Below are 227241 nucleotides of genomic sequence, written 5' to 3'. Positions count from 1 at the left end.
GACCGCGCTCGGGTTCGCAGGGTTCGCACTGTCGCTGCTCGGCCTGGGGCTGATGGCAAAGGACAACCGGGCGGCCGCGGTGATCACCCCGCCGCTGTTCGGCTTTTCCATCCTGCTGGTCGTCCAGCACCTCGTGTGGGAACGCTGGGCCCTTCCGGTCTTCGTCCTGTCGGCGCTGCTGGCGGGGGCAGGGGCGCAGCGGCTGATCAGTTCTGTTGCCGGACAGCACAACAGGCGAAGCGCGGCCATCGCGCTGGTCGTCGGCGCGCTACTGATCCAGCCGGCCTGGCAGACCGCGCTGCAGAACCGTGCGCGCAACAACGACACGCGGCAGCAGGCTTCAGCCTGGGCGCGCGCGCATTTCCAGCCCGGATCGCGCGTATTGGTCGAGCATTTCGCTTTCGAGGTGCTGCACGAGCCGTGGACCTTCTTCTTTCCGCTCGGACACGTCGGCTGCGTCAACGCCAACGACTGGATGCGGGGCAAGGTCCGCTATGACCAGGTCGAGGCCGGGCGCGGCAATCGCGCCAACGTCGATTACGGAACGCTCGATCCGGCGCGGACGAACACCTGCCAAGTCGACTACGCGATCCTCACGCAATACGACCGCTACCTGGCCGAGCGCAGCGACTATCCGCAGGAGGTCGCCAACTACGAAGGGCTTATCGCGCGTGGCCGGATCGTGGCGACGTTCCGACCCGAACCCGGGGTCAGTTCCGGGCCGATCGTGCGGATCGTCGCCATCCCGGTCAGTTGATCTGCCGTTCGCGCCCTTCCCAGTAGGGCTCGCGCAGGCTGCGGCGCAGGATCTTGCCGCTGGGGTTGCGGGGCAAGGCGTCGATCACGTCGACGCTCTTGGGCACCTTGAACCCCGCCAGCCGCTCACGCGCCCAGCCGATCACCGAATCCGGATCGATCGAGGCGCCGGGCTTGGGCACGCAGATCGCCTTCACCGCCTCACCCCATTTCTGATCGGGCACGCCGATCACGGCGACTTCCAGCACATCGGGATGGCCATAGATGCCGCTCTCGACCTCAGCCGGATAGACGTTCTCGCCACCGGTGATGATCATGTCCTTGGCGCGGTCGTACATGTAGACGTAGCCATCGGCGTCCTTGTAGCCGACGTCGCCCGTCGCCACCCAACCGTCGGCGTCCATTGTGCTCGCCGTCGCCTCGGGCAGTTTCCAGTAACCCAGCATGTTCGATGACGACCGGGTGACGATCTCGCCGATCTCGCCGGTGGGCACTTCCTTGCCATCGGCGCCGCGAATGATCAGCTCGACGCCCGGAAGCGGCTTGCCGGCCGAACGCATGCGCGGATTGCCCTCCACGGTGTGGTCTTCGGGCGGGAGGACGCAGATCGTGCCGGTAGTTTCGGTCATGCCATAGTTCTGGACGAACTCTGCCCCGAACATCGCTATGCACTGGCGCAGCAGCTCGAGCGGGATCGGGCTGGCACCGTACATGATGTACTTGATCCGGCTGAAATCGGTCTTCGCGCAGTCGGGGTGGTTGAGCAGCATCTGCAGCGCCGCCGGTACGATGAAGAAGCGCGTCACGCCCCGGTTCTCGACCGCATCGAACACGCGGGTCGGCTCGAACTCGGTCAGCACGATTCCGGGCAGGCCCGCCGCCAAGGCGACGATGCCCAGCCCCGTGCCGCCGATATGTGCGCAGGGCATCGCAACCAGCACGGCCTCGTCCTCGTCCCACAGCGAATGCGGCGGCGGGTTGTCGAGGCCGGCCTTGCGCAGGCCGAACAGGTTGCGGTTGGACAGCACGGCGCCCTTCGGATTGCCGGTGGTGCCCGAGGTGTAGAGCTGCAGGATCGCCTCGTCTGGTCCCGAAGGATCAAACGCGCCGCGCTCGCCCTTCATGATGATTGCGCGGGTTTCCTCGGCGGTCAGGCAATGATCGAGGCCAGGGCGTGTGCCCAGCGTCCCGGCGCAGGCTTCGAACCCGTCCCCCAGGAACAGGGCCTTGGCCTCGGCGTTGTCGATGATGAAGGCTGCTTCCGGCTCGGCCAGGCGCCAGCCGATCGGGACCATCACGATCCCGGCGCGCGCCGCGCCGTAGAACAGGGTGAAATAGGTCGCGCTGTTCTTGCCGAACCAGCAGATGCGATCGCCTTTCTTGAGGCCCATGCCTTGCAGCGCGTGGATCACGCGGGCGGTCGCCTCTTCCATTTCGGCATAGGTCAGGGTGAAGTCATCGCCCTCGAGCGCTACACGATCGGGTCGGTCCTTGGCCCAGAACGTCAGAAAATCGTCGAACGTGTGAAGGTCTTTGGTCAGCTGTGCCTTTGCCAGCAGACGCGCGTAGGTTGCCTGATCCATGCCACTCTCCTTGGCGGCCATGTTAACCGCGCGATTAAAGAGTGCAAGGGCCTCTGCGCTCAGTTGCCGCCGCCGGCCATCAGGCTGGCGTTCCCGCCCGCTGCGGTCGTGTCGATGCAGACAACCCGCTCGGTCGCGAACCGCGCAACGTAATGCGGGCCACCGGCTTTGGGCCCGGTACCCGAAAGGCCCTCGCCGCCAAAAGGCTGGCTCCCGACCACGGCGCCAATCTGGTTGCGGTTGACGTAGAAGTTGCCCACCCGCGCGCGTTCCTGGACGCGGCGGCGGGTGGCGTCGATCCGGCTGTGCAGGCCCAGCGTCAGCCCAAACCCGGTGGCGTTGATGGCATCGATCACCGCGTCGAGCTCGCCCGCGCCGAACCGGACCACGTGCAGCACAGGACCGAAGTTCTCGCGCGAAAGGTCGGCGATCGAATCGATCTCGACGATGGTCGGAACAACGAAGGTGCCGGCCGCGCAAATCTCTGGTAGCTCGCGTTGCCACACCGTGCGTCCGGCCGCCTTCATGGCCGCGATGTGGCCGTCGAGCGCGGCTTTGGCCTCGGCATCGATCACCGGGCCGACATCGGTCGAAAGGTCGGCCGGATCGCCGATTACCAACGCGTCGAACGCGCCGCGGATCATCGCGAGCATGCCATCGGCTATGTCGTCCTGCAGATAGAGGACGCGCAGCGCCGAGCAGCGCTGGCCCGCGCTCTGGAAGGCGCTTGCGACGACGTCTCGGGTGACCTGTTCGGGCAGGGCCGAGCTGTCGACGATCATCGCGTTCTGACCGCCGGTTTCGGCGACCAGGATGGCCAGCGGGCCGTCGCGCTCGGCCAGGGTGCGGTTGATTGCGCGGGCGGTCTCGGTCGATCCGGTGAAGGCAACGCCGGCAATTCGCGGGTCGCTGGTCAGCCTGGCGCCGACGGCCCCGTCGCCGGGCAGCAGTTGCACCACCTGCGTGGGTACGCCGGCCTGGTGGAACAAGTCGATGGCATAGCCGGCGATCAGCGGCGTTTGCTCGGCCGGCTTGGCCAGCACCGTGTTGCCCGCGGCGAGCGGACCGGCGACGAGTCCGGTGAAAATCGCCAGCGGGAAGTTCCACGGGCTGATCGCGACGAAGACGCCGCGGCCGTGCAGAGTCAGGCGGTTGCTCTCGCCCGTTGGTCCGGGCAGTTCCTCGCCCTCAGGCGTGAACAGGCGGCGTGCCTCGGCCGCGTAATAGCGCAGGAAGTCGACCGCCTCGCGCAGTTCGAGCACGGCATCGGTCAGGGTCTTGCCGGCCTCGCGCTGGCATACCGAGAGGAACAGGTCGCGGTTTTCCTCGTAAAGGTCGGCTACCTTGTCGAGCAGATCGGCGCGCGCGGTGCCGCCCAGGGCGTCCCACTTCGGTTGCGCGGCAAGAGCAGCTTCGATGGCTGCATCGGCCTCGCCGGGAGACGCATCGCGGCAGGTGCCGACGAGAACGTCGGTCGCCGGAGAGCGGATCTCGCGAAGCTCGCCTTTGCTTGAGGTCTGCGAAATGGCAGTCGGTTCGGCGATCCAGGTATCGACCTTGGCCAGTTCACCCAGCACGGTTTCAAGGGGCCCGCGCACCAATGGATCGGCCAGGTCCACACCGGCGCTGTTGGTCCGTCCGGGGAACAGTTCGCCGGGAAGGGGGATCGCCGGATTGCGCCGCGGCGACAGCGCGGCAAGGTCCTTTGCAGGATCGCCGACCAGCTCGGCTACCGGCACCTCGGCATCGGCCATGCGGTTTACGAAGCTGCTGTTGGCGCCGTTCTCGAGCAGTCGGCGGACGAGGTAGGCGAGCAGTTCCTTGTGCCCGCCGACCGGCGCATAGATGCGCACCGGGGTGCGCGGCTTGCCATGGTCGGCTTCGTAGCGGGCCAGTTCTGCATAGACGTCCTCGCCCATCCCGTGGAGGCGCTGGAACTCGAACTGCGCCGTGCCGGCAAGCGCCTTGATAGCCCCGATAGTATAGGCGTTGTGGGTGGCGAAGGCCGGGTAGATCGCATCGCTGGCGGCCAGCATCCGGGCGGCGCAGGCCAGATAGGACACATCGGTCGAGACCTTGCGGGTGAACACCGGATAGTCGGCATGCCCGCCGACCTGGCTGAGCTTGATCTCGCTGTCCCAATAGGCGCCCTTGACCAGGCGGACCATGATGCGCCGGCCATGACGGCGGGCGAGTGCTGCGACCCAGTCGACCAGCGGCACGGCACGCTTCGAATAGGCTTGCAGGGCGAGGCCGAAGCCCTGCCAGCCACCGGCGAACAGGTCGTCATCGGCGACCAGCGCCTCGATGATGTCCATGGATAGCTCAAGCCGCTCGGCCTCTTCGGCGTCGATGGTGAAGTGGATGTCGGCGTTGCGCGCCTTGAGCGCCAGATCCTTGAGCATCGGCACGAGGGCATCCGTGGCAGCCCCGGCGTGGAAGAAATCGTAGCGCGGGTGAAGCGCTGACAGCTTGACCGAAATGCCGGGCGAGCCGACGACGCCGTCGCCGGCCTCGCGCGCGATCCGGTCGAGCGCCGCAGCATAGGATTGGCGGTAACGCTCGGCATCGGCGAAGGTCATTGCCGCTTCACCCAGCATGTCGAAGCTGTGGGTCAGCCCCTGCTTGCGTTCGGGTGCGGCACGGTCGAGAGCCTCCACGATGGTGCGGCCAAAGACAAACTGACCGCCGAGGATCTTCATTGCCTGCAGGGTCGCCTGCCGGATCACGGGTTCGCCAAGACGCCCTACCGCGCGCTTGAGCGAGGCACTGAGACCGCCGGCTGTTTCGCGCCGCTGGTCGAGCACCTGGCCGGTCAGCATCAGCGAGAAGGTGGCGGCGTTGACGAAGGTCGAGCCGCTCGCCCCGAGGTGATCGCCCCAGTCGATGTGGGCCAGCTTGTCGTGGATCAGAGCGTCGGCCGTCGCCGCATCGGGGACCCGCAGCAGCGCTTCGGCGAGGCACATCAGGGCGATGCCTTCGTCGGTCCCGAGGCCGTAGGTCTGGAGGAAAGCGTCGAGCCCGCTGGCCTTGCGCGACCGGGCTCCCTCGACCAGCCTTGCCGCGATCGCACTGGCGCCTTCATGCACCGCGCTGGCCGGCGCGGCCTGACGCAGGCGTTCCGCCAGGCAGGCCTCTTCGTCCATGCGATAGGCAAGGCGCAGAGCTGTACGATCGAGCGGGGCGGGCATTGCGGACTCCGTCAGGGGGGACGGCGCTGCCCTAGCACCGGTTTCAATGGAAACCAATGCGGAGCGATCCACCGAGCCGAGCCTCCGGGCGCGATGGCCCCATTGATGCCAGCCAAGGTCGTCAGTGCCAGACGGGCAAGGTGCCGCAGGCGCGCGATCAGGTCAGATCGGCAGTTGCATCGCGTAGGTGATCAGGGTGCCCACACCCAACGGGATGCCGAACGGCAGCTGTGCCGATTTGCCTTCGCGCAGGGTGAAGGTCGGCTTGCCCTGCAACTTGCGCACGGTGAACCAGACGAAGACCAGGGCGAGGGCGGCCAGTGCGATCCAGAATCCGAGCAGGAATCCCTTCTGCAGGGGAAACCAGGCGGCGCAGGCGGCATAGAACTTGCCGTCGCCACCGCCGAACCAGCGGATCGCGAAGAGCGTCATGCCGATGAGCAGCGCGACGCCGGCGTGCGCGGCGTGCCAGCCAAGCCCGGCAAGGCCTTCCTGCCAGAATCCGTAGGCCAGCCCGACCAGCAGCAGCAGCCCGCACAGCAGGTTCGGGATCATGCGCCTGCGCGCATCGGACACCATGGCCAGGACACAACCCAATGCCAGAGTGCCGCCGAAAAGCATTTCGACGGCACTCATGGCAAAGGCGTCCCGAGGGTCTGCCCTCTGTGACCTCGCATCAACGCTTCGCGGCCGCGGCCGGCTTGAACAGGACCGTGCGCGACTTCGGCTGGTCTTCGGCCGGCGCAGCCGCCGCCTCGCCCTTGCCGATCGCGGAATCGAACTTCGCTTCGACCGACGCGGTATCTGCCAGCCTGGGCTTGGTCCGGGCGACGACCATCGCGGTGCGGACCGGGCCCGCCGATGCGGCCAGCGGTGCGGTGCGGATCATGAACTGGTTGGCGCCAATGCGCTGCAATTGTCCTGGCGCAGCGGCCTGGCGGCTACGCTCTTCGACAGAGCGCGCCTGCTCGGCCCGGGCCAGCATCGCATTGGCCTCGTCGGCCTGGTGACGCTTGGCGTAGAGCGGAGAGCGCAGCAGCCGGGCAAGGTTCGTCTGGTAACGGGTATCGGCCGGATCGACCTGCGCAGCGCGTTCGAAATAGCGTTGCGCAAGATCCACTCGTCCGATCCGCGCATAGGCCACGCCCAAACCGTTGAAGGCGGGTGCGGGTGCCTCTCCGCTGGTCACCGCGCGCGTAAAAGCTTCGATCGCGAGCCCCGCACTGCCCTCATTCAGCGCCCGGCGGCCAGCGTCGGTAAAGGCGGCCGGCCGCGCAGCCAGCGCCTTGGCCGAGACCTGCATTTGTTGCTCGCTGCCGGTGCGATCAGCCATCCTCGGGCCGCCGAACAGGCTGCAGCCGGGCAGAGCAAAGCTGACAAGCGCCAGCGTTAGGACGGACTTCAGTTGGATAGTCATGTTACCCTCCGTTCAAGGCAGGAAGCAGTTGACGAACGACGCGGATTGCTGCCGGCAGCATCAGGGTGCCGATCATCACCGGCAGCATGAAGACTACGAGCGGAATGGAGATCAGGACGGGCAGGCGATGGGCCTTTTCCTCGGCCCGCATGCGGCGACGCTCGCGCATTTCGGCAGCGTAGACGCGCAAGGTGGTGGCGATCGACGTTCCGAGCTTGTCCGACTGGATCAGCAGGGTCGAGAACGAGCGAATCTCGTCGACCCCGGCCTCGTCGGCGAGGCGGCGGAGCGCTTCCTCGCGGCTGGCACCGGCGCGCAGGCGCAGCGTTGCCGTGGCCAGCATGCCCGAAACCAACGGGTGGCTGGTGATCATCTCCTTGGCCACGCGGTCGAGCGCGGCCTCGAGCCCGAGACCCGCTTCGACGCAGACCAGCATCAGATCGAGGCAGTCCGGAAAGCCGTTGATGATCTCCTCGCGCCGGCGATCGGCCTTGGCCCGCACGAACAGGGCCGGCACGAAAAGCCCCATGGCGGCGAAAATCGATCCGTAGATGTAGAGCTTGAGATATGAGAGCTCCTGGCCGCTTGCGAGCGAAAAGACCACCAGCAGCGTCGGCAGCGCGATCACCAGCGCCAGGCGAATGAGTGTGTACAGCCGGGGTGCCGCTGGCGATGTGTAGCCCGCTGCGCGGAGCCGCTCGACCAAGGCGTCGCTCTTTGTGTCCGACAGGTCGAGACCGGCCTTCTCGATCTGGTCGACCAGGCGGATCCAGGCCGAATCGTTTCGCGCGGTCAGCGATTCGGTGGACTCAATGTGGGCAGGTCCGCCACTGATCTCGCGCAATTCGCTGCGAACGGTCATGCGCCGCGTGGCCAGATTGGCCAAGGACCAGATGCCGAAGGCGACGAGCGCGAACAAGCCTATAAGGACAGAAAAGCGGATGGCCGGGGTTGAGGCGATCAAGTCTAGCATGGCATCACACCTTGAGGTCGATCAGGCGGCGGATCATGTAGACCCCGATGAAATACATCAGTAGCAGGATGCCGAAGCCCCAAATGAAAATCGGGTCGGTCGCCACCTCGAAATAGAACTGCGGGCTGACAAGGAACATCGATACGAAAGTCAGCACTGGCAGCACCGTCAGCATCCATCCACTCATTCGGCCTTCCGAACTGAGCGCGCGGACTTTCATGTACATGCTGGCCCGATCACGGATGACGCTGGCCAGGTTGCCCAGGATCTCGGCAAGATTGCCGCCGGTTTCGCTTTGCAGGGAAAGCGAAACAACGAACATGCGAATGTCGTCCAGGTCCCAGCGATCAGCCAATGCCGAAAGGGCATCGGTCAGGTTCGCGCCATAGGACACCTCATCCGCGACGAGACCCATCTCGCTGCCGAGGGGATCCTCCATCTCGTTGGTCAGAAGGTCGATGGCTGAAGCAACCGGGTGCCCCGCCCGCAAGGCGCGCACGAAGATGTCCAGAGCGACGGGAAACTGCTCCTGCATTCTCTTACGGCGCTTTTCCGCCATGCGACTGATCACCATGAGCGGGATGCCGATGGCGATCGCTGCCGAAATCGTGATGACAAACTGAATGACGCCAATTTTGATTTGCAGACCGCTGGACCAGGCCAGAAACAGCAACAGCGCGCCCAGCCCGACGAACGCGAGGATGCAGATGGCGAGGACGTTGCGCGGTTCGGCCTTGAGTGCCGCCATCCTGACGAGCCGCTGGAACCGGTAGTACAATCGTTCCACCGGACCTGCATCGTCTCCCGGCCGCTCGATCAGGTCGTTGCGCAGGATGGTCGAGACCTCTTCGGTGCTCATCCCCGAGCGCAGCAGCTGCAGGCGCCGGTTGATCGCGCGCGTCTCGGCGCGGCGGCCGAGGACGAAGGTCAGCACGAACTGCGAGATTAGGAAGATCGACGCGAAGACCGCGACGAGTACGAACAGGCGGAGCAGCAGGCCGGTCATGCGCCGAGCTTCGCGCCGGGCCGGAACAGCGCGGGATCGAGATTGATGCCATGCGCTTCCAGGTGGGCCATGAACTTGGGCCGGATGCCGGTCGCCTCATGATGACCCAGCACGTTTCCTTCGGCGTCGCGGCCGGTCATCTTGAAGCGCCAGATTTCCTGCATGGTGATGGTCTCGCCTTCCATGCCGGTCAGTTCCGACAGGCTCAGCATCTTGCGCTTGCCGTCGCTGAGGCGGCCGATCTGGATCACCACGTTGATCGCCGAGGCGATCTGCGCGCGGGCCGAGCGAGGCGACACGTCAATCCCCGACATGCCGATCATCTGCTCGACGCGGCTCATCGCGTCGCGCGGCGTGTTGGCGTGGATGGTGGTCATCGAACCGTCGTGGCCGGTGTTCATCGCCTGGAGCATGTCAAAGGCCTCGCCGCCACGGCATTCGCCGAGGATGATGCGGTCCGGGCGCATGCGCAGCGCGTTCTTGACGAGGTCGCGCTGGTTCACCTCACCACGGCCTTCGATGTTGGCCGGACGCGTTTCGAGCCGGGCGACATGCTCCTGCTGCAGCTGGAGTTCGGCCGAATCCTCGATGGTGACGATGCGTTCGCGTTCGTCGATGTAGCTCGACAGCGCGTTGAGCAGGGTGGTCTTGCCCGAACCGGTTCCGCCCGAGATGATCACGTTCAGCCGAGATTTGACGATCGCCTGCAGGATCGGCGCGACTTGCGCGGGCATCGAGCCGAACTCGATCATCTTGTCCATCGAGATCGGCTTCTTGGAAAACTTGCGGATCGACAGCAGCGATCCGTCGATCGCCAAGGGAGCGACGATGGCGTTGACACGGCTGCCGTCGGCCAGGCGCGCGTCGACAAAGGGCGAGCTTTCATCGACCCGCCGGCCAACCGCGCTGACGATCTTCTGGATGATGCGCAGCAGGTGCTTTTCGTCCTGGAACCGCGTTGCCACGCGCTCAAGCACGCCGAAGCGCTCGACGAACACGGTGTCGTGGCCGTTGACCAGGATGTCGTTGATCGTTTCGTCCTGAAGCAGCGGCTCGAGCGGCCCCAGGCCAAGCAGCTCGTCAAGGACGTTTTCGACCAGGCGCGAACGCTCGGCCTTGTTCAACGCTTCGCCATCGGCGTCGAGCAGGTCGGCGACGATCTGGCCGATCTCGCTCTCGATCCGGTCGCGCGGCATCTTGTCGAGCGCGGACAGGTTGATCTTTTCGAGCAATTGCCGGTGGACCCGCACCTTGAGGTCGAGCAGGCGCGGTTCCTCACCGATCCGCCGAGGGGACGTGACCTCGGGGAGCGTCTGCGCCGTGACGGCTTCGGCGGCGACGGTCGGTTCGATCTCGGCCTCCTTGGTGGGGCTGCGCTTGATTTGCCAGACGCTCATGCGGTTTCTCCCGCGGCAAACCGGTCCGCCAGCGTTTCGGCGAGTACCCGGATGTCATGCTGAAAGCGCGACTTGCGATTGATGTGGTGCACCATCAGGCCCTGGTCCTGCGCCGTGTGGACCAGCGGATCCTCGAGGCTGACGCTGCCCAGCACCGGACGGCCCAGCGTTGCGGTCGCATCGCCGATATCGATGGTCTTGAACAAACGGCGTTCGGTCCGGTTGACGACAAGCTGAACCTGATCGCCCTCGATCCCGACGGACGAGAACAGATCTAGCCGGCGGCGGGCCTGCCGCAGACTGGAGACCGACAGTTCGACGACCATCAGCACCGAACTCGCCGCAGTCAGCGCGGACAGCGACCAGTTTGTCCAGGCTCCGGGCAGTTCGAGCACCACGTAGCTGTATTCGCGCCGGATGCTGTCGATCAGCCGCAGCATCCGGTCCGTGTCGACCGATTCCAGCGGCATGATTGCGTCAGGCGCGGCAAAGACGTGGACGTTGTCGACGCTCGACCGGGCGACCGAGCGAACGAGGTCGCCATCCAGCCGCTCGTCCGCATTGAGCAGGTCCGCAACGGAGCCGCGGCCCTGTGCAGCCATGTAGTCCGCCACTGCGCCGAATTGGAGATCGAGATCGATGATCGCCACGCCCCGTCCGCTGGTGTCGCGTTCGCCCAGCGCGGCTGCAAGATGGGTCGCGATCGAGGTTGCGCCGCAGCCACCGATCGAACGGACCACCGCGAACAGGGGCGCAAGGCGCTGGTCGCCCTGGCGGCGGTGTTTGTGTTGGGCGAGAACATCTGCCGCGGTTTCGAGCAGTTCCTCGAACTTGAACGGGAGCGAGACGACATCGTCGACGCCTTCGCGTACGAGCATGCGGACCAGGGCAACAGAGGCATCGGGAAGGGCGGCAACGACAGGCAGATCGGGCAGGCGGCGCTTGAGGTCACCCAGCCGCTCCATCGACTTGCGGTTGTGCGGATCGATTTCGAGCACGATCAGGGAGGCCGCGCGGGCCGCGTCGACGGGCACCGCTTCGGTGTTCTCGCAAGGGTGCACGACCAGCCCCGGCAGGGCATCGCCGCCTTCGCTCCAGTCGATCGCATCCGCGTGCGCAGGCGATGCCACGATCAGCACGTTAGCGCAGATCAAAACGCCTGATTCCTTTCGACTGAACTGCATATAATCCTGGGTGCCCATGACTGATCCTAATTGGAAACCGACCCGCTGCCGTCCTCCATCGGCAGCGAATAGGAAAATGACGGAAGAGGAACTGCGGCCTTGATTAAATACAGGGTAAATGGCGCGTATGTGCGGCCGGTGAGGCGGACCGTCACCAGTGGCGCGATTTCCATCCCGGATGGGTCACCGGCGTATCCGAGCCCCGCCGACCGGTACAGGATCTCGACGTTTGCAGCGACGATGCCCGGATCGAATGCCTGCATCCTGGTCACGATGCTGGTGAAGTTCGCGTTGTTTTTCGAAATCGACATCCCGGTCGGACATCCGGTGCAGGTACACGAAGCGCTCGTGCAGGTAATGACCATGCTGTCGGCCGGAATGACGTCGCCCTGGGTCAGGGTGACGCCGCCGATGGTCTTGCCGACGTAGCTGTAGCTCGCGAGCCCCGTGGCCGCCGGATCGGTGACCACGGCCATGCGGGTGCCCATCTGCGTAGCCTTTTCGGCCTTGTTGATGGCCCAGGCGTATCCGCCGACATCGATGATGCCAAAAAGGAAGATCAACAGCAGCGGAAGCACAAGCGAGAATTCCGCGGCGGAACCGGCAGTCCGGTCTGTGCGAAAATCGTCGAGAAGTGCGGCGATCCCCATCACACACCCATCACCGCTGCCTGATCCTGGGCAGCGACCTTGACGTTGACGTTCATGCCCGTCAGCGCCCCGAACAGCGACGGGTAGGGTACGACGGCTTTGACGGTAATTCGCGGAGCATTGCTGAGTGTCGAGTAGATCCCTGTCGTAACTGCGGTCGCCGGGCACGACGGAGTTACCGTGATCTCGTTGTTGGTCCAGCCACTGACGCGCGACGTCCCGCCGCTGATGGTGCCAGTGCGCGTCACTTCCTTGATCAGCGTTTCGGTCGTCGCATCGACGGTCGAACAGGTGAAGGAGGCAAAGGACTTGCGAGCTCCGAAGCGAGCCCCGTCGCGCACGCCTTTGACGATCTGGTGTTCGACGTAGAGATAGTGCGCGCCCTCGAGCGTGGTGAAGGTCAGCGCCAGCAGCAACGGAATGACCATGGCCATTTCCGCCGCCGCCGATCCGCGGCTGTCACGCAGGAAAGAGGCGAGCCGCCGCACCCTAGTTCACCAGATACGGCTTGTCGCGGCGAACGACCTGCGGGGCGGTGCCGCCCACGCCCTGGTTCGCCTGACGGATGACTTCGACGTAGATATCGCCCTTGCGGGTGTACCAGGTGTTGGAACCGACCTTGCGATCGATCGAGGGTTCGACGAGGAACACTTCGACCCAGTCGATCGGCTGCACCGTTGCAGCGCCGTTGAGACCGGTGCAGTTCACCACCGCGACTGGCAGGACCCGGCGATCGACCAGCGATGACGACGGGGCGGTGCCGGCGCGGCAGCGCGGTGCGCGCCAGTTCGTGAAATTGACGGTCTTGTCGGCGCTGCCCTGCTTGTAGGTCTGGTCGAGGGTCGTGCTGGCGGGCGCGTTCGTGCGCTCCCATTCATAGACCTCGTAACGGGTTGGCGCGGCCTTGCCGTTGACCTGGGAGGCGTAGGCGGCGCCATAGTTCGCGTGCCAATAGGCATTGATGTCCCAGGTGCCCGAGCCGAAGCGGCCGCCAGCACAATTTCCGGTCTCGCTGAACGCGTGGCAGATATCGCGCGGATAGCCCATCACGTCGGGATAGCCCGTCTTCAGGCCTGCGGTGATGAGATCGTCATAGGTGCGCGCGTCATTGGGGCGGTACGGATTGGCCGAAAGGCTCCAGCTATCCTTGCTGAGGTCGTCGACGAACCCGCAGTCCTTGAGCGCCGTTCCGGCCGCGGTTGGCCGGATGATGTCCTTGCGGCTGTTGTCCGACGGCGGGCACAGCCCGTTGGCGTAGCAGTTGATGTTGTCACCGCTTTCGTAGATATCGAACCGCGTGTTGTAATCGTTGATGACCGACGCGATCGAGCCGGGCTGCGTCGTCGGGTTTTCAACTGCGACGCAGTCGCCCGGAGGCGAACCGTAGGCCAGCAGCTTGCCGAGGTCGTTGGCGCCGGCACCGACGTCGAGGAAGCCGAAATTGCCAGCCGCCCAGGCATCGCCCGTCTTGAGCAGCAGGCCCTTGCCGACATAGTCGTCGACGTCGAATTCGGCAGGATTGACGTTCGGATTGCAGAACATCACCGGCGGCACCTTGCACATCGACGATCCGAGGCCGGCGGTTGCGGCCGCGACGATGTTGCCTGAATTGAACGCCCGGACGACCGGCGTCATGGCGTAGAAGACCTTGCGCGCAACCATGTCGACGCGGACGAACCGCGCGGACGAGGCACGAGCGGTGTCGGCCACGGTGAAGCTGTCGGTATCGGCCTCGGCGTCTGCCTTGCTGTCATAGAACCTGACCGTGTTGACCAGCACCGGGCGGCCAAGGGTATCGTTCGCCTGCAAGGTCTCGTTGCTGACCAGGTTGCTGGCCTGGGCAACGGCCCGGGTCATCGAATCCGACGCGCCGTTGAGCTGCGTTGCCGCGGCGAGGGCCGCCTGGTCGGCTGCGCTCTGCAACTCGCTGTCCATCGTGGCCAGGCGGGCATAGTCGAAACCGACCCCCGCCGCCCCGACCAGACCGACCAGCGCCAGGGCGTAGGTAGCGGCCACCGCGGCGCTGCTGTCGCTGGCAAATCTGCTGATCGTTCGCTTGGCCATGATACCGGCTCCGCTCCGTCCCCTTAGTTCCCGCCGCCGCCGCTGCCGCCGCCGCCGCTCATGCTCGACGTGCGGATCTTTTCGGGCACCTTGACCGTGCCCTTGTTGTAGCGGTCGATCGCCTTGGCGGCGTGATCGCCGCTGGTGACGGGGTTGATGGTATCATACTGCGGGTCGGGGTCGATGACCTGCGCGGCAAAGGTCTGGCGGTTTGCTTCGCCCCAGTTGTCGGCGCTTGCGCTGTTGACGCCGTCCTGGGTGCAGGCAGCCAGGATGAGCCCGGCGCCGACCACGATGAAGCCGGTCTTAATACGCATAGTCGCTCTCCTTGCCGGATTGGCTGGCCGCAACCGGCGGCAGTTCGGCGGCCTTGGCCGCGGGCGCCGCAGGCGCGGTCCCGGCGCCGCCACCAGCGTCGAGATTGCTGGGACCGGCCGGCTGCAGCGGCTGCGGCCGATAGGATTCGCCCAGCAGGAACGTGTCGAGGTCGCTCGGATCCTTGACCCGGTCGGTCGGCAGGCGGACCTGGTCGGGCCGGATCGGCGCAACCAGGCGCGGGGTGACGACGATCAGCAGTTCGGTTTCGCCCTTCTTGAAATTGGTCGAACGGAACAGCGCCCCAAGGATCGGGATCGAGCCAAGCAGCGGGACCTGGCTGACCGTGGTCTGGAAATCCTTGGAAATGAGGCCGGCGATGGCAAAGCTTTCGCCATCGCGCAGTTCCAGCGTGGTGCTGGCGCGGCGGGTGCGCAGGCCGGGGATCGTGATGTTGCCGATGGTGTAGGAGGCCGCCGGATCGATCGCGCTGACCTCGGGCTCGACCACCAGGTTGATGGTCTTGTCACCCAGCACGGTCGGCGTGAAGCCCAGGCTGACGCCGAACTGCTTGAATTCGACGGTGATCGCCTGGCCGGAGCCGACACCGGCACCGCCGCTTTGCGCAACGGGAATGGGAAACTCGCCGCCCGCCAGGAACGATGCTTTTTCCCCCGACAGGGCGAGCAGAGTGGGCTGCGCCAGAGTCTTGGCGTATCCCTTGCTTTCCATCGCGTTCAGCACGGCTTCGATGTTGAGCCCGCCGATCTTGAAGATGTTGCGCAGGATGCCGAACTGGTTCGTGATGGCCGTGCGGCTGATCACCCCTGCGCCATTTTCGCCCGGCAGGATCTGCGATCCTGCGCCAACCGCGCCATCGAACTTGCCGACGCTGTCCGCCATGAAGGCGCCCAGGCCGATTTCCTTGCCGTTGGTTCGGTTCACCTCGGCGAACTTGACCTCGAGCATGACCTGCTGGCTCGACCCCAGCGAGATGAGGTTGATCACCTTGTCGCCGGCATAGCTCTTGGCCAGCTGCACCGCCTTGTCGATCGCGCCGGGGTTGTTGACCATGCCGGTCAGGACGACGGATTCGTTGGAGATCTTGGCTTCGATCCGTTCGCCGGGAACGAGATCGCCGATCTGCTTGGTCAGCGATTCGACGTCGGGCCCGACCGCGACGTCCATCACCGAGATGACCCGGCCGGCACCGTCGTAGAGCGTCAGGCTGGTCGTTCCCATGGCCTTGCCCAGGACGTAGATCGACCGGTCCGAGATCGGCAGGATATCGGCGATCTTGTCGTTGCCGATCATCGCCTTGGCGATCGGCCGGTCGGCATTGAGGACCTGGCTCTTGTTGAGCGGCACTTCGAGCGTGCCGGCGTGGATCGATGGCCGGGTCTGGGCCGCGGCGGGCGAGGCGGTCACGCCCGCAAGGGCGGTGGCCGAAAGGAGGGCGGCCGCGGAAAGGGCCGCGCGCCACATGATGCGATCAGTAGCCACGGACGAATTCCTCTTCGCTGGCGCGGGTGCCGCGCACGATTGTCATTGTCGGACCCGACATCCTCGGCATGGCGGAAACCACTCCGGCCGGAGCGCTGGGCAGCGCCGTGCGGCGGGCGGCGCCGCCAATCGCGCGGGGCACGGCGGCGGCATAGGACGGAGCGCGGGATCCGCCGCGGGCGGGCAAGAAGTAACGTCCGCCAAGGTCGGCGCGGGTTACCGTCTTGCGCGCGCCGGTCACCTGGTCGGCGACGTTGCGCAGCGCCAGGCTGAGCGTGCCAGATTGCAGGGCCAGGGCCAGCTTCTGCGCGCCATAGGTGTCGACCTGCAGGGTTGCGGTCTTGCCGACGGCGGGCTGGGTGTTCTTTTCGTCGGCGACCTGGTCGATGCCCAGGACCGGAACGGCTTCCAGCAGGATGTCGGTCATCTTGTCGTTGCCGGTATTGCCTTCGCCGGGGATCTGGCGGGTCAGGATCACGTCGACCACGTCACCGGGGCGGACGAAACCGCCGACGCCGGCCACGTCGTTGACGGGGATCGCATAGGCGAGCTGGCCGAGCGGGAGATTGGCCGACAGCGTCGCGCGGCCGTCCGTGCCCGAAACCTTCGATGCCAGGATCGGTTCGCCCGGCACGATCGGGCGCAGCGCCACGCGGTTGCGGGTTACTTCCTCGATCGAGGTGAAGGCGCCGACCGGAACCGAAGTGGCCGGCCAGTTGGCCAGGCGCACGTTCTGCGCGGTCAAAGGCGCGCCGAACGCCAGGTCCTGGCTCGACACGACGATGCGCGCCATCCGGTTTTCCTCGGCGACGCGCTCCTGCTGCGATTCTCGCGCGGAGAAATAGACGTTCGCTGCATAGACGGCGATCAGGCCAAGGAAGATGGCGATGCCGATGGCGATAAGATTTCGCTGCCCCATAAATCCCCCGAGTTCAAGAAATTGGCCGTGGCGGAGTCTTTCTCCGCCACGGCATCATTCGGGATCAGCAGAGAGTCGCGCCGCTGGTGCTGGGAACTTCGCACACCTTGCTGCCAGCGCCGGTCATGGCCTTGCTGACCTGGCCGCCCAGGAAGAAGGCAGCGGTGGCGATGCCAGCGCCGACGATGGCGAGGATCAGCGCGTATTCGGCAGCCGCGGCGCCGGTTTCATCACGAACGAAATCACGAACGAACTTGGTCATGGTATCACCCCTTCATATGCTCCCGCGTCCTTGGTGGAGGCGGTAAGCGATAGATCGCCTGACCTGGGGCCCATGGGCCGAAGGCCAATCGCCCGTGGGGGGGGCTTGATCGGAACCGGCGCGACCCTGTTTTCATTTTTGAACCAGTACTTTCGCACCGGTCCTTTTCGCGCTTGGTTCCCCACGGGGACATCCGAACCCTCCGCTGTATGACCCTTGCGGTCAACGAAACGAAGGTAGTAATTTTTTAACTTGTTACCTCAACGACTTACTTCATCAAAGCGTAAACCGCCTTGGTTAAGATGGCAGAGGTCAGCGACACCCCGCTTGGTCCGCCTGGTCGAATCATAATGCGCCTGCGCCTTTCCTTCGGCAACAGTTTATTAGACGGGCCAGTGGTTTGCGGGTCATGCTTGTGGCCGCAGGGCCACAGGCGGGGCCGCGCGTCCCGGCCCCGATCGTCTGCGTCGGCCGGCCGGCTTCGCCGGGCTGCGACGGGACGGGAATCGAAAACGCGCGGCCGACCAGGTCGACCGCGCGTCTTCGATCAGTAGATCGTCGCTCTTACGGGCAGAGCGAGGTGCCGCTGGTCGGCGCGGCGCACACGCGGCTTCCGGCACCCGTCATGGCCTTGCTGACCTGGCCGCCGAGGAAGAAGGCAGCGGTGGCGATGCCAGCGCCGACGATGGCGAGGATCAGAGCGTATTCGGCAGCCGCGGCGCCGGTTTCATCACGAACGAAATCACGAACGAACTTGGTCATGGTATTCACCCCTTGGTTTTAACCCTTCCGGTTTGGGAAGTGGCCTTCATCAATCGAAAGACTTCCGCTGGAGGGCTGGAAGCGTTCAGTCCGTGAGGGGCTTGATCGGAACCGGCGCGACCCTGTTTTTCATTTTGAACCAGTACTTTCGCACCGGCCCTTTCGCGCTTGGTTCCCCACGGGACGATTGAAAAATGGAAGCATGGGGGCCTGCCGTCAATCGACGCGGATTCAGAAATTATTAACTTATGGATTCAGCCACATAGGCAGCGTCCGCGTAAACACTTTTAGTTAACTCCTGCACGTTTCCGCCTTGTCCGGCGGTGCGAAGAACCGAATCGAGCGCCGCAATCGCGCCTTCAATCCGCCCACGCCGCGCCGTCGCATTCGCCGAGCAGGGGCGGCGGGGCGGTGTCCGGCAAGGGGGCGGCGCCGAAGCGGACGGGCGGGGCCATGTCGATCCAGGTGCCTTCGCTGGGATGGTCGCGGCGGCGGAAGAAGCCGGTCGCGGCAAGGTGCGGATCGTCGATCATGGCGCCGATATCGCGCACCGGCTGGGCCGGGATCTGCGCGGCGGCGCAGCGGCGCAGCAGCTCGTCGGTGGTGAAGCGAACCGTCTGGCGCGCCAGTTCCTGGTAGAGCAGGGCCGAATGGGCCCAGCGGTCCCTGGCCGTGGCAAAGCGCGGATCGTCCATGAAGGCCGGGGTCTCGACCAGGGCGAAGATCGTGTCCCAGGCCTCTGACGTATAGGCGACGATGCTGATGTGCCCGTCGCTGGTGGGAAAGGGCTGGCGATCGGGATCGAGCTGGCGGGCATAGCCGGCCGGTCCCATCGGCGGATCGAAGCTTTGCCCGGCCAGGTGTTCGGCGAGCATGAAATGGGAGAAGGCCTCGAACATCGGCACTTCGACCCGCTGGCCCGCGCCGGTGCGCTCGCGCTGGTAGAGCGCGGCCATGGCGGCATAAGCGGCGTGGAGCCCCGCCACCTTGTCGGCGATCAGCGAGGGCAAATAGCGCGGGCGAGCGTCGCCGTCGACGCGCGGCAGCAGCGTGGCCGTGCCCGTCGCGGCCTGGATCACGTCGTCATAGGCCTGAAGGTCGGCATAGGGGCCGTCCTGCCCGAAACCGACGCAATGGACATAGACGATGCCGGGATTGATCGCGCGCACCGCTTCGTAATCGAGGCCGAGCCGCTCGAGCGCCTTGCCGCGCACGTTGACCACGAACAGGTCCGCCTTGGCGACCAGCGCGCGCATCCGGGCGTTGTCCTCCGGCGCCTTGAGGTCGAGCGCGAGCGAGCGCTTGCCCCGGTTGAAGGCCATGAATCCGGGGCTCATCCCCGGGGTCTTCGCCGGCACGCCGGACCAGCGGAAGGCATCGCCGCTGTCGGGGCTCTCCACCTTGATCACGTCGGCGCCGAGGTCGGCCAAGGTCTGGGTGCAATAGGGGCCGAAGACCACGGTCGTGAGGTCGAGCACCCTGATCCCGTCAAGCGGCGGCTTGCCAGGTTGCGTCATGTCATTCGTCCCTTCCCGTGGCGATTTGCGTCACCTTTGCACGCCGCGCGGCCCTGGCATAGCCGGACACTGCGTCTTTGCGGTCACAGTTCCTAACTCTTTTGCGAAAGCCCGGAACCATTTGCGACTGTGCAGTTTTGGGCATTCGTGTCGAGTGTGCCCGCAATCCTTGTCGTCGACGACGAAGTGCTGATCGCCTGGAACCTCGCGATGGACCTGGAAAGCATGGGGGCCGAGGTCATCGGTCCGTTCCATTCGCTTGACGATGCCCTCGCGGGTGTTGCGGACGTCACCCCGACCTTGGCGGTACTCGACATCAACCTGCACGACCGCAAGGTCTGGCCGCTGGCCGAGGTGCTCAGCGAACGCGGCGTGCCGATGCTGTTCGTCAGCGCCGATATCGATCATGGTCATATCGCCGCGCGCTTTCCGTCCGCGCGCAAGGTGCAGAAGCCGATCTCCGCAGCCGAGCTTAAGCGGCACGTGAGCGAGATGACGGCGTCCACCCTGGGTTAGGCTGCCGATACGACCCAGGTCGTTTCCGATCCCCGCGCCGGCTAGGATGTTAGAGAGCGATTGACGAAGTGAACGTTATCATGTAGGTGAACGTTCACAAACGAACACCAGGCCTGAAACTGGCCGGTTTACGGGGAGGACAATTCCGATGATCGATTCGCGCACGCTCCGTTTCGGGCGCCTGGCCTGTGGGGCTTCGTTGCTGGCGCTGGGCCTGTCTGCCCAGCCGGTCCTTGCCCAGGATGCCGGAACGGTCGATGCGGCAGACGACAGCGAGATCATCGTCACCGGCATCCGCGCCAGCCTTGAATCGGCGCTGCGCATCAAGCGCGACGCGCAAGGCGTGGTCGATGCCATTTCGGCCGAGGACATCGGCAAGTTTCCCGACACCAATTTGGCGGAATCGCTGCAGCGCATAACCGGCGTGTCGATCGACCGGTCGAGCGGCGAAGGCTCGACCGTGACGGTGCGCGGCTTCGGGCCGGAGTTCAACCTGGTCGTCGTCAACGGACGGCAGATGCCGACCTCGTCGCTGGGCGACGGCGGTTCGCCGCCGTCGACCCGCAGCTTCGATTTCGCCAACCTGGCGTCCGAAGGCGTGGCCGGGGTCGATGTCTACAAGTCGGGCCGTGCGTCGCTGCCGACCGGCGGCATCGGCTCGGTCATCAACATCAAGCTGCCGCGCCCGCTCGATCGTCCCGGCTTCAAGGGCAGCATCGGCGTCAAGGGGGTCTACGACACCTCGCAGCTTTACGGCACAGACATCACGCCCGAGGTCTCGGGCATCGTCAGCCAGACCTTTGCCGACGACAGCCTGGGCATCCTCCTTGCGGGATCCTACCAGAAGCGCAACGGCGGCCAGGCGCAGTTCACCGTCGGCAACTGGCGTCCGGGATACAGCGGCGCGGAAAACAACTGGGGCACGCTCGCCCAGCAGGGCGACCCGCGCTACGCCAATATCGAGAACCGGCCCGGGCCGACCGAGGTTTACCAGGTCCCCCAGAACGCGGCCTACGATTTCTACGACTTCAAGCGCGAACGCATCAACGGCCAGGCCGTCCTGCAGTTCAGGCCGGCCGATACGCTGGAGATGACGGTCGACTACATCTTCTCGCAGAACACCTTCGACAGCCGCCAGAACAGCATCGGCGTGTGGTTCAATCACAACGACACGCAGAGCAGCTGGACCGATGGTCCCGCCGCCGGCGCGAATTTCTACTCCGAGCGGTTCGGCGCAAATGAAGGCAAGGACCTCGCCATTACCGGCGCGGTTGCCAAGAACCGCAACGTCAACCATTCGATCGGCGGCAATCTCAAGTGGGATGGGCCGTGGGGCCTGCGGCTCGAACTCGACGGTCACCATTCGACCGCCGAATCCAAGCCGGCCTCGCCCTATGGCAGCAGCATCGCCGTCGGCACCGCGATCTTCGGCGTGCAGTCGCAAAGGCTGGACAACACCACCGACATGCCGGCCATTTCGGTGGCGATGTATCCGGGGGCCGAAATCAGGGCGTCCAACATCCGTCCGTCGGGCAACGCATTCCGCAACGCCTATATGAAGGACACCATCGACGAGGTCACCCTGCGCGGCGGATTCGATTTCGACGCCGACTTCATCAAGAGCCTCGACTTCGGGGTGACCTACTCCGAGAACAAGGTTCGCACCGCCTTCGGCGTCATCCAGAACGACAGCTGGGGCGGCACGCTGAGCGCGGCGGACACGCCCGACAGCCTGTTCTCCGAACGCAATCTACCCGATGATCTGGCCGGCATGGACTTCGGCGGTTCGACTTCGATCATCCCGGTCTACTACCAGATCGACACTGCAGAGCTGGTCACGCTGCTCGACAGCCGGCTGAACATCTGCTCGGCCGCGCCGGGCGACACCTGCCTTGCCCCGTACACCACTGACCGCCGTGTCCGCGAAGAGACCGTGGCGCCCTACATCCAGTCGTTCCATTCGTTCGATCTGGGGGCCATGAAGACCAACCTGCGGCTGGGTCTGCGCTACGAAGAGACTCGGATCGATTCCAGCGCGCTCGCTTCTGTGCCGACCGGCACCGTCTGGGCGGCCCAGAACGAGATCAGCCTGCTCCAGACCCCGGGGCAGTTCACCTCGCTGACCGGGCGCTACGAAAACTGGCTGCCGGCGATCGATTTCGACATCGCGCCGATGAACGACGTCAAGGTGCGCGCGTCCTACAGCCACACCATCACGCGGCCCAACTATGCCGTGATGCAGGGCGGGATTACGCTTGCGACGCCGCTGCGCGTCGGTGCGGGCGGCAGCCAGGCCAGCGCGGGCAACCCGAACCTGCTGCCGTTCCTGTCCAAGAACATCGACCTCTCGGCCGAGTGGTACTACGATCGCAGCAGCTACATTTCGGTCGGGTTCTTCGACAAGAAGGTCAAGAACTTCATCGGCAGCGGCACCACCCAGACCACGCTGTTCGACCTGCCCGACCCGTCGCAGGGCGCGGCGGCCAACGCGGCGCGCACGGCGCTCGGTTCCGGCGCGACCTTCGACCAGATCATCGCCTGGGTGCGGACCAACCGTCCGGCTGACTATGTCGCGGGCGTCGGCACCAGCGGCGGCATTGCCGGGCGCAGCGCCGACCCCAAGGTCGTGTTCACCTTCAGCCAGCCGTTCAACAGCGACCAGAAGGCGCATCTGTGGGGCTGGGAATTCGCCGTGCAGCACAGCTTCTGGGAGACCGGCTTCGGCGCGATCGCAAACTACACGGTTGTCCAGAGCGATACCAAGTTCGACAACACGCTGCCCTGGACGGTGACCCAGTTCGCGGTGCCGGGGGCCAGCAACAGCGCGAACGCGGTGCTGTACTATGACAAGAACGGCCTGCAGGCCCGCGTGGCCTACAACTGGCGCGAAGGCTTCCTCGCCGGATACGACCAGGATCCCTACTACGTGCAATCCTATGGCCAGTTCGACGTCAGCGCGAGCTACGAGTTCATGCCCGGGATGACCGCCTTCGTCGAAGGGATCAACATCACCAACGCCGACCGCAAGGGCGTGCGGCGCAACGACAAGGCGGTGTTCTTCGCAGCGCCGGGCTATGCCCGCTACGCGGCCGGCCTTCGCTATACCTTCTGAAGGCGGGGGCGGCGCGGCCGCACCGGCCAGGGTTCGTGCCGCGCTCCCTTTCCCGGGGGCGCGGCACGAACCGCTCTTGCCAGGCGTGAAACTGGGCTAAGGATGGTTGGGTGAGCAAGGGATCGATCCAGCGCGTGGTGATCGTCGGCGGCGGGACCGCCGGCTGGCTCTCGGCCTCCTACCTCGCGGCGCGGCGCCCCGATCTTGCCATCACCCTCATCGAGGCGCCCAACATCCCGACCATCGGCGTGGGCGAGGGCACATGGCCGACCATGCGCGAAACGCTGGCGACCATCGGCATCTCCGAGGCGGAGTTCCTCGTGACCTGCGATGCCTCGTTCAAGCAGGGGTCGCGCTTCGACGGTTGGGTTACCGGTGATCCGGGGGACAGCTACCTCCACCCGTTCACCCTGCCGGCGGGCGGCGACATGGCCGATCTGCTGCGCGCCTGGCAGGCTGGGCCATCGGGCGGCAGCTTTGCTGCAGCAGTGACGCCTCAGGCGGCGGTCTGCGCCGCCGATCTTGCCCCGCGGCAGCGGGCGATGCCGGACTATGCCGGGACGATGAACTACGCCTACCATCTCGACGCGGGCCGGTTCGCCGCACTACTCGCCCGGCACGCCGTCCAGCGCCTCGGCGTGCGGCACATCCGCGCCGAGGTCATGGGAACGGAACCGGCGCCGAATGGCGATATCGCCGCGCTGCGCCTCGCCGACGGGGATAGCATCGCCGCAGATTTGTTTATCGATTGCAGCGGGCAGGCCGCGCGGTTGATCGAAGGGCATTTCGCTTCCGCCTGGGTCGATCGTTCCGACGTCTCGTTCAACGATCGTGCGCTTGCGGTCCAGGTCCCGGTCGCACCGGACAGTCCGATCGCCTCGGTCACCGTGGGAACCGCGCACCAGGCCGGCTGGCTGTGGGATATCGGTCTGCCGACCCGACGCGGCATCGGCTGCGTCTATGCTTCGCGTTTCATGGCCGATGACGAGGCCGATGCGGTGCTCCGCGGCTATGTCGCCGCGCAATTGCCGGGTGCCGACCTCGACGCCCTCAATCCGCGCCGGCTGTCCTTCCGGACCGGACATCGTCAACGGTTCTGGCAGGGCAACTGCGTGGCGATCGGGCTTTCGGCCGGATTCATCGAGCCGCTCGAAGCTTCGGCGATCGTGCTGATCGAACTGTCGCTGCGCGCGCTGGCCGACGATTTTCCCGCCAGCCGCAGCGTCATGGACATCCAGGCCCGCCGCTTCGATGCCCTGTTTCGCGAGCGGTGGGAGCGCATCGTCGAATTCCTCAAACTGCATTACCTGCTCAGCCACAGGACCGAGCCCTACTGGCTGGCGCACCGCGATGCGGCGACTGTTCCGGCGCGCCTTGCGGAAAACCTCGCGCTGTGGCGCAACCGCCCGCCATCGTGGCGCGATTTCTCACAGGCCGAGGAGATCTTTCCCGCTGCCAGCCAGCAATACGTGCTCTACGGCATGCGCTTTGCCTTGCCGGACAGCTCCGGCCTCATGCCAAGCGCCGCGGTGCAGGCCCGGCTTGCCGAGGTGCGCGAGCGGGCCCGGTCGCTTGCCGCGGCACTGCCGTCCAACCGAACGTATTTCACGGCTGCTGCGGCGGCCTCCACCGCACCGGCAGCACGAACGGCTTGATCCCCTTATGACCCAGCACCAGATCCTCAACCCCGCCGACCATCGCGACCTGCGCATCCGCACCGAAGCTGGGGCGGAGCTTGGCGACGGGGAAATGGCCGCCCTCGCGGTGCCGGCCGAATTCCGCCGCCTCGCCTGCGAGTACCCCATCCTGTTCCGCCACGATGCTCAGGCCGGAACTTTCTCGGCGCTGGCCCTGCTCGGGTTCGAACCGGGCGAGAACCTCTACCTCGATGGCGGAAAGTGGGACGCCGCGCACCGTCCCTTGGCAATGGCGATCCGGCCCTTCCTGGTCGGCCGCCCCCATGAAGCGGCCGGAGCCTCGCAGGTACACATCGACATGGGCCACGCGCGCATCGCCCGCGACGGCGAGGGCGTCCGCGTGTTCGACAATAACGGCGCGCCCACCCCCTACCTCGACGACATCATTGGCCAGCTTGGCGCGCTCGACGAAGGGTTTCGCGCCAGCGGAGCGTTCTTCGCCGCGCTCGACCGCTATGACCTGCTCGAACCGTTCTCGATGGACGTGACGCTCGACAACGGCGCCGAACATCGCTTGGTCGGCTATCACCTGATCAACGAAGAGCGGCTTGCCGCGCTCGAACCGGCGCTATTGGCCGAACTGCGCGACGCGGGCTTCCTCGAGGCGATCTACATGGCGATCGCCTCGCTCGGCAACCTGGGCAAGCTGGTGCGGCGCAAGAACCGGCGGATCAATGGCTGAGGCGGCCTTCGCGCCGGCCGACTTGCCCGCCGTCGGCGAAGAGGCGCTTGCGCCGGGCGCGCTCGATGCACGGCTGCGCGCGGCCGACAGGCCGTTCATCGTGCGCGGGCTGGCGGCGGACTGGCCGCTGGTCCAGGCGGCGAGGGCGGGCGCCGACGCGGCCTGTGCCTACCTGGTCGAGCGGGCGCGGGATCGGGCCTTTCCCGTGACCATCGGAACGCCGGGCGGCGGCGACCGGCTGTTCTACGATGACCTGGTCACGGGTATGAACTTCCGCAGCGCGCAGGGACCGCTGGCCGGGATCCTGGACGGGATCCTGGCCAATGCCGACAAGCCCGATGCGCCGGCGATCTATCTCTCCTCGATCGATACCGAAGCGTACTTCCAGGGACTGCGCCAGGACAACGCCCTGCCGCTGGGCGACCGCACGCCGATCGAGTCCATCTGGATCGGCAACCGCACCCGCATCGCGGCGCACAACGACGTGCCCGACAACCTGGCGGTCTGCGCCGCCGGCCGACGCCGCTTCACGCTGTTTCCGCCCGAGCAGCTTGGCAATCTCTACATCGGCCCGCTGGAGAACACGCCGGCGGGCCGCGCGATCAGCATGGTCGATCTGCGCGATCCCGATTTCGCCAAGTTCCCGCGCTTCCGAGCGGCGCTGGACTGCGCGATGGTCGCCGATCTCGAGCCGGGCGATGCCCTGTTCGTGCCGTCGCTGTGGTGGCATCATGTCGAGGCCTTCGCCCCGTTCAACGTGCTCGTGAACTACTGGTGGCGCGATGCGCCCGCCTTCCTCGGCAAGCCCGAGGATGCCCTGCTGCACGCCATCCTTGCCGTCCGCGACCTGCCGGCGGCCGATCGCGAGCGCTGGCGCGCCCTGTTCGATCATTACGTCTTTGACAATGGAGCTGACGTGACCCGACATCTGCCCGACCATGCGCGCGGCATCCTTGCGCCGCTTACCCCGGATAGCGCAGGCCAGATCCGCGCCCGCCTGCTGCGGAGCCTGTCGCGATGACCGCCGCTAGCACGCGCCGGATCGTCATCGCCGGGGGCGGAACCGCGGGCTGGATGGCCGCTGCCGCGCTGGCCAACGCGCTGGGCGATGCGATCGACCTGACCCTGGTCGAATCCGATGCCATCGGCACCATCGGCGTCGGGGAAAGCACGATCCCGCCAATCGCCCTGTTCAACCGGCTGCTCGGCATCAACGAGGCCGAGTTCATGCGCGCGACCCAGGCGACCTTCAAGCTGGGGATCAAGTTCGACAACTGGAAGGAGGTGGGCTCAACCTATTTCCACTCCTTCGGGGCGACCGGGAAGGATCACTGGACCGCCGGGTTCCAGCATTTCTGGCTGCACGGGCTGACCCAGGGGCACAAGCACAGCTACGACGACTACTGCCTGGAACTGAAGGCGGCGCTCGACGGCAAGTTCGCGCACCTGCCGAACGACCGGATGAACTATGCCTACCAGCTCGACAGCGCACTTTACGCTGCCTTCCTGCGCCGCCGCGCCGAGGGCGAGGGGACCAAGCGCGTCGAAGGCCGGATCGTCTCGGTCGAACTGGACGGCGAGAGCGGCAACATTGCCGCGCTCGTGCTCGACCGGGATCGCCGGATCGAAGGCGATCTGTTCATCGACTGCACCGGCTTTCGCGCGCTCCTGATCGAAGGCGCTCTCCACGCCGGGTTCGATGACTGGACTCATTGGCTGCCCTGCGATTCCGCCATTGCGCTGCAGACGGCCAGCGTGCGCCCGCCGGTCCCCTACACCCGGGCTATCGCGCACGATTCCGGGTGGCAGTGGCGCATTCCGCTGCAGCACCGCCAGGGCAACGGCATCGTCTATTGCAGCCGTTACCTGACCGAGGACGCCGCGCTGGAGCGCCTGCTCGGCTCGGTCGAGGGCGAGGTGCTGACCCCGCCCAACCGCATCCGCTACACCACCGGCGTGCGGCGCCGGCAATGGCATCGGAACTGCGTGGCGGTCGGCCTGTCGGGCGGGTTCATGGAACCGCTTGAATCGACTTCGATCCACCTGATCCAGCGGGCCGTGCTGCGCCTTATCCGCATGTTGCCCGGCGGTTCGATCAGCCCGCGCGACGTGGCCGAATTCAACGAGCAGCAGTTTACCGACATGGAGCAGATCCGCGATTTTCTGATCCTCCACTATACGGTGACCGAGCGGCGCGATTCGCCCTTCTGGCGCCACTGCGCCGCCTTGCCGCGACCCGACACCCTCGACCAGAAGATCGAGCTGTTCCGCGAAACGGGCCGGGTCTTCCGCAAGAACGAGGAACTGTTTGCGGAGAACAGCTGGGTTCAGGTGATGATGGGACAGGGCATCGTCCCCCAAACCTACCACCCGATCGCAACCAAACTGCGTGCCGAGGAACTCGACGGACTGCTGACTATGCTGCGCGACGGCGTGGCCAAGACCGTGGCGGGACTGCCCGGCCACCAGGACTATATCGCACGCTATTGCGGCACGGCGCAGGAGGCGGCAGCTTGAGCCTGGCGGCGCTGGCCCTTCTCGCGGCGTCTCCGCCCGCTTCGCCCTGGACACTGGTCTTTGCCGACGAGTTTACGGGCCCGCGCATCGACAGGACGGTCTGGACGCTGGCCGACGATTGCTGGGGCGGCGGCAACGACGAGCGCCAGTGTTATTCCCCCAGCAAGCGCAACGCCGCGATCGTCGACGGCAAGCTTGTCATCACCGCGCAGCGCGGGCATTTCGAAGGCCCGGCGTTGCCGCTGGCGATGCGCGACGTCGCGTCCGACCCGCACCGCACCGTCACGCGCGCATTCTCCTCGGCCAGGCTCAGCACGCGCGGCAAGGCCGCGTGGCGCTATGGCAAGATCGAGGTTCGCGCCCGCTTGCCGCAGGGACAAGGAACGTGGCCGGCGATCTGGATGCTGCCCGAAAGCGACACCTACGGGCCGTGGGCGGCATCGGGCGAGATCGACATTCTCGAGGCGGTGAACCTGGGGGTGCCCTGCGCGTCCTGTCCGGGCGGCCGCGAAAGCACGATCCTGGGCACCTTGCACTTCGGCGGCAAATGGCCCGCCAACACCCACAAGGGCGAAGAGGTGCCTTATCCGCCGGTACTTGATGGCGGATTTCACACCTATTCGATCGAATGGGACGCCGATGCGATCGTCTGGCGCGTCGATGGCCGGCGCTTTGCGACCCGTCTGGCCAGCGAATGGTCGACTGCGGGCTCGCCGCGAAAGGGCGCCCCCTTCGACCGGCCCTTCCACCTCATCCTCAACCTCGCCATCGGCGGCCGGCTTGCCGAACAGCGCGGGCTGCGCGGGATCAGCACCGACGGCTTTCCCAAGCGGATGGAGGTCGACTGGGTTCGGGTCTGGCAATGCGCGGCCGATCGGGATACGGGACGCGCCTGTACATCGGCGGGCAAGGGGACCGACTGAACCATGGCACGACGCCGCCAGGCAGTGACGATCAAGCACGTGGCCCAGGACGCCGGGGTATCGCTGCAGACCGTCAGCCGCGTGATCAACAACGAACCCAATGTGCGCCCGGCCATGAAGGAGCGGATCCAGGCCTCGATCGACAAGCTGGGCTACGTCCCCTCGATCGCCGCGCAGCGGATGAGCGGATCGCGCTCCTACCTGATCCTGGCGATCAACGACCGCGAGCGCACGATTGCCGACTGGCGCGCACGCCAGGGTAGCGACTGGATCGACCAGATGCTGCTCGGCGGCATGCTCAAGTGCGCCGAACACGGATATCGGATGATTTTCGAGCTGGTCGATACCCACAACGACCACGTCGAACGCGAACTCGGTGCGACTATCGCCGCGCTACAGCCCGACGGCGTCATCCTGACCCCGCCGCACTCCGACAACCCGCTGATTGCAGGCCTGCTCGCAAAGCACGGCATTCCCTTCGCGCGGATCGGATCGCGCGGGACCGGTGCAGGATTTGCCCTGACCATGGGGGACGAAACGTCGGCTTACGAGGCGACCCGCCATCTCATCGACCTGGGGCACAGCCGTATCGGCTTCATCACCGGTTCTGACGAATACAGCCTCTCGGAATGGCGGCACCAGGGTTACGTCCGCGCGATGACCGAAGCCGGGCTCGATCCGCAGACCTGGTGCGCCGAAGGCGACTTCAGCTACGCCAGCGGGGCGGCTGCGGCCCGGCGGCTGCTGGCGATGGCTGACCGGCCCACCGCAATCATCGCCAGCAACGACCAGATGACGCTTGCGGCGCTCGATACGGCGACGCAAGCGGGGCTGGCAGTGCCGGCTGATCTGTCGCTGGTCTGTTTCGACAACACGCCGGTCACGCGGTTCACCAATCCGCAGTTGACCGCGGTCGATCAGCCGATTGCCGCCACCTTCTCGCGCGCGGTCGAACTGCTGCTCGACCGCGACGCCGCCGCGCCGAAAGCCCCGGTCGACGTACCCGGCGAACTGATCGTCAGGGGCAGCACGGCGCCTCCCGCGGCCAGGCCCAGTGGCTGACCAGCCGGGCGAGGCGCGCCAGACGGCGCGGTTCCTCTACCTTTACGCGCTGGCGGCCTGCGGCGGGGCGATCGCCTATGTGCCGTTCCTGACCATCCTGCTGCCGCTGCGCGTCACCGCGCTGGGGTCGGCGCAGTCGCTCGATATCGTGGCCGCGATCGCCTTTTGCGGGGCGGTGGCGGCAAGCCTGGGCAATATCGCTTTCGGCTGGTTGAGCGACCGGACCGGGAGCCGGCGCGCATGGATTGCGGCGGGCCTTGTGCTGTCGAGCGCGCTGCTTGTCGCGATGCCAATGGCCCGCGATGCGGTAACGCTGATCGCCCTGATCGTGGTCTGGCAACTGGCGCTCAACATGATGCTCGGCCCGCTGTCGGCCTGGGCCGGCGACCTTGTCCCGGATGCGCAGAAGGGCCTTCTCGGCGGGCTGCTGGCCTTTGCGCCGGCCATTGGCGCGCTGTCGGGATCGGTGGTGACGATCGAGGGCTTGTCCGGTCCCGATGGACGGCTGGTCATCGTTGCCGCGGCGGTCATCGCCTGCGTGTTGCCGGTCCTGCTGCTGGGTCAGCCGAGGCCGATGCCGCAGCTGATGGCGCCGCGATCGTCCGATACGCCGCGCGCCGCGAAGGTGGTGCGCGGAATGTGGTTGGCGCGGTTGCTGGTCCAGGTGTCCGAAGCCTCGCTGTTCGCCTTTCTGCTGCTCTGGCTGCGCAGCATCGATCCGGCCCTTCACGAGAACCGCGCTGCCGGGATCTTTACCGCAGTGCTGTCGGCGGCGGTCCTGGTCGCGCTGCTGGTCGGGCGCTGGTCGGACCGCCACGACCGCCCGATCGAGCCGCTGGCTGCCGCAGCCGCCGTTTCGGCGCTGGGTCTTGCTATCATGGCCCTGGCCCCGAGCATGGCCCTGGCGCTTGTCGGCTATGCCGTGTTCGGCCTGGCCAGCAGCGTGTTCCTCGCGCTGCACAGCGGGCAGACCCTGCGCGTCCTGCCGCAGCCACAGCACCGCGGCCGCGACATGGGGCTGTTCAACCTGACCAACACCACGCCGTCGCTGATCATGCCTTGGCTGACCCTGGCGCTGGTCCCGCGTTACGGGTTCGACGCGCTGTTCGTGGTGCTGACGGTGCTGGCCGCGAGCGCCGCGCTGATCCTTGCCGCGATGGCCCGCCGTTGAACGTCAGCGCGCGGGCGGGCAGGCGCCGCCCGTTCCGTCGATCACCGTGACCGAGCGCAGGGTGGCCACGAAGCCGGCCGGCGCTTCCAGCCTGAACGGCGCGCCGACCGAGTCCAGTTTGGCGCCCGCCGCGGCAAAGCAGCGCAGCGGTATGCGCGTGGTTACTGCCCGACCTTGCGGCGCAGCGGCGATCAGCGCGGACAGATCGATCCTGCCGCCGCCCAGGGTTAGCGCAACCGGCCCGGCCGCACGATCGATCCGCCAGTCGAGCAAAAGGTCGCGGTTCGATGCCAGAGCCGGTGCCAGGCTTGTTGGCGCACCTTCGATTCCCAGCACCGACGCACCGGTCCATGAAAACTGGCGGGCATCCTCTTGCGCGCCGAGATCGACCGGGCGGGCAGTGATCGCGCCGTCCATCGCAAAGTGCCACGGAGCAGGAGCCTTGCCCCGCAGCAGGAAGGTCGATGCCGCGCTGTCCGGCTGCAACGCCATCCGCGGATCGGCATTGACCGCACCGAGTTCCGCCGCCTTGGCATAGGTCAGGCCGTAACCCGCCTGGAACAGCGGGGCTGCGACCGGCGATCGTGCATCGTCGGGCCAGGCAAAAGGCAGGCGTCCGGTGAAGTCGCGGGCAGCGCGACCGTCCTTCCGCGCGACGAGCACGTCTGCAAGGCCATTGCCCTGGGTGCCCGGAAGCCAGGCGGCCACGAAGGCGTCGGCCTGGTTCATCAGCGCGCCGGTGAAGCGCGGCCGGCCCGAGAGGAAGACGACGACGACCTTGGTCCCCTGCGACTTCAGCTGCGCGATCCGCGACGCCGTTTCCGAATCGGCGGTAAAGGCGAGGTTGGGAAGATCGCCCTCGAACTCGGCATAGGGCGCTTCGCCGAGCACGACTACGGCGACGTCCGGCTTGTCCGCTCCCGTCCCTTGCGGGGCGAGCGTGGCCTGGCCGCCGCCGGCGCGAACCGCATCGGCCAGCGCGCGGCCGATCGTCTGGCCATTGGGAAAGTCCGCGGCGGTGGTGTCGGTGCCCTGCCAGGTCACGGTCCAGCCACCGGCCTGCATGGCCATGCTGTCGGCCCCGGGACCGGTGATCAGCACTTTGACGCCGGGCTTCAGCGGCAGCACACCGCCGTTGTTCTTGAGCAGGACCAGCGACTTGGCCACCGCCTCGCGCGCCAGGGCGAGGTGGGCCGGGGCGCCGACCTGCGCCAGGTCGCCACGCCTGACCGGTGCCGGTCCCATCAGGCCCAGCTTGGCCTTGACCCGCAGGATCCGCCGGACCGCATCGTCCAGCCGTGCAGCGGTGATGCGGCCGTCCTTTGCCGCCTTCAGCGTGCTGTCGTAAAGGCCCTTCCAGCTATCCGGTGCCATCAGCAGGTCGACCCCGGCGTTGATCGAGGCCGGGCAATCGGTGGCGCTGCAGCCCGGGACCTGACCGTGGCCGTTCCAGTCGCCGACGACCAGCCCTTCGAAGCCCATCCGCTGCTTGAGCACGCCGGTCAGCAGCGAGGCGTTGCCGTGATGCTTGACCCCGTTCCAGCTCGAGAAGCTGGCCATGACGGTCAGCGCGCCGGCATCAATCGAAGTGACATAGCCCGGCGCGTGGCGGGCAATCAGTTCGGCCTCGGCGATCCGCGCGTCGCCCTGGTCGCGTCCGTCCTGGGTGCCGCCATCGGCAAGAAAATGCTTCGCCGTCGCCGCGACCTTGTCGGCGGCGAGCGGCTGGCCGCTGCGCAGGGGACCCTGGAGGCCCAAGGTCATCGCCCGGCCATAGGCGGCGATCTGTACCGGATCGGCGGAAAACCCCTCGTAGGTGCGGCCCCAGCGCACGTCCTGCGGCGCGGCAAGTGTCGGCGCAAAGGTCCACTCGATGCCGCTGCCGGCGATCTCGGCGGCCGCCGCCGCGCCGATCCGCTCGATCAGGGCAACGTCGTTGGCTGCGCCAAGGCCGACGTTGTGGGGAAAGATCGTCGCGCCCGGCAGGTTCGAATGGCCGTGAACCGCATCGACCCCGAACAGGATCGGGATGCCGCTACCGCTTTTGCGCGATGCTTCACGGAATTCGCCCACCAGCCTGGCCCAGCTGGCCGCGTCGGCACGCTCGTTGCCATAGGGCCCCGAATTCCCCCCGGCGAGGATCGATCCGAGCGGATAGGCCGCGAGGTCAGCCGGGGTGATCGAGCCGATGTCGGCCTGGATCAGCTGGCCGACCTTCTGTTCCACCGGCATCCGCGCGATCAAAGTATCGATCATCCGTTCGGTGGCGGGATCGGTGATGGCGGCCGGGCTGCGCGCGGCGGGCCACAGCGCCGGGTTGGCCTGGCCCGCAGTCGGCGGGGCGGTCGACACAGGGGCCGCCGTCGTCGCCGCGCAGGCTGCCAGCGCCGAAGCCAAGATCAGCGCCAAGGATGCGCGGGCCATTCCTGATTTCACCACCAACTCTCCCCCGTCGGCAGCGGTTGTCGCTTGCCCGGCCATAACTGTGAACGTTCTCATAATGACAAAGCAACGGGGACAAAGCAAGCGCTTTGCGAACCTTACGGAACCTTGGTCTTGATCGGACGGGTGCGGCGCGGCAAGCACCGCGCCATGCGGATTGCCCTGTTCGAGCCCGAGATCGCCCAGAACGTGGGCGCTGTGCTGCGCCTGGGCGCCTGCATGGGCGCCGCCGTCGACCTGATCGAGCCGCTGGGCTTTGCCTGGGACGATCGCCGCGTTCGTCGCACCGCGATGGATTACATCGATCACGTCGCGATCGTGCGGCACCCCGATTTCGCGGCCTTTCGCGCCACGCTGGGCGGAAACCGTTTGCTCCTCTTCACCACGAAGGGCGGCCGTTCGCTCTACGACTTCGCCTTCCGCGAGAACGACGTGCTGCTGTTCGGCAAGGAAAGCGCAGGCGTGCCGCCCGCCGTGGCCGGAGCCTGCGACGAGCGCCTGCGCATCCCGATGCGGCCGCAGGTCCGCTCGATGAACCTGGCCTCGTCGGCAGCGGTCGCGCTTGGCGAAGCGCTGCGGCAGACCGGAGCGCTGCCGCCGCTGGCCTAGGCGCGGCTGTCCGCGATCAGCACCGGCACGACCTCCGGATTGGCTAGGGTGGAGAAATCGCCGAGGTTGTCGGTGTCGCGTTCGGCGATCTTGCGCAGGATCCGCCGCATGATCTTGCCCGATCGGGTCTTGGGCAGGCCCGGCACGAACTGGATCGCGTCGGGGCTGGCGATCGGGCCGATTTCGCTGCGCACCCAGTTGCGCAGGTCGCGGCTCAGCGCGTCGGACGCTGGCACGTCGGCGTTGAGCAGGACATAGGCATAGATCCCCTGGCCCTTGATTTCGTGGGGCATGCCGACAACCGCCGCCTCCGCCACCTGAGCATGCGCGACCAGCGCGCTTTCGACCTCGGCCGTGCCCATGCGGTGACCCGAGACGTTGATCACGTCGTCGACACGGCCGGTGATCCAGTAATAGCCGTCCTCGTCGCGGCGGCAGCCGTCACCGGTGAAATACTTGCCCGGATAGGTGGTGAAATAGGTCTGGAAGAAGCGCTCGTGATCGCCCCAGACGGTGCGCATCTGCCCGGGCCAGCTTTGCGCCAGGCACAGGTTGCCCTCGGTCGCGCCGTCCAGCAGCGCGCCATCGGCATCGACCAGTTCGGGAAAGACGCCAGGCAGGGGCAGGGTGGCGCTGCCCGGCTTGGTCGCAGTCGCCTCCGGCACCGGAGCGATCAGCGCACCGCCGGTTTCGGTCTGCCACCACGTGTCGACGATCGGACAGCGGCCTTGGCCGACCACGCGGTCGTACCAGTTCCACGCCTCGGGATTGATCGGTTCGCCTACCGTGCCGAGAAGTCGCAGGCGCGACAGGTCGTGCGCCTCGACCCACTGGTCGCCCTCGCGCATCAGCGCGCGCAGCGCGGTGGGCGCGGTGTAGAAGATCGTCACCCCCAGCCGCGCGCAGGTTTCCCAGAAACGGCCGAAATCGGGATAGTTGGGCACCCCGTCGAACATCACGGTGGCGGCGCCGTTGGCCAGCGGACCATAGACGACATAGCTGTGCCCCGTGACCCAGCCGACATCGGCGGTGCACCAGAACAGATCGTCGTCGCCCGCGCCGAACAGCAGGTCGAAAGTCTTGGCCACCCACAGCAGATAGCCGCCGGTGGTGTGGAGGACACCCTTGGGCTTGCCGGTCGAACCCGAGGTGTAGAGAATGAACAGCGGGTCTTCGGCATTCATCGGTTCGGGATCGCAGGTGTCGCGGACCAGTTCGCGCGCCTCGTGCCACCACAGGTCGCGGCCGGTCTGCATCGGCACCGGCGTGCCGGTGCGGCGAACGACCAGCACCTGCTCGATTGTCGGGCAGGCGGCCAGGGCCTGATCGGCGTTGGCCTTCAGCGGAACCCGCTTGCCGCCGCGCAGCCCCTCGTCGGCGGTGATCAGCAGCCGCGAGCCGCAGTCCTCGATCCGCCCGGCGAGGCTGTCGGGCGAGAAGCCGCCGAAGACGACCGAGTGGATCGCGCCGATCCGCGCGCAGGCGAGCATGGCGACCGCCGCTTCGGGGATCATCGGCAGGTAAAGCGTCACCCGGTCGCCCTTGCCGATGCCCAGGCCCCTGATCACGTTGGCCATGCGGCACACTTCGCCGTGGAGGTCCCGGTAGGTAAGGATCCGGCTTTCGCCGGGTTCGTCCCCCTCGAAGACGATGGCCGGGCTGTCGCCGCGGTCGGCCAGGTGCCGGTCGAGGCAGTTGAAAGAGACGTTCAGTTCTCCGTCGACGAACCAGCGGATGCCGAAATCGCCCTGCGCGAACGAGCTTTCGTCGGCCCGGGTGGGAAAGCGCGACCAGTCCAGCCGGCGCGCCTCGTCGAGCCAGTAGGCGGCGGGATCGGCAGCCAGCCGGGCGTGGCGATCGGCCAGGCGCTCGGCGGGTGTCCGGGCAGGCGGGCGGTCGTGTGTCGTGCTGGCCATCGTGTCCTCTCCCCAAGGGTACTTGCCAGCCCTTTACCGCGCACGAAGCCATGGCCCCATTGCACTTTGTGGCAGCACCGCCCTGGCGCCGCGTCGGTCCAAAGTGCAATGGGCCGGGTCGGGACGCGGTGCGATAGGTGCGCGCAAAGCAAACAACCTAGAGGATGTCCGATGCGCATTTTGCCGATCGCCGCCGCCATGCTGGCCCTTTCCGCCTGTTCGGACGAGCCTGGCGCGACCGAAGCGCCCGCCAGCACGGCCCCGGCCAATGCCATGGCCAGCGAGGCTGCGGCGAGTGCAAGCGAATCTCCCGAGGCGAACGTCGTGCCGTCCGCTTCGCCCAGCGCATCACCTGCACCCACGCCTGCGCCAAGCGCTTCGGCCACGCCCGCGGCCAAGGCGACGCCGGCGGCGGCCCCGACAGCGCCTTCCAGCGCGGCGGCGATGGTTGCCGCGGCGGCTGCTCCGCCGGCCAGCTTCGGCCGCTGCGTGGCCTGCCACGACGCCAGCAAGGGCGGCGCGGATAAGCTCGGACCCAATCTCTACAAGGTCTACGGGGGCAAGGCCGGGGTGGGCAGCTATGCCTTCTCCGATGCGCTCAAGGCGTCGGGTCTGACCTGGACCGACGCCACGCTCGACAAGTGGCTGGAAAATCCGCGCGCGCTTGTGCCCGGCACCACGATGAGCTTCCCGGGCCTCAAGGACCCGGCGAAGCGCGCGGAAATCATTGTATTCCTGAAGTCCGCGCGCTGACTGGACCGGATCAGTCCCCGGCGCGGTAGAGCGCCGGGGTGATATCGGTGAACTTGGCGACATCGCCCATCACTTCGGCGGTTTCGGGGCTGGCCATGGCCGCATCGACCGCTGCCTGGTCGCGGAAGCGAAGCAGCACCATGGCGGCATCGGGCTGGTCGCCATGCGGGAACAGGACTTCGGCGCCGGTCAGCCCATGCGGTCCCCAGGCTTTTTCGACCAGCGGCACGTGGGTACTCGCGTAATAGTCGGCGTCGAAGCTGGCGCCGTCGTGGCGCGGGTAACGAACCAGAATTGTAGCCATGTCACTCTCCTTTTGGTGTTGATCTGTAAGGGGCAGGTTCGGGCCGCGCATCGACCAGCGTTCCGCCCTTGGCGTGCCAGTCTTCGATGCCGTCGGCGTACCAGCGCACGCGGGTCATGCCGCTGCGGGCCAGCCGCCGCGCCGCGTTCCAGCTCATCCAGCAGTCGGCGCGGCAGAACACCACGATTGCCGCACTGGGCCGCTTTCGCCGTTCGTCCGCGACGCGCGCGGCAAATGCCCGCCACAGTGCAGGTTCGGGGTTTGACCGGCCGACCTCGGGAAACCACAGCGCCCGCGGGATGGTCTGGTGGACCTGCGCCAGGTGCCAGCGCCCTTGCGCGTCGCGGTAGGCCCCTTCGGCCGGCAGCACGTCGATCCAGATTGCGATGCCCGCGCGGAAGAGAGCCTGCGCTTCGCCCGTGGTGATCGGCTGGGCAGGTGCCGGATCGCGATCCACCGGCGCGCGGTAGCGTTCGCTGCGATAGCCTTCGGTGTCGAATGGCTCTGCATCAGGAGCGCACGAACCGGTCAGAATCAGGGCTGCAGCAAGGGCCAGCATGGCATCGTTCTCGTCCCAAAGTGCAATCGTAGCCGATCCCAGACTGGTGCCATATGGGCCCTTGGTAGCATGCGGTTAGTCGATCTCCTTCTGGCCTGCGCGGCTCTGGTCGGCCCGGCGGCAACTGCCGCGGCCGCGCCGCCGCGCGATCCCCTGGGCTCCCCGATGTGGGACTTCCACGCCCGCCGCCTGTTCGGCAGCGACCCAGTGGTGTTCGACGAAGCCGTCGCAGTGACCATTCCCCCGATCGCCGAAAACCAGCGCGTCTTTCCTGTCACGGTCGATGCGCGCAAGCTCGCCGGGGTCAAGCGGATCGTTCTGTTCGGCGATCTCAATCCAATCCCCGTCGCGGTCGATTTCCGCCCGACCGGGGCGGCACCCTTCATCGCCACGCGGATCAAGCTCGATCAGCGCACACCGGTGCGGGCCGCCGTTCAGACGCTGGACGGCACCTGGCACGTGGCCGGATCGTGGATCGACGCGGCCGGCGGCGGCTGTTCGGCCCCGCCAGTCAGCCGGGTCAAGGGCGATTGGGCCGACCACCTCGGCGAAGTGCGCGGCGGCGCCTGGCGCGACGGCATCGACACGCGCCTGCGCGTCACGATCCGCCATCCGATGGACACCGGGCTCGTGGAAAACATCGCCGCCTACAACGTCGATCGCCTGACGGTGAGCGACGAGGCGGGACAACGCCTGGCCGAAATGACCGTCTACGGTTCGGTGGCGGAGGATCCCGCCTTTACCTTCATCGTGCCTGGCACGGGCAGCGGCGCTTTCGCCATCGCGGCGCACGACAGCAACGGCCTTGCCTTCTCCGGCACGGCGCGCAGCGCACCGGGGCCCGCGCCGGCCCTGCGCAAGTGAAGGTCACGCGCCGCGGTTTCATCGCCGCTGCCTTGGCCGCTTCGACGCCGCTTGGCGCCGAAACCTTTGCCGGCAGCTATGCGCCTGACGCCGAGCCGATCGGGCAGGGAATCTGGCTGGTGCGCGGCGCCGATGAGGCAATCGGCTTTGCCAATGGCGGCGCGATCGCGAACTCGGTCATCCTGGCGACCGACGCTGGTCCGCTGATCGTCGATCCCGGTCCCTCGCGCCGCTACGGCGAGGCGCTGTCGGCGCTGGCGGCACGGCTGACCGGCAAGCCGCCCGCCCGCGTCTTCGTAACGCACCTGCATCCCGATCACAGCTTCGGCGCCGGGGCCTTCGATCCACGCATCGTCGCCGCGCTGGCCGGAACGAGGGTCGAGCTCGACCGCGACGGGGCCGGCTTTTCCGACGCCATGTACCGGTTGCTGGTCGACTGGATGCGCGGAACAGAAGTGCCGCGCCCGGGCTTGGCGCTGACCCCCGGTCCCCTTGCCATCGGTGGGCGCATCGTGCGGGTCATGGCGCTGGCCGGCCACAGCGCTGCCGATCTGGCGCTGCTGGACGAAAGCACCGGCACCCTGATCGCCGGAGACCTGGTATTCCACGACCGCGCCCCGGCAACGCCGCACGCGGATCTTGCCCTTTGGAGGCACTCGCTCGCTGCGCTGGCCTCCACGCCGCACCGGCAGCTCGTGCCGGGCCACGGCCCGCTCGACCCGACTGCTGCCGCCATCGCCCAGACGCGGGATTGGCTCGACTGGCTGGAACAGGCGCTGCGCGATGCGGTGGCCTCGGGCCTCGACATGACCGAGGCGGGCAGCCTGCCCATCCCTAGCCGCTTCGCCGCGGTCAAGGCGGCGCGCTACGAGTTGCAGCGCAGCGTCGCGCACCTCTATCCGCGTTTCGAAGCCGAGCTTCTGCCCCGTATCGACAGTTAGGCGGTCAGAACCGCGCCTGTAGCGAAACCGTGACCCGGCGCGGCGCGGCGGGCGCGTAGGCGCGCGGATCGCTAGCTCCAGGCGCTTCGGCCAGCACGATCGTGTCGGTTTCGCTGAAGGTGGCAAAGGTCGCATAGCGCCGGTCGAACAGGTTGCGCGCCTCGATCCCAAGGACGACGTGGCGGCCCAGTTCGCGTCGCAGGGCGAGGTCGACCACGGCAAAGCCGGGCAGGGGCGCGTTGCCGTTGCCTTCGTCGCCGATAAGGAACTGGCCCGACTGCGCGCGCAGCGCGGCGTCGATGGTCCAGCCGTGCTGCTCCCAGCCAAGCGCCAGGTTGCCGCTGTGGCGCGGCGTGCCTGGCAAGACATCGCCCACCTCGACCATCACGGTGCCGTCGTCGTCGGCTTCGGGGTTGTTGGGGCTGAGCGCGGTGAAACCTTCGCGCACCCTCGCGTCGGTCAGCGCATAGCCGGCGGCAAGGCGCCAAGGTCCCTGGCGCCATTCGAAACCGGCCTCCATGCCCTGGCGGCGGATCGGGCCGCCGTTGGCGAAATAGGCGCGGCCGCGCACGCCGGCCGCGACCTGGCGGATCGCGTTGTCGGAATCGCTGCGCCACAGTTCGGCGTGCCAGCGCAGGGACTCGCCGCCGCTCGCGCCGACCGACCAGCGCCGCGCCACGACCTGGTCGAGCGGCGGATCGGCGATGAAGAACGCGCCCAGCGCGCAAGGCCGATCAGGGTCGGCGCAGGACAGTTCGGCCGGGGTCGGCGCTCGGCTGGTTTCGGCATAGCCGGCGTGAAGCGACCAGTCCGCGCCCGCCGGCCGCCAGTCGAGCTCGATCGAGGGGTTTAGCCGGTCGAACCGGTGCTTGCCGTTGAGCGCCGTGCCGATCCGGTCGCGCAGTTCGACGCTGTTGCGGCTCCACCGCAGGCTTGCCTCGACCGTGAAGCCGCCGGGCAACGGCACTTCGGCGCTGGCGTAAAGCGCAAGATCGGACAGTTGGGTCGACAGGTCGACCGGGGTTATCGCCTCACCGCTGCTCGAAAGGACCACGCCTTCGCTGCTGACCGATCGGTCGACTTCCAGTTCGCCGAGCTCGGTCGCGCCGCGAAAGCGGGTGGTGGCGCGTTCGTAGGCGAAGCCCACGGCAAGGCGGCGCTCGCCGCGTTCGGTGCGCCGTTCATCCAGGAACTGCAGGCCAATGCCGCCGCTGGTCGTGCGCTCCTCGCCGCGGTTGACCACCGCCCAGGTTTGGGTGTCGGGATCGGCAGGCAGAGTGCCGCCATCGGGCCCGAACAGGACTTCGGCCTCTTCCTCGCCGTCGACACCCTCGCTCTCGACGCAGAGGATGCCGGGTGCATCGTCGCATGCCTCGATATCGGCCAGGTCGCCGCTTGCCGTCCTGCGGGTCAGCCAGTTGCCGTGGAGTGTCGCCTCGATCCGGCTGGTATCGCCGAGTGTCAACCAGGGCAGGACGGCAAGCCGGGCGCCACTCGTCCGGCTAGTGTCGGGATGGGTGAAGATCGCGCGGTAATCGGCATCGAGCAGTTCGACCGGGGCGACCGCATTGCCAGTCAGCCGCGTGGTCGCGCCGCTGGCGCGCAGGCCGATGCCCCAGTCGCCGCCGGTGTGGTCGAAGGCCGCGGCACCGCGCGCCAGCCGCGAGGGGCTGAATCGTCGCCAGCCTGGATCGTTGATGCCTTCGACCGAAACGAGCAGCGCGTCGCGCTCTCCGGCAAGGCCGAGGCTGGCCGAGGTGCCGGCCCCGCCGATGCTGTCGACCCAGCCGCGCGCGTTGACGCCCGGCCGGTCGCGGCCCGTGGCGCTGCGCAGCAGGAGCACGCCGCCAAGGGCGTTGCGGCCGTAGACCGGGCTTGAATCGCGCAGTTCGGCCGATGCCAGCGCATCTTCGGGCACCAGGTCGAGCAGCAAGGTATCGCCGAACGGCTGGTTGAAGCGCACCCCGTCGAGGTAGACCGCCAGGCCCTGTTCGGTGCCCTGCAGCGACGACAGCGAATAGCCGCGCCAGGTCAGCCCGGCCGACCACGCATTGCCCTGCGGATCTGCCAGCGTGACGCCGGGAAGGGCGCGCTGGAGCGCGGCCAGCAGGTCGGCCCGGGTCGCGCCGTGGAGCGCCTCGGCGGGAACGGCCAGCGTCTCGTCGCTGTCGATGGCGCCGCCGGGCGCACTGACGACGATCTCCACCGGATCGCTCTCGGCCTGCGCGGCGCCAGCCCAGAGCGTCGCCAGGATCGTGCCAAGGTAAAGCGCGGCGCGCATCGTCAGGCCATGCGGCGCAGCAACTGGTCGCGCACGACGATGTGGTGATAGAGCGCGGCCGCGACGTGGACCACGATCAGCGCGGCAAAGGCGAAGCCGAGCACCTCGTGCGCCTCGCGCCCGACGGCATAGATAGCGCTGTCCTTGGTGACGGCGAACTTGGACCAGGCGAACAGCCCGAACCAGGCCAGCGGAAACTTCGAGGCAGACGACATGATCCAGCCGGTCAGCGGCAGGACGATGATCAGCGCGTAGAAGCTGGCGTGGACCGCACCGGCCAGCTTGCGCTGCCAGGCGGGCGTGCCTGCGGGCAGGGGCGGGGCGGGGTGGCCGAGCCGCCAGGCCAGTCGCGCCGTGCCCAGCACCAGGACGGTCAGGCCGATCGACTTGTGCAGCGGCACCACGTTCCAGATGCCGTCGAGCGCATCCTTCGCAAAGCCGCTCGCCAGATTGGCCATGATCAGCACTGCCGCCATCCAGTGGAGCGCGCGCGCCACGCGGTCGTAGCGCTGCTCTTGCGGCGCGCTCATCGCAGCGACACCCTTACCCCGGCCCAGACTGTGCGGGGGACGCCCAGGTCGACCGAGGTGCCCTGCTTGCGGGTCAGGACCTGTTCTCCGGTCAGGTTTTCGCCGCGCAGGACCAGGCTGAGTCCTTGGCGCAGCGGGATCTCGGCAAAGGCGCCCAGTATAGTCGCGGCCGGAAGCGAGTCTGTCTCGAGGTCGTCCTCGAACTGCTGGCCGACGTGGCGCAGGGTCAGCGCGAGCGTCCAGTCTTCGGCCGGTTTCCACGACAGCGTACCGCTTGCCGCGACGCGCGGGGTCTGGGCCGGGCGCTTGCCGTCGAGTCCGATGGCCGTGCCGCTCGCCTCGACCTCGGCATCGGTAAGCGCCAGCGATCCGTCGAACCGCACCTGGCCGGCCGCCGCCTGAAAGCCCAGCTCGAGCCCGCGCGAATGGACCGCATCGACATTGCGGCGCTGGCGCGCGTTGACCCCGGTTGTGACGTTGGAGATGGCGCGGCGGACCTTGTCGTCGAAGGCGGTGAACGACAGGGTGACCGCCTCGACCGGAGTCCAGTCCAAGCCGGCGGACACGCCGCGCAGGCGTTCGTTTTCCAGGTCCGCGTTGGCACTGGTGGTCACCGGGAAGACCGCGAAGGGACGGTACAGCTCGTTGAGCGTGGGCAGGCGGAAGCCGGTATAGCCCGCTGCGCGGAGCTTTACCCCAGCGCCCAGATCGGCCAGCGCGCCGCCGCGGAACGTGGTTTCCCAGCCCGAACGGTCGGCAAAGGCGCTGGACAGGGTGACGGCTCCGGCGGCGGTGCGGCTGATGAAGTGGCCATCGGAAATCGCCCAGCGATCGGCGCGTGCGCCGGCGGTCAGGACCACCGGGCCAAGGGTCCAGTCGTCCTCGAGATAGAAGCCGAACAGGCTGTTGCGCCCGCCGGCAATGCGCCGCGCGGTCACGGCGCCGGTGCTCGCGTTGTAGGCGACTTCCTTGGCTTCGCCACTTGCAATGCGCCAGTCGCCGCCAAGACGCAGCACGTGATCGCCGCCCAGCGGCGGGCGCAGCTCGAGCTTGCCGCCGGTGCCGGTGGTCGGGGTCGCATACTGGTCGAGCGAGGTGCGGAACGTGGTCGAGCTGATCACCACGTTGGTGAAGTTTCCGGCCTGGACATAGGCGAGCGCATCGAAGCCCCAATCGCCCTTGCCGACCAGCCGCAGGCTGGCGGTCTGACCGCTGGAGCTGGTGTCGGCCCCGGCAAAGCGCAGTGTGCGCTCGTCGTTGAAGGCGGCCACGCGGGCCTGCAGTTCGGTATCGCTGCCAAGCGGCGCAACGGCCCGTGCAGAGGCGGACCAGCTGTCGAACCGGGCCCGGACGCTGGCCGGAACGCGCTGCGCCTCCGGCGTGGTCCAGAAGCCGTGGCCACGGTCCCAGCGGCCCGCCAGTTCGGCAAATCCGCCACCCAGTTGCGGGGCCAGGCTGGCCGACAGTTCGGTTTCGCCGCGATCGTTGACGAGAGCGCTGCCATCGAACAGGCCGAGCTGCGGCGGCGCGGCGCTGGTCAGTTCGATCGTGCCGGCAACCGCGCCGGCACCGAAGGCGCCCGACCCGCCGCCGCGGGTGATCCGGGCCATGGCCAGCCGTTCCGGCGCAACCGAGGCGAACGGGATATAACCGAAGAACGGATCGGCCAAGGGCACCGCGTCGAGCAGGATCAGGGTGCGGCTGGTCGCGTTGCCGCCCAGCGCGCGCAAGGTCGCGCCCTGCGCCGAGGGATTCGACGACCGGCTGTCCGAACGGCGGAACTGCTGGAACCCGGCGACCGCGCCCAGTGCGTCCTCCAGCCGGCCCGAGGCGCTGGCGGCAAGCTGGTCCGCGCCGAGCGTGACGACATCGTAGGCAGGCGTTGCCGGGCTGTCGGGCAGGCCTTGCCCCGTTACCACGATGGCCGGCTGCTCGGCGTCGGTCGCGGCACGGGCAAGGCCGGGCAGGGCCATGGCAAGTGCGACAGTCAGGGCAAGGCGGGAGGAAGTCATGGCGTCGATCTTCAGGTTCTCGAAAACGGATGTAGCCGGCAAACCGCAATGCGGTAGGCCGGCCACACCCCTATGCGCTGGATGGGCCGGCGTCAGCCCCCTGTTCAGAAGAACAGGATGCCGCCAAGCGCAATGGCGTCGCTTTCCGCCTCGTTGCCGTTGTGGGCCTTGGCCTTGCTGTGCACGTATTCGCCCAGCAGCGTCACCCAGCTGGTCAGTCCATAACGGAGCTGGCCGACCCAGCTCGAATTGACGTGGACCAGCGTCGAATTGGCCAGGCGGTCGGCGGCGTTGGCGTGGCGCAAGCGGCTTTCGCCGTAGCTGCCGCCGATCGAAAGCTTGCCGAACGAAGCGAGGCCCTGGGCGTAGAAGCCGTTGCTGCTGCGCGGATTGCCCAGCGCGTCGGTGTCGAACAGGCCGAGCACCGTGGTGCCAAGTCCCTTGGCGCCGTAGTAGTAGCCGGTCAGCGTGATCGGGCCGACGGTAACCTTGGCCCCGGTGTCGAAGCCCTGGCCGGTGTAGTCGATGTTGCCGGCCAGCACGCTGTCGTGGCGCTGGTTCACGCCCGACAGCCACAGCCGCGCAGACGCGCCGCCCAGCTTGGCATCGTAGGTCAGCTTGGCCTGGAAGCCGGGGGCGCTGTTGGTCTGGTCAGGCGCGGTCAGCGACTTCAGCGGCTGGAACACTCCGACCGCCAGCTGCGCCCCGCCGAGGCTGGGCGTGGTGTAGGTGATCTGCGGCTGGAAGTCGGTGTAGATGTAGCCCGCGCCGATGCGGCCCAGCGTCGTGTTGCCCGGCGCCACGTTGCCGCCCGGTGTGCCCGAGGACAGCAGCGTGATGTCGTTGAGGATCCCTTCGGAGCCGAACAGGCCGATGTCGCGGCCTATCTTGAGCTCGCCAAGGCCGGCCTTGCCGATTGTCAGATAGGTCTGGCGGAAGTCGATTCCCGCGGTTGCCAGGGCGGTCGGCTGGCCGCCGTTGTTGGCGCCCAGCGCCCCCCAGGCGGTGCTGTTGATGCCGGGATACATGCCGAAGTGCGCCCCGATATCGAGACCGGCCTGCTGGGTGGTCACGTCGATCTTGAAGAAGCCCGGCAGCAGTCCGTTGCGCACCGCGCTGCTGTTCGCCGTGCCGACGCTGGCGATGCCACCGACCACGCTGGTCGTGGCGCTGGGCGTGTCGGGGTTGTCGTGGACGTAGAACCCGTTGACCGAGCCCGAGAACTTGATCGTGGCATCGCCAACGACGAGGCCGATGCCGCTGTCGGTGCGCTTCACATTGAGCCCGTCATCCGCGGCGGAGGAAGTCGCCGCAGTGGCGGGCGCCTGGCTTGCCTTGGCAGCTTCGGCCTGTTCCTGGGCCAGCAGCACGCGGTATTCCTCGTCGGTCAGGATGCCTTTTTCGTGCAGCCGCTTGAGCAGTTCGGCCGACGAGCCGGCGAAGGCCGGAGCGGCCGTGGCGGTGAACAGGACAGCGGCGGCAGCGCCGCCCAACAACGTGCGTTTCAACATCGCATCCCCCATCTGTTTTCGCCGGGTTGGCGGTCGGGAAAGGATGGGAGCGCCGCGGTTTTGCGGAAATTGGACTTTGGTTCTCCTACCTTTGGCCAAGCAGGCCGGGCAGGACCGGTCGGGTGGTCAGGGTCGCAGCACGACGCCCCAGGCGCCGGCGCCCGCCGGTATCGTTCTGGTCACCTGCATCGCGGCGATATCGACCAGGCTGACCGTATCGGACAGGCCGTTGGCGACGACCGCCGTCTTGCCGTCGCCGGTCAGCGCCAGGTGCCATGGTCGGTCGCCGACCTTGGCGTATCCGCGCACGGTGCGGCTGGCGACATCGACGAATGCAATCTGGTTGGCCCGGCCGAGCGCGATCACCGCGGTCCTGCCATCGGGGGTAAAGCGGATGCCGCAGGGCAGCACCTTGTAATCGGGAACGCCGGGCGGGGCGAAGCGCAGGGTCGATTTGCGCGACCGGTCGGCCGGATCGAACACGTGGACGGTCTGGCCCATTTCGGCCGCGACCCACATCTCCTTGCCGTCGGCGGTAAACTCGATGTGGCGGGGCCGTTCGTCGGTCTCGCTTTCGGCGACGACGGTGTGCGTGGCGACATCGATCCAGGCGATCGTGTTCGATTCCTCGCTGGTCACGACCAGCCACTTGCCGTCGGGGCTTTGCGCAACGCCTTCGGGTTCCTTGCCGACGGCGACCTGCCAGGAGACCTTGCGCGAGCCGAGGTCGACCGCGGTGACCGCGGCATCGTCCTCGTTGGCGACGAACAGGGTGTCCCCGGTGCGCGACAGGAAGAACTGTTCGGGATCGGCGCCGGCGGGCAGCTCGGCAACTAGCGCGCCGGTGGCGGCGTCGCGGATCTCGACCGTGTTGTCGCGGCTCGCGCAGATGTAGAGGTACTTGCCGTCCTTGCTCAGCGTGATCCCGCGCGGCCGGCCGCCGACCGGCCAGGTGGCCTTCACCGCGCCCGAGGCGAGGTCGATCACGGTGACCGAATCGCCCCTCTCGTTCGAGACATAGGCCGTCTCCGCGCGCACTGCGCCAACGTGCGCAGCGAGAGCCAGAGCTGAACCGGCGATTGACCAGAAAATCCGCATCGGCCGAGAATACGCCGCTTCGCCGGTCGCTGCATTGGAAATTAGTACAATTGGGGCCGCGCCGAAGGGCTCATAACATGCCCGGCAACCGATCGTCGGACTGCGCCAAGGCGAATCGACGGCTTTTGAGATGAGGATACCGGCATGGCATTTTCCCATTCCCGCAAGGCGTTGGCGGCTTCGCTCGCGCTTCTGGCCGCGGTCAGCGGCACCCGGCTGATGGCGCACGGCGACGTCACCCCGCAGGCGATCGACACGTCGAAGCTGCCCGAAATCGGGGCCGATTGGCGCAAGCACAATCCCTACCGGGGCAACGCCGACGCGATCAAGATCGGCGAAAGCGGCTATGCGCAGAACTGCGCGCGCTGCCACGGCATCCAGGCCATTTCGGGCGGGATTGCGCCGGACCTGCGCTATCTCGAGCTGGGCGATCCGGGCGACGAATGGTACGTCGAACGCTTCCAGCATGGCTCGAGCCGCGACGGCAAGGTCTACATGCCGCCGTTCGGCGAGGTCCTCGGCCAGAAGGCGGGCTGGGCGATCCGCAGCTACCTTGAAACCGTTCATTCAGACGACTGACGTGCTGACGCGCAGGGGGCTCATCGCAGGACTGGCCGCCGGCGCGGCGCTCCTCCCGGCAACCCGGCTCGGCGCCGCACCGTTGGCCAGGGTTCAGGAACTCGGCGTGCTGCGGATCGGGGTCTACCGCGACAACCGGCCCTGGTCGTGGAGCGAGAACGGCGGCGCTCCCCAGGGGATCGATGTCGATCTGGCCAGGGCGCTGGCCGCCACTCTGGGCGTGCGGGCCGAGGTAGTCGAGTTCCTTGCCGGCGAGGACCTTGGCGACGACCTGCGCAACGTGGTCTGGCGCGGCGGCCTCCTCGGCTTCCAGCCCTGCGACGTGATGATGCACGTGCCGTTCGACCGGCGCCTGCAGATCGACAACGACCAGGTCGTCCTGCTCGCGCCCTATTACCGTGAGAACTTCGCCGCGGTTTGCGGAGCCGAACAGTCCGACTGCGACGTGCCGCCGCCCCAGTTCAAGGGCAAGCGGCTGGCGGCCGAGCTCGATTCCATTCCCGACATGTACCTCCTGGGAGGATTCGGCGGCGTGCTGCGCAGCGATGTGCGCCACTATCCTACCGGCGACGCGGCGGTGCGCGCGGTGCGTTCGGGGGAAGCCGACGTGGCCGTCGCGACCCGCGCGCAGGTCGAGCACGTGACCGCCGAACCCAATTCGCAAGGCCTCAAGCGCCGCCGCGCGCCGCTTCAGGCGATCATGTCGCCGGGCTGGGACATCGGCCTTGCGGTCAAGGAAAACAGCCGCTCGCTGGGCGACGCGCTTGATCGGACGATAGAGGCGATGGCCGCGGACGGGCGCATGACGGCCCTCTTCGCGCGCCACGGCGTCGAATGGAAGCCCGCCGTCGCCGCGCAGCCGGCCGGGGAATGACCCGGCCGTGATTGGCCCAAGGTCCAATTGCTGGACCGCAGCCAGCCGATAGGTTCGAAATTGCACAATGACGCGGGATCCGATGCGGCCAACGCAGCGGATCGCCGGAACAGGAGGGTAGGATGAAAGGCACAATGAAGCGCAGCCTTGTCGGGCTGGCATTGCTCGGAACCGCGATGTCCACGGCGGCCCTGGCCGAAGGGCCGACCAGTGCCGACTTGATGAACGATGCGGAAACCACCGGCGACGTCCTGACCTATGGCCTCGGGCCGCAGGCCCAGCGCTTCAGCCCGCTCGACAAGGTCAACACCGGCAACGTCGCGCGACTGGTTCCGGCTTTTGCCTCCTCGCTTGGCGGGGAAAAGCAGCGCGGCCAGGAATCGCAGCCGATCGTCTATGACGGCACGATCTACGTGACCGGGTCCTATTCGCGGCTTTACGCCTTCGACGCGCGCACCGGCGAAAAGAAGTGGCAGTACGACGCGCGCCTGCCCGATGGCATCATGCCGTGCTGCGACGTGGTCAACCGCGGTGCGGCGATCCACGGCGACAAGATCATCTTCGCGACGCTCGATGCGCACATCGTCGCGCTCAACCGCAACACCGGCAAGGTCATCTGGAACAAGACCATGGCCGATTACCGCGCCGGCTATTCGGCGACGGCGGCGCCGCTGATCGTCAAGAACATGGTGATCACCGGTAACTCGGGCGGTGAATTCGGCGTGGTCGGCGCGGTTACCGCGCGCGACGTCGACACTGGCGAGGTGATCTGGGAGCGCCCGACCGTCGAAGGCCACATGGGCACCCTGCGCGGCAAGCCCAACGGCATCTCTGGCAAGACCAACGCCAGCTGGACCGGCGACCTGTGGAAGACCGGTGGCGCCGCCACCTGGCTTGGCGGGACCTACGATCCGGGCACCAACCTGGTCTACTTCGGCACCGGCAACCCGGCGCCGTGGAACAGCCACCTGCGCCCCGGAGACAACCTCTATTCGAGCTCGACCGTCGCGATCGACGCGGACACCGGCGTGATCAAGTGGTCCTATCAGACCACCCCCCACGACGGCTGGGACTTCGACGGCGTGAACGAGTTCATCCCGTTCGATGCGACAATTGGCGGCAAGCCGATGAAGCTGGGCGCCAAGGCCGACCGCAACGGCTACTTCTTCGTGCTCGACCGGACCAACGGGAAGTTCATCAGCGCCAACCGGTTCGTCGCCGAAACGACCTGGGCCAACGGCTTCAACCCGAAGACCGGCCGCCCCAACTACGTCGCCGACAACCGCCCCGGCGCGCCGAGCGGCACGGAAAAGGGCAAGGTCGTGTTCTCCGCGCCGAGCTTCCTTGGCGGCAAGAACTGGATGCCGATGGCCTATTCGAAGGACACCGGCCTGTTCTACATCCCGTCGAACGACTGGGGCATGGACATCTGGAACGAACCCATCGCCTACAAGAAGGGGGCGGCCTACCTGGGCGCGGGCTTCACCATCAAGCCGACCCACGAGGACCACATCGGCGCGTTGCGCGCGATGGATCCGGCGACCGGCAAGATCGTCTGGGAATACAAGAACAAGGCGCCGCTGTGGGGCGGAGTGCTGACCACGCGCGGCAACCTCGTCTTCACCGGCACGCCCGAAGGCTATCTCAAGGCCTTCGATGCCAAGACCGGGCAGGAGCTGTGGAAGTTCCAGACCGGGTCAGGCGTGGTCGGATCGCCGGTCACCTGGGAACAGGACGGCGAACAGTACGTTGCGGTCATGTCGGGCTGGGGCGGTGCGGTCCCGCTGTGGGGCGGCGAAGTCGCCAAGACCTTCAAGGAAATCAGCCAGGGCGGATCGCTCTGGGTGTTCAAGCTGCCCAAGTAAGATGCTGAGCGGGACACGCCCTTCTCTCTCATGGCGTGTCCCGCCAGCGCTTGCTATGTCCTCCCCAGCCATGACAGCGACCAAACCCATGGGCCCGGCCTTTCCTCCGCCCGAACGCATCCTGGTGATCGACGATCATTCACTTGTGCGCGACGGCCTGCGCAGCGTGCTCGAAGCGTGCTTCCCGGGCTGCACCATCCACGAAGGCGGAACCATCGCGGAAGCGAAGGAGGTTCTAGCGGCGAACTACGACATCGATCTCGTCCTGCTCGACCTCAACCTGCCCGAGGTGACCCGCCTTTCGGGCCTCGTGGAACTGCGCCAGGGCTTTCCCGGCACGCCGATCGTCATGGTTTCGGGCGCGATGGAGCGGGCCACGATCCGCGACGCGCTGGCCGCCGGGGCGGCCGGCTTCATTCCCAAGTCGCTCAAGCGCAACGACATCGTCGCCGCCCTGCAAAGCGTGATGGCGGGTGAACTCTACGTCCCCGAAGTGCTCGACCAGGACGACGATGCCAGCCGCGAGGACGCTGCGATCCGTGAGCGGATCGACACGCTGACTCCGCAGCAGCGCGTCGTGCTCGGCCACCTGGTGGCCGGGCGGCTCAACAAGCAGATCGCCTACGAACTCGACGTGTCGATGACTACCGTCAAGGCGCACGTCTCGGCCATCCTGCAGAAGCTCAACGTGTTCAGCCGCACCCAGGCGGTTATTCTCGCCAACCGGATCGGCTTCAGCGGCTAGACAGGGTCCGGCGTGTCCGCCTCGGGTTGGGCCAGCAGCATCCGCAGCATAGCGCGCAGCTGCGCCGGCTTGATGGGCTTGGTCAGCGCCGGAAGCTTCGCTGCGGCAAGGCGCGCCTTTATCTCGTCGCTGCGGTCGGCGGTGATGACCATGGCCGGCACCTGACGGCCAAGCCGCGCGCGGATCGCCGCGATGGCCTGGTCGCCCAGCTGCCCGTTGTCGAGGTGGAAGTCTGCGATGACCAGGTCGACCCCGCGCTCGATGGCGGGTTCGACGCCCGGATCGGACGGGTCGAGTGCCACATTGATGGCGTAACCCCAGTTCTCGATCAGGACCCTCATGCCTTCCAGAATGGCCGGATCGTTGTCGATGACGAGGATGTGGCCCGATTCCGCGGTCGCCGTTTCAATGCCTGCGCCGCGGCGCAATGCGGTGCGGCTGACCGCAGCGGCTGCGGGCAGGTCTATGGCGAACTCCGATCCTACGCCGGGCACCGAATGCAGCGTGATCGGGTGGTCCAGCATGGCCGAGGCGCGCTGCACGATCGACAGGCCAAGGCCCTTGCCCGCCGTGCGCTGGGTTGCGTCCAGGCGGCGGAATTCCTCGAAGATGGCGGTGCGGTCGCGTTCGGCAATTCCGGGACCGGTGTCGCGGACGGCAATCCGCACCCGCTCGGCCGTGCCGGTCACGCTCAACTCGATCTCGCCGCTGTCGGTATAGCGCACCGCGTTCGACACGAAATTCTGGAGTATGCGCCGCAGCAGGCGGATGTCGCTCGAGACCCACCGCCCGCTGTCGGGGAGATGCAGCGCAAGGCCCTTGGCGCGGGCCAGCGGGGCGAACTCGATCCGCAGCGCGGCAAGGATCCGATCAAGGTCGATCGCGGTGATTTCCGGGTTGATGGCGCCGGCATCGAGCCGCGAGATCTCGAACAACGCCTCGAGCAGGTCCTCGACCGAATCAAGCGCCACGGCGGTCTGGCGCACGAGCGCGCGCGTCGGCAGCGCGAGGCGCCGCTCGGCCAGCGCCGAGACGAACAACCGCGCGGCGTTGAGCGGCTGGAGAAGGTCGTGGCTCGCCGCCGCAAGGAAACTGGTCTTGGACCGGTTCGCCACTTCGGCGGCGGTCTTGGCCGAAAGCAGTTCGGCCTCGACCGCGCGGCGCTCGGCCACTTCGGATTCCAGTTCGACCGTGCGTTCGGCGACCTTGCGTTCGAGCGTTTCGGCCACCTGCAAGCGGTCGGTCACGTCCTCGAAGGTCATCACCATGCCGCCGCCCGGCATCGGCGCGCGGCGCACCTCGACCACACGCCCGCTGGCCTGCCGGCGCAGCGCCACGGTTTCGGGCGCGCCATCAGGCAACCAGTCGAGCGGCCGGCCGTCACCCTGCGGGCCGTTGACCTCCTGGCAAGCGGTCACGAGCCCTTCGTGGGTGGCAAGGCGCGACAGGCCGTCTTCGCCGAGGCCAACGATCGACAGCAGGTGCCCGTTCCAGGCGATCAGCCGGCGCCCGGCGTCGAACACCGCCACCGCGAGGCGGATCGTGTCGAGCGTCGATTGCAGGACCGTGCTTTTTTCGGCGAGTTCGCGGGCGCGCTGGCGGGCGTCCTCGGCCTTGACCTCCGTGATGTCGGTATAGATGCCGACGGTGCCGCCCTCGCTCGTGCGCAGTTCGTTGATCTGCACCCAGCGCCCGTCGCTCAGCGCCTGGACGTGCGCATTGGCGGCGTTGCGGTGCAGGGCAAGACGGTCGGCCAGCCAGCGCTCGGGCGAGATCAGCGATCCGACCGTTTGTCCGCTTTCGGCAATGCGCGTCGCGATTTCGGTGAAGGTTGGCCGCTGGGCACTGCTTTCCGTGTCGAGAACCGGCCAGAACCCGCTGTAGGCGCGGTTGTGCATGATCAGACGGTCGTCCGCGTCGAACAGGGCAAAACCGTCCGAAAGCGATTCGATCGCATCGCGCAGGCGCGCACGGGCGGCATCCGCACCGCTGTGGGCGAGGGCGAGATCGGTGTTGGCCGCCTCCAGCCGGGCTAGCGCCTCTTCCAGTTCGGCAGTGCGTTCGCGCACCAGCGCCTCGAGAGAGATCGCCGTCTCGAACATCGAGAAGGCGCCGCCCTGCATATCGCTGGCGCGTTCTACCCGGTCGATCAGTGCGGCGTTGATCTTTTCCAGCCGGCGGACGCGTTCTTCCAGCTCGGCGATCCGGGCGGTATCCTCGACTGGTGACAGGCGCGCGCTGCTGGCCATCAGCGCCCGATCGCCAGTCCGCTCAGCGTCTGGTTGATGTGTGCGCCGCGGAACTGTTCGCCATAGGTGTTGAAGCCGACCAGCCGCCGCCGCGCATAGAGCGCCGAGACCTCACGCGACAATTGACGGCTTTCCGCGTCGATCCGGTTGAGCACGCAGTCGAAGCCGATGATGTGGTCGATCGCGCCGACCTTGCGCTCGAGGTCGGAGAACAGGGCGTTCATGCCTTCCAGCCGGTCGACCGGTTCGCCGATGGTGAGGACGACGCCAGTGTCGATCGCGCAATAGAACGTCAGGCTTCCGTCGGGATTGGCAGACTGGATCGAGCGCACGTGATAGCCGCCGCCGGCGCGGACCATCGGCGGATGGGCGGCAAAGAAGGCGGCGTCCAGTTCCTCGCCCGGACGTCCGGCCAGCCGGCGGTATTCGTCGGCTGCCGGCATGGCGTTGATCTCGTGAACGATGCGCTCGATCGGATCGGCTGCGGTGATCACCATCTTTTCGGGCCCGGGACGGTAATGGTTGGCGCTGAACACGTGCATCGGCTTGGTGCTCGACAAGATGGCGACCACGGCGGAGTCGCGGCGGAACGCGCCGTCGTGGAACACCCAGGTCTCGCTAAAGGCCATGCCGTCACCCGACGATCCGCCGACCATCAGCGTGTCGCCCAGCGCTTCCTGCACGGTCATGGTGAGCAGTTCCTCACGGTGCGATAGGCCGTCGACCAGGAACAGCGCGACGTGGTTGATAGCCTCGCCCAGGGGACGGGCGGCGGCGCGGGCGTTGGCGGTCAGGGCACGCACCGCGCGGCGACCGTCCTCAACGTCGAAGCAGTCGAGATCGTCGAAGCAGTGCTGCGTCATGCGGAAGGCGTCGTGCGGAAAGCCGATGAAGACGAGGCCATCCGAATCGTAGCCCCGCTCGCTCAGTTCGCCGGCGCTGGTGCAGCCGATCAGGGGCAGGCCAGCGAGGCGATCGGCTATTGCGGCGGCGAGGCCTTCGCGGGCGTAGCGGTGCGAACAGAACAGCAGGCCGCCGGCCAGTGGAAGCGAGCCGATTGCCGCCGCGATTTCGCCAATGGCGGCGACCGGATCGCCGCTGTGCGACGACGCCACGACTAGACTGCTATCGGTCAGCACTTCCGCCACGTTTTCTCCCATGATCCGGCGCTGTCCCGCGCCTTGTCGTCATTCCTTCCCTGTCTAGCGCAGGGGCAGGGCCGCGCCAAGCGTTGCGGCCCTGCTAGCCATCGCCGCGGGGCGGGTCGCCCAGCGCCTCCAGCGCGGCCGCCTCGGCATCGTCGAAAACCCGGCTGCGCACGATGAAGCGCACGCCTTCGGGCGCTTCCAGGCTCATCCCGGCGCCGCGCCCCGGGACCACGTCGATCGTCACCTGGGTGTGGCGCCAGTATTCGAACTGCGCCGCGCCGATCCACACCGGCGTATCGCCCGCGACGTGTCCCAGAAGGACGTCCTGTGCGCCGGTGCGAAACTCGCCCCGGGTGAAGCAAATCGGCGCCGACCCGTCGCAGCAGCCGCCCGACTGGTGGAACATCAGCGGGCCGTGGCGAGCGCTAAGCCGCGCGATCCATTCCTCTGCCGCCGCACTAGCCAGGACGCGGAGCGGAGCCGAAGCGCCGAAAGGCGCGGCCCCTTGGGACCGCGCCTCCGGTGGCGACCCTTCCGCCGACTGGCGGGTGGCATCGGACATCAGAAAAAGCCGAGAGCCTTCGGGCTGTAGCTGACCAGCATGTTCTTGGTTTGCTGATAGTGGTCGAGCATCATCTTGTGGGTTTCGCGGCCGATGCCCGACTGCTTGTACCCGCCGAACGCGGCGTGGGCCGGATAGGCGTGGTAGCAGTTGGTCCAGACGCGGCCCGCCTGGATCGCACGGCCGAAGCGGTAGCAGGTGTTGGCGCTGCGGCTCCACACCCCGGCGCCCAGGCCGTAAAGCGTGTCGTTGGCGATCGACAGCGCGTCGGCATCGTCCTTGAACCTGGTCACCGAAACGACCGGACCGAAGATTTCCTCCTGGAAGATGCGCATCTTGTTGTGCCCTTCGAGCACGGTCGGCTGCACGTAGTAGCCGTCGGCCAGTTCGCCGCCGAGCATGTTGCGCGCACCGCCGGTCAGCACCTTGGCGCCTTCGTTACGGCCGATGTCGATGTAGCTGAGGATCTTTTCCAACTGGTCGTTCGACGCCTGGGCGCCGATCATGGTCGCGGGATCGAGCGGGCTGCCCTGGACGATCCTTTCGACGCGGGCGACAGCCTTTTCCATGAACCGGTCGTAGATCGATTCATGGATCAGCGCGCGGCTCGGGCAGGTGCAGACCTCGCCCTGGTTGAGCGCGAACATGGCAAAACCTTCCAGCGCCTTGTCGAGATAGTCGTCGTCCTCGGCCATCACGTCCGCGAAGAAGATGTTCGGGCTCTTGCCGCCCAGTTCCAGCGTGCAGGGAATCAGGTTCTCGCTCGCGTACTGCATGATCAGGCGGCCGGTGGTCGTCTCGCCGGTGAAGGCGATCTTGCTGATCCGCGGGTTGGTGGCGAGCGGCTTGCCCGCTTCGATGCCGAAACCGTTGACGACGTTGAGCACGCCTTCGGGCAGCAGGTCGCCAATGAGGTCCATCAGCACCATGATCGACATCGGGGTCTGTTCGGCCGGCTTCAGCACCACGCAGTTGCCGGCGGCGAGGGCGGGGGCGAGCTTCCAGGCGGCCATCAGGATCGGGAAGTTCCACGGGATGATCTGGCCGACCACGCCCAGCGGCTCGTGGAAGTGATAGGCGACGGTGTCGTGGTCGATCTCGGCGATCGAGCCTTCCTGCGCCCGCACGCAGGCGCCGAAATAGCGGAAGTGGTCGATCGCGAGCGGAATATCGGCGGCAGTGGTCTCGCGGATTGGCTTGCCGTTGTCGATGGTCTCGGCCATCGCCAGCATGTCGAGGTTGTCCTCCATGCGCTGGGCGATGCGGTTGAGCATGTTGGCCCGGTCGGTGCTCGAAGTGCGGCCCCAGGCGTCCTTGGCCTTGTGCGCCGCGTCGAGCGCCAGTTCGATGTCTTCGGCCGTGCCGCGCGCAACCTTGCACACCGGCTGGCCGGTGACCGGCGAGATGTTGTCGAAGTATTCGCCCCGGACCGGCGCGACCCACTGGCCGCCTATGAAGTTTTCGTACCTGTCCTTGATCAACGCCTTGCCGTTGAACTTGCTCATGGCCTGTTCGAGCATGTGAATGTCTCCTCTCCGGACTCGGGGGTCCCAACGCCGGAGAGAGTGCGACCTCGCGGTGCGCTCGCCAATTGTACCTTCGGCTTATTTGCCGCCCGGGCGTCGTGATCGGCAAAGCATCGGCGATAGATCGGCGCCGCTTCATGGACAGCAGCCGGCCCTCCCAGGATAACCGTTGCGGGCAGCGCCTCTCGACCACGGCAGGAGAGCGTCGATGACAACGAGACTTGAAGCCGCGATGGGCGCTGCGGCGCTTTGCGTCCTGGCAAGCGGCTGCGGCGGCAGCGGGCAAAGCCTGGCCATGTCGCCGCCTGCCCCCGCAACCCCGGTTGCACCGCTACCAGCCAAGGTCAACGACACATCGGTCGAGCTTGTCGCACCGCCGGCAGCGCCCGCCCTTGCCGTGGCGACGCGGGCCGAGCCGATCGCGATCCGCTACGATCAGGGGCGGGCCCTCTACGAGGTCCAGTTCGGCACTTACGGCTGGTCTGCCGTGATCGATCCGCCCGATCCGCACGATCCTGCAATCTACGGCCCCAACAGGTACTTTCAAGTCGCCGGTGTTCCTTCGGCCTGGATCGCACTGGGCGCGCACCACAGGTCATCGAATGCCGAAACCAATTACACCTACTCGAACATCGCCACCTGGAGTGCCGAGGGCATCGGTGGAGGGCCGTGGGGCAACATGGTGGCCTTCGGGGTGCCGACATCGGCAGGCGACGTGCCGATTTCCGGCACGGGTGCCTTCGAGGGACTTGTCAGAGGCATAGCGGACGTCCCCAACGGCGGGTGGGGAGACACCGCGACCACTCCGCTCGACGGTCAAGTCAAACTGGCCTTCGATTTTGGTGCCGGGACCTTGGCCGGAGGAATGCGCCTGGCCAGCGCCTGCGACTGCACGACGAACTTCGACCTTGGAACGATCGCCTTCGCGAGCACTGCCTTCGCGCGCGGGGCAACGACGTTTTCCGGCACATTCGCGACAGGAGCGAGCGGCACCAACGCGTTCGCGGGGCAATTCACGGGGCCGGGCGCCAGGGAGCTGATCGCCAGCTGGGCCTTGCCATTCGTGTTGAATGGTACATCGCATCAAGCGACCGGCGCATGGATCGCCAAGCGGGGCGACTGATCAGTCTTGCCAGGATTGGTGCGGTCGAGAAGACTCGAACTTCCACGGGCTTTCGCCCACAACGACCTCAACGTTGCGCGTCTACCAATTCCGCCACGACCGCTAAATCAACGGGGCGAGCAGGTCGCCCCCGGGGGGTAGGAGCGCGCCCTTAGCAAAGGGTATGCAGGGCTGCAAGCGCGTTAGGCGCGTTTTATTGCCGGCCCCTTGGCGCGGCCGTTCAGGAGCCTGGTTTCCAGCCGAATTCGGCCTTTACCGCGGCCTTGGGCACCTGGACCAGGGCCTCGTTGATCGCGGCGCTCTCGCCCGGTGCAAGGACACGCTTGGGGCTTTGCACCTCGGCGGTATAGACCACGCGGTCACGCGCGTCGCGCAGCACGATCAGGATCGGCGGGACGCTGCGCGATTCCTGCGATGTGTTGGTGACCGCGCCGCTCGCCTGGAAATACCAGGTGCTGTCGGGAAGCTGGTGGCGCTCCTGCTGCTTGGCCGGAAAGTCGAGCTTCAGCCCCGGTTGCGCCTCGGCAAACAGGGGATGGGCGAAAGGCATCCAGTTGGGCAGGCCCCACCAGGCGGTTGCACCGATCAGGGCGAGCGAGATCGAGCCGACGAGGATCGCCACGACCGACCACATCTTGGCCGGATTGTGGCGCGGTCGGAAAGGCGGCTCGTGGGCGAAGCTGGAATGGTCGTCCTCGGCGGTGTCGCCGCTTGTCGGCGCGGCCCAGGCGGGCGGTGGCGCTTCCTCGTCGTAGACGAAGGGCGGCAGCGGCGGATCCTGTTCAGGCCCGGCGACCTCGTCCGCCGGTTGGGGCGTCGGCGGGGCGGGCTCGCCGCCGTGATGTGGCGGTTGCTGCTGGCGGTCGAAGTTGACCGAGACCGCCACGGTCGGAGCGGGCGCTGCGGCGGGTGCCGGTTCGGGTGCGGCGACCTCGGTCGCAGTTGGGGCAGGTGCTTCCACCGGCGGTGGGGGCGGAGGTGGAGGCTGAGGCAGCGGCGCAGCCTCGGCCGCGCGTTCGGGCAGGGCAGGGCCATCCTGGAACCAGCTGTGCCGGCATTTGGCGCAGCGCACCGTGCGCCCGTCGACACCGATCGCGCTGTCCGGCACGGCATACCGCGTGGCGCAGGCAGGGCAGGCAATGATCATGGCCCGTGGTTAAACACGCCGTATCGCCATCCTGCAATGCCCGGCACTGTGAAAGGTCTGCCGCTATGCCCTTTTTTCCACATGGATTGGCGGCTATAGCCCGCCCTTCCCTTCCTCCGCCGGATACCACCCGCCGATCATGAGCACTGCCCCCGACGCGGAAATCGTCCAGTTCGACAACGTGGGGCTGCGCTATGGCAGCGACCGCGAGGTCCTGAGCGATGTCTCGTTCACACTTTTCCCGGGCAGTTTCTATTTCCTCACCGGCGCGAGCGGCGCGGGCAAGACCTCGCTGCTCAAGATGCTCTATCTTGCACAGCGACCCTCGCGCGGCATGATCCGCATGTTCGGCACCGATGCGATCACCCTGCCGCGCGACCGGCTGCCCCATTTCCGCCGCCGCCTGGGCGTGGTCTTCCAGGATTTCAGACTGGTTAAGCACCTGTCGGCCTTCGACAACGTGGCGCTGCCCCTGCGCGTCGCGGGCGTAAGCGAACGCGACCTCGCCAAGCCGGTGGCCGACATGCTCGACTGGGTCGGCCTGTCCGAACGGGTTCATGCCCAGCCGGCCCAGCTTTCGGGCGGGGAGCAGCAACGCGTGGCGATCGCGCGCGCGGTAATCGGCCGGCCCGAACTGCTCGTCGCTGACGAGCCGACCGGCAACGTCGATCCCGAAATGGCGGTGAAGCTGCTCCGCCTGTTCGAGGCGCTCAACCGTCTCGGGACCACCGTGGTGGTCGCGACCCACGACGTTCACCTGCTCAAGAAGGTGCCGGATTCGCTGATCATGCGGCTCGATCGCGGGCGGCTGTCCGATCCCACCGGCGCCTTGCGCTATCCGCCCCGGCCGCAGGCAGCCCCGGCCGGAGCGTACTGATCGTGGCCTTCGCTCTTCCCTCCGCGCTGAGTGGTCGCCTCGCCCGCGGATCGTCGGGCGATGCGCAGCTTATTCGCCAGGCGCGCCTGGCGGGGCCGATGCCCTGGGTCATCGCGATCATGGTTGCCCTGACGGTGATCGCGGCCGCAGCGGGCCTTGCCCTCAGCAACACGGCGCGTTCGGCCTCCGATGCCCTGTCGGGCGGCGTCACGGTCCAGATCGTCGAGGCAAACCCGGCGCTGCGCGACCGGCAGGCCATCGCCGCGGCCGGCCGCCTCCAGGCGACCCCGGGCATCGTCTCGGCGCAGATCGTCTCGCAGGACGAGATCGAGCGGCTGATCGAACCGTGGCTGGGGGGCGGCGTCGGCGATGACGAGGCCATTCCCGTCCCCGCTCTGGTCGATGTGCGGCTGCGCGACCCGGTCGACGCCGAAACGCTGGGTGCACTGCGCCGGTTGGTGCGCGAAGTGGCGCCCGCGGCTCGGATCGACGCGCAGTCGACCTGGCTGAAGCCCGTGTTCGGGGCGATCGATTCGCTGCGCTGGCTGGCCGTCGCGCTGGTCGTGCTGTTGGGTTTCGCGCTGGCGGCGGCGGTTCTCCTGGCGGTGCGCAGCGCGCTTGGCGTCAACCGCGACACGATCGAGATCGTCCACCTGCTGGGCGGCACGGACGCCCAGGTCGCGCGGATCTTCCAGCGCTCGGTCGGGATCGATGCCCTGGGCGGCGGCATCCTCGGCCTCCTGCTAGGCGTTGTGGTGGTCAGCTTCTTCGGGCGGCGCTTCGGCGATCTCGGCGCAGGGCTGGTCGGTGGCGGCGCTCTTGCCTGGCACGACTGGCTGGTGCTGGCGCTGGTGCCGCTGGTCGGAGCCTTGCTTGCCATGATCACCGCGCGGCTGACGGTGATGCGCGCGCTGCGCCGGATGCTCTGATAAGAGCCGAAGCACCATGATTCGCCGCCTCTTTTCCGTTGTCCTGATCGCCTGGGCGCTTGGCTTCGTGCTGTTCGCGGTGACTCTGCCACGGCCGATCGGCAATGCCGGCACCGACGGGGTCGTGGTGCTGACCGGCGGCAAAGGCCGCGTCGATCGCGGGCTCGAGGTGCTGGAAAAGGGCTGGGCCAAGCGCCTGCTGGTTTCGGGCGTGGGGCGCGACGTCAAACCGCGCGAGCTGGCAGCGGAATACGGGATTTCCCGGGCGGTCCTCGCCTGTTGCGTGACGCTCGGCTACAAGGCGATCGACACCCGTTCGAACGGCAGCGAAACCGCTGAATGGGCCCGCGACGAGAAGCTTCAGTCGCTGCGGCTGGTCACCAGCGACTGGCACATGCGCCGGGCCGCGATGGAACTGCGCCGCAACCTGCCCGAAGACATAACCGTGATCGAGGATGCCGTGCCGACCCAGCCGAAACTGTGGGCGCTGTTCCTCGAATACCACAAGTGGCTCGCGCGATTGACCGCGCCGGTGTGGGACAGGGGCTGAACCGTGCGAGTGCTGCGCAGCCTGGCCTTCTATATCGCCTTCTACGGTGCGAGCCTGTTCATCGTGCTGGCCTGCATTGCAACCCTGCTGCTGGCGAGCCGCGCCACGTTCCGCCGCACGGTCCATTCCTGGTCGGCCTGGCAACGGATCTGCTGCCGTCACCTGCTGGGCATCACCATAAGGGTCGACGGCACGCTGCCCGACGGACCGGTTCTGGTCGCGCTTAAGCACGAGAGCTTTTTCGAGGCGATCGACCTTCCGCAATTGCTCGATACGCCAGGAGTCTTCGCCAAGGTCGAGCTGATGCGCATCCCGCTGTGGGGCCTGGCCGGACGACGCTATGGCCTGGTTTCGGTCGAACGCGACCAGGGCGCGCGCGCGCTGCGCCACATGCTCGCCGAGGCGCGGGCGCTGGTCGCCGATGGCCGGCCGCTGGCGATCTTTCCCGAAGGCACGCGCGTTCCCCACGGCACCCGGCCCGAACTCAAATCGGGCTTTGCCGGCCTCTACAAGCTGCTCGGCCTGCCGGTCGTTGCGGTCGCGCTCGATTCAGGGCCGCTCTACCACCGCTGGATCAAGCGACCGGGCGTCATCACCTACAAGCTGGCTGATCCGATCCCGCCCGGCCTGCCGCGCGACGTGGCCGAGGCCCGCGTCCGCGCCGCGATAAACGCGCTTAACGCCTGATGGCATCGACGCCAGAGCCCCGCTCACCGCTCGAGGTGCTCGGGCCAGGGCTTGTGACCGGCGCGGCCGACGATGATCCCAGCGGCATCGGCACCTACAGCCAGGTCGGCGCGCAATTCGGCTATGCCATGGGCTGGACCATGCTGTTCGGGTTCCCGCTGCTCGCTTCGATCCAGGCGATCTGCGCGCGGATCGGCGCGACCACCGGGCGCGGCATCGCCCAGAATCTGCGGCGCCACTATCCGCCCGCGCTGTTGCGCGTGGTCGTGCTGATGCTGCTGGTTGCCAACGTCATCAACCTTGGCGCGGATCTCGGCGCGATGGGCGCGGTGCTGGGCCTGATCGTGCCCGGACCGGTGCTGGGCTTCACCGCGCTGTTCGGCCTTGTCTGCATCCTGGTCGAGGTGTTCGTCAGTTATTCGCGTTTCGCCCGCATCCTGCGCTGGGCGACGCTATCGCTGTTCGCCTACGTCGGCGTGGTCTTTGTCGCGCACGTACCTTGGGAGGAGGCGCTGCGCGCCGTCCTGGTGCCGCGCTTCACGTTCGACCGGGACCACGCCATGGCGCTCGTCGCGATCTTCGGCACGACGATCAGCCCCTATCTGTTCTTTTGGCAGGCCGGGCAGGAGGTGGAAGAACAGCATCGCCGCCACATCAAGCCGCTGCACGTGTCGCCGCGCCGCGTTGCGGGCGCCGAGCTGAAGCGCATCCGCACCGACACGCTGGTCGGCATGGGCTTTTCGCACCTTGTCGCGCTGTTCATCATCATCGCCACCGCCGCTACTCTCCACGCCAACGGCGTGCGCGAGATCGACAGCGCGTCCCAGGCCGCCGAGGCGCTGCGCCCGATCGCAGGCGATTTCGCCTTTGCGCTGTTTGCCACCGGCGTCATCGGGACAGGCCTGCTGGCGGTCCCGGTGCTGGCCGGCAGCGCGGCCTATGCGGTCAGCGAGACCTTCGGCTGGGTCGAAGGCCTGGACCGCAAGCCACGCGAGGCAAAGGCATTCTACGGCGTGATCGCCGCAGCGACGCTGGGCGGGGTGGCGCTCAACCTGATCGGTATCGATCCGATGAAGGCGCTCTACTGGGCGGCCGTGGTCAACGGACTGCTCGCGCCGCCGCTGATGGTCGTCACCATGCTGATCGCGCACAACCGCAAGGTGATGGGCAAGCTGGCGATCGGCCCCGGCCTTGCCTTCGGCGGGTGGCTGTCAACCGCGGTGATGGCGCTTGTCGCGCTGACCTTCCTGTTCAGCTGACCCGCTCGACCGTCACGAACTGCTCGACCAGCGCCGCCTGGCCGAAGCTCGACAGGAATGACGTGTCTGCCGCGTCGCGCCCGACCCCTATCCGCGCAATGTCCGCCGCTCCGGCCATCCCCGTGGCGTCGACCAGGTGCCATGCCCCGTCGAGGAAAACCTCGGCCACGGCGTGGAAATCGGGCGGATCGACGTCGGGCGCATAGACGCTGGCATAGCGCGCCGGGATCGAGGCGGCGCGAACCAGCGCAATCAGCAGGTGGGCATAGTCGCGGCATACGCCCTGCCGTGCAATGAAAGTGTCGGTGGCGCAGGTCCCGGAATGGCTGGCGCCGGGAACATAGGTCATCCGTTCGCTGACCCATTCGGTCAACGCCGCCACACAGGCGCCGCCGCGCAGGCCGCCGAATTCGCCGCTGACGAACTCGAAGAAACGGTCAGACGGGCAGAAGCGCGACGGCATCAGGTAATCGATCACCTCGCCGGGGAGCCAGCGCGGGTCGGTGGCGGGCAGGTAGGCAATGTCGACTGCCGGCCTGTCGACCATGACCTTCGCCCGGTAATCCAGCTCCATGCGACCCTCGACGCGCAGCCAGATCCGTTCGCCCAGCTCGTCGTGGCCGGGTACGCGCACGAAATGGGTGACCGGGGTCAGCCACAACTCCGGCTGGTCGATGGTCTGGTCGGGCAGATGCGCAGCCTCGACCTGGACGAGCACGTCGGTCGCCTGGAAATAGTCATAGACGAGGCGGCTGTGAATCGAGAGGTTCATGTCCGCGTCCAACGCTCGAGCCCTTCCGGGGCTCCCGAAAAATCGCTCACGATCCGTGATCGCTGCGTCCGAAGTCGGGGCGGGCGTCGTCCTGGCCTTCCTCGATGATCGAACGGCGGATCGCGCGGGTGCGGGTGAAGTGATCGAACAGGCGGGCGCCGTCGCCGACCCGGATCGCCCGTTGCAGCGCGGTCAGGTCTTCGGTGAAGCGCTGCAGCATATCGAGCACGGCATCCTTGTTGGACAGGAACACATCGCGCCACATGGTCGGATCGCTGGCGGCGATGCGGGTGAAATCCCGGAAACCACCTGCCGAATACTTGATGACTTCGCTTTGCGTCACGCCTTCGAGGTCGTCGGCGGTTCCGACGATTGTATAGGCGATCAGGTGCGGCAGGTGGCTGGTGACGGCCAGCACCAGGTCGTGGTGCGCCGGGTCCATGATCTCGACCCGCGCGCCCAGCGCTTCCCAGAATGCGGACAGCGCGGTGACCTTGGCCGGATCGGCGCCATCGGGCGGGGTGACAATGCACCAGCGCTGCTGGAACAGCGTGGCAAAGCCAGCATCGGGGCCGGATCGTTCGGTCCCGGCGACCGGGTGGGCCGGGATGACCGCGTTGTTGGGCAGGGCGGCGGCGAGCGCCTTGGCCACTGCCTCCTTGGACGAGCCGACGTCGCTGACCAGCGCCTCGGCGGGGAGGGCGGGGGCGATCTCGGCGGCGGCTTCCGCCATGGCCCCGACCGGTACGCAGAGGATCACGAGTTGCGCTTCGCGCACGGCGTCGGCCGCGCTGTCGCAGACCGTGCCGACCAGTCCTCGTTCGGCGGCGCGGGTACGGGTTGCTGGATCGGCGTCATAGCCGGTGGTCACCGCGCCCGGCAGATGGTCGCGCACGGCAAGGCCGATCGATCCGCCGAGCAGCCCCAGCCCGATGATCGCAATGCGTTCGAATGTCATCACGCCGCCTCCGCCAGCTCGCGCAGGATGGCGGCGATCGCGTCCATGTCGGCGCGGTTGCCGATGGTGATGCGCAGCGCCTGGGCCAGTCCCTGGCTGGGCAGCCAGCGCACGATGTAGCCCCGGTCGGCCAGGCCCTTGTAGGCCGCCTCGCCGCTCAACCGGCCCTCGAACAGGATCAGCACGAAGTTCGCCTCGCTCGGCACGGCGCGCAGGCCGTGGTTGCCGAGCGCCTCGACCTTTGCGGTGAAGCGGGCGCGTTCACCCGCGTTGTGGGTGCGCGAATGCGTGACGAAATCCTGGTCGGCCAGCGCGGCCAGCGCGGTCGCCTGGGCCGAGTTGCCGATGTTGAAGGCACCGCGAATGCGGTTGAGAACGTCGATCAGCGGCGCGGCGCCCGTTCCCCAGCCCACCCGCTCGCCGGCAAGGCCATAGGCCTTGGAGAACGTCCGGGTGGCGAGCACGTTGGGGTGGGTCGCCGCCAGCTCGAGCGAGCCGTCGTCATCGGCAGGATCGACATATTCGGCATAGGCCTGGTCGAGCACCAGCAGCACGTCGGCGGGCAGCCCCGCGTGCAGGCGCGCGATCTCGGCCTTTGGCAGGAAGGTGCCGGTCGGGTTGTTGGGGTTGGCGACGAAGACGACGCGGGTCTGCGGCGTCACCGCGGCAAGCAGCGCGGTGACATCGTTGCCGTAATCCTTCGCCGGCACTTCGACAGGCTCGGCCCCGCAGCGGCGCGCGACGATCTCGTAAAGCGAGAAGGCGTACTGCGAATAAAGCACCTCGTCGCCCGGGCCGGCAAAGGCGCCGGCTGCGGTGTGCAGCAGTTCGCCCGATCCCGTGCCCATGACGATCAGCGCCGGGTCGATCCCGTGGAGCCGCCCGATCGCTTCGCGCAGCGCCGTACTGTCCGCGTCGGGATAGAGCGATGGCGCAACCGCCTTTGCCCGTGCGGCAAGGGCCGCAGGGCTGGTGCCGAGCGGGTTCTCGTTGGCCGAGAGCTTGACCAGCGGACGCCCGTCGTCGCCGGCGCTCTTGCCGGGAACGTAGGCGTGGATCGCCTCGATCCAGGGCTTGGGCCGGGGGGCAGGGCAGGGAGCGTCACTCATCGTGGCGCGCGCATAGCAGGAGTGTCGCCGATTGACAGCCCGCTTGTCGTCGCCCAATCGCCCAAACCATGGCTACCGCCCCGCACAACCCCACCAGTTCCGTGCTGGATCTGACCGCGCCGCTGCCGCTCGATGGCGGTCAGGTGCTGACCGGCGTGCGCGTGGCCTACGAAACCTACGGTGCGCTGAACGCGGACAAGTCGAACGCGCTGATGATCTTCCACGCGCTGACCGGCGATCAGTGCGTTGCCAGCCCGCATCCGGTCACCGGCAAGCCCGGCTGGTGGCTGCGCATGGTGGGGCCGGGCAAGCCGATCGATACCGACCGCTTCTTCGTGATCTGCGCGAACGTGCTCGGCGGCTGCTATGGCACGACCGGGCCGGCCAGCCTGGCCGACGACGGCGAGCCCTATGCGATGCGGTTTCCGGTTATCACCATCCGCGACATGGTCCGCGCCCAGGTGGCGGTGCTCGACGCGCTGGGGATCGAACAGCTTCACGCCGTGGTCGGCGGGTCGATGGGCGGGATGCAGGCGTTGAGCTTTGCCGCCAACTGGCCCCTGCGGACCCGTGCGGCGCTGATCGTTGCGAGCACCGCGCGCCATTCGGCCCAGAACATCGCCTTCCACGAAGTCGGTCGCCAGGCGATCATGGCCGATCCCAAGTGGAAGGGCGGCGACTACTATGGCGCGGGCAAGGGGCCGGACTCGGGCCTGGCCGTCGCGCGCATGGCGGCCCACATCACCTATCTTTCCGAAGAAGGCATGCACGACAAGTTCGGCCGCAAGCTGCAGGATCGCCCCGACGGAACCAAGGGGGCGAAGACCTTCGGCTTCGACGCCGACTTCCAGGTTGAAAGCTACCTGCGCCACCAGGGGTTGAGCTTCACCGACCGGTTCGATGCCAACAGCTATCTCTACATCACGCGGGCGATGGATTATTTCGACCTTGCCGAAGAGCATGGCGGGCGACTGGCCGATGCCTTTGCCCGGACCCAGGCGCGCTTCGCGGTGGTCAGCTTCGATACCGACTGGCTCTACCCTACGGCCGAAAGCCGGACCATCGCCCACGCGCTCAACGCGGCCGGCGCGCCGGTCAGCTTCGTCGAACTGTCCGCCCCCTTCGGGCATGACAGCTTCCTGCTTGACGTGCCCGCGCTCGACCGGGTGATTGCCGGGTTCCTTGGCCAATGACCGCGCTGCGCCCCGATCTTGCGATCATCGCCGCCAACGTCGCGCCAGGCAGCCGCGTGCTCGACATCGGCTGCGGCGACGGCGCGCTGATGGCTGCGCTGCGCGACACGCGCCAGTGCGACGCGCGCGGGATGGAGCTCGATCCGCACAACGTCGCCGAATGCGTTGCGCGGGGGCTGTCAGTGATCCAGGGCGATGCCGACGCCGACCTGCGCGACTATCCCGACGCCTCGTTCGACTACGCGATCCTGTCGCAGACGCTGCAGACCACCAAACGGCCCGACCGCGTGCTCGACGAACTGCTGCGCGTCGGGCGCCGCGGCTTCGTCAGCTTTCCCAACTTCGCGCACTGGAAGGTGCGGGCAAGCTTGCTGTGGAACGGACGGATGCCGGTGACGCGATTGCTGCCAATCGCCTGGTACGAAACGCCCAACATCCACCACGTCACCGTGCGCGACTTCCGCGAACTGGTGGCGGCCAAGGGGCTCAAGGTCGAAGGTGCCTGGTTCCTGTCGGGCGATGCGCGGATCGGTGATGCGGCCGCCACATGGCGCGCCGAACACGCGGTGTTCCTGCTGTCACGCTGACGCGTCGTTGACCAGCAGCACGCTGTCGTCCCGCGCCAGCACCCAGAGCGACAGTCCTGCTGCCTTGGCGCGCTCCACCGCGAGCGAGGTGGGAAGGGACACCGTGACCAGCGTGGTGGCCCCGCCGCGCACGGCCTTTTCGACGATTTCGTAGCTGCATCGCGCGGTCGACAGGACGAACCCCTCCGCCAGCGAACAGTGCGCCCGTGCCGCCGCGCCGACCAGCTTGTCGAGCGCGTTGTGCCGGCCGACATCCTCGCGCACCAGGGCGATCGCCCCGTCGCTGCCGACCGCCGCCGCGGCGTGGGCGGCGCCGGTCCGGCGGCCCAGGTCCTGGTACTCGCCCAGCGCCGACAGGGCGCGGAAGATCGCTTCGCCGGCGACACCGCGATGCCTGGCGACGGGGGGAAGCGCGCGCGCCACCGCTTCGAGGTTTTCGATGCCGCACAGGCCGCAGCTCGATTCGGCTACGCGGGTGCGGACGCGCTCGGTCAGTTGCTCGACGCCGAGCCCGCTCAGCGCGGCGCGCACGATCCAGCCCTGGTCGGTTTCGGCCACGGCCAGATCGGCCAGGTCGGAGGCTGCGGCCGCCAGGCCTTCGCACAGCGCGAAGCCGGTGGCGAAATCGGCAAGATCGGCCGGCGTCGCCATCATCACGGCATAGGCCAGGCCATTGAATTCCAGCGCCACCGGCGCCTCTGGCACCCAGCAGCGCTTGATCGCGCGCCGGGTGCCGTCAGGCCGCAGTTCGGTGGCGGCTGAAGCGCCTACATCCGCTTGAGGGCGCAGAGCTTGTTCCCGTCCGGATCGCGCAGGTAGGCAAGGTAGAGGTCGCCCATCCCGCCCGAGCGCACGCCCGGCGGATCCTCGATCGCGGTGCCGCCATTGGCGACGCCGGCCGCGTGCCAGGCGTCGGCCTGTTCCGGGTTCTCCATCGCGAAGCCGATGGTGCAGCCGTTGCCGGCGGTCGCCGGCTTGCCGTCGATCGGGGGCGTGACCAGGAAGATGCCGCCATTGTGCATGTAGATCAGGCGACCCTTGTCGTCCTTGATCCCCGGGTTGCCGCCCAGCGCGGCAAAAGTGGCGTCATAGAACTTCTTGGACCGGTCGATGTCGTTGCTGCCGACCATGTTGTGACTGTACACGGCGTTCTCCTCTCCTCTGTTCGGTTGCGATTTGCCACGATTGCGCGCGCGAGCAGGCGCGTCAATGGCGCGCGGGGACCGGCTGGCAAAAAGTTGGCTGCGGTTCAGCTTGGCGGCGTTAGGACCAGCGGCTATGCCCCTGTCCTTCCTGATCCCTGTTGCCGCCCTGGCCGCCCAACCGGCGGTTACCGGCCCGCTGCCCGCCCTTACGCTCGAGCAGGAGACGGCGGTGCGCTGCGCCTCGGCCTTCGCCATCGTTGCGGCCGAGCAGGCGAAGGGCGGCCCATCGGTCGCCAACTGGCCCGGCCTTGGCGCGCGGGGCCGCGAATTCTTCGTCCGCACCGGCGCCCGCCTGATGGATGACACCGGCGCGTCCCGCCCGGCCGTCAGCGCTCTCTTCGCACGCTCGGCCGACGATCTGCGCGCCGGCGGCCAGCTTGCTGCGCGGCTCGAAGGTCTGCGTCAGCCCTGCCTCGCCCTGCTCGACCTGACCGTTCCAGCCGGCTGAATCGTTCCTCCGACGGGGCGGCCGCCTGCGACCATTCAGGCAAGGGCAAGCCCTTCGAGCTATCTTCATCGCGCCCGAATCACCGGGCCGATGGAGTGTGCCGACATGCCGCAGCCCCGCGCCACGACGAAGCTGGTATCCCTGTCCGCGTTGGCCGCAGCCCTGCTTGCGCCGCTTCCCGCAGCCGCGCGCGACACGTCCGAGCGCGATCGGGCCATCGGCGACATCCAGGACAAATTGGGCGATCCGCGCACCCAGGAAGCCATCGGCGACGCCATGGCCGGGATGATGGCTGCCATGCTCGACATGAAGGCCGCGCCGTTCCTCAAGGCGATGGACCGGGTCGGCCAGACTACCGGCGAACACCCGCGCCACCGTGACATTCCCGACGATGCGACGCTGGGCGACCTTGCCGGACCCGGCGCGCGCGCCATGCCGGACGAGGTCGCGCGAAAGGCTCCGGCCATGATCGGCGCGGCCGGCGCCATGGTCGGTGCGATGGGCGAAATGCTTCCGCAGCTCGAGGAGGCGGGAAAGCGCATGGGCGACCAGATGCGCGAATCGATCGACAAGGCGGCCCGCACCCGCCGTGCCGACAACGACGACCGTTTGCCTGACCCTCGCGACGGGGATTGAACACGCCCCACTGGTAAGCCGCGTCCGCAACCGCTAGGCCCTGGAGGGTGAGCGACGCACGGCGGCAGGCCATCATAGATATCGGATCCAACACGATCCGCCTGGTCGTCTTCGGCGGTGCCGCGCGCGCGCCTGCCGTGCTGTTCAACGAAAAGCTGATGGCCGGCCTTGGCAGAGGGCTGGTCCCCGGCGCCAACCTCGATCCGGACGCACGCGCAACGGCGCTGAAGGCTCTGGCACGGTTTGCCGCGCTGGTCCGCCTGATGGGCCCCGACACGCTCCGCGTCGTGGCCACCGCCGCCGTGCGCACGGCCGGTGACGGCGATGCATTTCTCGATGACGTGCGCGCGCTGGGTTTGCCGGCGGAACTGCTCAGCGGCGATGACGAGGCGGTTGCCGCCGGCTACGGCGTGGTCTCCGCCGTGCCCGACGCGCGCGGCCTGGTGGCCGACATGGGCGGCGGCAGCCTCGAACTGGTACGCGTCGCCGATGGCCTGGTACACGAACGCCTGTCGCTGCCTTTCGGCGTGATCCCCGTCGGAACGATCCGCGCCGGCGGTACGGGCCTGCTCAAGAAGGAACTGCGCAAGGCGCTCAAGCCGCACCGCTGGCTGGACCAGGTTGCCGGCCAGACGCTTTATGTCGTCGGCGGCGGATGGCGCACCCTGGCGCGCGTGCACATGGATCATACCGGCTGGCCGCTGCCGGTGCTGGGCACCTACCGCTTCCCGGCCGCAGACAGCCGGATGCTCAAGGCCCTGGTGCGCGAGGTCGGCCCGGACAGGCTGGTCGAGGTTCGCGGAGTCAGCGCCGCGCGCGCCGTTCAGCTCGACGATGCCGCCGCGATGCTCGTTGCTCTGGTGCGCGAGGTTCAGCCCGAGGCGATCGAGGTGTCGAGCTTTGGCCTGCGCGAAGGGCTGCTCTACCAGCAGCTCGATCCCGAAACCCGCGCGCAGGACCCCCTGATCGCGGCAGTCCATCACACGGTCGACGGGCAGTTGCCGGTGCCGGGTTACCCGGACGCCTTCCTTGCCTGGAGCGACGGCGCCTTTCCCGACGAGCCGCAGCCGCTGCGCCGCCTGCGCCACGCCGCCAGCCTGATGGCCGGGACCGGCTGGGCCTCGAACCCCGACTTCCGCGTGCTCGCTGGCGAGGAGATGGCCCTCCACGGCAGCTGGGTCGGGGTCGATGCGGCCGAGCGGGCGATGATCGCCATGGCGCTCCACGCCGGGCTTGGCGGCGATCCCGCCGAAGCGCCGCCGATCCTGGCCGCGCTTGCCGATGCCGACGCGCTCGACCGCGCGCTGGCCTGGGGGCTCGCCATGCGGCTGGCGCAGAAGCTGGGCGGCGGCTCGCCCCAGGCCCTGGCCGAAGTGCCGCTTGAGATCTCCGCGGACGGCGACCTGGTCCTGCGTGTGCCGCGCCAGGACGTTGCACTGGTCGACAGCGCCAGCGAGCGCCGGCTGACCCGGCTCGGCCTGGTGCTGAAGCGCCAGACCCGGATCGAGTGCTGAGACGTTTTCCACCTGAAAAGTCCGCCCCCCGACCCCGTAGAGGGTGGACGCCCGAATCGCGCGCAGGCATGACCGCTGGCCATGTGGCAGCTTTACCAATTTCCCCTGTGCCCGTTCAGCCGCAAGGTCCGCCTGCTCCTCAGCGAGAAGGGCGTGGGCTATGAACTGTGGCGCGAGAACCCGTGGGAAGGGCGCGACGATTTCTTCGCACTCAATCCGGCCGGGCGTACCCCGGTGTTGCACGATCCGGCCAAGAACCTGACCCTGATCGATAGCCGTGCGATCTGCGAATACTTCGAGGAAACGGTCGACAAGAACCCGATGATCGTCGGCACCGCCGCTGGCCGCGCCGAAGTACGCCGCCTGGTCGCCCTGTTCGACGAGAACTTCTATGGCGACGTCACGGCGCCGCTGCTGCACGAACGGATGAAGAAGCGGCTGGTGTTCCGCCAGTCACCCGACAGCCGCGTGCTGCGCGAGGCGATGAAGCTGGCTCACGAGCATCTCTATTACATCGATCACCTGGTCGACCACCGCCCGTGGCTGGCCGGCGCAACCATGAGCCTCGCCGATCTGGCAGCTGCCGCGCAGATATCGGTCGCGGATTATCTGGGCGGGCTCGACTGGACCGGGCACGACCAGGCGCGCGACTGGTACGCCGTGTTCAAGAGCCGGCCCAGCTTCCGCCCCCTGCTGGCCGAACGCATGGAAGTGATCCAGCCGCCCAGCCATTACGCCGACGTGAACGCGTAAGGCGCCCTCGTATCAGGCGGTCAGCCGATCGGCAAAGCGGCCGTGCTTGCGGAATCGCACCAGCCAGCGATCGAGGAACAGCTCCAGTGGCCGCGGCGCGATGCCAAGCGCCGCGATGCCGGGCAAAGCACCGGAGGCGACGTTGCCGGCCTTGAGCAGCTTCCACTGCTCGCCGGTGATCGGTGCGCCGGGCAGCCAGCCGGTGGCTGCGGCGATCAGGCCCGACAACGCATCGGGCAGGGCGACGAGCTGCGGCGATCGACCCGCCGCGCGGGCAATGCGCTGGTTGAGCGCGAGCATGGTGACGATTTCCGGCCCGGCCAGTTCGAAGGTCTTGCCGCCATGCGCCATCGGATGGGTCAGTGCGGCGGCGATCGCCAGGGCGCAGTCGTCGACGAACAGCGGTTGGAGCTTGGCCTCGGGAGCGAAGACCGGCAGCACCGGCAGTAGCGAGACCAGCCCGGCAAAGCGGTTGATGAAGCTGTCGTCGGGGCCGAACAGGATCGAGGGGCGCAGCACCGTCGCGGTGGGGAACGCCGCGAGCACCGATGCCTCGCCGGCAGCCTTGGCCCGGGCATAGCCGGTCTCGCCTTCCGCGTCGGCGCCAATCGCCGAAACGTGGACGAAGGCGGCGGCGCCGGCGGCCTTGGCCGCAGCTGCCAGCGCGCCAGCGCCGCGGCCCATCACTGCGTCCGCATCGCTGCCGAACGTGCCCGCCAGGTTCACCACCGCGTCGGCGCCGGCCACGGCACGGGCCAGGCTTTCGGGACGGGTCAGGTCGGCGCGGGCAAACTGCACCTGGCCCAGGTTGCCGAGCGGCTTGATCGCGAAGGCCCGTTCGACATGGCGACTGGCGACCCGAAGCCGCGCCCCGCGGTTCAGCAGTTCCTGCGCCACGTGCCGACCAAGAAAGCCCGTGCCGCCGACCAGCACAACCAGTTTTCCGCCAAGATCCTGCGCCATGATCACCCTGTCCGAAACGCCAAAGAAGGGGCTGCGCCTTGGCACAGATTCCGTCCGCCCCGCAACGGCGATTGTCATTGGAACCCAGCTGCAGATCCCGGCCACAAGCCGGTCGAGAAAAAAGCCGCCCGAAGTACCGGCACCGGTTGACAACCCCCGCCACCCCCCGCTAGTGGCGCGCTCCTACCCGGCAGCAGGCACCTTGGCCCGCTGCTCCCGTGCCCAGATGGCGGAATTGGTAGACGCACCGTCTTCAGGTGGCGGCGCTGGTAACGGCGTGGAGGTTCGAGTCCTCTTCTGGGCACCATTTCGCAAAGATTGCCAGAATTTGGCGCAGCGGTGCTATCCGCATGCGGCATTGAAACCGTCGATGGTGCAGTGCACAAGGGCGGCATGCGGATTGCGATCGTCGATGAAAGCGCCACGCGCGCGGCGGTTATCCGCGAGGGGCTGGCCGCCTTCGAGGATTGCGAGATCTTCGTGCTGACCGAGCGCAAGGGGCTGGTCGCGCGGATCGGCGAGGTGGCTCCCGATATCGTCCTGATCGATCTGGGCAATCCCTCGCGCGACGTGCTCGAGGAATATTTCGCGGTCAGTCGCGTGCTTGATCGGCCGATCGCCATGTTCGTCGACCAGAGCGACGAGGAGGCGATTGCCGCGTCGATCGATGCGGGGGTGTCGTCCTATGTCGTCGACGGGCTTGCACCGCACCGGATCCGCCCGATTCTCGACCTCGCGGTGCGGCGGTTCAACGCCTTTGCCAGGCTCCAGGCCGACCTCAGCGAGGCGAAGGGCAAGCTGGCCGAGCGCGAGACGATCGACAAGGCCAAGCGGATCCTGATGGACAGCCGCCGGTTGAGCGAGCCGCAGGCCTATGCCGAATTGCGCAAGACGGCGATGGACCAGGGACGGCGGATCGCGGAAATTGCCGAGGCGGTGGTCACCGCGCACCGGCTGATGGGAGGGGCATGATGGCCGCACGGTTCACGATCGGCTTTCTGCCCCTGGTCGACGCCTGCCTGCCGATCCTGGCACGCGAACACGGCTTTGCCGAGGCCGAGGGCGTGTCGCTCGATCTGGTCAGGGACGTCAGCTGGGCGACGGTGCTCGACCGCCTGCTTTATGGGCAGACCCACGCCGCGCACATGGTCGCGCCGCTCGCGATCGCGACCGCCCTGGGTCGTGGGCGACCCGCCGTGCCGCTGGCCGTGCCTTTTGTGCTTGGCCTCAACGGCAATGCCGTGACGCTTCGACCCGATCTGGCCGCACTTGTGGCGCCGGAGACGGGCCTTGGCGATCCGCGCAAGGTCGGGACTGCGCTCAGGGCGGTTGCAGCGCAGCGCAAGGCCGAAGGCCGGCCGCTGCGCTTCGGCGTCGTTCACCGTTATTCCAGCCACAGCTATATGTTGCGGTACTGGCTGGCGGAATGCGGCATCCATCCCGACCGCGATGTCGAGGTGGCGACCGTGCCTCCGCCGTTTTGCGCCGACGCCCTGGAAGCGGGCGAGGTCGACGGCATTTGCGTGGGCGAGCCGTGGAACTCGGTCGCGGTCGAGCGCGGCGTGGGGCGCATCGTGCTAGCTACCGCGCAGATTTGGCGGCGGGGGGTCGAAAAGGTCCTCGCCTTCCGCGAACCCTTGATTGAAGAACGCGGCGCGGAGGTGGATGCCTTGCTTCGCGCGCTCGTGGCGGCGGCACGGCATTTCGTCGATCCGGCGAATTGGGCGGCCAACGCGGCCATCCTGGCGCGCACCGAATACCTTGATGGCTCGCCAGCGATCATCCAGCGCGCCATCAGCGACCGCCTGCTCGTCGCAAAGGGAACCGAAACGGTTCATTTCCCAGATTTCATGTTCCAATATAGGGAGGCGGCCAATTTTCCGTGGGTCAGCCAGGCGCTCTGGCTCTACACGCAGATGATTCGATGGGAGGGCAGGGAAATCCACCCGGACGAGGCGGAGCGTGCGGCCCGCGTATTTCGTCCGGACGTCTATCGCCGGGCCCTCAAGGGCCTGGACGAGCCGCTCCCGGGGGCGTCATCGAAGGTCGAAGGCAGTCTGGCCGGACTGACGCCGGTCGGCACGCAGCAGGGTCGCATGGTTCTGGAAAGCAATATGTTTTTCGATGGCCGAGCCTTCGATCCGGCCGATCTTGCGGGCTATTTGGAAGGGCTGCCGCGACCCTAATTCATGCTGCATTGCAAAAACAGCTTTACCGCACGGATCCGAATCGCATAGTCTTCGCGCTGTCGGCATTCCTCGGTCCAAGGCTGGATCGAAGCACGGAATCCGGCAGAAATTGAACATTGCGTGGCAACGGCGCCGCCCGAATCGATCCGACTGGATCTGTTCGAGGCGGCTTTTTTGCGTGCGCGAAGACGGGGTCTTCGAAGCCATGGCGATCGGCCGATCAGTGCAGCAGGAGCGAGGCCAACAGGCCCGCGGCCAGCAGCGCGCTGACGCCTTGCCAGAAGCGCAACGGATCGCGTTCGATCAGCGGCAGTCGCCGCCGCGCACCGGTGTCGAGGGCACCGCCGCCTTCCAAGGCGCGGAGCAGTTCGATTGCATCGCCGAAACGCGCGTCGCGGTCGGGCTGGATGGCCGTGAGGATCGCGTCGTCGAGCCAGCTGGGGATATCTGGCCGATGGCGCGAGGGGGGCACCGGGCGGCCGAACCGCGGGCGCTGGAACGCCTCCTGTTCGCCGAAGGGCCATTTGCCGGTAAGCCAGCGGTAGAGCGTCACGCCCAGCGCGAACTGGTCGGTCAACGCATCGCCCGCGTTCCCCTCGAACTGCTCGGGCGCCATGAAGCCGGGCGTTCCGGGAATCTCGTCGACGCGGAAATCCTCGACCCGCGGCAGACGCGCTACGCCCAGGTCGATGAGCTTGAGCCCGCCCTCGGCGGTCAGGATCACGTTGTCGGGCTTGATGTCGCGATGGACCACGTCGAGCCGGTGCAGCGCCGCAACGCCGCGGGTCAGCTTGATCGCGGCCTCGACCGCGTCCTTCAACGGCGGCAGGCCGCGCGCCAGCCGCGCGTCCATCGTCTGACCCTCGACGAAGGGCTGAACGCCATAGAGCGCCGTCTGTCGGTCGGGCCTTACGGCATGCGCGGCCAGCACGAAGGGGCTGGTCACGCGCTGGGCCAGCAGCATCTCGCGCGCGAAAGCCAAGCGCAGCGCCCGCTCGGACAGGACCTCGCGGCGGGGAAACTTGATCACCACGCGGCTGCCGTCCTCGGTGTCGGTGGCGGTCAGCAGCACGGCGTGGCGCCCCTCGGAAAGCACCGCCTCGGCGCGGAAGCCGTCGATCGATTCGCCCACCTTCGGCGAATCGACGAAGGGCAGGGCGCTGACGCCGGCCAGGATCCCGTCGTGATCGGGCGCGGGCAGGCGCACCACGTCGACGACCACAGCGGTCGCGTTGTCGCTGCCGCCGTTGGCGATGGCTGCTTCGGCAAGCCGCTGGGCCGTCGCCTCGGCGCTGGCGTTTTCGGCGAGGATCGCTGCGATGCGCGCGGCGCCGAGCACGCCGTGAACCCCGTCGCTGGTCAGCAGCAGCCGATCGTGTTCGGCCAGTTCGATGGCGGCGTGGTCGAGCCGCAGTTCGCTTTCGATGCCCAGCGCGCGGATCAGCACATGGCGCAGGTCCGGCTCGGGACGAACGTGATCGGCGGTGAGGCACGACAGGCGCCCGCCGGAGAAACGCCAGGCGCGGCTGTCGCCGACATGGACCAGGTGAGCGCGCCGTCCGCGCAGGGCAAGCGCCGTGAAGGTCGTTGCGCTGCCCAGCATCGCATCGCCTTGGCCCTGAGCGTGGAGCCAGCGATTGTAGGCGACCAGCGGCACCTGCATCGCGCGGGCGGGCCCGATCGTATCGGGCATCGCGTAGAACCCGTCGATCAGCGCCCGCACCGCCAGTTCCGCTGCCGTGCGCCCGGCCTTGCCGCCCGATACCCCGTCGGCCACCGCCGCGAGAATCCCGTGGCGCGCGCGTTCGGACGCGCTGCCAAGGTGCACGCCGCCGAAATCCTGGTTGTCGGTGCGCGGCCCGACAAGGCTGGCAAAGCCTGCTGCGACCACGAGTTCGCCCTGGCTGCGCATTCCGTTTCGCCACCCCCTTCGCGTACAGGCACCACGCCCGCCCGCGTGAGGATCGTTCCCAATCCCTTTCCGTCAAGCCTGAGGAGGGCCTAACAATGGCAACGCTAGCCATGAATATCGACGCATCGAAAATACCCACCGGCAAGCCGTTCTGGCAATCGGGTCACGTTCCGACGCTGATCGCGGCGTTCCTGTATTTCGACATCGCCTTCATGTGCTGGGTGATGCTGGGCCCGCTCGCGCCGATCATTTCCAAGGACCTCGGCCTCGATCCCGCGCAGAAGGGCTTCATGGTCGCCGTGCCGACGCTGGCAGGTGCGGTCATCCGCCTGATCAACGGCCTGATGGTCGACCGGATCGGCCCCAAGCTGACCGGCACGATCAACCAGATCATCGTCATCGCCGGCCTGGCCGTGGCCTGGTGGTTCGGCGTGTCGAGCTATGAAGGCACGCTTGCCGTAGGGGTTATCCTGGGCTTTGCCGGGGCAAGCTTCGCGGTGTCTTTGCCGCTGGCCAGCCGGTGGTACCCGCCCGAGCACCAGGGCAAGGCGATGGGCATTGCCGGTATGGGCAATTCGGGCACGGTTCTCGCCTCGCTGTTTGCGGCTCTGCTCGCCAATGCCTATGGCTGGAACAACGTGTTTGGCCTCGCACTGATCCCGCTTATCGCGGTCTTCGCCTATTACCTGTTCGCCGCCAAGGACAGCCCCGATCAGCCCGCGCCCAAGCCGATGAGCGCCTATGCCTCGGTGCTCAAAGAAGCGGATGCCTGGTGGTTCATGCTGTTCTACTTCGTCACCTTCGGTGGCTTTGTCGGCCTGTCGAGCAGCTTGCCGACCTTCTACACCGACACTTTCCAGGTGACCCCGGTGATTGCCGGCTACTGCACGGCGGCGGCAGTTTTCATGGGATCCCTGCTGCGCCCGGTCGGCGGCGCACTCGCCGATCGCTTCGGCGGGATCAAGACACTCACCGCGGTCTATGTGATTGCGGCGGCCCTGCTGGCAGCGGTCGCCTTGGTCGCGACCTCGGCGATCGGTGTCGCGGTGGCGCTGTTCATCGCCACGCTCGGCACGCTCGGCGTTGGCAACGGCGCGGTGTTCCAGCTCGTCCCGCAGCGCTTCCGCAAGGAGATCGGCGTGATGACCGGCCTCGTCGGTTTCGGCGGCGGGGTCGGAGGGTTCTATCTCGCCTCCTCGCTCGGGGCGATCAAGAAGGCGACGGGAAGCGCGTCGATCGGGTTTCTGATCTTTGCCGTCCTGGCCCTGGTCGCGCTGCTTGGCCTGACCATGGTCAAGGCCCGCTGGCGGACCACCTGGGGCGCTGCCCTGCAAGGTGCCCGCATCTGATACCATGACAACAAGGGCGGAGCCGCGAGGCTTCGCCCGCAATCCCTCAGGGGGGACCTTTCATGAAACTGCACCTTACGACCACGGCCGCGCTCTGCGCGCTGGCCGCCAGCACTCCCGCGTTCGCCGCCCCAGGCGATCCAGTCAAGCTGAGCGATAGCGTTACAATCGATCCGATCGTCGAAGGCCGGCTTCGTTACGAGAATGTCGATACGCCGTCGCTCGACGCCGATGCATTGACCATGCGCCTGCGCGCCGGGTTTGAGCTAAAGCACGCGAGCGGTCTGTCGGTCCTGGCCGAAGCCGAGGGGTCGCTGGCGCTGATCGACGATTACAATGCCTTTCCCTTTACCATCGCCAACAGCCAGCGCCGCCCGGGCTTCGCCGTGGTCGGCGATCCGATGACCGTCGAACTGAACCGCCTGCAACTGCAGTACAAGGGCAAGGCCGGCACTCTCACCGCTGGGCGCCAGCGCATCAACCTCGACGACCAGCGCTGGGTCGGGGCGGTCGGCTGGCGGCAGAACGAACAGACGTTCGACGCCGTGCGCGCCGAGGCGAAGCTCGGCCCGGTCAGCATCGATGCGACCTATGCCAATAGCCAGCGCACGATCTGGGGGATCGAGGCCGGTCCGCGCCGCGCGTTCGACGGGGACTTCGGCTTTCTCGGCGCGGGTGCCAGGGTCGGCCCGGCCCAGGTCAAGGCCTTCGCCTATCTGCTCGACTACGATGCGGCAGAACAGGTGGGCACGCTGGCCGCGCCCAACGCCGATACCCAGACCTACGGCGCGCGGGCAACGGCCGCGTTCAAGCTGTCGAAAACGGCGTCGCTGGCCCTTGCCGCAAGCTATGCCCGCCAGTTCGACTGGCAGGACAATCCGGCCGACTACGGCGCCGACTACGTTGCGGGCGAGGCCGCCCTGGCCGTGGGACCCGTCACGCTTACGGGCGGCTACGAGAAGCTCGGCAGCGACAACGGCCGTGCGGTGCAGAGCCCGATGGCGACGCTGCACAAGTTCAACGGCTGGGCCGACCTGTTCCTGACCACGCCGGCGGCCGGTCTCGAGGACTTCTACGCCGGTGCCGCAATGAAGTTCCCCAAGTTCAAGGCCCTGCCGGGGCTCAATGCCGCAGTGACCTGGCACCGCTTCGAAAGCGACGCGGGTTCGCTGCATTACGGCGAGGAATGGGACGCCAGCCTTGGTTTCAAGCTGGGCCGGGCGAACCTGCTGGCCAAATTCGCCGATTACAATGCCGCGAACCTCGGCGCCGACACCCGCAAGCTCTGGCTACAGGTCGAGTTTGCCTATTGAGAGATCGCTGTCCCGACAATCGATCGATCGGTTCGCGGGGTTCGCAGGTGGTGCATAAGCACCCATATGGTTGCGATTGAGATCACTATTGGATTGCATATCACTTGCCACGACCACGCGTCGGCAGAGTTATCGTTCCCGAAAAAATAGTTCTTCGGTGAAAGTGCAAATAACGACGAAAAAACGATGATCCAGTCAACGTGGTTTTCTGGACCACCCTCTCGGGAGAGGAAAAGTAAGGGTATGAAGAATGGCAATAAATGGTAGTCGTTCAGTGCGGGGGTGGCGATGAAAGTCAAACCTATTGCAATGAACGCCGCATGCGAGCTTGGCATTTTATTCTTGAAGCAGGCGTGCATCGCAAGAATGCCAATCAAGGCTCCAAGCGCAAAGCAGGCGCGTTCGACAAGTGGATTGTAGCCGGAGTGGATCATGAAGACAGATGTAAGCGACGAAACATATCCTAGGTTTATTGGCAACGCGACGTAACGCCGATGATAGTCTGCCAATCCCATCAGCCAGGTTTCGAAGCTGTAATGGGGGAACAGCGCATGTGAAATCGTCATCGACAGGATGAAGAGCAGCAAGCATGTCGCGAAGAAGATGACCAAGTCTCTGATCTTGGTTGGTGAAAGCAGTGTAATCAGAAGGACCGGTATCGATAGAAGATTGGGCCTTATGCAGACAGCAAAGGACAATGCGGCTGCTGCTGGCCAAGTCAGGCGACGCGCGTCGAATAGATGGCGCGCTCCAGCGATCAGCGCGATCGCACAGACCAAGGCTATCAGGTGCCCACGATCGATCGCAAACATCAAGGGGTAGCTGGCAATCGCTCCCAAAAGCCAATACATGCGTTCTTTGTCGTTGGTGACATAACTTTGGAACGTGGCGACGAGCGATAATAAAGCAACTGCGGTGCAGACCGAGAAGACAATAAATGGATCAACAAGACCCATAAGTTTTCGCACAATAATGGCCATTGCGGTTGCAACGGGGAGCATGTGGTCAGGATTGACTATCGTTCCCAAATTATGCTGACTTTTGTGCATGTAAACAGCGAGTTGCTCGGCTTGCTGTCCGGTTACAAACGTAGCGTGTATGTCTGTTGATCCGTAACTGAAGGCAAGCTTGAAGAAATCAGCAAATCTGTCGATGGGATCAAACAGCATGAAGTTGTATGGCCAGCCGTATCCCAGCGCGGCCATAATAGCATTGTAGCAAAGGTTGGCCGCAGTGCTTCCCAGCAGGACAAGCCCGACAAGGCGGGCAAACTTGATCCCAGTGTATTTGCTCTGCGTCATGACAGTGGCGCCAACGTCATCGCCCCGCAATACAGGGCACTTGCCTTCCGGGATTTTTGTAACACGACACACCGCCTGAACAAGCACTTTGCAGTCGTGGCCATGCTGCATTGCAAAATGATCGTTGCGTGGCCCGCGCGAATCGCGTAATTAGCATTCAACGCGGACAGGATGCCGCCCAGGGCCGGGCGACAACGAATACCTTCCGCGCGTCAGTTCTAAACAACGCGTGGCAACGAAGCCGCCCGTGCCGATCCTTTTCCGGGTCGTGCTTGGGCGGCTGTTTCGTTTGCGCGTCGGAGATGGAGTTCCGATGGTGAATGCCCCGGTGAGTTTCAGCGACAAGACCGCCGCCAGCGCCCTGCGCGAACGGCTGGTCGTGATCGGCAACGGCATGGCCGGCTGCCGCGCGGTGGAAGAGGTTCTGCTGCGTGACCCCGCCCGCTACGATGTGACGATCTTCGGTGCCGAGCCGCGGGTCAATTACAACCGCATCATGCTCAGCCCGGTGCTGGCCGGCGAAAAGGCTTTCGACGACATTGTGATCAACGATGCCGCCTGGTACGCGGATAACGGCATCACCCTGATTTCGGGCGATCCGGTCGTGACGATTGATCGCGCAACCCAAACGGTGATCGCCAGGTCGGGCCGCGTCGAACCCTATGACAAGCTGCTGATCGCGACTGGCAGCGACCCCTTCATCATCCCTGTTCCGGGGCACGACCTTGGCGGCGTCGTCACCTTCCGCGACCTCGACGACGTCGACCGGATGCTGGCTGCTGCGGACAAGGGCGGCAGCGCGGTGGTGATCGGCGGCGGCCTGCTTGGCCTCGAAGCGGCGCACGGTCTGTCGCTGCGCGGCATGCAGGTCACGGTCGTCCACCTGATGCCGACGCTGATGGAGCGCCAGCTCGACGAAGCGGCGGGCTATCTGCTCAAGACCGAACTCGAACGGCGCGGCCAGACAATCGTCACCGGCGGCGACACGGCGGAGATCGTCGGCGCCGACGGGCACGTCAGCGCGGTCCGCCTGAAGGACGGGCGCGAGTTCGCCGCCGATATCGTGGTGATGGCCGTGGGTATCCGCCCCGCTACCGGGTTGGCCAAGGCAGCCGGCCTCGATGTCGAACGCGGCATCATGGTCGACGATCACATGGTCACCAGCGATCCCAACGTGCTGGCGGTGGGTGAATGCGTGCAGCATCGCGGCGCCTGCTACGGCTTGGTCGCACCGCTGTGGGACATGTGCCGCGCGTTGGCCGACGCCATAACCTGGGACGGGGCCACCGGCAGCCCTTCGGGTTATGAAGGGTCGGTCACGTCGACCAAGCTCAAGGTTTCGGGCATCGACCTGTTCTCCGCCGGCGATTTCAGCGGCGGCGACGGCGCCGAAGACATCGTGATGCGTGACGCCGCACGCGGAGTCTACAAACGGGTTGTGGTCAAGGAATCCAGGCTCGTCGGCGCCGTGCTCTATGGCGATACGGCCGATGGCAACTGGTATTTCGACCTGCTCAGGAAGGGCGAGGATATCACCGATATCCGCGAAGCCCTGATCTTCGGCCAGGCCTTCGCCCAGGGGGGCGCCTCGCTGGACCCTAACGCTGCCGTTGCCGCCCTCTCGGAGGATGCCGAGATCTGCGGCTGCAACGGCGTTTCCAAGGGCAAGGTCGTGGCCTGCATCGCGGGCGGGGCGAACAGCCTCGACGCGGTGCGATCAGGCTGCAAGGCCTCGGCCAGCTGCGGGTCATGCACCGGCCTCGTCGAAAGCCTGCTGGCGCTGACGCTGGGCGAGGGCGCGGTCGAAAGCGGTCCCAAGACCATGTGCAAGTGCACCAGCTTCACCCATTCCGACGTGCGCCGCGCGATCGTCGACAAGGGGCTGCGCTCGATCCCTCAGGTGATGCAGGAACTGCACTGGACCACCCCCGACGGCTGCGCGAGCTGCCGTCCGGCGCTCAATTACTATCTGCTTTGCGCCTTGCCGGGCGAATACGAAGACGACCAGAAGAGCCGCTTCGTCAACGAGAGGATGCACGCCAACATCCAGAAGGACGGCACCTATTCGGTCGTCCCGCGGATGTGGGGCGGATTGACCAACCCGCGCGAACTGCGCGCGATCGCCGACGTTGTCGAGAAGTACGACGCCCCCATGGTCAAGGTGACCGGCGGGCAGCGGCTCGACATCTTCGGCATCAGGAAGGAGGATCTGCCCGCGGTCTGGGCCGACCTCAACGCCGCCGGGATGGTTTCGGGTCACGCCTATGGCAAGAGCCTGCGAACGGTGAAGACGTGCGTCGGGTCCGAATGGTGCCGCTTCGGCACACAGGATTCGACCGGACTGGGCGTCAAGATCGAGCAGATGACCTGGGGATCGTGGATGCCCCACAAGTTCAAGATCGCGGTCAGCGGTTGCCCGCGCAACTGCGCCGAAGCGACGATCAAGGACTTCGGCGTGGTCTGCGTCGATTCCGGCTACGAGCTGCACGTCGGCGGCAACGGCGGAATCAAGGTCCGCGCGACCGACCTGCTCTGCAAGGTCGAGACCGAGGGCGAGGCGATGGATATCTGCGCCGCCTTCATCCAGTTCTACCGCGAAGACGCCTGGTATCTCGAACGCACCGCGCCATGGATCGAGCGCGTCGGGCTCGACTATGTGAAGGCCGCGCTGTTCGGTGATCCGCAAGCCGTTTCGCGGCTTGCTACCCGCTTCCGCTATTCCCAGCGCTTCATGCAGGACGATCCCTGGGCCCGGCGCGCCGCCGGCGAACATGCCGAGCTGCACCAGCACTTGGCCGAAGTGCGCCCCTTCCAGATGGAGACCGTGTGATGATCGGCGATTGGCTGGATATCGGGTCGGTCACGCAGATCGAGCCGGGCAACGCACGCACCCTTCCCGTGCGCGGCGGCGAGGAGATCGCCGTGTTCCACACCCTCGACAACCAGTTCTACGCGCTGGTCAACAAGTGCCCGCACAAGTCCGGGCCGCTTAGCCAAGGCATCGTCCACGGCAACGTGGTGACCTGCCCGCTGCACAACTGGAACATATCGCTCAAGACTGGCGAGGCGCTGGGTGACGACAAGGGCTGCGTGCCGACCATCCCCCTGCGGGTCGATGCGGGCCGTATCTACCTGCTGCGCGACGCGGTGATCGGAAAGGCCACGGCCTGAGGTGATGCAGCAGGTTCGCACCACCTGCGCCTATTGCGGAGTCGGCTGCGGCGTCGTGGCGACGGCGGGGGCGGGCCGGTCAGTCACCATCGCAGGCGACGGGGACCATCCGGCGAACAGGGGCAGGCTGTGTTCCAAGGGAACGCACCTTGGCGAAACGGTCGGCCTCGAGGGGCGGTTGCTTCACCCCGAAGTGGCCGGCAAGCGCACCACCTGGGACAAGGCGATCCGCCATGTCGCGCGCGGCTTTGCCCGGGCCATCGCCGATCACGGGCCGGACAGCGTAGCCTTCTATGTTTCCGGCCAGTTGCTGACCGAAGACTACTATGTCGCCAACAAGCTGATGAAGGGCTTCATCGGCAGCGCCAACATCGACACCAACAGCCGTCTGTGCATGTCGAGCGCGGTGGCCGCGCACAACCGCGCCTTCGGCGAAGACGTGGTGCCCTGCACCTACGAGGATCTCGACGAGGCCGACCTGATCGTGCTTGTCGGATCGAACACCGCCTGGTGCCATCCGGTGGTCTACCAGCGGATCGTCGCGGCCCGCGCTACGCGCGGCACCAAGGTGGTGGTGATCGACCCGCGCCGCACCGAAACCTGCGCGGATGCCGATCTGCATCTGGCGCTGCGACCCGGAAGCGACGTCGCGCTGATGAACGGCCTCCTCGCCCATTGCCGCAAGGCCGGCCTGGTCGACGAGGTCTGGTGCGATGCACACCTGTCGGTGCCCGGAGATTTCTGGGCAGGGCTCGAGGGGGCGACGCTGCCTGAAACCGCGCGGCAGTGCGATCTGGCCGAAGCGGACCTAGCGCAGTTCTACGCGCTGTTCGCCGCCAGCCCCCGGTCGGTCACGCTGTTCAGTCAGGGGATCAACCAGTCGGTCCGGGGGACCGACCAGGGCAACGCGATCATCAACCTGCACCTGGCGACCGGACGGATCGGCAAGCCGGGCACGGGGCCATTCTCGATCACCGGTCAGCCCAACGCCATGGGCGGGCGCGAGGTCGGCGGCCTGGCCACGACCCTTGCCGCGCACCGCGATTTTGCGGAAGTAAATCGCACCGAAGTGCAGCGTTTCTGGGCATCGCCCCGGATTGCCGGCGGACCGGGCCTCAAGGCGGTCGACCTGTTCCGCCAGATGCGCGAGGGCAGGATCAAGGCGCTGTGGATCATGGCGACCAATCCTGCCGTGTCGATGCCCGATGCTGCCCTGGTACGCGAGGCGCTGGCGCGTTGTCCGCTGGTCGTGGTGTCGGATTGCATCGCCGAAACCGACACCTCGCGCCAAGCCCAGGTCAAGCTCCCGGCGCTGGCCTGGGGGGAAAAGGACGGCACGGTCACCAATTCGGACCGCACGATCAGCCGCCAACGCGGCTTCCTGGCTGCTCCCGGGGAGGCCAGGCCCGACTGGTGGATCGTGGGCGAGGTCGCCAAGGCGATGGGCTGGGCCGAACACTTCACCTATGACAGCGCCGCAGCGATCTTCCGCGAACACGCGCGGTTGTCGACCTATCGCAACGCGGGCAAGCGGCTGTTCGACATCGGCCACCTCGCCGCGATCAGCAATGCCGACTATGATGCGCTGGAGCCGCAGAGGTGGGGTGGACGGCCCTTTGCCGACGGCCGTTTCCCGGCCCCCGATGGCAAGGCCCGGCTGATCCCGGTCGAGCAGCGCGTGCTCGATTACGCCCCGCTCGAGCGCTGGCCGCTCACGCTCAACACCGGGCGCTACCGCGACCAGTGGCACACGATGACCCGCACAGGTCTTTCGCCTCGCCTGTCGCAGCACCGCCGCGAACCGCAGGTCGACATGCACCCCGCCGACGCGGCCGCGCTCGACCTTGCCGATGGCGTGCTGGCCCGCGTTGCCACGCCGCAGGGTGAAAGCGTGTTTCGCGTCGCGCTGAATGACGGGCAGCGCCGCGGCGAGATCTTCACGCCGATCCACTGGACCGACCGCCAGTCGAGCGGGGGGCGAACCGGGCTTCTGCCGTGCGGCATGGTCGATCCCCATTCCGGCCAGCCCGCCTTCAAGCAGACCCCGGCGCGGATCGAGGCGCTGCCGATCGACTGGCATGGCTTTGCCGTGCTGCGCAAGACGCCGGCGCGGATCCCCGCGGGCTATGTCACCCGGGTCCGCGTGGCGGGCGGCTGGTTGATCGAACTGGCGGGAGTTCGCGATCCCGGGCCGCTGGCGGAGACCCTGCTGCCGGCCGGCGACCGGCTGGACAATATCGACGCGGCGCGGGGGGTGCGGCGGCTGGTGCTGGTCGAAGGTGCCGCGCTGGTTGGCGCGGTCTATCTTACCCGCAGCGGGCCGCTTCCCGACCGTGACTGGATCGTATCCCAGCTGCTCGACTGCCAGGCGAGCCCGGTCGAGCTGCTGGCCGGCCGTCCGGCCAAGCCGCTGCCCGATCGCGGCGCGCAGGTCTGCGTCTGCTTCGATGTGGGCGAAAAGCAGATCACGGCGGCGGCCCTCGCCGGGGCTTCGACGCTCGAGGCGGTCGGCGCGGCAACCTGCGCCGGCACCAATTGCGGATCGTGCCGCCCGGCGATCGCCCGATTGCTCGAAGCGGCACTGACCCAGCAAGCGGAGGCAGCGGAATGACGGACTTTCCCGACGGCATGGTCTGGCTGGTGGGCGCAGGGCCGGGCGATCCCGAACTGCTCAGCCGCAAGGCCGAGCGCCTGATCGGCAGCGCGACCGTGGTGTTCTACGATGCCCTGGTCGGCCCCGATATCGTCGCGGCGATCCCGGCAGGCGTACGGCGGGTGCCGGTGGGCAAGCGTTCGGGCCGCCATTCGAAGAGCCAGGAAACGATCGATCGGCTACTCGTTGTTGCAGCCATGGCCGGCGAACGGGTCGTCAGGCTCAAGGGTGGGGACCCGGCCATTTTCGGCCGCGCGACGGAAGAACTGGATGCCTGCCGGGCCGCCGGCGTGCCGGTATCGATCTGCCCGGGCATCACGGCGGCCAGTGCGGCTGCGGCCAGCCTCGGCCGGTCGCTGACGCTGCGCGGGCTGGCGCGCAGGCTGACCTTCGTTACCGCCCACGCCCGCGCGGGCGAGATGCTGGCGCTCGACTGGGCGGCGCTGGCCGATCCGGCGGCGACGCTGGCGATCTACATGGGCAAGGCCGCCGCGGGCGAAATCGCACAGGGCCTCCTCGGAGCAGGGCTGGCGCCCGAAACGTCGGTGGCACTTGTCGAGAACGCCAGCCTGCCGAACGAACGGCGCATCGTCACCCGGCTTGATCTGCTACCCTTGGCGGCCCGGGCGGGGCTGGGTGACGGCCCGGCGCTGTTGCTGATCGGGCAGGCGGTGGATGGCGACGCGGGTGCGCTGCGGACAAGTGCCGCGACCGAAGCCGCGCTCCCTCGACTTTAAGGCGCAAATCGCCGATGCCCTGCACCGCAGCCGGCCCCTGGTACGGGCGCGGCGCGACAAGGCGGAGAGGCAGGCAGCGTGAGCGGCGACCACATTCTGGTTATCGACGAAGGAACCACCTCGACCCGGGCGATGCTGTTCGACGAGGCGGGCGAATGCCTGGGCTCGTGCCAGCGGGCGCTGACCCAGCACTATCCCGAACCGGGGCTGGTCGAACACGACGCGGAAGAGATCTGGAGCCATACGCTGGCTTGCACTCGCGAGATGGTCGCCAAGGCTGGCGGTGCGGAGCGCATCGCCGCAATCGGGATCACCAACCAGCGCGAGACGATCGTGTTCTGGGACAGGCGCACCGGCAAGCCGCTTGCCCCGGCGATCGTCTGGCAGGACCGGCGCACGGCCGCGGTGTGCGAAGCCATGAAGGCCGAGGGCCATGAACCGACCGTCCAAGCCAAGACCGGGCTGCTGCTCGACCCCTACTTCTCGGGCTCGAAGATCGGATGGGCGCTCCGGCATTGGCCGCAACTGGCCGAAGCGGGCGAAAACCTGGCGGTCGGCACGGTCGAGAGCTATCTCGTCTTTCGGCTGACCGGCGGCGCCCATGTCAGCGATGCGACCAACGCCTCACGTACTGCGCTGATGGCGATCGGGTCGAGCGGGTGGGACGACGGCCTGCTCGAGCTGTTCGGAGTGCCACGCAACATCCTGCCCGAGATCGTCGACTGCGCCGGCCCGATCGGCATGACCCGGCCTGACTTGTTCGGCGGGCCGATCCCGATCACCGGCATGGCCGGAGACCAGCAGGCCGCCACCATCGGCCAGGCTTGCCTCGACGAAGGGCAGACCAAGGCGACATTCGGCACCGGGGCCTTCGTCCTGGCCCAGACCGGGCGGCGCCTGCCGCAATCGCGCAACCGCCTTCTGGCGACGGTGTGCTGGCAGGTGGACGGTGAGCGCCATTACGCGCTCGAAGGATCGGTCTTCGTCGCCGGCAGCCTGGTGCAGTGGCTGCGCGACGACCTGGGCCTGATCGGTACCGCAGCCGAAACCGAAGGGCTGGCACGCAGCGTGAGTGATAACGGCGGGGTCTACCTGGTGCCGGCGTTGTCGGGGCTGGGCGCGCCGCACTGGAGGCCTGCCGCGCGGGGGCTGGTTGCCGGGCTCAGCTTTTCATCGACCAAGGCGCACATCGCGCGGGCCGCGCTGGAAGCGATGGCGCACCAGACCCACGATCTCAAGACCGCCTTTGCCGCCGATGGAGCGGACTGGGCCGAACTACGTATCGACGGCGGGATGGTCGCCAACAACTGGATGGCGCAGGACCTGGCCGACATGCTGGGGATCGAGGTCGAACGACCGCACTTCATCGAGACGACGGCAATGGGTGCGGCCATGCTCGCCGGCGTCGGGGCCGGGCTCTATCCGACGTTGCACGCGGCCGCGGCCATGCGCCGCAGTGTCGAGCGGTTCGCGCCCGCGATCGATCCGGCCGCTCGGCAGGTCCGGCTGGATGGCTGGGCCGAAGCCCTGTCGCGCGTCCTGCAATAGGCGGGGCGCTTTTTCGCGCAGAACCGTTGTGTTATTGCGCCGACGCGATGGAGGCAGGGTCGATGACGGGGCAGGCAGGCGGCACGATGCAGGCGGCGATCGCCGATGCCTTCGCCTGCGACCAAGATCTGGTCGGAACCATTTCGGCACTGGCGCGCGAGACATCGCATTCACGCGGAACGGTGCTGTGGCCGCTCGAAGATCGCGACGAGACGACCCTGATCGTTGCCGGCAGCGCGCAGGAAGTCGCCTATGGCCAGGACGGTTCGATGCTGCAGCTGATGGTGCTGGGGAGGGGTGACCTCTACGGTTCCCTGATGGGCGCGGGCGAAAGCGACACGGCCCGGACCGAAGCGGTCAGCGAGGGCCGCGGCGCGCACTTCACCACGGCCTCGCTGGTGCGGCTGATGGACAGTTATGGTGCAGTGGCGCGCGCCATCAACCGCCAGCTTGCCGCGCGTCTCGAGGCGCTGCGCCGCCGCATGGTCGAAGCGACGCTGCTGTCGGTGACGGGTCGGATCAGCGCCGAGCTGCTGCGCCGTTCGGCGCTGGCCGAGGATCGCACGATCCGCCCGGTTCCGGTGATGTCGGAACTGGCGCTCAGCGTCAGGTCCACCCGCGAAACGGTGTCTCGGACCGTGTCGCAGCTGGAAAAGCGCGGGCTGGTGAAACGGGTTGAAGGAGGCTTGCTGGTCGTTGCGCCGCACCGGCTCGAGGAACTGGTTTACTGACCCAGACGCAGCAGGAGGTGGACCGCGCCGTCGCTGTCCTCGTCGCCCTGATGGAACAGTTCGCTCCGCACGCCGGATACGCCCCGCGCGACCATGGTCACGGCAAGGGCATCGCTGATCAGTGTGAGCCCGGCGGGCGCCATCGCTTCCATCCGCTGGGCCATGGCCATGCCCGGGCCATAGGGCACCAGTGTCCCGCTGGCCGGATCGGGGACTAGGCTGGCGATCGCAATATGGGCGCCAATCGAAGGGGTGGCCGTGCCCGCCGCCCGGCAACGCGCCTGGACGTCGACCAGCATCGCCAGCGCTTCGCCAACGTCGGCGAGGGCCAGTTCCCAGCGGCCGGGCGCGGTGCGGATGCGGGCCCGTTCGATCCCGTCGAGGGCCGCCGCAACGGGCGCGGACAGGCGGCTTACCTCCTTGCTGTCGAGCGAACGACCCCGCTCAAGCTCCTCGATGCAAATTGCCGCGTGGAGCACCAGTTCGCGGTGCGGATCGTGCCGCTCTGGCGGAAACAAGGCCTCGATCGTGATGTCGCGGTCGATGGCCTGCAGCCGCTGCAGTCCTGCGCCGCTGGGCCACATGATTGCCTGCCGGGCGGTGTTGATCCCGCCGCCGTGCGCGTCGGTGACGATGATCTGGCACGCCGCGGCATTGAGCGCCTGGGCGTTGAGCAAGGTCGCGCCGATCGCCAGTTCGCCGGCGTGGGCGGTGGCGATGGGATCGTGGACCGCGCCCGGATCGCCCGCCGCGATGCGCAGAGAGGCCGCCCGGTCGATCAGCGCGCGGAACCGCGCCTGCCAGGCTTCACCCGCGGGAGCGACCGACTGGCTTTCGAACAGGTCCACGCCGCAGGGCAACACCAGATGCACCTCGGCGCCGGCTGCCAGCAGCCGCTCGGCAATCACGATATCCGATCCGGCGGCCAGCGCTCCCCAGGCAAAGCCGATCCGCAGGTCCGCGATCTGGGCGTCGACGTCGGCCGCGAGCCGGGCTTCGGCGTGGCCGCCGGAAGCCATCCCCATGTGCCCGGCAAAGTGCAAGCTGGCCGGCGGCGCGAAGGCGTCGAGCCACACGGCGTCCTCGTGCCGGGCCTCGGCAATTTCGCGCAATTGCCCGATCGTTGTCGCCCGGTCGTTCCAGCCATCGGGATTGTGTTCCGCGGCCACCGCCATGGCGGCCTGCGCAGCCTTGCTGTCGCGCAGCAGGAACGCCGCCTCTGCCCGCGTGGCGGCAAGGAAATAGGGCGTGTCGGCGGGTTCGCTGGGTCCATCGAGTACTGCCAGCACGCGGCGCGCCTCGTCCTGTGCCCGCGCCTCGTCGCCTGCCAGAAAGTGGAGCGTCGCGGCGTTGATCGCGAGATAGGGCGCGGGGCCGATCGCATTGGCCGCCGAATAGGCCTCGGCGGCCTGTGCGAACAAGTCGGCGCGCTCGCCTCCCTTGGCCAGTCGGGCCTGGGCCTTCAGTAGCCGTCCTCGCACCGCCAGCGCCGCCGGATCACCGGTTCGGGCGGCGTACCCGTTGCTGACGAACAGGTCCCAGGCCCGTTCGACAGCACCGGCGCGGACCAGGGCCGCGATGGCGGGGAGGGATAGCGCCATCAGTTCGAATTGGGCGGCGGGTTCTGCGTGATCGGATCGAGCCGCACCGGGATCGGTACGCCGCTATCCTGTTCGAACAGGAGGTAGATGTTGAAGAAGTCCTCCGCCCCGTCCTTGGGCGCATCGGGCCGCGCCTTGGCGTCGATCGTCAAGCTGCGGTCGGCGATGTTGCTGACCCGGTAGAGGCGCGGGTTGCCGCGCTTGTAAGTCAAAGGCGCCCCTGCCGGGTTGCCGCGCGGATCGAACGTCCAGCGCCAGTCGGGACTGAGTTCGAGCGTAAACTCGCGGTCGCGGCCCTTTTCGACCACCAGGCAGATGTTGCCGGCCGCATCCTTGCCCACCGCGCTCTTGTCGCTGCCCGGAGGCCATGCGGTCGTGTCGACCAGCACGAAATTCAGCGCGCCGCCGTTGACCACGATGTCGAGCCGGACGCTCACCTTTTCGGGGTCGTCCAGCGCATCGGGCAGCGACGGCACATATTCGGATTCGCATTCGATCCGGTTGTCCTCGTTCATCGGTTCTCTCCTTGTCTCGCAGCGGCGGATGACGTGGCGATCAGCTTCTCGAGCTGCTTGTGCCAGGCCAGCCAATAATTGTTGGTGGGGTCAGTCCTGCGAAGTGCTTGCGAAATCTCCAGGCCCCGGCGGGCGATGGCCACAGCCTGCCGGTGATCGCCTCTTGCCGCAAGGGCCTGGGCCAGTCCGAGCAGCACCTGATGGTGGTACTGCACCGGCCGTACGTCGTCGGGAAAGCGGCTGGCCAGGCGTTCGACCAGCACCTGCTGCTGCCGCCGCAAGTCCACCGCGCGATCGAGGTTGCCCGACTTGCGCTCGACATCGGCCAGCCAGCCCAGATTGTTGAGATGGTCGAGCTGGGTCTGGATCAGCGTGGGCTCGGCCCGGCTCAGCCGTTCCGACACGGCCGATGCCTTGGCGCAGTGCTGCCGTGCCGTGGCCAGATCGGCAGGCTCGAGCTGGGCCAGGGCGCAAAGGTTGGCTTCGGAATAGAAGACCTCGCGCTGCCAGTCCGCCTTGGCCGGTTCGAGCTCGACAAGCTGCAGCGCCAGCCGGTTGTAGGCTTCCCAGTGCGGCCGCGTCGCCGCCCTGTCGGACCGGGCGTAGGGCAGCGAACCCATCCAGTATTCGCTCTGCGCGTGGTGGAAGATGCGTTCGGTTTTGGCCGGATCGCGGGCGAGCAATTCGCCCGTCAGCCGATAGGCGGCGCGAAACTTCGCATCGGCGGCCTTTTCGTGGCCGGCGGCGATGTCGTCCTCGCCCATGGCGGTCAGCAGCCGGGCACGGCGTTGCAGCATGTCGGGCGGCAGGTCCTCGAGGTTGCGATCGCCCTCGTAGTGATCCATCGCCTTCTCGTTGACCGCGTCCATGATTTCCAGGCGCCCTACGCTTCGCAGGCGGTCGCGCAGATCGGTCAGCATGAACTCGACCATCCCTTCGGCTTCTGCGCGCTGGCGCTGGGCTTCGGCACGCTGGCGCAGCGCCACCAGCAGCAAGGAGGCCAGCACTACACTAAGCGCGATGGCCGCCGCCGTGACGGCCATCACGCGGCGCTGGCGCGCCTGCGCGTCGCGCTGCACCAGCCGGTCGAGCGGGAGGGCGGTCAATCCGGCGACGATCTTGAGCAGGGCGAGGCGGCGACCGTCGCCGCTCTTGCGGAAATCCGCCGCAAGCGGTTCGAAATCGCGCCCGCCGTGCTGCAGCAGCGGCGCCGGGAATGCTTCGCCGGGATCGCCGTCGATCAAGGCGGCCAGCACCGGGCGTTCGGGGTGGCGGTCGCGGAACAGGGCGATCTCCTGCGCCACCCAGCGGCTGAGGACCGCCGCCGGACTGCACACCACGATCAGCGCGGCCGATTGCTCCAGCGCGTCCTTGACCTGCGCCGAAAGGTCGGCCCCGGCCGCCAGTTCGGCGCGATCGAGGAACACCGGCGCCAGCCTCTTGGCCGGGACGCTGTCGGCAGCGGGCACGACGAACCGCTCGATCCGCCGGTGCAGCCAGGTGGCGAAGCGGTCGTCGGCATGGCTGTAGCTGATGAAGGCCTGGTATCGCGAACCGGCTGGCGCGATCGCCGCCCCTGTCATGCTGCCCCCCCCCCTTTGCCTGCTCAAAGGGGGTGTGGTGCCGCATCCGGGCCGACTTTTCAATCGTTTCGGAGGGCCCTTTCAGCAAGGGCGCGGTCGTTTCCCGGGCGGCAAACCGTTCGTTCGAACCGATCGGCCAAAGCCGCGCAGTGTGGCGGTTTGGCTACGCCGTGGAGAAGTTCTAAGCGCTCGATTAAAACCTGTTGTCAATCGCCGCAGAGAGTGATCTATTTCATTCCGCAACGGCCCGCAAAAGGGTCGGGCACAAAAGGAGAGAGGGCTGATGAGGGCTAAGTTGACCTTGCTCGCTGGCGTCTGCGCCGGTGCAATCGCATTCCCCGCTTACGCACAGGACGCAGAAGACGCGCAGGATCTTCGCACCAGTGGCAACGAAATTGTCGTTACCGCGCAGCGCACAACGCAGCGGCTGCAGGACGTTCCGGTGGCGGTTTCGGCGTTTTCGACCGACAACCTCGAAAAGCAGCAGATCAGCAACCCGCTGGAATTGCAGCTGGCCCTGCCCAACACCACGCTGACCTATGGCAACTTCTCGGCCACCAACATTACCATCCGCGGTATCGGCTCGCCGGTGGTCGCCGCATCGGGCGATGCGGGCGTGGCGATCCACTTCAACGACATGCCGCTTATCTCAAGCCGTCTGTTCGATTCCGAATTCTACGACCTTGAGCGCATCGAGGTGCTGCGCGGTCCGCAGGGCACCCTGTTCGGCCGCAACGCGACCGCGGGCGTGTTCAACGTCATCACCGCCAAGCCCGACCTCACCGGCTTCAAGGCCGCGGGCGAAGCGTCCTACGGCAATTACAACGCCATCCAGGTCCAGGGCATGGTCAATGTGCCCGTGGCCGAAACGCTTGGCGTGCGCCTGGCCGGCATCTACCTGAAGCGCGACGGCTATACCAAGAACCTCAACACCGGAAACCAGATCGATGGGCGCGACTACTACTCGGTCCGCGGGTCGCTGAAGTTCGAACCGACCGACACCACGCGACTCACCGTCACGGGTCAGTACTTCCAGGAAGACAGCAACCGTTCGCGCGGACAGAAGCAGCTCTGCGCCAAGGACCCGACCGGCATCCTGGGTTGCCGCCCCGACCGCGAAGGCTTTGACGCCATCAATGGCGACGCGACTGCGACGGGCGTTCTGGCCAGCCGCGAGTTCCTGGCCATCGCGTTCGGCGGACTGGGTCTCGGCGGCCTCTCGAAATTTGCGCTGGGCAGCGTCTATGCCGACGATGGCGACAATTACACCGGCGCGATCGTGCCGACCGACGTCCGCACGGTTGCGGTCGATTTCGAACCGCTGTGGAATTCGGACCAGACCACCGTCCAGGCCGAACTGCAGCAGGATATCGGCAACGTCACGCTGACCCTCAACGGCGGCTATTCGCACAGCAAGTACAGCTCGAGCATCGACTACAACCTGACCACGACGCGGAGCATCCTGGATAATCCGGGATTGGTCGCGCTGCGCCAGGCGGCAGCGGGCCAGGGCGTGTTCACGCCGACCGAACGGCTCTTCGCTACGCGCATGCTGGCGTCCAACACGTTCCGTCCCGGCAGCAACCAGATCTGCACCTCGGCCTACGATCCGCTCCATGCCGGCTCGATCGCCGGGCGCGTCCAAGGCTGTACCGATAACTCGAACGAATTCGACTACTCAGCAGGCGAAAGCACACAGTGGTCATTGGAAGGCCGGGTCGCGACCGATTTCGACGGTCCGTTCAACTTCCTGCTCGGGGGTCTCTACCTCCAGAACAAGGGCAAGAACATCACCTATTCCGTGATGGCGTCCGGGTTCGATTACATGTCCGCCTTCCTGGGCATTCTCAATTCGGGCTTCGGCAACAGCACCATGGGCCCGCCGTTCTTCGACAGCGAAACCGCCAAGGCCGAACTGACGACCTACGGCGTATTCGGCGAGGTCTATTTCAACATCGCCGACAACCTTAAGCTGACCGGCGGCCTGCGCTATTCGAACGACAAGAAGTATATTGCCGCCCGCCAGCCGTTCCTCCTGCTTCCCGTCGCCAACGGCACCAGCAACGTCAACGCGCTGATCGACCAACTCGACAACGACAAGTCGAAGCCGGGCCAGCAGACCTATGCGGAGCAAGAGGGCACCTTCGACGCGGTTACCGGCCGCGTGGTCCTCGACTGGAAGCCCGAGGTCAGCTTCACGCAGGATACGCTGGTCTATGCCAGCTATACCCGCGGCAACAAGCCGGGCGGCTTCAACCCGCCTTATGACCCTAACCTGTTCCCGCCTGTCCCGACGACCTTCAAGGGCGAGACCATCGACGCCTTTGAAGTGGGCACCAAGAACACGTTCCTTGGCGGCGAACTGCAGCTCAACCTGACCGGGTTCTATTACAAGTACAAGGACTTCCAGGTCAGCCGCATCATCAACCGCACATCGTTCAACGACAACACCGACGCCAACATCTGGGGTGCCGAACTGGAAGCGATCATCCGTCCGTCGCGCAACTTCACGGTCAACGCCTCGATGTCCTACCTCAACACCAAGATCCTGAATTTCTCGGCGATCGACACCCGCAATCCGTCGAACGGGCGCTCGGACGTCGCGATCATCAAGGACCTGCAGAGCGGCGCCAACTGCGTCGTCGCGCCGACGGTCGCAGGCAGTGTGCCGATTGCTACAACACTTGCTCTCGTCAATGGCTTCAACGCCGCCGCCGGTGGCGGACTGATCCGTCCGGCGGTCCAGGTTCCGGGCACCAATTCCTATGGTGCCTACTCCTTGTGCGGTGCTCTTGGCGATTTCCTGCGGGCCAGCACGCCGGTCGGCACCTACATGTATGACACTGGTGCCGGCGGCGGCCAGTTCCTGCCGGGCGGTGTTGCGCGCGACATCTCGGGCAACGAACTGGCAAACTCGCCCAAGTGGAAGTTCGCGATCGGCGCGCAGTACGATGCCGACATCGGCGGCGACTGGACGTTGACGCCGCGCGTCGACCTCAGCGTGACGGGCACCTCGTGGGGGAGCAACTTCAACACGATCCGCGACAAGCTGGCCGGGTATGAAATCGTCAACGCGCAGCTCATCCTGACCGGGCCGGAAAGCAAGATCAGTGCCCGCGCGTTCATTTCCAACGTGTTCAATTCGCAGGCGATCACCGGCAAGTACATCACCGACCCTTCGTCGGCGCTGTTCACCAACATCTACACACTTGATCCGCGCACCTACGGCGTCGCTGTCGGGTTCAAGTTCTGATCGCCTGAACGCTCATTCCTGGGAGGGAATGCAACAGAGGCCCGGACGCAAGTCCGGGCCTCTACCTATGTGCCGAAGCGGAGCGGGTCAGCGCCGGGCGCTTGACCCGGCGCGGTATCTGGCAGCATTTTAGCTAAATGACAGACGACACCGCCGAATCCGAATCGGCCGCGCTCCGCGCCTGGCGCGATGGGCTGGCCGACATCGCCTTTTCCGGCGCCTTCATGGACGCCGATGGCAGCGCCGAATGCGTGGTCGATCTGGCCCGGCAGATCGCCGACCATCCCCAGCGCCTTCTACCCGAAATGGTGGCGCAGGTCGAAGCGCTGGCTGCGGCCAATGCCCAGGCTTCGGCAGCGCTGGCGCTGGTCGAGCCGCTGGCCAGCTTCATGCTGTCGGGCGCGCCCGGCGGGCGCTACCTGGCGACCGTCGTGCTCCTTGGCCAAGTTGACGAGCACCACGCCGAGGGAGCGAGTGCCGCCCTGGCGCTCTGCGGCGCCCTGGCAACCGCCCTTGCCGGCGGCTCGGAGGACCGCCGCGCCAACGTCGTCAGCGACGACGATCACAATGTCTACCGCTTGAACTGAACTAACGTACGAGGGCCGCCTCGATCGCGATGCGAATAGCTTCGTTGGAGTGCGAGGCGCCAATCTTGTTGAGCATGTTGGCGCGATGGATCTCGACCGTGCGCGGGCTGATCGACAACCGTTCGCCTATCAGCCGGTTGGACAGTCCGGCCGCCACGCCTGCCAGGACCTCGCGCTCGCGCGGGGTAAGGCGCTGGATCCGGCTGCGGGCGGCGGCTTCACGCAGGCGCAGCGACCCCATCGCCTGATGGCTTTCGCGCGCGGCGGCGGCGGCGCGGCGCACTTCCTCGACCGTGAAAGGCCAGGCGAGGTAGTTCGACGCACCGTCCATCACCGCCCGAACGACCTGCGCGGTGCCCGGCTGCTGGGCAAAGGCGACCAGCGGCATCCATTTCATCGATCGCGACATCGCGTCGATCAGGTCGCGCACGATGCCTGTGTCGTCGTGGGCCAGGATCACGCCGTCGCTCGGCCATCGGCTTGCCAGTTCCGAGCTGTCTTCGAACGGCTCGACGTGAAGGTCGCTGCCGGCGAGCAGGTGGGAAACCGCCGCGCGGCGTCGGCTATCGCCATCGATCAGGATCAGGGTTTCGCCCGTTCGCATCGGCAGTGTTCCTTAGTGGTGACTGCCTAGGCGTTAATCCGTCGCACGGCGCGGCGCGCGGCGGGATTGCTGCAAAATGGATCGTTAGCCATTGTTTTTCCATCCTTACGCGCACGGACAGGCTCTGCGCAGGTTCCTCCATTCCGGATTAAGTCAGGAGTGGCAATTCCGCAGATCTACCTAGTCGATGAAACCCAGCCGGCGCGCGCTGGCCAGAAGCGCAGGTTTGCGATCGGGGGCCAGTCGGTCGGCACGCGCCTGATAGGTGGCGACCAATTGGGCTCCCGCCTTGCCGGGCGATCCGCAGTCGAACGGCGGGGCGGGATCGTATTCGAGGGCCAATTGCACCGTGCGGGCGTGATCCTCGCCGGCGATCCGCGCCATCAGTGCCAGAGCGAAGTCGATCCCCGCCGTGACGCCGCCGCCGGTCACCCGGTTGCGATCGAACACGGTGCGCGCGGCGACCGGCTCTGTCCCGAACAGCGCCAGCATGTCGTGCCAGGCCCAGTGCGTAGTCGCGCGATAGCCGCGCAGCAGCCCGGCCGCGCCGAGAATCAGCGCGCCTGTGCACACGCTGGTAATCCATTCGGCGGTGCTGCCGACCTGCCGCACCCAATCGAGCGCGGCATCGTCATCGATGACCTGGGCTATTCCCATGCCGCCGGGAATGCAGAGCAGGTCGGGGCGTGGAATGTCGGCGAAGCTGGCGGTGGGCAGGATCGCGAAACCGGCATCGGTGGGCACCGGCTCGATCCGCTTCCACACCAGGTCGATGCGGGCATCCGGCAGCCGTGACAGGAACTGGGCCGGGCCGGTCAGGTCGAGCTGGGTCAATCCCGGAAACAGAAGGAAGGCGATCTGCATGGACGGGGTTTTGCAGGAGCGTCCGGCACCGTCAACAGGTCGTGCGGGACCCGGAACGGCCCGGCAGCGTCATGCGCGGCCGGGCCTTCCGGGGGGCTTCAGGCAGCGAACAGGAACTGTTGCTGCGCGTAGGCCAGATCGAAGGTGTCGTCATAGACGCCGATCGAGGCCACCGGCACGACTACGCCGAACTCGGCAAGCGGGCCGAGGGTGGTGCTGTCGCTGGCGATCTCGATGTCATAGCCAAGTTCGACCGACAGGATGCTGACGTTCACGCCGACGTTGAAGCCAAGATCGGTGTCGTTGGCCAGCGTGGCATCCGGGGCCAGCGTGAAGGTGAACTCGACCAGTCCGTCGCCGTCGCCGCCGGTGTCGATCAACGATGCGTTGAGCACCTGAATCTCGTCGCCAAAGGTGAAGGCCTGGCTCGATCCGTCCTCGAACAGCAGGAATCCCGAGAGGGTGCCCAGCGCCATGCTGAACTGCTGGATGAAGTTGAGCCCGGCGAAGAGATCGACGTCGAGGATGTCCGGATCGGCATAGAACGGCCCGAATTCGATCCGCGGCGGGTCGAACGGGTTGATGCCGCCGAACAGGAGCTGCGAAACCAGCTGATCGAGGTCGAGGGTGAGCTGGAGAAAGTTGTTGCTCGCGCCGCTGCCCTCGACCGGGTTGGGCGGAAGGTCGCCGCTGGTCGAGATGTGCGGCCAGGCGAAGTCGACCGACAGCGAATCGAGCGGCGGAGGCAGGGTGATCGTGCCGCCGAGTGACGCACTGTCGATGTTGAGCAGGTCGAAACTGCCTGCCCCCGTGTCGAACGAGAAGATGGTCCCACCTTCGTTGATGCTGCCCAGCTCGCCGAAGTCGATGTTAACCCCGGCATAGGCCGACAGCGCCACGTCGTAGAGGAACTGGAGTATATAGGACCCTTCCGGGCCGACGGTGTCGAAGTGCGCGCTGGTGACCAGCGCCGTGGTGCCGATAAGCAGCACGTCGGTGGTCTTGTTGTAGTTGGTTTCGACGGTCAGGTCATAGCCGGCCGTTGCGTCGATCTCGCCGCCGTTGAAGGTCAGGGTTGATTGCAGGCCTAGCTGCACATGGCCCGAGATCCCGGCGTATAGCGTGCTGCCGATCTGCTCGTTGAACTCGCCGGTATCAACCCCGATGAAGCGGTCGTCGACGAAGGTGAAGGCCCCGCCGGACGCCCAGATGTTCTGATCGGTAGCAAGGAAAAGCGCCTGTTCGGTCGTCGCGTTGTATTCGTAGACGATCGGGACGGTAACGGTGGCGATTTCGGTGTCGCCGTTCGATACCTCGCGGCTTTCGGCGGTGAAGGTGAGGTCAAACGCGTTGTCCGTGTCCATCGGCAGGACCAGGAGGAAGTCCTGGCCGACATGATCGGGTTCGCCCACTGTCGCCACCCCGACGGGGCTGATCGTTACGCCCGCCGGCAGGGTGCTGGACAGCAGGCTGGTCAGGTATTCCGAGCTGTCGGCGTCGGCCTGGTCGGCGCTGAGATGCAGCAGGATCTCGTTGACGACGCCGGTCGTTTCCCAGGTTGCGGTGATCACCGGCCGATCGGCGACCGCCGCGATGTTGAGGGTGACCATAGCGTGGTCCTGGCCGCCAGCCCCATCCGAAACGCAGTATTCGAAGAAGACCTGCCCGGCATAGTCGAGTTCGGGCGTGTAGATGATGGATTTGCTATCGGCCGCGATGGCGACCGTGCCATGGGCCGGCTGCTCGTGGATCGACGTAATGGTCAGCGCGTCGCCGTCCCCGTCGGTGTCGTTGGCAAGGACGTTGAGAACGACCGGCGTCGGGGTCTTCGACGGATCGGACAGGCCGCTCGCCCCGTCTTCGAACATGGCGATAACGTCGTCGATGGCGTCGGGTGCCGCAGGCGCGGTCCCGATGAGCTTGGTTGCGCCGCCGTCGCGCGGGCCGGTCCCGCCGCCGACGCCGTCAAGCCGCGCGCCGAAGCGCTGGTGGGCAATATCGTCGAGCGTCAGGTCGCCCGCGGCATTGCTGAGCGTGAAGGTCGTTTCGGCAACAGCCTCGCGTCCGCGGCCGGCGGTGCCGAATTCGATCCCGACGTCGAAGCCGTCGCTGGTCTTGCCGGTCATGTTGGCGCCGTGACCCATGTCGAGCACGCTGTTGGCCGCGACCCGCGACGCGGTGACCGCGCTGTCGCCCGAAATCGTCAGGCCGGCCATCTTGCCTTCGGCGATGTCGAAGAACAGCCCGCGAAGATCGGGGGTGAGATTGGTCGTCCCGTCGGCGACGATCTCGAACACCAGCGCGCCGTCGACTTCGGTCGCGGTCACTGTGACGCCGGGATTTCCGGGAATCTTGAAAGTAATCTGCCGTGGGCAAAAGTCGTCAGACATGGTCATCCTCCTGGGTTGGAGGCCTGGCTTTCGACCAGGCCCCAGTGCGCGCGACCCTAAGAGCGACCCTGTGTTTGAAGAACTCCTCAACAAGCCGAATTTCGACTCGGTCTTGCCGATGAAGGCAATCTATTATCATTTGGATTGTCGATGGGCTACGAATTTCAGTAATCTGGAATTAATATAAAATAGGTTATACTGTAATCTTACTCACTTATTGTTACAGATTGACGGCAGGTCACTGTAATCTCGGCTGGTTTGATTGGCAGGGAGAGTTTCGCGCGAACGATCCTGCCGGCCGGGTTTAGCTTACGCAGGCTTCGCGCCTGGATCAGAGCCGCCTTGACCCGGCTTGTCCGACCCTGTTAATCGCCTGATTAATTCAGCGGGAGAATGGTGCATGGCGAGCAGGCTCGACGGACGGGTGGTGCTGATAACCGGGGCTTCGTCCGGGTTCGGTGCGCATTTCGCGCGGCTTCTTGCCGGCCAAGGGGCAAGGGTGGTGTTCGGCGCTCGCCGCACCGACCGAATCGCCGAACTGGCCCGCGACATCGGTGACCAGGCTCTTGCCGTGCCGCTCGACGTGACCGACGAAGCATCGATCATCGCCGCCTACGATGCCGCCGAAGCGCGGTTCGGAACGGTCGACACAGTGATTGCCAACGCCGGCCTGTCGCGCGACGGGCGTTCGACCGAAGTGACAAGGGCCGATCTCGATACCTTGCTCGACACCAACTTCACCGGGCTCTACCTGACCGCGCGAGAAGGAGCGCGGCGAATGATCGCGGCGGGCTTCCGCGACAGCGAGCGCGGCCGCATCGTCCTGATCGGATCGATTACTGCCGAGATGACCGCCCAGGGCGACGCCGCCTATGCCGCCAGCAAGGCGGCGGTGGCGCATCTTGGCCGGCAGTTTGCGCGCGAATGGATCCGCCAGGGGATCAACGTCAACACCATCCAGCCCGGTTACATCCAGACCGAGGTCGCCGGCGACTGGTTCCAGACCGAGGGCGGCGCACGGCAGATCGCCGCCTTCCACCGCCGCCGGCTGTGCCCGATCGAAGCGCTGGACGAACCGCTGATCCTGCTATGCTCCGACGCTTCCCGGCACATAACCGGGGCGACGATCACGATCGACGATGGACAGGTGCTTTGATGGCGATCAGCAACAACACCCCGGTCATCATCGGCGTCGGCCAGGTGTCCGAACGCGTGGGCGAGGACGGTTATGCCGAATTGAGCCCGATGGACCTGGCCGGCGCGGCGTTGAAGGCAGCGATCGCCGATGCGCGGGCGAGCGGCAATCTTGCCGGTGCGATCGACACGGTTGCGGCGATCCGCCAGTTCGAAATTTCGGCCACGCGTTATTCGGCGCCATTCGGTCACTCGACCAACACCCCGCGTTCGATCGCGCGCCGCGCCGGCGCCGACCCGGAGCGCGCGATCCTAGAGGTCGTCGGCGGCCAGGGTCCGCAGAAGCTGGTCGGCGAATTTGCGGCCGACATCGCCGCGGGCCGCTCGAAAGTTGCGGCCATCGCCGGATCCGAAGCGATCTCGACGATGCGTTCGCTGCTGGCGCGCGGTGAAAAGCGCGACTGGTCGGAAGACCAGCCCGGAACCCTTGAGGACCGCGGCACGGGCTATGACGGCGTGCTCGACAAGACTGCCATGAAGCATGGCGTCGCCGCGCCGATCGCAGCCTATCCGCTGGCCGAGAACGTGCGGCGCGAGCGGCTCGGCCTGTCGCTCGACGACTACCGCCTCGAGATCGGCAGGCTTTTCGCCCCCTTTACCGAAGTGGCGGCGCGCAATCCGCACAGCGCCGCGCCGACGGCTCGCAGCGCCGAGGAGCTGGCGGCGCTGACCGAGCGCAACCGCCTCGTCGCCGAACCTTACGGGCGACTGGTCGTTGCGCGCGACCAGGTCAACCAGGGCGCTGCAATCGTGCTCGCCAGCGTGGCCGAGGCGCGGCGCCTGGGCGTACCCGAGGATCGCTGGGTGTATGTCCACGCGGTCGCCGATTGCGCCGAACCATCGATGCTCAGCCGCGAGAATCTCGAAAAGAGTCCCGCAGCTGTTGCTGCAATCTCGACTGCACTTGAGGTTGCGGGAACGGACTGGAGCAGCCTTGCGCACATCGATTTCTATTCGTGCTTCGCCATCCCCGTTTTCAACCTGCTCGATTCCTTCGGGCTCGATCGTGACGATCCGCGTGGCTGGACGCTCACCGGCGGGCTGCCATTCTTCGGCGGCGCGGGGAACAACTATTCAAGCCACGCCATCGCCGAGGCGGTCGCCCGCTGCCGTGCCGAGCCGGGAAGCCGGGCGCTGGTCGGGGCCAACGGCGGCAACATGAGCAAGTACGCTGCGGCCGTCTATTCGACCGAGCCGGCCGACTGGAGCGAAAGCCGCTGGCGCCACCTCGACAAGATCGCTCCGGCCTATGCCGTTCTCGACAGCCATGACGGCGAAGCCACTGCCGAGACTTTCACCATCCAGCCGGGCAAGGAGGGTGAGGTCGCGACGCTGGTTGCGCGCGTTGATGCATCGCGCGTGCTTGGCGACAGCCGCGATCCCGGCGTGATCGCCGCGCTGCGCAGCGGTCCGGTAGCGGGCCGCGCGGTGCGGATCGAAAGCGACGAGAACGGGGTCAACGCGTTCTGGTTTACCTGACGAGGTCGGCAAGCGTGGCGGGCGTCAGCACCTGCGGCAGCTGCTGTGCTGCACCGCCTTTGGCCGGATACCACATATAGAGCGGAACCCCGGCGGCGCCATGCTCGGTCAGGTAGCGGGTGATCGCCGGGTCGCGCCGCGTCCAGTCGCCGCGCAGCACTACCACGCCGGCCCTGGCAAAGGCGTCGCGCGTGTCCTTGCGCTCGATCGCGGCGCTCTCGTTGACCTTGCAGGTCAGGCACCAGTCGGCGGTGAAATAGGCGAAGACCGGTTTGCCGGCGGACCGTGCCTCGGCGAGCGCGGCTTCGCTGAACGGCTTGCTGGGAAGGACTCCCTGCGCAGCGGCACCCGGCGTCGTCGCCGTGGCCGGCAGCACGAGGAGAGCCATGGCCGCTGCGGCGAGCGTGCCTAACGCCGGTACTGCGCCGCTGCGTCCAACGCGCTGGCCCCGCCCGACGAGGTAGAGGCCCAGCACGACCGCGCCGACGAAAAGCAGCGACAGCACGGCAAACCGCATGCCGGCGACCCGGCTTTCCAGCCACAGCAAGGCCAGCGCCGTCAGCCCCATCGGCACGGCCAGCGCCAGCTTGAAACGGCCCATCCAGGCGCCCGGGCGGGGCAGGCGGCGGCGCATTGCGGGCACGAAGGCGAGGGCGAGGAACGGCAGCGCGAGGCCCAGGCCCAGCGCCGCAAAAAGGGCAAGCGCCGGCATGGCCGGCATGAGCAGCGCGGCGCCCATCGCTGCCGCCATGAACGGACCGGTGCAGGGCGTTGCCACGAAGGCCGCCAGAAGTCCCGTGGCAAAGGCGCCCTGCGGCGATCCTTCGCGGGCAAAGCCGGGAACCGCGAATTCGAACAGGCCAGCCAGATTCGCGGTGATCGCGACGGCCAGCAGCAGCAGGCCCGCGACGACGGCCGGTTCCTGCAACTGAAAGGCCCAGCCGACCTGCGTTCCGGCGGCGCGCAGGGCGAGCAGCAGCACGCCCAGCGCCAGACATGCCAGCACCACGCCGGCGGTATAGGCCAGCCCTTCCGCCCTGGCCTGGACCACGCTTTCGCCAGCGCGGGCGAGGCTCAGCGCCTTGAGGCTGAGGATCGGGAAAACGCAGGGCATGATGTTCAGCAGCAGGCCGCCGAGCAGCGCCGAAAGCAGCAGCCAGCCTAGCCCGGCCTGGGGAGGCGCGGCGGATCGTAACGGCGTTCCGGCGGGCGGCACCGTGCCGGGGGTTGCGGCGATCTCCACCCCGTCGCCCTGCCGGTTGAGCCGCAGCACCGCGTTCAGCGTGCCGGGATCGAGCGGCTCGAACTTGGCGCGCGGCAATTCAACGATCAGCATGTCGCCGCGGCGCGAAAAGTCCTGGTCGGACGCGTAATCGACCGTGCGCTCGCTGGCCACGAACAGGTGCGGATCATCCAGCGCTACGGTTGCCGGAAGCGGCACGGCGATGCGGACCCTGTCGCCGGCGAAGGCATAGGCGACTGCGCTGCCCAGCGGCGCGGGCAGGGCGGCGCGCCACGCGGCAAAGCGCGGGTCGGGGCTGCCGGGCACGCCGACCGCGATCTGGGTCGCGATCACGCCGCTTTCGGGAACGCAGATCTTGTCGGTGCAGGCAAGCCACTGCGCCTTGCCGCGCACCGGCAGGACCGCGCCGGGCCGGGCGTCGGCGGGGACAGCCACGTCCACCAGCAGCGCATATTCGTGCTCGAACACGTGGTTCATCAGCCCAGCGATAAGCAGGGTATCGGGCACCGGATAACGCAGCGGGCCGACCCTGGCTCCTGCCGGCAGGCCCCAGTCGACCGTCATGCCAAGCCCGGCATCCCCTGGGTTGAGCCAATAGCCGTGCCAGCCTGCCTCGGGCCGCATGACGATGGCCAGCGTGACCGTCTTGCCCGGTTGGCCGGCGCTTTCGGCAACCAGCTCGGGCACAATGTGCGTGGTCTGCGCGGCGGCGGGCGTCACACCGGCGTAACATAGCGCGATCACGGCAAGAATCGCGGAAACAAGTGCCGCAAAAGTGCCCCTGCTGCGCTTGCGGCACGGGGCAATGGGAGGCAAGGTATGCGTCATTCTGGCGCCAGCCTATGGCCCACCCTCTGCCCTTGCCGCAAGCGGAAGGGCAGAGTACCGCCGACTAAATTTCGCACTGGAGCCACGATGCGCCGTCTTGCCGTTTCCGCCTTCTGCGCCCTTACCCTGGTCCTGGGGGCCTGTTCGACTGCTCAGCCCGATCGCGTCGCCTCGGCCCAGCCTGTCCCAGCCGGACCGCCCAGGCTGATCCTGGCGCTATCAGTCGACCAGTTCTCGTCCGACCTGTTCGCGCAGTACCGCCCCCGCTTCACTCAAGGGCTGGCCCGGCTGCAGCAAGGCGCGGTGTTCCCCTCAGGATACCAGGCCCACGCCGCGACCGAGACCTGCCCCGGGCACTCCACCTTGCTGACCGGCACGCGCCCGGCGCGCAACGGGATCATCGCCAACAACTGGTTCGATCTTGGCACTGCACGCGCCGAAAAGCGCGTCTACTGCGCCGAGGACGAGCGCGATCCGGCCAGCAGCACCCGCGAACCGGTGGTTTCGGCGGTCCACCTCAAGGTCCCGACCCTCGGCGACCTGATGAAGGGCGCCAATCCCGCCAGCCGCAACGTGGCCGTTTCGGCCAAGGATCGCGCGGTGATGATGATGGGCGGCCACCGCATCGACGCCGCCTGGTGGTACAACAAGGGCCAGTTCGTCACGCTCAGGGGGCGTGAGGCGTCGCCGGCCGTCACGCAGGAGAATGTTTCCCTCGCCGCCCTGATCAAGAAGGGCGCCCCGGCCATGGCCATGCCCGACTGGTGCGGTCCGGCCGACCGTCCCGTCACCGTGGGCAAGGGGACGCTCGGCACCGGCCGCTTTGCCTTGCCGGCCGACAATCCGGACGCCTTCCGTGCCTCGCCGCGGATGGACGCCGCCACGATCGATCTCGCCACCGCGCTGGTCGACGAGATGGACCTTGGCAAGGGCCCGGCCGCCGATGTCCTTTCGGTCAGTCTCTCGGCGACCGACTATGTCGGCCATTCGACCGGCACCGAGGGCGGCGAAATGTGCGTCCAGATGATGGAGCTCGATCGGCAGATCGGCCGCCTGCTGGCCCATCTCGATCGGCGCGGCATCGACTATGCCGTGGTGCTCAGCGCCGACCATGGCGGGCTCGACATGCCCGAGCGCCAGCGCGAACAGGCCCTGCCGCGCGCGATCCGCGCCGACATGAGCCTGTCGCCGCAGGCACTGTCCAAGGCAATCGCCGCACAGACCGGCGTGACGAGTAGCGATCCCCTGATCCAGTCGGACGGCCTGTTCGGCGATTTCTACGTCAGCCGCAGCCTGTCTCCGGCGCAGAAAGCCACGGTCGTCGCCGCTCTGGTCAAGCAGGTCAGGGCCCATCCGCAGGTTGCCGCCGTATTCACCCACGATGAACTGGCCCGCACGCCGCTGCCCGCAGGCAGCCCGCAGGACTGGACTCTCAAGGACCGTGCCCGCGCCTCATTCGAGGCGAGCCGTTCGGGCGATCTGGTTATTCTCCTCGACCGCGCCGTGACGCCGATTCCCGAACCCGTCGGCAGCTACGTTTCGACCCATGGCAGCGCGTGGGACTATGATCGCCGCGTGCCGATGCTGTTCTGGCGCCGGGGGTTGCGCGGGTTCGAACAGCCTGCGCCAGTGGAAACGATCGACATCGCGCCGACGCTTGCCGCGCTGCTCGGCCTGACCGTGCCCGAAGGGACATTCGACGGACGCTGCCTCGACGTCGACGGCGGCACCCGCAACACCTGTGAGGGGCTGAAGTGAACGGGCGGCGTGACCTGGTTATCCTGGGTGGCGGCTTGGTCGGCATGACGCTGGCCCTGGCTGCGGCGCGCCAGGGCATTACCAGCCACGTCATCGACAAGGCGACGCCAGAGCAACTGACCGCCGAAGGCACCGACGGCCGCGCCTCGGCGATTTCCTCGGCCAGCTGGAACCTGTTCCAGAACATCGGCCTCGCCGAGGCGCTTGAGCCGCTTGGCTGTCCGATTGCCGCAATCGCCGTGACCGACGGGATGAAGCCGGGGCGGATCGATTTCGAGCCCAAGGCGGACGAAGGCACGCTGGGGCGGATGTTCGCCAATCGCGACATCCGCCTTGCCCTGTTCGAGGCCGCGAAGGGCGAACCGCGCGTGGCCCTCCACAGCGGTGTCGAGCCCGTGAGGCGCGAGCGCGGCGAGCACGGCGTTGCCGTGACGCTCGATGACGGGCGCGTGCTGGAAGGACGCCTGCTGGTCGGCGCCGAAGGGCGGCAATCGCCAACCCGCGCCGAAGCGGGTCTGATGTCGGCGAAGTGGGACTACAGCCACCGCGCCTTCGTCACAGCGATCACCCATGAAAAGCCGCACGGCGGGGTGGCCTGGGAGGTGTTCTTCCCGGCCGGGCCGCTGGCGCTGCTGCCCTTGAACGACCTGCCCGACGGCCGCCACCGTAGCGCGGTGGTCTGGACGGTCGACGAAAAGGACGCCAAGGGCGTCGCCGCCTTGGCCGATACGGTCTTCGTCGGCGAGATCGCATCGCGCATGGCCGGCATCTTCGGAGACATTGCCCTGGCCGCGCCGCGGATGGGCTATCCGCTCAACTTCCATCACGCCGGACACATCGTCGAGGCGCGGCTGGCGCTTGTCGGCGATGCCGCGCACGGCATGCACCCGATTGCGGGGCAGGGGTTGAACCTGGGGCTGCGCGACGTCGGCGTCCTGGTCGAATGCCTCGCCGAGGGTATGCGGCTCGGGCTCGATCCCGGCGATGCCCAGGTCCTGGCGCGTTACGAACGCTGGCGCAGTCTCGACAGCTTTACCGTGATGGCGACAACCGACGCCATCGTCCGCCTGTTCGGGGTGCCCGGCAAACTGCCCAGCGCGGTGCGGCGGATCGGCATGGCGGCGGTCCAGCGCTCGGGCTGGCTCAAGACTTTCTTCATGAACGAAGCGCGCGGCCTGTCAGGCGACCTGCCGCAGCTTTTGCGCGCCTAGAACGACTGTTCCGACGCGTTCGCCACCGGTCCCGCTGCCGGGCTCGGTCCGGCAGGGCTTGGCTGGCGGACGCTCTGCCCGCTGGCGGTGCGCAGCCTGTCGGGATCGAGCAGGGCGGTCGTCTCGATGAGGTCGAGTGCGCGTTCGGCCTCGGCATAGCGCCGGGCCTGGACGATCCAGTCGCCGGCCGCTGCCGCGCCGGGCAGGCGCGACACGGCATCGATTGCACCATCGACCTGGCCGGTGCGCAACAGCAGGCGCGCAAGGTCGAGCCGGGTCATCGGGTTGGTCGAGGGGGTGTCGTCGTGCCGAACCACAAACAGGCCCGACAATTCGCGGCGCAGCCGTTGCCAGCCGCCTTCGTTGACCGGCGCCTCGGTCAACCGGGCCGCCATGGCGTCGAGCCCGCCGACAAGCTGGTCTAGGGTGACCGGAGTGGCCGCGCTGCGGATGATCGTTTCGACCGCCACTGGCTGGGCTGCGCCAAAGCGCAGTTTCAACTGGTCGGACAGATAGCCGAGCGGCGCCCCGCGTTCGAGCGCACGGCGCGTGGCGAGCGCGACCAGCAGCCCTTCGGCGCGCGCGGCATTGCCTTCGGCCGCGGCCGCCTGGAGATCGAGCCGGGCGAGCCGCTGTTCGAGCGCGGCTACCCGGCTGTCGACACCGCTTGCGGCAACCGCCCCGACCGGAGCGGCGGGCGCACTGGCCACGGCCTGCGGCGAAGGAGCGACGGCCGGCGCAGAGCTGGCTGGTTTGGACGGCGTTTCACCCATCATCGCGGCAAGATCGCGCTCGCTCATCGCGAGACGGCCATCCCAGACAAGGTAGCCGACCAGCGCCGCTCCCCCCAGGAAGGCCAGGGCGGCCGCCATCAAAACGGTGCGCAGCGACAGGCCGCGGCGCGCGGCTGTGCCGTTCGGTGCAGTCGAATAGATATCCTCGCGCATGGGTACTTGCGTCATCCTCAGTCGCGGCCGCGTGGGCCGGGGTCTTGGCACATCTGCAGGGCCAAGGCCAGCAAGGCCTTGTCGTTGGGCATCCTCGCCGTGGCCACTTCGCCCCAGCCGTCGCCCGCCGCGCTGGCGATCCGCGGACTGAGCGCGATCAGCCGGAGCAACGAACGGCGGATCCCGTGGGTGACGCATTGCGCCGCCATGTGCCGCGCCGCCTCGGCGGAATGAAGAGCGATCATTGCCGGTGTGCGCAGCAGGGCGATCATATCGGCCGGCATGGGACGTGGGATGCTGGCATAGACCACGCGTTCCTCCATCGTCGTGCCGCGCGGCAGGGTCAACGGCACGCGCTCGTCGCCGGCCAGGCGCAGCAAGCGCCGGTGGGCGGGATCGACGCTGCCGAGCAGCCCCTGCATGCCGCCGTTGCCGGTCGCCGCGACGACGAACCCAGCCTCGCGCGCGGCGATCGCAGTCGTATCGCCAACCGCATAGACCGGCAGGCGGCGCAGCGCTGCCAGTCCCCTTCCGCCGTGGCGAAAGGCGTTGCCGCTCCCGCCGAGAATCGCCTCGAACTGATCGGCCGACGGTGCTTCCCAGCTGCGTGCGACCACTTCGAAAAGAGGAAAGCCATGCGCCTCGAGCCGTACCGCCCGGGCCGCCGCCAGGCTGGCGCTGCAGCCGGGTTCGGGACGGATCACGACCAATGGCACCATGCGTCAGTCTCCTTGCGGACCTGCGAAATGTTCGGCGATGGCGGGCGCGGCGCGGGCCAGGAGATCGGCGGCCAGCGCCGCCGGACCATCGGCGTCGCGCGCTGGAAAGGTCAGCGAACCATCGACCCGCTGCTGCCCGTCGGGGCTGAACAAGGCGGCGCGCAGGGTGATCGTGTCGCCATGGCGGTCGGACACGGCGGCGACGGGGCTGTGGCAGTTGCCGCCCAGCGCCGCGAGCAGGCGGCGTTCGGCGTGGAGCGCCTCATTGCTGACTGCATCGTCGATGGCGGCAAGTGTCGCCCGGGTGGCTTCGTCGTCGGCGCGGCATTCGATGGCGATGCAGCCTTGGCCCGGCGCGGGGATCCAAGTGCCGGGATCAAGCGGCGTGCCGACTGTGGACTGGCCGGTGCGGTTGAGCCCGGCCAGCGCCAGCAGGGTCGCATCGGCCTCGCCCGCGGCCAGCTTGGCCAGGCGGGTCTGGATGTTGCCACGGAAGGTCACGACTTCGCAATCGGGGCGCTGGTGCAGCGCCAGGGCGGCGCGGCGCGGCGCGCTGGTGCCGATCCGCGCGCCCGGCGGAAGGTCGCTCAGACTGGCCACGCCGACCAGCACGTCGCGCACGTCCTCGCGCGGGAGGACGGCGGCGATGGCGATGCCGTCGGGGCGGATCGTCTCGACGTCCTTGGCAGAATGGACCGCGAAATCGATCGTGCCAGCCAGCAGCCAGGCGTCGAGCTCCTTGGTCCACAAGGCCTTGCCGCCGGCATCGGCCAGCGATCCCGTGACCCTGTCTCCGCTGGCGGTGACGGGGACGATCTCTACCGCCAGCCCCGGATGGGCGGCCAGCAGGCGGTCGCGCGCCTCTTCGGCCTGGGCCATGGCAAGGGGCGACCGGCGGGTGCCGAGTTTCAGGGGACGGTGGGTCATGCGCGGCTTGTGCTAGCCCGCAATGGCACTAAGGGGAAGAACAATGGGGCTGGTTTTGGGCATTGAATCGTCGTGCGACGAAACCGCGGCGGCGCTGGTCGACGAAGGCCGGCGCATCGTCGCGCAGCGCATCGCCTCGCAGGACGACGCACACCGTCCTTATGGCGGCGTGGTCCCCGAAATTGCCGCCCGCGCCCATTCCGAACGGTTGACCCCGCTGATTGCCGCGACGCTGGACGATGCCGGCGTCACGCTCGGAGATGTCGATGCGATCGCGGCAACGGCTGGACCCGGACTGATCGGCGGAGTGATGGTCGGGCTTGTTACGGCCAAGGCGCTGAGCCTTGCCGCCGACAAGCCGCTGATCGCGATCAACCACCTCGAAGGCCATGCCCTGTCGCCGCGGCTGGCCGATCGCACCCTGCAATTTCCCTATCTTCTGCTGCTGGTCTCGGGTGGGCATTGCCAGATCCTGCGGGTCGAGGGCGTCGGACAATACCGCCGCCTGGCGACCACCATCGACGATGCGCTGGGCGAGGCGTTCGACAAGACCGCCAAGATCCTCGGACTCGGCTTCCCCGGCGGTCCGGCGGTCGAGCGGATCGCGCGCGACGGCGATGCCGCGAAGGTTCCCCTGCCGCGGCCGCTGCTGGGCAGCGCCGAGCCGCACTTCTCTTTCGCCGGCCTCAAGAGTGCGGTGTTGCGGGCGCGCGAGGCCCAGACCCACGCCGCCGCTGATATCGCCGCGTCGTTCCAGCAGGCCGCGATCGATTGCGTGATCGACCGCACCCGCCGCGCTCTGGCGGAAAGCGACGCAGTGACCGCGCTGGTCGTCGCCGGCGGGGTTGCCGCGAACAAGGCGGTCCGCGCCGCGCTTGAGGCACTGGCGGGCGAGTTCGGCCTGCCCTTCGTCGCGCCGCCGCTCGCGCTGTGCACCGACAACGCCGCGATGATCGCCTGGGCGGGGCAGGAACGTCTGGCCGCGCCGCATTTCGCGTCCGACCCGCTCGACATCGCCGCCAGGCCACGCTGGCCGCTCGATCCCGAAGCCGCGCCAGTGCGCGGCGCGGGGGTCAAGGCGTGATGCCGGCGGTCGGCGTCATCGGGGCCGGCGCCTGGGGCACCGCCCTTGCGCAGAGCCTCGCCAGCGATGGCAGTCCGGTCCTGCTCTGGGCGCGCGAGGCCGAACTGGTCGAGGAGATCAATGCGGCACGAACCAACAGCCTGTTCCTGCCCTCGGCACGGCTCGCTCCGTCGATCCGTGCGACGGCCGACCTTGCAGACCTGGCGGATTTGCCGGTGCTGCTGGTCGTCACCCCGGCGCAGCATCTGGCCCGCGTGCTGTCCGGCCTGCCCGCGGCGCGGCGCGACCTTGTCCTGTGTTCCAAGGGGATCGAGGCCGGTTCGGGCCGCCTGATGTCCGACGTTGCCGCGCAGGCCGCGCCCGATGCCGCGATTGCGGTCCTGTCCGGCCCGACCTTCGCCCACGAGGTGGCTGCCGGCCTGCCGACGGCAGTCACGCTGGCCTGCGGCGGCGGCGAAGAGCAGTGGTACCGGCTTGCCCCGGTCATTTCGCGTCCGATGCTGCGGCCCTATTATTCCGACGACGTCATTGGCGCGGAAATCGGCGGCGCGGTCAAGAACGTGCTGGCGATCGCCTGCGGCGTGGTCGAAGGGCTGGGTCTCGGCCAGAATGCCCGGGCGGCGCTGATTGCCCGCGGCTATGCCGAAATGGTCCGCTTCGGCCTTGCCCGCGGCGCGCGGGCGGAAACGCTGGCAGGGCTGTGCGGCCTTGGCGACCTGGTCCTGACCTGCTCCTCCATGTCGAGCCGCAACTTTTCGCTCGGCAAGGGGCTGGGCGAGGGGATGAGCGCAGCCGATGCGCTGGCCGGCAAGAACAGCGTGGCCGAAGGCGCGCACACCGCGCCGGTCCTTGCCGACCTGGCGCGGCGCGAAGGCGTTTCGATGCCGATCGTCGCCGCTGTTAATGGCCTGCTCAGCGGCGCGATGCCAGCGCACGGCGTGGTGTCCGATCTTCTGTCCCGTCCGCTGAAAGCCGAAGGCGAGAGCGCGTGAGCGACGATCGCGCTGCCCCCGACCAGCAGCAAAAAGACATCCAGGCGCTGGCCAAGGGCGGGCGCACGAATTTTTTCGGGTTCCTGCTGCGGCTGGCGGCGCGCTTGCCGTTCCTGTTCATCGCCGGCCGCCTTTACGGTGCTGAATCGCTCGGCCGCTTCGCCCTGGCGCTGGTCGTGGTCGAACTGGCAGCGCAGCTTTGCACGTTGGGACAGAAACGCGGGCTCGCCATGCGGCTCAGCCACGATCGCGAGCATCCCGCCAACACCGTGGCAGACGCGATGCTGCTGGGCGGATCGCTGGCGCTGCTGGCCAGCGGGATCATCTATCTTTTGCCCGACATCATGTTCAGCGGCGCCTATACCCAGGCGGAACGGCTGGTCGTGCTGGCGATCCTGCCGCTGACGCTGACCGAGATCGCGCTAGCGGCACAGGCCTATCGCTTCGATATCGCCACCTCGGTGCGCTCGCGCGCATTGGTCGAACCGTGGACCCTGTCGATCCTCTCGGGGATCCTGTTTTTCGTCGACCGCGAGTCGGGGATGCTGATCGCCTACAACCTGTCGGTCATGGCCGCGGCGATCACCGCGCTGTGGCCGATGTTCAAGACCTATGGCCTGCCTCACCAGTGGAAGCCCAAGCCGTTGGAAATCGGTCAACTGGCGCTGGTCAACCTGCCGCTCGCTGCCGCCGACGCGGTCGAATGGGGCACTCGGCGTTTCGACATCTACCTTCTGGGCTTCTTTGCCGGGGACAAGGCAGTCGGGGTCTATTACGTCGCGCAGCAGATTGCCTCGGTTCCGCAGAAGCTGAAGACCAGCTTCGAGCCGATCCTCGGACCGGTTATCACCCGAAACCTCAAGGAAAAGAACTATGAGGCGATTGCCCGGCAGGTCTGCCAGGTGGGCTTCTGGATCACTGCCGCGCAGGCCGGGGTCGCGCTGGCGCTGGGAATGCCGGGCGAAGGCGTGATGGGCCTGGTCGGACCGATGTTCGTCGGCGGCACGGCGGCGCTGTGCTTCCTTCTTGCGGCCGAGGTTTCCGCGGCGACCGCGGTCGTCAGCGAGGCCGTGCTGATCTACGTCAAGCGAATGCAGAACCTGTGGATCAGCCTGGCCACCCTGGTGGTCCAGGCCGGGGCGACGATCAGTCTGATTAAGCTGGTCGAGCAGCTCGGCCTCAACGACAACTACAAGGCGGCGATGGCCGGCGCGGGTCTGATGGTCGCGCTGGGCCTGGCTTCGTGGGTCAAGTCGCGGATGCTGGCGCGGTTCCTGCAGCAGTCGGTCAACAACTGGCGCTGGCCGCTGATCTGGGCGGCGGCGCCGGCCGTTGTGATTGGCTGGGCGGCCACCTCGTTCCTGCCCGAATGGGCGGAACTGTCGCTCGGCATCCCGGCTATCCTCTTGGCCTATGGCTTCGTCATCTGGCACAAGGGCTTCGGTGCGGAGGACCGCGTGCTGTTTCGCCGCAACGTGGGTGCGTGACGATCTGAACGATGGAGCAGGGGATGCTTGAGATTATCGAGGCGAACTGGCTGGTCCTGGCCGTGGTGCTGGTCGCCGCGCTGCTGGTCGCCTGGTGGCTTTTCGGCCGCGCCACCAGCGCGCCGCGCAAGCGCGAGTACCGACCCGACGTGCTTGACGAAGGCGTGGGCCCCGCGCAGCGCAACCAGGCGTTGATCGATGCGCCGCCCGCCGCCCAGATCATCACCCCGCTACCCGGCGCCGGCGTGCTCGGCGGGGTGGCGGAGGCCGTCGCCGTCGGCGCGCAGGACGTGGTGGAGGAAGCCGAGGCGGCAGAGATCGATCGCAGCGACGACTTGTCCCGGATCAAGGGACTGGGTCCGAAGCTGCAGGCGCTGCTGCCCACGCTTGGCATCACCACCTTCGCCCAGATCGCCGCCATGACCGAAGCTGATCTGGTCGAACTCGACAGCAAGCTTGGTGCCTTTGCCGGCCGCCCGGCCAAGGACAATTGGGTCGAACAGGCACGGCTCCTGGCAGACGGGGATGTCGGCGGGTTCGAGAGCAGGTTCGGAAAGGTGTGATCAGGCGATCAGCCAGGCGGCAATCGCGCGCCAAGCCGGACTAGCGCGCCCATTTCCCTTTGCGGGTCTCCCGTCCGAACCGTCCTTTGCGCGTTCCCGGCTTGCCCTCGTTACTGCGTCCGATGATCGGCGCGCGCTTGTCGGGATCGGGGATGCCCAGTTCGTCGGCTTCGAGGCGGCGGATCTCGTCGCGCAGGCGTCCGGCTTCCTCGAATTCGAGGTCGGCGGCAGCATTGCGCATCTTCTTTTCGAGCTCCTCGATATAGGCGCGCAGGTTGTGGCCGACGAGGTTGTTGGCGCCTTCCGCCTCGATCTCGACCAGAACGCCGTCGCGGCTTGCGGTATCGGCGACGATGTCGTGGATGTTGCGCTTGATCGTTTCGGGCGTGATGCCGTGTTCGAGGTTGTACTGGTGCTGCTTTTCGCGTCGGCGATCGGTTTCCGCCATGGCCCGTTCCATCGACCCGGTGATCCGGTCGGCGTAGAGGATCACCCGCCCGTCGACGTTGCGCGCGGCGCGGCCGATGGTCTGGATGAGCGACGTTTCGCTGCGCAGGAAACCTTCCTTGTCGGCATCGAGAATGCAGACCAGGCCGCATTCGGGAATGTCGAGCCCCTCGCGCAGCAGGTTGATTCCGACCAGCACGTCATAGACGCCAAGCCGCAGGTCGCGGATAAGTTCGATACGTTCCAGCGTTTCCACGTCGGAATGCATGTAGCGCACGCGCAGCCCCGCCTCGTGCATGAATTCGGTCAGATCCTCGGCCATCCGCTTGGTCAGCGTCGTGACGAGCGTGCGATAGCCCTTGGCCGCAGTCTGGCGGCATTCCTCGATACAGTCCTGCACCTGGTCCTCGACCGGGCGGATCGTCACCGGCGGGTCGATCAGCCCGGTGGGACGGATGACCTGTTCGGCAAAGACCCCGCCCGACTGTTCCATTTCCCAGCCGCCGGGGGTGGCTGACACCGCGACTGTCTGGGGCCGCATCGCATCCCATTCGTTGAAACGCAGCGGGCGGTTGTCGATGCAGCTGGGCAGGCGGAAGCCGTATTCGGCCAGCGTGATTTTGCGCCGATGGTCGCCTTTGCTCATCGCACCGATCTGCGGCACGGTCTGGTGGCTTTCATCGACGAACAGCAGCGCATTGTCGGGCAGGTACTCGAACAGGGTCGGCGGCGGTTCGCCCGGCAGACGGCCGGTTAGGAAGCGCGAATAGTTCTCGATCCCCGCGCAGCTGCCCGTGGCCGCGATCATCTCAAGGTCGAAATTGGTGCGCTGTTCCAGCCGCTGGTGCTCCAAGAGCTTGCCCTCTGCCTCCAGCTCTTTAAGCCGCTCGGCCAGCTCGAAGCGGATCGCGTCGGCGGCCTGCTTCATCGTCGGTCCCGGTGTGACATAGTGCGAATTGGCATAGACCCGCACCGATTTCAGTGCGTTACCGGCCTTTCCTGTCAGCGGATCGAATTCGACGATACTTTCGATCTCGTCCCCGAAGAACGAGACCCGCCATGCCATGTCTTCGTAGTGCGAAGGAAACAGCTCGAGGTTGTCGCCCCGAACGCGGAAGTTGCCGCGCGCAAAGGCGGCGTCGTTGCGCTTGTACTGCAGGGCGACCAGCTTGCGGATCAGTTCGCGCTGGTCGACCGTTTCGCCAGCCTTGATGTCGAAGACCATGGCCGAATAGGTTTCGACCGAGCCGATGCCGTAAAGGCACGAGACCGAGGCGACGATGATCACGTCGTCGCGCTCGAGCAGCGCGCGGGTGGCCGAATGGCGCATCCGGTCGATCGCCTCGTTCACCGAGCTTTCCTTCTCGATGTAGGTATCCGACCGCGGCACATAGGCCTCGGGCTGGTAGTAGTCGTAGTAGGAAACGAAATATTCGACCGCGTTATTGGGAAAGAAGCTCTTCATTTCGCCATAGAGCTGCGCGGCGAGGATCTTGTTGGGAGCGAGAATCAGCGCCGGACGCTGGGTTGCCTCGATCACCTGAGCCATGGTGAAGGTCTTGCCCGATCCGGTAACGCCCAGCAGCACCTGGGTGCGATCGTCGTTGCCGATGCCGGCGACCAGATCGGCGATCGCGGTCGGCTGATCGCCCGCCGGCTGGTAATCGGACACGATTTCGAAGCGGCGACCGCCATCGCTTTTTTCCGGGCGCGCCGGCTTGTGCGGCACGAAGGCGCCCGAGGTGTCCGGTTCGGCAAGACCCCGGCGAATGATCAGTTCAGCCATAAGCGGGGAATATGGGAGTTTGCGGTTTGTTCCGCAATGGGGCTAAGATGAACGCGACAGGGCCGGCGCTTGATTTGGCGATGACGGCTGCGTAACACGGTCGTTCGCGGAAGGGACCGCGCGCGGGTTGGGCAGTGCAGACCATGGACGATCTCGACGTCATCGAAATCCGGCGGCTCGACCCGCGCGACGTCTGCGGCTGGGTGTCGCTGATGTCGACCGTGGTGAACATCGTCTACAGCGTGTTCAATGCGCTTTACACGATCGATGCGCTGATCTCGATTTCCGTGGTGCTTGGCATCCTCTCGCTGCTCAACCGCAACCGCTTGATCCCCAAGCTTTCGCTGGGACTGCTGGCGCTTCACCTGACGACGGTCTTCGTCCTGCGGATCGTCTGATGGACACTGCCCCGGCGGGCGCGTGCTGGCTTGACCGCGCACCGATCCGGCGGATCGTGCTGGCGCTGGCGCTGGTCACGGGGGGCCTGATCGCGACCCGGCTGCTGCCGATCGCTGACCGCCTGTCGCTCGATCCGAACGAAGGCTGGAACGCATTCCAGGCTGTCGCTGCGATGGGGGCTGGCCCCCTCTACCCGCCACCAGGCGCTCTGGTCTCCAACAACTATCCGCCGCTGTCGTTCTATCTCGTCGGCGCGCTGGGCGAGGGGCTTGGCGACATGATCCTGGCCGGCCGGATCGTCGCGCTGGCCTCGCTGCTGGCTGTGGCGGGTCTGGTCGCCCTGATCGCGCGCCGGCTGACCGGGCATCGTCTTGCGGCTGCAGTCGGCGCGCTGGCCGTGCTGCTGTTCGCAGCCAGCGTCTTTCGCGGCTATCTGGCGATGAACGATCCCCAGTGGCTGAGCCTGGCGCTGTCCATGGCAGGACTGGCGGCGGTCTTGTGGCCGGCCACCGGGCGATTGAGCCTTGGCGCGGCGATCTGCTCGGCTTTGCTCATGGGCGCGGCGCTGCTGGTCAAGCACAACGCGCTGGCGATTCCGGCTGCCGCCGCGCTCTACCTGCTGCTCCACGATCGCCGGAGCTTCGCGGTCTGGGTCGCGCTGGGCTTGGCGGTACTGCCTGCGCTATGGCTGCTCGACCGAATGGTCTTTGAAGGCGCCATGATCGCCGACATTACCGGCGCGCCGCGCAGCTACTCGCTGCACCGCATGGCGCTCCACGCCGTGATCGGCGTCTTGTTCCTGCCGCTGCTGGCCGCGTCCTGGCGTCTTCTGGCCTGGCGCCGGATCGATCGACGCGGCGATGCGATCCTCGCCGGGGTGGCGATCGCCACGGCTCTGGCCGTGGTGCAGGGCAGCGGCGCCGGCGTCGATGTGAATGCCTGGTTCGAGGCCCTGGCCATGGCTGCGTTGGCCCTTGGCGCGGGACTTGACGCGCCGGTGCCGCCCGTGCGGGCCGAACGCTGGGCACCGCTGCTTGTCGGGCTGGTCGCGCTGGTGCTGGTTGCGTTCGGGATCGTCGCCAGCGCGCAGGAACTGGGTTCGCGGTCAGAGCGGCTTGCCGCCAGCGCCGACGCCGTCGCGCGGGTTGCCGCGCTGCCGGGCCCGGTCGCCTGCGAGGTTCAGGCGCTGTGCTATTGGGCGGGCAAAGGGTTTGCGCTCGACTATTTCCTCTACGGCGAACGCATCCGGCAGACCGGTTCCACAGTCGCCCTTGACCGGGCACTCGCCGAACGGCGCATTGCCGCGGCGCTGATCGAGGGGCCGGCCGACCGTGTCCTGCCGCCGGCCCAGGCCCACATCCTGTCGCGCATGCGGGTGGTCCACGTCGCGGCCGAGCGGCGGCTTGCCGTCCTGCCCTGACTTCTTGGCGGGGCTCTTTGGCGAGTCCCACGCCGAGACGAATCCTTTCGCACTTGCGTCATGGGTCTTGCCATCGCCGCAGATCTAAGGGATATTTCCACCATAAGGGCCGCCGAATCTGACGCGTAACGATCGCGTTCTACAAGGATCTGGGTGCAACGGCGGCCAACTGTGGGATCGCTCTCGCGCCCGTTGCGGGGGTATGATGAGCGTTCCGGATATCTTCATTTCCTACAATCGCGAGGATGCGGCCTTCGCGCAGGCCTATGCCGACGCCTTCACCGATGCCGGGTTCGAAGTCTGGTGGGATGCCACCCTGCGCTCGGGCGAGGATTACGACGCTGTCACCGAGGATGCGCTGCGCAAGTCGAAGGCTGTCGTCGTGCTGTGGTCGCCGCGCTCGGTCAATTCACGCTGGGTCCGCGCCGAAGCTACGATCGCCGATCGCGGCCAGCGCCTGATGCCGGTGATGATCGAGGATTGCGAACGTCCGGTGATGTTCGAACTCAAGCAGACAACCGACATGTCCGGATGGTGCGGCGACACCACCGATCCCAAGTGGACTGCCTTTATTGCCGATGTCGCCCGCCGCATCGGCAAGGAAAGCAGCGCTGCTCCGCGGCAGACGCGGCCTGCGGCGACTTCCGCTCCCGTCGCGGCCGCGCCGGGCCCGATAGCCGAACCCGCCGCCCCGGCCGATGATCGTGCCGGCGTTGCCGTGCTGCCGTTCACTTGCCGCGCCGGCGACCCTGAACTGGAAATCGAGGCCGAGGATCTGACCGAGGACCTGACCCGGGAACTGGCTTACAACCGCTTCATCCGGGTGATTGCCGCCGGGACAATGGCGCCTTGGCGCAACAAGTCTGTCGAGCACAAGGCCATCGGCCGCCAGGTCGATGCGCGCTACCTGGTCGAGGGCAAGCTGCAAAGCAGCGGCGCCGGAACGCGGCTTACCGTCCAGCTCGTCGACGGGATCAGCGGCAATGTGCTGTGGTCGGGCCGGATGAACGCCAGCCCGGACGAGGTGGATACCTCGCACGATGCGCTGCCGGTGGCGGTGGCACTGCAATTGGCCGAACAGATCGTCGCGCGCGAGGAATCGCACGCCCTTGCCCGCAAGGCGCCGTACAGCCCTACCGACCGTATCCTGCGCGCTTCGGCACTCGCCCGCCGCGACGACGAAAAGAGCATCCTGGCCGCCATCGACGAGGCGCGCGCCGCGGTCGAGGGTGCGCCCGATAGCGGGCTTGCCCAGGCAATCCTCGCATCGGCCCTAGCGGCCCTGGCGGAAAGCCGGGGAACTACGCCCGATGCCGAGCAGATCCGCGAGATCCAGGCCACCACCCGCCAGGCGATGCGGCTCGACGGCAACAACCCGACCGTACTCATGGCGCTGGCCGGCGCCTATCAGGGCCTCGGCGAATACGAGATCTGCCTGCGCCTCGCGCGCCGGACAGTGGACCTCTGGCCGGTTTCTCCGACCTCGCACCGGATCCTTGGCGACAGCTATCGCATGCTTGGCCGTACTGCGGAGGCGGTCGAGGCCTATCGCCGGCAGGACAGGCTTTCGCCCTATGACAGCAGCCGTTACGTCGCTCTGACCAATCTCGGCCTGTCACTGCTCCTGGAAGGCGAGGGGCAGGAGGCCGAGGCGGCGATCGACCAGGCGCTGATGCTCAACCCCGAATACCCGCTGGCGCTGGAATGGAAGGCGATCGTCGCCGAACACCTCGGCAAGCATGCCGCGGCGCTCGCGGCGGTGCGTCAGCTTCGCGCCGCCGAAGGGTCGGCGCCGCTCAATCGGCACATCTGGCAGCTTGAACGCTACGACGCGCTGCGCGAGAGGACCGCACCCCACGCCGCGACGCTCATGCGCCTGTGGGAGGAAGCGGGCGGAAAGGTTCCGGTCAAGCCGCGAAGCGAAATGCCGCCTGCGTCCGAACCGCTCCGCGCCGCGCCGCCGCCGGTCGAAAAGGTTGCCCCGGCCGTCGCTGCGGCCGCGGCCATCGACGTGATCGACGTGGATACGCCCGAGTTTCCTGTCGAAGACGTCGTTCCGGTCGAGGCTGCCGAAGCCGATGGGCTGATGCTTGCCGCCGAACCGGAAAAGATCGCGCCCGAACCCCTCGTTGCAGCGCGGACCGAGGCGTTCGCCCCCGCGGCCAAGCCGGCGGCCGAAAAGGCGCCAGCCCGGCGGTCGGTCCTGCCGCGCGTCGCCGCGCTGGTCGGCGTTGTCGCGCTGGCCGGTGGCGGCGCCTATGCGATGCTGGGCGGGCAGGGCGGCGCGCCGCTCAAGGACACGCCGGGCTTTGCCGTCGCCAAGGCGCCCGAGGGCAGTCCCGCTGCCGTTGCGGCTGCCGCTGCTGTTCCGGCCGCCACCGTCGCTGGCCAGAGCGTCGACAGCCAGAAGATCGGCCAGGCCCTGACTTCACTGATCGCCGCCTCGCGCAATGCGCGCCGTCCCGCAGGCGAGATCGCCGCGTTGGAAGCGGGTCAGCAATCGCTTGTCCCCTTGCTGACGCAGCTGCAGGCGAACCCGGCCGATGCCGCCGCCGTTACGCAACTTCGCGATCTGGCCGTCGGGCTGGTCAGGCCGCAGGGTGCGGCCCTGACCGCCGACGCCAACCGCTGGATCGCCGACCAGGAACGCACCGCAGCGGCCGCCAACCGGCAATTGTCGGCCGAAGGCGCGGCGAGCGTCGACAGGGCACTCAACCGTGCGCGGGGGCCGCGTGCCGAACTCGCTGCTGCTGTCAACGGCGCGGCGCAGGCACCGGATGCCGCCGCCGCCTTTGCCGCCGGCCAGAAGGCGTTGGGCGCCTATGGCCGGGTTCGCGCAGTTTCGGTCGCTGCGGCGATAGCCGGGGCCAAGACGGCCGTGGCGGCGGCTGCTGCCGATACCGCCAAGGCGCAGAACCGCCTGTCGCTGATGCGCGCGCAGCTAGGCTCGATCCGCAGCGAAGTGGCGCAGATGTCGAGCCAGGCGGTGGGCATGACCCAGGTCGAGAAACCGGGGCTGTTCGCCTCGGGCGCCAAGCGGCAATCGCACAAGCTTCGCAAGGACAACGCCGACCGGGTGCGCGCCTTGCTGACAGAGGCCGACTCGATTCTCACCGCCTCGCACGGCATCACCGACCCCTCGATGCTGACGTCGAGCGTTTCGAGGATGCAGGGACTGCGCAGCCAGGCGGCAGGGCTGATCGCCTCGTCCAGCGCGGCGCTCAAGACCGCTGCGTCGTCGCCGGACGACAAGGCCAGCGCCTCGCCCAAGAAGTAGCGCCGGCACCTCGACAACGGGGCGATCGACCACCACAGTTCCCCCGAACAAGACGGGGAACGATGATGGGACAGGATCTTAGCCGCTCGGTCGAGGGGCTGACCGTGCTGGTGACCGGCGCAGCCAGCGGCATGGGCCGCGCCACGGCAGAGGTCTTTGCCGCGGCGGGTGCCCGGGTCGCCGTTACCGACCTTTCGGTCGACGCGGTCGAGGGCATCGCCGCCTCGTTGCGGGCGAGGGGCCACGACGCGCAGGGGTGGGCGCTCGACGTCAGCGATCCGCAGGCGATCGCATCCTGCGTGGCAGAGGTGGCGGCGCGCTTCGGTGGCATCGACTGCCTGGTCAACAACGCGGGGATCAGCGCCTTCTGTCCGATCGACGATGCGGACAACTACGATGCGGTGTGGGACCGCGCCATCGTCGTGCTACTGACCGCGCACCAGCGGCTTATCCGTGCCGCGCTGCCGCACCTGCGCAAATCGGCCTGTCCGCGAGTGGTCAACATCGCCTCGACCGAAGCGCTGGGCGCGACAAGCTGCGACAGCCCCTACTGTGCCGCCAAGGCGGGCGTCACCGGCCTGACGCGGGCGCTTGCGGTGGAACTGGGCAAGGAAGGGATCACGGTCAACTGCATCTGCCCCGGACCGATCGACACCGGGATGACCGCCAACGTCCCCGAAGCCGACAAGGCGACCTTTGCCCATCGGCGCACGGCGCTGCGCCGCTATGGCCTGCCCGAGGAAGTAGCCCACATGACGCTGAGCCTGTGCCTGCCGGCGGCAAGCTATGTCACCGGTGCGGTCATCCCGGTCGACGGCGGGCTGATGGCCCGCAACGCCTGACGCAGCGCACTTTCGGCCTATTCGGGGTAGATCCCGCCCAGTACGGTGGAAAAATGCTCGGCAATCACCGAGTTGCATGAGCAGGCGGTCGCCCGCAGCGCGTCCTCGTCGGTGATGATCAGTCGCCCGCGCCGGATGTCGATGATGCCGCGCGTCTTGAAGCGTTGCAGGACGCGACTGGCATAGGTCCGCCCGACGCCGAGCAGTTCGCCAAGCTGTTCCTGCGTGATCGCCATGTCGTTGGTGCCGGTGCGCTCGATCGCGGCAGTCAGCCAGCGCGCGACCCGTTGCTCGATCGTGTGGGTGGCGTTGCAGGCGACCGACTGGAACACCTGCGCCACGAAACAGTCGGCATAGCGGTTGAACAACCGGCCCAGCGACGGAAGGTCCTCCTTGAGCTGTTCGAGATCGCGCAAGGGGATCTTCAGGAACGTGCCGCCGTGCAGTACGGTCGACCGGGCGAAGGCCGGCAGGCGGCCGTGGCTGACGATACCGCCCAGTGCCCCCTCGCGCCCCACGGTCGCCGTCTCGACCGCAGCGCCATCGTCCATCACCACGTAATAGGTTGCCATGGCTGCGCCGCACGGGAAGAAGCAATACTCGATCGTATCGCCCGGATCGTAGAGCGTGTCGCCCTTGTTCAGCACCTGCCGGACAACGCGCGTCGATACCCGCACTCGGTGATCCTCGAACAGCGCGCTCAACAGGTCGTTGGTTTCGTCGGTCATGGCGTGCCTGCGTGAATGCATAACTCACGCAGATACGAGCGAGATCGGCGCTTTGTTCCCGCGTTGCGCGCACTAGTGAGCGGACAGATCTGTAGACTAGGCTACAGTTTGAGCGTCCCTTTGCGGAAAGCCCCCCAGATGCACATCGATTCCCACTCATCCGGATTGAGCGCGCTGGTTGTCGATGACAACGGGCTCATCGCGCTCGACACGCGCGAAGTGCTGATTGAACTGGGTTTTCCCGAAGTGCACATCGCGGCTGATGGCGGCGAAGCGCTGGCGCGCTTGGCCCACCGGTCCTATGACTGGGCGCTGGTCGACGGGACGTTGAAGGGCGGCGACCTGGAATGCGTGGTCGGCAGATTGGACGAGAAGGGCATCCCGCTCGTCTTCGTCTGCAGCCAGCCTGACGGATCGGACATCGCAGTCGAGCGGGACGGGCGACTGTTCATCGCCCGGCCCTATGGCAAGAAGAACCTTGCCGCCCTGATCCTGCCATCGGCCTAGGCGGCGAGAGTCAGCGCCTCATACCGGTCGAGGTGGACGTCCGCGCTGCCGAACTGGTTCTCGATCATGGTCGCGCGCTTGAAATAGTGCCCGATCGCCAGCTCCATCGTGATGCCGATGCCGCCGTGGGTCTGGATCGCCGACTGGCCGACGAACTTGATCGAGCGGGCAACCTTGGCCTTGGCGAGGCTGACCGCGGCCTTGCGTTCGACCGCTGGAAGGCCGAGCTTGAGTGTGCCCATCAGCGTCATCGAGGCGATCTGTTCGGCTTCAACGAGCATATCGGCCATGCGGTGCTGGAGCGCCTGGAACTTGCCGATCGGCTGGCCGAACTGCTTGCGCTGCTTGGTGTATTCGACCGTGCCTTCGAGAAGCTTGCGCGCAATGCCGGTGCCTTCGGCGCAGACCGCCATGGCGGCTTCGTCGGCGATCCGTTCGATCAGGTCGATTCCGCCGGGCAGCAGCGCTTCGGCCGGGACGGCAACGTTCTCGAAATAGATCTCGCTCGCGCGGAACCCGTCGACGGTCGGGTAGTCGCGGCGAGTAATGCCGGTTGACCTGGCGTCGACCAGGAACAGGTCGACCCCTGCGCGCTCGCGCTGCGATCCGCCGGTGCGGGCCGTGACGAGCAGGTGCGTGGCCCACGGCGCGGCATAGACCACGGCCTTGTGTCCGCTCAGGACATAGCCTGCCCCGTCTTTCTTCGCCGTGGTCGCGACATTCGCCAGGTCGTAGCGGCCGGTCGGCTCGGCATAGGCCCAGGCGATCACGCAGTCGCCGGCGATGATCCGGGGGATCACTTCGGACGCCACGGCGCCGCCCACGGCCTGCAGCGCGCCGCCGCCGATCACCACGGTCTGCAACCAGGGCTCGATCGCGATGACCTTGCCCAGTTCCTCCATCATGATCAGGTTTTCGAGATGGCCGCCACCCATGCCGCCGTATTCCTCGGCGAACGGAGCGCTGGTCAGGCCCAGCTCGGCAGACAGCGCGCGCCAGATTCCGGGATCGCGCCCCTCGGGGCTGGCGATCATCTTCTTGCGAGTTTCGAAGTCATAAGTGTCGGCCAGGAACCGCGCGAGTGTGTCGCGCAGCATGTCCTGCGTTTCGGTGTAGCTCAGGTCCATTCTAGTATCCTCTCCGGGCCGGCTCAGAGGCCGAGAACCATCTTCGCGATGATGTTGCGCTGGATCTCGTTCGACCCGCCGTAGATCGTGGTCTTGCGCATGTTGTAGTAGCTCGGCGCGGTGCGGTGGGCCCAGTCCGGACCGATCGGGTGTTCGTTGTCGCCCTCGCCGAAGCCGCGGAAGTAGGGCGCGCCGTAGTGGCCCGCCGCCTCGAGCGCCAGTTCGGTCAGGCGCTGCTGGATTTCGCTGCCCTTGATCTTGAGCACCGAGCTTTCGGGGCCGGGGCCCTTGCCGGCCGCTTCACCGGCCAGGGTGCGCAGTTCGGTGAACTCCAGCGCGGTCAGGTCCATTTCCAGTTCGGCCACCTTGCGACGGTAGAACGGATTGGCGAGCAGCGGCTTGTCGCCGTCGATCTCGGTCCGGGCGATGTCCTTGATCTTTTCGATCCCGCGCTTCGATGCTGCCACTCCGGCAATGCCGACGCGCTCGTGGGCGAGCAGGAACTTGGCGCAGGTCCAGCCCTTGTTCTCCTCGAAGACGCGGTTTTCGACCGGCACCTTGACGTTGTCGAGGAACACCTCGTTGACTTCGTGTTCGCCGCCGAGCGTGATGATGGGACGCACTTCGATGCCCGGCGTCTTCATGTCGATCAGAAGGAAGCTGATCCCTTCCTGCATCTTGGCATCGGGGTCGGTGCGCACGAGGAAGAAGCCCCAGTCGGCGTGCTGGGCCATGGTGGTCCAGGTCTTCTGCCCGTTGACCACGTAGTGATCGCCGTCACGCACCGCCTTGGTACGCAGCGATGCAAGGTCGGATCCCGAACCGGGCTCCGAATAGCCCTGGCACCACCAGTCCTCGCCCGACAAGATGCGCGGCAGGAAATGGGCCTTCTGTTCGGGCGTGCCGAAGGTGTAGATCACCGGGCCGACCATGGTCAGGCCGAAGGGCATCAGGCGGATGCAGTCGGCGCGGGCGGTTTCCTCGGAAAAGATGAAGCGCTGCGTCACGGTCCAGCCGGTGCCGCCGTATTCGACCGGCCATGCCGGGGCGACCCAGCCCTTCTTGTGCAGGACACGGTGCCAGGACAGGAAGTCCTCCTTGGTCAGCTCATCGCCTTCGTCCTGCTTGCCGCGCAGTTCCTCGGGATAGTTTTCGGTGATGAAGGTCCGCACCTCGTCGCGGAAGGCGATCTCTTCGGGGCTGAATTCGAGGTCCATGCGCTCTCTCCGGATTATGCTCTCGCGCGCAGATTGGCGCAGCTTTCCGCGCGCCGCAAGGCCCGCGTTGCCTTGGCTGGTGCCTCTTTGGGCAGGCTGCGCCGCAAGTCCTTGCGTGCCGTAACGTCATTGCGCGGGGCGGACTAACCGATCACTTAAACCTAATCGGTCCCGGCCGGTCAGGCGCGGCCGAATCGGCGGGCGGACAGGCGCCGTTCACGCGGCCGGTCGAATGGCATGCGTGACCCGTCGGCAACCGGATGACGGGCTGCGCGTTGCAGGATAGAAGGCTTTCAGGACTACTCACGATGAATCTCTCGCTCAAGGAACCTCTGGCCCGGCGCCTCCGCCTGGCGACCATGCCCGCGCCGCAAGGCGCGCGCGGGCCGTCGCTGCGGCTGTGGCTCGGCGAAGGGCTGCGCATCCTGCCCAAGCGCAAGCCTCCTGAACTTGCCGTGCCCAAGGCGGCGGTACGGCGGCACGTGATGCTGCTGCCCGGCTTTGCCGCGCACCCGCGCGCGATGCGCCATCTCGAAGCAGCTCTGCAGCAGGCCGGACACAAGGTCTACGATTGGGGAGCGGGGCGCAATCTCGGTGCCGATCCGGTGCAGTTCGAGCGGCAGGTCGACAACCTCGAGCGGATCTGCGCCAAGGCCCGCCAGCCTGTCGTGCTGATCGGGTGGAGTCTGGGCGGGATCATGGCGCGCGAACTGGCGCACCGCCGGCCCCAGGCGGTCAGCGGCGTGATAACCATGGGCACGCCGTTTTCCGGCAGTCCCCACGCCAACAACGCCTGGCGGACGTACCATCTGGTTACCGGCCATGCGGTCGATGCCCCGCCGATGGACGTCCACTACGCCGACAAACCGCCGGTGCCGACGGTCGCTCTGTGGAGCCCGCGCGACGGTATCGTCGCGCCGCGCTGCGCGCGCGGGCTCGCCGATCAACGCGATCGCGCGATCGCCCTGCGCTGCACCCATTTTGGTTTTGCCGGCGATCCCGAGGTAGTCACCACGCTGCTCGATCTGCTTGACGGCGGGCAGGATTGGGCCTGATCGGACCGACCGGCTCGCGCGGAGTTTTCGCAGGTGCAGCATGGGGCTTGACTTCGTGCGCACAGGCGTCAGTCATGGCGCTGACGCATGAGCAGCAAACCCGCTTCGTATGATGAGATGTTTTATCCCAACGGCGCGGTCCGACCGGGCTACGCGGGATACTGCCACTGGTACGGCCAGCAGGATCCTTCGGTCCTGCGCCGGAAGAGCCAGGAGGCGGAAAGCTTCTTCCGCACGACCGGGATCACCTTCAACGTCTATGGCGATAACGCAGGTGAAGAACGGCTTATCCCCTTCGACATGGTCCCGCGGATCATCACCGCTGCCGAATGGCGCAAGCTGTCGCGCGGGATCGAGCAGCGGGTCCGCGCGCTCAACGCCTTCCTGCACGATATCTACCATCGCCAGGAGATCATCCGGTCGGGCCGCCTGCCGCAGCGCCTGATCGCCAGCAACGCGGCCTTTCTGGCACAAATGGTCGGGTTGAAGCCGCCAGGCGGGGTCTACACCCACATTGTCGGAATTGACCTGGTTCGTACCGGCCCGGACGAGTTCATGGTGCTGGAAGACAATGCCCGCACGCCCAGCGGCGTCTCCTACATGCTGGAGAACCGCGAAACGATGATGGCGATGTTCCCCGAGCTGTTCAGCCGGGTGCAGGTCTGTCCGGTCCAGGACTATCCGCGTCGTCTGGCCGCCAGCCTGGCCGCCTGTGCGCCGCCCTGCGCGGGCGACCGCCCGGTCGTCGCGGTGCTGACGCCGGGGATCTACAATTCCGCCTATTTCGAGCACGCATTCCTGGCCGACCAGATGGGCGCCGAGCTGGTCGAAGGCAACGACCTGCGCGTCGTGGACGGGCGCGTCGCGATGCGCACGACCCAGGGTTACCAACCGATCGACGTGCTGTACCGCCGCGTCGACGACGAGTTTCTCGATCCGCTGACCTTCAACCCCACTTCCATTCTCGGCGTGCCGGGGATCATGGACATCTACCGCGCCGGCAAGATCACCATCGCCAATGCGCCCGGCACTGGCATCGCCGATGACAAGGCGATCTATTCGTTCATGCCGGAGATCGTCGAATTCTACACCGGCGAAAAACCGCTCTTGCAGAACGTCCCGACCTGGCGCTGCTCGGAAAAGGACAGCCTGGCTTACGTCCTCGACAATCTCGCCGAACTGGTGGTCAAGGAAGTCCACGGTTCGGGCGGCTACGGGATGCTGATCGGCCCGACCAGCTCGAAGAAGGAGATTGCCGCCTTCGCCGCCAAGCTGAAGGCCAAGCCCGACAACTACATCGCCCAGCCCACGCTGGCGCTGTCGACCGTGCCGATCATGACCAAGGCTGGCCTTGCCCCGCGCCACGTCGATCTTCGCCCCTTCGTGCTGGTATCGCCCAAGGGCATCGATATCACGCCGGGCGGGCTCACCCGCGTCGCGCTCAAGCAGGGATCGCTGGTCGTCAACTCGTCGCAGGGCGGGGGCACCAAGGATTCCTGGGTGCTGGAGGACTAGCCGCGATGCTGGGGCGTACAGCCAGGGGCGTATTCTGGATGGCCCGCTATCTCGAGCGGGCCGAAAACACCGCGCGTTTGCTCGATGCGGGCCATCGCATGGCGCTGACCCGCGACGAGGCGATCAGCACGGAAGAATGGCGCTCGGTGGTCGAAACGGTGGGACAGACGCAATCCTATCAGGCGAGCCACGGCACCTATACCGGCATCCAGGTTTGGAATTACCTGCTGCGCGAAAAGAACAACAGCCAGTCGGTGCTGGCGATGGTCGAAAACGCGCGGACCAGCGCACGGTCGGTCCGCACCGCCCTTACGCGCGAGGTCTGGGAAGCGATCAACGAAAGCTGGATGAATCTGCGCGACTTGCTCGGCAAGCCGGTGCGCGAGGCCAACCTTGGCGAGGTGCTCAACGCGATCCGCCGCCAGGCGACGCTGGTGCGCGGCGCGGTCGAAGGCTCGATGCTGCGCAACGAGAACTTCAATTTCTTCCGCATCGGCACTTTCATCGAACGCGCCGACAACACTGCGCGCATTCTCGACGTGAAATACTACGTGCTGCTGCCCTCGCTCGCCTGGGTCGGGTCGAGCCTTGACAACGTGCAGTGGGACAGCGTGCTGCGCTCGGTATCGGGGGAGCGGGCCTATCGCTGGCTCAACGCAGGGGCCATGGACCCGCGCGGCATTGCGCAGTTCATGATTCTGGATCAGCGTTTCCCGCGCAGCCTGTCGTTCAGCCTCGACAAGGTGCGCTCGAACCTTGCCGGGCTGGCGCACCAGTACGGGCAGGAAACCAGCGCCCACGAACAGGTCCGCGGGCTCGGATCGCGGATCCACCATCTCACCATCGATCGCATCTTCGATGATGGCCTGCACGAGTTCCTGACCGATTTCATCGCCACCAACCGCCAGGTCGCGCTCGCCATCGAGCGCGATTACCGGTTCTATGCCTGAAGTGACCGACTGATGCGTCTGCGGATCGAACACGTCACGCGCTACAGCTTTTCGCGGCCTGTGGTTCACGGGCTGCAGCGGTTGCGACTGACGCCGAAGAACACCCAGGGCCAGAAGGTGTCGGACTGGACGATGGATTTCGACGGCGCCCGGGTCGAGGTCGAATACGACGATCACCATCACAACCGCACGACGCTCGTTTCGGTGAATGCCGGCGTCACGAGCGTCGAGGTCCGCTGCTCGGGCCTGGTCGAGACGGCCGACAACCACGGCATCATCGGCCAGATCTCGGGATACATGCCGCTTTGGGCCTTCCTCATCCAGACACCGCTGACCAGACCGGGCCCGCGCGTTCGTACGATCATGGCAGACATCGAAGCGCCGCGCGGGGAAACCTTGCAGACCCTGCACGACTTGTCCGGCCTGGTCCGCCGGCATGTCGTCTACACCGTGGGCGCGACCGGCGTCGACACCGCGGGCGAGGAGGCAGCCGTGCTGGGCAAGGGGGTGTGCCAGGATCACGCGCACATCTTCATCGGCGCGGCCCGCGCGCTTGGCATCCCGGCGCGCTATGTCTCGGGATACCTGATGCTCAACGACCGGGTCGAGCAGGAGGCCAGCCACGCCTGGGTCGAAGCCTATGTCGACCACCTCGGCTGGGTCGGCTTCGACGTGTCGAACGGGATCAGCCCCGACGAACGCTATGTCAGGGTGGCGACCGGCAGCGACTACCGCGAAGCAGCGCCGGTCACCGGCATGTCCTATGGTGCAGGGGAAAGCCTGCTGGAAGTGCAGCTGGCGGTTGAACAACAACACGTCGAACAGTAGGGCTGGGCCAGAATCGGGGGCGCCGTGTGACCTATTGCGTTGGGATGCAGATCGACAAGGGGCTGGTGTTGATGAGCGACACCCGCACCAATTCGGGCGTCGACAACGTCTCCGTGTTCAAGAAGATGCACAGTTGGACCGTGCCGGGCGAACGAATCATCACGGTCCTGACAGCGGGCAACCTGGCCACGACGCAGGCGGTCATCGGCCTGCTCGAGGAACGCAACAAGGCCCCGGGGGAACGGCTGAACACCCTGTTCAAGGCGCCGACCATGTTCGAGGTCGCCACCCAGGTCGGCATGTTGCTGCGTGATACGATCGCCAAGACCAACGCCATCAACCAGACGACCGATGGCCCGACCGCAACAACCAAGTTCACCGCCTCGATCATCGTCGCGGGCCAGATAAAGGGGATGCAGCCGCGGCTGTTCCTGGTCTATCCCGAAGGCAACTTCATCGAGGCGAGCCTCGAGACGCCGTTCTTCCAGATCGGCGAGACCAAGTACGGCCGGCCGATCATCCTGCGCGGCTACGAACGCGACATGAGCTTCGAGGACGCGGTCAAGCTTCTCATGGTCAGCTTCGATTCGACCATTCGGGCCAATCTTTCGGTGGGTCCGCCGCTCGACCTGATGGTGATCGAGAAGGACAATTTCGAAGCTTTGCACAGCCGCCGAATAACGCCGCAGGATCCGTATTACCTCGCGGTGTCGGCTGGTTGGAGCGAGGCGCTGAAGAACGCCTTCCATGCCTTGCCGGACTACAGCCTCTATTCGAAATAGGCCCTAGCGGCAGAGCGCGCGGCCGCTCAGCTCGACGTGCAGGTGGTCGAAGTGCGCGGCGTTGTAGGCCGGCCCCAGCACCGTGCCGAAGCGCTTGCAGGCGCTGGCATGGACCACGGTCAGGAACTGGCGCACCTTGGGGCTCTGGCTCTGCCAGTCGCCGCGGATGGTGATCCGCCGCCCGTCGGCGAGGACGAAGCCCGAAACGTCGATCGCGCTGGCCGTGGCGTGGGCGCTGCGCCGGGTCGATCCGGCCACGTTGCGGCAATTGTAGCTGCCCATCGTCTCGATCCGCACCACCGGGCTGCCGAGCACCTGCTGCGCTGCGCGGTCGACCCCGAAGCGGGCCCAGCCGGCAAAGGTTTCGGCAAGCGGGCAGGTCACCGGTCCGAGGTTCGACAGGCCCAGGACCGCATCGTCGCTGCGCAGGCTGGCCAACCTGACGGTGCCCAGCGTCGTGCAGCCGGCGCCGTAATACTGGTCGGGCAGCGGGGTAAAGGCCGCCCGGGCCTGGCCCAGGTCGGCAAGGCAGCGCCGCGCTTCGGGTTGCTTGGGCAGCAAGGCGGGACTGTGCGAAACGCTTGCCTGGCGCGGTGGTTCGCCGCCCGGCACCAAGCCGCCGCAGGCGGACAGCGAGGCGCTCAGCAGGGCAAGAATCAGCACGCGGGCCATAGCCCTTCGATTTCACCCGGATATGGTTAACAAAGACTTAGTCCTGCGCGGACGTGTCCCCATCACGGTCACGCTCGTCCTTCAACGGTGAGAGGATGAACAGGGTGAGGGCCGTCATGATCGACAGCATGACCGCGACGTCCCACGCGCCGAGGCCGGCTGAAACCCCTATCGCGCCCGTTGCCCAGAGGCTTGCCGCCGTTGCCGTCCCCTTGACCGAATCGGCTTGCTTGAGAATCGCGCCGCCACCGATGAAGCCGACGCCGGTGATGATGCCTTCGGTGATCCGGGCCATCGCCTCGGGGCTGTTCGCCGTGATGTGCTCGGCCCCCTGGACGAAGCCGCAGGCCGCCAGCGCAACCAGCGGAAAGGTGCGGATTCCCGCGCTGCGTTCCGCCTTTTCGCGGTTCCAGCCGATCGGAATCGCCAGCAGATAGGCCATCAGCAGGGTGACCAGATGCGGCAGCAGGTTGAACGAGGTCAGGTCCGGCATGCATCGGACAATGGTCCAAGGGTCCGGTCTGTTCCCTTGACTTCGCGCGTCGCATCGTTAGGGCCGCCGACGGGCCACGCGGTCCCAACGCCGCGCGTGCTCTCTGCAAGGAGACGCATACATGACTGATACCAAGCCGGCGCTGCCGGCGCGTCCGTACTTTTCCTCGGGCCCCTGCGCCAAGCCTCCGGGCTACGCTCCCGCCAAACTCGCCACCGAATCGCTCGGCCGCTCGCACCGCGCCAAGATCGGCAAGTCGCGCCTCGCTTACTGCATCGACCTGATGCGCGAAGTGCTGCAGCTGCCCGACACGCACCGCATCGGCATCGTGCCGGGGTCGGACACCGGCGCCTTCGAAATGGCGATGTGGACGATGCTCGGCGCCCGCGGCGTAACGACGCTGGCCTGGGAAAGCTTCGGCGAGGGCTGGGTGACCGACGCGGCCAAGCAATTGAAGCTCGACCCCACGGTGATCCGCGCCGATTACGGCCAGCTGCCCGATCTGTCGCAGGTCGATTTCGCCGACGACGTTCTGTTCACCTGGAACGGCACCACCAGCGGTGTGCGCGTGCCGAACGCCGACTGGATTCCAGCGGACCGCGAGGGTCTGACCTTCGCCGACGCGACCAGCGCGGTCTTCGCCTACGATATCGACTGGGCCAAGATCGACGTCGCGACCTTCTCGTGGCAGAAGGTGCTGGGCGGCGAAGGCGGCCACGGCGTGCTGATCCTTGGCCCCCGCGCAGTCGAACGGCTTGAAACCTATACCCCGGCATGGCCGCTGCCCAAGGTGTTCCGTCTGGTGTCCAAGGGCAAGCTCGCCGAAGGCGTGTTCAAGGGCGAAACGATCAACACGCCCTCGATGCTCGCGGTCGAAGATGCGATCTTCGCGCTCGAATGGGCCAAGGGCCTGGGTGGTCTCAAGGGCCTGCAGGCGCGCAGCGATGCCAACGCTGCCGCGCTGCAGAAGATCGTTGCGCAGCGCGAATGGCTGGGCAACCTGGCCGAGGACGAGGCAAGCCGTTCGAAAACCTCGGTCTGCCTGACCGTCGCCGGCGCGGACGAAGCCTTCATCAAGGCTTTTGCCGGGGCGCTCGAAAAGGAAGGCGCGGCCTATGACGTCGCCGGATACCGCGATGCCCCTGCGGGCCTGCGCATCTGGTGCGGCGCCACGGTCGATACTGCCGATATCGAGGCGCTCGGGCCTTGGCTCGACTGGGCCTATGCCCAGACCAGGGCCGCCGTTTCCGCCTGAACCTGTCTTTGGGCGGGCCCTGCGCCCGCCCGTCTTCCAACGCACCAATTTCTGAAGGAGGCTGTCCATGACCAAGCCCCGCGTACTCATTTCCGACAAGATGGACCCTAATGCCGAGCGCCTGCTGCGCGAAGGCGGCTGCGACGTCGACGTGATCACCGGCGAAACGCCCGAACAGCTGATCGCCCGCATCGGCGACTACGATGGCCTCGCCATCCGCTCCTCGACCAAGGTGACCAAGGCGGTGCTCGACGCCGCCACGAACCTCAAGGTTATCGGCCGGGCCGGGATCGGCGTCGACAACGTGGACATCCCCTATGCCTCGTCGAAGGGCGTGGTGGTGATGAACACCCCGTTCGGCAATTCGATCACAACGGCCGAACACGCCATCGCCATGATCTTCGCGCTGGCCCGCCAGATTCCCGAAGCCAACGCCCAGACGCAAGCGGGGCTGTGGCCCAAGAACGGCTTCATGGGCGTCGAGGTCACCGGCAAGACGCTGGGCCTGATCGGGGCCGGCAACATCGGTTCTATCGTCGCCAGTCGGGCGCTTGGCCTGCGCATGAAGGTGATTGCCTTCGATCCGTTCCTCAGCCCGGAACGCGCGGTGGAACTGGGCATCGAGAAGGTGGAACTGGACGATCTGCTCGCCCGCGCCGACTTCATCACGCTGCACACCCCGCTGACCGACCAGACCCGCAACATCCTCAGCCGCGAGAACCTGGCCAAGACCAAGAAGGGCGTGCGCATCGTCAACTGCGCGCGCGGCGGGCTGATCGACGAGGCGGCGCTGAAGGACGCGCTCGATTCGGGGCAGGTCGCGGGCGCCGCGCTCGACGTGTTCCAGACCGAACCGGCCAAGGAATCGCCGCTGTTCGGCACGCCGAATTTCATCTGCACGCCGCATCTCGGCGCCTCGACCAACGAAGCCCAGGTCAACGTGGCGCTGCAGGTGGCCGAACAGATCGCCGACTTCCTGGTCCACGGCGGCGTCACCAACGCGCTCAACATGCCCTCGCTCTCGGCCGAGGAAGCGCCCAAGCTCAAGCCCTACATGGCATTGGCCGAAAAGCTCGGCAGCCTGGTCGGCCAGCTGACTACGGGGAGCCTTGCGCGCATCTCGATCCATGCCGAGGGCGCGGCTGCCGAACTGAACGCCAAGCCGATCGTCGCCGCCGTGCTGGCCGGGTTCCTGCGCACCCAGTCCGACACGGTCAACATGGTCAACGCACCGTTCCTGGCCAAGGAGCGCGGGCTCGAGGTGCGCGAGGTCAAGACCGAGAAGGCCGGCGACTATCACACCCTGATCCGCGTTTCGGTGAAGACGGACGCGGGCGAACGTTCGGTCGCGGGCACGCTGTTCTCCAACAGCGAGCCGCGCCTGGTCGAACTGTTCGGAATCAAGGTCGAAGCCGAACTCGATGGCCCGATGATGTACATCGTCAACGAGGACGCGCCCGGCTTCATCGGACGCATCGGGACGCTGCTGGGCGAAGCCGGCATAAACATCGGCACCTTCAACCTCGGCCGCCGCGAAGCGGGCGGGGAAGCGGTGCTCCTGCTGTCGGTGGACGAGCCGGTTCCGGCCGCGGTCGTCGACCAGGCCTGCAAGCTGCCGGGCGTCAAGCGCGTCCGCGCGCTGGCTTTCTGATCCGCAGCACTTGCCATTTCCCGTCATCCCCGCAAAAGCGGGGGTGACGGGGCAGGGGTACCATGCAGGAAACCGATCGCGATCTGTTGCCCGAGGGGCTCGAGGACAGGCTGCCGCTGGCTGCGGCGGTGGCGACGCGGGTGATGCGCAGCGCACTCGATGTCCTGGACATCCACGGGTACGACCGGGTCCAGCCTCCCAGCATCGAGTTCGAAAAGTCGCTCGCCAGCCGTATGGCCGGCGTACAGCCGCGGCGCATGTTCCGCTTCGTCGATCCGGCCAGCCTGCGCACCCTGGCGCTGCGCAGCGACATGACACCGCAGCTCGGCCGTATCGCCTCGACCAGTCTGGCCGCGGCGCCGCGCCCCTTGCGGCTGTGCTATGCCGGGCAGGTCGTGACGATCAAGGGCGACGGGCTCGATCCCACGCGTGAGCGACTCCAGCTCGGTGCCGAACTGATCGGCATGGACAGTGTGGCTGCGGCCGGCGAGATCGTGGCCGTTGCGATCGAGGCCCTGCGCGCAGCCGGCGCGACCGGCGTTTCGGTCGACTTCACGCTGCCCGACCTTGTCGATACCCTGGCCGCCAAGGCCCTGCCGCTGGCGCCGGACGCGATCGCGGCGGTGCGGCGCGAACTGGATGCCAAGGACGCGGGCGGCCTCGTGGCCGCGGGCGGTGCAGCCTATCTTCCGCTGCTGACCGCGATCGGCCCGTTCGACGCGGCGATCGAGCGGCTCTCCGCGATCGACGCGGGCGGGGCGCTGGCGACCCGCATCGCCGCGCTGCGCACGATTGCGGCGCGAATCGGCAAGGCCGCACGACTGACGCTCGATCCGTCGGAACGGCACGGCTTCGAATACCAGTCGTGGTTCGGCTTCTCGATCTATGCCGACGGGCTTTCGGGCGTGCTGGGCCGCGGCGGCAGCTACACGATCAAGTCCAACCGCGCCGACAAGGCGGACGAACCGGCGATAGGCTTTTCGCTTTATCCCGACACCCTCATCGACCGGCTGGCCGAAGCAGAACCGCGCCGCGACGCGCTGTTCCTGCCGCTGGGGCACGATCCGGTTCACGCCGCGCGGCTCCGGGCTATCGGCTGGCGGACCGTGGCGGCGCTGGGCGAAGGCTGCGAGGAACGGGCGCTGGGCTGCAGCCACCGCCTCGAAAACGGTGAAGCCGTGCCCGTCTAGGCAGCCTTGGCCGTCTGCCCGCCGTTGTCCTTTAATATGCGGCGCACGTCGGCAGTCAGTTCGGGCGCGATGCGCGTGTCGACCGATACGAACACCCGCCCGCGGCGGATCTGGCGCTCGTAATAGTTGGCCTCTCGCCCGTCGACGTCGTGGTCGGTCAGCATCTTGGCGATGGCCCCGCCGGTTGCCCCGAAAATGCCCGACAGCGAGGCGACGGACGTCACGCTGGTCGCCGCGATCGCGCCGGCAGCTGCGACGGCGCCGAGGCCCGGGATCACCACCAGCATGCCGATGCCGAGCAATGCGCCGGCCAGGCCGCCCCCGGCCACGGCGGCTGCGACGCTCATCTTCGAGTGACCGCGCCAGGATGCCTCGGGATCGGGCTTGAAGTCCCCGGCCCGGCACAACAGCGAAATCGAATCGTCCGGCACGCCCGCGTTCCTAAGCACGCCCACCGCTGCTTCGGCCCGCTCGAGATCGTCGAAGATGGTCGCCACCACGTAATCCCGGCGCAGCGCCATCTGCGCGCGCGCGCCGGCGAAGGCCGTTGCGAAGGCGTCACGTTCCTTCTGGGTCGCGAAGATCGCGCGCAGGCCCGAGGTCTGGTGGAGTCGCAACACGCTGGGCGAAGCGTTGTCTTCGGTGAGGGTGCGTAGCAGCAGATCGATCGAGGTTCGCCGCATCTTCTGGTCGGTGCCGCGGTTGATCCATTCGGTCAGCAGCGGGCGCGGGTGATCGGGATCGAGGTAATTCAGGGCGGAAATCTCTTCCGCCTTGATCACGTACGCCGGTTCGCTGACTGCATCGTGCCCCATGAGGTTAGGGTTTAACCCAACCAAGGCCTTGAGTTCCACACCCTTTCACACGCTGTCTCTGGCTTGGACGCCAGGGGTTTGAAAGCTTAAGGCTTGTCCTTAACGGGCCAACACCCGGGCCAGCCAGGCATCGACCACCGGCGTTGCCACGTAATCCGGATTGCCCAGCTGTCGGTTGATCTCGGCATGGCCGGTCAATCCCCTACCTGGAAAGTCCCGCCGTTCGGCCGGCGTCCCGCCCGCGCGCAGCGCCTCCTCCAGGGCCTTGGACTGGGCCACCCCATCGCGGCGCTGGACGTGGATGACAAGGAATGCGCCCGCATTGGGCGCCTGGGCCTGCAAGGTCGGCGAAAGCGCGGCCTGCCGTGACGGATCGGTCCCGAAGGCCTGGACATAGGTATCCTGCATCATCCGTCCGCCATCCGCCATCTGCCTCGCCACGTCGTAGGCCGCACCGTCGATCGGCAGCACGCCGTCGATATCGCGCAGCGACAGCCCCGCGCCCTTCAGGTAGCGCTCGTCCGTTCCGACCAGCGCGACCAGGTGTGCGCCGGCGCTGTGCCCCATCAGCACCACCCGGCTGCGATCGATCCCCAGCGTTCCCGCCCTGTCGATCAGGAAGCGCAAGGCGGCGGCGACGTCCGCACCCTGCTGCTCGACGGTCGCATCGGGCACCAGGCGGTAATTGATCGAGGCATAGGCATAGCCGGCCTCGGTGTAGTGCGGCGCCTTCCAGCTACCGTCGGCGTTGTCCTTGCTTCCCCGCTTCCACCCGCCGCCGTGGACGAACAGCACCAGCGGCGCGGGTCCGCGAGCATTCTTCGCGGGATAGAAATCGAGTTGCTGCAGCCTGTCACTGCCATAGGCCAGGGTCTGCTTGCCGGCCGCGGCCGGGGCTGCGGGCCCATCGGCGCGGCTTGCGCCGAGGCGGTCCCGCAAGCGCCCCTCGCGGGCATCGGCGAGGCCGGCAACGATCAGCGCCGCACCGGCGGCGGGCAGGATGGCGAATGTCCTCATCATGTGCTCCCTTTTGCACCGAGCATATTTCCGCATCGTTTCGGGTAAAGTCGCCAATTGTCGCCGATTGTCGCCTTGTGCTTGGCCGCGGCTTCGCCTAGGGCGCGGCACGGTTTCAGCGCAGTCCAGCAAGGAAGGAAACGGCGAACCGTGGCCAATGTTACCGTGATCGGGGCCCAGTGGGGCGATGAAGGCAAGGGCAAGATCGTCGACTGGCTGGCCAGCCGCGCCGATGCCGTGGTCCGGTTCCAGGGCGGCCACAACGCCGGCCACACGCTTGTCGTCGGAAACCAGGTCTACAAGCTGAGCCTGCTGCCCTCGGGCATCGTCACCGGCACCTTGTCGATCATCGGCAACGGCGTGGTCCTCGATCCCTGGCATCTGAAAAGCGAAATCGAGAAGCTCGAAGGCCAGGGCGTGGTCATCAACACCGAAAACTTCGCCGTTGCCGACAATTGCCCGCTGATCCTGCCGTTGCACCGCGATCTTGACGGCCTGCGCGAAGCGGCCGCCGGATCGGGCAAGATCGGCACCACCGGGCGCGGGATCGGCCCGGCCTATGAAGACAAGGTCGGCCGCCGCGCGATCCGCGTCTGCGATCTTGCGCACCTCGACGCGCTCGACGCGCAGCTCGACCGGCTCTGCGCCCACCACGATGCGCTGCGTGCCGGCTTCGGCCAGCCCGCGGTCGATCGCGCCGCGCTGATCGCCGAACTCAAGGAGATCGCCCCCTTCGTGCTGCAATACGCCCAGCCGGTGTGGAAGCGGCTGAAGAAGGTGCGCAAGGCCGGCGCACGGATCCTGTTCGAAGGCGCGCAAGGCGTGCTGCTCGACGTCGATCACGGCACCTATCCCTTTGTCACAAGTTCGAACACGGTCAGCGGCACGGCCGCCAGCGGCTCGGGCCTCGGTCCGTCCTCGGCCGGTTTCGTGCTGGGCATCGTCAAGGCCTATACCACCCGCGTCGGATCGGGCCCGTTCCCGACCGAACTGGACGACGAGACCGGCCAATGCCTAGGCGAGCGCGGGCACGAATTCGGCACCGTCACCGGTCGCAAGCGCCGCTGCGGCTGGTTCGATGCCGTGCTCGTGCGCCAGTCCTGCGCCATTTCCGGGGTAACCGGCATCGCGCTGACCAAGCTCGACGTCCTCGACGGGTTCGAGACGGTCAAGATCTGCACCGGCTATCGTCTCGGCGGCAAGATCCTCGACTATTTCCCCAGCCACGCGGCGGACCAGGCCAACGTCGAGCCGATCTACGAGGAAATGGAAGGCTGGAGCGGCACCACCGCCGGCGCCCGCTCATGGGCCGATCTGCCCGCGCAGGCAATCAAGTACATCCAGCGCGTTCAGGAACTGATCGAAACGCCGGTGGCGCTGGTTTCTACCAGCCCCGAGCGCGAGGACACGATCCTGGTCCGCGATCCCTTCGTCGACTAGGCGGGGCGGTCAGCCGACCGCCGCCAGCGCCGTTTCCTTCGCTGTCTTGTAGTCTGCCTTGCCGTTCGCCGCGCGCGGCACGGCGGCGACCGTTACGATGTGGCGCGGCATCTTGTAGCCGGCCAGCCGCTCGCGTGCGAACTCGATCAGCGCGGCCTCCTCGATCGCCCGGCCCGGCGCGGCCGAGACCACGGCGGCGATCCGCTCGCCGAAGCGATCGTCGGGCACGCCCACGACCAGCGCGTCCCACACGCTGTCGTGCGCCTTCAGCGCCTCTTCGACCTCCTCGGGATAGACCTTCTCCCCGCCGGTGTTGATGCACACCGATCCGCGGCCGAGCAGCACCAGCGTGCCGTCGGCGCGGACCTTGGCGTAGTCGCCGGGGAAGGAATAGCGGTGGCCGCGCACCGTGCGGAACGTGCGCGCGCTCTTTTCCGGGTCCTTGTAATAGCCGACCGGGGTGAAGCCGCCATTGGCGATGATCCCGATCCGGTCCGAGCCCGGTTCGATCTCCTCGTCGTTCTCGTCGAACACCCTGGTGTGTTCGCCGATGGCGAACTGGGCAGTCGGGCCGGGTGGGTCCGCGCGCGACACGACCGACGATCCCATCGCCCCTTCGGTCGAGCCCATGGCGTCGCGAATCTCGATGTCGAGGAGTTCGAGCAGCCCGGCTTTGGTCTCGGCCGAGAACATCGCGCCAGACGATACGATCGCCTTGAGCGCCGACAGATCATAGGGCTGCCCCCGCGCGATTGCAGCGCGCATCTCGGCCAGCAGCGGCTTGGCGAAGGCATCGCCGACGATGACCAGGCCGGTCGCCCTGAAGCGGGCGGCATGATCGAGCACCCGTGCGGGATCGAAATGCTCGTCGGGCAGCAGCGCCACCGTCGCGCCGAAGGAATGGCCGGCCAGCGCCCCCAGCCACATTCCCGTGCCATGCATCAGCGGACAGACCGGAAAGGCGACCGGCTCTTCCCCCGAGGCGGCCAGCATGCCGATCGCGGCCGTCATGAACGCGGGCGTCGGCTCGACGCCGGGGCCGAGCAGGTAGCCGGCAATGCCTTTGACGAAGTCCCCCTGCCGGTACATCACCCCCTTGGGCATGCCCGTGGTCCCGCCGGTGTAGACCATGTAGATGTCGTCCTCGCTGTAGGCGAGGCGGGGGAGCGGGGAATGGTCGGCAATGGCCTCCTCGAAGTCGATCGCCCCGGCCAGCTGTTCGCCGCTGCCATCGTCGATGCGGATGAACAGCCGCACCTTGGGCAGACGGTCGCGGATCGCGGCCAGGCGCGGGGCAAAGCGCGCGTCGAAGAACACGGCTTCCACATCGGCATTGTCGAACAGGTAGGCCAGTTCCTCCTCGACATAGCGGTAGTTCACGTTGACCGGTACGGCCCGCGCCTTGAAGACCGCGAACTGGGCTTCGAGGAAGGCGGCCGAATTGTGCCCATAGATCGCGACCTTCGCATCGGGCGCGATCCCGCCGGCAACCAGGGCCTCAGCCAGCCGTGCCGCCCGATCCTCGAACTCGCGGTAGGTGCGGGTAAGGCCGGGCTGAATGATCGCCGGCTTGTCGGGCACGATACCGGCCACGGTTTCGAACAGGTCTGCAAAGTGCCATAGCATCGCCCATCTCCCTTGGTGCGACCTTGTCGACTTTGAGTATGTGCGGAGCGGGCCGGCCTGTCATCCCCTTGTTCGGGAGCGTGATCGCGTCAGGTCGCCAGGGTTGCCACTCTGAGCTCGACAGGCGATATTCTTGACTTGAACACTTTTTGTTCTACTCTTGTTCGTTGAAATGGAGTCGAACAGCATGGGTCAGGCCACTTTCTCCTACGCCAACGTGGCGAACGATGCCGTGGGCGTGCCGCTCACCGTCAGCGTCTTTGCCGATCGGCCGCATGTCTGCGCCACCGCGCGCGAGGATGCCGAGGCGGCGGGATTTCGCATCGCCGCTGGCGGCGCGCTCGCCGACCTGCTCGACGATGCGGTGCGCGCGCTCGGCGACGTCATCCTGGTCGACTGTCCGCGGCCCGACGGCGCGGCGCTTGCCGCCCTGGCGCGGATCGACCTGCGCGCGGCGCACACGGGCGCGCAGCTGATCGTGTCGACCAGCGTCGCCGGGCTCGACGACGTGTTCGGCTGCCTCGACCAGTCGAATCCGCAGATCCTGGTCGATCCCAGCCGCGCGGACCGGGTCATCGCGCTCGGCCGGGTTCTGGGCCTGGTCGCGCCCCTGCGCCTGCGCGAACTGAGCGAGGATGACCGGCTGGTCCTGCTCCGCCTGACCGAGCAGGTCGGCCAGATCGCTCAGCGGCTCGAGCGGATCGAAGGCCCCCCGACGTCCACGCCTGACGCCGCCTTCCGCTTCGAAAGCCCGCGCCCTGCCTTCCGCGGCGAGGCGGATGCAGGCGAAGATCGCCTGGTCCGCGTGCCCCGGCCGCCGCTGCCCGATCCGCGCCTGGTGCGCCGCATCATCCGCCAGCGCCAGATGCGCGCGCGCTTCTTCGACGGCGACCTGTTCGGCGATCCGGCCTGGGACATGCTGCTCGACCTGACCGCGGCGCGGGTCGAACACACCCGCGTCTCGGTGACCAGCCTGTGCATCGCCAGCGGCGTGCCGCCGACCACCGCGCTGCGCTGGATCGGGCAGATGACCGAGGCCGGCCTGTTCCAGCGCAACGAGGACGACAGCGACCGCCGCCGTGCGTTCATCACGCTGACCGACAAGGCGGCCGACGCCATGGCCCGCTATTTCGCCGACCTCGGCACCAACGCCGCGCGACTGGTCTGATCCGTAGAGCAAGCTGCCGATTGACGGCAGCGCCGCACAGGCTAAAAGCGCGGCTCCCGAGAAGGGGCGCTTAGCTCAGTTGGTAGAGCATCTCGTTTACACCGAGAGGGTCGGCGGTTCGAGCCCGTCAGCGCCCACCAATCTTTTGAATGTCGGTATGGCACAGGCCGACCCCGGCGATGCGCACCCTCAGCTCGCCCGCGCGCGGCACGTCAACTTCGATCGGTTCGACTGTGAAGGGACCGTGCGGCTCATAGGCCACAGCGGCGATTGCTGTTGTCATTGCCCTCTCCGTGCGTGAAGTGTCAGCCCTGTCGTGACCGTTCCTTGCCGCGAAAATCGCTGGGTGTCATACCGAACCATGCCTTGAATGCGCGGCTGAAATGGCTCTGGCTGGCGAACCCAGCCGCTTCGGCCACGGCCGCAAGATTGAGGTCCGACTGGACCAGTATCTGCTGCGCACGGTCTAGGCGGGCCTTCATGACGTACTGGTGCGGGGTCACGCCGGTCGCCCCCTTGAAGACATGGCAGAAATGCGATCGCGTGATCCCGGCCATGGCCGACAATTCGTCAAGCGAATGGCCGCCGCCCGGATCGGCCAAAATGCGGTTCATGATCTGGTGTAGGCGGTAGGCAGAAAAGTCGGAGACCGGGATTTCGGCCGGATTTCCCGCGGCTGGCGGCCCGGACAGGATGTGCGCCTTGAGCGCGTTGACCATCGCAGAGACATAGGCCGTCCGCTCGGCGGCCTGGGGCGCGTAGATTTCGGCAAGGATCTGCCGGGTCAGGGCAACGCCCAGCGGATCGGCGAAGGCGAACCGCATCCGGTTGAACTGGTCAGCGTGCGGCTGACCGGCAAGCACGTCGGAATCCATCGACAGGGTGACCACGTCGAGTTCGCCATCGACTAGCCACCCAGTCGGCATTCCGGCTGGAACGATCGTGGCACAACCCGGTATCGAGCTGGTTTCGGTCCAGCCGTCGCGGTCCCACGTCTTTACCTGCGGCTTGCCGGCGATGTGCACGGTGAAGATCGGCTGGGGCAGGGCGGGCAGGGTATAGCTGCCGACGAACTGCCGCCAGCGGCACAGCGACCAACCATCGCCGATCGAGCCCATCTCCACGTCGGGCGCACGGCCCAGCACGTCGCAGATGATGCTCTTGTTCTCGGTGCCGAATGCCCGTGCAAGCATGTACTAACCAACCAGTTTCACGTCGAGCCGCTTGAAGCCATTGATGAAGTTCGACCGCACGCGCCCCGGCTCTCCCACGATTTCGAAGGCCGTAACCTGCCTTGCGAGGGCGCCGAAGGCCAGCCGCAATTGCATTTCGGCTAGCCGCGAACCGACGCACACATGCGCACCCGAACCGAAAGCAAGGTGCTGGCCGATCTTGCGGGTCACGTCGAACCGGTCGGCATCGGCGAAAACGGCCTCGTCGCGATTGCCGCTGGGGTAGAACATGACGACCTTGTCCCCCTTGCGGATCGTCTTGCCGCCAAGCTGCGTGTCGCGTGTGGCGGTGCGGCGCATGTGGATGACGGGGCTGGCGTGACGCACCATTTCCTTGACTGCACCGGTCATCAGCGCGGGATCGACGCGGAGCGCCTGCCACTGTTCCGGGTTGCGCGACAGCGCGATCATCGTGTGGTTGAGCGAGTTTCGCGTCGTCTCGTTCCCGCCTACCAGCGCGAGGATCAGGTTGCCCACGAACTCGCCCAGCGGGATCGGCTTGCCATCGATCTCCGCGTTGGCGAGGAGCGAGGCGAGGTCCGGTCCGGGATCGGCGCGCCGTGTCTCGTAGAGCGCGATGGCGAAGTCCATGAACTCGCCCAGTATGGCGCCCATGTCCTCGGGAGACGTGCGCAGTTCCGGATCGTCTTCACCGATGAAGGCGTCGGTCCAGCGGTGCAGGTCGTGCCAGCGCTCGGGCTCCACCCCCAGCAGTTCCGCCAGGGTCAGGAGCGGCAGCGGAACGGTGAAGCGGCGCAGGATGTCGACCGGCTCGCCGATCGGAAGGTCTGTCATGAGCGCGTCGACCCGCTGCGCGATGCGTTGTTCGATCCCCTGCAGCCGGGCCGGTGACAGCGCCGGCATGACGAACTTGCGATAGCGCGTGTGGCCCGGCGGATCGCGCGAGATGAACGGAATTCCGATCGCGGATTCGCCGGTCCCGGCCAACCCCGCCTCGTTCTCGTTGAAGATACGGTGACCGCCATTTTCGTAGGCGGAGGAGAACAGGTCGGGCTGGCGCGATACGGCAACGATATCGGCGAAGCGCAGCACCGCCCAGAACCCCGCGCCATCGCTTTCCGGGTTCCAGTAAACGGGATCCTCCCGCCGAAGCTGCGCCAGAAGGGCATAAGGGACCCCGGCACGGTAGGTGTCGGGGTTCTTGAGGTCGATGCTGGCCATTGTCAGTAGGACACCTTGACGCTCACCCCGTAGGTGCGCGGCGCGGCGGGAACGAGGAAGTTGTACGGGAAGCCTGCCCCCCTGAGATCGAGCCCGTAGCCATAGGTTTCGCGGTCGAACAGGTTGTTGGCGAAGGCGCGGACGGTCAGCTTGTCGTTGCTCCAGCTGAGCGAGGCGTTGACCTTGGCGTTGGCGCCTTGCTGCAGTTCGGAATTGTCCTGAGCCGATCCGGTGGCGTTGGTCCCGTTGAAGGGCGAGAACCACTGCTGGCTGGAATAGGCCACGTTGGGCGCGAAGGTGACGGTGCCGCCAGCCAGATCCAGCACATCCCAGCTGAAACCGAACTGGGCGGTGACTTCGGGCGCGAAGGGCAGTCGGTTGCCCGACAGGTCGGTGCCCTGAAGCGTCAGATCCTTGTACCTGGAACGCAGCAGGCCCAGCGCGGCATCGAAACGCAGCCGCGGCGTTGCCCGCAAGGTGCTCTCCACTTCGAGGCCGTAAACTTCGGACTTGGGCGCGTTGACCAGGAACGACACCGGACCGGCGCGCGTGTCCTGAAGCTGCTGGTTGGTGTAATCGTAATAGAAAGCCGAAATTGCGTAGGTCAACGCGCGGTCGAGGGCGCGGCCCTTGAGCCCCAGTTCGTAGGCGTTGACCCGTTCGGGTTTGATATAGGAGATCCCGCTCGACGAGGTGTAGCCGCCGCCGTTGACCGCCCCGGCGCGGTATCCGCGGTTGTAACTTGCGTAGAGCAGCGTGCCGCCATCGGTGGTGTAGCTCAGTGCGACCCGCCCGGTTAGGGCCGAGTTCTTGTCCGCGAGTGCAAAGCGCGCGGCGGGGTTATAGGCGCAGGTCCCCGCAACGCCCGCGCAGGGCACGGTCGTTGCAATCGGGAGGTCCGGCGCGCCGATCGTGCCGACGAACAGATAGGCATAGGCATCGTCATAGCGCGACTTGTCTTCGGTGTAGCGCGCACCCAGCGTCAGGACGAGGTTCGGCGTCAAGTCGATGTCCGCCTGGCCGAACACGGCGTAGGACCGGCGCACCTGCCGGTAATGCTGGAAGAATCCGCCCGCCGGGGGAAGCGGCAGGTTGAAGCGATTGTCGGTGATGTTGCGGTCCCAGCCGTAGAACAGGCCGCCCACGAAATCGACGCCGTCGCTGCTGAAATTGCCGCGCAGTTCCTGGCTGAACTGCCGGTATTGCGACTGCCAGGTGATGTCGAGAATATCGAGCGGCGATCCATCGGCGGCCTGCTGCAGGTCCTGCTTGCCGCCGTCATAGGAGGTGATCGATGTCACCGTCAGGCGGTCCGACAGCGACAGTGCGATATTGCCGGAAAAGCCCCAGGCATCGGTGCGGTTGTCGCCCACCCGGTTCTCGTTGGTTTCGAAGAAATCCAGCCCGGTGCGGAACGGCAGCAGCCCGTGCACACCGGCCTGGGTGCCGCGGTCGCGCCCGCCATAGGCGCGCAGCACGACGTCAAGCGCGTCGGACGGCTTGATCCGCAGGCTGACCCGGCCTTGCAAGGTGTCGGTCGAATTGGGATCGCGGCCGCCGGCGAACACATTGCGAATCTGCCCGTCGCCCTTGGCGTAGTTGACTGCCAGCCGCAGACCGACCGCGTCGGGCGACAGGGTCGCCTCTACGGCACCCTGCGCGGTGAAGGTGTCGAAGTTGCCGTACCCCAGTTCGGCGTAACCTTCCGTGCCCTGCAGGTCGGGCTTGCGGGTGATGAAGTTGATCGCGCCGCCAGTGGTGTTGCGGCCGAACAAGGTGCCCTGCGGCCCGCGCAGCACTTCGACCCGGTCGAGGTCGAATAGGCCCATGCCGTGGCTGGTGCGCGGGGCGAGGTAAACGTCGTCGAGATAGACCCCGACCGGAGAGGCCTGGTTCGAGTTGTATTCGTTGGCAACGCCGATTCCGCGCAGCGAGAAGTTTGGCTGGGTGCGGCCATACGGGCTGTTGATCTGCAGGTTTGGCACCGCCTCGCCTAGCTGTGAGGAGTTGCTGATGCCCCGTTTTGCCAGGTTGTCGCCGCCAATCGCGGTGACGGCGACGGGGACGTCGAGCAGCGACTGTTCGCGGCGCTGGGCGGTGACGATGATCTCACCATCGGTGTTCGCGACGTCCTCGATCGGAGATGCGTCTTGTGCGAGGGCGATACCGGATGTCGTGGTGAACAGCACGGCGGCAAAGGCGCGCGCGAACAGGGTCTTGGCCAATTCGATTCTCCCATGAAGGCGCCTCTGCGGACGCGTCACGGGCCGTTTTAGGCCGCGCCGGCCCCTTCGGCTTTAGCTGGGGTTGCGGCGGGTTTTGACATTTCTTGCGGCAAGTGGCGTCAATCAGGCCTTGCGTGCGTTCATTTTGCATCCATGCGAGTTGACCAGACTTCGTAATCCCCTGTTGTCATCCCTGCTTGGGGTCTTCGGGTTCCGATCTACTCCCTGATGCGGCCTAGTCATTCCCCGTTCCGATGCGCACGGAAAATGCCTGAAAAGCGTCGGTATGCTGCGAGTTTGCAGCGGCTATTCATTGATATTGAGCTGGAACCGCAAGTTTTCCCTGCATATTCGCTTTGAACAGCGAAACGCGAACAAAAGCCGGGTTCGCAGACGGCTGCCTGCATCATCACGCAGTCTGCGCGTCAGGCCCAGACGGGCGATCTTCCCTGTCAGGCCTTCCGCGCCCAGTAGCGATCCTTGATAAGCCGCTTGTACAGCTTGCCATTGTCGAGGCGCGGAAGCTCGAGATCGAAGTCGATCGAACGCGGGCACTTGATCGGGCTCAGACCCTCCTTGCAGAAAGCGATCAGTTCTTCGGCGAAGGCCGGGGTCGCATCGGCCGGATCAAGTGCCTGCACGACCGCCTTCACCTCTTCGCCGAAATCGGGATTGGGCACGCCGATGACCGCCGCATCGGCCACCTTCGGATGGGTGATCAGCAGGTTCTCGACCTCCTGGGGATAGATGTTCACCCCGCCGGAAATGATCATGTAACTCTTGCGGTCGGTCAGGAACAGGTAGCCGTCCCGATCGACGTAGCCCACGTCGCCCAGCGCGGACCAGGCCGGGTGCAGCGGGTTGCGGCTGTCGCGAGTCTTGTCGGGATCCCCCAGGTACTGAAAGTCCCAGCCGCCTTCGAAATAGACCAGGCCCTGTTCGCCGGCCGGAAGTTCGTTTCCGGCGTCGTCGCAGATGTGCAGCGTGCCCCACGTTGCCCTGCCGACCGAACCCGGCTTCTTCAGCCATTCCTCCGAAGTGATCCCGGTCGATCCGTTGCCTTCGGAGCCGCCGTAGTATTCGTAGAGGATCGGGCCGAGCCATTCGATCATCGCGTGCTTGACCGGCACCGGGCACGGCGCGGCGGCGTGGATGACGTGGCGCAGGCTGGACAGGTCGTGGGCCTTGCGCGCCTCTTCGGGCAGCTTCAGCAGGCGGACGAACATCGTCGGCACCATCTGGGTCATGGTAACGCGGTAGGCCTCCACCGCATCGAGCCAGGCCTCGGGTTCGAACTTCGGCATGACCACGACGGTCGCGCCGAGCCGGTGCGCGGCGGTCGTGTAGGCGAGCGGCGCGGTGTGATAGAGCGGCGCGGGCGATAGGTACGTGTCGTCGGGACCCAGCCCGTACCGGTCGCGAATCTGCGCGGCCAACTGATGCAGGTCGGTGACCTTCCCAGTGGGCAGCGGCAGGCGAATGCCCTTGGGCCGCCCGGTCGTTCCGCTGGAATAGACCATGTGGAAGCCCGGCGCTTCGTCGTCGATCGCGCCCGGCGGCTGGGAGGCCAGCGCGCCGCGCCATTGTTCGAGCGTCAGGACGGTCACGCCATCGCGGGGCGGCAGCGCGGCCAGTCCCGCGATCGCGTGTGAGACGACGACCAGTTTCGCACCCGAATTGCCGATGATGTAGTCGGCCTCTGCCGCGGTCAGCGCCGTGGCGATCGGGGTTACGTAGATCCCTGCCCGCTGCGCCGCCCAATAGACTTCGAAGACCTCGGGGCAGTTGGGCAGCCAGAAGGCGATGGTCTGCCCACCAGCAATGCCGAGCGAACGGATCAACCGGGCGCCGCGATTGGCGCGGTCTTCTAGCTCGCCATAGCTGAGACTGCTCGAACCATCGGACATGATCACCGCTGGCCGATCCGGCGCGGCGCGAGCGTGAAGCCGGGGGTGGGTCATCAGCGCAGGGTGAACTTCTTGGCCTTGTCCGCCATCAGGGCTTCGCGGTCGACCTGCGGAACGCCAACCGGATTGCCGATTTGCGGATACTTGAGCCCGTTTGCCAGCGCGACCGAGCGCGGCATGTCGAGGCTTGACCAGATCGCCTTGATCGAACCCTGGATCGCCGCGGGCGGCTTGGCCGCAATCTGTAGCGCCAGTTCGTGCGCCCGCGCCCAGAGGTTGTCGAGCGGTACCACTTCGCTGACGAGCCCGATCGATTTCGCGTACTGGGCGCTCATCCGCTCGTCGTTGCCCAGCAGGACCATGCGCAGCACGTCGGCCAGCGGCATCTTGTAGGTCATCCCGATCGGCTCGAGCGCGCTGGTCATGCCATAGGTGACGTGCGGATCGAAAAAGGTGGCGTCTTCGCTGGCGATGATGATGTCCGCCTCGTTGAGCCAGTAGAACGCGCCACCGGCCGCCATGCCGTGGACCGCGGCGATCATCGGTTTCCAGCACTTCTGCGACTTGGGCCCCAACTGGTCGCCGGGATCGAAGCAGTGCCAGACGTTGTCGAGGTCGACCGCCGGACGGCTCCCGCCCACCGCGCCCTTCACATCGACCCCGGTGCAGAACGCCCGGCCCGGTGCGGCGCGCAGGACTGAAACGTGGATATCGTCGTTCCACGAAATTTCGTGCCAGACCTGCTCGAACTCGTCCATCATCTGGCGATTGAAGCTGTTCATCGCGTCGGGCCGGTTGATCGTGATGGTGGCGACATGATCGGCGACGTCGAACATAATGGTCTCGTAGCTCACGCTTGACTCTCCCGCCTTGGGCGTGTGAAGGATTGATATGTGACCTAGTTATATAAGTAAGAGGATCGATGACAAGCGCAATCCCCTCGCAATTGCGCCGAGAGGTAGAACAGGACACCGGCTGTGTCATCGCTGACGAACGGCTGCGCGGCGGCGGCGGCGCATCGCGGCAGGGCGCGGAGATAACCTTGCGCGCGCCCGACGGGGCAGAGCGGCGCTGCTACCTGGCCTGGGACGGGCGCGCCGGCGATCCCTCGCGATTGCCCTATTTCCAGCGCGAGACGGCGATCCTTGCCGCGCTGACGGGCCCGTTCCGGGGTGCCGGCGTTCGTGTCGCGCCGCTGGTCGGGGCCTATCCGTCGAATTTGGCGCTGCTGAGCGCCTTCGTGCCGGGCAACGATCGCTTTCCCCAGGCTGAGGACAAGTCCGCGCTGGCGGCCGATTTCGTCGCGCAGCTTGCCGCGCTTCACCGGCTCGATGCCCACGATCCTGCCTTTGCCGCGCTCGGCGATCCGGCCGAGCCGCCGTCGCGCCGGATCCGCGAGAACGTGGCGAACTGGCAGCGCGCCAACCTTTCCGCCGGCGCCGACCCGATCCTCCAGATCGCGCTGGCCTGGCTGGCGCGAAACGTGCCGGTCGATGTCGGGCCGGCCGCGGTCCTGCACGGCGATGCCGGTCCGGGCAACTTCCTGTTCGACGGCAGTGCGGTTGCGGCTTTGATCGACTGGGAGCTGACCCACCTTGGCGACCCGGCCGAGGATCTGGCCCAGATCTGGGTGCGCAGCCTGATCCAGCCCTTCGTGCCGATGCGCCAGGTTCTGTCGGCCTATGCGCAGTCGAGCGGCAATGCCATCGACCTTGCCCGCATCAAGTACCACCGGCTCTATTTCCAACTGAGCTTCATGGTACCGAGCACGGCTCTGGCAGCGGCGCCCGCCTCGCGCACGGGGGCCAGCGGAACCGGCCTCATGTTCGGAACCATGCACAAGCGCGTTGTGGTCCGTTCGGTCGCCGAGCTAGCCGGCATCAGCCTGCAGGATCCCGCGCTGCCCGCGATCGAACCCGACTGGACCGACCGCTATTTCGCAACCGCTCTCGATGACCTCAAGGATGACATCGTCCCGGCAGCGGGCAACCAGCGCGCCTCGGCCAAAGCCAAGGATCTTGCCCGCCTGGTCAAGTTCTGGCGGCGCCGCGCCAGCCATGGCGCGCAGTTCGATGCGGCCGAGCTGGCCGAGATCCGGGCCTTGATGCCCAGCGCTCCGGACGGGCTGATCGGAGCGCGCGCCGCGCTGGCCGAGGCGATCGCCGCCGATGCGGTGGATTTCGCCGCGGCGGTCCAGCTTTGCCACAACCGCATGGTGCGCGAGACCTTCATCATGGCCGATGCCATGGGCGCGCTGGCAACCACCTGGTACGAAGAACTGGCGGACTGAACTATGGATTTCGACCTTTCCGACGAACAGAAGATGCTGGCCGAACAGGCGCGCGGGCTTCTGGCCGAACGCACCCCCTACGACCGTTTGCGCGCGCTGATCGATTCAGGGGCCGACTGGGACGAACCGCTGTGGCGCGAACTGGCCGAGATGGGCTTTCTCGGCGCGGCCATTCCGGAGGCCTTCGGCGGGCTGGGCATGGGCGAGCTCGATCTTGGGGTCATCTCGCTCGAACTCGGCAGGGCGAATGCGGCGGTGCCATTCTTTTCGTCGATCGTCCTGGCCGCCGATGCCATCCGGCTGGCCGGCAGCGAGGAGCAGAAACAGCGCTACCTGCCCCGGCTGGCCAGCGGCGAACTGGTGGGATGTTTCGCCACCGCCGAAGGGCCGGGCCCGCTTTTGGGCCGAGGACTGGAATTGGCTGGCGATGCCCTGACGGGCAGCAAGCACCCCGTTGCCGACGCGGGCGTGGCCGGGATCGCCGTGGTGCAATGCGGCGCCAGGCTGGCGATCGTCGATCTGGAACAGGCCCAGGTCACGCGCACCAGGCTGGACAGCTTCGACCAGTTGCGCCCTCACTACCGCCTTGATTTTGCGGGTGCTCGGGCCGAGGTCATGCCGGGTGAGAACGCGATCGAGATCCTGCTCGACCGCGCCGCGGTGCAGGCCGCGTTCGAAGCGGTCGGCGGGGCCGAGGCCTGCCTCGAGATGGGCCGCGGCTATGTGATGGAACGTCAGATGTTCGGACGTCCGCTGGCCAGCTATCAGGCAATCAAGCACAAGCTGGCCGACATTGCCGTGGCGATCGAACTGGCCCGGTCGAATGCCTACTATGCCGGCTGGGCGACCGGGACATCGCAGGATGATCTCCCCGCGGCTGCGGCTGCCGCCCGGCTTACCGCGATCAAGGCGTTCGAGCTGGCCGCGCGCGAGAACCTGCAGGTCCACGGTGGGATCGGCTACACCTTCGAGGCGAACTGCCACTTCTATTACCGGCGCGAACGAACGCTGTCGGTCAACCTTGGCAATCGCGGCCATTGGGCGAACCGCCTGCTAGACGCCCAGCCGGGATCGCAAGGAAAGGCTGCCTGACGATGGACTTCAACGACACCCCCGCCGAAGCGGCCTTCCGTGCCGAGGCGCGATCCTGGCTCGCCGCCCATGCCCCCGCGCACGAAATGCCGGTCGGGATCAAGCTGGAGGATACGGACGAGGCAGCGCGTGGCCGTGCCTGGATGCGCGAACTGTTCGACGGCGAATGGTCGGGGCTGACCTTTCCCAAGGCGCTGGGCGGGCGCGGCCTGTCGGGCGTCGAGGCTGTGATCTTCGCCGAAGAGGAGGGCAAGTACAACCTGCCCAAGGGGCCGTTCACCTCGATCGGCACGGGCATGGCGCTGCCGGTGATCGCCAAGCACGGCACCGAGGAACAGCGCCGCACCTTCATCGAGCCGACCCTCAAGGGCGAGATCACCTGGTGCCAGTTGTTCTCCGAACCGGCAGCCGGATCCGACCTTGCCGCGCTGCGAACCAAGGCGGTTCGGGCGGACGACGATTCGGGCGACTGGATCGTCAATGGCCAGAAGGTCTGGTCGAGCTGGGCCCACCTGACCGACTGGGGCATCCTGGTCGTCCGCACCGATACCGCCGTGCCCAAGCACAAGGGGCTGACCTTCTTCGTCGTCGACATGAAGACACCGGGGATCGAAACGCGCCCGATCCGCCAGATTTCGGGCATGAGCGAGTTCAACGAGACCTTCCTTACCGATGTCCGCATCCCCGATGCCAACCGGATCGGCGCGGTCGGCGAGGGCTGGGCCTGCTGCATGACCGTGCTGATGGGCGAGCGGCTGGGGTCGGGCGCGCATCGCAGCGGGGTCGAGCCGATCCTCGACCTTGCCGCCCGGACGCCGGCGGAGGATGGCGCGACCATGCTCGATGACAAGGCCGTGCGCCTTGCGCTGGCCGATGCCCTGGCCGAAGAACAGGGCGAGCGGTTCTTCCAGGCCCGGCTTCGCACGATGGTTTCGAGGGGCGAGAATCCCGGCGCGCTCGCCGGGATGATCAAGCTTGCCTATGCGACCAGGCAGCAGAGAGTGCTGGGACTGGGCATGGAATTGCAGGGTTTGAGTTCGATCGCCGCCGATCCGGCCGACAGCTTCACGCCCGACCTGCAGTACGATTACATCTACTCCACCGTCATGCGCATCGCAGGCGGAGCGGACGAGGTGCTGCGCAACCAGATCGCCGAACGCGTGCTGGGAATGCCTGGCGAGATCAGGATGGACAAGGACGTGCCGTTCGACCGGCTGAAATAGACGGCCCTAGGCCGCGCCAGCTGAGCCTCAGGCCGCGGTGCGGCGGGCCTTGGCGGCTTCGGTCAGCGGGGCGACGAGGTCTTTCTTCATGATCTTGCCGTTGGGATTGAGCGGCATCTCGTCAAGGATCAGCAGCGTCCGGGGGACCTTGTTGTCGGCCAGGTGCTCGCGGCAGAAGCTCTGGATATCGGTTGCAGTCGCGGTGGCGCCCGGGCGGAGGGTGACGGCGGCGGCGATATCTTCGCCCAGGACGTCGTGCGCAACCCCGACCACGGCGGCCTGTTGCACCGCCGGATGCAGGTGCAGCACGGTTTCGATCTCCAGCGGCGTGATGTTGTACCCGCCGCGAATGATCAGTTCCTTCGACCTTCCGGCCATGATCAGGTCGCCGTCCTCGTCCACAAAGCCAAGGTCGCCGGTCTTGGTCCAGCCGCCGATGAAGCTGGCGGCGGTCGCTTCGGGATCGTTCCAGTAGCGGCGCGGATGCTTCTGGTAACCATAGATTTCGCCGACGACGCCCGGCGTCGTGATGACGTTGCCCTGCTCGTCGCGAATCTGCATGTGCGCCGGAAGCTTGCCGACGCAGCCGGGCTTGAGCACCTGTTCCTTGCTGGTGGTGCCAAGGCCGATCCCGCCTTCGGACATGCCATAGGAATTGCGCACCCGGACGTGCGGCCACAGTTCCATCGCGCGTTTCACCGAATCGTGCGGCAGAGGCGCAGTGCCGGTCATCAGGTATTTCACCCCGGCAAAGTCGTAGTCTGCGACGTCGGGATGATCGAGGATCAGGCGCAGCATCGAGGGAACCAGGTAGACGAGGTTCGGCCGCTTTTCCTTCACCAGTTCGAGAAAGCCCTTGGGATCGAACTTGGGCTGGGTGATCGCGGTCGCGCCGCCGCGCGCGGGCAGCATGACGATGCCGATATTGCCGCCCGAACCGGTCAGGGGAAGCGCGCTGAGCGTCGAGCGCGACCGGTCGAGGTTCGTCCCGGTGACGCCTTTGGCAAGGTCGGGATGGGAAAGCACCACACCCTTGATCTTTCCGGTCGTGCCGCTCGTTCCAAGGATTTCGGCGTCGGCGGCGGGATCGAGCGTGGCCTGGTCGGGCAGGGCCGCCAGATCGCGCGGCATCGCGTCGGCCGACCAGCACCCGTCGAACTTGACGCCGGCGACCGCATCGGGAACGTCGGTTATGCACCAGCGCGGTTCGATCAGCGCGGCATAGTCTGCGATTTCCCTTGCGGTCAGCCGGGTGTTGATCGGGCAGGCAATGCCGCCGGCGCGGAACACCGCGAAGACCGCGATCGCCATCTCCACTGCGTGCAGGTTGCTGATCGGCAGGAACACCCGGTCGCCCGGAACCAGGCCGGCCGCGGCCAGCCCGCCGCCGATCTCGTCGGCCTCGCGGTCCCATTGAGCGTAGGTGATCTGGCGTCGGGTATCGTCGTGGGCGATCTCGTCGCGCTGGTGCACCGCACGCACCTTCAGCGCATCGCTGATCCGCCGCACTTCCTTCATGCCAAATTCCCTTGCCTGCCTCGTCAGGTTCTATTACCTAGTTATATAAGTGGGATCAAGGAGAGAATGCCGTGGCTGACGCAAAGACCGACATCAAGCAGAGCGAAGAGTGGCAGAAGGCCGTCGATTACGAGATTCAGGACAGCGATATCGAACGCCAGCGCAAGCTGATTGGCGTGTGGGAGCCGATGAAGACGGCGGAGTACGTCCAGACCGCATCCGACGATTCGATCCGCAACTGGGCCTACGGCTGCGGCGACGACAATCCGCTGTTCAGCAATCCGTCCTACGCCCGCAAAACCCGCTGGGGCGGAGTGATCGCGCCGGGCATGTTCGTCGGACAGATCAACCGGCCGATGAAGGGCGATCCCACCCCGGACGAGGTTCGCGCACTCAAAAAGAGCCTGTTCAAGGGCATCCACGTGTTCGTGTCGGGTTCGGCCTGGAACTTCTATCGCCCGGTCCGGCCCGGCGACACCATCTACAGTTATGGCGGCGACCTGACCTGCGAGGTCAAGCAGAGCGAGTTTGCCGGCCGTTCGGTGATCATCACCAGCCGCCGGGTCAAGGTGAACCAGCGCGCCGAAGTGGTGGCGACCTACGACATCCTGCGCGTCCTGACCGAACGCAAGACCGCGGCGAAGAAGGGCAAGAACCTGTCGATCCAGCCAGCTACCTACACCGACGAGGAATGGCAGGCGATCGAGGACATCTACGCCAACGAAACGGTGCAGGGCGCGACCAAGCGCTATTTCGAAAGCGTCGAGAAGGGCGACCCGCTGGGCGTGCAGGCCAAGGGCCCGCTTACCGTCACCGACGTGATCTGCTTCCACGCCGGCGGTTACGGCTTCACGCCCTACGCGCCGACCGCAAACCGCCGCGCCCACAAGAACCGTCAGCGCATCCCGGCGTTCTACGTCAAGAACGAGCACGGCATTCCCGACGTCGCCCAGCGGCTGCACTGGGATCCGGTCTGGGCCCAGGCGATCGGCAATCCGATGGCCTACGACTATGGCGTGATGCGCGAGAATTACCTTTGGCAGTACCTCAACGACTGGGCCGGCGATGATGCCGTCATCACCCACGTCCACGACGAGATCCGCAAGTTCAACTATATGGGCGATGTGCAGCGGGTCAGCGGCGAGGTGCTGGGCAAGCGCATCGACAACGGGCAGAACCTGGTCGACGTGGCGGTGAAGTTCGTCAACCAGCGCGGCGAGGAGACGGTTCGTTCGACCGCAACCATCGCCCTGCCGAGCCAGAACAGGCCGCTGCCCTTGTATCCCGAGGTTCCGTCCGATCTTGCCGAAACCGCGGCGGCGATGATGGCGCGTCACTGGGAACTGGGTGGGGAATAGGCGCGGCATGACGGACGAAGTACTGATCGAGAACCAGGGTGGGGTGCGCATCATCACCCTCAACCGGCCGGACCGGCTGAATGCGCTGACCGGGTCCATCATGGCGCCGCTGGCCCAGGCCTGCGCCGAGGCGGCAAGCGACGGGTCGGTCGGCTGCGTCGTGGTGGCCGGCGCCGGGCGCGGGTTCTGCGCCGGGGGCGATCTGAAGGAAGGCGGGGCCGACAAGGCCATCGTCCCACCCAACCCGGAAACCGGCGGCCGCGCCGAGCAAGGCTTCGCCCGGCTCCGCGGGTTCATGGAAACGTCGCGATTGCTGCACGAAATGGGCAAGCCGACAATCGCCATGATCAACGGGCCGGTGGCGGGCGCGGGGATCGGCATTGCCGGGGCCTGCGACTTGCGCTTCGCGGCCCGTTCGGCAAGCTTCCTGACGGCCTTCGACCGGATCGGGGCCGGCGGGGATTTTGGCAGCACCTGGTTCTGGACCAAGATCCTCGGCACCGGAGTCGCGCGCGAGCTGTTCCTGCTGGGTGAAAAGCTCGACGCCGAGGAAGCCTTTGCCAAGGGGATCTACACCCGCCTGTTCGACGATGCCGTGCTGCGCGACGAAACGCTCAAAGCCGCGCACCGCCTGGCCGACGGTCCGCGGATGGGCTTCCGCTACATGAAGCAGAACCTCAACAACGCCGAGGACTGGTCTTTCGAGGCGCAGTTCGACGCCGAAGCGCTCAACATGGGACTTTCGACGCAGGCGAGCGCGCTGATCTGGCGCGAACGGAACAAGCCCCGCGAAAGCTAGCGCGCCGGGCGGGGAAGGTCGGCCGAAAGGTGCCCGGGCGCGACGAAGATCGTCTGGAACCCGCGGGCATAGACGCCCCGTTCATCGGCGAACTGGTTGCGCGCCGTGCCATGCCCGTTCCCGGCCATGTGGGTTTCCGCATCGAGCAGGAACCAGTCGCCCACTGGCATCCGCAGGAACTGGATCGTGATGTCGAGGTTGGCATAGGACCATTCCCCCGCGTCGGTGGCATTGCCGAAGCCGTTGCCGAAGTCCGCGAACAGGCACGCCTTCTGGAAGTTCGATGCGGGCACGCCCGTGACGATCTCGCCGTCCATCGCCAGCCACGACACGCCGCGCCCGGGGATGCCCGGGCCACCGATCACCCGCCTGAGGGTGATCGCGCCGCCCATGCGCGCACCGCGCGGGCCTTCCTGCACGGGTACGTCGAAGGGCGCGGGGTAGTCGTGCCGTACTTCGAAAACGGGCGTTTTGAGTCGGCGGACCCTCAGGACGTGGGCCTGGGCGACCGGCTGCTCCCCCGCCATCAGGGTGATGCGGTGCAGCTTGGTCTGGCGGCCGTCGCGCAGCACGTCGAACGCGGCGCGCAGCGGCTCGTGCGGGACTTTGCCGAAGATGTCGACCTGGAACCGCGCAATTTCGAAGTCGCCGTCGAGCGCGTCGTCTTCGGCGCACAACGCCAGGAGCGAACTGACCGGTCCGCCCGCGATGGCCTTGGCGTCCCACGGAGAGCGGGCAAGCCCGCTGGGCCGGTAAACCGCGCCATCGCGCGTGTAGTAGGCCGGGGGGACGGGGTGTTCTGAGGACGAATCTGTGGACATGAAACCTGCGTCGAGATATTTGACCTAGTAATACAAGTAAGGCATAGGATCGGGCAGGCTGCAAGTGCCGCGGGCGAAGAGGATTTGCAATGGACCTTAGTTACGGACCGGAAGCGGAAGGCTTTCGCCGGGAAGTGCGCAGCTTCCTCGCCGAACGCTGGCAGCCGGCCGACCGTCGCGGCGACGAGCTGCGGGAATATGTCCGCGAGTTCCGCCGCGCGGGAATCGGGCAGGGTTACCTCTATCGCGCGGTGCCGGCGCGCTACGGCGGCTCCGAACAGCCCGTCGACGTGATCCGCGCCCAGGTCATCCGCGAGGAGTTCGGCCGTGCCCGCGCCCCGATGGAAGTCGGCGGCAACGGGGTCAACATGACCGTCCCGACCCTGATCGAAAAGGGTACGGACGAGCAGAAGGACCTGTTCATCCGCAAGACCATCGAGGGCGACTACATCTGGGGCCAGGGTTATTCGGAACCCGGATCGGGCAGCGACCTCGCCTCGGTCCGCACCAAGGCCGAGCTTTCGGCCGACGGGACCAGGTGGATCATCAACGGCCAGAAGATCTGGACCAGCCAGGGCATGCAGTCGACCCACATGTTCATGCTGGCGCGGACCGAACCAGACGCGCCCAAGCATGACGGGATCACATACCTGCTGATCGACCTCGACCAGCCCGGCATCACCCGCCGGCCGATCCGGCAGATGACCGGAGAGCAGGGCGAGCACACCTTCTGCGAGTTCTTCTTCGACAACGCCGAAACTCCGGTGAGCTGGCAGGTCGGTGAGCGGGGGCAGGGCTGGTACGTCAGCCGCACCACACTCAAGCATGAACGCGCCAGCATCGGAAGCGCCGATGGCCTTGGCAACCAGTTCCGCAAGCTGGTCGAACTGGCGCGGGAGATGGGCCGGCTGGGCGATCCGCTGGTGCGTGACCGTCTTGCCGAGATAGAAGGCCGGGTGCTGTCGCACCGTTACACCAGCTTTCGCCTGTTCTCCTGCGCTGCCGTCGGCGAGGATCCGGGGCCGGTCCAGTTGATGATGAAGTTGCTGCTCACCGAAACCGGCCACGACATCGCCTTGCTGGCGCAGGAACTGATCGGCGAGGAAGGCATGACCGAGCCGAAGGGCGCTGGCGGGCGCGGGCCGCGCGGGCTCCGCGGGCCAAACAAGTGGCTTGACCAGATCATGGGCAGCCTCGGCAATTCGATCGCCGGCGGGGCCAGCAACATTCAGCGCAACATCATCGGCGAGCGCGGACTGGGCCTGCCGCGCGACCTTGCCATGCAAAGCGAGAGGTAGGGCGATGCGCTTTCACCTCACGGCGGAACAGGTCGCGATCCAGGACGCGGTGCGCGGCACTCTTGGCGAATGCTGGGGCATGGAACGGCTCCATGCCTTCGCTGATGGCGATGCGGATTTCGACCCCGCAAGCTGGCAGGCGCTGATGGCACTCGGGGTCGGCGCGCTTGCTCTTGACGAGGACGAAGGCGGGGCCGGTCTTGGCCTGCTCGATGCGGCGCTGGTCTGCGAGGTTGCTGGAGCTGCCGCTGCGCCGGGGCCGCTGATCGGCCAGATCGTGGCGGCGCTGGCAGCGGCGCGATCCGCTCATCAGTCAATTCGCGCGCTCCTGCCCGCCATCGCCAGCGGCGACACTGTGGTCACCCTGGCGCTGGATTCGGCGCTTGTCCAAAGCGCCCGATCGGCAGACCTGTTCCTTGCCGACGATGGCGCCGGCGGGCTTCGCCTTGTCGAGGCCGGCGAGGGCGTCGTGATCGAGGGCGTGGATTCGACCGATCGCAGTCGCCCTGTGTCGCGGGTCCGCTTCGAAACGGTGACCGCGCACCCGGTTTGCGCCGCGGGCGATCCGCTGGTCGACAAGATCCGCGATGCCGCGCTTGTCCTGATCGCCGCCGATGCGCTGGGCGGCGCGCAGCACTGTCTCGACCTGTCGGTCGACTATGCCAAGACGCGCGAGCAGTTCGGCCAGCCGATCGGCCGGTTCCAGGGCCTCAAACACCAGCTCGCGCACATGGCGCTCGACGTCGAGCCGGCCCGCGCCCTGGTCTGGTATGCCGCCTATGCCTGGGATGAAGACCTGTCCGATGCCGGCCGCGCCGCCGCGATGGCCAAGGCCCATCTGTGCGAAATCTACACCCGCACCACACGCGCAGCCATCGCTGCGCACGGGGGGATCGGCTATACATGGGAATATGGCCTGAACTACTGGTTCCGCCGCTCGGTCCACGACCGTGCCTGGCTGGGCAGCCCGGCGCGGCATCGCGCGCGCGCGGCCGAGCTGGCGGACTGGTGAAGGCCGCTATTTTGGGAGCACAACGATGAAGCCGGGATCCAGATTGAAGAGCGCCGCGTGCAGCAGCGAGGCGGTGTTGATCAAGCACAGTGCGGGGACGATCGAATGCGGCGGAGCACCGATGAGCGCGGATGCGTCAGGTGATGGAACGCCCGCACCGGGGTTCGACGGCGGCACTGTGATGGGCAAGCGCTACGTCGACGAGGCGGGAACGATCGAACTGCTCTGCGTGAAGCCGGGCAAGGGCAGTTTCGCCCTCGACGGCGTGGCTCTGGTTCTCAAGGAAGCAAAGCCGCTTCCCGCTTCGGACTGAAGACAGCCCCATGAACATCGCACTGCTGCTCGAAATGGCCGCGCAGGCCGATCCCGAACGCGTCGGGCTGGTCTGCGACGGCAAGCGCTGGACCTATGGCGAACTGGACCAGGCCGCCCGGGGCGCGTGTGAACTGATCAGGGCGAGCGGGGCGAGCCACGTCGCGCTGCTCGACGAATCGAGCGAAGCCGCAGTGATTGCGCTGTTTGGTGCGGCGCTGGCGGGCGTGCCCTATTGTCCGCTCAACTATCGCCTCGCCGATGCCGATCTCGGTGCGCTCCTGGGCCGGATCGCCCCGGCGCTGGTCGTCGGCGATGTCGAGCGTGTGAGGCGTCTGGCCGGCGGCGACGGCCACACCACCTATGTCCGCAGCGAGTTCACGCTGGCCGCGCTCGAAGCGGTATCCGGCGAGTTTGCCGAGCATGACAGCGGCGAAGGCATCGCGATCCAGTTGTTCACCAGCGGCACTACCGCTGCGCCGAAGGCGGCCATCCTCGCCCATTCGAACCTGGTGTCCTACATCCTCGGCACGGTGGAGTTCGCTTCGGCCGAGGAAAGCGAGGCGACCCTCGTTTCGGTTCCGCCCTATCACATTGCCGGCATCGCCGCGCTTGCATCGTCGATCTACGCCCAGCGCCGGATCGTGCTGTTGCCCGGCTTCGCGCCCGAGGACTGGCTCAAGCTGGTCGATGCCGAGAAGGTCAGCAACGCCTTCGTGGTGCCGACCATGCTCGGGCGGATCATCCATGCGCTCGACAAGGGGATCAAGGCGGACATCTCGTCGCTCAGGGCCATCGCCTATGGCGGCGGCAAGATGCCGCTGGAACTGATCCATCGCGCGCTCGACCTGTTTCCGGATTCGGCCTTCACCAACGCCTATGGCCTGACCGAGACCAGTTCCACCATCGCCCTCCTCGGTCCGGACGAGCACCGCGCGGCGCACCGGTCCAGCGACCCGGCGGTGCGCGCACGGCTCGGCTCGGTCGGCATCCCCTTGCCGACGATCGAACTGGAAATCCGCGACGAGGACGGCCGGGTTCTCCCTGCGGGCCAGACCGGTGAAATCTACGTTCGCGGCGATCAGGTTTCGGGCCAGTACCGCGAAAGAAGCGCGCTCGATGCGGACGGCTGGTTTCCGACCCGGGATGCGGGTTACCTTGACGAGGACGGCTACCTGTTCCTGTCCGGCCGGGCCGACGACGTCATCGTGCGCGGCGGCGAGAACATCTCGCCGGGCGAGATCGAGGATCTGCTGCTGACCCATCCGGCGATTGCCGATTGCGCGGCAGTCGCCGTGCCGAGCGTCGAATGGGGCGAGGCAGTCGGAATCGCGGTGGTGGTGCGCGGCGGGTTCGACAAGCCGGCCGACGATGAATTGCAGGACATGGTCCGTTCGCGCCTGCGGTCGAGCCGCGTGCCGGAATGCGTGCGGTTTGTGCCCAGCCTTCCCTATAACGAGATGGGCAAGCTGCTGCGGCGCGAAGTGAAGGCGCTGCTCGCTTCATGAGCGGGGGCGATCCGCTGGAGCTGGTCGACGGCGTCCGGCGGGTGCGCCCCGACGATCACTTCATGGTTCTGACCGAAACCGACGCATCGCCGATGCATGTCGGCGCTCTGGTGGTGCTCGACGTGCCCCACAGCGAACGCGCGGGCCTGGCCGGCAGGATACGGCATCAATTCGCGGCGCGGTTGCCCGCAACGCCGCTGCTCGCCCGACTGGTTGAAGCGCCGGACGGCTTCGACAGCGATGTCTGGGTGGATCTCGCCGCCGCCGATCTGGATGCTCTGATCGTGGAGGAAGGCAGTAGCGATCTCGGGCAGGAGGTGGCACGGATCAACCTGCAGCGGCTCGATCTGACCGGCCCGCCCTTCAAGGTCCACGTCTTTCCCGATGCGGCCGCGTTCTACCTAAAGATGCACCACTGCGTGGCGGATGGCATCGGCTTTCAGGAAGTGCTGCGCCTGCTGAGCGATGACAACGCGCCGGTTCCGCCTCGCAGCGCCGATGCGCGTCTGCCCGGTGGCGAGGAATGGCGGGCGCTCAGCGAAGCACGCTTCGCTGCCGAAGCGCAGGCCAGGTCTGACCAGGTCATCGCCCGCAAAGCCGCGCTCGCCGAGCTCGAGGCGTTCACGGGCGAGCGCGCGGAAACCCCGCAACTCAAGCTGTCGGGGCCGACCACGGCGCAGCGCGGCTACGCCACCACAAGCGTTGCGCTTAAACCGTTTCGCGCCGCGGCCCAGGCTCTCGACGCGACGGTGAACGACCTGTTCCTCGCCTGCGCCGCCTGGGCGCTTCGCGATCATCTTCTGGCAATCGACGATTTGCCGGCGACGCCGCTGGTGGTCAATTCCGCCCGCTCGTACCGACGGCCGGAGCACGGACGCTTCGGCAACCGCATCGTCGCCATCCACCCCCACCTTGCCACGCACCTGCCCGAGCCGATCGAGCGGCTGCGCGCGATCCAGGCCAGCATGGCTTGCGAACTGCGTCGCACCGCGCTGGACGAGGCGCTGCTCGACGCGCTGGAAAAGCCATATGGCGCGCGCGATCGCCGCGCCGCGTTCGCCGATCGGACCAGGGGCGGCGGACGCGTGCTGCCTGGCAACGTTACCTTGTCGAACGTGCCGGGTCCGGGCGGCGAACGGCGTTGGGCCGGGTATCGCCAGGTGCACAATTTCCCCGTGCCGATTATCGGGTCGGGCCGCTTCCTCAACATCACCTCGCGGCGCAGCGGTGCAAATCTCGACATGGGGGTGATCGCTGATGCCGGGAAGATCGCCGACGTAGAGCGGATCGCCCGCCGCTTCGAGGCGGCCGTCGCGGGCTATGCCGCCATCGCCGGAACAGATCGCTGATGTTTGAGGCGCTCGAGCTGCCGCTGATGTGCGCTCCGATGAGCTTCGCCTCGTCGCCCGCCCTGGCGCGGGCCTGCAGCCAAGCGGGGGTCGTCGCGGGCTGGCAGGGAGGCAGCGCGACCAGCGACCGCGAGTTCGCCGAGTATCTGTCTGCGCTGGCCAAGCCCGGACGTGCGCCACCGATCGTCAATCTTCCGGCGCGCATGGCCCTCGCCGACGAGGGCGCCAAGCGGCTTGCGTTGTTGGCGCAGGCGCGGGCGCCGCTGGTCCTGTCCAGCATTGGCGATCCGGCGCGGATGGTCGAGCGGGTCCACGGCTGGGGCGGGCGCGTGATCCAGGATGTGACCACCTTGCGCCATGCGGAGAAGGCAATTGCCGCGGGGGTCGACGGCCTGATGCTGACCTGCGCCGGGGCCGGCGGGCACACCGGCCTGTTGACGCCGTTCGCGTTCGTCCCCGCGGTGCGGCGGATCTGGGACGGCTTGCTGATCGTCGCCGGCGGAATTGCCGAGGCGCGCGGCATCCGCGGCGCGCTGGGGCTGGGCGCGGATCTTGCCTGCATGGGCACGCGCTTCATCGCCACGCCCGAAAGCGCGGTGCGCCAGGAACACCGCGACATGATTGCCGCGGCGGGGATGGAACGGATCGTGCCGTCGGCCGCCCTCAATGGCGTGGTGGCCAACTGGATCGCGGATTCGCTGGCCGAAGCGGGGCTCGATCCGGCCAATCTGCCAGAAGGACGGGCCGTGCTGCCGGATGGCATGCGGGCGTGGCGCGATGTGTTCAGCGCGGGCCAGAGCGTGGGCCTGATCGAGGGGGAACTGCCGGCCGGCAACCTCGTGGCGCAGCTTTCGGCCGATTTCACGGCGCTGGGCGGCGCGCCCGGCTGGCGCGAGCGGTTGGCGGTGGTCGAGGCTGGCTGGTCCTAGCCGTCCATCGTCAGCACCACACGGCCGGCCAGCTCACCGCTGGCTGCGGCGCTCATCGCCTCGCGAAATTGCTCCAGCGGATAACTCCGGGCAATCGCGGGCCGCAGCACGCCCCGCCGGGCAAGGTCGAAGGTGGTGGCCCGGTTCGCTTCGGCCCGTTCGGGTTCGAGCTCGCCGAACTGGCGGATATCGACACCGACCAGGCTCGCGCCCTTGAGCAGCGGCAGGTTGGTGCGCAGCGCCGCAATGCCGCCGGGAAATCCGATGACTAGGTGGCGTCCGCCCCAGCCGAGCGAGCGGAAGGCCGGATCGGTTGCATCGCCGCCGACTGGATCGAACACGACATCGACCGGCTTTCCTGCGTTCGCCGCCCTGACCCGATCACGCCAATCCTCACCGCGGGCTTCGATCACCGCATCGGCGCCTCCGGCCATGGCCAAGGCGCGCTTGGACTCGCTGGAAGCAGAGCCGATCACCCGCGCGCCCAGATGCCTGCCGATCTGCACGGCAGCATAACCGGTTGCACCGCCGGCGCCGAGCACCAGCAAGGTCTCGCCGGGCTTCAACTGGGCGCGGTCGACAAGAGCGTGCCAGGCGGTGGCGTAGCTGACCGGAAAGGTCGCGGCTTCGGAAAAGTCCATGCCGCCGGGCAAGGCTCGGACCGAACGTTCGGGCAGTACCGCTTCCTCGGCAAACATTCCGCCCCAGTTGCTGAGCGAGACACGATCGCCCACCTTGATCCGGCTGACATCAGGGGCTGCTTCGCTGACTATCCCCGCAGCCTCGCTGCCCGGACAGAACGGCAATGGCGGCTTGACCTGATAGCGCCCCTCGGCCGTCAGTACATCGACATAACTGATCCCAGCTGCCTTGATCGCGACCCTGACTTCGCCGGGACCAAGCGCGCGCTGCGGCAGTTCCCGCAGCTCATAGGTTTCAGGCGCACCGAACTGGTCGGCGATGACCCCGCGAGGCATGCTACTTGCGCTCCTGTGCTGCGAGCAGATCGGCGGCAATCCGGTTTACGTCATAGCGATCGGCGTCAGCGCCAACCGGAGCTTGCGCGGCAAACGCGGCTTCGATCTCGGCAAAGCGGCGCTTTGCTGCGGCAAATGAATTGGGATGCGTGACGATCAGGAAATCGCCGCGGACGGCGCCGGCTATGGCCGCTTCGGCGGCTTGCGCTGCGCTCATCCCTTGCGACTGCACCGCGCGCGAAAATTCGAGCTGGTGTGGTTTGGGTTGCCGCACGAACGCGGGACGAACAGCATCGGCAAGCCCGGTAGAGACCAACCCCGGACAGAATACGCTGATCCCGACCTTGTCGGGCAGTTCGGCGCGCATGACGTCGGCGAGGGCGAGCACGGCCTGTTTGCTGGCGGTGTAAATCCCCGCGCCTGTGTGCTGCAGCCCCAGCGAATGCTCCGATGCCGTCACGCAGATCCTGCCGCCCTGATCCTGTTCGAGCAAAGCGCGCGCAAACACCGTCAACGAAGACCAGGCGCCGCGCAGATTCACCGCCATCAGCCAGTCGAATTCCTCGGGGGTCGACTTCACCAGCGGGCCATTGACGATGGTCCCGGCGTTGGCGAAAACCAGATCGATCTGCCCCAGTTGCTGTGCGGCGGCGTGCGCCAAAGCCTCGACGCTGGCGTGATCGCTGACATCGCAGTGGAGGGCAATTGTTCCAGGCAGTTCGGCAGCCGCAGCTTCGGTGCGGGTCAGATCGATGTCGGCCAGCACCAGGCGCGCTCCCGCTGCGTGAAGCTGCTCGGCCAGCGCCTTGCCGATCCCGGAAGCGGCTCCGGTGACGACGCACCCTTTGCCTGAGAGGGTTGCGCTCATTGTTGACCTCCATCGACCCGCAGCAGCGCACCGGTTGTATACGATGACGCCGGACTGGCCAGCATCAGAGCGGCGGTGACGATTTCTTCGGGATTGCCCGGGCGGCCCAGTGCAACCGGCTGCTTTTCCCGTTTGGCGGGATCCCAGGCATCTGCGATGTCAGTCAGGAAGGGGCCCGCGCTGATCGTGTTGACCCGCACCTTGGGGCCATACTCGCGGCTCAGCGAGACCGTCATGGCGTTCAGCGCTGCCTTGGCCGCGCCATATGGAACCACGCCCGGAAGCGCCATCAGCGCACCGGTCGAGCTGATGTTGATGATGCAGCCGCCGTCGCCCTGGGCCATGCGGTGGCCGATCTGGCTCGCCAGCCTGAACGGCCCCTTGAAATTGAGGTTGAGCACCGAATCGAACAGGCTCTCACCCAATTCGTGGCTCGGGCATGGCGGGGACATGCCGGCGTTGTTGACCAGAACATCGATCCTGCCGAATTCGGCATAGGCTGCCTCGATCAGCGCATCGCATTCGGCCCAGCGGCCGACGTGGGCCGAAAGCGCCAGCGCGCGGCGGCCCAGTGCCCGGCATTCGTCGGCCACGGCTTCGCAGTTATCGAGCTTGCGGCTGGCAATGATGACGTTTGCCCCTCGTTCTGCAAAGGCCTTGACCATCTGGTAACCGAGCCCGCGGCTGCCCCCGGTGACGAGCACCACCTTGCCGGTGAAATCGAACAGCGGATCCATCAGCCAGACGCCTTCATGCGTGTCGGAATATGCTCGCTCGGAAACAGTCCGGGCGCCGCCGCGCCGCGCTTGAGCAGCGCCTTGGCGACTTGGGCCTTGTGTACCTCGGTCGGTCCGTCGGCAAGCGCGAGACTGGCGACGCCGCCCCACCAATCGGCCAGCGGCAGTTCGAGGGTGACACCGAGGCTGCCGTGTATGTGGATCGCGCGCTGGATGATGTCGTGATAGACTTTTGCCATCTGTACCTTGCACATCGCGATCAGCGTCCGCGGCGCGATCGGGGGGACACGTCCGGCCTCGATCTCGTCGATGGTCCAGGCGGTTTTCATCACCAGCATGCGGAACTGCTCGAGCTCGATCCAGCTGTCGGCGATCATGCCTTGGACGAACTGGTGCTCGGCAAGGCGCTTGCCCTGCGTCTGGCGCGAATTGGCCCGTTCAACCATCATGTCGAGCGCGCGCTGGCATTTGCCGAGGGTACGCATCGCATGGTGCACCCGCCCGCCGCCAAGCCGCGCCTGGGCAACCTTGAAGCCTTCGCCGGGCTGGCCCAGCATCGCATCGAGCGGAACCCGGACCTGATTGTAGCGGATGTAGCCGTGGATCCCGTCGTCTGCGGAATGGCTGTCGCCCATGACCTTGACGTTGCGGATGATTTCGACGCCCGGGGTATCGGTCGGGACGATCAGCATGCTCATCCGGCCGTGCGGCGGGTTTTCCGGATTGGTCACCGCCATGACAATCAGGAATTCGGCATAGCGGGCGTTGGACGAGAACCACTTTTCGCCCTCGATCACCCATTCGTTGCCCTGCTGCGTGGCCTTGCAGGCGAATTCCTTGGGATCCGCACCGGCCTGCGGTTCGGTCATCGAGAAGCACGAGACGATCTCGCCATCCATCAGCGGCTTCAGGTAGCGGTCCTTCTGTTCGTCGGTGCCGAACATGGCAAGGATCTCGGCATTTCCGGTATCCGGCGCGGCGGTGCCGAAGACGGTCGGCGCCCAGTAGGACCGGCCGAGGATCTCGTTCATCAGCGCCAGCCTGACCTGGCCGAACCCCGGTCCGCCAAGGTGCGGACCCAGGTGACACGCCCACAGGCCGCGCCGCCGCACCTCGTCCTGAAGCGGCCTGATAGCGGCGCGGCTTTCGGCGTTGCGCACGTCATAGGGCGCGCCGTGCCCGGGGAAACGGTAGTCGAGCGGCTCGATCTCTCGCTTCACGAAATCGAGCATCCAGTCGAGCTGGTGCTGGAAGTCGGGGTCGGTAGAGAAGTTCCACATGGTAAAGGGCTTCCTTATCCGGCCTTGCGGGCAAGGCTCTCTGCGCGGGCGAAGGCCGCCCGGACCAGCTTGTCGAAGAATAGGCCCGTCTCGCGCGGGAGTATCCCCGCCGCGCTCTGGGCAACCTTGTATTCGAGGATGCAGCCGCTCTTGTAGGCGGCCAGCACGCAGTAGTAGTCGAACCGGGCGAGATCGCGGCCGGTCCCGGCGGCGTAATAGCGGGCAAGTTCCTGACGCGTGGGGAAATTGGCGACGTTGTAGAGCGTTGCTTCGCCGATCTCGCCGGGTCGGTCTTCGTCGCGCAGCCGTCCGGTAAACCAGGCAAGGTCGATCAGCGGATCGCCGATGGTCGACAGTTCCCAGTCGATCAGCGCTGTCAGCCGGGCCGGGCGATCAAAGGCGAAAAGCGCATTCGGCGTCCCGACATCGCCGTGAATCACGCCGGCGCGAAAATCGTCGGGCACGTTGGCGCGGAGCCAGTCGCGCGCATAGTCAAACCCCGCAAGGTCGCGCCACTGGCTGCCATAGAGCCGGGGGTAGGAACGGATCTGGCTTTCCCACCGGTCGACCTGCCGTTCGAGGAAGTTGTCCGGTTTGCCGAAGCCTTCCAGCCCGACCGCGCGGTAATCGACATTGGCGAGCGCGACGAGCCCATCGACCATGGCATAGGCGATTCCGTATTCGCAGGGCGCACGGTCGAACGGGGCGCGGTGATGGATCCGTTCGTCGCGCAGTTCGGCGGCCCAGCCTTCGACCCGCTCCATCACGTAGAACGGCGCGCCGATGACGTCCGGATCGTCGCACACGCCGTGGCAGTGGGGATGCGGGACCGGCGTTCCATTGAGTGCCGTCAACACGCGGGCTTCGCGCAGCACGCCCTTTTCGCTGCCCGGCGGGGGCACGGCGGGCGGGCGGCGCAGAACCATGTCGCTGCCGCCGCGATTGAGCGTCAGGATGACGTTGGAGGTGCCGCCGTGAAGCTGGGCGATCCGCAAGGGGCCATCGCCAAGGTCGGGGATCTGCGTGTCGAGCCATCGGGCCAACCGTTCGGGATCGGCGAGGGCAGCGCTCATGCCCCGTCGCCCCTTGCTCCAGCGTCGAGGTCGGCGCGTATCGCCTCCACCAGGACGATTGCCTGTTCGAGACGGACTGGCTCCGTCTGCTCCTGCAAGCGCTTGGCAATAGCCTCGGCGCGGCGATTGCATTCGGCCTGGATGGCGGCCCCCGCCGACGTTGCACTGAGGAGCTGGGCGCGTTTGTGATCGGGGTTGTCGGTCACCAAGATGAGGCCCTTGGCGCGAAGGGCGTTTGCGGCGCGCTGGATGACCTGCCGCGGGTGGCCCAGCGATCGGCCGATCTGCGGCACGGTCGGCGCGCTGCGTGCTTCGGCGACTGCAGCTAGCACGGTGTGCTCCATTTGCGACAGCCCGGTGCCATGCTGCACTTCGGCAAAGGCGCCCCTCAGGCGGCCTTGCAACCGAACCAGGGCGTCGAGCAGGCGGATCGGCGCGGAATGCGAATCGGACATAGAACAACGGTGTCAGAATGACACTACAGTGTCAAATCGATCAGCGCGTTACCATCGCTCTGAACAGGGATCCGGGGGCCTGCCAGTCGATCCGCACCAGCCGCCGGGCGAAGCGCCAGCCCTGCGGAGTTCGAACGAGCCAGTCGGAATAGGTGCCGGAATGGTCGGGTCCGATGTCGGTATGGACAGAAAAGTAGGACCGCGCCGTGGCGGTATCGTGATCGATTTCGATCAGCGGATTGGTGATGTGGTGATGCACGAAGCTGAGCGCCGGATTGCGGGTTCCGGACTGCAGTGCCGCGGCAATATCGTCCGGTCCCGTCGCAACGGTGCCGGGAAATTCGAGGACGCCCGCCTGCGCAAAGCACGCGGCCAGTTGCTCCACGCGGCCGCGGTCGCCGTTGTAGGTGTAGAGGGCGAGGAGGTGCCGGATCGAGTCGCGGTCTGCGGCGAGGTCAGCCATTGAAGGCCAGCCGCAGACCCGGCTCGTCCCAGCGCACCCTGATCAGCGCTCCCTGTGCCGAAAGGGTGATGAAGGCGTCCCGCATGTCGGATCCCCCGAAGGCGATGTTGGTGACATAGGCGTCGTCGAAGTCGCGCCTGGTCGTTGCGCCCTCTGGCGTGATCGTGGTGATGCCGCCGTCGAACAGCGTCGCCACGCAGACGTTCCCGGCGGCGGTCACCGCCAGGCTGTCGAAACCGACCGGACCGGGAGCTGTTGCCACCCATTGCGGCCGCTGCGGCTCGACCCTGCGGTCAAAGCGCCACAACCGCGCCTGGTGGGTGTCGGCGCAATAGATCGCCGTTCCATCGGGAGAAAGGCCGATGCCGTTGTAGCTGACGGCGCGGCGGTTGATCGCGGTGATCGAACTGCCGTCCGGCAGGCAGGTGAACAGGCCGCTGGCAGTGCGGATGCCGTCGTGGCTCTTGCCCAGATCGGTGAACCACATCCGCCCCTCGGCGTCGAAGACGAGGTCGTTCGGGGCTTCCAATCCGATCCCGTCGCAGCTGTCGTAAACCCGCTCGAACCGGCCGGAGGCGAGGTCGACCCGCTCGATCCGACCCTCGCACCCCGGACCACGGGCGTGCTGGAACTTCGCCGTGTCAAGTCCGCCGTTGTTGCAGACCCACAGCGCGCCGTCCGGGCCGATGGCCGCACCGTTGGGACCGCCGCCGATCGCGCAGATAGTTTCCTGGCGACCGTTCCAGCACCGGGTGATCCGCCCGCCGGACAGCTCGACAAGGATCACCGATCCGTCGGTCATCACGACCGGTCCTTCGGGGAAGGCCAGGCCTTCGGCGAGAACCTCCATTTGCATCCCCTTCTTATATGACCTAGTTAGCTATGTCTTGACAGGCCAGACCTTCGACCGCAAGCTTTGACCATGCCGGTTCCCGCCCATCACGTCATTTCCCTGCCGCCGCCGTTCGATGCGCCGCCCTATTCCGCCGACATATTTTCGGGGCGCACCGTCCTGGTCACCGGCGGCGGGTCGGGCATGGGGCTGGCGATGGCGCGGGCCTTCGCCCAGGGCGGAGCGCAGGTCGCGGTCATGGGGCGCAGCCTTGAAAAGGCCCAGGCCGGCGCCGCCCGGATCGACGAGCTCGGGGTCAGGGCTCACGCGCTGAGCTGCGACGTGCGGCATCCCGACCAGGTCGCCGCGGCCTTCGACGAAGTCGAGCGCGAACTGGGGCCGGTCAGTCTGCTTGCCAACAACGCCGGGGCGAACTTTCCCGTCCTTGCCGAGGATATTTCGGTCAACGCGTGGAACGCGGTCACGCGGATCGCGATCGACGGCACCTTCCTGTGCTCGAGCGAGTTTGCCCGGCGGCGGATTTCCCGGGGCGAGGGCGGGGCGATCGTCAACAATTCCGCCCAGTACATTTGGACCGGTTTCCCCGGCGATGCCCATTCGGCCGCGGCCAAGACCGCGCAGGCGACGATGACGAAGAAGATGGCGCGCGACTGGGCGCCCTTCGGCATTCGGGTCAACGCGATAGCGGCCGGGTTCTTCCCCCACGAAACCTCAACTGCAGGACGGCGCGAAGGCGGGACCGAACCGCTGCAGAACATGATTCCGGCCGGACGCACCGGTTCGATCCATGAGTTCGGCTGGTTGTCCGCGCTGACCTGCACTCCGCTGCTGGAAGGGCTGACCGGCCAGGTCATCCTTCAGGACGGCGGGGAAAGCCTGCGCCGCTCGCTGATGATGCCCGATTTCGTGCCCCCCCGGGAACGGGCGGACGGTCCGTGGGGGTGGCGCTGATGGGCTGGCTGTCGGGAAAGACCGCGCGCCTTGTCAACGGCAGCGCCGAACTGGCCGCGGCGCTGTCGGCGCACGGCGCAACGATCGTCGAGGGCGGGGATTGCGACGTCCTGATCCATGCCGCCCCGCCCCCGCCGGCCAGGCTGGCGCACGAATTGAGCTTCGCCGAATGGCGCGGGGCGCTCGACGCCGGGCTTGACCAGCGTTTCCACTTTGCCAGGGAGTTTGCTGCAAGCCGGCGGGAATCGGGGAAGCCCGGCGCCATCCTGTTCATCGGTGCGCCCGAGCAGACGCTGGGCAGCGACCAGGCCGCTGCCGGCGGCGCGCTGGGCAACCTGACGAAGACGCTTGGGGTCGAATGGGCACGCGACGGTATCCGCGTCAACGCTGTCCAGACCTGCGCCGCGGACGATACGCTATTCAATCTCGCGGCCTATCTGGTCAGCGACTACGCCGCCTATGTCACCGGCGCGGTGATGGGCGTCGGGCTCGACGATGACTGACTCCATCACAAAGCAGGCCCCATGGCGCTGACGATCTCGCTTGCCGGGCAAGCCGCCTTCGTTACCGGCGGCGGTGGCGGCATCGGCCGGGCGATCGCGCTCAAGCTGGCCGAGGCAGGAGCCGACGTGGCCGTGTTCGACATCGTTGCCGAGCGGGCCGAGGAAGCGGCCGAACGGGTCCGGGAACGTGGTTGCCGCGCCCTCGCCGTGCCGGGCGACGCGATGGACGCCGACGCGGTGCGCGCGGCGGTCGAGGCGACCGATGCCGCGTTCGGCCGGCTCGACATCCTGGTCAACAACGCCGGCGGTACCGCGGCGCGCCCGTTCCTCGAACAGAGCGAGCGAAGCTGGCGGCGTCACATCGACATCAACCTCGTCTCGATGCTCGCGGCGACACACGCCGCCGCGCCGATCATGATCCGCGGCGGCCGCGGCGGGGCCATTGTCAACGTCGCCTCGATCGAGGCCGAGCGCGCGGCACCCAACTTTGCCGTCTATGCCGCGTGCAAGGCCGGCATGGTCAACTTCACCAAGTCGATGGCGGTGGAGCTTTCCGGCCATGGCATCCGGGTCAACTGCATCTCACCCGATCACACCATCACGCCCGGCAACCACGGCAACCGCAGCGGTCCGGTCGATCCGTCCGCCTGGCGCCGGCCGAGCCCCGAAGCCGCCGATGCCATGAACCGGCTGATCCCCTTGGGCCGCGAAGGGATCGACGCCGAGTGCGGCGAGGCGGCGGCGTTCCTGTGCTCGTCGGCGGCTTCCTACATCAGCGGCGTGATCCTGCCCGTCGATGGCGGGACCGCGGCGGCCGGCGGCTGGGTGCGAGGGCGGAACGGCAAGTGGACGCTCAACGAAGGGCTCTCGTTCGGGGGGTAACGTGCGCTCTCGCGAATTGTTTTGCGCCATTGGGGCAAGGTGGCTAGAGGCTGGAACGAGGCCACGTGCCGGGTGAATGGCATCACATTCCGGGGACAAACTCTCCGCCCCGCGCAAAATGCGCTTTAGTTATAAAACCAAGTTCACTATCTTTACCCGTCGACCGCTATGGTCCGGGAAGGAAAGACTGTGATGCTGCTAGGCCCGATCGACGATGCAGCAGCTGCGCCGCAGCGCATCCACGTGCCCAAGACCAGCGAGATCGTCGCGGACAAGATCCGCGCCCAGATCGTCCGAGGCGAACTCAACGAAGGCGATAGCCTGCCACCCGAAGGGCAGCTGATGGAGAGCCTGGGCATCTCGCGCCCTACGCTGCGCGAGGCGTTCCGCATCCTCGAGGCCGAAGGACTGATCAGCGTCGTGCGCGGATCGCGAACCGGGGCCAAGGTGCACAAGCCGTCGATCGATCTGGTCTCGCGCTATGCCGGTTACGTGCTTGAATCGCAGGGCACCACGATTGCCGACCTCTACCAGGCGCGCCTTGCCATCGAACCGTCGGTGGTGCGCTGGCTGGCGACGGACCGGGGCGGCGGGGCCGTGGTGGGTTTGCGCAACCTGCTGGCCGATATGGAAGCCCTGCTGGACGCCGACAAGCACGAGGAATTCATCGAACGGGTCGAGGTGTTCCACCAGGCGCTGGTCGCGGCAACCGGGCTCAAGACCATCACCTTCCTCAGCCGGATGCTGCTGAGCCTTGCCGGCAAGCACCAGCGCGACTTCCAGAAGCGGCACCCGCGGAGCAGCGATGGCCGGCGCAAAAGTCATCGCGCGGGGCTTCGTTCGTATCAGAAGGTCGTCAATCTGATCGAGGCGGGCGACGTCGAAGGCGCGGTCGCCCACTGGCGCCTGCACCTTCGGAACGCCAACGTCACCTGGACCAGCGAAGGCGAAGGCAGCCGGATCGTCGATTCGCTCGGCGACTAGTCCCGCACCAGCAGCATGGCCCCGGCCAGCGGGCCTCCGGCCGTCGAGGTCGCGCAGACACGCGGGTCGCGCTTGACCTGCCGTTCGCCACCGCGGCCCCACAACTGGGTGCAAGCTTCGTGGACCGCGCCGTAAGCGTGCAGCCTGCCGGCCGACAGCGCACCGCCGCCCGTGTTGACGGGCAGATCGCCCTCGAGAGCGATCCGCCGCCCGCCCTCGATGAAGTCCTTCGCGCCGAAGCGTTCGCAGAACCCGAAGTTCTCGAGCCAGTTGAGCGTATGGAACGTAAACCCGTCGTAGAGTTGAGCGATGTCGACGTCGGCCGGCCCGAGGTCGGTCCGGCTCCACATCATCTCCGCGACCTTGGGCTGGGCCTGGGTGTCGAGCGCATCGAGCTGGGTCCACGAATTGCGGTACTGCATCGACGATCCGATCGCTTCGATCCGCACCGGCGGATTGCGCAGCGTGCGGGCGACGTCCATTCGCGAGACCACTATCGCCACCGCGCCGTCGCAGGGCACGTCGCAGTCATACAGCCTGAGCGGCGTCGCGATCAGCGGCGAAGCCAGATAGTCGTCGAGCGTGATCGGGGTGCGATAGATCGCCTTGGGGTTGAGCGCGGCGTTGCGGCGCTGGTTGATCGGGATCTGTGCAACCTGGTCCGGGCGGATGCCGCTCTTGTGGACATAGAGATTGAAGAACAGGGCCTGCTGCAGCGCGGCGGCATAGGTATAGTAGGGCGCGTACCACGCAAACGGCCCGGCCTGGCGCTGGCCTTCGCGCAGCAGGGCGTTGGCAAAGGCAGTCTTGCGCGCGGTCGCTTCGTACATCGTCCGGAAGATGAGGACGTTGCGGCACAGCCCCGCCGCGATTGCCCCGATGGCGTTGAACACCGCACCATACTGGCCCGGCGCTTCGCCGCCCCCGCCGTACCAGCCCAGCTTGAGCCGCAGCGCATCCTGAACCGCTGCGCAGCCGACCGGCGAAAAGCCCGATCCATCGGCGCGCTCCCCCGGCCAGGTGGCAATGCCATCGATATCGCCGCGGGACAGGCCGGCATCGGCTATCGCTTCGAGCGCGGCGTCGACGGTCAGGGCGAGGGCGGACCTGCTTGCGCCGCGCGAGACGTCCGACAGTCCGATCCCGGTGATCGCGGTGTTCTTTTCGGCCAGCGCCGTCATGCCGCGCCTCGCGCCGGACGGAACAGCGGAACCCACAGGTCCTCGACCGGTTCGAACCACACTTCGACCTCCATTCCGAAGCGAACCTGGCCGGGATCGCAATGGGTGATGTTGGCGACGAGCCGCACGTCGGGCTGCTCGACCAGTTCGACCAGCGCAAGAACATATGGCACCGCCAGGCCCGGCACCCATTGCTTGTGGTTGACGGTGAACGTGGTCACCCGGCCGCGGCCGGACACCGCCTCAGGCCCGACCGAACGGCCGTCGCAGGCCGGGCAGAAGGGCACCGGCGGGTGGACCCGGTATCCGCAGTCCGCGCAGCGATGGATCGCAAGCTCGCCGTTTGCGCCCCAGGTCCAGTAGGCCGCGTTGTCCTTGTCGATCACCGGCAGGATCCGGGTGGGCGGCAACGCCATCACGCACTCTCCACTTGTATAACCAGGTGAACATTTAGGCCATTGCCGAAGGGGCGTCCATCGGGTAAATTGACACTTCATCAATTTTTGAGTCGCGAGCGAACTGCGGCCAGCCACCGGGAGAATTGCGATGCAGATGGAAGACATGGTCATCATCAGCGTGGACGACCACGCCGTCGAACCGCCCGAAGCCTTCATCCGCCACTATCCCGAAGGCAAGAAGGACCGGGCGCCGCGCATTGTGAAGGAAGGCGGCAAGGACACCTGGCTGTGGAACGGCCAGCGGTTTCCGACCATCGGTCTCAACGCCGTGGTCGGCCGACCGCGCAGCGAATACGGGATGGAGCCGTCGGCCTTCGACCAGTTGCGACCGGGAACCTTCGATCCCAAGCTGCGGGTCGACGACATGAACGCCAACGGAGTGCTCGCCAGTCTCAATTTCCCGACGATGCCCAGCTTTGCAGGCGGCGCCTTCGTCGGCATGGCGCAGCGCGACCCCGAAGAGGCCCTGCTGGCCTGCCGCGCCTGGAACGACTGGCATGTCACCGAATGGTGCGCGTCGGCTCCTGGCCGGTTCATCCCGATGTGCCTGGTTCCGGCCTGGGACATGGACGCCACGCTCAAGGAACTTAAGCGGATGAGCGATCTGGGCGTCCATGCCGTCTCGTTCTCCGACAATCCGGCGAACATCGGCCTGCCCAGCATCCACAACGAATACTGGGAACCGTTCTGGAAGGCCTGTTCGGACTACAGGATGGTGATCAACTGCCACATCGGCACCGGGGCGCGGGCGATGCACCCGTCGGACGAAAGTCCGATCGACGCCTGGATCACCGCCATGCCGATCTCGATCGCCAATTCGGCGGCCGACTGGACCTTTGCCAGCTTCTGGAAGCGGTATCCGGATCTGCGCATGGCGCTGTCCGAGGGCGGGATCGGCTGGGTCCCCTATTTCCTCGAGCGCGCCGACTTCACCTACGAACACCATCACGAGTGGACCTTCACCGATTTCGGCGGAGAGCGTCCGTCAGACGTGTTCAAGCGGCATATCATCTGCTGCTTCATCGACGACCAGTTCGGCATCAAGAACCTCGAGTACATGAACGAGGACATGGTCGCCTACGAGTGCGACTATCCCCATTCCGACACCGTCTGGCCGAACGTTCCCGAATACCTGTGGGCCTCGGTCAACGGTCTCAAGCCGGAGACGATCAACAAGATCACGCACCTCAACGTGATGCGCGATTACAGCTTCGATGCCTTTGGCCTCAACGGCGGCAGGGCCAACTGCACGGTCGGGCACCTGCGCGAACTGGGCAAGGACGTCGACGTTTCGCCGCGCCACAACCTGGGTGGCCTCAAGACAGACAGCATGGACATCGTCGGCAAGTCGCGTCGTCCGGTCACGTCGGGCGACATCCAGCGGATGTTCGCGTCGGCCTGAGGAGAGAACCGATGAGCGTTGCAGACTGGCGGGTCGACGCGCCCGTGCCGGCCCACGTGCCGGCCGAGCGGGTGGTCGATATCCGCTTTGCCATGGGCCATGAGCCGAACGACCTGCTCGACCCCTATGCGCGGACCGACAAGCTGCGCGAACCGGGCGTGCCCCGGCTGCTGTTCAGCCCCTTTGCGTTTTCGGACAAGCCGGACGGAACATGGTGCGTTTCGCACTATGAAGACATTCGCCGGGTCTACGAGGATAACGACAACTTCAGCACCAAGGGCGTTGCCCAGTTCCAGTTGCTGGCGGGCGAGACGTTCCCGTCGATCCCGCTCGGCATCGATCCGCCCGATCACGGCAAGTACCGCCGCTTCCTCAACGGCCATTTCACCCCAGTTGCCTTGAAAAAGCTCGAGCCTTCGGTGCGGGCGATGGCCGTGGAGATGATCGACCAGTTCGCGGGCAAGGGCGAAGTCGACATCGCCTACGATTTCGGCCGGGTCTATCCGGTGCGGGTATTCCTCGACCTGATGGGGTTGCCGTTCGCGATGTTCGAGCAGTTCCTCGACTGGGAATGGGAGATCCTCCATTCGCGTGACCCCCAGCGGATGGGCGACGCGGTGCGCCAGGTGATCGCCTACCTGCGTGGATTCATTGCCGAAAAGCAGCGCAATCCCGACGATCGGCTGGGCAGCTACATCGCCAATGGTGCGATCGAAGGCCGCGCCCTGACGCCCGACGAAGTGATCGGGATGACCTGGTTCCTGTGGCTGGGCGGGCTGGATACCGTTGCCTCGACCATCAGCCAGATGTTCCGCCGGATGGCGCTCGACCAGAAGCTCCAGGCGCGCCTGCGCGCGGAGCCCGACCTGCGCAACACCGCGGTCGAGGAGTTCCTGCGCACCCAGCCGCTGGTCAACTCGTTCCGCTTGGTCAAGCAGGACCTCGATTGGGACGGGGTGACGCTGAAGGCCGGCGACTATGTCACCTGTCTCAATTCCTCGGGCAATTTCGACCCGGCCCAGTTCGCCGATCCGCGCACCTTCGACCCGGCGCGCAGCCCCAACCGCCACTACACGTTCGTCGGCGGCGTTCATTTGTGTCTCGGTGCGCATCTGGCACGGCGCGAGTTGCGCATCCTGCTCGACGAGTTCCTCCAGCGCATCCCGGCCTTCCAGGTGAAGCCGGGCGCCGACACCACTGTAACTCCTGGCCTGCTGTCGATCCGGAACCTGCCCATCGTCTGGAGCGTGCAATGACATTTCTGAAACATCCCGATAGCGTCTATATCGGCGGCGAATGGCAGGCGGCCCCGCATCGCGAGGCCGTGATCAACCCCGCCGACGAAAGCCTGCTGATCGAGGCGCCGGTCGGCAGCGCCGAGCAGGTCGAGGCGGCGATCGCCGCGGCACGCCATGCCTTCGACCACTCCGACTGGCCGCACGTGCCGATGGCTCATCGCCAGGCGCTGATGTCCCGCTTTCTCGACGCGATCGACGAGCGCCGCGACGAAATCGTCCGCATGATCGTGGCCGAGGCGGGGGCTACGCAGATGCTGGCCGGGTTCCTGCAATACGGCATTCCGATGAAGCATGCCCGCCGCACCGTCGAAGTGGCGAGCCGTCCGCCGGTAACCTCGCTTCCGGTCGAACTGACGCCCAACGCGCAGGGCACGACGACCCTTGGCACGGGTGTCGTCAGCCGCGAACCGGTGGGTGTGGTCGCCGCGATCTCGCCCTACAACTTCCCGTTCTTCCTCAACATCGGCAAGGTCGTTCCCGCGCTGCTGGCCGGCTGCACTGTGGTGCTCAAGCCGTCGCCTTACACGCCGATGGAAGCCCTGATCCTGGGCGAAATCGCCGACCAGGTGGGATTGCCCAAGGGTGTTCTCTCGATCGTCACCGGGGACATCGAGGCGGGCCGCATCCTGACCAGCGACCCGCGGGTCGATCTTGTCCACTTCACCGGCTCGGACAAGGTGGGCGAGGCGATCCAGGCTCAGGGTGCCCCGACGCTCAAGCGGATCGTGATGGAACTGGGCGGCAAGTCGGCGCTCATCGTGCGCCCGGACGCCGACCTTGCCCAGGCGGCGATGGCCGGGCTGGGCGGGTTCACCGTCCACTGCGGGCAGGGCTGTGCGCTGACGACCCGGCTGCTCGTGCACAATTCGGTGCGCGCGCAGTTCGTGGAATCGCTGAAGGGGATGCTCGGCCACGTCAAGATCGGCAATCCGTCCGATCCGACCGTGTCATATGGTCCGCTGATCCGAGAAGTGGCGCGCAAGCGAACCGAACAGTACGTCGCGATCGCGCAGGACGAAGGGGCCACCCTGGTCGCCGGGGGCAAGCGGCCCGCCGGCTTCGACAAGGGGTTTTTCTTCGAACCCACCCTGTTCGACAACGTCCGCAACGACAGCCGGATTGCCCAGGAAGAGGTATTCGGACCGGTCGGGGCGGTGATCGGCTTCGATGACGACGAGGAAGCGATCGCGCTGGCCAATGCCAGCGATTTCGGACTTGCCGGCGCGATCTACTCGACCGACGCGGGCAAGGCCTACGAAATGGCGCTGCGCCTGCGCACCGGCGGAGTGGCGATCAACGGCGGGGCGGGGACGATGCTGTCCGACGCACCCTTCGGCGGGATCAAGCGCTCGGGCTACGGCCGCGAGTATGGCGAGGATGGGCTCAACGAATTCACCTACCAGAAGGTGATCTCGTTCAGCGCGAAATAAAGAGGATACGCAGCCGATGACCCAGGTGATGAAGGGCATCCGCATGCTCGAGGTGGCGCAGTTCACGTTCGTGCCGGCGGCCGGCGCAGTCCTGACCGACTGGGGCGCGGACGTGATCAAGATCGAACATCCCGTGCGCGGCGACGCCCAGCGCGGAATCAAGGAATTACAGCGCTTCGCGCTCGACCAGCGGCGCAACGCGCTGATGCAGCACCCCAATCGCGGCAAGCGGTCTGTCGGGATCGACATATCGACGCCCGAAGGGCAGGACCTGATCTACGAGATCGCCAAGACTTGCGACATCTTCCTGACAAACTACCTGCCGTCGGCCCGCCAGAAGCTGAAGATCGACCTCGAGCACATCCGAGCGGCAAACCCGGACATCATCTACGTCCGCGGCTCCGCCTTCGGCGAAAAGGGACCCGAACGGGACAAGGGCGGGTTCGATTCGACTGCCTACTGGGCGCGCGGCGGCTCCGCGATCCTCGTTTCCCCGCGCGAGCTTGAATGGCCGCTGACCCAGCCGGGACCGGCCTATGGCGACACGATCGGCGGCATGAACATTGCCGGCGGAATCGCGGCGGCGCTGTTCCACCGCGAACGCACTGGCGAGGCGACCGAGGTCGATGTCTCGCTCCTCTCGTCGGGGATCTGGGCGACGGCCTGCTCGGTCGACGTCTGCATGGAGATGCAGGTCGATCCTTTCTCTAATCCGTTGCCGGGCAAGACGGTGATCGGCACCAACCCGTTCATGGGCGTCTTCAAGACTTCGGACGGGGGCTACATCAACCTTACCGTCCTTTCGCCCTCGCAACTGATCGAGGACACTTTCACCCACCTCGACATCCCAGACTGCGCGAAGGATCCGCGCTTCGCGACGATCGAGAAGCTCAACGAAAACTCCGAGGCGGCGCACCTGCTGGTCCGCGAGGCGATGCTGCGCCAGCCCTTTGCCTACTGGCTCCAGCGCCTCAAGACGATGAAGGGGCAGTGGGCTGCCTACCAGTCGCCGCTCGACGTCGCCAACGACGAGCAGGTCCAGGCCAACGGCTGGATCTTCGAAGTCGAAAGCGCGGACGGCGGCGCACCGATCAAGCTGGTTGCCAACCCGGTCCAGTTCAACAAGCAGACGGTGTCGAACACGCGCGCGCCCGAAGCGAGCGAGCATACCGAACTGTTCCTGATGGAAATGGGCGTCGACTGGGACAAGATCGAGGAACTGAAGGCCAAGGGGGCCATTGCCTGAACCGGCATATTGGCGGATGGAACAGGGCATGCCGCCGGCTTACTCCGACCTGCTCGCCGCCGAAGCGCTGTCGCCGCTGAACGGTTCGCCACTGGTCCTGCTGGAAGCGGACGCGGCCGTACCCGCGGGCGCGGTTTCGGTCATCGTCGACCGCGCCGGTGCCTTGCCGGCGGTCGATCCGGCAACCTGCGATGCCATGGTCACCACGGCATTCGGCGCGCCGGCGCCGTGGGTGACGGTCCGGGCGGAGCGGCTCGAAGAGCAGCTGGCAACCGTCGCGGGCAATGCGAGGGCGCGGCCGATCGCGGCGGCGATGCTGGCGCGAGTCTTGCGCCTGGGCGAAGGGCTGGACTTCGATGCCGCGCTCGAGGTTGAATCGCTGGCCTATTCGGCCTTGCTCGGCGGCGCGGAGTTCCGCGACTGGCTTGGAAACACGAAGCGCGGGCCGGATGGGCCGCAGGCGGCCGATCCCGTCCGTTACGAACGCGATGGGCAGCGCGTCACTCTCACACTCGCGTCGCCCGGCAATCGCAACGCGATGACGGCTGCAATGCGCGATGCGCTTTATGAAGCGCTCGTCAACGTGCTCGAGGATCCGGGCGATCCGGCCCTTCTACTCAGGGCCGATGGGCGGTGCTTTTCGACCGGCGGTGCGCTCGGCGAGTTCGGCACCGCGCAGGATCTGGCCGCCGCCCATGTGATCAGGACCCAGCGATCCTGTGCCCGCGTGCTCCATCGCCTTGGAATGCGCACCGAGGCGCGCTTGCACGGCGCTTGCATCGGATCGGGGATCGAGGTTCCGGCTGCTGCGGCCCGGCGCATCGCGGCGCCCGATCTGATCGTGCAACTGCCTGAACTGCGGATGGGCCTGATTCCCGGCGCGGGGGGGACCGCCAGCATCGCGCGGGCGATCGGGCGGCACCGGCTGATGTGGTTGGCCCTGGGCGCCTTCCGGATCGGGGCAGGCCAGGCGCTCGCATGGGGCCTGGTCGACGATATCGCGGCATGATCGAGCGACTCCATGCCGCGATCAAACCCCGGCTGGCCGACCTCGGCCTGACTCCGGCCGAGGTGCTCGCCCGAGATGCCCCCGGCGGTCTCGAAAGACCCGGCCTGATCTCGGCAAACCGCCACTGTCGGCTGCTCCGCGCCAGCGATGGCTGGATTGCGCTCAATCTGGCACGGCAAGACGACCGCGATGTCATTCCGGCGCTGACCGGCGGGCCGGCGGGAGAGCCGTGGTCCGCAATCGGGGCGATGATCGGCGATGGGCCGGCCGGCCGGTTCCGCGATCGGGCGGTCGAACTGCAGCTTCCCGTTGCGCTGCTTGGCGAAGCCGCGCCGATGACGCTGGCGCGGGTGGGGGCTTTGCAGGTCCCGCGCCGGGTGATCGATTTGTCGGCGCTGTGGGCGGGGCCGCTTTGCGCAGGCCTGCTGGCGAGGGCCGGCGCAGAGGTCGTGCGGATCGAAAGCGTCGGGCGCCCGGATCCGACGCCGCTTTCGTCGCCCGCGCTCGACAAGCGGATCAACGGCGGCAAGAGACGTATCGAGCTCGATCTGTCGACGGCCGCCGGGCGCAGCGAACTGGTCGATCTGCTCGAAACGGCCGATGCCATTGTGACGAGCGCGCGGCCCGCGGCGCTCAAGCGGCTGGGGCTTGAACCCGGGTTGTTTCCTCACCTCGCCTGGGTGGCGATCACCGCGCACGGCTTTACCGGGGCGGGCTCGGGCCGCGTCGGCTTTGGCGATGACTGCGCCGTGGCAGGCAGACTGGTCAGCTTCGAGGCGGACCAGCCGCGTTTCCTCGGCGATGCGCTGGCGGATCCGCTGACCGGTCTGGAGGCGGCGCGCTGGGTGCTCGCGGGTAGGCGCGGGCTGATCGACGTGCCCATGGCGCGGATTGCCGCCGCCTATGCGGCGTTCCTGGCATGACGCTGGTCCTGCGCCGGGTAAGGCCATGGGGCACCGCCCCGGTCGACGTCGCCATTGCAGACGGTGCGATTAGCGCGGTGGGACCCGATCTTCCCCATAAGGGCGAGGAGATCGACGGCGGGGGGCATCTCCTGCTTCCCGGACTGCACGACCATCACATCCACCTCCTCGCACTGGCCGCACGCCGCCAGTCGGTCGACCTGACAGGTCTGCTGGATCCCGCCATGATCGCGGCTGCGCTTCGCTCGGCGCCGCCCGGCGCGTGGGTTCGCGCGGTCGGTTATGACGAACGGGCTGCGGGCCTGCCCGATGCGCAGCGGCTTGATACGTGGATCGCTGATCGGCCGCTGCGGCTGGCCGATCGCACTGGCGCGCTGAGGGTGCTCAATTCGGCCGCGCTGCGGCTGCTGGAATCCCGCAACCTGCCCGCCGGCGCCGAGCGGGACGCGAACGGTCGCCCCACCGGCCGATTCTGGCGCGAGGATCGCTGGCTCGCGGCCGCGCTGCCGCAAGCGCTGCCCGACCTTGCCGGCGAAGCCCTGCGGCTGGCGCAGCTCGGCGTGACAGGACTGACCGACGCCACAGCGCACAACGGGACCGAGGAGGCCCGAATCCTTTCAGCAGCGGTTTCGCAGCGGATGATCCTGATGGGTAGCGAGGACCTCGCCGCAGGAGATGGCTACGAGCTCGGTCCGCTCAAGCTGGCGCTCGACGAGCGCGATCTCCCTCCGCTGGAGACCCTGGTCGCGCGGATTGGCGCGGCGCACGGTTCGGGCCGCGCGGTGGCGGCGCACTGCGTCACCGAAGCGGAGCTTGCGCTCTATCTCGCCGCGCTCGACGGAGCGGGCGGGGCAAGGTCGGGAGACCGGATCGAACACGGCGGCCTGATACCGCCCGGATTTGTTCCGGTGATCGCCGCGGCGGGGCTTGTCGTCGTCACCAATCCCGCTTTCATCCATGACCGCGGCGATCGTTATCTGCAGACCGTCGAGCCCGACCGGTGGGGGCATCTCTATCCGGCGGCAAGCCTTGCCCGCGCCGGGATCGCGCTTCTCGGCGGATCGGACGCGCCCTATGCCGATCCCGATCCGTGGCTTGCCATGCGCACGGCAGCGCTTCGGCGGACGGCCGGCGGCATCGCGCTGGGGCCGGTCGAGCGGCTTAACCGGCTGGCAGCGCTACGGCTCTATTGCAGCGGTGAAATTGTTGCCGGGCGCCGCGCGGACCTGATGCTGTGCGAGGGCGATCTTGGCGAGGTGCTGGCCGATCTGACGGCTGAGCGAGTCATGCTGAGCGTGATCGCGGGACGGATCGCGTTCAATCGCGCCGGATAAGCATGGATCCGGCAATGAACCCGCCGCCCATGCCGCAGACCCCGGTCCGCGCGTTTGCCACCTGCCGCGCGCCCGCCTCGCCCCAAAGCTGCAGGCAGACCTCGTAGAGCAGGCCGAAGCCGTGAAGACGGCCGCCCGAAAGCTGCCCGCCGCCCGTGTTGACAGGGAAGCGCCCGCCTGGCCCGATGTTTCCTTCGGCGATGAAGTCCTTGGCTTCGCCGTGCCCGCAAAAGCCCAGGGCTTCCAGCCACATGGGCACGAAAATGGAGAACCCGTCGTAAAGTCCGAGGACGTCCACGTCGCGCGGGCCAAGGCTGGTCCGACACCACATGTCGGCGCCCGCATCGTGAGCGCCCATGGTGGTCAGGTCGGCGCGCTGATCCCAGGTTTCCTGCGACCGCAAGGCCGAACCCATCGCCTCGATCTCCAGGGGAGCAAGGCGGCAGTTGCGCGCGGCGTCGGGGGCCGAAACGATCACCACCGCCGCGCCGTCGATCGGGATGTCGCAGTCGAACAGGCCGAGCGGCGAGGAGATCGTCCGCGCCGCCAGATAGTCATCCATGGTCAGCGGCTTCTGCATCACCGCCGCGGGGTTCATCAGGGCGAACCGCCGTTCGCCCGTGGCGACCATGCCAAGATGTTCGCGGGTCATGCCGAACTCGTGGAAATAGCGCGTGGCCATCCAGCCCGCCCAGTTCGAAGCAGACAGCGCGCCGACCGGCGCGAGCCAGCCCATCCACCCGCCGATCTGCGCCTTGCCCGCGCCGGCGATGCTGGCACGCCTTCCGGCCGTCTGCGAGGAGCTTTCGGTAAGAGCCCGGAAACACATGACATGCCGGGCCTGGCCGGTCAGAACCGCCATGGCGGCAACCATGATCGGCGCCATCTGTGCCGGCCCGTCGGGCACTGCGCTGTGCCAACGTGTCTGGAGGCCAAGCGCGTTGCGCACCTCGCCGGTGCCGAGCGGGGACATCCCCGGAGAGTTCTCCGCCTTGCCGGGATAGGTCGCGATGCCGTCGATATCGGCCCGGGTCAGTCCGGCGCGGGCCAGCGCCCGGTCGGCGGCTTCGGCCAGGTGAATGATCGCCGGCCGGCCGGTGTTGCGCCCGATGTCGGACATGCCGACGCCGGTGATCGCCGCCTTGCCCAGCGCGCTCATGCCGTCGCTCCTGCAACAAGGTGCCAATGCGGCAGCCAGACGTCACCGCTCTGCGCAAAGCCGATCCGCACACCTTGCTCGATCCGCACATCTTCGGGATCGCAACCGGCAAGCCGCGCCGTCACGCGCACGCCGGGGGCGCCGTCAACGTCCACGACTGCAAGAACGAAGGGCACGTCCATGCCCGGGATCCACGGCTGGTGATTGACGGTGAAGGTATAGATCTTGCCTGTCCCCGGCACGGCGCGCGGACCGACGTTCCGTGACTGGCATGCCGGGCAAAGCAACTGCGGCGGATGGATTGCGTGCGTGCAATCGTCACAGAACACGATGACGAGTTCGCCGCGTTCGCCGGCGGTCCAGAAAGGCGTATTCTCGCGCGTCAGTTCGGGCAGCGGCAACACATGTTCTCTCCCGCAATTTTCTTGACGGTATGTCAATTATGAAGCTGCCGCGCAAGCGCTTTGCCCTTGCAACCTATCTAACCTGGTATAACATCATGGCGAGAGGAGCTTCCGAATGTCGACCGCCGATCCCCACGCTTTCCGGCCCGAGGATGATTGTTACCACCAGCTTTCGGGCGATCCATATGAAACGGAGACCAACTGGTGGTCGTGGAATGTGCCGGAACGCAAGATCGGCGGATGGATCCACACGCCCTATCATCCCAATCGCAAGGCGGTGACCTGGCGCATCTTCGTCTGGGACGGGCGGGGCTACGATTCGGTGCGGATGGCCTATTACAAGAAGGTCGAGGACGCGCCGATGCCGGACGATCCGGACCTGCGCGACATCACCTTTCCGGGCGGCGGCTACAGCCTGAAGATGCTCGAGCCGGGGATGAAGTACCAGCTCAAGTACGAAGACAAGGATCGCGACTTCGCGCTCGACTTCGTCTTTACCGGCGCCCATCCGCCCCGGCGCTTCGAGCCGGGCGAACCGCCCTTCATCAATACTCCGCACTATGACCAGCTGGGCCATGTCGAAGGGACGATGCGGCTGGACGGCGAGGACATCCGGCTCGATTGCTGGTCGGTGCGCGACCGCACCTGGGGGCCACGCGGCGGGCCCTATGCGCAGAGCCGCAAGCAGACCTACGCCACCGATCTTGACCGGGTGCGCGATCCGGGCGGGGCGCGCTGGCGCGAGATAGAGCGCGAACGAGGGCGCGGCCGGATCCAGTACATTTTCGGCCACGCCGACGGGGGAAGCGGCTTTCTCGGCTTCGTGCGCCCGCAGGATGGCACGGCCGATGGCTTCAGCCCGATGAATGGCGGCTACCTGCTGCGCGACGGGGTCTATGGCAACCTCGATGCAAGCCGGTCGCGGATGCGCGCGCTGCGCGATCCAGAGACCGGGTGGTGCAGTCATATGCAAGTCGAACTGGCCGACGACCTTGGCCGGACGATGACGAGCGAAGGCATGGCGGTCAGCCGGATGAGCGAGCACGGCTATGGCACCAACCAGCTGCTGCGTTGGGATTTCGACGGCAAGATCGGCTGGGGCGAGGACCAGGACGTCTGGAACTCCAGGCACTTCCAGCGGATGCTGCACGCCCTCAGGGCGTGGAAGTAACCGTTCGCGTCGGAAGCGCCAGCGCCACCAGGGTTGCCGCCGTCGTCAGCGCGATGATCGTACTCACCGCCCAGCCATAGGCATCAGGCGAAGGGTAGCGCTCGGTGCCGCGGGTCACGCTGTCGAGCGCCAGCACCGTGGTGACGAGCTGAGCCCCGATCCCCATGAACAGCGCGCGCACCACGCCGAGCATTCCGGTCACTTCGCTGGTCCGCTCGAGCGGGGCCTCGGCGGCAATGATCGTGGGGGCAACCGCGAACAGCATCGTCGTGCCGAACGAGATCACGATCAGCTCGGCGACGATCACACCAACGCTGCTGGTGTCGAACAGGACAAGTATCCAGCCGAGCGTGGTCACGAGCCCGCCGGTCACCATGGCGATCCGCCCGCCACCTCGGCCCGTCAGCCAGCCACTGAACGGTCCCGCCAGGATCGACGTTATGTTCGAAGGCAGCTTGACCAGCCCCGCCGCCGTCGCCGACAGGCCGAGACCCAGCCCGGTCCAGAGCGGCGCCTGCAACAGAAGCGAGAAGAAGACCGTAATCTGGAGCGTTCCCAAGGCCACCAGCGCGCTTGCGGCGCAGACAACGGCAATGGGCCTGCTGCCCAGCGATCGGACGTCGATCAACGGGTTGGTGCTGGCGAGCGCATTGCGCCACCATAGCGTGCAGAGCACTGCGCCGCCGACCAGAAGCGCGAGAGCGGCGGGATCGCTCCAGCCCCATGCCTTCCCGCCGGTGAGGTAGAGTAGCACCAGAGTGACGCCGGGTGCGAAAAGGATGCCCGAAATCCAGTCGACCGAGGTCGTCATGGCGATCCGCGAAGAGGCCGGGACAAAGCCCCGGACAAGGGCCAGCGAGGCAAGACAGAAGGCCGCGCTGGCGAAGAAGATGCCGTGCCAGCTGGCGTGATCGACGATGACCCCGCCAAGCACGAGGCCGGCAGCGGTGCCAACCGAGGCGCCACTCATCATCAGGCCGATCGCGGCGGGGACCCGCGGCGCCGGCAGGTGTTCGCGCAGCAGCCCGATGCACAGCGGCAGGATCGTGGTCGTAGCCCCCTGGAGGATGCGCCCGGCGAGCACCATCTCGTAGCGCGAACTTGCGGCACTGAGCAGCGATCCGGCCGCGCCCAGCGCGAGAACGATCAGGAGCACCTGCTGACGCCCGTAGAGATCGCCCAGCCGACCGACCAGCGCCGAGGCAGCCGCTCCGACGATCATGAAAGCGGTCACCAGCCAGCCGCCAGCAGCGGCATCGCCGAACTCCACCACCAGCGCCCTGAGCGCGGCCAGAATCATCGCGCTTTCGAAGCTGCTGGTCATTTCGGCGACCCACAGGGCGACGAGCAGCGCCCAGGGCATCCGCTGCGGCTGGTTCACGCTGCGGATCCGGCAGTCGCTCGGGCTCCTTCCGGCATTCCTTCCTGGGCGGCGCGCACTTCGATCAGGTCGACGCTGATGTCGCGCGGCAGTTCGAGGGTGGCGATCAGTGCCTTCGCCATCGATTGCGGCGTGGCAGGCGAACCGGACATCGCGGCGTGGCCGGTTTCGACGATCTTGGCAAAGAAGGCCTGTCTGGTCGCATCCGACCAGCCGTCACCGCCCGATCCGCCCGATACCGAGCCCGAACGCAACACCGTGACGCGGATTGCGTCGCTGCGCAGTTCGTCGCGCAGCCCGGCCGACAGGGTTTCCACCGCCGCCTTCGTCGCCGCGTAGAGGGCGAGCATCGGGAAAGGCAGGTTGACGCTCTCGCTCGAAATGCTGACGATCTGGCCCTGGGTCGCCTTGAGATGCGGGATCGCGGCGCGGATCAGCCAGGAAACGCCGAGCAGGTTGATCTCGACATGTTGGCGGATGATCTCGTCCGAACCGTCTGCGAAGGCGAAGGGGTGGAATACCGCCGCGTTGTTCACGAGGACGTCGATCCGGCCGAAATGGTCGGCTGCGTTGGCGATCGCGGCGTTGACCGCATCGGGCGATGCAACATCGCAGCCGATGGCGAGGACCCGATCTCCATGCTCCCCCTCCAGCGAATCGAGTTGCGGCGAGGGCCGGGCAAGCGCCGCCACCTTCATTCCGGCCCCGATCAGGGCGGCAACGAAATGGCGACCCATCCCCTTTGAAGCGCCGCTGACCACCGCGACCTTGCCCGCCAATTCTCCCATTCCGCCAGCCTCTCAATCGCTTGTTGCCGGCTTGTTGCCGTGCACAGTTGACGATATGTCAGTTTCTTGCACTTATGCAAGCAATCGTCGATGGAGGCGGGCATGAATGCCGGCAACAGGATCGCGCAAGCCGAACGCTCCAAGGGGTGCGAGCAGGCCTACAACCATCACGGTCAGAAGATCGGGTCGAAGGGCGAGCGGACCCGCCAGGCCCTGATCGACGCGACGGTCGAACTGCTGGAGAGCCGGGGACTGCGCGACGTGTCGGTGGTCGACGTGGCGCGCGCGGCAAAAACCTCGCCGGCGACTTTTTACGTCTATTTTCGCGGCGTGCCCGAAGTGGTGCTGGCCGCTCTCGAGACGGCCTCGCAGACCAGCCCCGAACTGGAAGATCTGGTCAGCCGCGATTGGCTGGCCGGCGATGGAACCGCCGCCGCGGCGCAATTCGTCGAGGCCTATACCAAGCTGTGGAACCGCAACCGCACGATCTTCCGCGTTCGCAACCTGGCCGCCGAAGAGGGCGACAACCGCTTTTACGAGGCGCGGATGAAGGCGGCGGGCCCGATGGTCGCGGCGCTGGCCGCGACCGCCCGGCGGGCCCAGGACGCGGGCCGTCTTCCCGCTGCCCTGTCGCCGCGGGCCTGCGCGGGAACGCTGCTGATGATGCTCGAGCGCCTCGCCGCGATCGGCCCGATCACGGAGGAAGGCGAGGGCCTGGGGTACGGACCGCTGAAGCAGGCAGCGGCCCACACCGTCGCGGCGATGCTTGGCGCGCGCTGACAGCTCAGGCCTTGGCCATGGCCTCGGCAATCATCTCCTGAAGGTTGAGCACGCCGGTGGCGAGACCGCCGGACAGGCCCGCATCGACAGCCAGGCACACGCCCGAAATGAAGCTGGCGGCATCGCTGTTGAGGAGAATCAGGGGCAGCGCCTGCTCTTCGGGCGAGGAAAAGCGGCCCTTGGCCCGGGCAAAGGCGCTGAGCACCGCGTCGCCCGCCACCTTGCGGAAATCGTTCAGCATGGGCGTGTCGATGGGGCTGGGCATCGTGCAGTTGATGCGGATGTCGCGTTCCATCAGGCCGGGCGCGGACTTCTGGGTCCAGGTGTTCACCGCCTCCTTCGACAGGGTATAGGGATCGCCTGCCCGCTCGGCATTGGCCAGGTACCATGCCCGCCCTGCCGCGATGTCCGCGTTGCCCAGGAATTCGGCCAGCAGCGGCTGGCGGGCGAGATAGTTCATCCCGCCCAGCGACGACACGGTGACGATCGCGCCGCCCCGGCGCATCCGCGGCAGCCAGCCGTCGGTCCACTGGCGAATGCCAAGGAAGTTCACGGTGACGACGTCTTCGCCCGGAAAGGTCTGGGGCAGGCCGGAAATGTTGAACAGGCCGTCGATCTCGCCCCCGATGGCGGCAATGCCGGCCGCGATCGATGCGGGGTCCTTGAGATCGACTGAGTTGAACGAAGCCAACCCGGCGACGGGGGAAGGGCGGATATCGGCGCCATGCACTTCTGCGCCCAGTGCAACGAGCTGGCGGGCACAAGCCTCGCCGGTGCCGGAAAAGCAGCCCATCACGACCACGCGCTTGCCGCGATACCCGAGGATGTCCTCGCTCATCGTACTCTCCCATGAACCGTTCTTGTCGCTCGCAGAGTAGCGCCGTCCGGCAACTCCGACAATCTGAAATTGACAAATCATCAATTATTCTGTGGCGCATTTGACGCAAATCAAGGTTTACCTGGTTATACAGGTCAGGGTCCGCTTAGGATATAAAACCGGGATCCGGAAGCGGAGCTGATGCGGAGTTCGATACCACAGCAGAGCCAGGCCCGAACTCGCTGGCGGCTTCTCGCGCAGGGCATAGCCGGACTTCCGCCGACCGATCTTCCGCGCCGCTGCTTCTGCTCGTCGCAGCTGCGCTAGATACTGCCGATCAGCGGCGCTCCCCGGGGGAAGACGTTCCCGACGTTTGGGTCTGCCCCGAATGCGCCGCAAGCAAGGCCGACTTCGCGCTCGACGAGGGCGACTGACCGGCGCGGTGCATACGAGAGAGGCCGCCTGGCGCCATGCCGGGCGGCCTTTTCGTTGCTAGTTCGGTAGCTGGCTACCCGCGCATCACCCAGCCACCATCGACGTTCAGCACCTGGCCGGTCATCCAGCGACCCGCGTCGCTGACCAGCAGCAGCAGCGCACCGCACAGCGCGTCCGGCGTGTCGCGAAGGTGGATCGGGGCGCGCGCGGAAATGGCCTGGACCAGCGGGCTGTCCTCGGGCGTCAGGGCGAGCCCCGCGTCGGTCTTGGTCATGCCCGGGCCGATTGCGTTGACGCGGATGCCCTGCTTGCCAAGTTCGGTCGCTAGCGTGGTCGTCGCGCCGTGCAGCGCGATCTTGGTCACACCGTAATAGGACTGCGCCGGATAGGCCCCCGCCGAAACCTGGTTGACGATGGAACCGCCGCCGCGCTCGGCAAGATAGGGGGCGACGACCTGCGCGCAGTTGATCGCACCCCAGACATTCACCGCCATGCCCTTGTCGAAACGGGCGCGATCGGTCTGCATCAGCGGCTTGTCGACGATCTCGACCATCAGCGCGGCGTTGTTGACCAGGATGTCGATCCCGCCGAAGGCCGCCTTGGCAGCGGCCGCCATCGCCTCGACCGATGCGGTATCGGTGATGTCTACCTGCACGGCCGCGACCTTTCCGCCCAGGCCGGCAATCTCGTCCGCCACCGTCTGCGCGCCTTCGCCATTGAGGTCGGCGACGACCACGCTGGCGCCGGCATTGGCCAGGGCGATCGCATAGGCGCGCCCGATCGAATTGCCCCGCCCGCCTGCGCCGGTGACGATCGCCACCTTGCCGTCGAGCCGGAAGCTGTCGTTGGTGAAATCGCTCATCGTTCAGCCCGCCTTGGGAAAGATCGGCGCACCGACCCCGATCGTCACGGTCTTGTAGTGGAGGAACTCCTCGATCCCGGCCTTGCCGCCTTCCTTGCCGAAGCCGGAAATGCCGACGCCGCCGAAGGGGGTGTGCGAATTGATCTGGAAGCCGCCGTTCACATAGACCCCGCCGGCGTTGAGCCGTTCCGCGACGCGGTGGACGCGCTGGATGTCGTTCGACTGGATATAGGCGGCGAGCCCGTACTCGCTGTTGTTGGCGATCGCGATCGCTTCTTCTTCGGTGTGGAACCTGAGGATCGCGACGGCCGGCCCGAAGATCTCGACCTGCGCGATCTCGTGGTCGGGATTGACGTCGACCATGATCGTCGGCTCGATGAAATTGCCCTTGGCCAGGTCCCCACCCGCGCGCTTGCCGCCCATCAGGAAGCGGCAGGCCTTGTCGGCGGTTGCCCGGTCGAACATGCCCGTGATGCGTTCGACGGCGGCCGCACTGATCACCGGTCCGACCATCACCCCCGGCTCCATCGGATCGCCCACCTTGAACTGCCCGGCGATCCTGACCATCAGGTCGACGAACTCGTCATAGACGTCGGCATGGACCAGCTGGCGGGTGGGGAGGGCGCAGCCCTGGCCCGCGAGGCAGCCGATTGTCCAGAACACCGCGCGTTCGGCGGCGGCCTCGAGATCGCAGTCCGGGAAGACCAGGCTGGCCGACTTGCCGCCCAGTTCCATCACGCTCGGCTTGATCTGCTCGGCTGCGGCGGTCAGGATCTTGCGCGCGGTGATCGGCCCGCCCGTGAAGCTGATCTTGCGCACCTTGGGATGGCGCACGATCGCGTCGCCCGCCTCGCCCGTCCCGGGAAGGATGGAGATGACCCCGTCGGGGATGCCCGCCTCCTTGCAGCACCGGGCAAAGAGTTCGGGCGCGAAGGGCGTGATCTCGGCAGGCTTGAGGATGACGCAGTTGCCGGCTGCAAGCGCCGGGGAGACCTTCATGCCCATGCCGATCAGCGGGCCGTTCCAGGTGTTGATGATGCCGACGATCCCGATCGGTTCGGGCACCGAATAGGAAAACTCGCCCCGGGTGTCGAAGGTGCTCATCAGCTCGCCGGTCAGCTTGTCGCACCAGCCGGCGTAGTACCGCATCCAGCTTGCCGCGGTTTCCACCCCGCGCGCGCCCTGCATCAGTGGCGTGCCGCCGTCGAGCGCGGCCATCTCGGCAAACTCCTGCTGCTTTTCCATCAGCAGGTCGGCCAGTTTGTAGAGCATGGCCCCGCGCGCCTCGGGCGAAGTCCGTCGCCAGCCGTCGCGGGCTCCCTCGGCGCGGTCGACGGCGGCCTCGACCTCGGCCGGTCCCGCCAGCGGCACTTCCGCCAGGGCCTCGCCGCTGACCGGGTGGATGTGCGTGCGGCTGCCGCCTGAACCGGTGGTTCGGGTCTCGTGGCCGAGATGAAGGTGAATGATAGGGACAGTCATTGTGGGCTCCTGCAAAACGGGGGGTCAGGGCAACTTCAGGTCGAGTCCGCCGTCAGCGCCAGGCCTCATCACCGGGCTCCAGACGATTTCCCAGCCGTTGCCTTCGGGGTCGGCAAAATAGCCGGAATAGAGGCCGCCATCGCGGTCGCGGATCGGACTGGTCAGGGTTGCGCCGGCGGAAAGTGCGCCCGCGATCTGCGCATCCACATCGGCCTTTTCCTCGACGAAGATGGCATTGATGGCGCGAGGCGTCGCGGACAGGTCGATCCCGCTCTCGGCTGCAAGATAATCGCGGTTCAGGAATACGATAACGGCGGTTCCGGCGCGTACCATCAGGCTGCCGGGCATTTCCGGTCCCCATGTCGACCAGCCAAGCCTGCCCACATAGAATCTGCGAAGTGCTGCGACGTCCGAGGCCGGCACCATGTGCATGTGCAGGGCCTGATTCATCGGCTCGGATCCCATTCGAGGTGGAGGGCTTCGAGGGCCTGGACCGATCCTCCGCGAAAGCGCAGATCCTGGCCATCGGTCATGCGGAAATGGCCGATCTTCCTCGCCCAGGTTTCATAGAACACCGTCATTTCCAGCCGGGCAAGGTGGATGCCGAGGCAGGTGTGGATGCCCGAACCGAACCCGGCGTGGCGGCAGTGCGGACGGTCGAGCCGGACTTCGGCGGGGCAGCTCGTCAGCTTTTCGTCCCAGCCGACGACATGCAGCGGGACCAGCACCGAATCTCCGGCGTAGACCTTTGTCCCGGCGATCTCGGTGTCCTGGGTGATGTAACGGGGCGTCGACACGAAGGTGTAGCGCCGCATCAGCTCCTCGACGATCGCCGGGATCGCGGATCGGTCCTCGATCATTCGGGTGCGCAAGGCCTCGTCGCCGGCAAGATGGCGCATGCCGAAGGTCAGCGCGTTGACCACCGTGTCGAGGCCGGCAAGGAACATCAGGAAGCCGATCGAGATCAGCTCGTCCTGCTGCAACTTGCGCCCTTCGAAGTCGATGTGGACCAGGGTGGAGACGAGATCGTCCCGGGGTTCGGCCCGGCGCGCTTCGATAAGCTGGGTGAGCGTGCCGAGGATCTGCATGGTAAGTTCCAGGCGGCGCTGCTCGTCCACCTGGGCGTCGAAGTATTCGACCACGGTCGCCCGGAAAAAATCGAACTGGTCGAGCGGGAACCCGAACATTTCCATGAACACCGACACCGGGAAGCGCGACCCGAGCGCATCGACGAACTCGCACTCGCCCTTGTCGATGACGGCGTCGACCAGGCGCTCGGCCCAGTCGCGGATGCGCGGCTCGAGCGGTTCTATCGCCTTGCTCTCGAAGAACGGGCGGAGCAGCTGGCGGTAGGGGCGGTGTTCCGGCGGATCGAGCGATTCGGGGATCATCTTTGGCTGGGCCGGGTTGGGCGGAATCGACAGGAACTTGCTCGAGAAGCGATCGGGGTGGCGCAGCACCTCGATCGCGGCATCCGCGCAGTTGACCACCCAGTGCCCGCCGTTGGCGTGGGTCCAGAACACCGCCGGGGCTTCTTCCTTGAGCTTCCAGTAAGTGCCGTGGAGATCCCTGGCGAGAGCGGGCTCGCGCACGTAATCGAATTCGTGAACCGGTTCGCGCACCGGCGCTGACGCGTCTATCGCCATCGAATCGGGATCCTCTTCCCACTGTGTTCTTGCGAGTAAGTAAACGATGGTTTACATGGACTGTCAATATGGCTGAAGCGATCCTGCGCCCCCAGCGCGACGCCGCGCGCACCCGTGCCGCGATCCTCGCCGCCGCACAGGACGCCTTTTCGGTGCGCGGCTATAGCGATACCGGCGTGCGCGACATTACCGCTGCCGCCGGGGTCAATCCGGCGCTGGTCAGCCGCTATTTCGGATCCAAGGAGAAGCTTTTCGAAGCCGCGCTGTCAGCCTTGCTGGACGCGGCGTTGATCACGAACCTGCCACGCGAGACATTCGGCGAAGACGTCGTGGCGATCCTCACCGCCACCCAGCGCGGCCAGCGCAATCCGCTGCCGATGATGATGCTGGCAGGGGCCGATTCGACGGCCCGGGCGATCACCGATCGTCTGCTCAAGGGCATATTCCTCGAGCCGATGACAAGGTGGTACGGTCCGGACCGCGGCGCCGAGAAGGCGGCCTGCTTCACGCTGCTGGCCTCGGGCCTGACCCTCTACCGCGAACTTTACCCGCTCGACGCGCTGAACGCCGGCTTGTCGGAGGAAACCCGACGCTGGCTGGTCGCCGCGTTTCAATCGCTCGTCGACTGAACGGTCGCTGCGCGTAAAGAGTTATTGCACTAGGTAAGATATGTCTGCACAATCAGGGCATGGGATGTCTTGAAGGAAAAACCGCGCTCGTAACCGGCGGGTCACGGGGAATCGGTGCCGCTGTCGTGCGAACGCTCGCCGCGCAGGGCGCGCGCGTCGTCTTTTCGTTCCGCGGCGCGCAGGACGCGGCGGACGCGCTCGTTGCCGAAATCGCTGTCGCCGGCGTGTCGGCAGTCGCGGTCCGGGCCGACGTTTCGGACAGCGCGGCGATAGCTTCGCTGTTCGCAGCCTGCGACGCCGCTTTCGGTCCAGCGCCCAATCTCGACATCTTGGTCAATAACGCAGGAATCGGCAGCGACGGTCAGGACGCGAGCTTGAGGAGCGGTTCGGAAGAACTGTTCGAACGGATGATGGCGGTCAACGCCAAGGGTCCCTACCTGGTTACCCAGGCCGCCTTGCCGCGCCTGCGTGACGGTGGCCGGGTGGTCAACATCGGATCGATATCGGGCAAGGTCTCGCAGCCTTTTGCCGCCGGCTATGCGATGTCCAAGCGCGCCTTGCAAAGCCTGACCTTCTCGACCGCGACCGAAGCGGGGCGGCGCGGCATCACCTGCAATTTGATCGCGCCCGGCGCCGTGGCGACCGATTTCATCGCCGCCGTGCGCGCGCGGCCGGGGTTCGACGAAGGCACCGCGCGGGCGACGCCAATGGGGCGGATGGGCCAGCCGGACGATATCGCCGGGGCGGTGCTGATGCTGTGCCGCGAGGAGGCGCGCTGGGTCACCGGCAATATCATCGAAGCGTCCGGGGGCGTGGCACTCTGATGGCGCTGATCACCGAAAAGCTGCGCGCGATCATGGCGATCGATCCCGAGCGCGCCGAGGTCGACTTCGAAGGCCGCGACTACACCTGGGGTCAGCTGGCACAGGCCGTGGCGGCGATCGAACGGTCGCTTGATGCGATGGGGCTTCCGGGCGATGCCAGGGTCGGCGTGATGCTGCGCAACCGTCCAGGCCATATCGCTGCGATCCTGGCCTTGCTGTCGACCGACCGTTGCCTGGTCTCGCTCAACCCGGCGCTGCCTGACGACAAGCTTTTCGCCGATATCGGCGGGCTTGGATTGCCCGCGATCGTCCTTGACGAAGGCGATATCATGCGCCCCGGGATCGACCAGGCGCTGGCCGATGCCGGAACCGCGGTCATCGTGATCGGGCCGCGCCTTGAAGGGGTCAGGCTGCTGGATGGGCGCGAACGGCCGGCCGGCGCGATCGAGACATCGCCCGGGGTCGCGATCGAGATGCTGACCAGCGGCACCACCGGCACGCCCAAGCGCGTGCCCCTGACCCGCGCTGCCTTCGAGGCGAGTTTTGCCGGCTTTACAAAGTACGAGCGCGGCCGCGAGTTTGCGGACAAGCCGCAGCTGCGTTCGGGCGTGACCGTGGTCAACAACCCGCTGACCCACATCGGCGGCATCTACGGGCTGATCGGGGCCCTGCTGTCGGGGCGCAAGATTGCCTTGCTGGAAAAGTTCACGGTCGAGGACTGGGTAGCGGCCATCCGGCGCAACCGGCCCAAGGTCGCGGGTGCGGTGCCCTCGGCGCTGCGCATGCTGGTCGAGGCCGACGTCGATCGCGAAGCGCTGTCCAGCCTGTCGGCATTGATCAGCGGAACCGCGCCGCTCTCTCCCGATCTCGTCGATGCGGTTCTGGCCAAGTACGGCATCCCGGTTCTGTCGAACTATGGTGCGACCGAGTTTGCCGGCGCCGTCGCCGGCTGGAGCCTCGACGATTTCCGCGCCCATTGGCAGGACAAGCGCGGCGCGGCAGGGCGCGTCCACGGCAACGTCGCGGCGCGGGTTATCGACCCCGAAAGCGGCGCCGTCGTTGCCCCCGGCCAGGAAGGCCTGCTGGAGATCAAGGGCGACCAACTCGGCCAGGCCTATCGCCTCGACGGCGATGCCTGGCTGCGCACCACCGACCGCGTCGTGCTGGACGAGGCCGGTTTCCTGTTCGTCAAGGGCCGGGCCGACAACGCGATCATCCGTGGCGGCTTCAAGGTCCATCCCGACGACGTGGTCCAGGCGCTGCACCAGCACCCGGCCATACGCGAGGCCGCCGTCATCGGCGTGGCGGATGCCCGCCTCGGAGAGGTGCCTGCAGCGGCGGTGATCCTAAAGGACGGGGCCCGAAAGCCCGAACCCGACGAGCTGAAGGCGTTTCTCAAGGACAGGCTGATCGCGTACCAGGTTCCGGTTCATTTCCGCTTCGTTGCGGATCTCCCGCGGACGCCTTCGATGAAGCCTTCGGCGCCGGGGCTGAAGGCCCTGTTCGAGGAGCAAGCCAGATGAGCGAGTTTGCCGGACGCAGCGTGATCGTGACCGGCGCGGGCCGCGGCATCGGCCGGGGCATTGCCGAAGCCTTTGCCCGAGCAGGCGCACGCGTCATGATCGGCGCGCGAACGCCGGAATACGGCGCGGCGGCGCGCGATGCGATCCGTGCGGCTGGCGGGACGGCCGATCTCGCCGCCTTCGATGCCAAGAGCCACGCGTCGTGCCGCGATCTCGTCGCGGCGACCAGGGCTGCTTTCGGGCGGATCGACGTGATTATCCATTGCGCTGCCGAAATACCGCACGGCGGGCTTGGCATGGTCGGTGACGAGGCGCTGGAAGCAGGAATCGCCTCGATCGCCAAGGCGGCATGGTGGCTGCTTGATGCCGCACGGTCGGACTTGTCGGCAGCGCCTGCGGGCGGACGGTTCATCGCCATTGGATCGGTCAACGGAACGTTCGTAACCGTTCCCAACATGACTGCCTATGGCATGGCCAAGGCCGCGCTCGACGCTTTCGTGCGCGGCGCGGCCGGAGATGTCGTGCGCGAGAACATCACGGTGAACGCGATCAACCCTGGCCTGGTGGCCAGCGACAACGCGCTGCGCGTACTGGGCGAGGACGGGCTTGCCGCCTATGGCGCGACCATCCCGGTGGGCCGCGCGGGAACGCCAGAAGACATCGCCCACGCCTGCCTGTATTTCGCGTCCGAAAAGGCGGGTTACTGCACAGGGAGCAGCCTCAAGCTGGACGGCGGGGCGAGCGTCGCGGCCAAGGGCGAGGGCGGGGACGAGGTCCTGCAGGCGCGGCTCAAGGCCCAGGCGGAGAAGCGCTGATGGACCTTGGCATTGCCGGCAAGGTGGCGCTGGTCACCGGCGGATCGCAGGGGATCGGGCTCGGCTGCGCGCACCGCTTTGCCGGGGAAGGGTGCAAGGTCGTCATCGCCGCAAGAACCCAGTCGCGGATCGACGCGGCCACCGCGCAAATCGGCCATGGCGCGAAGGGGGTTTCGGCCGACTGCACCACCAGGGCAGGCATTGCATGCGCGGTCAAGGCCTGCCGCGACGCGTTCGGTTCGGCGCCGGACATTGCCGTGTTCAATGTCGATTCGGGTCCCAAGGGCGCGTTCCTCGAGGTCGATGACGAGACCTTCGCGGCGGCCAACAACAACAACGTGATGGCCTTCCGCTGGCTGGTCCAGGCCGTCTTTCCCCACATGAAGGACAGCGGCTGGGGACGGATCCTGACGATCGGCACAAATTCGGTGAAGCAGCCGCACCGCAAGCTGCCGCGGGCGGCGCAGAACACCTACCGGGTGGGCGCGCTTGCCTTGTCAAAGACGCTGTCGGCAGAGCTTGGCCCCTTCGGCATAACCGTCAATACGCTGGGCACCGGTGCGATCGCGACGCCGCAGTTCAAGGACGTATTCACCCGCATCGCCGAAGCCAACGGCCAGACCTATGACGAGCACGTGGCCGAACGCGTCGCCGAATGGCCGGTGCGGCGCATGGGCACGCCAGAAGACATGGCCAGTGCGGCCGCCTTCCTCTGTTCGGACCTTGCTGGATACATCACCGGGCAGGTTCTCGTCATCGACGGGGGCAACCTCGAGACGCTGCAATGATTTCAGACAGGAGCGCATCATGAAGATCGACAATTCCATCGCCGCCGTGGTGACGGGCGGCGCCTCCGGCCTTGGCCGGGCCAGCGCCGAAGCGCTGGCCGCCGCCGGGGCCAGGGTCGCCATTTTCGACGTCAACGAGGCCGGCGGCGAGGAAGTCGCCAAGGCGATCGGCGGGATCTTCTGCAAGGTCGACATCACGTCCGAGGACAGCGTGGTGGCGGGGTTCGAAAAGGCCCGCGCGGCGCACGGCCAGGAACGCATCCTGGTCCATTGCGCGGTCGTGACGGGCGGCGGCAAGACCGTGTCCTTCGACAAGGAAACCGGTCGCTACAAGCGCAATCCCACCGAAATGATCGCACGGTCTGCCGAAGGGATCTTCACCGCCAGCTACCGGATCGCCTCGCACGGTGCGGTCGGCATGGCCAATTCCGAACCGCTCAACGATGACGGCGAACGCGGCTGCATAGTCTTCACCTCGTCCGCTGCATCGCAGGACGGCCAGATCGGGCAGGTGGCCTATGGTGGCGGGAAGGGCGCGGTCAATTCGATGGTCCTGCCGATGGCGCGCGATCTGATGGACGTCGGGATCCGCGTCAACGCGATCCTCCCGGGAATCTTCGCCACCCCGCCAATGCTCGGCGTCAAGGACAAGGCGCCGGCCATCTTTGAAGGGCTGGAAGCGTCGGTTCCGTTCCCCAAGCGGCTCGGCAATCCGCCCGAGTTCGGTAGCCTCGTCCTCGAACTGGCGCGCAACGGCTACTTCAACGGCCAGTGCCTCCGCCTTGACGGCGCAATCCGGATGCCACCGAAGTAAGGAACCTTAAGCGATGACCGTGCCGCAGCAGTTTCCGTTTGCCAGGCAGAGCGCCGGCCACGCGCCGCTGCGGCGTCCCGGCTCCGTCCGGCGCACCACCTCGATCGACAGCGACTGGCCCGATGGCTACGGCCAGCCGTGGGACATGGTCGGCCGCGCGCGCGACCTGCTGACCCCGGCCGATGGCTCGGCGCCGCAGGTCCTTGCCGCGGCGCAATACCGGATCAAGGCGTCGCCGCTGCGCGAAATCCTGTCGATCGAGGCGACTCCCGACCAGCCGCGGCTACAGGAACTGGTCGGGGTTCGCGCCGGGCGCGACAGCCGGCTGGCGCTGACCGGCACCCTGGGCGATCTGCGCGGAACGCCGCTCTACCAGGTGCTCGACGACTTTGCCGGCGCAAGTCTCGTCGCCGGATGGATCTGGTCGCGATGGATGAACGACTGGCCCGAAAACATGCGCAGCGCGCCCATGCGTTCGAACGCAGGCAGGGCGGGCAAGATGCTGAACATCTGCACCGGCTTTGCCGAAGGCGGCTCATCGCTCAACGCGGATGGCAGCACGAACCATGCCAGCCAATCGTTCGCCGAGGTGGGGCCGCTCGAACACCCCGACGATCCGATCGGCTGGCATACCATGCCGTTCCAGGAAGGCCCGCAGAAGCGCCGGGCGCGACGGATCGACCTGTGGCGCGACGGCGCGACAATCATGGTCGACGCGGCGTTTCAGGACAGCGGCTCCAACCCCGAGGGATCGCGGACGGCGATTCACGAATACCGGGTCTTCGCGGAGATCGATGCGGCGACCAGCCGCCTCATCGCGCTGCAGGTGCTGCCGATGATCCTGCCCTTTCGCGAGTGCCCGGGTGCGTCGGTCAAGGCGACCCGGATGATCGGCCAGGACGTGACGACCTTCCGCGATTCGGTTGTCGAAGTCCTGCCCTCGACGCTGGGCTGTACGCACCTCAACGACGTCTTGCGGGCGCTTGCCGACGTGCCACGTCTTGCCCGCTCGCTCGCCTGACGACGTTGCCGTACCGTCAACTAATTGTCTCTTGTCTATCTTGGTCGACCTAGTTATATAAGTGGCAAGTGGGGCCGCAGAGATGTTCCACGGGAGGAGAGCCTGACGATGAACTGCAAGACTTCTGGCAATTTGACGCGTCTGTTCCTGAGCACCGCCGTTTCCGCGATGGCCTTTGCGGCAGCGCCGGCACTGGCCCAGGATGCTCCGGACACGCAGAGCTCCGCTTCGGACCAGGGCCTCGGCGAAATCGTCGTGACCGCGCGCAAGGTCTCGGAAAATCTCCAGGACGTCCCGGTTGCGGTGACGGTCCTCACCGGCAATGACCTTGAAGTGCGCAACGTCCAGCGTCTTCAGGACATCGCCCGCTTCACCCCCGGCATGTCGATGCGCCCCGGATCGTCGACCCCCAGCGCGCTGACCATCACGTTGCGCGGCCAGGTCCAGAGCGACATCCTCATCACCCTCGACCCGTCGGTCGGCACCTATGTCGACGGGGTCTACTGGGCGCGGGCCTATGGCCTCAACGGCGATTTCCTCGATGCGCAGTCGGTGCAGGTCCTCAAGGGGCCGCAGGGCACCCTGTTCGGCCGCAACACCACAGGCGGCGCGCTTCTGATCACGTCGAACAACCCGGACCTCGACGATTTCAGCGGCAAGGCTTCGGTGACCTACGGGCGTTTCAACGAATTCCAGGCGACTGGCATCGTCAACCTGCCGATCGTTCCCGGCAAGGTCGGCCTGCGCCTCGCAGGGTCGCGCCTGACCCGCGACGGCTACACCACGAACGTCGTTCCGGCAGGGACCGCATCGGCGGTTTCGCGGACCAACACTGCGGTCGCGCAACTTCCGCCGACGGGATCGCTCAACGGCCTCAAGTTCGACAATCGCGACCGCTGGAACTTCCGCGGCAAGCTGGACGTCAAGCCGACGGACAACCTGACACTGCGCTTCTCGGGCGAATATTTCGAAATGGACGAAGCCTCGCCGGCACGCGAAGTGCGCATGCTGACGAGCCCGTTCACGGCCACCAATACGACCTATAGCCTGGGCGCCACGGCCGCGCTCTACGTCGGCCTGCTCAACGGCGGTCCGTCGCCGACGACGCCTGCCGCGCAGTTCGCGAACATCCTGCTGGGCATCAGTTCGATCAAGAACAATATCGACGCTCTGGCAGCGGATCCGGACATCACCTCGATCAACGAGGTGCCCTATGCCTTCGCCAAGACCCAGACCTACGGCTTCACCGGCATTCTCGATACCTCGTTCGGCCAGGTCCAGCTGATCACCGGCTATCGCAAGATCGACAGCCATGCCGGTCTCGATCTCGACGGTTCGCGCTATGCGATCCACTTCACCGAAGGGCAGCAGTCGGTGAAGCAGTATTCGGGCGAACTGCAGATCACCGGCAAGGGCTTCGACAACAAGCTTGATTTTGCGGTGGGCATGTTCGCCTTCCATGAATCGGGTTTCGACCAGTCGGTCTCGATCGTGGCGCCGCTGCTCAACCCGGTGACGTCGCACTTCTACGGCCTGATCGACAACGACAGCATCGGCGTATACGGTCAGGGCACGTTCCACCTGACCGACCAGCTTTCGTTCACGGGCGGCCTGCGCTACTCGATCGACGACAAGGGGCTGGAAAGCCGCAACAACAATTACAACACGATAACCAGCACGACGACCTGCTCGCTGTTCACGGCGCCGGCCATCGTCGGGCCCGAACTGGTCGGAGTGCCCGCCTGCGCCGTCAGGGCGCGCAACAGCTTCTCGGGCGTCTCCTACACCGCCGGTGTCGAATACAAGCCGAACGATGACATCCTGCTCTACGCCAAGACCGCGAAGGGCTTCCGTTCGGGCGGGCAGAACCTGCGCGCGCCGACCGCGGTGTTCCTGGTGCCGTTCAAGCCCGAGATCGCCTATTCCTACGAAGTCGGTTTCAAGGGTGAGTTCTTCGACCGCCGCGCACGCCTCAATCTTGCGGCCTATCAGACCGATATCAGCAACATCCAGCGTTCGACCCTGATTTCGAACCCGAGCGGCGCTGGCGCTTCAGCGACCGTGCTGGGCAACGCCGGCAAGGCGCGCTTCCGCGGCATCGAGGCCGAACTTCAGGCCCAGTTGTTCGAAGGGTTCGTGCTCAGCCTGAACGGCGCGCTGACCGATCCGAAGTACATCAGCTATGCCGACCTTACCGGCGACCGTTCGTTCGAGCCGTTCGACAGCGTGGCCGAACAGCAGTTCGGCGTCGCGGGCGACTACACCCGCGAGTTCGGCGGGGTGAAGTTGAAGCTGCACGCCGACTACGCCTGGACGGGCAAGACGGCGATGTCGAGCTACAACTGGGTGCAGAACGCGGCGAGCGGGACGGTACCCGGCGCGGTGAACACCCAGAACGACCAGGTCATCGCGACCACCACCCGACCGGCGATGGGTATCCTGGGCGCCCGCGCCGCGCTCAGCTTCAACGACGACATGTTCGAAATCGCCGTGTTCGGGCGCAACATCACCAACAACCGGGCCTATTACAACCCGCTGCTGGTGGCGCCGGTGGGTTACGTCCAGAGTTCCCGCATGGAGCCGGCAACCTACGGGGTGACCGCCACGGTCAACTTCTGATCGCCGCCGCCATTTCGGACGACAAGCAAAGGAAGGGGAGGGCAGCAGTCCTCCCCTTCTTGATTTGGGAGAATGGTCATTAGGGATACCGCAACGCCGAAGTCCGGCGAAACGCGACGGCTGGTCGCCCTTGCACTGATCGTTGTCGTCTGCGTGCTGAGCTATGTCGACCGCCTGGTCTTCTCGGTGTTCCAGAAGCAGATCGGGGAAGATCTGGCGCTCACCGATCTCGAACTCGGCTGGATATCGGGCACGACCTTCGCGATCTTCTACATCCTCGCCGCGTTTCCCATCGCGCGCTATGCCGATCGCGGCGACCGGCCACTGGTGATTGCGCTTTGCGTTTCGGTCTGGAGCCTGGCAACGGCGGCATGCAGCCTGGCGACAAGCGGCCTGCAAATGGCGCTGGTCCGCATCGGCCTGGCGGCGGGTGAGGGCGGTGCCGGTCCCGCCGCGCAATCGCTCCTCTTGTCGCTTTTTCCGCCCCACCGGCGCACTATCGTCCTGTCATCGCTTCTTGCCGCAAGCGCGCTGGGCCTGGGTCTTGGCGGAGTGATCGCGGGGCAGCTGTCCCGGCTCTTCGAATGGCGCACCGTCTTCGTGATCGTCGGCTTGCCCGGCCTGCTGGTCGCCGCGGCGGTGTGGCTGTTCGTCCACGAGCCGCGCCGGGGGCCGGATCGAGGGGTCGGCGGGCAAGCCGAGGTTCAGGCACCCCTTGCCGGACAGTTGCGCGCGTTCGCCGCGATGGCCTCGCTGCGGTGGTCGATCCTGGCGATCATCTGCATATCATCGACCGGCTTTCCCTTCCTTATCTGGAGCCACGATTTCTACCAGACGATCCACGGCATGAAGCCCAGCGAAAGCGGCCTCGCGCTGTTCATACCCGTGACCGGCGGGCTCGTCCTCGGCAACCTGGTGGCAGGCTGGCTTGCCGACCGGGTCGGGGCGACAAACCCGAGGTTCTACGGCCGGGTCGCCGCGATCGGGGTGGCGATCGCCTTTCCCTTCGGGCTTGGCGTCGCCCTGGCCCCGACGGCGCTGGCCTCGCTGGCCTGCTTCTTCGTCTTCCACGTCTTCATCACCCTTCACCTTGGGCCGCTGCAATCGCTGTGCTTTGCGCAGATTTCGGCCAGTTCGCGCGCCGTTCTGGGCGCGGTGCTGAACACGGTGATCACCTTGTGCGGGATCGGCATCGGCACGTTCCTGCTCGGCGCGGTCAGCACCTATTTCAAGGCCGAATACGGCGACATGTCGCTGCGTTACGCTTACGTCACCATGGCCTTCCCGATGCTGGCGGGCGCCGTGGCCGCGATCATGGCGGCGCGAACCGCGCGGATCGAACCTGCCTGAAAAAAGTGCCCCGCCGGGGAGTGAGCCGGCGGGGCGCAGGGTGGAGAAGATCGTCGCGGATCGTGGTCAGGCTGCGGACACAAGCTCCGCCTTGCGCGCTTCGACCTTGGCGCCAAGGTTGGCGCGCCTGAACAGCCTTGCGGCGTTGCCGCCCAGCACCGCCACCAGTTCGTCGGAGGTCACGTCGGGATTGTCGGCCGAGAGCTTGTCGATCACCTGCTTCGAGAACGGAAACGTGCCTTCGGCGTGGGGATAGTCGGTGGCGAACAGCAGGGCTTCGATCCCGACGCCCCTGCGGATCGCCATCGACGAATTGCCGTCGTTCTGCAGCGCCAGATGCACCTGGTCGCGCACGATCTGGCTGGGCAGGCGCGACAGCTTTGGGCTGATCGACGGCGCGTGCCCGTTATAAACCTCGTCCATGCGCTCGGCGAGGCCCCACAGCCAGCCGGCGCTGTGCTCGGCAAACAGGATGTGCGCCCCGGGGTTGCGGTCGAGCACGCCGCCTGCGACGAGCTGGGTGATAACGTCGACCGCGTCGTTCATCTGGCGGGTATAGTTGTAGAGTGCGCCGCCCGGCCCTTTGAGCGCGCGGATGTTGATGTCTCCGACGCCGGTGTGGAAAACCAGCGGGATGCCCTGGTCGGCCGCCAGGGCGAAGATCGGATCCCAGCGGGAATCGTTGTAGTTGTTGAGACCTTCCCACAGGCAGAACGCGGCAAAGCCCTTGTCAGCGGTGCGCCGGCATTCGGCCAGGGCATCCTCGAAATCGATGCAAGGGATCATCGCTGCGGGGATCAGGCGGTCGCGTACCGGGGCGGTGTAGTCCCACGCCCAGTCGTTCCAGATCCGGCAGGCAACGCGCTGGCCCTCGCGATCGGCAATTCGCGGCAGCATCAGGCCGAGCGAGGGAAAGACGAGTTCGGCGTCGACCCCGTCGCGATCCATGTCGGCCAGTCGCAATTCAAGGTCGCGGGCGCCGCGCCGCTTCGTGTCGACCGCGCAGTCCGAGACGAAATTGTCCTTCGCATCGATGCAGGACCGGTCCCCAGCCTGGGCGTTGAAAGCGGCGTCCCCTTCGCCGGTTTTGTGGGCGTGGAAGTTGGTGTTGATCTTGAGGATCACCTGGTCGCCGATCCGGGTGATGCGCACGTCGCCGTCCGCTTCGGAATGGATCGCGAACTGCTTGAGGCTGTCGGGCATCGCCTTGACGAAAAGGTCGGGCGGTTCGGCCACATGGGCATCGCAGCTGAAAACGAAGGGTCTGATCTTGTCTGTCATGGCATTCCTCCAAGCGTTTGGCCGTTGGCCGGCTTCAAATCTGCGCGCGGCAAACCAGTCGCGTTGTCGCGAGGCGAGGATGACAAAAGAGGTATCGATTTTGTTTGATCAGAGTCAATTCTTGTAAATAATTTCGCTTCAGCGCGCAAAATAGGTACCTTTAACGGCTGCGTGGGAGGTTGAGGCGCGTCTCGGCGATGACGGAGCGCTGGATCTCGTTGGCCCCGCCATAGATCGTCGCCTGGATGCCGCAGCGGGCCTCCTTCTCTATCGCGGCCAAGGCAGGGATCGTCCCGTCGAGCGACAACGGCGCGAAGCGTTCGACCAGCTCTGCGCAGCACGAGTGCCAGCTTTCGGTCCCGAACAACTTGCACATCGGGCCGAACCAGCGTTGTCCTTCGCCGGCATCGCCCGCCCAGATTGCGCGCAGGCTGAGGCTTTCGAGCAGCGCGACATGGGCATCCAGCCGGGCCAGCGAATGGCGAATCGCCGGCTCGTTGGCGCGGATTTCGGGCCGCTCCAGCAAGTCGTCCAAGCCTGCCAGCAACTCCGCCCGGGCAAAGTCGAGCGCGCCGAGGTAATAGTCGCCCTGGTTGTGTTCGAGCGTCATCGTCGCGGCCAGCACCTTGGCGCCCTTGCTGGCCTCGCCCAGCAGGTAGCGGTCCTCGATCGCGAAGTCGGAATAGAAAGTGATGTTGGTCCGTTCGCCTGCGAACGTCTGCACCGGGGCAAGGTCGAACCCCTGGCCCAGCGGGGCGACGAACAGCGTAAGGCCGTCTTCGTTCCGCGCGAGGAGGAGGACGTATTCGGCCTGGTGCGCGGTGGTCGTGAAGACCTTCTGGCCGTTGGCGATCCAGCGCGCGCCATCGTGCACGGCGCGCGTCCTCGCGCCGAAAACGTCGGAGCCGCCGGACGGTTCGGACAGGCCGAGACAGGCAATCGCCTCGCCCCGGGCCAGGCGCGGAAGGACTTCGGCCTTGGCTTCGGCCGTGCCGAACATCATCAGCAGCTTGCCGATCGAATCGGACACCACCAGCACCGAAATCGGCCAGCCTGCGTGCGTCAGGGTGCGATGCACCGCCGATGTCGCCAGGGCCGACGCCCCCGATCCGCCCCATTCCAAAGGCCAGTCGGGAAACAGCAGCCCGGCCGCTGCAAGACGGCGGTGCAGTTCGGGCAAGTGGTTGTCGGACGAACCGGCGAAGGCGGCCTTCTCGTCCGGCGTGAACTGCTCGAGGAAGATCTCGGTCCGCGCCTGCCAAGCCGCAGCCTCGGCGTCCGGGGTAAAACTGATCGACACCGGATCGGCCGGGGCGAGGACGGGAAGCGGAGCGGTCAGGATGTGGTCCGGGTCGCCGCCCGCGTAAAGCGCGGCACGGGCCGCGAGATAGAGCGCGGGAAGCGGGGAATCGTCCGATACCCCATAGCCACCGAACGTCCGCATCGCGGCCTTGATCGCCGGCAGGACCGCCTTGGCCGCCCACCAGAACGCCTGCACGTCGAGCCGCGGCGCTTCGGCGAGGGCTTCGGCCCGGGCGGCGATGGCCCGCCATACGAGCAGGCGCGTACCTTCGATTTCGGTGATGGCGTTGGCAAGGGTATGAGCGACGCCCTGATATTCGCCGATCCGGCGCCCGAACACCACGCGCTCGCAGGCATAGGCCGATGCATCTTCGAGCGCGCGCGTCGCCATGCCCACGCAGGCCGCCACCGTCATGATCCGCTCGTCGGGCCAGATCACCACCCCGTGACGCCCTGCGGCTTCAGCCACGAGCGCCGCGTCAAACGTAGAACCGCCTTCCTTAAGCAGGGCTCCGACGCCCAGTTCGTCAAGGACAGCATCGACGGAGCGCTGCCCGCGAACGGCCAGCGCCCCGTCGACGGTATCGAACATGGCTTGTTGCTCGCTTGAGAGACCGAGTTGCACCATGTTCAAGGGACTTGGTTCAGGCCGCCAGTGTTTCGCTGGTCTGGATCACCGGTTCGATGCGGAACAGCCGAGCGGCATTGAGGCCGAGGATGTCGCGCCTGGTCTGCTCGTCGACCGCAAGGTCCTCGAACAGGTCGTCGACGATTCGGCGGCTGATCGGGAAGGTCCCTTCCGCATGGGGATAATCCGAACCCCACATCACGTTCCGAGCGCCAGGCAACTTGGCTGCGGCGGCGGTGATGCAGGCGCGGTCGTGCTGGAAGCTGGCCCAGACCTGATCGTCGATGATCTGGCTGCAGCGCCGCGACAGCTTGGGGAAGACGAAGTTGTGATGCGCTTCCTCAACCTCGTCCATCCGCTCGGCAAGGGCCACGAGCCAGCTCGCCCCGCTTTCGATGAAGGCGACCTTGGCGCCGGGGTTGCGGTCCAGCACCCCGCCGGCAACGAGGTACTGCACCGAGTTCTGGGCATCCATCATCTGCTTGGTGTAGTTGATGATCCCGGCCCCCGGGCCGCGCTCGTGGACCACGGTTTCAAGCCCCGTGCCGGTGTGCATCACGAAGACGATCCCGAGGTTCGCCGCCTTGGCGAAGACAGGATCCCATTTCTCGTCGTTGTACTTGGCCAGACCGGGCGGCGTCACGGCGGGCAGCATCGCGGCGGTAAAGCCCTTGGCCGCCAGGTAATCGAGCTCGGCAAGCGTATTCGAAAAGTCGAGCGCCGGCAGCATCCCGCACCGCACGAAGCGGTTGGGATGGCTGCCGAGGAAGCTGTCGTTCCAGTCGTTGTACAGCCGGGCCGAGGCGGCCTCGGCTTCGGCGTCGTCAAGGCAGTAGAGCCAAAGGCCAAGGCTGGGGAAGCAGATCTCGGCATCGATCCCCTCGAGCTCCATATCCACGAGACGGCCGGCGATTTCCCGGATGCCCCGACGTTCGTTGTCGCCGAGCTGCTTTTCGCGATGCTGGCCGACGCGCAGGCGATAGATGACCTTTTCCTCGGTGCCCGTGATCAGGAAGTCACCGTCCTTGCGGCTGTGAATCGCGTGCTTCTTGAGTGCTGCGGGCAGGCCGTCGAGGAAGATCGACGGAGGTTCGAGAATGTGGCTGTCGGCGCTGAACACAAAGGGTTTCACGGCACGTCTCCCGAGTCGCTGCTTTCGTGCCTAACGGATACCTAGTTATATAAGTTAAGGCAAGAGCGGACTGGACATTGGCCATGGCAGTGCATAAACAGATAGCTGTTATGGGAGTTTTGACCCGATGTACCAGACCATCAACTCCGAAAGCCTGGTCGCCCGAACCGCCCGCGAACTGGCCGAATTGAGCCTGTCCCTTTGCGAGGGCGATTTCATCGGCGCCGAAGACGATCTCTTGTCCCGGCTGGGGGTCAGCCGCCCGACGCTGCGCCAGGCCGCCAAGATCGCCGAAAACGACCGGCTGATCAGCGTGCGCCGCGGGATCAAGGGCGGGTTCTATGCCAGCCGCCCAGACGCCCAGGATGCGATCCGCACCCTGGCGCGATTCCTCCGCCTCAAGGGGGGCACGCTTGGCGACATCATGGCGGTGAGCCGGTTGGTGGCGGAAGAGGCGGGCGGCCTCGCCTGCGGCTGCACAGACGAAGACATGCGCGCCGAGCTGGCGAAGTTCGTGGAACGGATCGGAGCGGCCGATAGCCCGTCGGAACTCATCTCGCTCGAAGCCGAGTTCTCGCGGATCGTCTCCGAAATGAGCGGCAACCCGGTGATCGAACTCGTCATGGCGATCGGGTTCTCGTTCGGCATGTCCGAACAGCGCGTTGGACTTTACCAGTCGGCCGAACAGCGCTCGGTTGCGCGCGACCTGCAAAACCGGATCTGCCGCGCCATTCTCGATCGCGACGTGGAGATCACCCGCGTGCTCATGCGCCGCCGCTCGGCCGCGATCCAGCAATGGATCGACGATACCTCGGGCGGCACGTCGTGACGCTTGTCCGCTTCCAGGGATTCGGCGCAACCTCGCTCGAAGCCGAGGTCAGCGGTGACGAGCACGACCCCGCCATCCTGCTGGTGCACGGTGCCGGCCAGACCCGGGCGGTCTGGAGCGTGGTGGTGGAAGGCTTGGTCCAGGCCGGGCGGCGGGTGATCAATCTCGACCTGCGCGGCCACGGCGGCAGCGACTGGCCCGAATCTGGCGCCTACGATCTCGACGCGCACGTCGGCGACTTGCGCGCGGTATTGGCGCAGCTTGGCTCGCGTCCGGTCGTCGTCGCCGCGACCTTGGGGGGATGGATCGCCGCTCTGGCTCTGGAAACGGACGCAGCCAACCTCGCGGCGGGCCTCGTCCTGGTCGACATGCCGGTCGGGGCCGATCCAGAGACCGCGAAGCGGATCGGCGAACGGCTGCGCCAGCAACCCAGCCAGGGCGACGCCCGCTGGGACCCGCGCGCGGTAGCGCACCTCGACATCGAAGTGGTCCGCCAGCGACTGCTCAGGGCGGCGCCTGCGCTTGTCCTGCCCACCCAGGTGGTGCGCGGCGGGATCGGCTGGGTCGGACAGGCAGCGAGCAGCATCGAGTTCGACGCTCTGTTGCCCAACGCCGAAGTGGTCGAGGTCGAGGACGCCGACCTTCTGGTCGTGACCGATCGGACCGAAGCGTTCCTTGGCCGCCTGCTTGACTTTCTCGAGCGCAAGCAGCCGCGATCGGCGGCGGAGTTCCGCGCGGGATCGGATGCGCGCACACTGCGAGACGCGATGGGCTGCTTTGCCACCGGGGTGACGATCGTCACCGCGTGCGACGCGCAGGGTACGCCGATCGGCCTGACGGCGAACAGTTTTACCTCGGTAAGCCTCGACCCGCCGCTGCTGCTGGTCTGCATCGCCAACACGGCCGGTACCGCGCCGATCCTGCGCGAGGCGTCGCACTTTGGCGTCAACGTCCTGCAGACCAGCCAGCAGCCGGCCTCGAACCGGTTTGCCGGCAAGGGCGAGGACCGCTTTGCCGCAACTCCCTGGACCCCGGGAGAAACAGGAGTTCCCCTGCTCGACGGATCGCTGGTGTCATTCGAGTGCCGGCGCCACGCGGTCCATGACGGGGGCGATCATTTTATCCTCGTCGGGAAAGTGGTGCGCGCTGCATTTGAGCCGCGCCGCGATCCCCTGCTGTACTTCCGCGGCAAGTACCGCCGACTGCATTTCACCTGACCGGCGTGATGGGCGCTGGACAAGGGCCCACTCCTGTCATATCACACCTAGTTATATAAGTTTGCACTGAAGCGAGAGGACCAAGCATGGCCTGGGCAAATCAGGACAAGACGGCGATCGTGGGCGTGGGCGCCACGGATTACTACGTCCGCGGCAAGAGCTGGCCGCGAACCATAAACGACATGGCGGGCGAAGCGATCCTGAAGGCCTGTGCCGATGCCGGCATCTCCATCAAGGACATCGACGGGTTCTCGTACTATTCCACGGCCGGGGCGGGCTATCTCGACAAGTTCGATACCGCTTCGCTGATGGAGACGCTGGGGATGCCCCATGTGTCGTTCTCGGCCACGCTGACTTCGGGCGGCGGCGGCTGCCCCGGCGCGATCGGTCTCGCAACGGCAGGCCTCGTCAACGAAGACTGCAAGTATGCGGTCACGGTCATGGCCCTGCAGCAACTGCCGCAGCACCGGCTTGGAGTAGTCTTCGGTGCGGCCGTGCCGAATGCCGAAAACAGCTTTCTCCAGCCATCGGGGCTGGTCGGTCCGGGGCATCTGATGTCGATGCTCACGCGCCGGCACATGCACCTTTATGGCACTACCCAGGACGCCTTCGGCGAAATCGTGATGGCCACGCGGGCCAACACCCACAACCGCCCCAAGGCGGTGCGCAAGGTGCCGCTGACTAAAGAGGAATACGATGCCTCGGTGATGCTGGCCGATCCGCTGCGGCGCCTCGATTTCTGCCTCGAAACCGATGGCGCAGTGGCGGTCATCACGACCACGATGGACCGCGCGAAGGACTGCCGCCACAAGCCGGCGGTGGTGCACGCCTGCGCGCACGGCGGGCAGCGCGAATGGGGCCGGGCCTTTGCTTGGATGGGCATGCCCGATCCGCACTTCGCCAGTTCGGGGCACAAGTTCACCGCAGACCGGATCTGGAACCAGTCGGGGCTTTGCGCCCGGGACATGGACGTCGCGCTGATCTACGACCACTTCAGCCCGATGGTGCTGATGCAACTCGAGGATTATGGCTTCTGCGACAAGGGCGAAGGCAACGACTACGTGCTGTCCGGCAAGATACGCTACGATGCGGCAACCCAAGGCGGCGTGAACGGCGGCGTCCCGGTCAACACCCACGGCGGCAATCTCAACGAAGCCTACATCATCGGGATGACCCACATAGTCGAAGGGGTCGAACAGGTGCGCGGCACCGCGATCAACCAGGTCAAGGATGCGGAATTCGCGCTCGTTTCGGGCGGCCCCGCATCACTGCCCGTGTCCAGCCTGATCCTGAGGAGCGCATGAAATGAGCGAGCCCACCAAGTACGGTCCGGCGCTGCTACTGCCCGGCGAACAGATTCGCATCACCACCAACCCCAACACCGAACCGTTCTGGGAGGCGGCGAAGGAACACAGGCTGACTGCGTGTCAGTGTGCGAACTGCGGCCATTTCCGGATGCCGCCTTCGGCCTATTGCCCGGAATGCTCGAGCCAGGACGTCAATTGGCCGACGTTGCCCGGCACGGGAGCAGTGTTCAGCTTTGTCGTCTGCAACAAGAACCCGGCGAACGGCGAAGATTACGTCTACGTGCCCGTCGTGGTCGATCTCGATGGCGCGCCGGGCGCGCGGCTCAATGCCAACGTCACCGGGTGCAATGCCGAGGACGTCCAGATCGGCATGAAGGTTACGGTCGACTGGACCGGGATCCAGGACGGATGGGTGCTGCCGAACTTCCGCAAGGCTTGAAGGGCGCCGGGGGATGCTGAACGAACTGCGGATCGTCGAGGTCGGGGAAGGGCAGGCGGTCCAGGTCGCCGGCCTCATGCTGGCGGCGCTGGGCGCGCAGGTCCTTAAGGTCGAACGGCCGGGCGGCGATCCTGCGCGCGGCGGCGCGACCTTCGCCAATTGGAACCGCAACAAGCGCAGCATCGTACTGGATCTCGACAGCGCGGAAGGCCGTGCCGGGCTGGAGTGCCACCTTGCCGGTGCCGACGTGCTGCTGCACCAATTCACGCCCGATCGCGCCGCACTGCTGGGGCTGGACGACGCTACGCTCGCAGCCCGGTTTCCCCGGCTCGTCACCAGCGGCATAACCGGAAGTCCCTACAACCACCCCGATGTCGAGCGGTCCGACGACGAGCTGCTCGTCGCCGCGCGGTTCGGCGCGCTTTATGAAAACGACGGTTATCGCGCAGGGCCGATCGTCTGGCGATTCAACGCCGGCTCGTGGTCGGCGGCGCACCTCGCCGCGGCAGGGATCCTGGCGCGGCTGGTCGCGCGGCTGCAGTCGGGTAGGGGCGGACCGGCCCACACCTCGCTGTTCCAGGGCCACATGGTCATGCTTTCGCTGATCTGGGCACGCAATTCGGCAGGGCCCATGCCCAACAATCCGCCGCACCCGCTGGGCGCGCGGCCGATCGGGCAACAGCTGTACGAATGCCAGGGCGGCGAATGGCTCCAGATCATGGATCCGCCCCGACAGTACGACTACGCCAACATGCCGACGATGTGGGAGGTCCTTGCCGAAGGAGTCGAGATCGACACCGAAGAGGGCAAGATCGAAGCCTTCAAGCGCCGCCCGCTCGAAGCCTGGCTGGCCGACCTGCGCGCCGACGACATCGCCGCCGAACCGGCCTATCCCCTGGGCGGAATGCTCAGCCATCCCGAGGTGATCGCCAACGGTTACGTGACGGAAATAGACGATCCCGTCTTGGGCCACACGATCCAGCCCAATGTCCCGTTTCACAGCGATGCCGATCTGCCCGCGCCCCGACCGGCGCCGGCGCTCGGCGAAGGCGGGGATGCCGACTGGACCCCGCCACCGGCTGCGGTGGGCGATGGCAGGCAGCCGACCGAAATGCTGGCAGGGGTGCGGCTGGTCGATTTCGGCATGTTCCTGGCTGGGCCGATGGGCCCATCGATGATGGGCGACATGGGTGCCGACGTGATCAAGGTCGAGGCGCTGACGGGTGACCGGATCCGGTTCATGCACCGCTACTACCAGGCGGCATCGCGCTCGAAGCGCTCGATCGCCATCGATCTTACCCGCCCCGAAGCCGAGCCGATCCTCGACCGGCTGCTCAAGTGGGCCGAGGCGGTCCACCACAACATGCGCTTCAAGGGGGCGGCCAAGCTGGGCTTGTCGGATGAAGGGATCCGCAAGCACAACCCCGACATCGCCTTCAACTATGTCAGCGCCTATGGCCAGCGCGGTACGCGTGGCAACTGGCCGGGTTACGATTCGATCTTCAACGCGATCGCGGGATGGGAGTTCGAGAACGCCGGACTGGGCAACAAGCCGATGTTCAACCGGCCTGGCACCATGGATGTTTCGTCGGCGCAGAGCGCTCTGGTCGAACTGATGGCGTCGCTATATGCCAAGCGGTCTGGCCAGCGCGGGTATACCACCCAGACCTCGCTGCTCGGCATCTCGGCCCTGACCCAGGGCGAGACGCTCATCCTGCCCGATGGCTCGCTTGCCGAAACCCACCATCTCGACAGCGACCAGACCGGCTTTTCGCCCTACCACCGCATCTTCGAATGCAGCGATGGGAAGTGGATCGCGATTGCCGCACGCACCGAATCGCGGCGCGCGGCGGTGCGCTCGGTCTTGGGCGATGACGAAGCCGGCTTTGCTGCGAAGGCTAAAAGTCGCAGCGCGGCAGACCTGCTCGCCGCGCTGGAGGCTGCCGGTGTGCCGTGCGATTTGGTCACGTTCGAGGCGGCGGAGGAGCAGTTCTTCGCCAACCCGCTAAATCGCGAACTGAACCTCATCTCGGTGCTTGAACAGCCGCTTTACGGCACGGTTGAACAGCCGGGCGCCTACTGGTGCTTCGGCGACGTGCCGGTGGTGTTCCGCCACGCTGCACCGGCCATTGGCCAGCACACCGACGAGATCATGCAGGAACTGGGCTTTTCGCCTGCCGAGATCGCCGGTTTCAGGGACAGCAAGGTGATCGGCTGAGGGCATCGCTTCAGCCGCTCTTCTCCCGCTTGGGCGGCAGCCAGCTGCGCACCGGTTCGAACACCGGCATCCGCAAGGACCGGCGCAGCCAGTTCGCCCCGTCGAGCACGAAGGTGTGGCCCGAACAGAACGCCGCATAGTCCGAACACAGGTATGCGGCCGCCCAGCCCAATTCGTGGACTTCGCCGGTCCGCAGCGCCGGCTGGCGGTTGGCCAGGTCGTCGCCATCGGCAAAGCGCAGGTGCGCGGCACGGTCTGCATGGGGGAACAGGCCGGGGGCGATGCAGTTGACGCGGATGTCGTAGGGCGCCCATTCGACCGCGAGGCTCTGGGTCAGGTTGGTGACCCCGGCCTTGGCGGCGGCCGAAGGCGAGGTGCCGGGTCCGCCAGTCCACGAATAGGTTGCCCCGATGTTGAGGATCGCGCCGCCGATCCCGTCCCCGATGCGCCGCCGGGCGAACTCGGTCGAGCAGATCCAGGTGCCGTCAAGGACGATGCTGGTCACCGCGCGCCAAGCGTTGAGACTGAAGTCCTCCGACGCCCCGGCAAGGTTGCCCGCTGCGTTGTTGATGAGCTGGGTGACCGGACCGAGCCGTTCCTCGACCTCGTCGAAGCAGGCGCTGACCGCCTCGGGATTGCGCACGTCGAGCTGTACCCCGATGGCGCGTCCGCCCGCGTCCTCGACCGCCGCGACTCCCCTGGCGCGCTTGTCCGGATCGCGGCTGGCAATGGCCACTGCGCCGCCCAGCCGGCCGAACTCGGCGGCAATGCCCTTGCCGATACCCGACCCGCCGCCCGTCACGATAGCCACCTCGTTCGCGAAGGTGCCTTCGGGCAGCATCCTGAGGCCCCGCGCCGGCGCGGGACGAAGACCCTTGTAGGCGTCGCTCATCGTCATTTCCCCTTGTAGGCCGGCGTGCGCCTTTCGCGAATCGCGGCGCGGGCTTCGTGATAGTCTTCGGTCTTGAACAGGGCAGTCTGGGCAAGCAGTTCCTGGGCGATGCCGCTGCGCACCGCGCCGGCATGGGCCTGGTCGATCATGGTCTTGGCCATGGCCAGCGCGATCGGCGGTTTGGCCGCGATCTTGCGGGCGATCTCCAGCGCCCTGTCGTCAAGCTCCTCCGGCGTGACGAGGAAATCGACCGCGCCCCAGGCCAGCGCGGTCTGCGCGTCGATCCTGTCTCCGGTCATGACCATGTACTTGGTCCGTGCCGGGCCGATGAGCGTGGTCATCAGCTGGGTCCCACCGGTATCGGGCAGGATGCCGTAATGGATTTCCGGCAGCGCCATCTTGAGCGTCGTATCGGCGATGCGGATGTCGCAGGACAGCGCGGTTTCGCAGCCGCCGCCGATCGCGGCACCCTTCAGCGCGGCAATGAAGGGCTTGGGGCTGTCGAGCACCGCCAGGCGCTTCTGCTGGTGGCGCAGCACGAAGTGATAGTCGCTTTCGTCGCGGGCGCGGTGGCCCAGCATCGTCGTGTCGCGGCCCGAACAGAACGACTTGCCCGCACCGCGCAGCAGCACCGCGCGCACCGCGTCGTCATCGAGCGCGCGATCGAGCAGGACCTTGTAGAGGTGGGCGGCCTCGTCATCCATCGCGTTGTGGACTTCGGGCCGGTTGAGCGTGATCACGCCGACGCCGTCGACCACTTCGTACAGAACCTTCTCGCTCATGCGGCTTCTCCAAGAATGACTTCGCGCCGCGCTGGCGCCACGAACGAGAGCAGGTGGGCGCGCTTCAGGCAGAGGTGGGGATAGGCTTCGTCGGTCATGCCGATTCCGCCATGAACCTGGATGTTGGCCCGCGCGTTCTCGATGGCGGCCTGGTCGGCCAGTTGCCGGGCAGCCGCGACATGGAAGGCGGCGTCGGCGTCATCCGCGTCCAGCGCGCAGCCAGCATAGAGGAGCTGAGAGCGGGCCACGGCGCAGCGGACGGCGGTATCCGAACAGATGTGCTTGAGCGCCTGGAACCAGCCGATCGGCCGGTCGAACTGCTCGCGAACCCTGGCATAGTCCGCCGCCATGTCGCGCGCCGCATCGGCGCAGCCCAGGGCGAAGGCGGCGGCAAGGAGTTGCAGGTGCAGGGCGGAGCGGGGATCGCCCAGCGGCTCGAACGGCGGGACAGGTTCGAGGTGGGCGAGCGGCGCCGACGGATCGAGCATCGCGACGCCGCCCAGATCGGCAGGCAGCACGGCCATTGCGACCATGTGGCCGACAAGGCCGAGTGCGTTCCCCGCGCCATCGGGATCGTATATGCGCAAGCGCCCGGCTTCGGGATAAGGGTCGAGCAGCGCCAGCGCGGTCTTGCCCGAGTGGTCCGACCAACGCGCCGCAACCGCCGTTGCGATCAGGCCGACCGGGGCAAGGTGGCGGCCGAGCTCGGCAAAGACCAGCGCCTCCGTTGCGTGGCTCAGCCCCAGGGCGGGGGTGGTCATCGCGGTCCACCCCATGGCTTCGAGTTCGGTCCAGAGGGCAGCGGGGCGATCACGCGCCTGGTCGAGCGGCATGTTGTCCCGGCACCAGTCGGCCGTCACGGCGAGGAGCGCTTCCTGTTCGGAGTCGAGTGTGAGGTCCATGGTGCTATCTCGATTTGGGCAGGCCGAGCAGGCGCTCGCCGATGATGTCGCGCTGGATCTGGGCGGTTCCACCCGCGATGGTTGCGGCAAATCCGCGCAGATAGTCGGCAACCAGATCGTCATCGCCATAGCGGAAGTCGAGGATCTCTTCGCCGGCAAGGAGCAGCGCCATGCGCTCCAGCCGCTGGCCCAGTTCGGAGGTGAACAGGCGGATCACCGAGGCTTCTGGTCCGGGCTGGCCGGTGCGCACGACTTCCGAAATGTTGCGGTAGGTCATCGCCCGCAGCGCCGCGACCTCGACCCGCATCTGAGCCAGTTGTTCGGCGATGCGGTCGTCGCGGAGCGCGCCGCTGCTCCGCGCCCGCGCGAGCAGGTCCTCGATCTCCTGGCTCTGCTTCACCTGGTCGGCGATGAACCCGGTGCCGCGTTCGAAGCTCAGCGTCGACATGGCGACCTTCCAGCCGTTGCCGAGCCCGCCGACGACGTTCTCGAGCGGGATCCGCACGTCGTCATAGAACACCTGCGCAAACTCGACCTGGCCGGACATCTTGCGAATCGGGCGAATCTCGATCCCGGGCGCGCGCATCGGGCAGATCACCCACGACAGGCCCTTGTGGCGCTGCGATCCCTCCTCGGTCCGCAAAACGAGTTCCTGCCAGTCGGCGACATGGGCGAAGCTGGTCCAGATCTTGGTTCCGTTGATTACCAGTTCGTCGCCTTCGATCTTGCCCCGCGTCCTTATGCCGGCAAGGTCCGATCCCGCGCCAGGTTCGGAGAAGCCCTGGCACCAGATCGAGTCGCCGCGCAGGATGCGGGGCAGGTGGTAGGTCTTCTGCGCTTCGCTGGCATTGAGGATCAGCGTTGGCCCGCCGTGGTTGACGCCGACGAAGTTGGCCCCGATCCAAGGGGCGTGGGCCCTGGCGTATTCTTCCAGCCAGATCACCTGCTGGACGATCGACAGGCCGCGCCCGCCATAGTCGCGCGGCCAGTTGATCCCGGCCCAGCCGGCATCGAACAGCCGGCGCTGCCAGACCTTGTCGAAGCCGATCGCGGCCTCGGCGTCCATCGGTCGCCGCTCGGCCGGCACGTTGGCATTCAGCCAGTCGCGACACTCCTCGCGAAAGCGCTGCTCCTCGCTCGAAAACTGGATGTCCATCGCTTCAGATCTCCGGGATTGACGCGGGCGCGCGGAGCGTCCCACCCTCGTACGCGTATACACGCGACGGGAGCGGACCATGACGATTGCAGTCGGCGAAATGCCTGGGGAACTCGAGGCAGGCTGGCGCGCCGCGGGTCTGTGGCAGGACCGTTCGCTGGCCGAAGCCATGGCCAGTGCAGCGCGGGATCGGCCTCAGGCTCCGCTGCATTTCTTCGGTGCCGATGGCGACCGCAAGACCACGCTGCGCCAGGTGCACGAACAGGGGTTGAAGCTGGCCGGATCGTTCCATGCGATGGGTCTGCGACCGGGCGACACGATTGCCATGCAGCTTCCCAACGGACTCGAGAACGCGGTGCTGTTCCAGGCGGCCGCGGCGCTGGGCTGCACCCTGCTGCCCATCGTCCACATCTACGGCCCCCACGAACTGGGCCACATCCTGGCGGACAGCGGCGCAAAGGCCCTGATCGTGCCCGATAGATGGCGCAGCATCGACTATCTCGACCGGCTGGCCCGTCTGCCCGCCCTGCCGCAGCTTCGTCACCGTATCGTCATGGGAGACGCCGTGCCCGAAGGCGCGATCGGCTTCGGGTCGCTTCCGGCAGGAACGCTGCCCCATATCGAGGCCACGCCCGATGCCCTGGCGTTGCTGCTCTACACCTCGGGCACGACCGCCGCGCCCAAGGGCGTGCGGCATACCTCGCGCAGCATTCTGGCCGAACTGAACGCCCAGCGCCGCGATCGGCCAAGCGACGAATACGGTCTGTCGCCCTGGCCGTCGGGGCATATCGCGGGGACGCTCGCCGTGATGGGCCACGCCCTGCTGGGCCGGCCGATGATCCTGCTCGAGGCGTGGGATGCGGCGCTGGCGGCAAAGCTGGTGGACCGCTTCAAGGTCCGCGAGATGTCCGGAACGCCGTTCCACCTTTCCGGCCTGATGGAGGCGGCCGAGCGGGACGGCTTCGACATCTCGTCGATCGCGCAGTTCCTGATCGGGGCAACCACCGTGCCGCCCGCGCTGGTCGCTGCGAGCGAGGCGGTCGGTATCCGCTGCTGCCGCTGCTATGGATCGACCGAGATGCCGACCGTGTCGCAGTGCAACCCCGAGGATCCCCTCGACAAGCGCCTCGCTACCGATGGCCGGGCCAATCCTTGCGTCGAGATCCGGATCGTCGACGATTCCGGCAGCGATCTTCCCACCGGAACCGAGGGCGAGGTCGCGGTGCGCGGGGCGGAACGCTTCGCCGGGTACACCGATCTTGCGCTTGATGCCGCAAGCTTCCTGCCGGGCGGGTGGTTCCTGACCGGCGATATCGGCCGGCTCGAACAGGACGGCTTTCTTGCGATCACCGACCGCAAGAAGGACATCATCATCCGCGGCGGCGAGAACGTTTCGAGCCGCGAGGTGGAAGAACTGCTGCTTCAGGTTCCCGGTATCCGCGAGGCGGCCGCAATCGGCATCCCGCACCCGCGGCTTGGCGAGCAGATCTGTGCCGTCGTCCTCGCCGATGACGGCGTCAGTCCGACCATAGCCGACATCGACCGGGTGTTCCGCGACCTTGGCGTGGCGCGGCAGAAGACGCCCGAAGCGCTGGTCCTGCGCCGCGACCTGCCTCGAACGCCGTCCGGCAAGGTCCAAAAGGCCGAGCTCCGCCGCGAGATCGCAGGCGATCTTGCCTCCGCGGAACCGGGCTGACCTGCGCGCGGCGCGTGTAAGGATCGCAAATCCGCCAGCCAGGTGCGGCAATTTCCAGCTCCCGTCATGGGTGTGAATCGCCCCTTGAAATATCACACCTAGTTATATAACTGATCCATCTTTGCGGGAGAAGGGCGGGTCATGTCAATCCTCTATGACGAAGGCCAGCAGGCCATCGCCACCGAATCGCGCCGCGTGCTCGAAGCGCGGACGGACAAGGCACGTCTGCTCGGTCTGATCGAACAGGTTGGCAGGCACGACGAACCGTTCTGGCAAACCGCGGTCGAGCAGGGATGGACCGCGCTCGCGATACCGGAGCAGCATGGCGGTCTTGGTCTTGGCCTGGTTGAACTGGGGCTGGTTGCCCAGGCCTGCGGTGCGGCTACTGCGGGGGCGCCGTTCCTCACGGGCAGCTATGGTGTTGCGCATGCGCTTGCCGCGGGGATCGATCCGGCGCTAGCGGCAGAATGGCTGCCGCGCCTCGCAAGCGGAGACGCGACCGGCTGCGTCGCGCTGGCCGAAGGCAACGCCGCGTTGCCCAACCTCGCCGCGGTGACCTTTGCCGATGGCCGGCTGTCGGGCACCAAGCGGGCGGTTTCCGGTGGGCTGTCCGCCGCGGTCGGGCTGATCTGGGCATCGTGCGATGGATCGCCTGTGCTGGCACTTGCGGACCTTGCCGGGGCAGGACGCAGCGCAGTCGACAGCTACGACAACGCGCGGCTCTATGCCGATCTCGAGTTTGCCGGAACTCCGGCCCGCCTCGTTGCGAAGGGCGATGTGGCGCAGGCCCTGGCGCTGGACGTGTTGGCGCGGTTGGCGGTCGTCACCGCGCACGAACAGCTCGGCGGGGCCGAAGCGTTGCTGCATGCCGCTCGCGATTTCGCCGTAACGCGCAAGGCCTTTGGCCAGCCCATCGGTGCGTTCCAGTCGATCAAGCACCGCATTTCCGAGATCTACGCTCTTGTCGAGATCGCGCGGGCCAACTGCATCCACGCGGCTTCCAGCGAAGGGGGCGAGGGCTTCCTGCTGGCTGCCGCCGATGCGCGAATTTCCGCAACCGAGGCCTACGACACCGCCTCGCGCGATTGCGTCCAGATCCACGGCGGCATCGGCGTGACCTGGGAACTGGGGCTACACCTCCACATGCGCCGCGCCCGCAGCCTCGCTGTCGAGCAGGGCAACCTCCTGTTCTGGGAAGACCTGCTGGTGAGCCAACTGACCGGAGACAAGGCATGAGCGACCTCGAAGCCTATCGCGCCGGCGCTCGCGCATTCCTTGAAGCGATGGCGCCGACATACGGGCGCGATGCGCGCGCCGGCAATTCGGTGGAGCAGGACCTGGCGCTCGGCCGCAAATACCAGGCGCTCAAGTACGAGGCGGGGTTTGCCGGGATCAACTGGCCGCGCGAGATCGGCGGCCAGGGTCTTGGCCATCTCGAGAAGATCACCTTCGATGCCGAGGAAATGCGCTTCGGAATGCCGACGGCGTTCTTCTCGATCTCTCTTGGCATGCCGGTCCCGATCCTGATCCGCTACGGCATGGGTGAGAACCGCGAACATTCCGCCTGGGTCAAGGAGCGGGTGGTCAAGGCGCTGCGCGGCGAGGAAATATGGTGCCAGCTATTCTCCGAACCCGCCGGCGGGTCGGACCTTGCCGGGCTGCGCACCCGCGCCGAACCGGACGGCAACGGCTGGCGCATGAACGGTCAGAAGATCTGGACCAGTTGGGCGCAGTATTCCGACTACGGCGTCATCGTGGTCCGCACCGACCCGAGCGTCGAGAAGCACAAGGGCCTGACCTACTTCTGGGTCGATATGAAGGCCAAGGGCGTCGAGGTGCGCCCGATCAAGTTGGCCGGCGGCGACAACCACGTCAACGAGGTGTTCTTCGACGACGTGCGGCTTGAGGATTCCCAGCGGATGAGCCCGGTCGGGGGCGGCTTCGGCGTGGCCCTGGCGACCCTGATGATCGAGCGTTACACCGCCACCGACAGCGCCGGTTTCGGCCCGCACCTCGACCGGTTCGTCAAGCTGGCGCACGAGGTGGAAATCAATGGCCGCCCGGCGATCGAGGACGCGAGGGTCCGGTCGCAGATCGCGCGCAACCATGCGATGCGCGCCGGTCTCGATTCGATCACCAGCCGCGCCTTCCAGATGATGATGGCGGGCATGGAACCGGGTCCGGAAGGCAGCCTGCAGAAGCTGGTCTCGGTGCGCAGCCGCCAGAAGCTGTCCGAACTCGCGCTCGACCTGCAGGGTAGCGCGGGCCTTGCCTTCGATCCCCACGGTTCGGTCAAGGACAACTGGGGGGCAAGCTGGCTCAACGCGCCGACGGGCCGCATCGCAGGCGGGTCGGACGAGGTGCTCTTGAACACGATAGCCGAAAGGGTCCTTGGCCTGCCGCAGGACCACCGCCCCGACAAGGGCGTGCCCTTCAACAAGATCCCGGCCTGAGGAGTACCGAGATGGCAATCAAGACGCGCATTACCGAACTGCTCGAGATCGAGCACCCGATCGTCCAGGGCGGGATGATGAATGTCGGCACGGCCGAAATGGCCAGCGCGGTTTCGAACGCTGGCGGGCTTGGCATCCTGACCGGCCTGACCCAGTCGAGCCCCGATGCCCTGCGCGCCGAAATCGAGCGGTGCCGGTCGATGACCACCAAGCCCTTCGGCGTGAACATGACGGTATTCCCGACCATCAACTCGCCCGATTACAAGGCCTATACCCAGGCAATCATCGATTCGGGCGTCAAGATCGTCGAGACTGCGGGCACTCCCGCGGTGCGCGAGTTGTGGGACATGATGAAGCCCCACGGGATCCGGATCCTCCACAAGTGCACCGCCGTGCGCCACGCGCTGTCCGCCGAACGGGCGGGATGCGACGTCATCTCGATCGACGGGTTCGAGTGTGCCGGCCATCCGGGCGAGGACGACATCCCGGGCCTCATCCTGATTCCCGCCGCCGCCGACAAGGTCAAGATCCCGCTGATCGCCTCGGGCGGATTCGGCGACGGCCGCGGGCTGGTCGCCGCGCTCGCGCTGGGGGCCGACGGGATCAACATGGGCACCCGCTTCTGCGCAACGGTCGAGGCTCCGATCCACGACAACGTCAAGCAGGCCTATGTCGACAACGACGAACGGGGCAGCTTCCTGATCTTTCGCAATTTCAAGAACACCGCCCGTGTCGGCAAGAACGCCGTTTCGGAAGAGGTGGTGCGCCGTCTCGCGCAACCGGAGGCGCGATTCGAGGACGTTCGCGAACTGGTCGCCGGAACGGCAGGCAAGCGCCTTCTCGAAACGGGCGACATGTCGCAAGGCGTGTTCTGGGCCGGGATGGTCCAGGGCTTGATCCACGATATCCCGACCTGCCACGATCTTGTCACAAGGATCATCGCCGACGCAGAATCCATTATCCGCCAGCGCCTGACCGGCATGCTGGCCTGAGCACGTCGGATCGGGAAATCCGACCAGCCTGAACCAAGTAACGGAAAATTCGCAATAATGTCCATTCTGATCAACAAGAACACCAAGGTCATCACCCAGGGGATGACCGGCGCGACCGGTTCGTTCCACACCCAGGCGGCGCTCGATTACG

200 protein-coding genes, 3 tRNA genes and 1 pseudogene (1 of these 204 only partly in view) are annotated in these 227241 nt (G+C 66.8%); 111 read left to right on the top strand and 93 right to left on the bottom strand.

Annotated elements, in window-relative coordinates; all coding sequences use genetic code 11:
* Positions 1-757 carry the end of an ArnT family glycosyltransferase gene (locus B0I00_RS10505; RefSeq protein ID WP_157812534.1) on the top strand. 881 nt of this gene lie to the left of the window's left edge, so only the last 757 of its 1638 coding nucleotides appear in the window; the start codon falls outside the window, past its left edge; it ends in the stop codon at positions 755-757.
* Here the strand turns inward: B0I00_RS10505 and B0I00_RS10500 are convergent.
* The 17 genes from B0I00_RS10500 to B0I00_RS10420 all read right to left on the bottom strand — a co-directional run bounded on the left by B0I00_RS10500 (position 750) and on the right by B0I00_RS10420 (position 19499).
* The gene (locus B0I00_RS10500; protein ID WP_100867749.1) at positions 750-2339 is read right to left on the bottom strand and encodes a fatty acid--CoA ligase; all 1590 of its coding nucleotides are present in this window, start codon (positions 2337-2339) and stop codon (positions 750-752) included. The two genes, B0I00_RS10505 and B0I00_RS10500, sit on opposite strands and share 8 nt — an antisense overlap.
* 59 nt (positions 2340-2398) lie before the next feature.
* Positions 2399-5530: a bifunctional proline dehydrogenase/L-glutamate gamma-semialdehyde dehydrogenase PutA gene (putA, locus tag B0I00_RS10495; protein ID WP_100867358.1), complete on the bottom strand. Its 3132-nt coding sequence runs from the start codon at positions 5528-5530 to the stop codon at positions 2399-2401.
* A gap of 162 nt (positions 5531-5692) precedes the next feature.
* Positions 5693-6166: an A24 family peptidase gene (locus tag B0I00_RS10490; RefSeq protein ID WP_100867357.1), complete on the bottom strand. Its 474-nt coding sequence runs from the start codon at positions 6164-6166 to the stop codon at positions 5693-5695.
* A 40-nt stretch (positions 6167-6206) separates the two neighbouring features.
* Positions 6207-6947 carry a tetratricopeptide repeat protein gene (locus tag B0I00_RS10485; protein WP_100867356.1) on the bottom strand — a complete coding sequence of 247 codons (741 nt, stop codon included), beginning with the start codon at positions 6945-6947 and terminating at the stop codon, positions 6207-6209.
* 1 nt (position 6948) lies between these two features.
* Positions 6949-7920 carry a type II secretion system F family protein gene (locus tag B0I00_RS10480; protein WP_100867355.1) on the bottom strand — a complete coding sequence of 324 codons (972 nt, stop codon included), beginning with the start codon at positions 7918-7920 and terminating at the stop codon, positions 6949-6951.
* Positions 7921-7924: 4 nt separating this feature from the next.
* Positions 7925-8854, bottom strand: coding sequence for a type II secretion system F family protein (locus B0I00_RS10475; RefSeq protein WP_232730195.1), 930 nt, complete (start codon positions 8852-8854; stop codon positions 7925-7927).
* Between the two features lie 68 nt (positions 8855-8922).
* Entirely contained in the window at positions 8923-10323 is a 1401-nt protein-coding gene (locus B0I00_RS10470) for a CpaF family protein (RefSeq protein ID WP_100867353.1), read from the bottom strand.
* Complete coding sequence (locus B0I00_RS10465; protein WP_157812533.1) at positions 10320-11453, bottom strand: AAA family ATPase; 1134 nt, start codon at positions 11451-11453, stop codon at positions 10320-10322. Before B0I00_RS10465 ends, B0I00_RS10470 begins: the two co-directional genes overlap by 4 nt.
* A gap of 80 nt (positions 11454-11533) precedes the next feature.
* Positions 11534-12157: a TadE/TadG family type IV pilus assembly protein gene (locus B0I00_RS10460; protein WP_100867351.1), complete on the bottom strand. Its 624-nt coding sequence runs from the start codon at positions 12155-12157 to the stop codon at positions 11534-11536.
* The gene (locus tag B0I00_RS10455; RefSeq protein ID WP_157812532.1) at positions 12157-12645 is read right to left on the bottom strand and encodes a TadE/TadG family type IV pilus assembly protein; all 489 of its coding nucleotides are present in this window, start codon (positions 12643-12645) and stop codon (positions 12157-12159) included. The genes B0I00_RS10460 and B0I00_RS10455 overlap by 1 nt, the downstream gene beginning before the upstream one ends.
* A 1-nt stretch (position 12646) precedes the next feature.
* Positions 12647-14221 carry a pilus assembly protein TadG-related protein gene (locus B0I00_RS10450; RefSeq protein ID WP_100867349.1) on the bottom strand — a complete coding sequence of 525 codons (1575 nt, stop codon included), beginning with the start codon at positions 14219-14221 and terminating at the stop codon, positions 12647-12649.
* A 23-nt stretch (positions 14222-14244) separates the two neighbouring features.
* A complete protein-coding gene (locus B0I00_RS10445) occupies positions 14245-14538 on the bottom strand; it encodes a hypothetical protein (protein WP_100867348.1) in 294 nt (97 codons plus the stop codon).
* Positions 14528-16039: a type II and III secretion system protein family protein gene (locus tag B0I00_RS10440; RefSeq protein WP_332870771.1), complete on the bottom strand. Its 1512-nt coding sequence runs from the start codon at positions 16037-16039 to the stop codon at positions 14528-14530. Before B0I00_RS10440 ends, B0I00_RS10445 begins: the two co-directional genes overlap by 11 nt.
* Positions 16029-16958 carry a Flp pilus assembly protein CpaB gene (cpaB, locus tag B0I00_RS10435; protein ID WP_100867346.1) on the bottom strand — a complete coding sequence of 310 codons (930 nt, stop codon included), beginning with the start codon at positions 16956-16958 and terminating at the stop codon, positions 16029-16031. Before cpaB ends, B0I00_RS10440 begins: the two co-directional genes overlap by 11 nt.
* Before the next feature lie 64 nt (positions 16959-17022).
* Positions 17023-17220 (bottom strand): Flp family type IVb pilin, encoded by a 198-nt coding sequence (locus B0I00_RS10430; protein WP_100867345.1) that lies wholly within the window; start codon positions 17218-17220, stop codon positions 17023-17025.
* A gap of 564 nt (positions 17221-17784) precedes the next feature.
* Positions 17785-17982, bottom strand: a complete 198-nt coding sequence (locus B0I00_RS10425; RefSeq protein ID WP_100867344.1) for a Flp family type IVb pilin — start codon at positions 17980-17982, stop codon at positions 17785-17787.
* Positions 17983-18341: 359 nt separating this feature from the next.
* Entirely contained in the window at positions 18342-19499 is a 1158-nt protein-coding gene (locus B0I00_RS10420) for a CaiB/BaiF CoA transferase family protein (RefSeq protein WP_100867343.1), read from the bottom strand.
* A gap of 156 nt (positions 19500-19655) precedes the next feature.
* Between B0I00_RS10420 and B0I00_RS10415 the strand changes: the two genes are divergently transcribed.
* The 9 genes from B0I00_RS10415 to B0I00_RS10375 all read left to right on the top strand — a co-directional run bounded on the left by B0I00_RS10415 (position 19656) and on the right by B0I00_RS10375 (position 31179).
* Complete coding sequence (locus B0I00_RS10415) at positions 19656-20015, top strand: response regulator (protein ID WP_100867342.1); 360 nt, start codon at positions 19656-19658, stop codon at positions 20013-20015.
* Between the two features lie 148 nt (positions 20016-20163).
* Positions 20164-23127: a TonB-dependent receptor gene (locus B0I00_RS10410; protein WP_100867341.1), complete on the top strand. Its 2964-nt coding sequence runs from the start codon at positions 20164-20166 to the stop codon at positions 23125-23127.
* 110 nt (positions 23128-23237) lie between these two features.
* A complete protein-coding gene (locus B0I00_RS10405) occupies positions 23238-24782 on the top strand; it encodes a tryptophan halogenase family protein (RefSeq protein ID WP_232730194.1) in 1545 nt (514 codons plus the stop codon).
* Between the two features lie 7 nt (positions 24783-24789).
* Positions 24790-25506, top strand: coding sequence for a SapC family protein (locus B0I00_RS10400; protein WP_100867340.1), 717 nt, complete (start codon positions 24790-24792; stop codon positions 25504-25506).
* Positions 25499-26527, top strand: coding sequence for a cupin-like domain-containing protein (locus tag B0I00_RS10395; RefSeq protein WP_100867339.1), 1029 nt, complete (start codon positions 25499-25501; stop codon positions 26525-26527). The genes B0I00_RS10400 and B0I00_RS10395 overlap by 8 nt, the downstream gene beginning before the upstream one ends.
* Positions 26524-28023 (top strand): tryptophan halogenase family protein, encoded by a 1500-nt coding sequence (locus B0I00_RS10390; RefSeq protein WP_100867338.1) that lies wholly within the window; start codon positions 26524-26526, stop codon positions 28021-28023. Before B0I00_RS10395 ends, B0I00_RS10390 begins: the two co-directional genes overlap by 4 nt.
* Positions 28020-28946, top strand: coding sequence for a glycoside hydrolase family 16 protein (locus B0I00_RS10385; RefSeq protein ID WP_100867337.1), 927 nt, complete (start codon positions 28020-28022; stop codon positions 28944-28946). Before B0I00_RS10390 ends, B0I00_RS10385 begins: the two co-directional genes overlap by 4 nt.
* A 3-nt stretch (positions 28947-28949) precedes the next feature.
* Positions 28950-30008 (top strand): LacI family DNA-binding transcriptional regulator, encoded by a 1059-nt coding sequence (locus B0I00_RS10380; protein WP_100867336.1) that lies wholly within the window; start codon positions 28950-28952, stop codon positions 30006-30008.
* On the top strand, positions 30001-31179 hold the full coding sequence (locus tag B0I00_RS10375; RefSeq protein WP_100867335.1) for an MFS transporter: 1179 nt from the start codon (positions 30001-30003) through the stop codon (positions 31177-31179). Before B0I00_RS10380 ends, B0I00_RS10375 begins: the two co-directional genes overlap by 8 nt.
* 3 nt (positions 31180-31182) lie before the next feature.
* Here B0I00_RS10375 and B0I00_RS10370 read toward each other — a convergent pair whose 3' ends face one another.
* Complete coding sequence (locus B0I00_RS10370) at positions 31183-33603, bottom strand: glycoside hydrolase family 3 protein (protein ID WP_100867334.1); 2421 nt, start codon at positions 33601-33603, stop codon at positions 31183-31185.
* Between the two features lie 168 nt (positions 33604-33771).
* On the opposite strand from B0I00_RS10370, the gene B0I00_RS10365 reads away from it, so the two are divergent.
* Positions 33772-34230: a tRNA (cytidine(34)-2'-O)-methyltransferase gene (locus B0I00_RS10365; protein WP_100867747.1), complete on the top strand. Its 459-nt coding sequence runs from the start codon at positions 33772-33774 to the stop codon at positions 34228-34230.
* On the opposite strand, the gene acs is transcribed toward B0I00_RS10365, so the two are convergent.
* Positions 34227-36146 carry an acetate--CoA ligase gene (gene acs / locus B0I00_RS10360; protein ID WP_100867333.1) on the bottom strand — a complete coding sequence of 640 codons (1920 nt, stop codon included), beginning with the start codon at positions 36144-36146 and terminating at the stop codon, positions 34227-34229. The two genes, B0I00_RS10365 and acs, sit on opposite strands and share 4 nt — an antisense overlap.
* 171 nt (positions 36147-36317) lie before the next feature.
* On the opposite strand from acs, the gene B0I00_RS17255 reads away from it, so the two are divergent.
* Entirely contained in the window at positions 36318-36899 is a 582-nt protein-coding gene (locus B0I00_RS17255) for a c-type cytochrome (RefSeq protein ID WP_232730193.1), read from the top strand.
* Between the two features lie 10 nt (positions 36900-36909).
* On the opposite strand, the gene B0I00_RS10350 is transcribed toward B0I00_RS17255, so the two are convergent.
* Together B0I00_RS10350 and B0I00_RS10345 are read right to left on the bottom strand one after the other, a co-directional pair.
* Positions 36910-37203: an EthD family reductase gene (locus B0I00_RS10350; RefSeq protein WP_100867332.1), complete on the bottom strand. Its 294-nt coding sequence runs from the start codon at positions 37201-37203 to the stop codon at positions 36910-36912.
* 1 nt (position 37204) lies between these two features.
* A complete protein-coding gene (locus B0I00_RS10345) occupies positions 37205-37762 on the bottom strand; it encodes a rhodanese-like domain-containing protein (protein WP_100867331.1) in 558 nt (185 codons plus the stop codon).
* A gap of 69 nt (positions 37763-37831) precedes the next feature.
* Between B0I00_RS10345 and B0I00_RS10340 the strand changes: the two genes are divergently transcribed.
* Both B0I00_RS10340 and B0I00_RS10335 read left to right on the top strand, forming a co-directional pair.
* Positions 37832-38626 (top strand): quinoprotein dehydrogenase-associated SoxYZ-like carrier, encoded by a 795-nt coding sequence (locus B0I00_RS10340; RefSeq protein WP_100867330.1) that lies wholly within the window; start codon positions 37832-37834, stop codon positions 38624-38626.
* Entirely contained in the window at positions 38623-39567 is a 945-nt protein-coding gene (locus B0I00_RS10335) for a quinoprotein relay system zinc metallohydrolase 1 (protein WP_100867329.1), read from the top strand. The genes B0I00_RS10340 and B0I00_RS10335 overlap by 4 nt, the downstream gene beginning before the upstream one ends.
* A 4-nt stretch (positions 39568-39571) precedes the next feature.
* Here the strand turns inward: B0I00_RS10335 and B0I00_RS10330 are convergent, their stop codons facing one another.
* From B0I00_RS10330 to B0I00_RS10310, 5 genes are all read right to left on the bottom strand, one after another.
* A complete protein-coding gene (locus B0I00_RS10330; protein ID WP_100867328.1) occupies positions 39572-41848 on the bottom strand; it encodes a TonB-dependent receptor in 2277 nt (758 codons plus the stop codon).
* Between the two features lie 2 nt (positions 41849-41850).
* Positions 41851-42378 carry a cytochrome b gene (locus B0I00_RS10325; protein WP_100867327.1) on the bottom strand — a complete coding sequence of 176 codons (528 nt, stop codon included), beginning with the start codon at positions 42376-42378 and terminating at the stop codon, positions 41851-41853.
* Entirely contained in the window at positions 42375-44390 is a 2016-nt protein-coding gene (locus B0I00_RS10320; RefSeq protein ID WP_100867745.1) for a TonB-dependent receptor plug domain-containing protein, read from the bottom strand. The genes B0I00_RS10325 and B0I00_RS10320 overlap by 4 nt, the downstream gene beginning before the upstream one ends.
* Before the next feature lie 104 nt (positions 44391-44494).
* Positions 44495-45901 carry a porin family protein gene (locus tag B0I00_RS10315; RefSeq protein WP_100867744.1) on the bottom strand — a complete coding sequence of 469 codons (1407 nt, stop codon included), beginning with the start codon at positions 45899-45901 and terminating at the stop codon, positions 44495-44497.
* Positions 45902-46027: 126 nt separating this feature from the next.
* Positions 46028-46999, bottom strand: coding sequence for a PQQ-dependent catabolism-associated beta-propeller protein (locus tag B0I00_RS10310; protein WP_100867326.1), 972 nt, complete (start codon positions 46997-46999; stop codon positions 46028-46030).
* A gap of 144 nt (positions 47000-47143) precedes the next feature.
* Here B0I00_RS10310 and pedF point away from each other — a divergent pair, with 144 nt between their 5' ends.
* The 4 genes from pedF to B0I00_RS10290 all read left to right on the top strand — a co-directional run bounded on the left by pedF (position 47144) and on the right by B0I00_RS10290 (position 51062).
* Complete coding sequence (pedF, locus tag B0I00_RS10305; protein ID WP_100867325.1) at positions 47144-47578, top strand: cytochrome c-550 PedF; 435 nt, start codon at positions 47144-47146, stop codon at positions 47576-47578.
* A gap of 1 nt (position 47579) precedes the next feature.
* Positions 47580-48452 (top strand): substrate-binding periplasmic protein, encoded by an 873-nt coding sequence (locus B0I00_RS10300; protein WP_100867324.1) that lies wholly within the window; start codon positions 47580-47582, stop codon positions 48450-48452.
* A gap of 122 nt (positions 48453-48574) precedes the next feature.
* Positions 48575-50317 carry a methanol/ethanol family PQQ-dependent dehydrogenase gene (locus tag B0I00_RS10295; protein ID WP_100867323.1) on the top strand — a complete coding sequence of 581 codons (1743 nt, stop codon included), beginning with the start codon at positions 48575-48577 and terminating at the stop codon, positions 50315-50317.
* A gap of 70 nt (positions 50318-50387) precedes the next feature.
* Positions 50388-51062, top strand: a complete 675-nt coding sequence (locus B0I00_RS10290) for a response regulator (protein WP_232730192.1) — start codon at positions 50388-50390, stop codon at positions 51060-51062.
* On the opposite strand, the gene B0I00_RS10285 is transcribed toward B0I00_RS10290, so the two are convergent.
* From B0I00_RS10285 to adh, 4 genes are all read right to left on the bottom strand, one after another.
* A complete protein-coding gene (locus B0I00_RS10285) occupies positions 51059-53311 on the bottom strand; it encodes a hybrid sensor histidine kinase/response regulator (protein ID WP_100867321.1) in 2253 nt (750 codons plus the stop codon). The two genes, B0I00_RS10290 and B0I00_RS10285, sit on opposite strands and share 4 nt — an antisense overlap.
* Entirely contained in the window at positions 53311-54471 is a 1161-nt protein-coding gene (locus tag B0I00_RS10280) for an FIST N-terminal domain-containing protein (protein ID WP_100867320.1), read from the bottom strand. Before B0I00_RS10280 ends, B0I00_RS10285 begins: the two co-directional genes overlap by 1 nt.
* Before the next feature lie 82 nt (positions 54472-54553).
* Positions 54554-55021, bottom strand: a complete 468-nt coding sequence (locus tag B0I00_RS10275; RefSeq protein WP_100867319.1) for a DUF779 domain-containing protein — start codon at positions 55019-55021, stop codon at positions 54554-54556.
* Positions 55021-56541: an aldehyde dehydrogenase gene (gene adh / locus B0I00_RS10270; protein WP_100867318.1), complete on the bottom strand. Its 1521-nt coding sequence runs from the start codon at positions 56539-56541 to the stop codon at positions 55021-55023. The genes B0I00_RS10275 and adh overlap by 1 nt, the downstream gene beginning before the upstream one ends.
* A 214-nt stretch (positions 56542-56755) precedes the next feature.
* Between adh and B0I00_RS10265 the strand changes: the two genes are divergently transcribed.
* Complete coding sequence (locus B0I00_RS10265; protein WP_157812530.1) at positions 56756-57670, top strand: HupA family protein; 915 nt, start codon at positions 56756-56758, stop codon at positions 57668-57670.
* Positions 57671-57686: 16 nt separating this feature from the next.
* Here B0I00_RS10265 and B0I00_RS10260 read toward each other — a convergent pair.
* Both B0I00_RS10260 and B0I00_RS10255 read right to left on the bottom strand, forming a co-directional pair.
* Positions 57687-57773 (bottom strand) — tRNA-Leu (locus B0I00_RS10260).
* Between the two features lie 117 nt (positions 57774-57890).
* Positions 57891-58817 carry a zinc-ribbon domain-containing protein gene (locus tag B0I00_RS10255; protein ID WP_100867316.1) on the bottom strand — a complete coding sequence of 309 codons (927 nt, stop codon included), beginning with the start codon at positions 58815-58817 and terminating at the stop codon, positions 57891-57893.
* A gap of 139 nt (positions 58818-58956) precedes the next feature.
* Between B0I00_RS10255 and ftsE the strand changes: the two genes are divergently transcribed.
* Genes ftsE through B0I00_RS10230 form a run of 5 tightly spaced genes read left to right on the top strand, consistent with a single transcriptional unit; the run spans position 58957 to position 63119 of the window.
* Entirely contained in the window at positions 58957-59694 is a 738-nt protein-coding gene (gene ftsE / locus B0I00_RS10250; RefSeq protein WP_100867315.1) for a cell division ATP-binding protein FtsE, read from the top strand.
* 2 nt (positions 59695-59696) lie between these two features.
* On the top strand, positions 59697-60623 hold the full coding sequence (locus tag B0I00_RS10245; RefSeq protein ID WP_232730191.1) for a cell division protein FtsX: 927 nt from the start codon (positions 59697-59699) through the stop codon (positions 60621-60623).
* A gap of 16 nt (positions 60624-60639) precedes the next feature.
* Entirely contained in the window at positions 60640-61173 is a 534-nt protein-coding gene (locus B0I00_RS10240; RefSeq protein ID WP_100867314.1) for a YdcF family protein, read from the top strand.
* Between the two features lie 3 nt (positions 61174-61176).
* Positions 61177-61860 (top strand): lysophospholipid acyltransferase family protein, encoded by a 684-nt coding sequence (locus B0I00_RS10235; protein WP_100867313.1) that lies wholly within the window; start codon positions 61177-61179, stop codon positions 61858-61860.
* Entirely contained in the window at positions 61860-63119 is a 1260-nt protein-coding gene (locus B0I00_RS10230) for an NRAMP family divalent metal transporter (protein ID WP_100867312.1), read from the top strand. Before B0I00_RS10235 ends, B0I00_RS10230 begins: the two co-directional genes overlap by 1 nt.
* Here B0I00_RS10230 and B0I00_RS10225 read toward each other — a convergent pair.
* From B0I00_RS10225 to hisC, 3 genes are read right to left on the bottom strand one after another with little or no spacing between them, the layout of a single operon-like run.
* Complete coding sequence (locus tag B0I00_RS10225; protein WP_100867742.1) at positions 63112-63891, bottom strand: transglutaminase-like domain-containing protein; 780 nt, start codon at positions 63889-63891, stop codon at positions 63112-63114. The two genes, B0I00_RS10230 and B0I00_RS10225, sit on opposite strands and share 8 nt — an antisense overlap.
* Before the next feature lie 46 nt (positions 63892-63937).
* Entirely contained in the window at positions 63938-64849 is a 912-nt protein-coding gene (locus tag B0I00_RS10220) for a prephenate/arogenate dehydrogenase family protein (RefSeq protein ID WP_100867311.1), read from the bottom strand.
* Entirely contained in the window at positions 64849-65958 is a 1110-nt protein-coding gene (hisC, locus tag B0I00_RS10215) for a histidinol-phosphate transaminase (protein ID WP_100867741.1), read from the bottom strand. The genes B0I00_RS10220 and hisC overlap by 1 nt, the downstream gene beginning before the upstream one ends.
* Positions 65959-66026: 68 nt before the next feature.
* Here hisC and metX point away from each other — a divergent pair, with 68 nt between their 5' ends.
* Together metX and metW are read left to right on the top strand one after the other, a co-directional pair.
* Positions 66027-67151, top strand: coding sequence for a homoserine O-acetyltransferase MetX (gene metX, locus B0I00_RS10210; protein ID WP_100867310.1), 1125 nt, complete (start codon positions 66027-66029; stop codon positions 67149-67151).
* Entirely contained in the window at positions 67148-67738 is a 591-nt protein-coding gene (metW, locus tag B0I00_RS10205) for a methionine biosynthesis protein MetW (protein WP_100867309.1), read from the top strand. The genes metX and metW overlap by 4 nt, the downstream gene beginning before the upstream one ends.
* On the opposite strand, the gene fdhD is transcribed toward metW, so the two are convergent.
* Both fdhD and B0I00_RS10195 read right to left on the bottom strand, forming a co-directional pair.
* On the bottom strand, positions 67730-68443 hold the full coding sequence (gene fdhD / locus B0I00_RS10200) for a formate dehydrogenase accessory sulfurtransferase FdhD (protein WP_232730190.1): 714 nt from the start codon (positions 68441-68443) through the stop codon (positions 67730-67732). The two genes, metW and fdhD, sit on opposite strands and share 9 nt — an antisense overlap.
* A 62-nt stretch (positions 68444-68505) precedes the next feature.
* Positions 68506-68883, bottom strand: coding sequence for a VOC family protein (locus B0I00_RS10195; RefSeq protein ID WP_100867307.1), 378 nt, complete (start codon positions 68881-68883; stop codon positions 68506-68508).
* A 133-nt stretch (positions 68884-69016) separates the two neighbouring features.
* Here B0I00_RS10195 and B0I00_RS10190 point away from each other — a divergent pair, with 133 nt between their 5' ends.
* From B0I00_RS10190 to B0I00_RS10175, 4 genes are all read left to right on the top strand, one after another.
* Positions 69017-69391 (top strand): hypothetical protein, encoded by a 375-nt coding sequence (locus tag B0I00_RS10190; protein WP_100867306.1) that lies wholly within the window; start codon positions 69017-69019, stop codon positions 69389-69391.
* A gap of 105 nt (positions 69392-69496) precedes the next feature.
* Positions 69497-70027, top strand: a complete 531-nt coding sequence (locus tag B0I00_RS10185) for a hypothetical protein (RefSeq protein ID WP_100867305.1) — start codon at positions 69497-69499, stop codon at positions 70025-70027.
* 47 nt (positions 70028-70074) lie between these two features.
* A complete protein-coding gene (locus tag B0I00_RS10180; RefSeq protein WP_100867304.1) occupies positions 70075-71541 on the top strand; it encodes a Ppx/GppA family phosphatase in 1467 nt (488 codons plus the stop codon).
* Between the two features lie 81 nt (positions 71542-71622).
* The gene (locus B0I00_RS10175) at positions 71623-72294 is read left to right on the top strand and encodes a glutathione S-transferase family protein (protein WP_100867303.1); all 672 of its coding nucleotides are present in this window, start codon (positions 71623-71625) and stop codon (positions 72292-72294) included.
* 12 nt (positions 72295-72306) lie between these two features.
* Here B0I00_RS10175 and B0I00_RS10170 read toward each other — a convergent pair whose 3' ends face one another.
* On the bottom strand, positions 72307-73257 hold the full coding sequence (locus B0I00_RS10170; protein ID WP_100867740.1) for a complex I NDUFA9 subunit family protein: 951 nt from the start codon (positions 73255-73257) through the stop codon (positions 72307-72309).
* Between the two features lie 220 nt (positions 73258-73477).
* On the opposite strand from B0I00_RS10170, the gene B0I00_RS10165 reads away from it, so the two are divergent.
* From B0I00_RS10165 to B0I00_RS10155, 3 genes are all read left to right on the top strand, one after another.
* Positions 73478-73564 (top strand) — tRNA-Leu (locus B0I00_RS10165).
* A gap of 86 nt (positions 73565-73650) precedes the next feature.
* Positions 73651-74229 carry an ANTAR domain-containing response regulator gene (locus B0I00_RS10160; RefSeq protein WP_100867739.1) on the top strand — a complete coding sequence of 193 codons (579 nt, stop codon included), beginning with the start codon at positions 73651-73653 and terminating at the stop codon, positions 74227-74229.
* Complete coding sequence (locus tag B0I00_RS10155) at positions 74229-75443, top strand: ABC transporter substrate-binding protein (RefSeq protein WP_100867738.1); 1215 nt, start codon at positions 74229-74231, stop codon at positions 75441-75443. The genes B0I00_RS10160 and B0I00_RS10155 overlap by 1 nt, the downstream gene beginning before the upstream one ends.
* Before the next feature lie 223 nt (positions 75444-75666).
* On the opposite strand, the gene B0I00_RS10150 is transcribed toward B0I00_RS10155, so the two are convergent.
* Positions 75667-77358: a bifunctional protein-serine/threonine kinase/phosphatase gene (locus B0I00_RS10150; protein WP_100867302.1), complete on the bottom strand. Its 1692-nt coding sequence runs from the start codon at positions 77356-77358 to the stop codon at positions 75667-75669.
* Between the two features lie 95 nt (positions 77359-77453).
* Here B0I00_RS10150 and B0I00_RS10145 point away from each other — a divergent pair, with 95 nt between their 5' ends.
* Complete coding sequence (locus B0I00_RS10145; RefSeq protein ID WP_198519209.1) at positions 77454-78707, top strand: nitrate/nitrite transporter; 1254 nt, start codon at positions 77454-77456, stop codon at positions 78705-78707.
* A 62-nt stretch (positions 78708-78769) separates the two neighbouring features.
* Positions 78770-80020, top strand: a complete 1251-nt coding sequence (locus B0I00_RS10140) for an alginate export family protein (RefSeq protein ID WP_100867301.1) — start codon at positions 78770-78772, stop codon at positions 80018-80020.
* Here the strand turns inward: B0I00_RS10140 and B0I00_RS10135 are convergent.
* Positions 80014-81408, bottom strand: a complete 1395-nt coding sequence (locus B0I00_RS10135) for a glycosyltransferase 87 family protein (RefSeq protein ID WP_198519208.1) — start codon at positions 81406-81408, stop codon at positions 80014-80016. The genes B0I00_RS10140 and B0I00_RS10135 overlap by 7 nt on opposite strands.
* Before the next feature lie 226 nt (positions 81409-81634).
* Between B0I00_RS10135 and nirB the strand changes: the two genes are divergently transcribed.
* The 6 genes from nirB to B0I00_RS10105 all read left to right on the top strand — a co-directional run bounded on the left by nirB (position 81635) and on the right by B0I00_RS10105 (position 90161).
* On the top strand, positions 81635-84151 hold the full coding sequence (gene nirB, locus B0I00_RS10130) for a nitrite reductase large subunit NirB (protein WP_100867299.1): 2517 nt from the start codon (positions 81635-81637) through the stop codon (positions 84149-84151).
* A complete protein-coding gene (gene nirD, locus B0I00_RS10125) occupies positions 84151-84492 on the top strand; it encodes a nitrite reductase small subunit NirD (protein ID WP_100867298.1) in 342 nt (113 codons plus the stop codon). The genes nirB and nirD overlap by 1 nt, the downstream gene beginning before the upstream one ends.
* Positions 84493-84496: 4 nt before the next feature.
* Positions 84497-87103: a nitrate reductase gene (locus tag B0I00_RS10120; protein WP_100867736.1), complete on the top strand. Its 2607-nt coding sequence runs from the start codon at positions 84497-84499 to the stop codon at positions 87101-87103.
* A complete protein-coding gene (gene cobA, locus B0I00_RS10115; RefSeq protein ID WP_100867297.1) occupies positions 87100-87882 on the top strand; it encodes a uroporphyrinogen-III C-methyltransferase in 783 nt (260 codons plus the stop codon). Before B0I00_RS10120 ends, cobA begins: the two co-directional genes overlap by 4 nt.
* Positions 87883-87960: 78 nt before the next feature.
* On the top strand, positions 87961-89430 hold the full coding sequence (gene glpK / locus B0I00_RS10110) for a glycerol kinase GlpK (RefSeq protein ID WP_100867296.1): 1470 nt from the start codon (positions 87961-87963) through the stop codon (positions 89428-89430).
* 62 nt (positions 89431-89492) lie between these two features.
* Positions 89493-90161, top strand: coding sequence for a Crp/Fnr family transcriptional regulator (locus tag B0I00_RS10105; protein ID WP_157812528.1), 669 nt, complete (start codon positions 89493-89495; stop codon positions 90159-90161).
* Here the strand turns inward: B0I00_RS10105 and B0I00_RS10100 are convergent.
* From B0I00_RS10100 to B0I00_RS10090, 3 genes are read right to left on the bottom strand one after another with little or no spacing between them, the layout of a single operon-like run.
* Positions 90155-91762, bottom strand: a complete 1608-nt coding sequence (locus B0I00_RS10100) for a tetratricopeptide repeat-containing protein (protein WP_100867294.1) — start codon at positions 91760-91762, stop codon at positions 90155-90157. The two genes, B0I00_RS10105 and B0I00_RS10100, sit on opposite strands and share 7 nt — an antisense overlap.
* Positions 91762-92277: a hypothetical protein gene (locus B0I00_RS10095; RefSeq protein ID WP_100867293.1), complete on the bottom strand. Its 516-nt coding sequence runs from the start codon at positions 92275-92277 to the stop codon at positions 91762-91764. Before B0I00_RS10095 ends, B0I00_RS10100 begins: the two co-directional genes overlap by 1 nt.
* Entirely contained in the window at positions 92274-93860 is a 1587-nt protein-coding gene (locus B0I00_RS10090; RefSeq protein WP_100867292.1) for a toll/interleukin-1 receptor domain-containing protein, read from the bottom strand. The genes B0I00_RS10095 and B0I00_RS10090 overlap by 4 nt, the downstream gene beginning before the upstream one ends.
* Positions 93861-94143: 283 nt before the next feature.
* On the opposite strand from B0I00_RS10090, the gene B0I00_RS10085 reads away from it, so the two are divergent.
* Both B0I00_RS10085 and B0I00_RS10080 read left to right on the top strand, forming a co-directional pair.
* On the top strand, positions 94144-97113 hold the full coding sequence (locus B0I00_RS10085) for a TonB-dependent receptor (protein WP_100867291.1): 2970 nt from the start codon (positions 94144-94146) through the stop codon (positions 97111-97113).
* Positions 97114-97250: 137 nt separating this feature from the next.
* Positions 97251-97700 (top strand): hypothetical protein, encoded by a 450-nt coding sequence (locus B0I00_RS10080; RefSeq protein WP_100867290.1) that lies wholly within the window; start codon positions 97251-97253, stop codon positions 97698-97700.
* Between the two features lies 1 nt (position 97701).
* Here the strand turns inward: B0I00_RS10080 and B0I00_RS10075 are convergent, their stop codons facing one another.
* From B0I00_RS10075 to B0I00_RS10065, 3 genes are all read right to left on the bottom strand, one after another.
* The gene (locus tag B0I00_RS10075; protein WP_100867289.1) at positions 97702-98304 is read right to left on the bottom strand and encodes a response regulator transcription factor; all 603 of its coding nucleotides are present in this window, start codon (positions 98302-98304) and stop codon (positions 97702-97704) included.
* A 180-nt stretch (positions 98305-98484) separates the two neighbouring features.
* Positions 98485-99168 carry a DJ-1/PfpI family protein gene (locus B0I00_RS10070; protein ID WP_100867288.1) on the bottom strand — a complete coding sequence of 228 codons (684 nt, stop codon included), beginning with the start codon at positions 99166-99168 and terminating at the stop codon, positions 98485-98487.
* Positions 99169-99266: 98 nt separating this feature from the next.
* Entirely contained in the window at positions 99267-101558 is a 2292-nt protein-coding gene (locus B0I00_RS10065; RefSeq protein WP_157812527.1) for an Ig-like domain-containing protein, read from the bottom strand.
* A 400-nt stretch (positions 101559-101958) separates the two neighbouring features.
* Between B0I00_RS10065 and B0I00_RS10060 the strand changes: the two genes are divergently transcribed.
* Together B0I00_RS10060 and B0I00_RS10055 are read left to right on the top strand one after the other, a co-directional pair.
* The gene (locus tag B0I00_RS10060) at positions 101959-102714 is read left to right on the top strand and encodes an SDR family NAD(P)-dependent oxidoreductase (RefSeq protein WP_100867286.1); all 756 of its coding nucleotides are present in this window, start codon (positions 101959-101961) and stop codon (positions 102712-102714) included.
* Complete coding sequence (locus tag B0I00_RS10055; protein WP_100867285.1) at positions 102714-104231, top strand: acetyl-CoA acetyltransferase; 1518 nt, start codon at positions 102714-102716, stop codon at positions 104229-104231. Before B0I00_RS10060 ends, B0I00_RS10055 begins: the two co-directional genes overlap by 1 nt.
* Here B0I00_RS10055 and B0I00_RS10050 read toward each other — a convergent pair.
* Positions 104224-106194, bottom strand: a complete 1971-nt coding sequence (locus B0I00_RS10050; RefSeq protein ID WP_232730189.1) for a protein-disulfide reductase DsbD family protein — start codon at positions 106192-106194, stop codon at positions 104224-104226. The genes B0I00_RS10055 and B0I00_RS10050 overlap by 8 nt on opposite strands.
* Positions 106195-106389: 195 nt before the next feature.
* Here B0I00_RS10050 and B0I00_RS10045 point away from each other — a divergent pair, with 195 nt between their 5' ends.
* Both B0I00_RS10045 and B0I00_RS10040 read left to right on the top strand, forming a co-directional pair.
* Positions 106390-108060, top strand: coding sequence for an alkaline phosphatase family protein (locus B0I00_RS10045; RefSeq protein WP_100867283.1), 1671 nt, complete (start codon positions 106390-106392; stop codon positions 108058-108060).
* Complete coding sequence (locus B0I00_RS10040) at positions 108057-109271, top strand: FAD-dependent monooxygenase (protein WP_100867282.1); 1215 nt, start codon at positions 108057-108059, stop codon at positions 109269-109271. The genes B0I00_RS10045 and B0I00_RS10040 overlap by 4 nt, the downstream gene beginning before the upstream one ends.
* Here B0I00_RS10040 and B0I00_RS10035 read toward each other — a convergent pair.
* The 3 genes from B0I00_RS10035 to hemC are packed head-to-tail and all read right to left on the bottom strand — an operon-like array spanning position 109268 to position 111864.
* Complete coding sequence (locus B0I00_RS10035) at positions 109268-110233, bottom strand: MICOS complex subunit MIC60 (RefSeq protein WP_232730188.1); 966 nt, start codon at positions 110231-110233, stop codon at positions 109268-109270. The two genes, B0I00_RS10040 and B0I00_RS10035, sit on opposite strands and share 4 nt — an antisense overlap.
* A gap of 2 nt (positions 110234-110235) precedes the next feature.
* Positions 110236-110937, bottom strand: a complete 702-nt coding sequence (locus B0I00_RS10030) for a uroporphyrinogen-III synthase (protein WP_100867280.1) — start codon at positions 110935-110937, stop codon at positions 110236-110238.
* Between the two features lie 3 nt (positions 110938-110940).
* The gene (gene hemC, locus B0I00_RS10025) at positions 110941-111864 is read right to left on the bottom strand and encodes a hydroxymethylbilane synthase (protein WP_100867279.1); all 924 of its coding nucleotides are present in this window, start codon (positions 111862-111864) and stop codon (positions 110941-110943) included.
* Positions 111865-111907: 43 nt separating this feature from the next.
* Here hemC and tsaD point away from each other — a divergent pair, with 43 nt between their 5' ends.
* From tsaD to B0I00_RS10005, 4 genes are read left to right on the top strand one after another with little or no spacing between them, the layout of a single operon-like run.
* Positions 111908-112948 (top strand): tRNA (adenosine(37)-N6)-threonylcarbamoyltransferase complex transferase subunit TsaD, encoded by a 1041-nt coding sequence (gene tsaD, locus B0I00_RS10020; RefSeq protein ID WP_100867278.1) that lies wholly within the window; start codon positions 111908-111910, stop codon positions 112946-112948.
* Entirely contained in the window at positions 112948-113940 is a 993-nt protein-coding gene (locus B0I00_RS10015) for an NAD(P)H-dependent glycerol-3-phosphate dehydrogenase (protein ID WP_100867277.1), read from the top strand. The genes tsaD and B0I00_RS10015 overlap by 1 nt, the downstream gene beginning before the upstream one ends.
* Positions 113937-115427: a lipopolysaccharide biosynthesis protein gene (locus B0I00_RS10010; RefSeq protein ID WP_232730187.1), complete on the top strand. Its 1491-nt coding sequence runs from the start codon at positions 113937-113939 to the stop codon at positions 115425-115427. Before B0I00_RS10015 ends, B0I00_RS10010 begins: the two co-directional genes overlap by 4 nt.
* A gap of 23 nt (positions 115428-115450) precedes the next feature.
* Entirely contained in the window at positions 115451-115990 is a 540-nt protein-coding gene (locus B0I00_RS10005; protein ID WP_100867734.1) for a hypothetical protein, read from the top strand.
* A gap of 40 nt (positions 115991-116030) precedes the next feature.
* Here the strand turns inward: B0I00_RS10005 and uvrB are convergent, their stop codons facing one another.
* A complete protein-coding gene (gene uvrB / locus B0I00_RS10000; RefSeq protein WP_100867276.1) occupies positions 116031-118223 on the bottom strand; it encodes an excinuclease ABC subunit UvrB in 2193 nt (730 codons plus the stop codon).
* 143 nt (positions 118224-118366) lie between these two features.
* Between uvrB and B0I00_RS09995 the strand changes: the two genes are divergently transcribed.
* The 4 genes from B0I00_RS09995 (at position 118367) to B0I00_RS09980 (ending at position 124161) form a co-directional block, all read left to right on the top strand.
* Positions 118367-118621, top strand: a complete 255-nt coding sequence (locus B0I00_RS09995) for a hypothetical protein (protein WP_100867275.1) — start codon at positions 118367-118369, stop codon at positions 118619-118621.
* Positions 118621-120042, top strand: a complete 1422-nt coding sequence (locus tag B0I00_RS09990) for a hypothetical protein (RefSeq protein ID WP_100867274.1) — start codon at positions 118621-118623, stop codon at positions 120040-120042. The genes B0I00_RS09995 and B0I00_RS09990 overlap by 1 nt, the downstream gene beginning before the upstream one ends.
* Positions 120043-120247: 205 nt before the next feature.
* On the top strand, positions 120248-123319 hold the full coding sequence (locus B0I00_RS09985; RefSeq protein WP_198519206.1) for a TIR domain-containing protein: 3072 nt from the start codon (positions 120248-120250) through the stop codon (positions 123317-123319).
* Positions 123320-123384: 65 nt separating this feature from the next.
* Positions 123385-124161, top strand: coding sequence for an SDR family NAD(P)-dependent oxidoreductase (locus B0I00_RS09980; protein WP_232730186.1), 777 nt, complete (start codon positions 123385-123387; stop codon positions 124159-124161).
* A 17-nt stretch (positions 124162-124178) separates the two neighbouring features.
* On the opposite strand, the gene B0I00_RS09975 is transcribed toward B0I00_RS09980, so the two are convergent.
* Positions 124179-124889 carry a Crp/Fnr family transcriptional regulator gene (locus B0I00_RS09975; protein ID WP_232730185.1) on the bottom strand — a complete coding sequence of 237 codons (711 nt, stop codon included), beginning with the start codon at positions 124887-124889 and terminating at the stop codon, positions 124179-124181.
* Positions 124890-125027: 138 nt separating this feature from the next.
* Here B0I00_RS09975 and B0I00_RS09970 point away from each other — a divergent pair, with 138 nt between their 5' ends.
* Positions 125028-125396 carry a response regulator gene (locus B0I00_RS09970; RefSeq protein ID WP_100867270.1) on the top strand — a complete coding sequence of 123 codons (369 nt, stop codon included), beginning with the start codon at positions 125028-125030 and terminating at the stop codon, positions 125394-125396.
* On the opposite strand, the gene B0I00_RS09965 is transcribed toward B0I00_RS09970, so the two are convergent.
* Positions 125393-126523 (bottom strand): acyl-CoA dehydrogenase family protein, encoded by a 1131-nt coding sequence (locus B0I00_RS09965; RefSeq protein ID WP_100867269.1) that lies wholly within the window; start codon positions 126521-126523, stop codon positions 125393-125395. The two genes, B0I00_RS09970 and B0I00_RS09965, sit on opposite strands and share 4 nt — an antisense overlap.
* 23 nt (positions 126524-126546) lie before the next feature.
* Positions 126547-127740, bottom strand: coding sequence for an acyl-CoA dehydrogenase family protein (locus B0I00_RS09960; RefSeq protein WP_100867268.1), 1194 nt, complete (start codon positions 127738-127740; stop codon positions 126547-126549).
* A gap of 308 nt (positions 127741-128048) precedes the next feature.
* On the opposite strand from B0I00_RS09960, the gene B0I00_RS09955 reads away from it, so the two are divergent.
* The 5 genes from B0I00_RS09955 (at position 128049) to B0I00_RS09935 (ending at position 132870) form a co-directional block, all read left to right on the top strand.
* Positions 128049-128795, top strand: coding sequence for an alpha/beta fold hydrolase (locus B0I00_RS09955; RefSeq protein ID WP_100867267.1), 747 nt, complete (start codon positions 128049-128051; stop codon positions 128793-128795).
* Between the two features lie 87 nt (positions 128796-128882).
* A complete protein-coding gene (locus B0I00_RS09950; RefSeq protein ID WP_100867266.1) occupies positions 128883-130310 on the top strand; it encodes a circularly permuted type 2 ATP-grasp protein in 1428 nt (475 codons plus the stop codon).
* Positions 130311-130315: 5 nt separating this feature from the next.
* Positions 130316-131260, top strand: coding sequence for an alpha-E domain-containing protein (locus B0I00_RS09945; RefSeq protein ID WP_100867265.1), 945 nt, complete (start codon positions 130316-130318; stop codon positions 131258-131260).
* Between the two features lie 12 nt (positions 131261-131272).
* Positions 131273-132088: a transglutaminase family protein gene (locus B0I00_RS09940; RefSeq protein ID WP_100867264.1), complete on the top strand. Its 816-nt coding sequence runs from the start codon at positions 131273-131275 to the stop codon at positions 132086-132088.
* Positions 132089-132114: 26 nt separating this feature from the next.
* Positions 132115-132870 carry a peptidase gene (locus tag B0I00_RS09935; protein WP_100867263.1) on the top strand — a complete coding sequence of 252 codons (756 nt, stop codon included), beginning with the start codon at positions 132115-132117 and terminating at the stop codon, positions 132868-132870.
* Positions 132871-132873: 3 nt separating this feature from the next.
* On the opposite strand, the gene B0I00_RS09930 is transcribed toward B0I00_RS09935, so the two are convergent.
* Positions 132874-133542: an extensin family protein gene (locus B0I00_RS09930; RefSeq protein WP_100867262.1), complete on the bottom strand. Its 669-nt coding sequence runs from the start codon at positions 133540-133542 to the stop codon at positions 132874-132876.
* Positions 133543-133579: 37 nt separating this feature from the next.
* On the bottom strand, positions 133580-134035 hold the full coding sequence (locus B0I00_RS09925) for an MgtC/SapB family protein (RefSeq protein ID WP_100867261.1): 456 nt from the start codon (positions 134033-134035) through the stop codon (positions 133580-133582).
* A gap of 121 nt (positions 134036-134156) precedes the next feature.
* Here B0I00_RS09925 and B0I00_RS09920 point away from each other — a divergent pair, with 121 nt between their 5' ends.
* The 3 genes from B0I00_RS09920 to B0I00_RS09910 all read left to right on the top strand — a co-directional run bounded on the left by B0I00_RS09920 (position 134157) and on the right by B0I00_RS09910 (position 138131).
* Positions 134157-135290 carry a phosphoserine transaminase gene (locus B0I00_RS09920; RefSeq protein WP_100867260.1) on the top strand — a complete coding sequence of 378 codons (1134 nt, stop codon included), beginning with the start codon at positions 134157-134159 and terminating at the stop codon, positions 135288-135290.
* Positions 135291-135357: 67 nt separating this feature from the next.
* Positions 135358-136941 (top strand): phosphoglycerate dehydrogenase, encoded by a 1584-nt coding sequence (gene serA, locus B0I00_RS09915; protein WP_100867259.1) that lies wholly within the window; start codon positions 135358-135360, stop codon positions 136939-136941.
* Between the two features lie 62 nt (positions 136942-137003).
* Positions 137004-138131, top strand: a complete 1128-nt coding sequence (locus B0I00_RS09910) for an ATP phosphoribosyltransferase regulatory subunit (RefSeq protein WP_100867258.1) — start codon at positions 137004-137006, stop codon at positions 138129-138131.
* Here the strand turns inward: B0I00_RS09910 and B0I00_RS09905 are convergent.
* Positions 138128-138946: a hypothetical protein gene (locus B0I00_RS09905; protein WP_100867257.1), complete on the bottom strand. Its 819-nt coding sequence runs from the start codon at positions 138944-138946 to the stop codon at positions 138128-138130. The genes B0I00_RS09910 and B0I00_RS09905 overlap by 4 nt on opposite strands.
* 99 nt (positions 138947-139045) lie before the next feature.
* Positions 139046-139963: an alpha/beta hydrolase gene (locus tag B0I00_RS09900; RefSeq protein ID WP_198519205.1), complete on the bottom strand. Its 918-nt coding sequence runs from the start codon at positions 139961-139963 to the stop codon at positions 139046-139048.
* A 150-nt stretch (positions 139964-140113) separates the two neighbouring features.
* Here B0I00_RS09900 and B0I00_RS09895 point away from each other — a divergent pair, with 150 nt between their 5' ends.
* On the top strand, positions 140114-141403 hold the full coding sequence (locus B0I00_RS09895) for an adenylosuccinate synthase (RefSeq protein ID WP_100867255.1): 1290 nt from the start codon (positions 140114-140116) through the stop codon (positions 141401-141403).
* Positions 141404-141412: 9 nt separating this feature from the next.
* Here B0I00_RS09895 and B0I00_RS09890 read toward each other — a convergent pair whose 3' ends face one another.
* Positions 141413-143029, bottom strand: coding sequence for an acyl-CoA synthetase (locus B0I00_RS09890; RefSeq protein ID WP_100867254.1), 1617 nt, complete (start codon positions 143027-143029; stop codon positions 141413-141415).
* A gap of 172 nt (positions 143030-143201) precedes the next feature.
* On the opposite strand from B0I00_RS09890, the gene B0I00_RS09885 reads away from it, so the two are divergent.
* Together B0I00_RS09885 and B0I00_RS09880 are read left to right on the top strand one after the other, a co-directional pair.
* Positions 143202-144197, top strand: a complete 996-nt coding sequence (locus B0I00_RS09885) for a winged helix DNA-binding protein (RefSeq protein ID WP_408635232.1) — start codon at positions 143202-143204, stop codon at positions 144195-144197.
* A gap of 64 nt (positions 144198-144261) precedes the next feature.
* Positions 144262-144337 (top strand) — tRNA-Val (locus B0I00_RS09880).
* On the opposite strand, the gene B0I00_RS09875 is transcribed toward B0I00_RS09880, so the two are convergent.
* The 6 genes from B0I00_RS09875 to B0I00_RS09850 form a co-directional block, all read right to left on the bottom strand.
* The gene (locus tag B0I00_RS09875; RefSeq protein WP_198519204.1) at positions 144325-144480 is read right to left on the bottom strand and encodes a hypothetical protein; all 156 of its coding nucleotides are present in this window, start codon (positions 144478-144480) and stop codon (positions 144325-144327) included. The two genes, B0I00_RS09880 and B0I00_RS09875, sit on opposite strands and share 13 nt — an antisense overlap.
* A 22-nt stretch (positions 144481-144502) precedes the next feature.
* Positions 144503-145390 carry an AraC family transcriptional regulator gene (locus tag B0I00_RS09870; protein ID WP_100867253.1) on the bottom strand — a complete coding sequence of 296 codons (888 nt, stop codon included), beginning with the start codon at positions 145388-145390 and terminating at the stop codon, positions 144503-144505.
* A 3-nt stretch (positions 145391-145393) separates the two neighbouring features.
* A complete protein-coding gene (locus B0I00_RS09865) occupies positions 145394-146611 on the bottom strand; it encodes a cytochrome P450 (protein WP_100867252.1) in 1218 nt (405 codons plus the stop codon).
* Between the two features lie 2 nt (positions 146612-146613).
* A complete protein-coding gene (locus tag B0I00_RS09860; protein ID WP_198519203.1) occupies positions 146614-148836 on the bottom strand; it encodes a TonB-dependent receptor in 2223 nt (740 codons plus the stop codon).
* Between the two features lie 452 nt (positions 148837-149288).
* Positions 149289-150797 (bottom strand): acyl-CoA synthetase, encoded by a 1509-nt coding sequence (locus B0I00_RS09855; RefSeq protein WP_100867250.1) that lies wholly within the window; start codon positions 150795-150797, stop codon positions 149289-149291.
* A complete protein-coding gene (locus tag B0I00_RS09850; RefSeq protein ID WP_100867249.1) occupies positions 150797-151597 on the bottom strand; it encodes an enoyl-CoA hydratase/isomerase family protein in 801 nt (266 codons plus the stop codon). Before B0I00_RS09850 ends, B0I00_RS09855 begins: the two co-directional genes overlap by 1 nt.
* Positions 151598-151665: 68 nt before the next feature.
* Here B0I00_RS09850 and B0I00_RS09845 point away from each other — a divergent pair, with 68 nt between their 5' ends.
* Genes B0I00_RS09845 through B0I00_RS09835 form a run of 3 tightly spaced genes read left to right on the top strand, consistent with a single transcriptional unit; the run spans position 151666 to position 155348 of the window.
* Positions 151666-153033, top strand: coding sequence for a phosphotransferase family protein (locus B0I00_RS09845; RefSeq protein WP_100867248.1), 1368 nt, complete (start codon positions 151666-151668; stop codon positions 153031-153033).
* Positions 153034-153036: 3 nt separating this feature from the next.
* On the top strand, positions 153037-154125 hold the full coding sequence (locus B0I00_RS09840) for an acyl-CoA dehydrogenase family protein (protein WP_100867247.1): 1089 nt from the start codon (positions 153037-153039) through the stop codon (positions 154123-154125).
* A gap of 2 nt (positions 154126-154127) precedes the next feature.
* A complete protein-coding gene (locus tag B0I00_RS09835; protein WP_100867246.1) occupies positions 154128-155348 on the top strand; it encodes an acyl-CoA dehydrogenase family protein in 1221 nt (406 codons plus the stop codon).
* A gap of 27 nt (positions 155349-155375) precedes the next feature.
* Here the strand turns inward: B0I00_RS09835 and B0I00_RS09830 are convergent, their stop codons facing one another.
* Positions 155376-156866 carry a class I adenylate-forming enzyme family protein gene (locus B0I00_RS09830; protein WP_100867245.1) on the bottom strand — a complete coding sequence of 497 codons (1491 nt, stop codon included), beginning with the start codon at positions 156864-156866 and terminating at the stop codon, positions 155376-155378.
* A gap of 71 nt (positions 156867-156937) precedes the next feature.
* Here B0I00_RS09830 and B0I00_RS09825 point away from each other — a divergent pair, with 71 nt between their 5' ends.
* Complete coding sequence (locus tag B0I00_RS09825) at positions 156938-158224, top strand: FAS1-like dehydratase domain-containing protein (RefSeq protein ID WP_198519202.1); 1287 nt, start codon at positions 156938-156940, stop codon at positions 158222-158224.
* A gap of 7 nt (positions 158225-158231) precedes the next feature.
* Positions 158232-159023, top strand: coding sequence for an enoyl-CoA hydratase-related protein (locus B0I00_RS09820; RefSeq protein ID WP_100867244.1), 792 nt, complete (start codon positions 158232-158234; stop codon positions 159021-159023).
* On the opposite strand, the gene B0I00_RS09815 is transcribed toward B0I00_RS09820, so the two are convergent.
* Entirely contained in the window at positions 159020-159844 is an 825-nt protein-coding gene (locus tag B0I00_RS09815) for an acyl-CoA thioesterase domain-containing protein (protein WP_100867243.1), read from the bottom strand. The genes B0I00_RS09820 and B0I00_RS09815 overlap by 4 nt on opposite strands.
* Before the next feature lie 89 nt (positions 159845-159933).
* On the opposite strand from B0I00_RS09815, the gene B0I00_RS09810 reads away from it, so the two are divergent.
* Genes B0I00_RS09810 through B0I00_RS09785 form a run of 6 tightly spaced genes read left to right on the top strand, consistent with a single transcriptional unit; the run spans position 159934 to position 166252 of the window.
* Positions 159934-161142, top strand: a complete 1209-nt coding sequence (locus tag B0I00_RS09810; protein WP_100867242.1) for an acyl-CoA dehydrogenase family protein — start codon at positions 159934-159936, stop codon at positions 161140-161142.
* Positions 161143-161146: 4 nt separating this feature from the next.
* A complete protein-coding gene (locus B0I00_RS09805; RefSeq protein WP_100867241.1) occupies positions 161147-162154 on the top strand; it encodes an acyl-CoA dehydrogenase family protein in 1008 nt (335 codons plus the stop codon).
* A 25-nt stretch (positions 162155-162179) separates the two neighbouring features.
* Entirely contained in the window at positions 162180-162467 is a 288-nt protein-coding gene (locus tag B0I00_RS09800) for a hypothetical protein (RefSeq protein WP_100867240.1), read from the top strand.
* A gap of 10 nt (positions 162468-162477) precedes the next feature.
* Positions 162478-163974: a class I adenylate-forming enzyme family protein gene (locus tag B0I00_RS09795; protein WP_100867239.1), complete on the top strand. Its 1497-nt coding sequence runs from the start codon at positions 162478-162480 to the stop codon at positions 163972-163974.
* A complete protein-coding gene (locus B0I00_RS09790; protein WP_100867238.1) occupies positions 163971-165323 on the top strand; it encodes a wax ester/triacylglycerol synthase domain-containing protein in 1353 nt (450 codons plus the stop codon). Before B0I00_RS09795 ends, B0I00_RS09790 begins: the two co-directional genes overlap by 4 nt.
* A complete protein-coding gene (locus B0I00_RS09785) occupies positions 165323-166252 on the top strand; it encodes an NAD(P)H-dependent flavin oxidoreductase (protein ID WP_100867237.1) in 930 nt (309 codons plus the stop codon). The genes B0I00_RS09790 and B0I00_RS09785 overlap by 1 nt, the downstream gene beginning before the upstream one ends.
* Here the strand turns inward: B0I00_RS09785 and B0I00_RS09780 are convergent.
* The 8 genes from B0I00_RS09780 to B0I00_RS09745 are packed head-to-tail and all read right to left on the bottom strand — an operon-like array spanning position 166249 to position 172955.
* Positions 166249-167229, bottom strand: a complete 981-nt coding sequence (locus B0I00_RS09780) for an NADPH:quinone oxidoreductase family protein (protein WP_100867236.1) — start codon at positions 167227-167229, stop codon at positions 166249-166251. The genes B0I00_RS09785 and B0I00_RS09780 overlap by 4 nt on opposite strands.
* Before the next feature lies 1 nt (position 167230).
* On the bottom strand, positions 167231-168097 hold the full coding sequence (locus B0I00_RS09775) for an SDR family oxidoreductase (RefSeq protein WP_100867235.1): 867 nt from the start codon (positions 168095-168097) through the stop codon (positions 167231-167233).
* Entirely contained in the window at positions 168094-168834 is a 741-nt protein-coding gene (locus B0I00_RS09770; protein ID WP_100867234.1) for an SDR family NAD(P)-dependent oxidoreductase, read from the bottom strand. Before B0I00_RS09770 ends, B0I00_RS09775 begins: the two co-directional genes overlap by 4 nt.
* Positions 168834-170114: an acyl-CoA dehydrogenase family protein gene (locus B0I00_RS09765; RefSeq protein ID WP_100867233.1), complete on the bottom strand. Its 1281-nt coding sequence runs from the start codon at positions 170112-170114 to the stop codon at positions 168834-168836. The genes B0I00_RS09770 and B0I00_RS09765 overlap by 1 nt, the downstream gene beginning before the upstream one ends.
* Before the next feature lie 14 nt (positions 170115-170128).
* Positions 170129-171187 carry a phosphotransferase family protein gene (locus tag B0I00_RS09760; protein ID WP_100867232.1) on the bottom strand — a complete coding sequence of 353 codons (1059 nt, stop codon included), beginning with the start codon at positions 171185-171187 and terminating at the stop codon, positions 170129-170131.
* Positions 171184-171642 carry a MarR family winged helix-turn-helix transcriptional regulator gene (locus B0I00_RS09755; RefSeq protein ID WP_100867231.1) on the bottom strand — a complete coding sequence of 153 codons (459 nt, stop codon included), beginning with the start codon at positions 171640-171642 and terminating at the stop codon, positions 171184-171186. Before B0I00_RS09755 ends, B0I00_RS09760 begins: the two co-directional genes overlap by 4 nt.
* 40 nt (positions 171643-171682) lie before the next feature.
* Positions 171683-172105: a nuclear transport factor 2 family protein gene (locus B0I00_RS09750; protein WP_100867230.1), complete on the bottom strand. Its 423-nt coding sequence runs from the start codon at positions 172103-172105 to the stop codon at positions 171683-171685.
* A complete protein-coding gene (locus tag B0I00_RS09745; RefSeq protein ID WP_100867229.1) occupies positions 172098-172955 on the bottom strand; it encodes an SMP-30/gluconolactonase/LRE family protein in 858 nt (285 codons plus the stop codon). The genes B0I00_RS09750 and B0I00_RS09745 overlap by 8 nt, the downstream gene beginning before the upstream one ends.
* Before the next feature lie 72 nt (positions 172956-173027).
* On the opposite strand from B0I00_RS09745, the gene B0I00_RS09740 reads away from it, so the two are divergent.
* From B0I00_RS09740 to B0I00_RS09725, 4 genes are all read left to right on the top strand, one after another.
* Entirely contained in the window at positions 173028-173909 is an 882-nt protein-coding gene (locus tag B0I00_RS09740; protein WP_100867228.1) for an SDR family NAD(P)-dependent oxidoreductase, read from the top strand.
* Positions 173909-174412 (top strand): SDR family oxidoreductase, encoded by a 504-nt coding sequence (locus tag B0I00_RS09735; RefSeq protein ID WP_157812526.1) that lies wholly within the window; start codon positions 173909-173911, stop codon positions 174410-174412. Before B0I00_RS09740 ends, B0I00_RS09735 begins: the two co-directional genes overlap by 1 nt.
* A 21-nt stretch (positions 174413-174433) precedes the next feature.
* Entirely contained in the window at positions 174434-175294 is an 861-nt protein-coding gene (locus B0I00_RS09730) for an SDR family NAD(P)-dependent oxidoreductase (RefSeq protein ID WP_100867226.1), read from the top strand.
* Positions 175295-175486: 192 nt separating this feature from the next.
* A complete protein-coding gene (locus tag B0I00_RS09725) occupies positions 175487-176278 on the top strand; it encodes a FadR/GntR family transcriptional regulator (protein ID WP_100867731.1) in 792 nt (263 codons plus the stop codon).
* Here B0I00_RS09725 and B0I00_RS09720 read toward each other — a convergent pair.
* Positions 176275-177459: a thiolase family protein gene (locus B0I00_RS09720; RefSeq protein WP_100867225.1), complete on the bottom strand. Its 1185-nt coding sequence runs from the start codon at positions 177457-177459 to the stop codon at positions 176275-176277. The genes B0I00_RS09725 and B0I00_RS09720 overlap by 4 nt on opposite strands.
* Positions 177456-177875, bottom strand: a complete 420-nt coding sequence (locus B0I00_RS09715; RefSeq protein ID WP_100867224.1) for a Zn-ribbon domain-containing OB-fold protein — start codon at positions 177873-177875, stop codon at positions 177456-177458. Before B0I00_RS09715 ends, B0I00_RS09720 begins: the two co-directional genes overlap by 4 nt.
* A 130-nt stretch (positions 177876-178005) precedes the next feature.
* On the opposite strand from B0I00_RS09715, the gene B0I00_RS09710 reads away from it, so the two are divergent.
* Genes B0I00_RS09710 through B0I00_RS09680 form a run of 7 tightly spaced genes read left to right on the top strand, consistent with a single transcriptional unit; the run spans position 178006 to position 186559 of the window.
* On the top strand, positions 178006-179319 hold the full coding sequence (locus tag B0I00_RS09710) for an amidohydrolase family protein (protein ID WP_100867223.1): 1314 nt from the start codon (positions 178006-178008) through the stop codon (positions 179317-179319).
* An 11-nt stretch (positions 179320-179330) separates the two neighbouring features.
* The gene (locus B0I00_RS09705; protein WP_100867222.1) at positions 179331-180575 is read left to right on the top strand and encodes a cytochrome P450; all 1245 of its coding nucleotides are present in this window, start codon (positions 179331-179333) and stop codon (positions 180573-180575) included.
* On the top strand, positions 180572-182047 hold the full coding sequence (locus tag B0I00_RS09700; protein ID WP_100867221.1) for an aldehyde dehydrogenase family protein: 1476 nt from the start codon (positions 180572-180574) through the stop codon (positions 182045-182047). Before B0I00_RS09705 ends, B0I00_RS09700 begins: the two co-directional genes overlap by 4 nt.
* Positions 182048-182063: 16 nt before the next feature.
* Positions 182064-183293, top strand: coding sequence for a CaiB/BaiF CoA transferase family protein (locus tag B0I00_RS09695; protein ID WP_198519201.1), 1230 nt, complete (start codon positions 182064-182066; stop codon positions 183291-183293).
* A 28-nt stretch (positions 183294-183321) separates the two neighbouring features.
* Entirely contained in the window at positions 183322-184302 is a 981-nt protein-coding gene (locus B0I00_RS09690) for an enoyl-CoA hydratase/isomerase family protein (RefSeq protein ID WP_157812525.1), read from the top strand.
* Positions 184299-185225, top strand: coding sequence for a CoA transferase (locus B0I00_RS09685; RefSeq protein ID WP_157812524.1), 927 nt, complete (start codon positions 184299-184301; stop codon positions 185223-185225). Before B0I00_RS09690 ends, B0I00_RS09685 begins: the two co-directional genes overlap by 4 nt.
* Entirely contained in the window at positions 185222-186559 is a 1338-nt protein-coding gene (locus B0I00_RS09680) for an amidohydrolase family protein (RefSeq protein ID WP_100867218.1), read from the top strand. Before B0I00_RS09685 ends, B0I00_RS09680 begins: the two co-directional genes overlap by 4 nt.
* Here B0I00_RS09680 and B0I00_RS09675 read toward each other — a convergent pair.
* Together B0I00_RS09675 and B0I00_RS09670 are read right to left on the bottom strand one after the other, a co-directional pair.
* On the bottom strand, positions 186543-187718 hold the full coding sequence (locus tag B0I00_RS09675) for a thiolase family protein (RefSeq protein ID WP_100867217.1): 1176 nt from the start codon (positions 187716-187718) through the stop codon (positions 186543-186545). The two genes, B0I00_RS09680 and B0I00_RS09675, sit on opposite strands and share 17 nt — an antisense overlap.
* Positions 187715-188122, bottom strand: coding sequence for a Zn-ribbon domain-containing OB-fold protein (locus B0I00_RS09670; RefSeq protein ID WP_100867216.1), 408 nt, complete (start codon positions 188120-188122; stop codon positions 187715-187717). Before B0I00_RS09670 ends, B0I00_RS09675 begins: the two co-directional genes overlap by 4 nt.
* A gap of 115 nt (positions 188123-188237) precedes the next feature.
* Here B0I00_RS09670 and B0I00_RS09665 point away from each other — a divergent pair, with 115 nt between their 5' ends.
* Positions 188238-189293, top strand: a complete 1056-nt coding sequence (locus B0I00_RS09665) for a DUF7065 domain-containing protein (RefSeq protein WP_100867215.1) — start codon at positions 188238-188240, stop codon at positions 189291-189293.
* Here the strand turns inward: B0I00_RS09665 and B0I00_RS09660 are convergent.
* Positions 189277-190674, bottom strand: coding sequence for an MFS transporter (locus tag B0I00_RS09660; protein ID WP_100867214.1), 1398 nt, complete (start codon positions 190672-190674; stop codon positions 189277-189279). The two genes, B0I00_RS09665 and B0I00_RS09660, sit on opposite strands and share 17 nt — an antisense overlap.
* Entirely contained in the window at positions 190671-191462 is a 792-nt protein-coding gene (locus B0I00_RS09655; RefSeq protein ID WP_100867213.1) for an SDR family oxidoreductase, read from the bottom strand. The genes B0I00_RS09660 and B0I00_RS09655 overlap by 4 nt, the downstream gene beginning before the upstream one ends.
* A gap of 102 nt (positions 191463-191564) precedes the next feature.
* Between B0I00_RS09655 and B0I00_RS09650 the strand changes: the two genes are divergently transcribed.
* Positions 191565-192242 (top strand): TetR family transcriptional regulator, encoded by a 678-nt coding sequence (locus tag B0I00_RS09650; RefSeq protein ID WP_198519200.1) that lies wholly within the window; start codon positions 191565-191567, stop codon positions 192240-192242.
* Positions 192243-192246: 4 nt separating this feature from the next.
* Here the strand turns inward: B0I00_RS09650 and B0I00_RS09645 are convergent, their stop codons facing one another.
* Positions 192247-193080, bottom strand: coding sequence for a coniferyl-alcohol dehydrogenase (locus B0I00_RS09645; RefSeq protein WP_100867211.1), 834 nt, complete (start codon positions 193078-193080; stop codon positions 192247-192249).
* Between the two features lie 152 nt (positions 193081-193232).
* Here B0I00_RS09645 and B0I00_RS17400 point away from each other — a divergent pair, with 152 nt between their 5' ends.
* Complete coding sequence (locus B0I00_RS17400) at positions 193233-193493, top strand: rubredoxin (protein WP_198519233.1); 261 nt, start codon at positions 193233-193235, stop codon at positions 193491-193493.
* A gap of 74 nt (positions 193494-193567) precedes the next feature.
* Here B0I00_RS17400 and B0I00_RS09635 read toward each other — a convergent pair whose 3' ends face one another.
* Genes B0I00_RS09635 through B0I00_RS09620 form a run of 4 tightly spaced genes read right to left on the bottom strand, consistent with a single transcriptional unit; the run spans position 193568 to position 197481 of the window.
* Positions 193568-194356: an SDR family oxidoreductase gene (locus B0I00_RS09635; protein WP_100867210.1), complete on the bottom strand. Its 789-nt coding sequence runs from the start codon at positions 194354-194356 to the stop codon at positions 193568-193570.
* Positions 194357-194359: 3 nt separating this feature from the next.
* Entirely contained in the window at positions 194360-195835 is a 1476-nt protein-coding gene (locus tag B0I00_RS09630; RefSeq protein ID WP_100867209.1) for an aldehyde dehydrogenase family protein, read from the bottom strand.
* Between the two features lie 24 nt (positions 195836-195859).
* The gene (locus B0I00_RS09625; protein WP_157812523.1) at positions 195860-196285 is read right to left on the bottom strand and encodes a VOC family protein; all 426 of its coding nucleotides are present in this window, start codon (positions 196283-196285) and stop codon (positions 195860-195862) included.
* Entirely contained in the window at positions 196282-197481 is a 1200-nt protein-coding gene (locus B0I00_RS09620) for a cytochrome P450 (protein ID WP_100867207.1), read from the bottom strand. Before B0I00_RS09620 ends, B0I00_RS09625 begins: the two co-directional genes overlap by 4 nt.
* Before the next feature lie 68 nt (positions 197482-197549).
* Between B0I00_RS09620 and B0I00_RS09615 the strand changes: the two genes are divergently transcribed.
* The 9 genes from B0I00_RS09615 to B0I00_RS09575 all read left to right on the top strand — a co-directional run bounded on the left by B0I00_RS09615 (position 197550) and on the right by B0I00_RS09575 (position 207864).
* The gene (locus B0I00_RS09615) at positions 197550-198110 is read left to right on the top strand and encodes a TetR/AcrR family transcriptional regulator (RefSeq protein ID WP_100867206.1); all 561 of its coding nucleotides are present in this window, start codon (positions 197550-197552) and stop codon (positions 198108-198110) included.
* Positions 198111-198169: 59 nt separating this feature from the next.
* A complete protein-coding gene (locus B0I00_RS09610; protein WP_100867205.1) occupies positions 198170-198934 on the top strand; it encodes an SDR family NAD(P)-dependent oxidoreductase in 765 nt (254 codons plus the stop codon).
* A complete protein-coding gene (locus B0I00_RS09605) occupies positions 198934-200457 on the top strand; it encodes a class I adenylate-forming enzyme family protein (protein WP_100867204.1) in 1524 nt (507 codons plus the stop codon). The genes B0I00_RS09610 and B0I00_RS09605 overlap by 1 nt, the downstream gene beginning before the upstream one ends.
* Positions 200454-201272: an SDR family NAD(P)-dependent oxidoreductase gene (locus tag B0I00_RS09600; protein WP_100867203.1), complete on the top strand. Its 819-nt coding sequence runs from the start codon at positions 200454-200456 to the stop codon at positions 201270-201272. Before B0I00_RS09605 ends, B0I00_RS09600 begins: the two co-directional genes overlap by 4 nt.
* Entirely contained in the window at positions 201272-202060 is a 789-nt protein-coding gene (locus B0I00_RS09595; protein ID WP_100867202.1) for an SDR family oxidoreductase, read from the top strand. The genes B0I00_RS09600 and B0I00_RS09595 overlap by 1 nt, the downstream gene beginning before the upstream one ends.
* A 19-nt stretch (positions 202061-202079) precedes the next feature.
* On the top strand, positions 202080-202874 hold the full coding sequence (locus B0I00_RS09590; protein ID WP_100867201.1) for an SDR family NAD(P)-dependent oxidoreductase: 795 nt from the start codon (positions 202080-202082) through the stop codon (positions 202872-202874).
* A gap of 13 nt (positions 202875-202887) precedes the next feature.
* Positions 202888-203895, top strand: coding sequence for a DUF2889 domain-containing protein (locus B0I00_RS09585; protein WP_100867200.1), 1008 nt, complete (start codon positions 202888-202890; stop codon positions 203893-203895).
* Positions 203896-204003: 108 nt separating this feature from the next.
* A complete protein-coding gene (locus tag B0I00_RS09580) occupies positions 204004-206514 on the top strand; it encodes a TonB-dependent receptor (protein ID WP_100867199.1) in 2511 nt (836 codons plus the stop codon).
* 72 nt (positions 206515-206586) lie between these two features.
* Positions 206587-207864, top strand: coding sequence for an MFS transporter (locus tag B0I00_RS09575; RefSeq protein ID WP_100867198.1), 1278 nt, complete (start codon positions 206587-206589; stop codon positions 207862-207864).
* A gap of 66 nt (positions 207865-207930) precedes the next feature.
* Here the strand turns inward: B0I00_RS09575 and B0I00_RS09570 are convergent, their stop codons facing one another.
* From B0I00_RS09570 to B0I00_RS09560, 3 genes are all read right to left on the bottom strand, one after another.
* Positions 207931-209145 carry an amidohydrolase family protein gene (locus B0I00_RS09570; RefSeq protein ID WP_100867197.1) on the bottom strand — a complete coding sequence of 405 codons (1215 nt, stop codon included), beginning with the start codon at positions 209143-209145 and terminating at the stop codon, positions 207931-207933.
* Positions 209146-209305: 160 nt separating this feature from the next.
* Entirely contained in the window at positions 209306-211039 is a 1734-nt protein-coding gene (locus B0I00_RS09565) for an acyl-CoA dehydrogenase (protein WP_198519199.1), read from the bottom strand.
* 52 nt (positions 211040-211091) lie between these two features.
* The gene (locus B0I00_RS09560) at positions 211092-212207 is read right to left on the bottom strand and encodes an amidohydrolase family protein (RefSeq protein WP_100867195.1); all 1116 of its coding nucleotides are present in this window, start codon (positions 212205-212207) and stop codon (positions 211092-211094) included.
* A 127-nt stretch (positions 212208-212334) separates the two neighbouring features.
* Between B0I00_RS09560 and B0I00_RS09555 the strand changes: the two genes are divergently transcribed.
* From B0I00_RS09555 to B0I00_RS09535, 5 genes are all read left to right on the top strand, one after another.
* Positions 212335-213036 (top strand): FadR/GntR family transcriptional regulator, encoded by a 702-nt coding sequence (locus B0I00_RS09555; protein WP_100867194.1) that lies wholly within the window; start codon positions 212335-212337, stop codon positions 213034-213036.
* The gene (locus B0I00_RS09550) at positions 213003-214253 is read left to right on the top strand and encodes an alpha/beta fold hydrolase (RefSeq protein ID WP_232730183.1); all 1251 of its coding nucleotides are present in this window, start codon (positions 213003-213005) and stop codon (positions 214251-214253) included. Before B0I00_RS09555 ends, B0I00_RS09550 begins: the two co-directional genes overlap by 34 nt.
* Positions 214254-214339: 86 nt before the next feature.
* A complete protein-coding gene (locus B0I00_RS09545) occupies positions 214340-215557 on the top strand; it encodes a thiolase C-terminal domain-containing protein (RefSeq protein WP_100867192.1) in 1218 nt (405 codons plus the stop codon).
* 1 nt (position 215558) lies between these two features.
* The gene (locus B0I00_RS09540) at positions 215559-215999 is read left to right on the top strand and encodes a Zn-ribbon domain-containing OB-fold protein (RefSeq protein WP_100867191.1); all 441 of its coding nucleotides are present in this window, start codon (positions 215559-215561) and stop codon (positions 215997-215999) included.
* Between the two features lie 13 nt (positions 216000-216012).
* Positions 216013-218217 carry a CoA transferase gene (locus tag B0I00_RS09535; protein ID WP_100867190.1) on the top strand — a complete coding sequence of 735 codons (2205 nt, stop codon included), beginning with the start codon at positions 216013-216015 and terminating at the stop codon, positions 218215-218217.
* Between the two features lie 10 nt (positions 218218-218227).
* Here B0I00_RS09535 and B0I00_RS09530 read toward each other — a convergent pair whose 3' ends face one another.
* Genes B0I00_RS09530 through B0I00_RS09515 form a run of 4 tightly spaced genes read right to left on the bottom strand, consistent with a single transcriptional unit; the run spans position 218228 to position 221949 of the window.
* On the bottom strand, positions 218228-219109 hold the full coding sequence (locus tag B0I00_RS09530) for an SDR family oxidoreductase (RefSeq protein ID WP_198519198.1): 882 nt from the start codon (positions 219107-219109) through the stop codon (positions 218228-218230).
* Between the two features lie 2 nt (positions 219110-219111).
* The gene (locus B0I00_RS09525; protein ID WP_100867189.1) at positions 219112-219891 is read right to left on the bottom strand and encodes an enoyl-CoA hydratase/isomerase family protein; all 780 of its coding nucleotides are present in this window, start codon (positions 219889-219891) and stop codon (positions 219112-219114) included.
* Positions 219888-220793 carry an acyl-CoA dehydrogenase family protein gene (locus tag B0I00_RS09520; RefSeq protein WP_100867188.1) on the bottom strand — a complete coding sequence of 302 codons (906 nt, stop codon included), beginning with the start codon at positions 220791-220793 and terminating at the stop codon, positions 219888-219890. The genes B0I00_RS09525 and B0I00_RS09520 overlap by 4 nt, the downstream gene beginning before the upstream one ends.
* 4 nt (positions 220794-220797) lie before the next feature.
* Entirely contained in the window at positions 220798-221949 is a 1152-nt protein-coding gene (locus B0I00_RS09515) for an acyl-CoA dehydrogenase family protein (RefSeq protein ID WP_100867187.1), read from the bottom strand.
* 79 nt (positions 221950-222028) lie between these two features.
* Here B0I00_RS09515 and B0I00_RS09510 point away from each other — a divergent pair, with 79 nt between their 5' ends.
* From B0I00_RS09510 to B0I00_RS09490, 5 genes and pseudogenes are all read left to right on the top strand, one after another.
* Positions 222029-223645, top strand: coding sequence for an AMP-binding protein (locus B0I00_RS09510; RefSeq protein WP_100867186.1), 1617 nt, complete (start codon positions 222029-222031; stop codon positions 223643-223645).
* Positions 223646-223786: 141 nt separating this feature from the next.
* The gene (locus tag B0I00_RS09505) at positions 223787-224881 is read left to right on the top strand and encodes an acyl-CoA dehydrogenase family protein (protein ID WP_100867185.1); all 1095 of its coding nucleotides are present in this window, start codon (positions 223787-223789) and stop codon (positions 224879-224881) included.
* Complete coding sequence (locus B0I00_RS09500; protein ID WP_100867184.1) at positions 224878-226098, top strand: acyl-CoA dehydrogenase family protein; 1221 nt, start codon at positions 224878-224880, stop codon at positions 226096-226098. Before B0I00_RS09505 ends, B0I00_RS09500 begins: the two co-directional genes overlap by 4 nt.
* Positions 226099-226109: 11 nt before the next feature.
* Complete coding sequence (locus B0I00_RS09495; protein WP_100867183.1) at positions 226110-227090, top strand: NAD(P)H-dependent flavin oxidoreductase; 981 nt, start codon at positions 226110-226112, stop codon at positions 227088-227090.
* Positions 227091-227147: 57 nt separating this feature from the next.
* Positions 227148-227241: pseudogene (locus B0I00_RS09490) on the top strand (succinate--CoA ligase subunit alpha); the annotation flags it as partial.

The sequence above is a fragment of the Novosphingobium kunmingense genome (assembly GCF_002813245.1).
GTDB lineage: Bacteria > Pseudomonadota > Alphaproteobacteria > Sphingomonadales > Sphingomonadaceae > Novosphingobium > Novosphingobium kunmingense.
This window is presented reverse-complemented; position numbering and strand designations above follow the sequence as displayed.

Coding starts and splice junctions, on each gene's coding strand:
- B0I00_RS10500 (WP_100867749.1), bottom strand. CDS start 2,339: ATGGATCAGGCAACCTACGCGCGTCTGCTGGCAAAGGCACAGCTGACC.
- putA (WP_100867358.1), bottom strand. CDS start 5,530: ATGCCCGCCCCGCTCGATCGTACAGCTCTGCGCCTTGCCTATCGCATG.
- B0I00_RS10490 (WP_100867357.1), bottom strand. CDS start 6,166: ATGAGTGCCGTCGAAATGCTTTTCGGCGGCACTCTGGCATTGGGTTGT.
- B0I00_RS10485 (WP_100867356.1), bottom strand. CDS start 6,947: ATGACTATCCAACTGAAGTCCGTCCTAACGCTGGCGCTTGTCAGCTTT.
- B0I00_RS10480 (WP_100867355.1), bottom strand. CDS start 7,920: ATGCTAGACTTGATCGCCTCAACCCCGGCCATCCGCTTTTCTGTCCTT.
- B0I00_RS10470 (WP_100867353.1), bottom strand. CDS start 10,323: ATGAGCGTCTGGCAAATCAAGCGCAGCCCCACCAAGGAGGCCGAGATC.
- B0I00_RS10460 (WP_100867351.1), bottom strand. CDS start 12,157: ATGGGGATCGCCGCACTTCTCGACGATTTTCGCACAGACCGGACTGCC.
- B0I00_RS10450 (WP_100867349.1), bottom strand. CDS start 14,221: ATGGCCAAGCGAACGATCAGCAGATTTGCCAGCGACAGCAGCGCCGCG.
- B0I00_RS10445 (WP_100867348.1), bottom strand. CDS start 14,538: ATGCGTATTAAGACCGGCTTCATCGTGGTCGGCGCCGGGCTCATCCTG.
- cpaB (WP_100867346.1), bottom strand. CDS start 16,958: ATGGGGCAGCGAAATCTTATCGCCATCGGCATCGCCATCTTCCTTGGC.
- B0I00_RS10430 (WP_100867345.1), bottom strand. CDS start 17,220: ATGACCAAGTTCGTTCGTGATTTCGTTCGTGATGAAACCGGCGCCGCG.
- B0I00_RS10425 (WP_100867344.1), bottom strand. CDS start 17,982: ATGACCAAGTTCGTTCGTGATTTCGTTCGTGATGAAACCGGCGCCGCG.
- B0I00_RS10420 (WP_100867343.1), bottom strand. CDS start 19,499: ATGACGCAACCTGGCAAGCCGCCGCTTGACGGGATCAGGGTGCTCGAC.
- B0I00_RS10410 (WP_100867341.1), top strand. CDS start 20,164: ATGATCGATTCGCGCACGCTCCGTTTCGGGCGCCTGGCCTGTGGGGCT.
- B0I00_RS10400 (WP_100867340.1), top strand. CDS start 24,790: ATGACCCAGCACCAGATCCTCAACCCCGCCGACCATCGCGACCTGCGC.
- B0I00_RS10395 (WP_100867339.1), top strand. CDS start 25,499: ATGGCTGAGGCGGCCTTCGCGCCGGCCGACTTGCCCGCCGTCGGCGAA.
- B0I00_RS10390 (WP_100867338.1), top strand. CDS start 26,524: ATGACCGCCGCTAGCACGCGCCGGATCGTCATCGCCGGGGGCGGAACC.
- B0I00_RS10380 (WP_100867336.1), top strand. CDS start 28,950: ATGGCACGACGCCGCCAGGCAGTGACGATCAAGCACGTGGCCCAGGAC.
- B0I00_RS10370 (WP_100867334.1), bottom strand. CDS start 33,603: ATGGCCCGCGCATCCTTGGCGCTGATCTTGGCTTCGGCGCTGGCAGCC.
- B0I00_RS10365 (WP_100867747.1), top strand. CDS start 33,772: ATGCGGATTGCCCTGTTCGAGCCCGAGATCGCCCAGAACGTGGGCGCT.
- acs (WP_100867333.1), bottom strand. CDS start 36,146: ATGGCCAGCACGACACACGACCGCCCGCCTGCCCGGACACCCGCCGAG.
- B0I00_RS17255 (WP_232730193.1), top strand. CDS start 36,318: ATGCGCATTTTGCCGATCGCCGCCGCCATGCTGGCCCTTTCCGCCTGT.
- B0I00_RS10350 (WP_100867332.1), bottom strand. CDS start 37,203: ATGGCTACAATTCTGGTTCGTTACCCGCGCCACGACGGCGCCAGCTTC.
- B0I00_RS10345 (WP_100867331.1), bottom strand. CDS start 37,762: ATGCTGGCCCTTGCTGCAGCCCTGATTCTGACCGGTTCGTGCGCTCCT.
- B0I00_RS10340 (WP_100867330.1), top strand. CDS start 37,832: ATGCGGTTAGTCGATCTCCTTCTGGCCTGCGCGGCTCTGGTCGGCCCG.
- B0I00_RS10330 (WP_100867328.1), bottom strand. CDS start 41,848: ATGCGCGCCGCGCTTTACCTTGGCACGATCCTGGCGACGCTCTGGGCT.
- B0I00_RS10325 (WP_100867327.1), bottom strand. CDS start 42,378: ATGAGCGCGCCGCAAGAGCAGCGCTACGACCGCGTGGCGCGCGCGCTC.
- B0I00_RS10320 (WP_100867745.1), bottom strand. CDS start 44,390: ATGACTTCCTCCCGCCTTGCCCTGACTGTCGCACTTGCCATGGCCCTG.
- B0I00_RS10315 (WP_100867744.1), bottom strand. CDS start 45,901: ATGTTGAAACGCACGTTGTTGGGCGGCGCTGCCGCCGCTGTCCTGTTC.
- B0I00_RS10310 (WP_100867326.1), bottom strand. CDS start 46,999: ATGCGGATTTTCTGGTCAATCGCCGGTTCAGCTCTGGCTCTCGCTGCG.
- pedF (WP_100867325.1), top strand. CDS start 47,144: ATGGCATTTTCCCATTCCCGCAAGGCGTTGGCGGCTTCGCTCGCGCTT.
- B0I00_RS10295 (WP_100867323.1), top strand. CDS start 48,575: ATGAAAGGCACAATGAAGCGCAGCCTTGTCGGGCTGGCATTGCTCGGA.
- B0I00_RS10290 (WP_232730192.1), top strand. CDS start 50,388: ATGACAGCGACCAAACCCATGGGCCCGGCCTTTCCTCCGCCCGAACGC.
- B0I00_RS10285 (WP_100867321.1), bottom strand. CDS start 53,311: ATGGCCAGCAGCGCGCGCCTGTCACCAGTCGAGGATACCGCCCGGATC.
- B0I00_RS10280 (WP_100867320.1), bottom strand. CDS start 54,471: ATGGGAGAAAACGTGGCGGAAGTGCTGACCGATAGCAGTCTAGTCGTG.
- B0I00_RS10275 (WP_100867319.1), bottom strand. CDS start 55,021: ATGTCCGATGCCACCCGCCAGTCGGCGGAAGGGTCGCCACCGGAGGCG.
- adh (WP_100867318.1), bottom strand. CDS start 56,541: ATGCTCGAACAGGCCATGAGCAAGTTCAACGGCAAGGCGTTGATCAAG.
- B0I00_RS10265 (WP_157812530.1), top strand. CDS start 56,756: ATGACAACGAGACTTGAAGCCGCGATGGGCGCTGCGGCGCTTTGCGTC.
- B0I00_RS10255 (WP_100867316.1), bottom strand. CDS start 58,817: ATGATCATTGCCTGCCCTGCCTGCGCCACGCGGTATGCCGTGCCGGAC.
- ftsE (WP_100867315.1), top strand. CDS start 58,957: ATGAGCACTGCCCCCGACGCGGAAATCGTCCAGTTCGACAACGTGGGG.
- B0I00_RS10240 (WP_100867314.1), top strand. CDS start 60,640: ATGATTCGCCGCCTCTTTTCCGTTGTCCTGATCGCCTGGGCGCTTGGC.
- B0I00_RS10230 (WP_100867312.1), top strand. CDS start 61,860: ATGGCATCGACGCCAGAGCCCCGCTCACCGCTCGAGGTGCTCGGGCCA.
- B0I00_RS10225 (WP_100867742.1), bottom strand. CDS start 63,891: ATGAACCTCTCGATTCACAGCCGCCTCGTCTATGACTATTTCCAGGCG.
- B0I00_RS10220 (WP_100867311.1), bottom strand. CDS start 64,849: ATGACATTCGAACGCATTGCGATCATCGGGCTGGGGCTGCTCGGCGGA.
- hisC (WP_100867741.1), bottom strand. CDS start 65,958: ATGAGTGACGCTCCCTGCCCTGCCCCCCGGCCCAAGCCCTGGATCGAG.
- metX (WP_100867310.1), top strand. CDS start 66,027: ATGGCTACCGCCCCGCACAACCCCACCAGTTCCGTGCTGGATCTGACC.
- metW (WP_100867309.1), top strand. CDS start 67,148: ATGACCGCGCTGCGCCCCGATCTTGCGATCATCGCCGCCAACGTCGCG.
- B0I00_RS10190 (WP_100867306.1), top strand. CDS start 69,017: ATGCCCCTGTCCTTCCTGATCCCTGTTGCCGCCCTGGCCGCCCAACCG.
- B0I00_RS10185 (WP_100867305.1), top strand. CDS start 69,497: ATGCCGCAGCCCCGCGCCACGACGAAGCTGGTATCCCTGTCCGCGTTG.
- B0I00_RS10175 (WP_100867303.1), top strand. CDS start 71,623: ATGTGGCAGCTTTACCAATTTCCCCTGTGCCCGTTCAGCCGCAAGGTC.
- B0I00_RS10170 (WP_100867740.1), bottom strand. CDS start 73,257: ATGGCGCAGGATCTTGGCGGAAAACTGGTTGTGCTGGTCGGCGGCACG.
- B0I00_RS10160 (WP_100867739.1), top strand. CDS start 73,651: ATGCGGATTGCGATCGTCGATGAAAGCGCCACGCGCGCGGCGGTTATC.
- B0I00_RS10155 (WP_100867738.1), top strand. CDS start 74,229: ATGGCCGCACGGTTCACGATCGGCTTTCTGCCCCTGGTCGACGCCTGC.
- B0I00_RS10150 (WP_100867302.1), bottom strand. CDS start 77,358: ATGCGCAGCCAGGGCGAACTCGTGGTCGCAGCAGGCTTTGCCAGCCTT.
- B0I00_RS10145 (WP_198519209.1), top strand. CDS start 77,454: ATGGCAACGCTAGCCATGAATATCGACGCATCGAAAATACCCACCGGC.
- B0I00_RS10140 (WP_100867301.1), top strand. CDS start 78,770: ATGAAACTGCACCTTACGACCACGGCCGCGCTCTGCGCGCTGGCCGCC.
- nirB (WP_100867299.1), top strand. CDS start 81,635: ATGGTGAATGCCCCGGTGAGTTTCAGCGACAAGACCGCCGCCAGCGCC.
- nirD (WP_100867298.1), top strand. CDS start 84,151: ATGATCGGCGATTGGCTGGATATCGGGTCGGTCACGCAGATCGAGCCG.
- B0I00_RS10120 (WP_100867736.1), top strand. CDS start 84,497: ATGCAGCAGGTTCGCACCACCTGCGCCTATTGCGGAGTCGGCTGCGGC.
- cobA (WP_100867297.1), top strand. CDS start 87,100: ATGACGGACTTTCCCGACGGCATGGTCTGGCTGGTGGGCGCAGGGCCG.
- B0I00_RS10105 (WP_157812528.1), top strand. CDS start 89,493: ATGACGGGGCAGGCAGGCGGCACGATGCAGGCGGCGATCGCCGATGCC.
- B0I00_RS10100 (WP_100867294.1), bottom strand. CDS start 91,762: ATGGCGCTATCCCTCCCCGCCATCGCGGCCCTGGTCCGCGCCGGTGCT.
- B0I00_RS10095 (WP_100867293.1), bottom strand. CDS start 92,277: ATGAACGAGGACAACCGGATCGAATGCGAATCCGAATATGTGCCGTCG.
- B0I00_RS10090 (WP_100867292.1), bottom strand. CDS start 93,860: ATGACAGGGGCGGCGATCGCGCCAGCCGGTTCGCGATACCAGGCCTTC.
- B0I00_RS10085 (WP_100867291.1), top strand. CDS start 94,144: ATGAGGGCTAAGTTGACCTTGCTCGCTGGCGTCTGCGCCGGTGCAATC.
- B0I00_RS10080 (WP_100867290.1), top strand. CDS start 97,251: ATGACAGACGACACCGCCGAATCCGAATCGGCCGCGCTCCGCGCCTGG.
- B0I00_RS10075 (WP_100867289.1), bottom strand. CDS start 98,304: ATGCGAACGGGCGAAACCCTGATCCTGATCGATGGCGATAGCCGACGC.
- B0I00_RS10070 (WP_100867288.1), bottom strand. CDS start 99,168: ATGCAGATCGCCTTCCTTCTGTTTCCGGGATTGACCCAGCTCGACCTG.
- B0I00_RS10065 (WP_157812527.1), bottom strand. CDS start 101,558: ATGTCTGACGACTTTTGCCCACGGCAGATTACTTTCAAGATTCCCGGA.
- B0I00_RS10060 (WP_100867286.1), top strand. CDS start 101,959: ATGGCGAGCAGGCTCGACGGACGGGTGGTGCTGATAACCGGGGCTTCG.
- B0I00_RS10055 (WP_100867285.1), top strand. CDS start 102,714: ATGGCGATCAGCAACAACACCCCGGTCATCATCGGCGTCGGCCAGGTG.
- B0I00_RS10045 (WP_100867283.1), top strand. CDS start 106,390: ATGCGCCGTCTTGCCGTTTCCGCCTTCTGCGCCCTTACCCTGGTCCTG.
- B0I00_RS10035 (WP_232730188.1), bottom strand. CDS start 110,233: ATGACGCAAGTACCCATGCGCGAGGATATCTATTCGACTGCACCGAAC.
- B0I00_RS10030 (WP_100867280.1), bottom strand. CDS start 110,937: ATGGTGCCATTGGTCGTGATCCGTCCCGAACCCGGCTGCAGCGCCAGC.
- hemC (WP_100867279.1), bottom strand. CDS start 111,864: ATGACCCACCGTCCCCTGAAACTCGGCACCCGCCGGTCGCCCCTTGCC.
- tsaD (WP_100867278.1), top strand. CDS start 111,908: ATGGGGCTGGTTTTGGGCATTGAATCGTCGTGCGACGAAACCGCGGCG.
- B0I00_RS10015 (WP_100867277.1), top strand. CDS start 112,948: ATGCCGGCGGTCGGCGTCATCGGGGCCGGCGCCTGGGGCACCGCCCTT.
- B0I00_RS10005 (WP_100867734.1), top strand. CDS start 115,451: ATGCTTGAGATTATCGAGGCGAACTGGCTGGTCCTGGCCGTGGTGCTG.
- uvrB (WP_100867276.1), bottom strand. CDS start 118,223: ATGGCTGAACTGATCATTCGCCGGGGTCTTGCCGAACCGGACACCTCG.
- B0I00_RS09995 (WP_100867275.1), top strand. CDS start 118,367: ATGGACGATCTCGACGTCATCGAAATCCGGCGGCTCGACCCGCGCGAC.
- B0I00_RS09990 (WP_100867274.1), top strand. CDS start 118,621: ATGGACACTGCCCCGGCGGGCGCGTGCTGGCTTGACCGCGCACCGATC.
- B0I00_RS09985 (WP_198519206.1), top strand. CDS start 120,248: ATGAGCGTTCCGGATATCTTCATTTCCTACAATCGCGAGGATGCGGCC.
- B0I00_RS09980 (WP_232730186.1), top strand. CDS start 123,385: ATGGGACAGGATCTTAGCCGCTCGGTCGAGGGGCTGACCGTGCTGGTG.
- B0I00_RS09975 (WP_232730185.1), bottom strand. CDS start 124,889: ATGACCGACGAAACCAACGACCTGTTGAGCGCGCTGTTCGAGGATCAC.
- B0I00_RS09970 (WP_100867270.1), top strand. CDS start 125,028: ATGCACATCGATTCCCACTCATCCGGATTGAGCGCGCTGGTTGTCGAT.
- B0I00_RS09965 (WP_100867269.1), bottom strand. CDS start 126,523: ATGGACCTGAGCTACACCGAAACGCAGGACATGCTGCGCGACACACTC.
- B0I00_RS09960 (WP_100867268.1), bottom strand. CDS start 127,740: ATGGACCTCGAATTCAGCCCCGAAGAGATCGCCTTCCGCGACGAGGTG.
- B0I00_RS09955 (WP_100867267.1), top strand. CDS start 128,049: ATGAATCTCTCGCTCAAGGAACCTCTGGCCCGGCGCCTCCGCCTGGCG.
- B0I00_RS09950 (WP_100867266.1), top strand. CDS start 128,883: ATGAGCAGCAAACCCGCTTCGTATGATGAGATGTTTTATCCCAACGGC.
- B0I00_RS09945 (WP_100867265.1), top strand. CDS start 130,316: ATGCTGGGGCGTACAGCCAGGGGCGTATTCTGGATGGCCCGCTATCTC.
- B0I00_RS09940 (WP_100867264.1), top strand. CDS start 131,273: ATGCGTCTGCGGATCGAACACGTCACGCGCTACAGCTTTTCGCGGCCT.
- B0I00_RS09930 (WP_100867262.1), bottom strand. CDS start 133,542: ATGGCCCGCGTGCTGATTCTTGCCCTGCTGAGCGCCTCGCTGTCCGCC.
- B0I00_RS09925 (WP_100867261.1), bottom strand. CDS start 134,035: ATGCCGGACCTGACCTCGTTCAACCTGCTGCCGCATCTGGTCACCCTG.
- B0I00_RS09920 (WP_100867260.1), top strand. CDS start 134,157: ATGACTGATACCAAGCCGGCGCTGCCGGCGCGTCCGTACTTTTCCTCG.
- serA (WP_100867259.1), top strand. CDS start 135,358: ATGACCAAGCCCCGCGTACTCATTTCCGACAAGATGGACCCTAATGCC.
- B0I00_RS09910 (WP_100867258.1), top strand. CDS start 137,004: ATGCAGGAAACCGATCGCGATCTGTTGCCCGAGGGGCTCGAGGACAGG.
- B0I00_RS09905 (WP_100867257.1), bottom strand. CDS start 138,946: ATGGGGCACGATGCAGTCAGCGAACCGGCGTACGTGATCAAGGCGGAA.
- B0I00_RS09900 (WP_198519205.1), bottom strand. CDS start 139,963: ATGAGGACATTCGCCATCCTGCCCGCCGCCGGTGCGGCGCTGATCGTT.
- B0I00_RS09890 (WP_100867254.1), bottom strand. CDS start 143,029: ATGCTATGGCACTTTGCAGACCTGTTCGAAACCGTGGCCGGTATCGTG.
- B0I00_RS09885 (WP_408635232.1), top strand. CDS start 143,202: ATGGAGTCGAACAGCATGGGTCAGGCCACTTTCTCCTACGCCAACGTG.
- B0I00_RS09875 (WP_198519204.1), bottom strand. CDS start 144,480: ATGACAACAGCAATCGCCGCTGTGGCCTATGAGCCGCACGGTCCCTTC.
- B0I00_RS09870 (WP_100867253.1), bottom strand. CDS start 145,390: ATGCTTGCACGGGCATTCGGCACCGAGAACAAGAGCATCATCTGCGAC.
- B0I00_RS09865 (WP_100867252.1), bottom strand. CDS start 146,611: ATGGCCAGCATCGACCTCAAGAACCCCGACACCTACCGTGCCGGGGTC.
- B0I00_RS09855 (WP_100867250.1), bottom strand. CDS start 150,797: ATGACCCACCCCCGGCTTCACGCTCGCGCCGCGCCGGATCGGCCAGCG.
- B0I00_RS09845 (WP_100867248.1), top strand. CDS start 151,666: ATGACAAGCGCAATCCCCTCGCAATTGCGCCGAGAGGTAGAACAGGAC.
- B0I00_RS09840 (WP_100867247.1), top strand. CDS start 153,037: ATGGATTTCGACCTTTCCGACGAACAGAAGATGCTGGCCGAACAGGCG.
- B0I00_RS09835 (WP_100867246.1), top strand. CDS start 154,128: ATGGACTTCAACGACACCCCCGCCGAAGCGGCCTTCCGTGCCGAGGCG.
- B0I00_RS09830 (WP_100867245.1), bottom strand. CDS start 156,866: ATGAAGGAAGTGCGGCGGATCAGCGATGCGCTGAAGGTGCGTGCGGTG.
- B0I00_RS09820 (WP_100867244.1), top strand. CDS start 158,232: ATGACGGACGAAGTACTGATCGAGAACCAGGGTGGGGTGCGCATCATC.
- B0I00_RS09815 (WP_100867243.1), bottom strand. CDS start 159,844: ATGTCCACAGATTCGTCCTCAGAACACCCCGTCCCCCCGGCCTACTAC.
- B0I00_RS09810 (WP_100867242.1), top strand. CDS start 159,934: ATGGACCTTAGTTACGGACCGGAAGCGGAAGGCTTTCGCCGGGAAGTG.
- B0I00_RS09805 (WP_100867241.1), top strand. CDS start 161,147: ATGCGCTTTCACCTCACGGCGGAACAGGTCGCGATCCAGGACGCGGTG.
- B0I00_RS09800 (WP_100867240.1), top strand. CDS start 162,180: ATGAAGCCGGGATCCAGATTGAAGAGCGCCGCGTGCAGCAGCGAGGCG.
- B0I00_RS09795 (WP_100867239.1), top strand. CDS start 162,478: ATGAACATCGCACTGCTGCTCGAAATGGCCGCGCAGGCCGATCCCGAA.
- B0I00_RS09790 (WP_100867238.1), top strand. CDS start 163,971: ATGAGCGGGGGCGATCCGCTGGAGCTGGTCGACGGCGTCCGGCGGGTG.
- B0I00_RS09785 (WP_100867237.1), top strand. CDS start 165,323: ATGTTTGAGGCGCTCGAGCTGCCGCTGATGTGCGCTCCGATGAGCTTC.
- B0I00_RS09780 (WP_100867236.1), bottom strand. CDS start 167,229: ATGCCTCGCGGGGTCATCGCCGACCAGTTCGGTGCGCCTGAAACCTAT.
- B0I00_RS09775 (WP_100867235.1), bottom strand. CDS start 168,097: ATGAGCGCAACCCTCTCAGGCAAAGGGTGCGTCGTCACCGGAGCCGCT.
- B0I00_RS09770 (WP_100867234.1), bottom strand. CDS start 168,834: ATGGATCCGCTGTTCGATTTCACCGGCAAGGTGGTGCTCGTCACCGGG.
- B0I00_RS09765 (WP_100867233.1), bottom strand. CDS start 170,114: ATGTGGAACTTCTCTACCGACCCCGACTTCCAGCACCAGCTCGACTGG.
- B0I00_RS09760 (WP_100867232.1), bottom strand. CDS start 171,187: ATGAGCGCTGCCCTCGCCGATCCCGAACGGTTGGCCCGATGGCTCGAC.
- B0I00_RS09755 (WP_100867231.1), bottom strand. CDS start 171,642: ATGTCCGATTCGCATTCCGCGCCGATCCGCCTGCTCGACGCCCTGGTT.
- B0I00_RS09750 (WP_100867230.1), bottom strand. CDS start 172,105: ATGGCTGACCTCGCCGCAGACCGCGACTCGATCCGGCACCTCCTCGCC.
- B0I00_RS09745 (WP_100867229.1), bottom strand. CDS start 172,955: ATGGAGGTTCTCGCCGAAGGCCTGGCCTTCCCCGAAGGACCGGTCGTG.
- B0I00_RS09740 (WP_100867228.1), top strand. CDS start 173,028: ATGCCGGTTCCCGCCCATCACGTCATTTCCCTGCCGCCGCCGTTCGAT.
- B0I00_RS09735 (WP_157812526.1), top strand. CDS start 173,909: ATGGGCTGGCTGTCGGGAAAGACCGCGCGCCTTGTCAACGGCAGCGCC.
- B0I00_RS09730 (WP_100867226.1), top strand. CDS start 174,434: ATGGCGCTGACGATCTCGCTTGCCGGGCAAGCCGCCTTCGTTACCGGC.
- B0I00_RS09725 (WP_100867731.1), top strand. CDS start 175,487: ATGCTGCTAGGCCCGATCGACGATGCAGCAGCTGCGCCGCAGCGCATC.
- B0I00_RS09720 (WP_100867225.1), bottom strand. CDS start 177,459: ATGACGGCGCTGGCCGAAAAGAACACCGCGATCACCGGGATCGGACTG.
- B0I00_RS09715 (WP_100867224.1), bottom strand. CDS start 177,875: ATGGCGTTGCCGCCCACCCGGATCCTGCCGGTGATCGACAAGGACAAC.
- B0I00_RS09710 (WP_100867223.1), top strand. CDS start 178,006: ATGCAGATGGAAGACATGGTCATCATCAGCGTGGACGACCACGCCGTC.
- B0I00_RS09705 (WP_100867222.1), top strand. CDS start 179,331: ATGAGCGTTGCAGACTGGCGGGTCGACGCGCCCGTGCCGGCCCACGTG.
- B0I00_RS09700 (WP_100867221.1), top strand. CDS start 180,572: ATGACATTTCTGAAACATCCCGATAGCGTCTATATCGGCGGCGAATGG.
- B0I00_RS09695 (WP_198519201.1), top strand. CDS start 182,064: ATGACCCAGGTGATGAAGGGCATCCGCATGCTCGAGGTGGCGCAGTTC.
- B0I00_RS09690 (WP_157812525.1), top strand. CDS start 183,322: ATGCCGCCGGCTTACTCCGACCTGCTCGCCGCCGAAGCGCTGTCGCCG.
- B0I00_RS09685 (WP_157812524.1), top strand. CDS start 184,299: ATGATCGAGCGACTCCATGCCGCGATCAAACCCCGGCTGGCCGACCTC.
- B0I00_RS09680 (WP_100867218.1), top strand. CDS start 185,222: ATGACGCTGGTCCTGCGCCGGGTAAGGCCATGGGGCACCGCCCCGGTC.
- B0I00_RS09675 (WP_100867217.1), bottom strand. CDS start 187,718: ATGAGCGCGCTGGGCAAGGCGGCGATCACCGGCGTCGGCATGTCCGAC.
- B0I00_RS09665 (WP_100867215.1), top strand. CDS start 188,238: ATGTCGACCGCCGATCCCCACGCTTTCCGGCCCGAGGATGATTGTTAC.
- B0I00_RS09655 (WP_100867213.1), bottom strand. CDS start 191,462: ATGGGAGAATTGGCGGGCAAGGTCGCGGTGGTCAGCGGCGCTTCAAAG.
- B0I00_RS09650 (WP_198519200.1), top strand. CDS start 191,565: ATGAATGCCGGCAACAGGATCGCGCAAGCCGAACGCTCCAAGGGGTGC.
- B0I00_RS09645 (WP_100867211.1), bottom strand. CDS start 193,080: ATGAGCGAGGACATCCTCGGGTATCGCGGCAAGCGCGTGGTCGTGATG.
- B0I00_RS09635 (WP_100867210.1), bottom strand. CDS start 194,356: ATGAGCGATTTCACCAACGACAGCTTCCGGCTCGACGGCAAGGTGGCG.
- B0I00_RS09630 (WP_100867209.1), bottom strand. CDS start 195,835: ATGACTGTCCCTATCATTCACCTTCATCTCGGCCACGAGACCCGAACC.
- B0I00_RS09625 (WP_157812523.1), bottom strand. CDS start 196,285: ATGAATCAGGCCCTGCACATGCACATGGTGCCGGCCTCGGACGTCGCA.
- B0I00_RS09620 (WP_100867207.1), bottom strand. CDS start 197,481: ATGGCGATAGACGCGTCAGCGCCGGTGCGCGAACCGGTTCACGAATTC.
- B0I00_RS09615 (WP_100867206.1), top strand. CDS start 197,550: ATGGCTGAAGCGATCCTGCGCCCCCAGCGCGACGCCGCGCGCACCCGT.
- B0I00_RS09610 (WP_100867205.1), top strand. CDS start 198,170: ATGGGATGTCTTGAAGGAAAAACCGCGCTCGTAACCGGCGGGTCACGG.
- B0I00_RS09605 (WP_100867204.1), top strand. CDS start 198,934: ATGGCGCTGATCACCGAAAAGCTGCGCGCGATCATGGCGATCGATCCC.
- B0I00_RS09600 (WP_100867203.1), top strand. CDS start 200,454: ATGAGCGAGTTTGCCGGACGCAGCGTGATCGTGACCGGCGCGGGCCGC.
- B0I00_RS09595 (WP_100867202.1), top strand. CDS start 201,272: ATGGACCTTGGCATTGCCGGCAAGGTGGCGCTGGTCACCGGCGGATCG.
- B0I00_RS09590 (WP_100867201.1), top strand. CDS start 202,080: ATGAAGATCGACAATTCCATCGCCGCCGTGGTGACGGGCGGCGCCTCC.
- B0I00_RS09585 (WP_100867200.1), top strand. CDS start 202,888: ATGACCGTGCCGCAGCAGTTTCCGTTTGCCAGGCAGAGCGCCGGCCAC.
- B0I00_RS09580 (WP_100867199.1), top strand. CDS start 204,004: ATGAACTGCAAGACTTCTGGCAATTTGACGCGTCTGTTCCTGAGCACC.
- B0I00_RS09575 (WP_100867198.1), top strand. CDS start 206,587: ATGGTCATTAGGGATACCGCAACGCCGAAGTCCGGCGAAACGCGACGG.
- B0I00_RS09570 (WP_100867197.1), bottom strand. CDS start 209,145: ATGACAGACAAGATCAGACCCTTCGTTTTCAGCTGCGATGCCCATGTG.
- B0I00_RS09565 (WP_198519199.1), bottom strand. CDS start 211,039: ATGTTCGATACCGTCGACGGGGCGCTGGCCGTTCGCGGGCAGCGCTCC.
- B0I00_RS09555 (WP_100867194.1), top strand. CDS start 212,335: ATGTACCAGACCATCAACTCCGAAAGCCTGGTCGCCCGAACCGCCCGC.
- B0I00_RS09550 (WP_232730183.1), top strand. CDS start 213,003: ATGGATCGACGATACCTCGGGCGGCACGTCGTGACGCTTGTCCGCTTC.
- B0I00_RS09545 (WP_100867192.1), top strand. CDS start 214,340: ATGGCCTGGGCAAATCAGGACAAGACGGCGATCGTGGGCGTGGGCGCC.
- B0I00_RS09540 (WP_100867191.1), top strand. CDS start 215,559: ATGAGCGAGCCCACCAAGTACGGTCCGGCGCTGCTACTGCCCGGCGAA.
- B0I00_RS09535 (WP_100867190.1), top strand. CDS start 216,013: ATGCTGAACGAACTGCGGATCGTCGAGGTCGGGGAAGGGCAGGCGGTC.
- B0I00_RS09530 (WP_198519198.1), bottom strand. CDS start 219,109: ATGAGCGACGCCTACAAGGGTCTTCGTCCCGCGCCGGCGCGGGGCCTC.
- B0I00_RS09525 (WP_100867189.1), bottom strand. CDS start 219,891: ATGAGCGAGAAGGTTCTGTACGAAGTGGTCGACGGCGTCGGCGTGATC.
- B0I00_RS09520 (WP_100867188.1), bottom strand. CDS start 220,793: ATGGACCTCACACTCGACTCCGAACAGGAAGCGCTCCTCGCCGTGACG.
- B0I00_RS09515 (WP_100867187.1), bottom strand. CDS start 221,949: ATGGACATCCAGTTTTCGAGCGAGGAGCAGCGCTTTCGCGAGGAGTGT.
- B0I00_RS09510 (WP_100867186.1), top strand. CDS start 222,029: ATGACGATTGCAGTCGGCGAAATGCCTGGGGAACTCGAGGCAGGCTGG.
- B0I00_RS09505 (WP_100867185.1), top strand. CDS start 223,787: ATGTCAATCCTCTATGACGAAGGCCAGCAGGCCATCGCCACCGAATCG.
- B0I00_RS09500 (WP_100867184.1), top strand. CDS start 224,878: ATGAGCGACCTCGAAGCCTATCGCGCCGGCGCTCGCGCATTCCTTGAA.
- B0I00_RS09495 (WP_100867183.1), top strand. CDS start 226,110: ATGGCAATCAAGACGCGCATTACCGAACTGCTCGAGATCGAGCACCCG.